This window comes from Enterococcus sp. FDAARGOS_553, assembly GCF_003812305.1.
In the GTDB taxonomy this organism is placed as follows: domain Bacteria; phylum Bacillota; class Bacilli; order Lactobacillales; family Enterococcaceae; genus Enterococcus_D; species Enterococcus_D gallinarum.
In genome coordinates this window covers 2433386-2664071 of the sequence record NZ_CP033740.1, presented here as the reverse complement: position 1 = coordinate 2664071, position 230686 = coordinate 2433386, and the positions used below count along the sequence as shown (strand labels likewise).

At 41.3% G+C, this 230686-nt stretch carries 218 protein-coding genes, 3 rRNA genes, 1 other RNA gene, 2 pseudogenes, 1 riboswitch and 1 other annotated feature (2 of these 226 cut by a window edge); of the genes and pseudogenes, 38 read left to right on the top strand and 186 right to left on the bottom strand.

Going from position 1 to position 230686, the window contains the following annotated elements:
• From EGX73_RS13235 to EGX73_RS13150, 17 genes are all read right to left on the bottom strand, one after another.
• On the bottom strand, nucleotides 1-1055 hold the 5' portion of the coding sequence (locus EGX73_RS13235) for an AAA family ATPase (RefSeq protein WP_123867000.1). It extends 1216 nt beyond the left edge of the window; the window shows 1055 of its 2271 coding nt (coding positions 1-1055); the start codon lies at nucleotides 1053-1055; its stop codon lies beyond the left edge, outside the window.
• Nucleotides 1056-1071: 16 nt separating this feature from the next.
• On the bottom strand, nucleotides 1072-1551 hold the full coding sequence (locus EGX73_RS13230; protein WP_003126580.1) for a DUF6530 family protein: 480 nt from the start codon (nucleotides 1549-1551) through the stop codon (nucleotides 1072-1074).
• 210 nt (nucleotides 1552-1761) lie between these two features.
• Complete coding sequence (locus EGX73_RS13225; RefSeq protein ID WP_005473140.1) at nucleotides 1762-2610, bottom strand: DegV family protein; 849 nt, start codon at nucleotides 2608-2610, stop codon at nucleotides 1762-1764.
• A 96-nt stretch (nucleotides 2611-2706) separates the two neighbouring features.
• On the bottom strand, nucleotides 2707-3963 hold the full coding sequence (locus EGX73_RS13220; RefSeq protein ID WP_123866999.1) for an LCP family protein: 1257 nt from the start codon (nucleotides 3961-3963) through the stop codon (nucleotides 2707-2709).
• A gap of 131 nt (nucleotides 3964-4094) precedes the next feature.
• Nucleotides 4095-4559, bottom strand: a complete 465-nt coding sequence (locus tag EGX73_RS13215) for a GNAT family N-acetyltransferase (protein ID WP_021149691.1) — start codon at nucleotides 4557-4559, stop codon at nucleotides 4095-4097.
• Nucleotides 4522-5397, bottom strand: a complete 876-nt coding sequence (pheA, locus tag EGX73_RS13210; RefSeq protein WP_003126584.1) for a prephenate dehydratase — start codon at nucleotides 5395-5397, stop codon at nucleotides 4522-4524. Before pheA ends, EGX73_RS13215 begins: the two co-directional genes overlap by 38 nt.
• Nucleotides 5398-5904: a shikimate kinase gene (locus tag EGX73_RS13205; protein ID WP_123866998.1), complete on the bottom strand. Its 507-nt coding sequence runs from the start codon at nucleotides 5902-5904 to the stop codon at nucleotides 5398-5400.
• On the bottom strand, nucleotides 5901-7187 hold the full coding sequence (gene aroA / locus EGX73_RS13200) for a 3-phosphoshikimate 1-carboxyvinyltransferase (RefSeq protein ID WP_005473144.1): 1287 nt from the start codon (nucleotides 7185-7187) through the stop codon (nucleotides 5901-5903). Before aroA ends, EGX73_RS13205 begins: the two co-directional genes overlap by 4 nt.
• Before the next feature lie 10 nt (nucleotides 7188-7197).
• Nucleotides 7198-8283 carry a prephenate dehydrogenase gene (locus EGX73_RS13195; protein WP_003126587.1) on the bottom strand — a complete coding sequence of 362 codons (1086 nt, stop codon included), beginning with the start codon at nucleotides 8281-8283 and terminating at the stop codon, nucleotides 7198-7200.
• A 77-nt stretch (nucleotides 8284-8360) separates the two neighbouring features.
• Entirely contained in the window at nucleotides 8361-9527 is a 1167-nt protein-coding gene (aroC, locus tag EGX73_RS13190; protein ID WP_003126588.1) for a chorismate synthase, read from the bottom strand.
• A 22-nt stretch (nucleotides 9528-9549) separates the two neighbouring features.
• Nucleotides 9550-10602 carry a 3-dehydroquinate synthase gene (gene aroB / locus EGX73_RS13185; RefSeq protein WP_005473147.1) on the bottom strand — a complete coding sequence of 351 codons (1053 nt, stop codon included), beginning with the start codon at nucleotides 10600-10602 and terminating at the stop codon, nucleotides 9550-9552.
• Nucleotides 10603-10685: 83 nt separating this feature from the next.
• Nucleotides 10686-11711, bottom strand: coding sequence for a 3-deoxy-7-phosphoheptulonate synthase (gene aroF, locus EGX73_RS13180; RefSeq protein WP_003126590.1), 1026 nt, complete (start codon nucleotides 11709-11711; stop codon nucleotides 10686-10688).
• A 33-nt stretch (nucleotides 11712-11744) separates the two neighbouring features.
• Nucleotides 11745-12614 (bottom strand): shikimate dehydrogenase, encoded by an 870-nt coding sequence (aroE, locus tag EGX73_RS13175; protein ID WP_005473148.1) that lies wholly within the window; start codon nucleotides 12612-12614, stop codon nucleotides 11745-11747.
• 418 nt (nucleotides 12615-13032) lie between these two features.
• Nucleotides 13033-13791, bottom strand: a complete 759-nt coding sequence (locus EGX73_RS13170; RefSeq protein ID WP_123866997.1) for an ABC transporter ATP-binding protein — start codon at nucleotides 13789-13791, stop codon at nucleotides 13033-13035.
• Nucleotides 13791-14675, bottom strand: a complete 885-nt coding sequence (locus EGX73_RS13165) for an ABC transporter permease (protein WP_003126593.1) — start codon at nucleotides 14673-14675, stop codon at nucleotides 13791-13793. The genes EGX73_RS13170 and EGX73_RS13165 overlap by 1 nt, the downstream gene beginning before the upstream one ends.
• Before the next feature lie 173 nt (nucleotides 14676-14848).
• Nucleotides 14849-15907: a tryptophan ABC transporter substrate-binding protein gene (gene trpX / locus EGX73_RS13160; protein WP_005473151.1), complete on the bottom strand. Its 1059-nt coding sequence runs from the start codon at nucleotides 15905-15907 to the stop codon at nucleotides 14849-14851.
• 362 nt (nucleotides 15908-16269) lie between these two features.
• The gene (locus tag EGX73_RS13150; protein ID WP_005473153.1) at nucleotides 16270-16842 is read right to left on the bottom strand and encodes a hypothetical protein; all 573 of its coding nucleotides are present in this window, start codon (nucleotides 16840-16842) and stop codon (nucleotides 16270-16272) included.
• Between the two features lie 140 nt (nucleotides 16843-16982).
• Here EGX73_RS13150 and EGX73_RS13145 point away from each other — a divergent pair, with 140 nt between their 5' ends.
• Both EGX73_RS13145 and efbA read left to right on the top strand, forming a co-directional pair.
• Nucleotides 16983-17372 (top strand): DUF1622 domain-containing protein, encoded by a 390-nt coding sequence (locus tag EGX73_RS13145; protein ID WP_003126597.1) that lies wholly within the window; start codon nucleotides 16983-16985, stop codon nucleotides 17370-17372.
• Nucleotides 17373-17572: 200 nt separating this feature from the next.
• The gene (gene efbA / locus EGX73_RS13140) at nucleotides 17573-19270 is read left to right on the top strand and encodes a fibronectin-binding protein EfbA (RefSeq protein WP_003126598.1); all 1698 of its coding nucleotides are present in this window, start codon (nucleotides 17573-17575) and stop codon (nucleotides 19268-19270) included.
• Nucleotides 19271-19522: 252 nt separating this feature from the next.
• Here the strand turns inward: efbA and EGX73_RS13135 are convergent, their stop codons facing one another.
• The 20 genes from EGX73_RS13135 to EGX73_RS13040 form a co-directional block, all read right to left on the bottom strand.
• A complete protein-coding gene (locus EGX73_RS13135) occupies nucleotides 19523-20011 on the bottom strand; it encodes a pyridoxamine 5'-phosphate oxidase family protein (protein ID WP_029486813.1) in 489 nt (162 codons plus the stop codon).
• Nucleotides 19998-20768, bottom strand: coding sequence for an AraC family transcriptional regulator (locus EGX73_RS13130; protein WP_051661454.1), 771 nt, complete (start codon nucleotides 20766-20768; stop codon nucleotides 19998-20000). The genes EGX73_RS13135 and EGX73_RS13130 overlap by 14 nt, the downstream gene beginning before the upstream one ends.
• Nucleotides 20769-20923: 155 nt before the next feature.
• Complete coding sequence (locus EGX73_RS13125) at nucleotides 20924-21292, bottom strand: iron chaperone (protein ID WP_029486815.1); 369 nt, start codon at nucleotides 21290-21292, stop codon at nucleotides 20924-20926.
• A gap of 30 nt (nucleotides 21293-21322) precedes the next feature.
• Nucleotides 21323-22000: a carbonic anhydrase family protein gene (locus EGX73_RS13120; RefSeq protein ID WP_034704506.1), complete on the bottom strand. Its 678-nt coding sequence runs from the start codon at nucleotides 21998-22000 to the stop codon at nucleotides 21323-21325.
• Nucleotides 22001-22149: 149 nt separating this feature from the next.
• Complete coding sequence (pyrE, locus tag EGX73_RS13115) at nucleotides 22150-22785, bottom strand: orotate phosphoribosyltransferase (RefSeq protein WP_123866996.1); 636 nt, start codon at nucleotides 22783-22785, stop codon at nucleotides 22150-22152.
• The gene (gene pyrF, locus EGX73_RS13110) at nucleotides 22782-23501 is read right to left on the bottom strand and encodes an orotidine-5'-phosphate decarboxylase (RefSeq protein ID WP_005473160.1); all 720 of its coding nucleotides are present in this window, start codon (nucleotides 23499-23501) and stop codon (nucleotides 22782-22784) included. The genes pyrE and pyrF overlap by 4 nt, the downstream gene beginning before the upstream one ends.
• 1 nt (nucleotide 23502) lies before the next feature.
• Nucleotides 23503-24375 carry a dihydroorotate dehydrogenase gene (locus EGX73_RS13105; RefSeq protein ID WP_042620399.1) on the bottom strand — a complete coding sequence of 291 codons (873 nt, stop codon included), beginning with the start codon at nucleotides 24373-24375 and terminating at the stop codon, nucleotides 23503-23505.
• Nucleotides 24376-24423: 48 nt separating this feature from the next.
• Entirely contained in the window at nucleotides 24424-25200 is a 777-nt protein-coding gene (locus EGX73_RS13100) for a dihydroorotate dehydrogenase electron transfer subunit (protein ID WP_003126606.1), read from the bottom strand.
• A 22-nt stretch (nucleotides 25201-25222) separates the two neighbouring features.
• Entirely contained in the window at nucleotides 25223-28405 is a 3183-nt protein-coding gene (gene carB, locus EGX73_RS13095; protein WP_123866995.1) for a carbamoyl-phosphate synthase large subunit, read from the bottom strand.
• The gene (locus EGX73_RS13090) at nucleotides 28406-29485 is read right to left on the bottom strand and encodes a carbamoyl phosphate synthase small subunit (RefSeq protein ID WP_003126609.1); all 1080 of its coding nucleotides are present in this window, start codon (nucleotides 29483-29485) and stop codon (nucleotides 28406-28408) included. It abuts the gene before it with no gap.
• Nucleotides 29482-30771 carry a dihydroorotase gene (locus tag EGX73_RS13085; protein ID WP_029486819.1) on the bottom strand — a complete coding sequence of 430 codons (1290 nt, stop codon included), beginning with the start codon at nucleotides 30769-30771 and terminating at the stop codon, nucleotides 29482-29484. The genes EGX73_RS13090 and EGX73_RS13085 overlap by 4 nt, the downstream gene beginning before the upstream one ends.
• A 41-nt stretch (nucleotides 30772-30812) precedes the next feature.
• Nucleotides 30813-31739, bottom strand: coding sequence for an aspartate carbamoyltransferase catalytic subunit (locus tag EGX73_RS13080; protein WP_123866994.1), 927 nt, complete (start codon nucleotides 31737-31739; stop codon nucleotides 30813-30815).
• 41 nt (nucleotides 31740-31780) lie between these two features.
• On the bottom strand, nucleotides 31781-33061 hold the full coding sequence (locus tag EGX73_RS13075) for a solute carrier family 23 protein (protein WP_003126613.1): 1281 nt from the start codon (nucleotides 33059-33061) through the stop codon (nucleotides 31781-31783).
• 19 nt (nucleotides 33062-33080) lie between these two features.
• Nucleotides 33081-33617: a bifunctional pyr operon transcriptional regulator/uracil phosphoribosyltransferase PyrR gene (gene pyrR, locus EGX73_RS13070; RefSeq protein ID WP_003126614.1), complete on the bottom strand. Its 537-nt coding sequence runs from the start codon at nucleotides 33615-33617 to the stop codon at nucleotides 33081-33083.
• A gap of 242 nt (nucleotides 33618-33859) precedes the next feature.
• Nucleotides 33860-34765 (bottom strand): RluA family pseudouridine synthase, encoded by a 906-nt coding sequence (locus EGX73_RS13065; protein WP_003126615.1) that lies wholly within the window; start codon nucleotides 34763-34765, stop codon nucleotides 33860-33862.
• On the bottom strand, nucleotides 34766-35224 hold the full coding sequence (lspA, locus tag EGX73_RS13060; protein ID WP_003126616.1) for a signal peptidase II: 459 nt from the start codon (nucleotides 35222-35224) through the stop codon (nucleotides 34766-34768).
• Nucleotides 35221-35928, bottom strand: a complete 708-nt coding sequence (locus tag EGX73_RS13055) for a CBS domain-containing protein (protein WP_003126617.1) — start codon at nucleotides 35926-35928, stop codon at nucleotides 35221-35223. The genes lspA and EGX73_RS13055 overlap by 4 nt, the downstream gene beginning before the upstream one ends.
• Complete coding sequence (locus EGX73_RS13050) at nucleotides 35921-36328, bottom strand: hypothetical protein (protein ID WP_096710990.1); 408 nt, start codon at nucleotides 36326-36328, stop codon at nucleotides 35921-35923. Before EGX73_RS13050 ends, EGX73_RS13055 begins: the two co-directional genes overlap by 8 nt.
• Before the next feature lie 650 nt (nucleotides 36329-36978).
• A complete protein-coding gene (locus tag EGX73_RS13045; protein ID WP_041120090.1) occupies nucleotides 36979-38649 on the bottom strand; it encodes a formate--tetrahydrofolate ligase in 1671 nt (556 codons plus the stop codon).
• Nucleotides 38650-38774: 125 nt separating this feature from the next.
• Nucleotides 38775-39182, bottom strand: coding sequence for an EbsA family protein (locus tag EGX73_RS13040; RefSeq protein WP_005473184.1), 408 nt, complete (start codon nucleotides 39180-39182; stop codon nucleotides 38775-38777).
• Between the two features lie 66 nt (nucleotides 39183-39248).
• Between EGX73_RS13040 and EGX73_RS13035 the strand changes: the two genes are divergently transcribed.
• A complete protein-coding gene (locus EGX73_RS13035; protein ID WP_005473186.1) occupies nucleotides 39249-39662 on the top strand; it encodes a ribonuclease HI family protein in 414 nt (137 codons plus the stop codon).
• On the opposite strand, the gene cls is transcribed toward EGX73_RS13035, so the two are convergent.
• The 4 genes from cls to EGX73_RS13015 all read right to left on the bottom strand — a co-directional run bounded on the left by cls (nucleotide 39645) and on the right by EGX73_RS13015 (nucleotide 46620).
• Nucleotides 39645-41111 carry a cardiolipin synthase gene (gene cls / locus EGX73_RS13030; RefSeq protein WP_003126623.1) on the bottom strand — a complete coding sequence of 489 codons (1467 nt, stop codon included), beginning with the start codon at nucleotides 41109-41111 and terminating at the stop codon, nucleotides 39645-39647. The two genes, EGX73_RS13035 and cls, sit on opposite strands and share 18 nt — an antisense overlap.
• Nucleotides 41112-41120: 9 nt before the next feature.
• Nucleotides 41121-42260, bottom strand: a complete 1140-nt coding sequence (locus tag EGX73_RS13025; protein ID WP_003126624.1) for a cation diffusion facilitator family transporter — start codon at nucleotides 42258-42260, stop codon at nucleotides 41121-41123.
• 292 nt (nucleotides 42261-42552) lie between these two features.
• Complete coding sequence (alaS, locus tag EGX73_RS13020; RefSeq protein WP_003126626.1) at nucleotides 42553-45195, bottom strand: alanine--tRNA ligase; 2643 nt, start codon at nucleotides 45193-45195, stop codon at nucleotides 42553-42555.
• 372 nt (nucleotides 45196-45567) lie between these two features.
• On the bottom strand, nucleotides 45568-46620 hold the full coding sequence (locus tag EGX73_RS13015) for a hypothetical protein (protein ID WP_005473192.1): 1053 nt from the start codon (nucleotides 46618-46620) through the stop codon (nucleotides 45568-45570).
• A 64-nt stretch (nucleotides 46621-46684) separates the two neighbouring features.
• Between EGX73_RS13015 and EGX73_RS13010 the strand changes: the two genes are divergently transcribed.
• Complete coding sequence (locus tag EGX73_RS13010) at nucleotides 46685-47116, top strand: GNAT family N-acetyltransferase (RefSeq protein ID WP_123866993.1); 432 nt, start codon at nucleotides 46685-46687, stop codon at nucleotides 47114-47116.
• 50 nt (nucleotides 47117-47166) lie between these two features.
• Here EGX73_RS13010 and EGX73_RS13005 read toward each other — a convergent pair whose 3' ends face one another.
• Entirely contained in the window at nucleotides 47167-48513 is a 1347-nt protein-coding gene (locus tag EGX73_RS13005; protein ID WP_003126629.1) for a DEAD/DEAH box helicase, read from the bottom strand.
• Nucleotides 48514-48564: 51 nt separating this feature from the next.
• Nucleotides 48565-49722 carry a VanZ family protein gene (locus EGX73_RS13000; protein WP_003126631.1) on the bottom strand — a complete coding sequence of 386 codons (1158 nt, stop codon included), beginning with the start codon at nucleotides 49720-49722 and terminating at the stop codon, nucleotides 48565-48567.
• Between the two features lie 95 nt (nucleotides 49723-49817).
• Here EGX73_RS13000 and EGX73_RS12995 point away from each other — a divergent pair, with 95 nt between their 5' ends.
• Nucleotides 49818-50144 carry a hypothetical protein gene (locus EGX73_RS12995; RefSeq protein WP_003126632.1) on the top strand — a complete coding sequence of 109 codons (327 nt, stop codon included), beginning with the start codon at nucleotides 49818-49820 and terminating at the stop codon, nucleotides 50142-50144.
• 241 nt (nucleotides 50145-50385) lie between these two features.
• Here EGX73_RS12995 and EGX73_RS12990 read toward each other — a convergent pair whose 3' ends face one another.
• The 8 genes from EGX73_RS12990 to EGX73_RS12955 form a co-directional block, all read right to left on the bottom strand.
• Nucleotides 50386-50610 carry a hypothetical protein gene (locus tag EGX73_RS12990; protein ID WP_005473199.1) on the bottom strand — a complete coding sequence of 75 codons (225 nt, stop codon included), beginning with the start codon at nucleotides 50608-50610 and terminating at the stop codon, nucleotides 50386-50388.
• A gap of 11 nt (nucleotides 50611-50621) precedes the next feature.
• Nucleotides 50622-50987 carry a hypothetical protein gene (locus EGX73_RS12985; protein WP_050801524.1) on the bottom strand — a complete coding sequence of 122 codons (366 nt, stop codon included), beginning with the start codon at nucleotides 50985-50987 and terminating at the stop codon, nucleotides 50622-50624.
• A gap of 72 nt (nucleotides 50988-51059) precedes the next feature.
• On the bottom strand, nucleotides 51060-51701 hold the full coding sequence (locus EGX73_RS12980; RefSeq protein WP_021149662.1) for an HD domain-containing protein: 642 nt from the start codon (nucleotides 51699-51701) through the stop codon (nucleotides 51060-51062).
• A 179-nt stretch (nucleotides 51702-51880) separates the two neighbouring features.
• A complete protein-coding gene (locus tag EGX73_RS12975; protein WP_003126636.1) occupies nucleotides 51881-53374 on the bottom strand; it encodes a carboxypeptidase M32 in 1494 nt (497 codons plus the stop codon).
• The gene (locus EGX73_RS12970; protein ID WP_003126638.1) at nucleotides 53371-54534 is read right to left on the bottom strand and encodes a class I SAM-dependent RNA methyltransferase; all 1164 of its coding nucleotides are present in this window, start codon (nucleotides 54532-54534) and stop codon (nucleotides 53371-53373) included. Before EGX73_RS12970 ends, EGX73_RS12975 begins: the two co-directional genes overlap by 4 nt.
• A gap of 66 nt (nucleotides 54535-54600) precedes the next feature.
• An RNA gene (gene rnpB / locus EGX73_RS12965) (RNase P RNA component class B) lies at nucleotides 54601-54967 on the bottom strand.
• A gap of 17 nt (nucleotides 54968-54984) precedes the next feature.
• A complete protein-coding gene (gene gpsB, locus EGX73_RS12960; protein WP_003126639.1) occupies nucleotides 54985-55392 on the bottom strand; it encodes a cell division regulator GpsB in 408 nt (135 codons plus the stop codon).
• 71 nt (nucleotides 55393-55463) lie between these two features.
• Nucleotides 55464-56009 (bottom strand): DUF1273 domain-containing protein, encoded by a 546-nt coding sequence (locus tag EGX73_RS12955; RefSeq protein WP_003126640.1) that lies wholly within the window; start codon nucleotides 56007-56009, stop codon nucleotides 55464-55466.
• Between the two features lie 70 nt (nucleotides 56010-56079).
• Here EGX73_RS12955 and recU point away from each other — a divergent pair, with 70 nt between their 5' ends.
• Nucleotides 56080-56706, top strand: coding sequence for a Holliday junction resolvase RecU (recU, locus tag EGX73_RS12950; protein WP_005473207.1), 627 nt, complete (start codon nucleotides 56080-56082; stop codon nucleotides 56704-56706).
• 1 nt (nucleotide 56707) lies between these two features.
• Nucleotides 56708-59017 carry a PBP1A family penicillin-binding protein gene (locus EGX73_RS12945; protein WP_029486830.1) on the top strand — a complete coding sequence of 770 codons (2310 nt, stop codon included), beginning with the start codon at nucleotides 56708-56710 and terminating at the stop codon, nucleotides 59015-59017.
• A gap of 19 nt (nucleotides 59018-59036) precedes the next feature.
• Here EGX73_RS12945 and nth read toward each other — a convergent pair whose 3' ends face one another.
• The 8 genes from nth to EGX73_RS12905 form a co-directional block, all read right to left on the bottom strand.
• Nucleotides 59037-59702, bottom strand: a complete 666-nt coding sequence (gene nth, locus EGX73_RS12940; RefSeq protein WP_003126643.1) for an endonuclease III — start codon at nucleotides 59700-59702, stop codon at nucleotides 59037-59039.
• Nucleotides 59703-59714: 12 nt separating this feature from the next.
• Nucleotides 59715-60416: a DnaD domain protein gene (locus EGX73_RS12935; RefSeq protein WP_003126644.1), complete on the bottom strand. Its 702-nt coding sequence runs from the start codon at nucleotides 60414-60416 to the stop codon at nucleotides 59715-59717.
• Nucleotides 60417-60543: 127 nt separating this feature from the next.
• Complete coding sequence (locus EGX73_RS12930; protein WP_123866992.1) at nucleotides 60544-60924, bottom strand: RidA family protein; 381 nt, start codon at nucleotides 60922-60924, stop codon at nucleotides 60544-60546.
• Nucleotides 60921-61352 carry a Fur family transcriptional regulator gene (locus tag EGX73_RS12925; RefSeq protein WP_003126646.1) on the bottom strand — a complete coding sequence of 144 codons (432 nt, stop codon included), beginning with the start codon at nucleotides 61350-61352 and terminating at the stop codon, nucleotides 60921-60923. Before EGX73_RS12925 ends, EGX73_RS12930 begins: the two co-directional genes overlap by 4 nt.
• A 170-nt stretch (nucleotides 61353-61522) precedes the next feature.
• On the bottom strand, nucleotides 61523-62452 hold the full coding sequence (gene cysK, locus EGX73_RS12920) for a cysteine synthase A (protein ID WP_003126647.1): 930 nt from the start codon (nucleotides 62450-62452) through the stop codon (nucleotides 61523-61525).
• 199 nt (nucleotides 62453-62651) lie between these two features.
• Nucleotides 62652-63509 carry a glucosaminidase domain-containing protein gene (locus EGX73_RS12915; protein ID WP_123866991.1) on the bottom strand — a complete coding sequence of 286 codons (858 nt, stop codon included), beginning with the start codon at nucleotides 63507-63509 and terminating at the stop codon, nucleotides 62652-62654.
• Between the two features lie 189 nt (nucleotides 63510-63698).
• Complete coding sequence (gene tkt, locus EGX73_RS12910) at nucleotides 63699-65696, bottom strand: transketolase (RefSeq protein WP_003126650.1); 1998 nt, start codon at nucleotides 65694-65696, stop codon at nucleotides 63699-63701.
• 100 nt (nucleotides 65697-65796) lie between these two features.
• Nucleotides 65797-66036, bottom strand: a complete 240-nt coding sequence (locus EGX73_RS12905) for a DUF896 family protein (RefSeq protein WP_003126651.1) — start codon at nucleotides 66034-66036, stop codon at nucleotides 65797-65799.
• A 128-nt stretch (nucleotides 66037-66164) separates the two neighbouring features.
• Here EGX73_RS12905 and lexA point away from each other — a divergent pair, with 128 nt between their 5' ends.
• Nucleotides 66165-66794, top strand: coding sequence for a transcriptional repressor LexA (lexA, locus tag EGX73_RS12900; RefSeq protein ID WP_086269194.1), 630 nt, complete (start codon nucleotides 66165-66167; stop codon nucleotides 66792-66794).
• A gap of 120 nt (nucleotides 66795-66914) precedes the next feature.
• A complete protein-coding gene (locus EGX73_RS12895; protein WP_003126653.1) occupies nucleotides 66915-67127 on the top strand; it encodes a hypothetical protein in 213 nt (70 codons plus the stop codon).
• A gap of 71 nt (nucleotides 67128-67198) precedes the next feature.
• Here the strand turns inward: EGX73_RS12895 and EGX73_RS12890 are convergent, their stop codons facing one another.
• The 7 genes from EGX73_RS12890 to obgE all read right to left on the bottom strand — a co-directional run bounded on the left by EGX73_RS12890 (nucleotide 67199) and on the right by obgE (nucleotide 74612).
• The gene (locus tag EGX73_RS12890; protein ID WP_003126654.1) at nucleotides 67199-67711 is read right to left on the bottom strand and encodes an adenine phosphoribosyltransferase; all 513 of its coding nucleotides are present in this window, start codon (nucleotides 67709-67711) and stop codon (nucleotides 67199-67201) included.
• A gap of 11 nt (nucleotides 67712-67722) precedes the next feature.
• A complete protein-coding gene (gene recJ, locus EGX73_RS12885) occupies nucleotides 67723-70023 on the bottom strand; it encodes a single-stranded-DNA-specific exonuclease RecJ (protein ID WP_005473216.1) in 2301 nt (766 codons plus the stop codon).
• 272 nt (nucleotides 70024-70295) lie between these two features.
• A complete protein-coding gene (locus EGX73_RS12880; protein ID WP_123866990.1) occupies nucleotides 70296-70721 on the bottom strand; it encodes a lipopolysaccharide assembly LapA domain-containing protein in 426 nt (141 codons plus the stop codon).
• A 12-nt stretch (nucleotides 70722-70733) separates the two neighbouring features.
• Nucleotides 70734-71522 carry an SDR family oxidoreductase gene (locus EGX73_RS12875; RefSeq protein ID WP_003126657.1) on the bottom strand — a complete coding sequence of 263 codons (789 nt, stop codon included), beginning with the start codon at nucleotides 71520-71522 and terminating at the stop codon, nucleotides 70734-70736.
• Complete coding sequence (gene rnz / locus EGX73_RS12870) at nucleotides 71506-72462, bottom strand: ribonuclease Z (RefSeq protein WP_005473219.1); 957 nt, start codon at nucleotides 72460-72462, stop codon at nucleotides 71506-71508. The genes EGX73_RS12875 and rnz overlap by 17 nt, the downstream gene beginning before the upstream one ends.
• Before the next feature lie 64 nt (nucleotides 72463-72526).
• Nucleotides 72527-73096: a DUF456 domain-containing protein gene (locus EGX73_RS12865; protein WP_003126659.1), complete on the bottom strand. Its 570-nt coding sequence runs from the start codon at nucleotides 73094-73096 to the stop codon at nucleotides 72527-72529.
• Nucleotides 73097-73298: 202 nt separating this feature from the next.
• On the bottom strand, nucleotides 73299-74612 hold the full coding sequence (gene obgE / locus EGX73_RS12860; protein ID WP_003126661.1) for a GTPase ObgE: 1314 nt from the start codon (nucleotides 74610-74612) through the stop codon (nucleotides 73299-73301).
• A gap of 251 nt (nucleotides 74613-74863) precedes the next feature.
• Between obgE and gap the strand changes: the two genes are divergently transcribed.
• The gene (gap, locus tag EGX73_RS12855) at nucleotides 74864-75874 is read left to right on the top strand and encodes a type I glyceraldehyde-3-phosphate dehydrogenase (protein ID WP_003126662.1); all 1011 of its coding nucleotides are present in this window, start codon (nucleotides 74864-74866) and stop codon (nucleotides 75872-75874) included.
• Nucleotides 75875-75925: 51 nt separating this feature from the next.
• Here gap and EGX73_RS12850 read toward each other — a convergent pair whose 3' ends face one another.
• The 3 genes from EGX73_RS12850 to EGX73_RS12840 form a co-directional block, all read right to left on the bottom strand.
• Nucleotides 75926-76870, bottom strand: coding sequence for an alpha/beta hydrolase (locus EGX73_RS12850; protein WP_081132051.1), 945 nt, complete (start codon nucleotides 76868-76870; stop codon nucleotides 75926-75928).
• 47 nt (nucleotides 76871-76917) lie between these two features.
• Nucleotides 76918-77265: a hypothetical protein gene (locus EGX73_RS12845; protein ID WP_003126664.1), complete on the bottom strand. Its 348-nt coding sequence runs from the start codon at nucleotides 77263-77265 to the stop codon at nucleotides 76918-76920.
• 319 nt (nucleotides 77266-77584) lie between these two features.
• A complete protein-coding gene (locus tag EGX73_RS12840; RefSeq protein WP_029486837.1) occupies nucleotides 77585-78682 on the bottom strand; it encodes a DUF871 domain-containing protein in 1098 nt (365 codons plus the stop codon).
• Nucleotides 78683-78858: 176 nt separating this feature from the next.
• On the opposite strand from EGX73_RS12840, the gene EGX73_RS12835 reads away from it, so the two are divergent.
• Nucleotides 78859-79599 carry a peptidylprolyl isomerase gene (locus EGX73_RS12835; protein WP_003126666.1) on the top strand — a complete coding sequence of 247 codons (741 nt, stop codon included), beginning with the start codon at nucleotides 78859-78861 and terminating at the stop codon, nucleotides 79597-79599.
• A 53-nt stretch (nucleotides 79600-79652) separates the two neighbouring features.
• On the opposite strand, the gene fabZ is transcribed toward EGX73_RS12835, so the two are convergent.
• Complete coding sequence (gene fabZ / locus EGX73_RS12830) at nucleotides 79653-80093, bottom strand: 3-hydroxyacyl-ACP dehydratase FabZ (RefSeq protein ID WP_003126667.1); 441 nt, start codon at nucleotides 80091-80093, stop codon at nucleotides 79653-79655.
• Nucleotides 80094-80296: 203 nt separating this feature from the next.
• Between fabZ and fabI the strand changes: the two genes are divergently transcribed.
• Both fabI and EGX73_RS12820 read left to right on the top strand, forming a co-directional pair.
• Nucleotides 80297-81052 carry an enoyl-ACP reductase FabI gene (gene fabI, locus EGX73_RS12825; RefSeq protein WP_003126668.1) on the top strand — a complete coding sequence of 252 codons (756 nt, stop codon included), beginning with the start codon at nucleotides 80297-80299 and terminating at the stop codon, nucleotides 81050-81052.
• A 188-nt stretch (nucleotides 81053-81240) separates the two neighbouring features.
• Nucleotides 81241-82158, top strand: a complete 918-nt coding sequence (locus EGX73_RS12820) for a mechanosensitive ion channel family protein (RefSeq protein WP_003126669.1) — start codon at nucleotides 81241-81243, stop codon at nucleotides 82156-82158.
• A 57-nt stretch (nucleotides 82159-82215) separates the two neighbouring features.
• Here the strand turns inward: EGX73_RS12820 and cbpB are convergent, their stop codons facing one another.
• From cbpB to EGX73_RS12780, 8 genes are all read right to left on the bottom strand, one after another.
• Complete coding sequence (gene cbpB, locus EGX73_RS12815) at nucleotides 82216-82713, bottom strand: cyclic-di-AMP-binding protein CbpB (RefSeq protein ID WP_003126670.1); 498 nt, start codon at nucleotides 82711-82713, stop codon at nucleotides 82216-82218.
• 108 nt (nucleotides 82714-82821) lie between these two features.
• Nucleotides 82822-83334: a YfcE family phosphodiesterase gene (locus EGX73_RS12810; RefSeq protein ID WP_123866989.1), complete on the bottom strand. Its 513-nt coding sequence runs from the start codon at nucleotides 83332-83334 to the stop codon at nucleotides 82822-82824.
• The gene (gene rph, locus EGX73_RS12805) at nucleotides 83331-84683 is read right to left on the bottom strand and encodes a ribonuclease PH (protein WP_003126673.1); all 1353 of its coding nucleotides are present in this window, start codon (nucleotides 84681-84683) and stop codon (nucleotides 83331-83333) included. Before rph ends, EGX73_RS12810 begins: the two co-directional genes overlap by 4 nt.
• Entirely contained in the window at nucleotides 84684-85496 is an 813-nt protein-coding gene (gene racE / locus EGX73_RS12800) for a glutamate racemase (protein ID WP_086269198.1), read from the bottom strand. It lies immediately after the preceding gene.
• 231 nt (nucleotides 85497-85727) lie between these two features.
• Nucleotides 85728-86384: an amino acid ABC transporter permease gene (locus EGX73_RS12795; protein WP_003126675.1), complete on the bottom strand. Its 657-nt coding sequence runs from the start codon at nucleotides 86382-86384 to the stop codon at nucleotides 85728-85730.
• Between the two features lie 14 nt (nucleotides 86385-86398).
• Nucleotides 86399-87046 (bottom strand): amino acid ABC transporter permease, encoded by a 648-nt coding sequence (locus EGX73_RS12790; protein ID WP_086269199.1) that lies wholly within the window; start codon nucleotides 87044-87046, stop codon nucleotides 86399-86401.
• Between the two features lie 14 nt (nucleotides 87047-87060).
• Complete coding sequence (locus tag EGX73_RS12785; RefSeq protein WP_003126678.1) at nucleotides 87061-87870, bottom strand: transporter substrate-binding domain-containing protein; 810 nt, start codon at nucleotides 87868-87870, stop codon at nucleotides 87061-87063.
• A 13-nt stretch (nucleotides 87871-87883) separates the two neighbouring features.
• A complete protein-coding gene (locus EGX73_RS12780) occupies nucleotides 87884-88621 on the bottom strand; it encodes an amino acid ABC transporter ATP-binding protein (protein ID WP_003126679.1) in 738 nt (245 codons plus the stop codon).
• A 255-nt stretch (nucleotides 88622-88876) separates the two neighbouring features.
• Here EGX73_RS12780 and trpS point away from each other — a divergent pair, with 255 nt between their 5' ends.
• Nucleotides 88877-89884 carry a tryptophan--tRNA ligase gene (trpS, locus tag EGX73_RS12775; RefSeq protein ID WP_005473228.1) on the top strand — a complete coding sequence of 336 codons (1008 nt, stop codon included), beginning with the start codon at nucleotides 88877-88879 and terminating at the stop codon, nucleotides 89882-89884.
• A gap of 336 nt (nucleotides 89885-90220) precedes the next feature.
• On the opposite strand, the gene EGX73_RS12770 is transcribed toward trpS, so the two are convergent.
• The 8 genes from EGX73_RS12770 to EGX73_RS12735 form a co-directional block, all read right to left on the bottom strand.
• A complete protein-coding gene (locus EGX73_RS12770) occupies nucleotides 90221-90598 on the bottom strand; it encodes an NUDIX domain-containing protein (protein ID WP_081132057.1) in 378 nt (125 codons plus the stop codon).
• Between the two features lie 204 nt (nucleotides 90599-90802).
• Nucleotides 90803-93223: a phenylalanine--tRNA ligase subunit beta gene (gene pheT, locus EGX73_RS12765; RefSeq protein WP_096710979.1), complete on the bottom strand. Its 2421-nt coding sequence runs from the start codon at nucleotides 93221-93223 to the stop codon at nucleotides 90803-90805.
• 2 nt (nucleotides 93224-93225) lie between these two features.
• Nucleotides 93226-94269 carry a phenylalanine--tRNA ligase subunit alpha gene (gene pheS, locus EGX73_RS12760; RefSeq protein ID WP_123866988.1) on the bottom strand — a complete coding sequence of 348 codons (1044 nt, stop codon included), beginning with the start codon at nucleotides 94267-94269 and terminating at the stop codon, nucleotides 93226-93228.
• 317 nt (nucleotides 94270-94586) lie between these two features.
• On the bottom strand, nucleotides 94587-94907 hold the full coding sequence (locus EGX73_RS12755) for a helix-turn-helix domain-containing protein (protein ID WP_003126685.1): 321 nt from the start codon (nucleotides 94905-94907) through the stop codon (nucleotides 94587-94589).
• Between the two features lie 67 nt (nucleotides 94908-94974).
• Complete coding sequence (gene addA / locus EGX73_RS12750; protein ID WP_005473235.1) at nucleotides 94975-98655, bottom strand: helicase-exonuclease AddAB subunit AddA; 3681 nt, start codon at nucleotides 98653-98655, stop codon at nucleotides 94975-94977.
• A complete protein-coding gene (locus EGX73_RS12745) occupies nucleotides 98648-102223 on the bottom strand; it encodes a PD-(D/E)XK nuclease family protein (protein WP_123866987.1) in 3576 nt (1191 codons plus the stop codon). The genes addA and EGX73_RS12745 overlap by 8 nt, the downstream gene beginning before the upstream one ends.
• A gap of 198 nt (nucleotides 102224-102421) precedes the next feature.
• Nucleotides 102422-102979 carry a signal peptidase I gene (gene lepB / locus EGX73_RS12740; RefSeq protein WP_003126688.1) on the bottom strand — a complete coding sequence of 186 codons (558 nt, stop codon included), beginning with the start codon at nucleotides 102977-102979 and terminating at the stop codon, nucleotides 102422-102424.
• Between the two features lie 293 nt (nucleotides 102980-103272).
• Entirely contained in the window at nucleotides 103273-103764 is a 492-nt protein-coding gene (locus EGX73_RS12735) for a hypothetical protein (RefSeq protein WP_003126690.1), read from the bottom strand.
• Between the two features lie 141 nt (nucleotides 103765-103905).
• Here EGX73_RS12735 and EGX73_RS12730 point away from each other — a divergent pair, with 141 nt between their 5' ends.
• Complete coding sequence (locus EGX73_RS12730) at nucleotides 103906-104439, top strand: HdeD family acid-resistance protein (protein WP_005473241.1); 534 nt, start codon at nucleotides 103906-103908, stop codon at nucleotides 104437-104439.
• A 131-nt stretch (nucleotides 104440-104570) separates the two neighbouring features.
• The gene (locus tag EGX73_RS12725) at nucleotides 104571-105011 is read left to right on the top strand and encodes a hypothetical protein (protein WP_005473243.1); all 441 of its coding nucleotides are present in this window, start codon (nucleotides 104571-104573) and stop codon (nucleotides 105009-105011) included.
• Nucleotides 105012-105077: 66 nt separating this feature from the next.
• Here EGX73_RS12725 and EGX73_RS12720 read toward each other — a convergent pair whose 3' ends face one another.
• Both EGX73_RS12720 and EGX73_RS12715 read right to left on the bottom strand, forming a co-directional pair.
• A complete protein-coding gene (locus tag EGX73_RS12720) occupies nucleotides 105078-107036 on the bottom strand; it encodes a heavy metal translocating P-type ATPase (protein ID WP_029486843.1) in 1959 nt (652 codons plus the stop codon).
• 247 nt (nucleotides 107037-107283) lie between these two features.
• Nucleotides 107284-107709, bottom strand: coding sequence for a CsbD family protein (locus EGX73_RS12715; RefSeq protein ID WP_123866986.1), 426 nt, complete (start codon nucleotides 107707-107709; stop codon nucleotides 107284-107286).
• 515 nt (nucleotides 107710-108224) lie between these two features.
• Here EGX73_RS12715 and EGX73_RS12710 point away from each other — a divergent pair.
• The gene (locus EGX73_RS12710) at nucleotides 108225-108497 is read left to right on the top strand and encodes a hypothetical protein (RefSeq protein ID WP_003126697.1); all 273 of its coding nucleotides are present in this window, start codon (nucleotides 108225-108227) and stop codon (nucleotides 108495-108497) included.
• Between the two features lie 65 nt (nucleotides 108498-108562).
• On the opposite strand, the gene EGX73_RS12705 is transcribed toward EGX73_RS12710, so the two are convergent.
• The 3 genes from EGX73_RS12705 to EGX73_RS12695 form a co-directional block, all read right to left on the bottom strand.
• A complete protein-coding gene (locus EGX73_RS12705) occupies nucleotides 108563-108922 on the bottom strand; it encodes a hypothetical protein (protein ID WP_005473249.1) in 360 nt (119 codons plus the stop codon).
• 195 nt (nucleotides 108923-109117) lie between these two features.
• Nucleotides 109118-109663, bottom strand: coding sequence for an ECF transporter S component (locus EGX73_RS12700; protein ID WP_003126700.1), 546 nt, complete (start codon nucleotides 109661-109663; stop codon nucleotides 109118-109120).
• Nucleotides 109650-110066 (bottom strand): DUF4430 domain-containing protein, encoded by a 417-nt coding sequence (locus tag EGX73_RS12695; RefSeq protein WP_005473251.1) that lies wholly within the window; start codon nucleotides 110064-110066, stop codon nucleotides 109650-109652. Before EGX73_RS12695 ends, EGX73_RS12700 begins: the two co-directional genes overlap by 14 nt.
• Before the next feature lie 146 nt (nucleotides 110067-110212).
• Here EGX73_RS12695 and EGX73_RS12690 point away from each other — a divergent pair, with 146 nt between their 5' ends.
• Together EGX73_RS12690 and EGX73_RS12685 are read left to right on the top strand one after the other, a co-directional pair.
• On the top strand, nucleotides 110213-111604 hold the full coding sequence (locus tag EGX73_RS12690) for a C69 family dipeptidase (RefSeq protein WP_005473253.1): 1392 nt from the start codon (nucleotides 110213-110215) through the stop codon (nucleotides 111602-111604).
• A gap of 165 nt (nucleotides 111605-111769) precedes the next feature.
• Nucleotides 111770-111904 (top strand): hypothetical protein, encoded by a 135-nt coding sequence (locus EGX73_RS12685; protein ID WP_005473255.1) that lies wholly within the window; start codon nucleotides 111770-111772, stop codon nucleotides 111902-111904.
• Nucleotides 111905-112044: 140 nt separating this feature from the next.
• On the opposite strand, the gene EGX73_RS12680 is transcribed toward EGX73_RS12685, so the two are convergent.
• From EGX73_RS12680 to EGX73_RS12630, 11 genes are all read right to left on the bottom strand, one after another.
• Nucleotides 112045-112347: a hypothetical protein gene (locus EGX73_RS12680; RefSeq protein WP_005473257.1), complete on the bottom strand. Its 303-nt coding sequence runs from the start codon at nucleotides 112345-112347 to the stop codon at nucleotides 112045-112047.
• Between the two features lie 166 nt (nucleotides 112348-112513).
• Complete coding sequence (locus tag EGX73_RS12675; RefSeq protein ID WP_003126705.1) at nucleotides 112514-113860, bottom strand: TrkH family potassium uptake protein; 1347 nt, start codon at nucleotides 113858-113860, stop codon at nucleotides 112514-112516.
• Nucleotides 113861-113908: 48 nt separating this feature from the next.
• Complete coding sequence (locus tag EGX73_RS12670) at nucleotides 113909-114538, bottom strand: V-type ATP synthase subunit D (RefSeq protein ID WP_005473260.1); 630 nt, start codon at nucleotides 114536-114538, stop codon at nucleotides 113909-113911.
• Nucleotides 114519-115919, bottom strand: a complete 1401-nt coding sequence (locus EGX73_RS12665; protein WP_005473263.1) for a V-type ATP synthase subunit B — start codon at nucleotides 115917-115919, stop codon at nucleotides 114519-114521. The genes EGX73_RS12670 and EGX73_RS12665 overlap by 20 nt, the downstream gene beginning before the upstream one ends.
• Nucleotides 115903-117690 (bottom strand): V-type ATP synthase subunit A, encoded by a 1788-nt coding sequence (locus tag EGX73_RS12660; protein WP_003126708.1) that lies wholly within the window; start codon nucleotides 117688-117690, stop codon nucleotides 115903-115905. The genes EGX73_RS12665 and EGX73_RS12660 overlap by 17 nt, the downstream gene beginning before the upstream one ends.
• 15 nt (nucleotides 117691-117705) lie before the next feature.
• Nucleotides 117706-118017: a V-type ATP synthase subunit F gene (locus tag EGX73_RS12655; protein ID WP_003126710.1), complete on the bottom strand. Its 312-nt coding sequence runs from the start codon at nucleotides 118015-118017 to the stop codon at nucleotides 117706-117708.
• Nucleotides 118007-118987, bottom strand: a complete 981-nt coding sequence (locus EGX73_RS12650; protein ID WP_005473265.1) for a V-type ATPase subunit — start codon at nucleotides 118985-118987, stop codon at nucleotides 118007-118009. The genes EGX73_RS12655 and EGX73_RS12650 overlap by 11 nt, the downstream gene beginning before the upstream one ends.
• A gap of 3 nt (nucleotides 118988-118990) precedes the next feature.
• Nucleotides 118991-119584 carry a V-type ATP synthase subunit E family protein gene (locus EGX73_RS12645; protein WP_005473267.1) on the bottom strand — a complete coding sequence of 198 codons (594 nt, stop codon included), beginning with the start codon at nucleotides 119582-119584 and terminating at the stop codon, nucleotides 118991-118993.
• Nucleotides 119585-119599: 15 nt separating this feature from the next.
• Complete coding sequence (locus tag EGX73_RS12640; protein ID WP_003126713.1) at nucleotides 119600-120070, bottom strand: V-type ATP synthase subunit K; 471 nt, start codon at nucleotides 120068-120070, stop codon at nucleotides 119600-119602.
• The gene (locus tag EGX73_RS12635; protein WP_003126714.1) at nucleotides 120063-122030 is read right to left on the bottom strand and encodes a V-type ATP synthase subunit I; all 1968 of its coding nucleotides are present in this window, start codon (nucleotides 122028-122030) and stop codon (nucleotides 120063-120065) included. Before EGX73_RS12635 ends, EGX73_RS12640 begins: the two co-directional genes overlap by 8 nt.
• Entirely contained in the window at nucleotides 122008-122340 is a 333-nt protein-coding gene (locus EGX73_RS12630) for a hypothetical protein (RefSeq protein ID WP_005473270.1), read from the bottom strand. The genes EGX73_RS12635 and EGX73_RS12630 overlap by 23 nt, the downstream gene beginning before the upstream one ends.
• Before the next feature lie 116 nt (nucleotides 122341-122456).
• Nucleotides 122457-122508, bottom strand: a sequence feature (sodium ion sensor (DUF1646 type); this cis-regulatory element may regulate processes involved in with the transportation of sodium ions).
• Nucleotides 122509-122698: 190 nt separating this feature from the next.
• On the opposite strand from EGX73_RS12630, the gene EGX73_RS12625 reads away from it, so the two are divergent.
• Nucleotides 122699-123358 carry an NAD(P)H-dependent oxidoreductase gene (locus tag EGX73_RS12625; RefSeq protein WP_005473272.1) on the top strand — a complete coding sequence of 220 codons (660 nt, stop codon included), beginning with the start codon at nucleotides 122699-122701 and terminating at the stop codon, nucleotides 123356-123358.
• Nucleotides 123355-123528, top strand: coding sequence for a hypothetical protein (locus EGX73_RS15970; protein WP_021149618.1), 174 nt, complete (start codon nucleotides 123355-123357; stop codon nucleotides 123526-123528). The genes EGX73_RS12625 and EGX73_RS15970 overlap by 4 nt, the downstream gene beginning before the upstream one ends.
• Nucleotides 123529-123748: 220 nt before the next feature.
• Here EGX73_RS15970 and dat read toward each other — a convergent pair whose 3' ends face one another.
• From dat to EGX73_RS12525, 21 genes and pseudogenes are all read right to left on the bottom strand, one after another.
• A complete protein-coding gene (gene dat, locus EGX73_RS12620; RefSeq protein ID WP_003126719.1) occupies nucleotides 123749-124594 on the bottom strand; it encodes a D-amino-acid transaminase in 846 nt (281 codons plus the stop codon).
• Between the two features lie 28 nt (nucleotides 124595-124622).
• On the bottom strand, nucleotides 124623-125078 hold the full coding sequence (locus tag EGX73_RS12615; protein ID WP_041120071.1) for an N-acetyltransferase: 456 nt from the start codon (nucleotides 125076-125078) through the stop codon (nucleotides 124623-124625).
• Nucleotides 125065-126168, bottom strand: coding sequence for an AI-2E family transporter (locus EGX73_RS12610; protein ID WP_123866985.1), 1104 nt, complete (start codon nucleotides 126166-126168; stop codon nucleotides 125065-125067). The genes EGX73_RS12615 and EGX73_RS12610 overlap by 14 nt, the downstream gene beginning before the upstream one ends.
• Before the next feature lie 403 nt (nucleotides 126169-126571).
• Nucleotides 126572-127000, bottom strand: coding sequence for a GNAT family N-acetyltransferase (locus tag EGX73_RS16475; protein ID WP_029487399.1), 429 nt, complete (start codon nucleotides 126998-127000; stop codon nucleotides 126572-126574).
• Nucleotides 127001-127207: 207 nt separating this feature from the next.
• A pseudogene (locus EGX73_RS16470) lies at nucleotides 127208-127579 on the bottom strand (GNAT family N-acetyltransferase); the annotation flags it as partial.
• 156 nt (nucleotides 127580-127735) lie between these two features.
• Nucleotides 127736-129634: an endonuclease MutS2 gene (locus EGX73_RS12600; protein WP_123866984.1), complete on the bottom strand. Its 1899-nt coding sequence runs from the start codon at nucleotides 129632-129634 to the stop codon at nucleotides 127736-127738.
• Between the two features lie 260 nt (nucleotides 129635-129894).
• A complete protein-coding gene (locus EGX73_RS12595; protein WP_123866983.1) occupies nucleotides 129895-130836 on the bottom strand; it encodes an LCP family protein in 942 nt (313 codons plus the stop codon).
• A complete protein-coding gene (locus EGX73_RS12590; protein ID WP_081132069.1) occupies nucleotides 130833-131492 on the bottom strand; it encodes a phosphatase PAP2 family protein in 660 nt (219 codons plus the stop codon). The genes EGX73_RS12595 and EGX73_RS12590 overlap by 4 nt, the downstream gene beginning before the upstream one ends.
• A gap of 14 nt (nucleotides 131493-131506) precedes the next feature.
• Nucleotides 131507-132676 carry an FtsW/RodA/SpoVE family cell cycle protein gene (locus EGX73_RS12585; protein ID WP_123866982.1) on the bottom strand — a complete coding sequence of 390 codons (1170 nt, stop codon included), beginning with the start codon at nucleotides 132674-132676 and terminating at the stop codon, nucleotides 131507-131509.
• Nucleotides 132654-133802 (bottom strand): FtsW/RodA/SpoVE family cell cycle protein, encoded by a 1149-nt coding sequence (locus EGX73_RS12580; protein ID WP_021149610.1) that lies wholly within the window; start codon nucleotides 133800-133802, stop codon nucleotides 132654-132656. The genes EGX73_RS12585 and EGX73_RS12580 overlap by 23 nt, the downstream gene beginning before the upstream one ends.
• Before the next feature lie 122 nt (nucleotides 133803-133924).
• A riboswitch (M-box (ykoK) riboswitch) is annotated at nucleotides 133925-134114 on the bottom strand.
• 356 nt (nucleotides 134115-134470) lie between these two features.
• On the bottom strand, nucleotides 134471-136000 hold the full coding sequence (ahpF, locus tag EGX73_RS12575) for an alkyl hydroperoxide reductase subunit F (protein ID WP_021149608.1): 1530 nt from the start codon (nucleotides 135998-136000) through the stop codon (nucleotides 134471-134473).
• Nucleotides 136001-136009: 9 nt separating this feature from the next.
• Complete coding sequence (gene ahpC / locus EGX73_RS12570) at nucleotides 136010-136573, bottom strand: alkyl hydroperoxide reductase subunit C (protein WP_003126733.1); 564 nt, start codon at nucleotides 136571-136573, stop codon at nucleotides 136010-136012.
• Nucleotides 136574-136962: 389 nt separating this feature from the next.
• On the bottom strand, nucleotides 136963-137928 hold the full coding sequence (locus EGX73_RS12565) for a permease prefix domain 1-containing protein (RefSeq protein WP_003126734.1): 966 nt from the start codon (nucleotides 137926-137928) through the stop codon (nucleotides 136963-136965).
• On the bottom strand, nucleotides 137925-138257 hold the full coding sequence (locus tag EGX73_RS12560; protein WP_003126735.1) for a PadR family transcriptional regulator: 333 nt from the start codon (nucleotides 138255-138257) through the stop codon (nucleotides 137925-137927). The genes EGX73_RS12565 and EGX73_RS12560 overlap by 4 nt, the downstream gene beginning before the upstream one ends.
• A 92-nt stretch (nucleotides 138258-138349) precedes the next feature.
• Nucleotides 138350-138919, bottom strand: coding sequence for a hypothetical protein (locus tag EGX73_RS12555; RefSeq protein WP_003126736.1), 570 nt, complete (start codon nucleotides 138917-138919; stop codon nucleotides 138350-138352).
• A 155-nt stretch (nucleotides 138920-139074) separates the two neighbouring features.
• Entirely contained in the window at nucleotides 139075-140031 is a 957-nt protein-coding gene (locus EGX73_RS12550; RefSeq protein ID WP_003126737.1) for a siderophore ABC transporter substrate-binding protein, read from the bottom strand.
• Between the two features lie 19 nt (nucleotides 140032-140050).
• Nucleotides 140051-140809 carry an ABC transporter ATP-binding protein gene (locus EGX73_RS12545; RefSeq protein ID WP_003126738.1) on the bottom strand — a complete coding sequence of 253 codons (759 nt, stop codon included), beginning with the start codon at nucleotides 140807-140809 and terminating at the stop codon, nucleotides 140051-140053.
• Nucleotides 140806-141747 (bottom strand): iron chelate uptake ABC transporter family permease subunit, encoded by a 942-nt coding sequence (locus tag EGX73_RS12540; protein ID WP_123867085.1) that lies wholly within the window; start codon nucleotides 141745-141747, stop codon nucleotides 140806-140808. The genes EGX73_RS12545 and EGX73_RS12540 overlap by 4 nt, the downstream gene beginning before the upstream one ends.
• Nucleotides 141748-141752: 5 nt before the next feature.
• Nucleotides 141753-142700 carry an ABC transporter permease gene (locus tag EGX73_RS12535; RefSeq protein WP_123866981.1) on the bottom strand — a complete coding sequence of 316 codons (948 nt, stop codon included), beginning with the start codon at nucleotides 142698-142700 and terminating at the stop codon, nucleotides 141753-141755.
• Between the two features lie 151 nt (nucleotides 142701-142851).
• Entirely contained in the window at nucleotides 142852-144216 is a 1365-nt protein-coding gene (locus EGX73_RS12530; protein ID WP_003126742.1) for an FAD-dependent oxidoreductase, read from the bottom strand.
• Nucleotides 144213-145673 (bottom strand): helix-turn-helix domain-containing protein, encoded by a 1461-nt coding sequence (locus tag EGX73_RS12525; RefSeq protein ID WP_003126743.1) that lies wholly within the window; start codon nucleotides 145671-145673, stop codon nucleotides 144213-144215. The genes EGX73_RS12530 and EGX73_RS12525 overlap by 4 nt, the downstream gene beginning before the upstream one ends.
• Before the next feature lie 159 nt (nucleotides 145674-145832).
• Between EGX73_RS12525 and EGX73_RS12520 the strand changes: the two genes are divergently transcribed.
• Complete coding sequence (locus EGX73_RS12520; RefSeq protein WP_003126744.1) at nucleotides 145833-146945, top strand: SLC13 family permease; 1113 nt, start codon at nucleotides 145833-145835, stop codon at nucleotides 146943-146945.
• Between the two features lie 54 nt (nucleotides 146946-146999).
• Here the strand turns inward: EGX73_RS12520 and EGX73_RS12515 are convergent, their stop codons facing one another.
• From EGX73_RS12515 to EGX73_RS12450, 14 genes are all read right to left on the bottom strand, one after another.
• Nucleotides 147000-147701, bottom strand: coding sequence for a class I SAM-dependent methyltransferase (locus EGX73_RS12515; protein WP_003126745.1), 702 nt, complete (start codon nucleotides 147699-147701; stop codon nucleotides 147000-147002).
• A complete protein-coding gene (locus EGX73_RS12510; RefSeq protein ID WP_003126746.1) occupies nucleotides 147694-148698 on the bottom strand; it encodes a zinc-binding alcohol dehydrogenase family protein in 1005 nt (334 codons plus the stop codon). Before EGX73_RS12510 ends, EGX73_RS12515 begins: the two co-directional genes overlap by 8 nt.
• Nucleotides 148699-148765: 67 nt before the next feature.
• The gene (locus EGX73_RS12505) at nucleotides 148766-149938 is read right to left on the bottom strand and encodes a hypothetical protein (protein ID WP_253764167.1); all 1173 of its coding nucleotides are present in this window, start codon (nucleotides 149936-149938) and stop codon (nucleotides 148766-148768) included.
• Nucleotides 149931-150812 (bottom strand): hypothetical protein, encoded by an 882-nt coding sequence (locus EGX73_RS12500; RefSeq protein WP_123866980.1) that lies wholly within the window; start codon nucleotides 150810-150812, stop codon nucleotides 149931-149933. Before EGX73_RS12500 ends, EGX73_RS12505 begins: the two co-directional genes overlap by 8 nt.
• A gap of 169 nt (nucleotides 150813-150981) precedes the next feature.
• Nucleotides 150982-151097 (bottom strand): 5S ribosomal RNA (gene rrf, locus EGX73_RS12495).
• Between the two features lie 82 nt (nucleotides 151098-151179).
• Nucleotides 151180-154094: ribosomal RNA gene (locus tag EGX73_RS12490) — 23S ribosomal RNA — on the bottom strand.
• A 222-nt stretch (nucleotides 154095-154316) separates the two neighbouring features.
• A 16S ribosomal RNA gene (locus EGX73_RS12485) occupies nucleotides 154317-155876 on the bottom strand.
• Together the 16S, 23S and 5S rRNA genes form the textbook arrangement of a ribosomal RNA operon.
• A 545-nt stretch (nucleotides 155877-156421) precedes the next feature.
• Nucleotides 156422-156607 carry a hypothetical protein gene (locus EGX73_RS12480; protein ID WP_003127300.1) on the bottom strand — a complete coding sequence of 62 codons (186 nt, stop codon included), beginning with the start codon at nucleotides 156605-156607 and terminating at the stop codon, nucleotides 156422-156424.
• Between the two features lie 92 nt (nucleotides 156608-156699).
• Nucleotides 156700-158796, bottom strand: a complete 2097-nt coding sequence (locus EGX73_RS12475) for a glucosaminidase domain-containing protein (RefSeq protein ID WP_005472600.1) — start codon at nucleotides 158794-158796, stop codon at nucleotides 156700-156702.
• 335 nt (nucleotides 158797-159131) lie between these two features.
• On the bottom strand, nucleotides 159132-159644 hold the full coding sequence (locus EGX73_RS12470) for a GNAT family N-acetyltransferase (RefSeq protein ID WP_003127298.1): 513 nt from the start codon (nucleotides 159642-159644) through the stop codon (nucleotides 159132-159134).
• A 34-nt stretch (nucleotides 159645-159678) separates the two neighbouring features.
• Nucleotides 159679-160614: a dihydroorotate oxidase gene (locus EGX73_RS12465; protein ID WP_029486858.1), complete on the bottom strand. Its 936-nt coding sequence runs from the start codon at nucleotides 160612-160614 to the stop codon at nucleotides 159679-159681.
• A gap of 188 nt (nucleotides 160615-160802) precedes the next feature.
• Nucleotides 160803-161153, bottom strand: a complete 351-nt coding sequence (locus EGX73_RS12460) for a hypothetical protein (protein WP_003127295.1) — start codon at nucleotides 161151-161153, stop codon at nucleotides 160803-160805.
• A gap of 354 nt (nucleotides 161154-161507) precedes the next feature.
• The gene (locus EGX73_RS12455) at nucleotides 161508-161837 is read right to left on the bottom strand and encodes a metal-sulfur cluster assembly factor (protein WP_005472593.1); all 330 of its coding nucleotides are present in this window, start codon (nucleotides 161835-161837) and stop codon (nucleotides 161508-161510) included.
• Between the two features lie 82 nt (nucleotides 161838-161919).
• Nucleotides 161920-162855 (bottom strand): YitT family protein, encoded by a 936-nt coding sequence (locus tag EGX73_RS12450; protein ID WP_003127293.1) that lies wholly within the window; start codon nucleotides 162853-162855, stop codon nucleotides 161920-161922.
• 150 nt (nucleotides 162856-163005) lie between these two features.
• On the opposite strand from EGX73_RS12450, the gene EGX73_RS12445 reads away from it, so the two are divergent.
• Nucleotides 163006-163497, top strand: coding sequence for a YajQ family cyclic di-GMP-binding protein (locus EGX73_RS12445; protein ID WP_003127292.1), 492 nt, complete (start codon nucleotides 163006-163008; stop codon nucleotides 163495-163497).
• Nucleotides 163498-163533: 36 nt separating this feature from the next.
• Here EGX73_RS12445 and EGX73_RS12440 read toward each other — a convergent pair whose 3' ends face one another.
• Nucleotides 163534-165921: an ATP-dependent DNA helicase gene (locus tag EGX73_RS12440; protein ID WP_003127291.1), complete on the bottom strand. Its 2388-nt coding sequence runs from the start codon at nucleotides 165919-165921 to the stop codon at nucleotides 163534-163536.
• A 283-nt stretch (nucleotides 165922-166204) separates the two neighbouring features.
• Nucleotides 166205-166741 carry a hypothetical protein gene (locus tag EGX73_RS12435; RefSeq protein WP_003127290.1) on the bottom strand — a complete coding sequence of 179 codons (537 nt, stop codon included), beginning with the start codon at nucleotides 166739-166741 and terminating at the stop codon, nucleotides 166205-166207.
• Between the two features lie 322 nt (nucleotides 166742-167063).
• Here EGX73_RS12435 and EGX73_RS12430 point away from each other — a divergent pair, with 322 nt between their 5' ends.
• The 3 genes from EGX73_RS12430 (at nucleotide 167064) to EGX73_RS12420 (ending at nucleotide 169415) form a co-directional block, all read left to right on the top strand.
• Entirely contained in the window at nucleotides 167064-167681 is a 618-nt protein-coding gene (locus EGX73_RS12430; RefSeq protein WP_003127289.1) for an MBL fold metallo-hydrolase, read from the top strand.
• A 20-nt stretch (nucleotides 167682-167701) separates the two neighbouring features.
• The gene (locus EGX73_RS12425; protein WP_005472589.1) at nucleotides 167702-168406 is read left to right on the top strand and encodes a histidine phosphatase family protein; all 705 of its coding nucleotides are present in this window, start codon (nucleotides 167702-167704) and stop codon (nucleotides 168404-168406) included.
• Nucleotides 168407-168581: 175 nt separating this feature from the next.
• The gene (locus EGX73_RS12420) at nucleotides 168582-169415 is read left to right on the top strand and encodes an undecaprenyl-diphosphate phosphatase (protein WP_005472587.1); all 834 of its coding nucleotides are present in this window, start codon (nucleotides 168582-168584) and stop codon (nucleotides 169413-169415) included.
• A gap of 48 nt (nucleotides 169416-169463) precedes the next feature.
• Here EGX73_RS12420 and EGX73_RS12415 read toward each other — a convergent pair whose 3' ends face one another.
• Together EGX73_RS12415 and EGX73_RS12410 are read right to left on the bottom strand one after the other, a co-directional pair.
• Nucleotides 169464-170087, bottom strand: coding sequence for a DUF47 domain-containing protein (locus EGX73_RS12415; RefSeq protein ID WP_123866979.1), 624 nt, complete (start codon nucleotides 170085-170087; stop codon nucleotides 169464-169466).
• A gap of 12 nt (nucleotides 170088-170099) precedes the next feature.
• Nucleotides 170100-171113 (bottom strand): inorganic phosphate transporter, encoded by a 1014-nt coding sequence (locus EGX73_RS12410; RefSeq protein WP_086269307.1) that lies wholly within the window; start codon nucleotides 171111-171113, stop codon nucleotides 170100-170102.
• Nucleotides 171114-171389: 276 nt separating this feature from the next.
• On the opposite strand from EGX73_RS12410, the gene rpsT reads away from it, so the two are divergent.
• Nucleotides 171390-171644 carry a 30S ribosomal protein S20 gene (gene rpsT / locus EGX73_RS12405; protein ID WP_003127283.1) on the top strand — a complete coding sequence of 85 codons (255 nt, stop codon included), beginning with the start codon at nucleotides 171390-171392 and terminating at the stop codon, nucleotides 171642-171644.
• Between the two features lie 44 nt (nucleotides 171645-171688).
• Here the strand turns inward: rpsT and holA are convergent, their stop codons facing one another.
• Genes holA through EGX73_RS12390 form a run of 3 tightly spaced genes read right to left on the bottom strand, consistent with a single transcriptional unit; the run spans nucleotide 171689 to nucleotide 175419 of the window.
• Entirely contained in the window at nucleotides 171689-172714 is a 1026-nt protein-coding gene (gene holA / locus EGX73_RS12400; RefSeq protein WP_123867084.1) for a DNA polymerase III subunit delta, read from the bottom strand.
• Between the two features lie 31 nt (nucleotides 172715-172745).
• The gene (locus tag EGX73_RS12395; protein ID WP_123866978.1) at nucleotides 172746-174986 is read right to left on the bottom strand and encodes a DNA internalization-related competence protein ComEC/Rec2; all 2241 of its coding nucleotides are present in this window, start codon (nucleotides 174984-174986) and stop codon (nucleotides 172746-172748) included.
• A complete protein-coding gene (locus EGX73_RS12390) occupies nucleotides 174958-175419 on the bottom strand; it encodes a ComE operon protein 2 (protein ID WP_042620404.1) in 462 nt (153 codons plus the stop codon). Before EGX73_RS12390 ends, EGX73_RS12395 begins: the two co-directional genes overlap by 29 nt.
• Before the next feature lie 785 nt (nucleotides 175420-176204).
• Here EGX73_RS12390 and gadC point away from each other — a divergent pair.
• Both gadC and EGX73_RS12380 read left to right on the top strand, forming a co-directional pair.
• Nucleotides 176205-177719, top strand: a complete 1515-nt coding sequence (gene gadC, locus EGX73_RS12385) for a glutamate:gamma-aminobutyrate antiporter (RefSeq protein ID WP_005472579.1) — start codon at nucleotides 176205-176207, stop codon at nucleotides 177717-177719.
• A gap of 31 nt (nucleotides 177720-177750) precedes the next feature.
• Nucleotides 177751-179151: a glutamate decarboxylase gene (locus EGX73_RS12380; protein WP_003127278.1), complete on the top strand. Its 1401-nt coding sequence runs from the start codon at nucleotides 177751-177753 to the stop codon at nucleotides 179149-179151.
• A 182-nt stretch (nucleotides 179152-179333) separates the two neighbouring features.
• On the opposite strand, the gene EGX73_RS12375 is transcribed toward EGX73_RS12380, so the two are convergent.
• The 8 genes from EGX73_RS12375 to EGX73_RS12340 all read right to left on the bottom strand — a co-directional run bounded on the left by EGX73_RS12375 (nucleotide 179334) and on the right by EGX73_RS12340 (nucleotide 187935).
• Nucleotides 179334-180809: a hypothetical protein gene (locus tag EGX73_RS12375; RefSeq protein ID WP_003127277.1), complete on the bottom strand. Its 1476-nt coding sequence runs from the start codon at nucleotides 180807-180809 to the stop codon at nucleotides 179334-179336.
• 544 nt (nucleotides 180810-181353) lie between these two features.
• A complete protein-coding gene (locus EGX73_RS12370) occupies nucleotides 181354-181950 on the bottom strand; it encodes a helix-hairpin-helix domain-containing protein (protein WP_003127275.1) in 597 nt (198 codons plus the stop codon).
• A 45-nt stretch (nucleotides 181951-181995) separates the two neighbouring features.
• Nucleotides 181996-182613 carry an HAD-IA family hydrolase gene (locus EGX73_RS12365; RefSeq protein WP_003127274.1) on the bottom strand — a complete coding sequence of 206 codons (618 nt, stop codon included), beginning with the start codon at nucleotides 182611-182613 and terminating at the stop codon, nucleotides 181996-181998.
• Nucleotides 182614-182847: 234 nt separating this feature from the next.
• Nucleotides 182848-184410: a YgcG family protein gene (locus tag EGX73_RS12360; protein WP_123866977.1), complete on the bottom strand. Its 1563-nt coding sequence runs from the start codon at nucleotides 184408-184410 to the stop codon at nucleotides 182848-182850.
• Between the two features lie 260 nt (nucleotides 184411-184670).
• Complete coding sequence (locus EGX73_RS12355) at nucleotides 184671-186020, bottom strand: PFL family protein (RefSeq protein WP_003127270.1); 1350 nt, start codon at nucleotides 186018-186020, stop codon at nucleotides 184671-184673.
• Nucleotides 186021-186030: 10 nt separating this feature from the next.
• Nucleotides 186031-186297, bottom strand: a complete 267-nt coding sequence (locus tag EGX73_RS12350; RefSeq protein WP_003127269.1) for an ACT domain-containing protein — start codon at nucleotides 186295-186297, stop codon at nucleotides 186031-186033.
• Nucleotides 186298-186400: 103 nt separating this feature from the next.
• A complete protein-coding gene (locus EGX73_RS12345; RefSeq protein WP_021150912.1) occupies nucleotides 186401-187066 on the bottom strand; it encodes a 2,3-diphosphoglycerate-dependent phosphoglycerate mutase in 666 nt (221 codons plus the stop codon).
• A 224-nt stretch (nucleotides 187067-187290) separates the two neighbouring features.
• Nucleotides 187291-187935: a 3D domain-containing protein gene (locus tag EGX73_RS12340; protein ID WP_021150913.1), complete on the bottom strand. Its 645-nt coding sequence runs from the start codon at nucleotides 187933-187935 to the stop codon at nucleotides 187291-187293.
• A gap of 500 nt (nucleotides 187936-188435) precedes the next feature.
• Here EGX73_RS12340 and EGX73_RS12335 point away from each other — a divergent pair, with 500 nt between their 5' ends.
• The 3 genes from EGX73_RS12335 to EGX73_RS12325 are packed head-to-tail and all read left to right on the top strand — an operon-like array spanning nucleotide 188436 to nucleotide 191798.
• Nucleotides 188436-189914 carry an ABC transporter permease subunit gene (locus tag EGX73_RS12335; RefSeq protein WP_005472565.1) on the top strand — a complete coding sequence of 493 codons (1479 nt, stop codon included), beginning with the start codon at nucleotides 188436-188438 and terminating at the stop codon, nucleotides 189912-189914.
• Nucleotides 189907-190629, top strand: coding sequence for an amino acid ABC transporter ATP-binding protein (locus tag EGX73_RS12330; RefSeq protein WP_096710859.1), 723 nt, complete (start codon nucleotides 189907-189909; stop codon nucleotides 190627-190629). Before EGX73_RS12335 ends, EGX73_RS12330 begins: the two co-directional genes overlap by 8 nt.
• Nucleotides 190630-190646: 17 nt before the next feature.
• The gene (locus tag EGX73_RS12325; protein ID WP_096710858.1) at nucleotides 190647-191798 is read left to right on the top strand and encodes a pyridoxal phosphate-dependent aminotransferase; all 1152 of its coding nucleotides are present in this window, start codon (nucleotides 190647-190649) and stop codon (nucleotides 191796-191798) included.
• A gap of 108 nt (nucleotides 191799-191906) precedes the next feature.
• On the opposite strand, the gene EGX73_RS12320 is transcribed toward EGX73_RS12325, so the two are convergent.
• On the bottom strand, nucleotides 191907-192617 hold the full coding sequence (locus tag EGX73_RS12320; RefSeq protein WP_096710857.1) for a DUF4811 domain-containing protein: 711 nt from the start codon (nucleotides 192615-192617) through the stop codon (nucleotides 191907-191909).
• A complete protein-coding gene (locus tag EGX73_RS12315) occupies nucleotides 192614-194092 on the bottom strand; it encodes an MDR family MFS transporter (RefSeq protein WP_005472559.1) in 1479 nt (492 codons plus the stop codon). The genes EGX73_RS12320 and EGX73_RS12315 overlap by 4 nt, the downstream gene beginning before the upstream one ends.
• 136 nt (nucleotides 194093-194228) lie before the next feature.
• On the opposite strand from EGX73_RS12315, the gene EGX73_RS12310 reads away from it, so the two are divergent.
• From EGX73_RS12310 to spxB, 4 genes are all read left to right on the top strand, one after another.
• The gene (locus tag EGX73_RS12310; protein ID WP_003127260.1) at nucleotides 194229-194696 is read left to right on the top strand and encodes a MerR family transcriptional regulator; all 468 of its coding nucleotides are present in this window, start codon (nucleotides 194229-194231) and stop codon (nucleotides 194694-194696) included.
• Nucleotides 194697-194896: 200 nt separating this feature from the next.
• Nucleotides 194897-195124 (top strand): aldo/keto reductase, encoded by a 228-nt coding sequence (locus EGX73_RS12305; protein WP_229073607.1) that lies wholly within the window; start codon nucleotides 194897-194899, stop codon nucleotides 195122-195124.
• Between the two features lie 374 nt (nucleotides 195125-195498).
• Complete coding sequence (locus EGX73_RS12300; RefSeq protein WP_029486887.1) at nucleotides 195499-196191, top strand: N-acetylmannosamine-6-phosphate 2-epimerase; 693 nt, start codon at nucleotides 195499-195501, stop codon at nucleotides 196189-196191.
• 255 nt (nucleotides 196192-196446) lie between these two features.
• The gene (gene spxB, locus EGX73_RS12295) at nucleotides 196447-198174 is read left to right on the top strand and encodes a pyruvate oxidase (protein WP_123867083.1); all 1728 of its coding nucleotides are present in this window, start codon (nucleotides 196447-196449) and stop codon (nucleotides 198172-198174) included.
• Between the two features lie 150 nt (nucleotides 198175-198324).
• Here spxB and EGX73_RS12290 read toward each other — a convergent pair whose 3' ends face one another.
• The 7 genes from EGX73_RS12290 to EGX73_RS12265 form a co-directional block, all read right to left on the bottom strand.
• Nucleotides 198325-198582 (bottom strand): TfoX/Sxy family protein, encoded by a 258-nt coding sequence (locus EGX73_RS12290; protein WP_003127255.1) that lies wholly within the window; start codon nucleotides 198580-198582, stop codon nucleotides 198325-198327.
• A 202-nt stretch (nucleotides 198583-198784) separates the two neighbouring features.
• Nucleotides 198785-199615, bottom strand: coding sequence for a class I SAM-dependent methyltransferase (locus EGX73_RS12285; RefSeq protein WP_005472554.1), 831 nt, complete (start codon nucleotides 199613-199615; stop codon nucleotides 198785-198787).
• 385 nt (nucleotides 199616-200000) lie between these two features.
• Nucleotides 200001-201470, bottom strand: coding sequence for a ribosomal protection-like ABC-F family protein (abc-f, locus tag EGX73_RS12280; RefSeq protein ID WP_123866976.1), 1470 nt, complete (start codon nucleotides 201468-201470; stop codon nucleotides 200001-200003).
• Between the two features lie 351 nt (nucleotides 201471-201821).
• Entirely contained in the window at nucleotides 201822-202415 is a 594-nt protein-coding gene (locus EGX73_RS12275) for a uracil-DNA glycosylase family protein (protein WP_123866975.1), read from the bottom strand.
• 171 nt (nucleotides 202416-202586) lie between these two features.
• Nucleotides 202587-202715 carry a hypothetical protein gene (locus EGX73_RS16400; protein WP_005472549.1) on the bottom strand — a complete coding sequence of 43 codons (129 nt, stop codon included), beginning with the start codon at nucleotides 202713-202715 and terminating at the stop codon, nucleotides 202587-202589.
• Nucleotides 202716-202928: 213 nt separating this feature from the next.
• A complete protein-coding gene (locus EGX73_RS12270; RefSeq protein WP_029486889.1) occupies nucleotides 202929-203348 on the bottom strand; it encodes a DUF4430 domain-containing protein in 420 nt (139 codons plus the stop codon).
• Between the two features lie 121 nt (nucleotides 203349-203469).
• The gene (locus tag EGX73_RS12265; protein ID WP_123866974.1) at nucleotides 203470-205953 is read right to left on the bottom strand and encodes a vitamin B12-dependent ribonucleotide reductase; all 2484 of its coding nucleotides are present in this window, start codon (nucleotides 205951-205953) and stop codon (nucleotides 203470-203472) included.
• A gap of 139 nt (nucleotides 205954-206092) precedes the next feature.
• Here EGX73_RS12265 and EGX73_RS12260 point away from each other — a divergent pair, with 139 nt between their 5' ends.
• The gene (locus tag EGX73_RS12260; protein WP_003127248.1) at nucleotides 206093-206623 is read left to right on the top strand and encodes a hypothetical protein; all 531 of its coding nucleotides are present in this window, start codon (nucleotides 206093-206095) and stop codon (nucleotides 206621-206623) included.
• A gap of 248 nt (nucleotides 206624-206871) precedes the next feature.
• Here EGX73_RS12260 and EGX73_RS12255 read toward each other — a convergent pair whose 3' ends face one another.
• The 21 genes and pseudogenes from EGX73_RS12255 to EGX73_RS16285 all read right to left on the bottom strand — a co-directional run bounded on the left by EGX73_RS12255 (nucleotide 206872) and on the right by EGX73_RS16285 (nucleotide 224542).
• Nucleotides 206872-207204 carry a GNAT family N-acetyltransferase gene (locus EGX73_RS12255; RefSeq protein ID WP_003127246.1) on the bottom strand — a complete coding sequence of 111 codons (333 nt, stop codon included), beginning with the start codon at nucleotides 207202-207204 and terminating at the stop codon, nucleotides 206872-206874.
• A 165-nt stretch (nucleotides 207205-207369) separates the two neighbouring features.
• Nucleotides 207370-207675 (bottom strand): N-acetyltransferase, encoded by a 306-nt coding sequence (locus EGX73_RS12250; protein WP_005472543.1) that lies wholly within the window; start codon nucleotides 207673-207675, stop codon nucleotides 207370-207372.
• Between the two features lie 20 nt (nucleotides 207676-207695).
• Nucleotides 207696-207869 (bottom strand): hypothetical protein, encoded by a 174-nt coding sequence (locus EGX73_RS15965; protein ID WP_005472541.1) that lies wholly within the window; start codon nucleotides 207867-207869, stop codon nucleotides 207696-207698.
• Between the two features lie 115 nt (nucleotides 207870-207984).
• Nucleotides 207985-208407 carry an SRPBCC family protein gene (locus EGX73_RS12245; protein ID WP_003127244.1) on the bottom strand — a complete coding sequence of 141 codons (423 nt, stop codon included), beginning with the start codon at nucleotides 208405-208407 and terminating at the stop codon, nucleotides 207985-207987.
• 135 nt (nucleotides 208408-208542) lie between these two features.
• The gene (locus tag EGX73_RS12240; RefSeq protein WP_005472538.1) at nucleotides 208543-209535 is read right to left on the bottom strand and encodes a serine hydrolase; all 993 of its coding nucleotides are present in this window, start codon (nucleotides 209533-209535) and stop codon (nucleotides 208543-208545) included.
• 242 nt (nucleotides 209536-209777) lie between these two features.
• Nucleotides 209778-210317 (bottom strand): DUF1697 domain-containing protein, encoded by a 540-nt coding sequence (locus EGX73_RS12235; protein ID WP_003127242.1) that lies wholly within the window; start codon nucleotides 210315-210317, stop codon nucleotides 209778-209780.
• 142 nt (nucleotides 210318-210459) lie between these two features.
• Entirely contained in the window at nucleotides 210460-210948 is a 489-nt protein-coding gene (locus EGX73_RS12230; RefSeq protein WP_003127241.1) for a GNAT family N-acetyltransferase, read from the bottom strand.
• Between the two features lie 36 nt (nucleotides 210949-210984).
• Nucleotides 210985-211809 (bottom strand): prenyltransferase, encoded by an 825-nt coding sequence (locus EGX73_RS12225; RefSeq protein ID WP_123866973.1) that lies wholly within the window; start codon nucleotides 211807-211809, stop codon nucleotides 210985-210987.
• Between the two features lie 408 nt (nucleotides 211810-212217).
• A complete protein-coding gene (locus tag EGX73_RS12220; RefSeq protein WP_003127237.1) occupies nucleotides 212218-212757 on the bottom strand; it encodes a flavodoxin domain-containing protein in 540 nt (179 codons plus the stop codon).
• The gene (locus EGX73_RS12215; RefSeq protein WP_034704739.1) at nucleotides 212744-213211 is read right to left on the bottom strand and encodes a MarR family winged helix-turn-helix transcriptional regulator; all 468 of its coding nucleotides are present in this window, start codon (nucleotides 213209-213211) and stop codon (nucleotides 212744-212746) included. Before EGX73_RS12215 ends, EGX73_RS12220 begins: the two co-directional genes overlap by 14 nt.
• Nucleotides 213212-213721: 510 nt before the next feature.
• Complete coding sequence (gene map, locus EGX73_RS12210; protein WP_041120259.1) at nucleotides 213722-214486, bottom strand: type I methionyl aminopeptidase; 765 nt, start codon at nucleotides 214484-214486, stop codon at nucleotides 213722-213724.
• A 471-nt stretch (nucleotides 214487-214957) separates the two neighbouring features.
• Nucleotides 214958-215488 (bottom strand): PadR family transcriptional regulator, encoded by a 531-nt coding sequence (locus EGX73_RS12205; protein WP_003127233.1) that lies wholly within the window; start codon nucleotides 215486-215488, stop codon nucleotides 214958-214960.
• A gap of 48 nt (nucleotides 215489-215536) precedes the next feature.
• Entirely contained in the window at nucleotides 215537-216382 is an 846-nt protein-coding gene (locus EGX73_RS12200) for a sialate O-acetylesterase (protein WP_227173559.1), read from the bottom strand.
• 819 nt (nucleotides 216383-217201) lie between these two features.
• Nucleotides 217202-217864, bottom strand: a pseudogene (locus tag EGX73_RS12195) (rRNA adenine N(6)-methyltransferase family protein).
• A 424-nt stretch (nucleotides 217865-218288) separates the two neighbouring features.
• Nucleotides 218289-219662 carry a 23S rRNA (uracil(1939)-C(5))-methyltransferase RlmD gene (gene rlmD, locus EGX73_RS12185; RefSeq protein WP_086269219.1) on the bottom strand — a complete coding sequence of 458 codons (1374 nt, stop codon included), beginning with the start codon at nucleotides 219660-219662 and terminating at the stop codon, nucleotides 218289-218291.
• A 243-nt stretch (nucleotides 219663-219905) separates the two neighbouring features.
• On the bottom strand, nucleotides 219906-221735 hold the full coding sequence (typA, locus tag EGX73_RS12180) for a translational GTPase TypA (protein WP_003127228.1): 1830 nt from the start codon (nucleotides 221733-221735) through the stop codon (nucleotides 219906-219908).
• Nucleotides 221736-221863: 128 nt separating this feature from the next.
• Nucleotides 221864-222631 carry an inositol monophosphatase family protein gene (locus EGX73_RS12170; protein WP_003127227.1) on the bottom strand — a complete coding sequence of 256 codons (768 nt, stop codon included), beginning with the start codon at nucleotides 222629-222631 and terminating at the stop codon, nucleotides 221864-221866.
• A gap of 9 nt (nucleotides 222632-222640) precedes the next feature.
• Nucleotides 222641-222913 carry a UPF0223 family protein gene (locus EGX73_RS12165; RefSeq protein ID WP_021150945.1) on the bottom strand — a complete coding sequence of 91 codons (273 nt, stop codon included), beginning with the start codon at nucleotides 222911-222913 and terminating at the stop codon, nucleotides 222641-222643.
• Between the two features lie 240 nt (nucleotides 222914-223153).
• Nucleotides 223154-223636: an MGMT family protein gene (locus EGX73_RS12160; RefSeq protein WP_003127225.1), complete on the bottom strand. Its 483-nt coding sequence runs from the start codon at nucleotides 223634-223636 to the stop codon at nucleotides 223154-223156.
• A gap of 64 nt (nucleotides 223637-223700) precedes the next feature.
• Nucleotides 223701-223949, bottom strand: a complete 249-nt coding sequence (locus tag EGX73_RS16290; protein ID WP_003127224.1) for a hypothetical protein — start codon at nucleotides 223947-223949, stop codon at nucleotides 223701-223703.
• Nucleotides 223950-224389: 440 nt separating this feature from the next.
• A complete protein-coding gene (locus EGX73_RS16285) occupies nucleotides 224390-224542 on the bottom strand; it encodes a hypothetical protein (protein WP_003127222.1) in 153 nt (50 codons plus the stop codon).
• A gap of 358 nt (nucleotides 224543-224900) precedes the next feature.
• Between EGX73_RS16285 and EGX73_RS12150 the strand changes: the two genes are divergently transcribed.
• A complete protein-coding gene (locus EGX73_RS12150) occupies nucleotides 224901-225425 on the top strand; it encodes a type 1 glutamine amidotransferase domain-containing protein (protein WP_021150947.1) in 525 nt (174 codons plus the stop codon).
• Nucleotides 225426-225536: 111 nt separating this feature from the next.
• Here the strand turns inward: EGX73_RS12150 and EGX73_RS12145 are convergent, their stop codons facing one another.
• From EGX73_RS12145 to EGX73_RS12130, 4 genes are all read right to left on the bottom strand, one after another.
• Entirely contained in the window at nucleotides 225537-226730 is a 1194-nt protein-coding gene (locus EGX73_RS12145) for an MFS transporter (protein ID WP_123866972.1), read from the bottom strand.
• A 165-nt stretch (nucleotides 226731-226895) separates the two neighbouring features.
• A complete protein-coding gene (lpdA, locus tag EGX73_RS12140) occupies nucleotides 226896-228302 on the bottom strand; it encodes a dihydrolipoyl dehydrogenase (RefSeq protein ID WP_003127217.1) in 1407 nt (468 codons plus the stop codon).
• Between the two features lie 7 nt (nucleotides 228303-228309).
• Nucleotides 228310-229950 (bottom strand): dihydrolipoyllysine-residue acetyltransferase, encoded by a 1641-nt coding sequence (locus EGX73_RS12135; protein WP_021150950.1) that lies wholly within the window; start codon nucleotides 229948-229950, stop codon nucleotides 228310-228312.
• Between the two features lie 25 nt (nucleotides 229951-229975).
• Nucleotides 229976-230686, bottom strand: the 3' portion of a protein-coding gene (locus tag EGX73_RS12130; protein WP_003127215.1) for an alpha-ketoacid dehydrogenase subunit beta. 267 nt of this gene lie beyond the right edge of the window; 711 of the gene's 978 nt are visible here — the last part of the coding sequence; its start codon lies off the right edge, out of view; it ends in the stop codon at nucleotides 229976-229978.

Genomic DNA, 230686 nt, shown 5'->3' with positions numbered 1-230686 from the left:
AGCTCTAAGAGCAATTCTGATTGATCGAGGGCTTCTTGCAGCAGACGCAATTCGTCTGGATCTGTCGTTAACTTGTATAAGACTTTGACCGCTAACGTATTTAAAGGTGAATGCCCATTTTTAACCGTATTCAGCCAATAAAAATAAGATCGCATACCAGCCACACCCTTGATGGCATTTGCTCGTGCAGAAGTATCGAGAAGTCGAATAATCTCTGCCATTTTGCTAGCGATCGCTTGATCTTGAAAGCCGGTTTTAGCAAGTCCCCGTGCGACCATCACAGATAGTTCAGGAAGGTCCATTTTTTCCGCATGTTGCATCCGATCTCTAAGAGATTCATTCAATGGACGATTGCCCTGATAGTTCCGATTTGTTGTGATAATGACGACACAATCCGGATGGCGCCTGACAACGCCAGTTGGCAGATTCAGCATCCCATTTTGCTCCAATGCAGAGTTGAGAGCGACGAGTACCGAGGCATCCCGGATGACTGTTGGTTCTTGGATTTCTAATAGATACCCTTTTTCCATCGCACGAACGATTTCCGAAGGATAAAATTTATAATGAACGACATCGGTCGTATCTATTTCTTCAAGTCGTCGAATCAAGTCTGCTAATTTTTCTCGGGCACCTTCACTGGTGAGCGAATAGTGATCCGCAATCACTTGAATGACCTGATCTAAGCTATTACTCAAATAGATCGCTTCTAACAATTCACTGTCTTCTTCTTGATCTGTTGCTACGATCGGCAACAATGCACCAAAAACATCTGATTTATCCATATCAGCAAAACAGGTGATTTTGGTATAAGGCAATTGAAGATCATAGGAGAGAGCTTTGGCTAATTGCGTTTTTCCAGAGCCAGCATCTCCTTCCAATAAAACATTGAAAATCTTCATCTCTGGATCTTGCCAGTTTAGCTTGATTTCTTGAGCGATCCGCAGTTCTTCTTGACTTGTCTGATGACTCGCTGGTTTTTTCCAAATCATTTGCTGTTCTAACTTGCTGAACTGTCGACCTTCTGTCAAAGTAAAAGGGGTACGATTGATCCCCATGTAGATTCCTCCTTTCTTAATAGCCCAATTCGTTTAACAACCGACTTAAAATTCGAAAACGTTCACCGATCAATTCACCATCTTTTTGCAAGGCATCATAGAACAATAGAATATCCTCATCAATTTTAGGATTGTCTGTATCAACTTCTACTGTCATCCGATTTCCTTGCAGTCCAATAATATCGATGAGTGGGTTTTCTGGATCATAAAACTTTTCATGACGATAGGCATCTTGAAAATAGAGGCTAGATTGCGCGACAAGGATCGCTAAGTCAAGAATCCGTGATAATGGGAGTTCTTCTGATTGACGAGACCACTTTTCCCCCGTGTGCCGCCATACTTTCCCTGAGATATCTACCTTTCCTCGATCATTCCATTGTGCCAGACCCAACGATAAGCCTTTCGCATCCGTATGAAGCGCATAGCGTCCATCTACTGTATCATAGTCTTCAACTTTGATGACGGGTTTGTGTTTTAAGTTTTCTGGTATTTTCATTTTCCATCCTCCTGTTTAGTAATTTACTAAAGTAGTAATTGGATTAAGTATAGTCAGTGTGAATCGGATAAACAAGCAAGATGCTTTTAAAGCAAAAAAATACCCATGTGACCAGAAACTAGCAAAAGGAATCCCTTGACAAGCTTCTAAGTAACATAGGTATTTTTATAAAAATCAAATAATTGCATAGGAATAAATAACTCACTTTTATTATTGCGCTGCGATGGCAATCCCAATCGCTTTTTCACCCAAATGAGAACCAATCACAGGACCAAAATGACCCACTTCGATTTCGGCATCAGGGTATTTCTTTTGCAGCTTTGCTTTTTCCTCTAAAGCCACAGACAAGTTATTGGCATGGATCACATAGAATTTCACTGGGTAAGCGATTTCTGATTCTCTTTGACCAATAATGTCTTCTGCGCGATTAAAAGCTTTTTTACTGGAACGAATCTTCTCATAAAGCACGATTTTTCCTTCGTCAAAAGTCAAGATCGGTTTGATCTTCAATAATCCGCCGATCAATGCAGCACCATTTGTTAAACGTCCGCCTCGCACGAGATTGTTTAAGTCATCTACGATCAAATAAGCATACGTATTATCGCGGATGCGATCGATGTGGGTCACGATCTCTTCAATGGTTTTGCCTTGTTGGTTCAGATCCAACGCAGCTTCTACCATATGTCCCATTGGCATGCTGGTGATTTTAGAATCATAGGGAATAACCCGCGCGCCTTTGATATCATCTTTGATACCATATAACGTATTGATAAAGCCAGAAATGCCGCTAGAAAGGTGAATACTTAAGATCGTATCATAACCTTTCTGGGCAAGGGTTTCGTATAATGCAATCACTTCACCAAGGACAGGTTGAGAAGTTTTAGGAAATTCTTTACTGTTTTTCAGCAAAGAGTAATATTCATCTGGCTGAATGTCGATCCCTTCGTTATAGCTTTTTCCATCTAAAATAACAGGTATTGGGATAACGAACAAGTCAGCGTGATCCTGGATGCGTTCAGGCAAGTAAGCTGTACTGTCAGTAACAACGGCTAATTTCATTTCTTTTCCTCGTTTCAACATATTTCAAACGTCATTAATAATATAGCATAAACCAGTAAGCTTTCAAAACTCTTTTCAAAAAGTTTTCAGTTAAACTTACTGATTTAAGAAACTTTCGATGGCTTGTTTATTGGTATCAAAGTTGATGACCAGCACACTTCCTGCTTCATAGGTTGAGCCATACTGCCATGAATCATCGACAGGAACAGTTAAGCGATCAATGCCCCCTACGCCTTTGGCAATCGAAAATGTGTTTCTCAGCAAGAAGCTAACTGGCAGATTAGTAGAAGCATACCCTAGGACTTTCCCTGCTGCGTATGGCAATTTAACGATGGATAAAGGATTCTTCATGGCATTAAACACAGCATCCATCACTTGTTGTTGTCGACGCACACGCCCAAAGTCGCCTTCTTCATCCATACGGAACCGCGCATATTGCAATAATTCTAAACCGTTCATATTCTGTTGCCCTTTCTTGATAGGGACTTCAAGGTTTTTACTCATATCTTTCTCAGCGTTGATCGGTACACCACTAGGAAAAAGAGTGTCAATCACTTTTTCGAAAGATTGAAAGTCTACTTTGACATAATAATTCGTTTGGATTCCGAAATTTTCAGCTAACGTTTGCCGAACTAACTCTGCCCCGCCAAATGCATAAGCTGCATTGATCTTGTTTTCTCCATATCCCGGAATCGTGACTAGCGTATCCCGCATGAAAGAAAGCAGCTTTGGTTTCTTTGAAGGGCCATCCAATTGCAGCACCATGATCGTGTCTGCACGACCAGTTTCGCCTTTACGGCTGTCGCTTCCTAAAAGCAAAATATTTTTTGCTCCGTTCGCAGATGCTACACCATCAAACGTTTCCGTCTCTGAGACTTGTGCATCGCTTTTGGCCACCTGCTGCCCTGCCACAAAAGCCACGATCGAGTAAGCAAGTACAAACACTAGCACATACAGGATGAAACGCAAAATTGGCCGTTTCTTACGTTTAGCTTCTTTTGATTTTACTTTCTGCTCTTGTTTCGCTGGCTTCTTGTTAACAGACTGACCATTGTTGCCGAAATCCTTTTGTTTACCAAAGGATTTTGACTTGTTTTTTTTGCCAGTTAACAGATTCGGCCGCTGAAGGGTTGTTTTTTTTGACGAATGATTGCCAGAAGACCGCTTCTGACTTGTTTGGTCGTTCTCCCTTTGTTGTGCAAAATCGTTTTCTGCTGAATACTCTTCTTCCTTTTGAGGTCTTCTCACAGATTTTGTTTCTCGACGAGCAAAGATCGTTTCTTTATGAGCAGCTCGTTGCTCTTCTTTCGCTAATTGTTCATGCAAGTTTTTGTTGCGGTCCATTCGACTCATAGGACAGTTTCCTCCAAATAAAAAAAGCTTTTCTTTCTTATAAGAATACCTTACGAAAAAAAGAAAGAAAGCTATTTTTTTAAATTTTAAGATTTTCCTAGCAACTTTTTGATAGAAAGATGAAAAGCGGCTCATAAAATCTTGCTTGCTCTGTAACGTTCAACTTGAAAACCATTTCGTTGGTAAAAATCAGCCACTTGGTTTTTGGCCCAGAAATTCAAAGTGAGGGTTGCAAACTGCTTTTCTCGAGCAAAATCTGCGGCATGGGTTAATAAGGCTTCACCGACCCCTTGCTTTTGGTACGCATTTTCAACCGATAACGCTTCGATCTCAAGTCGACGTTGAGAGACCATTTGCGGTGTATCCGATAACTCAATCTCTTTTAGATGAATAAATCCGCAAGGTTGTTTTTGCCAGGCTACAAAAAAATGATGCGTTTCTGCGGCAAGCAAATCCTGTAACAAGTCGCGGAATGCCTCGTAGTCAAAGGATTTGAAAACGTTAGGTATCAATTGATGATGGACCTCTTGAACACTTTGATAAAGTTTAGCTAATAAATCAGCATCCTCGCAAGGACTGATTTTCCTCTCTTTCATTTCCTTCACCTATTTTCTTCACAGCATACGAACCTAGAAGATGGACATTACAATTTAACATCCTGATTTCTTCTAAGGCATTCTCAACCAAGGCCCAAGGCTGATTTAGCACTAAATCTATCACAAAAAAATATTCCCCTAGACTCGTTTTTAATGGTCGGGATTCGATTTTGCTCAAGTCAATGCCGCGCCAGCCAAAAGCGGCCAAAATCTGATGCAGACTACCTGGTCGATTGGTAGGCAAGGTCACATAGATCGTGGCTTTCGTTGCCTTATCATGGAAAACGCTCGATTCGTTTGTGTCTTTTTGCAAGATCCAAAAACGAGTTTGGTTGCTAGTCGTATCCTGGATATTTTTTTCCTGAATGAATAGACCATAAGCATGGGCTGCTTCTTTGGAAGCAATGGCTGCTACCGGCTCCGCTGGATGCTCTGCGACAAAGACGGCAGCAGCAGTCGTCGATGCCACCGCTTCAATAGGAACATCTGGGAAGTTATGTTGCAAAAACTCCGCACATTGGGCCAAAGCCTGTGGATGAGAAATGATTTTGGAAATCGGCTGTCCTGACTGAATGGTCAGTAGCTGATGGTTGATAGGCAAAATCACTTCTTGTTCAATGATCAGTTCCTTTTGTCGGAAAAGTGTATCGATTGTTGCATGAACCGAACCCTCTAATGAATTTTCATTGGGGACTACCGCTCGTTGGATGTCCCCTGCTACTAATGCTTGAATACATAATGGGATCGATCCAAAAGGAACCATTTCTTCATTTAAAAAAGATTCACAGGCGGCTCGATAAGTGAAGGAGTTTTTTGGGCCTAGATAACCAATCTTCATTTATTCACCTGCTTTTTGAATGATTTCAGTCACGATCTCTGCTGGAGATTTGCGGGTGGTATCGATCACTACTGTCGCACTTTCTTCGTATAGTGGCATTCTTGGACGATAAATATCAATGATTTCTGCCGGCGATTTCGAAACGACAAGCGGACGAATATTGACCGTATCCTTTTTCAACCGATCGAGCAATTCTTCTGGCTCCGTTTTTAAATAGACGACTTTCGGAAATTGCTGCAATAGTTGCCGATTTTCTTCTTTTAGGATGATGCCGCCACCAGTAGAGATCACTTGATCAAGTGTTAATGAATGAGTCAAAATCTCCGTTTCTTTTTCTCGAAAAGCGGCATCCCCGTAACGATCAAAATAGTCTTGGATCGTCATGCCGATCGATTCAACGATCAGATCGTCAAAATCAACATGTGCCAACTGTAATCGTTCTGCTAATAAGCGGCCAATAGTTGTTTTACCAGCACCCATAAAACCGATCAAAACGATTCCTTTCATTCAACATCACCTCCAGTTAATTGGCGGAGATCCTCAAAGAAGTGGGGGTAGGAGACCGCTACTGCTTCCGCCTGTTCTAATTCCACATCTTCTTGCGTCAATAAAGCAGCTACTTGCAGCATCATACCAATTCGATGATCGCCGCGACTGGACACGTTACCACCATGAAGGGGCGTCGGACCATTAATAATCAATCCATCTTCCGTTGGCGTGATATCTGCTCCCAGTTTCGTTAATTCTTCTGCGGTCGCATCGATTCGGTTCGTCTCTTTGACTTTCAATTCTTCAGCATCACGAATCACCGTTTGGCCGACAGCTTGTGTAGCTAACAAAGCGATGATTGGTAATTCATCAATGAGTCGAGGAATGATCGCGCCTTGGATCTCGATTCCTTTTAATGCAGAAGAACGAATAGTAATCGTAGCTGATTGATTGTTCTGATCGATCGCTGTCAGTGAAATCTGAGCACCCATTTGTTCCAGCACATCTAAAATTCCTGTTCGCGTCGGATTAATCCCAACATTTTCTAGCGTGATTTCACTATTGGGTAAAACAGCTCCTGCGGTTAAGAAAAAAGCAGCTGAAGAAATATCACCTGGTACAATCACTTCTTGTCCAACAAAGGATTGAGGACCTGTAATTTGAATCTCCTTTCCTTTAACCGTGATCTCGCCGCCAAATTGACGAATCATTTCTTCCGTATGGTTGCGGCTCGGTTCTTTCTCGACGATTCGGGAGGTACCCTGTGCTTGCAATGCGGCAAAAAGTAACGCTGATTTGACCTGTGCACTAGCAACAGGCATTGAATAATCGATTGGGCTTAAATCGCGTGTACCTTGAATAGTAATCGGTGGAAACTCACTTTCATTGCTGCCGTTAAGTCTCGCACCCATTTGATTCAATGGCAACATCACTCGATTCATTGGTCGCTGATTCAACGAATCATCCCCCAGTAAAGTAGTCGTGAAAGGTTGCCCGGCTAAAATACCCATCATTAAACGAATCGTTGTGCCTGAATTTCCTACATCAATCGAACGGTCAGCAGCTTTCAAACCGCCAAACCCTTGACCAGTGATCGTGATCGTCTCGCCGTCATCTTGAATGGGGACTCCCAATTCTTGAAAAGCGTGAAGGGTACTAAGACAATCTTCCCCTCTTAAAAAATTACGAACCGTCGTCGTCCCTTCTGCTAATGCACCAAACATGATGCTGCGGTGAGAAATAGATTTATCTGAAGGGACTGTCAGTGTGCCTCTTAGGTGGTTAGCTTTAAGTAGTTTCATCATTGTTCTCCTATTTTATCCGACATTGATAGGTCGTATTTTCAGTGATCAGCTGCTGGGCTTGCTGCAGCTCTTTTTGACTTTTGAAAGAAATCTGCAAGACACCAAGTATATCTTCACGCGTCTCTAAAATTTTTAAATTGATCAATGAGAGATTGCCCGTGCTTAACAGCTGGGTGACCTCTGCTACCACACCCGGATGATCCGGAACATCGATCAATAGATCATAGAACGCTGGAATTGCTCCAGTTTGGTGGATAGGTAAATGGTCTCTTGTTTCTTTAGCATCTTCAAAAAAACGGAATATTGCTTTTTCATCTTTGGTCAGCAACCACTGTGATACTTGCTCCATTTGTTTTTGCCAGGTTGCGATTAGCTGCAAAAGCTCCTGTCGATTACTTAATAAAATATCCGTCCACATGCGGGGATCGGAAGAAGCAATGCGAGTGATGTCCCGAAACCCTCCTGCGGCTAGTTGCTGAGCCCTAGGCTGTGATTGATTAAACGTATTCGCCTGATTGACTAACCCGGAAGCAATAATATGAGGTAAATGACTTAGCATTCCAGTGATTTGATCATGCTCGTTTGGTGCCAATTCGACGTATTTTGCTCTGGTCCCTTGAAACAATCGCTGCAGTTCATTCATGCGGTTGCTAGTAGTCGGGGTGAAAATGTAGTAGGCATTTTCGAATAAATTCTCATCTGCTGCTAAAATACCCGATTTATGAGAGCCAGCCATAGGATGACCGCCAATAAAATCAAAGGAGAATTGCTGCGCAAATTGAACAATCTCTGCTTTTGTACTACCAGTATCCGTTACTAAGACATTTGACTTTAAAGTTACTCTTCCCAATTCAGCCAAATAAGCTTTCGTGATCTCCACTGGAAGTGCCAAAATGATGATATCTGATTGGATCGCTCCTTCAGTAAATGAAGCTGGCACGAAGTCAACAATCTGTGACTGTATGGCAATTTCATTGGTCGATTCACAATGATCCCAGCCAATCAGATAGCTGTCAGCAACAGCTTTTTTGATGCATTTTGCCAACGAAGCACCGATCAATCCTAGACCAGCGATCATGATTTTTTGTGACATTGGAATGTCCCTCGTTTCCTTTTTCTCAAGATATTTTTTAGTAGTGGGATAAACTCTACTACTTTTAGTAATGAATTTTAGTAATGAAGCAAGTAGTCACGGTATTCTTGGACAGCTGTTTGTAATTCTTCAAAGGAGTCACTCGGAAATTTTTCGAGTATTTCATTGGCTACTACTGTAGCAACGACATTTTCACAAACCACACTGGCTGCAGGAACTGCCGTACTATCTGAACGTTCAACACTTGCTTTGTAGGGCTCTTTGCTATCGATATCAACGCTTTGCAACGGTTTGTATAACGTTGGAATGGGCTTCATCACTCCACGAACAACAATCGGTTCTCCATTTGTCATTCCTCCTTCAAATCCGCCCAAATTATTGCTGCGACGCGTGTATCCTTTTTGCTGATCCCAGAGGATTTCATCCATCACTTGCGAACCGGGTAAGACTCCTGCTTCAAATCCGACACCAAATTCAACACCTTTAAATGCATTGATACTAACCACGGCCTGCGCAATTTTGGCATCCAATTTTTTATCCCACTGCACATAACTGCCTAGACCAGCGGGGACACCCCCGATTAGAACTTCTACGACGCCACCAATCGTATCCCCATTTCTCTTGGTTTGGTCGATCAATTGCTTGATTTCTTCTTCGACAGAAGGATCCAACACCCGAACTTCAGATGCTTCGGAGCGCTCGGCAATTTCTTGAACAGTCAAACCATCAGGAATAGCTGCTTTTATGCCGCCAAGCATTGTCACATGGCCAGCCACTTCAATCTCTAATTCCTTTAAGATTTTTTTGGCAATTGCACCAATGGCCACTCGCATCGTTGTTTCCCGCGCAGAGGAACGCTCTAAGACGTTTCGCAAATCCTGATGACGGTATTTCATGCCTCCGACCAAGTCTGCATGTCCTGGTCTAGGCCGAGCCACTCGTCGTAATTTCCGATCTTTTTCAGGAACTTCCTCGATTGCCATCACTTTCGTCCAATTTTTCCAGTCTTTATTTTCCACCACCAATGTCACAGGCGACCCTAATGTTTTTCCATGTCGGATGCCGGAAGTAATACGGACTTGGTCTTTTTCAATCAGCATGCGACCGCCGCGGCCATAACCCGTTTGTCTTCTCGCTAGTTCGTGATTGATATCTGCTGCTGTTAAGGGTAATCCCGCTGGTAGACCTTCAATAATTGCGGTCAATTCAGGTCCGTGGGATTCACCTGCTGTAATATAACGCATCATCCGTCGCTTCCTCTCTTTTTTATAAATAATTTTTAATTTCTTCTGTAGGGATCGTAACGATCTTCGCTTGACCGATTTTTTCTAACAAAATAATCTTCAATTGGTTTCCTCGGGTCTTTTTATCATGAGTGATCGCTTGATACAACTGATCTTTGTCAAGCGATTCTGACTGAGTAGGCAAATGAAACTTGCTGATCATTTCTATTAATTGGGCCGTAGTTCCTTTTGGAGATAATCCGATGGACTCCGCGTGTTGGGTGATCATCACCATGCCGATTGCTACTCCTGCACCATGGCTGATTTCAAACGCTGCTGTTTTTTCTAGCCCATGTCCGATGGTATGGCCGAAATTCAACATCAAGCGACTGTCATGATCGAAAGGGTCTTCCTCGACAACTTTTCGTTTGACCGTTAAAGCCGCGGTGATCACTTGTTCTGCATGGTCCAATAATGCCGCCTCATCTTGCAATTCGGCTAGTTTTTGCCATAGCTGGTCATCAGCGATTGCTGCCGACTTAATGATCTCCGCAATTCCTTCTTGTACGCGATAAAGTGGTAATGATCGTAAAAGTTCTGGATCGATCAAAACACCAGCGGGTTGGGCAAAGGTTCCAACCAAATTTTTAGCATTTCCAGTATTGACAGCTGTTTTGCCGCCAATACTAGAATCTACTTGCGCCAATAGAGTCGTGGGAATCTGAAGAAAATGGACCCCTCGCATATAGGTCGAAGCCACGAAACCTGCTAAATCACCGATTACTCCGCCGCCCAGCGCAATTATTCCATCGCTTCGGGTCAACCCAAGTTCTGCTAAACGATCATAAAGAATCGTCGCTTGCTCAAGAGACTTGCTCTTTTCGCCCGCTGGAACAACAAGTAATTTTGCTGCAAATCCTTCATGAGTAAGCGCATCAATAATGACTTGTCCATAGATTGGGGAAACGTTACTATCCGTAATCACTGCAATCCTTTGAGGTTGCCAAAGTCCTTTGACCCATTTCCCTACTTCTTGAAAGGCACCTCGTTGAATGACAATATCATACGAATGTTCTGCTAAATTTATGTGTAACATCAAATGGTACACTCCTTTTTTTAGACTTCACAATGACTTGATTTCTTCTGAAATAGCTGTCACTCTCAGCTGAAAAACGACGATTATTTTTGCAGTGCTTTGATTTCTTTCATCGCTTTTTCCATGATATGGACTTCATTCATCATATTCATGTAGGTTTTTTCGTTCAATGATTGAGGACCATCAGACCAAGCATTTGCCGGATCTGGATGGATCTCAACGATCATGCCGTCTGCGCCCGCAGCAACCCCAGCTCTAGCCATTGGCGGAACTAGATCCCAGATACCTGTCCCATGACTAGGATCAACGATAATTGGGAAATGACTCAACTTTTTGATGATCGGTACAGCACTAAGGTCGAATGTATTCCGCGTTGCTGTTTCGTATGTTCGAATTCCCCGCTCAATGAAGATCACTTCACTTTTATCTTGAACAGCAATGTATTCTGCAGCATTCAACCATTCATCAATTGTTCCTGAAATTCCCCGCTTCAATCCAATAGGTTTTCCTGTTTTACCGACAGCCGCTAATAGTTTGAAATTCTGCATGTTACGAGCACCGATTTGCAAAATATCGCTGTATTCCGCAACCATATCGATATGTCCTTCGTCCATTACTTCAGTGATGACTTTCATCCCTGTTTCATCAGCAGCTTGACGGATGTATTTCAGCCCTTCTTCTTCCAGACCTTGGAAAGCGTAAGGAGAGGTCCGAGGTTTGAAAGCACCTCCTCGTAAGATTTGAGCACCGCCAGCTTTGGCGATCCGTGCACATTCACGGATTTGTTCTAATCCTTCGATCGAACATGGGCCAGCCATTGTTACGAAATGTCCATCTCCGATTTTGACACCATCAACATCAACTACCGTGTCCTGCGGATGAAATTCCCGCGAAGTCAATTTGTACGTATTGGAAATACGAATTGCGTCTTCTACACCATCGTAGCTGCGAAAAGCGACATCTTGGATCAGACGCGTATCTCCTTTAAGTCCAATGACGATTTGTTCCTTCCCTTGATTGACCTGTACATCTAATCCTTCTTTTTTGATTCGTTTCACAACAACTTCTACTTGTTCTGCCGTGGCATTTGGTTTCATAATTACGATCATTTTTTCTTCCTACCTTCATAGTTATTAGTTTTTTTACATTTTTTCAATCAGTGTTTTGACTTTCTCAATCGGCATTTTTTTATCAGTCCATAGCTCAAAAGCCGCCGCGCCTTGGTAAAGCAACATACTTAACCCATTGGCTGTTTTTGCTCCCGCGGCTTTTGCATCACGCAACAGCCGTGTTTCTCGCGGATTATAGATCACGTCATAAACTGCCAACGATTCTCGTAACATTCCGCGGTCTTTTAATGGGCTGGCATCTTCCTGCGGCTTCATTCCAACACCAGTCGCATTTACTAGCAATTGGCTCTCTTTGATCGCCAGACCCAATGCTTGCTGATCATCTAGATCACCAAGTGTGATATTGCAGGTAGTAGCCGCCGCGATTTGTTGCAGCTTGCTTTCAATCACTGGATAAAATTCATCGTTTCGATTAAAAACATGAATGGTTTCTACCCCATCTAAGGCAGCTTGACTAATAATTGCTGTAGCAGCTCCACCAGCGCCGATAACTGTCATGGTACCGCCAATAATCGAGACCTCGATGTCTCCTAGCGCTCGCATAAATCCAATCCCATCCGTATTGTGACCGATCAAATGACCTTTGTGGTTGACGATTGTATTGATAGCACCAATCAGTTCTGCGGCAGGAGATAATTCATCGACTAAAGGAACAGCTGCCATTTTGTGCGGCATCGATAAATTGACTCCTAACAAATCAAGCTGACGAATACTTTGGATACTTGCTGCTAAACTTTCTGGATCAACATCAAAAGCTAGATAGACAGCATCCACTTTTTGATCTTCAAAAGAAAGATTATGCATGGCTGGCGAGATACTGTGTTTGGCAGGTTTCGCAAACAACGCTGCTAAACGGGTGTGTCCAGTGATTAATTGGTTCATCCTATTCATTCCTTTCAACAAAAAAAGATGTCCACTGTAAATTGATAGAATCTACAGTGAACACCTTCAAACATTACATATCAGCTGATATGTGAATATAAAAAATAGCCACTATAGATTTTACGATCTACGTGGCTTTAAAGTCATTACGAAATGCCTTAGCCATCATAGATACAAACGAGTGTTTGTACCCATGTCTTTCATGAATACAAACCTATCTAAAATAGCTAAAGTAATATTTATTCAGTTGTGAGGGGTTCTCTTGCAATTGTTTCATGATTGTTCGCTCCAAACTGATGTAAGATTGTCCTAAGTATAGGTTGAACTTTGAAAGTTGTCAATGATTTTTTCTTATTTTTTTCATTTCACTGGTTTTCATTTATTTTTTTCTGCGATTTTCACTGGTAGATTCGGTTTTCTAAAGGTCGTCTTCAAAGAATAGTAATAGATCTTGCAAACGAAGCTGCGCTTTTTCTGCTGCGGATAAATCTTTCACGATCTGCCCTTTACGAAGTAAGATCAATCGGTTGCCATATTTTAGAGCATCTTCCATGCGATGAGTGATCATCAAGCAAGTCAACTGTTGTTGTTCCACTCGATCTGCAGTGATTTGCATCAACTGTTTAGACGTTTTCGGATCCAATGCCGCAGTATGCTCGTCTAAGAGCAGCAATTTTGGGGTCTGGATCGTTGCCATCAAAAGACTCAATGCTTGGCGTTGCCCACCAGATAAATTTCCTGTTGGTGTATCCAAATGTTGTTCGAGCCCGTTGCCCACTTCTTGACATAATTGGTAATAAATATCTTTTTGTGCTTGTAATTGGCGCAAATGCAAATTCCTTTTCTGTCCACGACGTTGCGCCAACAATAGATTTTCAGCGACGGTCATTCGCGGCGCAGTGCCCATTTTAGGGTCTTGAAAGACTCTTGACAAGTAAGCAGCTCTTTTTTCTTCTGACAACTGCGTGACATCTTGGTCATCGATCAAGATCTGACCACTAGTAAGTGGCAGTGAACCGGATATACAATTAAACAATGTACTTTTTCCAGCACCATTGCCGCCGACTACAGTCACAAATTCCCCTGATTGCAGTTTTAAATCTACTTTCTGTAAGAGCGTCTTCTTTTCATGAGGACCATTGCCAATGATTTTGGTTGCTTTATTGATCGTTAACATCATTCTTCCTCCTTTTCGAAACCCGTCCGCAAGTGCAGTGCATTTTTGAATTGCGGGATCAATAGACAAAGCGTCAAGACGATCGCCGAAAAGATTTTTAAGTAAGTAGTATCAAAGCCAGCTCTGATCACAAATAGGATCAACAGCTGATAAATGATACTGCCCACAACAATCGCTACGAGCCGCTCCAATAATGTTAGTTCGCCAAATAATACTTCACCGATGATAATCGATGCTAACCCTATTACAATGACGCCGATTCCTTTACTAACATCTGCGTAACCATCATTTTGGGCGATCAATGCCCCAGATAATGCAATCACTCCATTGGAAACAACTAAGCCAATGATCTTCATAGTGTCTGTATTGATCCCTAGTGATTTAGCCATATGCTCGTTGTCTCCTGTAGCAATATAGGCTTGCCCAAGATTGGTATGGAAAAAGAATAGCAAGACAGCCCCGATCACTAATACCATCACTAATCCGATCAACACAGTATCAAAGTAATTAGGCAAATTTAGCTTCGTGAAGAAATCTTGGATTTTTGGTTGATTCAATAGAGAAAGATTTGGCGAGCGCATCACAAACAGCATCACTGAATTTAGTCCCGACATCACAAGGATTCCAGCTAGAATTACTGGGATCTTGCCTTTCGTATATAAAAGACCAGTTACTAATCCGGCACACATCCCCGCACCAACCCCTAAAAGAGTAGCTACTATCGGTGAGACACCTTGCGTGATAGCAGTCACACAGACCGCGCCGCCAAGAGGAAAAGAGCCCTCAGTAGTCATATCTGGAAAATTTAAAATTCGATACGTCATAAAAATACCTAACCCAAGAATCCCCCAAAGGAATCCTTGCCCAATCGCTGAAACGATCATTTTTTTTCCTCCTCGTTACTTGTTTTTCTATCTGTCTTCCAAACCCCTGTCCTGACAACAAGAAGTTTCTGTCAGGACACATATTCCTTAAAAGCAATAGATTTTTTTCTTGTTTCTTTATGAAACGTTAGTTAGCATTGCTATAACCCTTTTAAGAGCAGCTGTTTCAATGGTTAGTCTGTGCTTGATGTTGTTTCGGTCGCTTCGTCAGAAATGAGTCTGGCTTTTTCTTTGAGTGCTTCTGGAATAGTGATGCCAAGAAATTCAGCTTGCTTTTCATTAATAACCGTATCGCCATCTTTAAAAGTATAGATGGGGGTTGTTGCTGGATCAGATTCCCCTTTTAAGATCGCAGCTGCCATTTTACCTGATTGGACGCCTAAGCTAAACTGATTTTGACCCACAGTCGCCAAGCCACCTTGTTGCACCATGGTTTCTGCTGAGGTGATGATTGGTGTTTTCGTTTTGTTTGCTTCTCCGACAACCGTCTGCATCGCATTGGCAATCGTATTATCCAATGGGATAAAAATGAAATCGACGGTTTCTGCCATCACCTGTACCGTCTGAGCAATTTCATTGCTTGAAGGAACTGCATATTTTTTTGACGTCAAGCCATATTTTTCTGCGGCCGCTTCTGCTTCTGCTGCTTGATACTTGGAGTTATCCTCTGTTGAAGAATATAAGATACCAACTGATTTTGCCTCTGGCATCAATTCTTGGGCTAATTCAAACTGAGCAGCTACTGGTGTTTTATCTGATACTCCAGTGATATTTCCTCCAGGTTTATCCATATCAGCCACTAGATTGGCCCCAACCGGATCGGTCACTGCGCCTAAAACGATTGGCACATCCTTAGTAGTATTAGCCAATGCTTGAGCAGCAGGTGTTGCTATCCCTACTAATACATCAGCGCCTTTGTTCAGCAATTGCTGACTCATGGTCGCTAATTTACTTTGATCCGCTTGGCCATTTTGAAATTCGATTGTTAAATTATCCCCTTCGGTATAACCCGATTGTTTTAACCCTTCTTTGACGCCTCGAGTGATTTCGTCGAGCGCTTCATGACTGACAAATTGCAGAATACCCACCGTTTTGTGTTCTTTTTTTGCTGTTTGATCCGTCGGTTGTTCAGCGGATTCTCCTGTTTGTTTTGCTCCCATTTGGTACCCAAAAGCCGCCAATAAAAATCCAAAAATAACAATAACTGCAGCAATTAATCCTTTGTTTTTCATTTTTAACTCTCCTCGCTTCTTTCTCATTTTTTTGTTTATACTTGAGAACTAAAAAAAGCAACTGCCGACAATCCGGCAGTTGCTTCAAGCAAAAACCGCATAGACTAATCGTTCTATGCGGTGAAAGATTCATTTACCAGCATAGATACAGCACTTTAGAAGGTTCTCTAAAAAGTTGTATCTATGGATTGAGGTCCACCAATACAACTATCTACGCCAGTTTTGCCATGAATTTGATTGCAATGCGTAAAATAGTCTCATATTAGCTCCTCCTTTTTCCATTTGTTTAACTTTATTTCACTTAGTTTAGCGTATTAATAAAAGAACGTCAATAACTTTTATTCAAATTGTCAGATTTTTTCTTACTCTGCTAATTTGCGAATATTCCACATTGGTAACCGATTCAATTCAGGAATAAATTCTTCTGCAGGATCTTTAAGTGATTGATAAGTAAACCGATTTTTCTCTTGCCCGTTTTCAAAGAAAACAAAGGTGATTTCATTTGCTTTTACACCGTAAGTATCTAAAAAAGACTGTGTATCATATACGATCGGATAATAGTACACGGATCGATTCATTTCACTCTCTTTATCATTAAACAATTGAAACACTTCTGCCAACTCTTCGCCATTCGGTTTACTAAACATCACCGAAATGGCTTTTGTGTCCCGAATCGTTTGATCTGCTTCTGCATATTCTAATGGTTCGATCTTATCAGAAGGCAATTCTTCAAAAGCCATCTTGTGGATCAGCGATGTTTTGATCCTCGTTTGAGAAGTAATAATCACTACAGCAAATAGCACAGCAAGTAGAATACCTGTACCTAAATAATACATGGTCTTACGCTGATTTTGGTAGACACTTTGGACAAAAGCTTCCCAGCTTTCTCGCATCTTCACTTTTACCAACTGAAAAAAATTCTCGAATCGCTCCATCCTAAACCCCGCCCTTTTCATCTGCCATCAACTTATCTTTATACTAGCAAGATGTCTTTGGAGCGTCAAGAAACTTCCCATATAACTTCCCATATTAAGTAAAATTCGATAAGATAGAGAAAAAACCAAAGGAGTTAGTCATGGCTGATCTTGCTGAACTTTTAATGGATAATGCAATCCCCATTTTAGATTTAATCGTCGTTTGTCTGAATCTGCTTTCAATTTTAGTGCTTGTGTGGGGAGTTGTAAAAGCTGGTTTTGATTTTATTCGTTTTGAAATAAAAGCGAAAGACCGTATGAGTGCGGCCAGAGAAAACAATTTTATTCGAAATTTTCTCGGCAGTTATGTTTTGCTTGGTTTGGAGATCTTGATTGCTGCAGATATCATTGAGACCATCATCCATCCGACATTTGCCGATATCGTCCGCTTAGCAGTAGTCGTAGTCATTCGAACAGTCATTTCCTATTTCTTGAATATGGAGATTGAAAAAGCCCTAAAGGATGCACAAAACAATAAAACGGACTCTTAGTGAATGCTTCAATATATCCTAAATCTGATGGGGTATGTCCTGCTTGGATCAGGATTGGTCTTTCTGGTTTCTTTTCGTTATAATAGAACTACTCGATTCAATCTGGATTCGTTAATTTTACTTGCCTTTATCGGTCAAATGTCTTGACCTCAAAAATTGAATGAGAAAAAAGTTTGATAAAACAGAAATGAGGGAAACAAATGTCCTTCGATGGCATCTTTACCCACTTGATGGTTCAGGAATTACAAAATGAACTCGTTAATGGTCGAGTGAATAAAATTCACCAGCCTTATGAGAACGAAGTGATCTTCGTGATCCGTTCTCAAGGGAAAAATCACAAATTATTGCTATCTGCCCATCCGAGCTATGCTCGGATTCAATGTACACAAGCTACCTATACCAACCCAGAAACACCTCCAACATTTTTGATGATGTTACGGAAGTATTTAGATGGCGCAATCCTGGAAACGATTGAACAAGTTGCGAATGATCGAGTCGTTCATTTCCATTTTACTCGTCGTGACGAATTAGGCGATTTACAAAACTTTGTTTTGATCGTTGAATTGATGGGCAGACACAGCACGATTCTCTTAATGAATCGGGCAACCGGTAAAATCGTTGATACGATCAAGCACATTGGCCATTCGCAAAATACGTATCGTACCTTGCTGCCAGGGTCCCTTTATGTTGCTCCGCCAAAACAAGACACTGTTGATCCGTATACACTCAATCAAACAAAAGTCTTTGAAATGCTGTCTCGTCTAGAAGAATTGTCGCCCAAAGTCTTGCAGCAGACTTTTCAAGGATTTGGCAGGGATACGGCAGATGAGCTGGTATCTCGTCTGAAAGAACGACCAAATGAAAAAGTAACCGTTTGGGAAGAATTTTTTGCCGAGCTAGCGGATCCTGTTCCTACCTACTTAAAATCCGGGAACAAAGAATTCTTTACTCCGGTCCCCTTTCATTCACTGATGGAACAAGCGGACTGGCAGGAAACTTACCAGAGTCTAAGCGAATTGCTTGATGCGTTTTATCATGAAAAAGCTGACCGTGACCGAGTAAAACAGCAAGGCAGTGAATTGCTGAAAAAAATCGACAATGAGCTGAAGCGAAACAAGCACAAGCTAGAAAAAAGACAGCAAACTTTGCGAGAATCTGAGAATGCGGAAGAATTCCGTCAAAAAGGCGAGCTTTTAACGACTTTCATGGCGCAAGTCCCTCGCGGTGCAGGCGAAGTGGAATTAGCTAATTACTATGATGAGAACAAACCAATAAAAATTGCCTTAGATCCGGCCTTGACACCCAACCAGAACGCGCAAAAATATTTCCAGCGTTATCAAAAGCTGAAAAATGCTGTCAAACTGATTCATCAGCAAATTGCTGAAACAAAAGATGAGATCGCCTATTTGGAATCAGTAGAAGCACAGTTGGAAATTGCCGCACCGAAAGATCTTTTGACGATTCGCGAAGAACTTGCTGCCCAAGGATATGTCAAAAATCGGACGAAACAACGGAAAAAACAAACGCCCTCGCAACCGGAACGTTTTCTCTCTTCTGATGGAACGGAGATTCTGGTAGGCAAAAACAATCTGCAAAACGATCAGTTAACTTTAAAAACGGCACGTAAAACAGATTATTGGCTCCATACGAAAAATATCCCCGGGTCTCATGTGATCATTCGGTCGGATTCACCTAGCGAAGAAACAATCTTGGAAGCCGCAGAATTAGCTGCCTACTTCTCGAAATACCGCCACTCCGCACAAGTACCTGTGGATTTGGTACAAGTCAAACATATTCGCAAACCAAATGGTGCAAAACCAGGCTTTGTGATTTATGAGAACCAGACGACTTATTATGTAACACCTGAGGAAACAATTTTGGATTTAAAACAAAACTAACGCTGTTCTTTTGCTGATGTTCCAAAAAAGTTGGCGAAGAATTAAAAAAATGACCCACTTACATGTCTCTAACACACAACCTTCTCGTCAATCGCTGAGAATGGGTGGATAGAACAAATCCGTAAGTGGCTCATTTTTTATGGAAAAATACTTGGAAACGCTAAGAAGCTCTCGGACACATCAGCCAAGCCATTTCATCGAAACAACGCTAGTCCAGATGACTGATCAATGGAATCGATGCATTGTTGGTGGTTAAAAAGTATCATTTTGATCAATCATGCGCTTATTTTCAAAATCAAAATGATAGAGCTTTTCCCAGTGATTGATATTCAATGTCCCTTTCGTTAACCAAATGGCAAGAAAACAACAGCCTTGATCCGCTTCATCATTAACTTCATCGTACCAAACAAACGCCTTGCGAATTTTCTTTCTCAATTCCGCATTTTTTGGATCCAAGACCCATCCTAGATTTTCTCCGATGCCATTAGCGGTAAACCATTCGCCACAGACTGCGATAGAAACTTCGGGATTTTCTTTGATTTGCTGGATTTTGTTGGAGCTTTCATGGGTCGATACATAAAAGACACCATTCTCATAATAAGCATCGACATCCCGCACCATAGGACGAGGCAGCCCATTTTCACCGCAATTGCGCGCAATCGTTGCTAAAGAGATCAAATTGTCTTTGTCGTTACCAAACTTTTCTTCCAGTAATGTCTGGCCCTCTTCATAATTCATCATTTGTTTTTCCTCCTTGAAAATTTTCTCTTGTTTTAAAAGGAATCCATAATTCGACAATCATGATCTCCGCTTGCGATTGTCGATAAAGCTCAGGAAAAAAGCCATCCGCTATCAAACCGTGTTTTTTTAGCCAAAAACGAGTATACCTCATTGCCTTACCCATCCCGACGATCATTTGTGCTTTAGTCGTCTCAAAGCTGCAAACAACATAGTCACGGGCCGGTAATGTCCAGCTTGTCAGATGGCTCATGTCTTTCTCATATCTTCCGGTGACAGATTCTGCCCCGACAAAATAACTGGAATGACCTGCTGGTGCCTCTCCTGGATAGGAAACACCAATGAGCGTCTCTGCTCGCAAAAATGGATGATTGGCGCAAGCGTGAAAAAAGTCTTGCCAAATCTTTTCAACTGGATCTACGCCGGTTCTTTCTCCTAGCATTTTGCCGTACTTGAAAGGATAATAACCAACGATACCATTGAAAACCCGCGGCTGATCCATTGTTTTCTGCTGTATTGCTAAGACGACCCCTTCACTGATCAACGGTTCCCCTTCCTCTACCACAATATGGCTCAGGGATAAATCTGGTTTATCGAAATTTTGTAATGGGAGCAACTGTTTCTGATAGTGTGAGGGTGAAATGCCATAAACTTCTTTAAACGATCGCGAAAAAGAAATAGGATTATTGAATCCAACCTCCAGCGCAACATCAATGATTCGCCGTTGCTGTTCTTGTAAATAGATTGTACTTTCGTTCACAATAGTTGGTATTTTTAAAAGGATTTTCGTGTATTTTCCACTATTTTAGCATAATTCGGTCGCTATTGTCTGATGATCCCGGATTTAAACCAACAAAAAAGACGAATAAATCGTCTTTTTTGTTGGCCATTAAAATTTATTTTCAGAACGACTATCTAGCGCCAAAAGGTTTGACAATCCGCTTTGTCTTTCATATTAAAACGGATAATGTCGAAGATCAGCTTTTCGTCAACCGGCTGATCCCATAAAATACGAAAAATGTTTTTTGTTTGTGAATAGCCACTTGCTTCAATGCGGGTATTGAACAAGGCCATCGTTTTCACTTCTGGCGAGACTGAGAAATGTTTCTTCGAACTGCTAATCCCCAAGATGAAGGTTCCATGATCCGTAAACATCGGCTGGTTCCAAGCAATTCGAGTCTGCAAATCCGGGAATTCAGTTAATATATGTTCAAATAATGGCTCCAGGACTTTTCGCTGTGCCTCTGACAATTCTTTTGTTAGGTACTCTTGAAACTGATCCATTTCGTAACCTTCCTTTCGTTCGCTAGACCATCAGTAAAAGTAGATTGGTCGGTCTTTTCGATCCTGCAATGGACGATTATTGTTTTCTAAAACTTCTTCACGAAATTCCAGAATAAAGCGACGACTCATCTCGCCTACCCAGTCAAATACAAACCAGTTGATTGGACCTTTAGTTGGAGGAGTTGTCAAAGAACCTACATAGTGAAAATGGTGGGTCATTTCCGGTAAAAACATCGATGGGTCAAACCATTGGGTATGGTTTTTGAAATCCCAAATACTATCATCTTGCTGATTACAGATCCAGTTTAATTTATCTGTTAACCGGAACAAAATACCGACGACTAAGTTTTCTCCTTGTTCATTCATATGTACCAAATGAAATTCAAGTTCTTGCTGCTCATCATCGATGATATGCTCAGAAGGCATATGAAAATGAATATCCGTTAGGTAGTAATTGATGCCTTGAAAGGTCACGTAACTTTCTTTATTATATGGAACAAAATGAATCGTATTTTTAAATTCTTTTTCAGTAAAGCGTTCCCGATGGTAATGGAAGCTTAAATCCTCATCGACAGGTTCCTCTGTATCGTCATGGTAAAGCGCAATGGGCGATTGCAATGGAAACTTCGCTCCTTCAGCATACCAGTCACACAATGTGTGCCAATACTCAGGACCATTCTCCCCAGAATAACTCCATGGAACATCCATATTTCTTTTCAATAAAACTGCCTCCCTATTGAAACTGGCTGCCTTTCAACTGCCAGATAACTTTTGATGAATCGTCTCAAATCGTATCAGAAAAAAGATAAAAATAAAACGAATATGCTCTTGGATCACTCCAGGCATATTCGTTGTTCTTATTTACCAGTCCAAGTTTGAGGTGACTGTTTCCATTGCTGCAGCAATGCAATATCTTCTTTTCCGATATAGTCCATCTCTAATGCAGCATCGATCATTGTTGAATAGTTGGTCAACGTCACTAATGGCAGCTGGGCCTTTTCAAAGTTGGTTAATCCCTGCGGCAATTCATAGGTAAAGATCGCTGCCACCCCCAGAACATTTGCCCCTTCGCGAGCGGCTGCTTCGCAAGCTTCTAACACACTGCCGCCAGTAGAGATCAAATCTTCGATCACAACCATTTTCTGACCTTCCGTGATACGTCCTTCGATTTGGTTTCCTTTGCCATGATCTTTGGCTTTGCTGCGGATATAGACCATTGGCAAATCAAGAATATCTGCTACCCAAGCGGCATGAGGGATCCCAGCAGTAGCTGTACCCGCAATTACTTCGACGTCTGGAAAGTGTTCTTTGATTTGCGCAGCCAAACCACTGGCAATCGCTTTACGTACAGCAGGGTAACTCATTGTCATACGATTATCACAATAAATCGGGCTTTTGATGCCGCTTGCCCAAGTAAAGGGTTCATTTGGACGTAAAAATACTGCTTCAATCGTTAAAAGGTCTTTGGCAATTGCTTTACTGATTTCTGTCATTGAATAGCTTCCTTCCATGCTTGTTTAATTTCCTGGTAAGTATCAAAAGGTGTTGCAGATTGTGTGATTGGTCGACCGACAACAATCGCAGAAGAACCAATTTGTCTTGCTTTTGCTGGTGTGACGATTCGTTTTTGATCTCCGGCATCACTACCAGCCGGACGAATTCCTGGGGTTAAGCACATAAATTCAGGATTGGTAGCTACCTTGATGGCAGCAGCTTCTTGGGCGGAACAAACCACGCCAGCTAATCCTGCTTTTTCTGCACATTGAGCATAATGACGCACGCTTTCTTCTAAAGAAACAGAAATTAGCTGTTCTTGCTGCATTTGTTCTTCGCTAGTAGAAGTCAGCTGTGTGACAGCAATCAATAGCGGCACATTTTGGCCTTCCTTGGTTCCATTTTGCAGTCCCCGCTTTGCTGCTATCATCATCTCAATACCACCCGCCGCATGAACATTGGTGATCGCGACCCCAAGATTTGCCAAACGTGTCATGGCCCGCTCAACAGTATTGGGAATGTCGTGAAGTTTTAAGTCTAAGAAAATATCATGGCCTAAATCTTTTAACCAGCTGACGATTTCTGGTCCTTCTTGATAAAAGATTTCCATACCGACTTTGACGAATAATTTTTCTGTTTTAGGAAATTTCTCTAAAAAAAGCTCAATTTCTTTTTTGCTTGGAAAATCCAAAGCAATAATTGGTCGTTCAATCATCTTAATGCCCCTCTCTTACTTCCTTGATCAACTGTGCCAAAGATTCGATACCTAATTCTGCCATTCGTACAGGCAATTCTTCGATCAACTTGGGACAAATATAAGGATCAGTAAAATTTGCGGTACCAACTGCTACCGCACTCGCTCCAGCTAAATACATTTCTAACACATCATCAACCGTCATCACACCGCCCATGCCAATGATTGGCAACAAAGAAACTTGTGCCACTTGTTTGATCAAACGAATCGCGACTGGCTTGATGGCTGGGCCTGAGAGCCCCCCGGTCTGGTTGGCCAAAATAGGACGTCGTGTCTTCAAATCAATGCGCATACCCAATAACGTATTGATCATCGTGAAACCATCGGCACCCCCCGCCTCGATTGCTTTTGCAATGGGTACGATATCGGTGACATTTGGCGATAGTTTGACATAGATTGGCACTTGCGAAACTGCTTTGACCGCTTGGGTCAGTTCTTTCGCCACTTGAGGATCGGTACCAAAAGTAATACCACCATGTTTGACGTTTGGGCAGGAAACATTTAATTCAATGGCTTTTACATTCGGCGCTTGACTGATTTTTTGACAGACAGTGACATAATCTTCTTGAGTGGAACCAGCCACGTTTGCGATGATCGGCAGATCTGGATGCTTTTGCGCTAACTCTGGCAAAATGTCTTCCATGACTACTCGAAGGCCAGGATTTTGTAAGCCAATCGCATTCAACATGCCGCTTGGTGTTTCAGCCACTCGCGGTGTTGGATTGCCAAAGCGTGCTTCTGGGGTCGTGGCTTTGATCATGACGGCACCGAGCTGACTGATATCATAATACTTGTTGTATTCTGCGCCAAAACCAAAACAGCCACTAGCCGGCATTATGGGGTTTTTGAGAGACAACCCCGGTAATTCAACAGCTAAAACCACTTAAATAACCACCTTTCCAGCTTGAAAAACAGGGCCTTCGTCACAGACTTTGACACTTTTGGTCCCTGTTGGATCATCGGCTTTATGACAAACACAAGCATAGCAAGCACCGATCCCGCAAGCCATGCGAGATTCCAATGAAAGTTGCACATTCGGACAGTCTTGGAAAAGTTGTTCAACCGTTTTTAACAAGCCATTGTTGCCGCAGGCAAAAACAGCCGCAGGTTTGCTATCGGCTGCTAACAATAGATTACCGACATTCCCTTGAACGCCATAGGTGCCATCATCCGTTGCGATTCGTGTATCCCCTAGAGCTTGAAACGCCTTTTCATAATACATGACTTCCGAACTAGCAAATCCCAAAAAATGAATCGTCCGTACACCTTTTGCGACTAATTGTTTAGAAAGTTCGTAGAGTGGCGGAACTCCGATACCACCACCTACGATAAAAACAGTCTCATCTTTTTGTAAATCTTCGATATGAAAGCCATTCCCTAGAGGGCCTAAAACATCCAGTTGATCCCCGCTTTGCAGATGGGCAAACCGCTTGGTCCCCTCCCCTTCTGTCCGATAAATGATGCGACAACTTTGGCTTTCTTGATCGATCCAGCTAATACTGATTGGTCGTCTTAAGAGAAAGGCATCATCCGGCACTCGAATATGCAGAAATTGTCCCGGTGTGGTCATTTCTTGAACGAGAGCACCAGAGAGAGTCATCTCGTAGATTCGCGGTGCGAGCATTCGCTGTTTTGTAATGGTCATTCGTTCTTGTTTCATGAGCTGTTTTCCTTTCTGACTGCTAGATTGCTTTCGTTGAAAAACCTCTTGATTCCATTACTTGAAGAATGGCATCAGCGGTGTCTAACGAGGTGAAGAGCGGCACCCCATGCTCGACTGCTTCCCGGCGAATAATAAATCCGTCTTCAGTGGCTTTTTGCCGATTTTTGTCCATTGTATTGATCACCACTTGGGTCACGCCTTTTCTGATGAGATCAACGACAGTTTCATCTTCTGTTTCCGAGATTTTCGCTACCCGGGTGACTGGCAAGCCATAGCCTTCAAAGTAATCGGCTGTTCCTTTTGTCGCTAAGATCGAGAAGCCGATTTCGAAAAAGCGCGCAGCCAACACGGCGGCCTCTGCTTTGCTTTCATCCGCTACGGTAAAAAGAACTTTCCCGAATTCCGGAATATGCAAACCAGCTGCTTCAAAAGCTTTATATAAAGCTTTTTCTAAGTTTTTGTCTGAACCCATGACTTCACCGGTTGATTTCATTTCCGGACCTAAGTAAGTATCGACTTTTTGTAACTTGGTGAAAGAAAAGACCGGTGCTTTGATATGAACTTCGTTTGGTGTTGGATAAAGGCCATCACGGTAGCCCAGATCCGCCAATTTTTCTCCTAAAATCGCTTTTGTCGCGATCTGTGCCATAGGAATCTCTGTGACCTTGCTCAAAAATGGAACGGTTCGGCTGGCCCGAGGATTGACTTCAATGACGTAAACTTTTTCCTCGTGGATAACAAATTGAATATTCATCATTCCAACACAATTCAATCCCAATGCTAACCGTTTCGTATAGTCTTCGATGGTGGCAATCGTTGCGTCAGAAAGGTTTTGCGGTGGATAGACTGCCATCGAGTCACCTGAGTGGACCCCTGCTCGTTCGATATGTTCCATGATCCCCGGAATCAGAACCGTCGTGCCATCACAAATTGCGTCAACTTCACATTCTTTCCCTACTAAGTACCGATCGACTAAAACAGGATGTTCGGGAGAAGCTTTTACTGCATGCTTCATATAATCTTCCAGATCCGCTTGGTTTTCAACGATTTCCATTGCCCGACCACCTAAGACATAACTCGGACGAACAAGGACCGGATAACCGATGCGATTAGCGATCGCCACTGCTTCCGTGGTATTTGTAGCAGTATCTCCTGGGGGTTGCGGAATAGCTAATGCCTGTAACGCTTGTTCAAAGAGATCACGGTTTTCAGCACGATCGAGGTCTTCGATACTCGTACCTAAGATGCTGACTCCTGCGGCAACTAATGGCTCCGCCAAATTGATCGCTGTTTGACCGCCAAATTGAACAATGACCCCAATTGGTTGTTCCAGTTCGATCACATGCAAGACGTCTTCTAGTGTCAATGGCTCAAAATACAATTTATCGGAAATCGAGAAGTCTGTCGAAACGGTTTCCGGATTGCTGTTCATAATAATGGCTTCATAGCCCGCAGCCTGAATTGCTTTGACCGAGTGTACTGTTGCATAATCGAATTCCACACCTTGACCGATGCGGATCGGCCCAGAACCTAAGACTAAAACAGATTCTTTTTCACTGCGAACACTCTCGTTCTCAAACTCATACGTACTATAAAAGTAAGGCGTTGCCGACTCAAACTCGGCAGCACAAGTGTCTACCATTTTGTAGACGGGAAGCAACTGATTTTCCTTACGGATGTCTCGAATCTCTTGTTCTGTCATCTGCCATAACTCAGCAATTTTTTTATCGGTAAAGCCGTTTTGCTTCGCTCGTTTTAATGTTGTAAAATCTTGGCTGCTGGCAGCAAGTTCTTGTTCGATTTCATAGATGTGCAGCATTTTATCCAAGAAGAAAAGATCGATTTTAGTCATTTCGTTCAATTCTTCAATGGCATAGCCGCGGCGAATGGCTTCCATGACATAAAATAAGCGATCATCTTGCGCTTTGATCACCTTATCGATCAAGTCATTGTCTGAAAGCTGTTCTAATTCTTTCATTTCAATATGATGTGTGCCGATCTCCAATGAACGCACAGCCTTCAGCAAAGATTCCTCGATATTCCGACCGATAGCCATCACTTCACCGGTTGCTTTCATCTGTGTACCTAAACGGCGTTCGCCGGACTCAAATTTGTCAAAGGGCCAACGAGGGATTTTGGCTACCACGTAATCCAATGCCGGTTCAAACTCGGCATAAGTTGTTTCTGTGACAGGGTTTTTCATTTCATCTAATGTCAACCCAACAGCAATCTTTGCTGCTAGCTTCGCAATCGGATAGCCAGTTGCTTTACTTGCTAAAGCAGACGAACGGGAAACCCGGGGATTGACTTCGATCACATAGTAATTAAAGCTGTGGGGATCAAGCGCTAATTGAACATTACAACCGCCCTCGATTTTCAATGCGCGAATGATTTTTAGAGAAGCATCACGCAACATTTGGTACTCATGATCGGAGAGTGTTTGACTCGGTGCAAAAACGATCGAATCACCTGTATGGATCCCGACAGGATCAAAGTTTTCCATGTTACAGACAACGATCGCATTATCGGCTGAATCCCGCATGACTTCATATTCGATTTCCTTATAGCCGGCAATACTGCGTTCGATCAGACATTGCGTCACTGGTGACAGTTTTAGACCATTCTCAGCAATCACTCGCAATTCCTCTTCATTATTACACATACCGCCTCCAGTACCGCCAAGGGTAAAGGCTGGACGAACGATGATTGGATACCCAATCTTAGTTGCAAAAGTAACTGCTTCTTCCACTGTTGAAACGATCTCCGATTCAGGAATCGGTTGATTTAACTCTTCCATTAATTGCTTGAATAGATCACGGTCTTCTGCTTGATCAATCGCTGCTAATTTGGTTCCTAACAACTCGATTTCCATCTCATCCAAGATGCCGGAATTGGCTAATTCCATTGCCATATTCAAGCCGGTTTGACCGCCTAATGTTGGCAAGATCGCATCCGGACGTTCTTTTCTTAAAATCCGGGAGACAAATTCGAAAGTGATTGGTTCAATATAGACTTTGTCGGCAATTTCTTTATCGGTCATGATCGTTGCAGGGTTCGAGTTGACCAGCACAACTTCATAGCCTTCTTCTCGCAACGCTAAGCAGGCTTGCGTTCCTGCATAGTCAAATTCGGCTGCTTGGCCAATAATGATCGGTCCAGAACCGATAACCATGATTTTCTTAATATCTGTACGTTTTGGCATTTAGTTCTGCTCCTTCCATGCATCGATCATTTCTAAAAATTCATCAAACAAATGTACGCCATCATGAGGTCCCGGTGCAGCATCTGGATGATACTGAACACTAAATGCTGGGTAGCGACGATGACGGACACCTTCAATGGTTCCATCATTGACTTCTACATGAGTGATGATCAGTTTCTCTTGATCAATCGATGCTTCTGCTACTGCAAAACCGTGATTTTGTGAGGTGAAATCAATTCTTCCTGTAGCGATTTCTCGAACGGGATGGTTCAATCCTCGGTGACCGAATTTCATTTTGTAAGTATCAGCGCCATTAGCTAAAGCAAACAACTGATGTCCTAAACAGATACCGAAAATCGGTACTTTTCCTTGGATTTCTTGAATCATTTTGATGGCTTCAGGGAGGCTTTTCGGATCACCAGGTCCGTTGGTCAGCATGACACCATCTGGCGCGAGATCCAAAATTTCCTGTGCGGTGGTATTGTAGGGTAAAATCGTCAGATTACAATTTCGTTGAGAAAGTTCTCTTAGAATGCTGTGTTTCAAGCCAAAATCGATCACGACGATATTTCGTCCTGTTCCTGGACTTGGATAAGGCTTTGAAGTTGAAACTTGTGCCACTTGATTGGTGGGCAAAACGGCTGCTTTCAATTGATCAAAGGCATGAGCAAATTCATCATTGGCATCCACAATACTAGCTTTCATCGTTCCAAATTGGCGGATTTTACGAGTCAAAGCCCGAGTATCGATTCCTGCGATTCCCGGAATGTTTTTGCGCTTTAGAAATTCGTCTAAGGTCAATTGTTTCCGCCAGTTGCTGGCTACACGAGCATGTTCTTTCACTACAACACCTTTACAAGTGGGAGCGATTGATTCATAGTCATCGCGATTAACACCGTAATTTCCCACCATTGGGTAGGTAAAGGTGATGATCTGACCGTTGAAACTTTGATCCGTAATGGTTTCTTGATACCCTGTCATACTAGTGGTAAAGACAATCTCGCCATAGACATTGATCTCTGCGCCAAATCCCTCACCTTCAAATAATGTGCCATCTTCCAAAATCAACCAGCGTTTCATAAAATCCCCCTACCTTTTTGCCAAACTAATTTTCCATTGACCAATGTATGGGTGGTATCCCCATATAATGGCCAGTTATTAAATGGTGTGTTTTTTCCTTTTGAAAGAAATTGATCCGAATCGACAGTATAAGCTGTCTCTAGATCAAAAATCGCGAGATCTGCCGGAGCTCCCACCATTAATCTGCCAGCTTTCAATCCAAAGATTTCAGCAGGTTTCTCGGTCATCCAAGCCACCGCTTGTTGGAGTGTAAAGCGGCCCGTTTTGACAAAATGCGTATAAATCAATTGAAAAGCATATTCTGAACCGACGATTCCAAATGGTGCTTTTAAAAAACTTTGCATTTTTTCGTCATAGCCATGTGGCGCGTGGTCTGTTGCGATACAATCGATCGTCCCATCCAGTAATCCTTCGATCAATGCCTCGCGATCTGCTCTACCTCTAAGCGGCGGATTCATTTTCCAAAATCCTTCATCGCCAGGGATATCTTCATCGATCAAAAGCAAGTGATGGGGGGAAACTTCTGCCGTCACATGGATTCCTGCTTGTTTAGCTTCACGTATGACCCGCACACTTTCTTTTGTCGAAACATGGCAGACATGGTAATGGGCCCCGGTTTCTTCTGCCAGCAGTACATCCCGGGCAATTTGTGATGCTTCTGTAGCACTAAGAATCCCCGGTAAGCCTAATTCTGCTGCTCTCTTACCCGCATGCATCACACCGCCAAATAACAGAGAGTCATCTTCTGTATGCGCCACTAATGCCATCTGGTTTTTGGCCGCTTCTTTCATCGCCAAGTACATCGTACCAGCAGTTTGGACGCCAACGCCATCATTGGTGAATGCAAAAGCGCCGGCTTCTTTCAATGCTTTTTGATCCGTTAAAACTTCACTACGTAATTCTTCTGTGATCGGTGCATACTGCAAAACATGAACCACGGCGTCTTCTTGGATACGTTGGTAGACTTGTTGTAATTTTTCTGCGGTATCTGGCACAGGATTTAAATTTGGCATGGCACAAACAGTAGTGAAACCGCCACGAGCGGCTGCCATACTTCCTGTTTTGATCGTTTCTTTGTATTCAAATCCTGGCTCTCTGAAGTGAACATGAACATCCACTAATCCTGGAGTGATCAGTTGTTGCTTTGCATCGATCACTTGATCGAACCCTGTTTCTGAAAAAGTCGTTCCGATCGCTTGGATGATACCATCTTCGATCCAAATTTCTGCAGGGATACAATGATCACCGTCAGCGATGATCTTACCGTTCTTAATGAGTGTTTTCATGTTGTTTCCTCCTCTATCTCTATTGGTCGCGTTTCTTATAATTAAGCTTTGCCATTCAATACCGCTTCTAAAATTGCCATCCGGACAAACACGCCATTCGTCATTTGCGTGACAATTCTTGAACGCAGCCCTTCAACTAATGGATCTGCCAGCTCAACATCACGATTGACTGGAGCTGGATGCATGATGATGGCATGGTCTTGCATTTTTGCTGCACGTTCCACTGTCAATCCATAATCCCGTAAGTAAGCCTTTTTTGAGAAACTTTCTGAGCCATCATGGCGTTCGTGTTGGACCCGAAGCATCATCATCACATCGACTTGATTCACTAATTCATCTAGAGGCAACCAGTGTCCATACACTTCAAATTCATTGTCATACCATTGTGGCGGGCCAGAAAAATACACTTTGGCGCCTAATCGTTTGAGCATTTGCATATTTGATTTGGCGACACGGGAATGGGTGATGTCTCCGACGATCGCTACTTTCAGTTGATCAAAGTGGCCAAATTCTTCATAGATCGTCATCAAGTCTAATAAGCATTGCGTGGGATGCTGTCCGCTGCCATCGCCTCCATTGATGATGCTGCATTGGATCGTTTTACTTTGGATCAGCTCGTCATAATAATTCTCGTCTCCGTGGCGGATTACAGCGACATCCACGCCAAGAGCTGACATTGTCAGCACGGTATCATAAAGGGTTTCGCCCTTTTGCACAGAACTCGTTGAGGAGTCAAATTCAATCACTTCAAGACCTAATTTCTTTTCGGCTACATCAAAACTTTTGTGGGTTCTGGTACTATTTTCAAAGAAAAGGTTCGTAGCAAAGTATTGTTCTTTTTTCGGCATCCATTTGGCCCCTCTTTTAAATTCCTGCCCTCTGCGGATAAGCCCCATCACTTCTCGATCTGTTAATGCTTCAACGGTCAAAAGATGCTTTAAACTGATTCTTTCTGATTGGATGATCATGAATAATACCTCCTAGTTTTTCCCTTTTAGTTGACTGCTAGCTATTGTTCTTCACTGCGTGATGTTTCTGGCAAAATTAGATTTAAAATGATTCCTAAGACAGTTGCTAATGCCATGGCTGATAAGGTGAATGTTCCGACCGTAAAGACAAGGCCGCCGATTCCGATCACCAGAATCACAGAAGCAATGATCAAATTCTTTTTGCGGTCAAAATTGATTTTATTGTCGATCAAGATTTTCATCCCGCTTGCAGCAATGACACCGAACAATAGGAAGCTGATTCCAGAAATGACCGGATTTGGGATACTCAAGATCAAGGCACTCAATTTTCCGACAAAGCCTAACAAGACAGCCAAGACAGCCGCACCACCGATAACAAAGACACTGTGCACTCTCGTAATGGCCAAGACACCAATGTTTTCACCATAACTTGTCACAGGGGGTCCTCCAACGAATCCGGCAACGATTTGCGCAAAGCCGTCTCCCATCAATGTTTTGTTTAATCCTGGTTCTTCAAAAAAGTTACGCTTTGTTAGTTTATTCAAAACCATCAAATGGCCAATATGTTCTGTCATCGTGACAAAAGCGATAGGCGCCATCGTCGTGATCGCATTCAAATGTAGCGTTGGCTTGTATTGAACAAAGGGAATTTCGAAGCTTGGTAATGAGAACCAAGCAGCATCAATGATTGGCTGCACATCTACGATCCCAGCAGCTAAAGCTACTAAGTAACCACCAATGATCCCTAGTAAGATGGGGATCAAGCCAAGAAACCCTCGCAAAAACATGTTGAAGAAAATCGTCAATCCCAATGTAACCAATGCAACTAAGATAAATTTAAAATCATAGATGTCCCCATTGTACATTGCGTTTTGAGCGGCATTAGCAGCTAGTCCTAACCCGATAACCATGATCACAGGCCCTACGACGATCGGCGGCAAAATTTTATCCAGCCATGCAGCACCAATCTTTTTGATGATCAGAGAAACGATGATGTAAACCAGTCCTGTTGTAACAGCTCCTTGGGCGATTGCCGGGTAGCCGTCTGATTTCATCAACATTTGCATTGCAGCGATAAAAGCAAAGCTGCTCCCTAAGTATGCGGGAATCTTTCCTTTCGTCGTAACGAGGTAAACAAGTGTCCCCAAACCGGAACTTACTAAAGCGATACTTGGGTTGATCCCAACTAGGATCGGTACTAAAACAGTTGCTCCGAACATCGTGAATAAATGTTGAAGACTTAAGCCTAACCAAGGCAATGCCTTTGGGCGATCATTGATATCTAATACCACATCGGTATTGCGAAATTCTTGCTTTTCCATGTGTCTGTCACTCTTCTTCCTACTCGTTTTCTTTATTGATCATGATTCGATCAGAACCGTCAGATTCTTCCATTTCAACAATGATTTGTTCGCTTAATGCCGTTGGAATATTTTTCCCTACAAAATCTGCCCGAATCGGTAATTCTCGATGCCCCCGATCGACTAGTACGGCTAGTGAAATCCGGCGAGGACGACCGAAATCCATGATGGCATCTAATGCTGCCCGGATGGTGCGCCCTGTAAACAACACATCATCGATCAAGATGACTTCTTTGCCATCGATTGCTGTTGGAATGTCAGAAGAATGGATCTCAGGATCTTCATCTGATTTTTTATCGTCTCGATACAATGTGATATCCAGTTCGCCAACGGGGACTTCTACCCCTTCCAATTGTTTCAAGCGTTCAGCAATTCGTTGTGCGATATAGATTCCCCTAGTCTTGATTCCTACTAAGACTAGGTCATCAATCCCTCGGTTGCGTTCGATGATTTCATAAGTGATTCTGGTCAATGCTCGTTTCATTGTTACTGCATCTACTACTTCTTTGGTTGGCATTTCGTTCCCTCCTAATTTTGAACATAAAAAAACTCCTGCCTAGTGAGGCAGGAGTTATGTTTTCCGATCATACTTTCTGGCGCTGTATACAGCGATCCAGAATATGCGCAATCATCCAGCAAGTTTTCGATGCTCCAACGCGGGAGTCGTCTGCTTGCTCATTTCCTTCTTAGCCTCACGGGACTACACTTAAAGGAGCTATTTATTTGTTACACACACTATACAGTTCTTTGAAAAAAAAATCAATCATTTTTTCGCAATTTTTTTAAGGTTTCCTCAAAAAGTTCGGGTAATGGCGCTTCAAAAACCATTGATTCTCCAGTTGTCGGATGGGTAAATCCTAACAGTTTGGCGTGAAGGAATTGGCCATTGCCTTTCAAAGTCTTTTTAGGGCCATATACAGGATCGCCGGCTAATGGAAAGCCAATGTATTGCATGTGGACCCGAATTTGATGGGTCCGACCCGTTTCCAACTGTAATTCGACTAAAGTAAATTGATCAAAACGTTCCAAAACTGTAAAATGTGTCACAGCCGGCTTACCATCTTCTTGCACTGCTTGCATCTTGCGATTCACTTTAGAACGGCCAATCGGTGCATTGATCGTGCCTTTTTCGTGAGAAATATTCCCATGGACCAGCGCAACATACTTCCGTAAAGAAGTTTTGTCTTTCAACTGTTTGGCTAACGCTTCATGGGCATGATCATTTTTGGCAATCATCAATAGCCCTGACGTATCCTTGTCGATACGATGAACAATTCCTGGTCGTACAACATCATTGATCGAAGATAAATCGGTCATATGATACAACAATGCATTGACCAGCGTTCCGTTAGGATGCCCTGCCGAAGGATGAACGACCATTCCTTGCGGTTTATTGATCACGGCAACATCTTGGTCTTGATACACAATCGTCAAAGGAATATCTTCAGGTTCCAGATCTAGGGACTCTGGTTCTGGTACTTGAATCACTAACTGGTCACCAGCTTTTACTTTGTAATTTGCACGAATTGGATCCCCTTGACAGGTGACCGCACCTTCTTTCAACCATTGTTGAATTTGCGAACGGCTCGCTTCTAGACGATCTGCCAATACTTTATCGACACGCCCTTTTTCTTCATGGATTACTACTTCAATTTGATTATTCATTTATTTTCCCTTCACTTCATCATCAACTAACGCATAGATAAAAATCAATAACACGCCGATCACTAACGACATGTCTGCAATATTAAAAATCGGAAAATTGATAAAATCTAGCTGAAACATATCCACGACGTACCCCAAACGCAAGCGATCGATAAAATTTCCGATCGCTCCGGCTAAGATAAAGGATAGTCCCAATCGAAACCATATACTGCTTTTGCGATGACGGATCAACAAATAAGTTACAACAATAACAGCGGCAACCGTGATGATCGTAAAGAAGGTCATCTTCCCTTCTAAGATACTCCATGCGGCACCGGTATTCCGAATATAAGTTAGTGAAAAGACATGGTCGATCAACGTTTGAACATCACCTAATTCAAAATTGCTGACGATCCAAAACTTCAACCACTGATCAAGTCCAACAATTATGGCACTTAGTAAAAAAAACAAAGCTATCATCTTTTTTCCACACTTTCTTCGTTAAAAATATCCCGCGGACGAACGATGCCTAATAAATTTCCATTAGGATCGCCATTTTTTGTGATTAATACCGCTTCAAGTAAAGCATTTTTATGGAACAGGTCTTCTACTTCAGTGACCGTTGTTGTCGCGGGTACAAACTGATAATTGGACTCTTTACCGTCTTTGATCAACAAGTCTTCTGCTTTACGCCCTTCTAATCGGATCTCTCCTTTTAGACTTTCTTGAGCAAACCAGTATCCTAACATACGTAAAGTGATCAACCCAACAAAACGTCCTTTGTCATAGAGTGGAAATTGTGAAAACCGCTTTTGAGCGACGATCTTCAAGATTTCTTTCAGCGCCAACGTTTTTTCAAAACCGGTCACTTTTTTACCAAACTTAGGTAAGACCGTTTCAGGCTGCAACAAGGCCTGTTCGATTTGTTGGATTCGTGTCACTACCCATTGATTTGGCTCGGCGATCACAAAATTTTCACCGATTTTTTCATGAACGATGGCGTTCCGCAATTGGGCCATCTGCAATAAATCTTCTTCGTATTTTTTGATGTCTCCTTGCTTCTGTTTTGAAAGACGGCGAACCATCTCTGAAAAACCCATGTTACGAGGATTACCCAAATCGTCCCTCAATTGTTTTTCGATTCGATTGAAACTACTCAAAAAAATATCTGCTCCGCTAGCCATTTGTTACCTCCTCAATTACATACGCTTGTTTGCTATAATAAAGACCTAAACATAGATAACCTGCTAAATAAAGAAAGATACCCGAAAGGATAATGGACAACTGTCCGCTGCGAGTTAAAAACGCGATCATTAGAAACAGACCAATATAAAACAGCACATAAAAAGAAATCAGTCGCGGATTCATTTTTATTTCTAATGGAGTTTCTGCGTGTAAATCAGCCAACGCAATTTCTTTGCTTTTTAGGATGGAAAATCGGACAGACAATCGGTTGTCAGAATTGAGATTCAGCTCGACGGTCTCTTGATGATTGATTCTGGCGACTTTCTGACCATCCACTAGCAAATCCAGCGGACTCCCCATCGCGTAAAAGCCGGTATTTCGTATGATTTTACGTTTCATCGTTTTATACGCTCCAATTTTATCAGTATACTTTAATTTTCTTAGAAAGAAAACAGTCTTTTAAATGCACTACTGATTATATTATAACAAAAGACACGTCTCTTGCCTCTTGCTAATATTTAACTTTCAGTCTTTTAATAGATTGAAAATCCAAAAGCGGCAAATCATAAGATAAAAACGAGCGACTTTTATAGCCCTCTTTTTAAAACCATTCTTTTTATAGTCTCTCGTTTAAAAGAGCTTGATAACACTTTCCCCTTCCCGTTTCCTACTTTCGTTTCTAATGTTTCTAAGAGCAACGGATAAATAGGAATGCTGGAGATAATTATGGGAGACTTTTAGAAAACTTCGCAAAAATGAAATATCCTCGCAGTCTCTTCAATTATTTCTTCCAATTTTTGAAAGTCAGAAGAAAAAGGGAGGTTTTATTCTCCTCCGAATCTCGCAGCCTATGTACAGCGTCAACAAAAAACGAACCAAACAAAACCTACTGAAAGACGACGAATCGCTCGCAAACAACACACCACACTTACAGAATCAATAGTGACCTGTAAGTGTGGTGCGTTATAAGAAATTGACTGAACTATTACTGGAGCCTTCGAGAACCTATTTCTTCATCCAGTATTCGCAGATGCGGAGAGAAAATAAGATTAAAAAAGGCCAGATACATTGCCGTCTGCATCGACATCCATATTCAATGCTGCTGGTTTCTTAGGCAGTCCAGGCATTGTCATAACAGTACCGGTCAAGGCAACAATAAAACCAGCGCCTAGTTTTGGTACAAATTCACGGATCGTAATCGAAAAATCAGCCGGTGCGCCTAAAAGCTGCGGATCATCACTAAAAGAGTACTGTGTTTTTGCCATACAAATCGGCAATTGATCCCAGCCATTTTTTTTGAAGACGTTCAATTGGCGCTGTGCCACACTTGAGAAGACCACATTTGATCCGCCATAAATCTCTTTGACGATCTTGGCAGCCTTATCAGGAAGGCTCTCTTCATTTTGGTAAAGCCTACGATAATTGCCGGGTTGTTCATCAATGGCAGTGACGACTTGCTGCGCCAAAAGTTCCCCCCCTGCGCCACCTTTCTCCCAAACTTGCGTCCGAGCGATTGGTACACCAATTTCCTTGCAGCATTGCTCCAACATTTGGATCTCAGCTTCGGTATCAGTGACAAATTCATTGATTGCAACAACAACTGGCAATTGATAATTTTGCATGTTTCTCACGTGACGTTTCAAGTTGGCAAAACCTGCGACTAAAGCCGCTACATTTTCTTCTTTTAAATGTTCTTTATCTATCCCGCCGTGCATTTTTAAGGCGCGAATCGTTGCGACCACTACGACAGCGTCTGGTGCTTTAGAGAGATTGGGTGTTTTAATATCCAAAAACTTCTCTGCCCCGAGATCTGCGCCGAACCCCGCTTCAGTAACCGTGTATTCTCCTAAATGGAGAGCTGTTTCAGTTGCAATGACACTATTACAGCCATGGGCGATGTTGGCAAAAGGTCCCCCATGAATCAACGCAGGCGTTCCTTCGATGGTTTGAACCAAATTTGGTTTCAAGGCATCTTTCAACAATAAAGCTAATGCCCCCTGAACCTGCAAATCCTTGACGTAGATAGGTTGTTTATCATACGTATAACCAATCAAAATATTGCTCAATCGCTCTTTCAAATTATCCAAATTCGTTGCTAGACACAAAATAGCCATAATCTCACTAGCAACGGTGATATCAAAGCCATCTTCTCTAGGTACTCCTTGCAGTGGTCCGCCCAGTCCGACGATCACTTGTCTTAATGCGCGATCATTCAAATCCACGACACGTTTCCAAATGATCCGTCGCGGGTCGATCCCTAATTCATTTCCTTGTTGGATATGATTGTCCACCAACGCAGATAATGCATTATTCGCAGCAGTGATTGCGTGCATGTCCCCGGTAAAATGAAGATTGATGTCCTCCATCGGCAAGACTTGCGCTCTGCCTCCGCCAGTCGCACCACCCTTGATCCCCATGACTGGACCTAATGATGGTTCTCGTAAAGCAATCACGGTTTGTTTTCCAATACGGTTTAAGCCATCTGCCAATCCAATCGTGACTGTCGACTTTCCTTCTCCCGCAGGGGTTGGGTTAATCGCTGTAACTAAGATCAACTTGCCGGTGGGACGTTTCGCGATTTCCTTGATTGCTGGCCAATCGATTTTTGCTTTATACTTCCCATATTGTTCTAGATCTTCTGCTTGTAATCCGATAGTTGCTGCAATATCAATAATCGGTTTAATTGTTGCTTCTTGTGCAATTTCGATATCTTTTTTCATCAGTAACCCTCTATTCCCGAACTATTATTCCTTATTCATTCATATTTGTTTGTCCTATTTCTATTATACCGTTTTTCATGAAGATTGAAACCCTGTTTTTCACCGGAATAAAAAAAGAGCCAGAATTATTTTTCTGACTCTTGTCTTTCAAGAATAGGCACTAGATTAACAAAGTGTGTCTGTAATACTTCAAGATCTTTTTTACGCATTACAAACGTATAGCTTCTTTCATTGGTCACGATTCTCAAATGATGATTCTCTATCCCAATGGCTTGGATTTTCTCGAGAGGAATAACTACTCGTTTCCAAAAGCGGGCATAGGTGATTTTGATGGTCTTCTCCGTCAAATAAAGGCGGCGCTGCAATCCTAACCAGACAAGAAATAGAAAAATCCCCAACACAAGATTGCTTTTCCAATAAGGGCGAGTATTTTCCAGTGCCAAAATCAAGCTGTAAAACAAAACGATCAGTGAACTGGACCAATAGATAATTGCGGTGGCTGGTTCTGGTTGCCAAAAATAGTTACGTTTCATAAATAATTTCCTCACGCGATCAATTTCTAGTATACTTATATCCATCATAACAGAAGGAGTCAACTCATGCTAAAAGTGTATCTCGATGCTTCAACCAAAGGAAACCCTGGACCTAGTGGCGGCGGTCTGTTGATTGTAGGGGAAGACCTGCATGAACAGCATGCCTTTGTACTACCCACGCTCACAAATCACCAAGCAGAATTTGCTGCGATGCATCATGCTCTTGAATTTCTCTTAACGAAAGAATGGCAAGACCAGACGATCATGCTTTATACAGACAGTAAAGTCGTCGCTCAAACAATCGACAAAAATGATACGAACAACCCCGATTTTCGGAAGTATTTAGAGGAAATCCAAGAGTTGCTGCCCTATTTCACTTTACTGATTGTCCAATGGATTCCCGAATCTCAAAACAAAGGTGCCGACCATCTGGCCCGTCAAGGGGTAGCTAAGGCTTTAAAATTACAAGATCGGCGATAACAAACGAGAAAAGTTTTGCTTGAAACGCAACCAGTAAGATTGTTTAGCCAGCATTTCATCTGTCAATAAAGTGGACTGCAGCATATCCTCTTCAAAAATCGTTTTTAATTGCGCCGTGACTTCTTGATCATAAACGAATGCATTGACTTCAAAATTCAACGCATAACTGCGAATGTCCTGATTTGTCGTTCCAAACGAGCAGATGGTATCATCCATCATAACAGTTTTGGCATGTAAAAATCCATTCTCATAGATATAGATTTTCGCTCCCCGGCGATGTAAATAGTTGGCATAGTGTTGGGTCGCTCGATAGATAAATGGATGATCCGGCATGCAGGGAATCATGATTCGAACATCTACACCTGAGTGGATGGCGATCTCCAAGGCATTCATCATACTGTCGTCAGGAATCAGATAAGGGGTTTGGATCCAAATCGATTTTTCAGCCGCCAAAATCATCTTGACGAAGCCGCCTTTAAGAATCTGCGTTTCCGTCTCAGGTCCGTCGGCCACGATTTGCATATCGACATGACCTGCCTCTTCTTTAGGCGGTAAAATGAAATAGCGATCTTCATATTCCAGTTGATCTGCTTCATTTCTAATCGAGGCATTCCAATCGCGGATAAAGATTTCCTGTAAGGTAAAACTAGCAGTTCCAACGATTCGCGCATGTGTATCCCGCCAATAACCAAATTTTGCTTTTTTACCTAAATATTGATCCCCTACATTAAACCCGCCGGTCCAGCCAATTTGGCCATCAATCACCACGATTTTGCGATGCAAATGGTAATTCAAACGTGTATTGCGAATCAAATTTTTTGAAGTAATAAAGGGCACGACCTTTCCGCCAGCGTCCATTAATGGCTGAAAGAATTTACGATTTGCTTTGGGAGAACCCCATGGATCGAATATTAGTCGAACTTCTACTCCTTGCTTGGCTTTTTCAATTAGGACATCAAGAAACTGCCCACCAATTTCATCATTAAAAAAAGAATAGTATTCCACATGAATATTGTCTTCAGCATTTTGCATATCTGAAAATAAGGCAGCAAATTTTTCCTTGCCGTCCGTATAAAATTGTACCTGATTGCCTTTTGTCAAAGGGGATTCATCTAAATTTTTAAAATACCGTTCCAATAGATGGTTGTCATCTGAGTATGGATGCTCTGGAAAGAAATAATTGTGGACTTTGATGATTTGATTTAATTCATTGATCCTGCTTTGATGGTGCTCACTGAATTTATAAATGATTTCTCCGTCGATTCCTCGACCACAAAACAAATACAACAAAAACCCAAAACCCGGGATAAAGACTAATGTCATCATCCAGGCAAAAACACTTGCAATTGATCGCGGTTTACGAAAGACAGTAATAAATGCCGCAACTGTATTGACAAACAGCAACGCCAAAAAGACGGTCGAAACCACACTCATATCCATTTTTATCATATTTTCCTCCTACAACAAATAAGTATGATCAAACGTGATCGCCACCTCATACGTGCCGATTTCATGCGTAATCTTTTGATAAATTTTATCTTGCAGTTCACGATCTGTGTAATTTCTTTGCTTTGGGATCACCAAATCAAAAGCAAACTGTTTTTCGTGAATCCGAAAGTCGTGCATCCTTAACTCTGGATCAATCGTCTCAACGATTTGTCTGACTTTTTCCCGCAACTGCCGGTACTGTTTATTTTGGATAGGGACAGGATCAAGATGACAAACCAATTCAACTTGAAGGTTCCTTTGAAAATCATGTTCGATCGCATCAATTACTTCATGGGCTTGTGACAAACTCCAGCTTTCATTGACTTCAATATGAACACTAGCAAAACGATTCTTGGGACCATAGTTATGAACGAGCAGATCATGGTACCCCAATATTGTTGGATAACGATCTAGTCGATCCTCCATCTCACGGATTTCAGCTTCTGTCGGACGTGCACCTAGCAGTTCATTGATAAAGGTACGGATCATCATGATACCACTAAATAAAATGTATAGCGCGATCAGCAAGCCAATATACCCATCCACCCGCCAACCGGTTCCCCATTCAATCAATGCAGAGAGCAAGACCGCAACTGTTGTGAGTACATCATTAAAACTATCTTGTCCGCTAGCTTGTAAGGTTGCAGAGTCAATTTTCTTCGCCAATTGACGGTACATGAGACCTTGCCAAAGCTTTAATCCGATTGACAAGATCAGCACAATAAACAACCATGGTGATAAACGGATCGGTTCAGGAGCAATGATTTTTTCAAAGGCATTTTTTAGAAACTGAAAACCAACAAATGTGATCAGTAAAGAAACCACAAAACCGCTAATGTATTCAAACCGTTCATGGCCGTAGGGATGCTCCCTATCCGCCGGCTTGGCAGCAATCCGAAAACCGATCAATGTCAAAAAGGAGGAGGCGGTGTCAGACAGACTATTGATAGCATCTGCCATGATCGAGACCGATTGTGCCGACAGTCCAATCAGAAACTTTGCGACAAAAAGAAGTGCATTTGAGAGCAATCCCAGATAGCCCGCAAGTTTACCGATCATGGTGCGATCAGTTGCGTTTCCTTTCATTCGCTTTAAAAAGAAGCGCAGCATAACATTCCCTCCAAGCGTAAATTCGTCTTTCTTATTTTACCCCGAATGAAATCAGTAAAACAACTAAAAGCATGTAAAAAACGTATTTTTCTAAAAATGAATGCTTCAGCTATTCCAAAATTTCTCTTTAATAAAATCCAATTTCTGCAAAAACAGAAAAAATACCCGAAGGAATCGCGTTTCGATCCTCTACCGAACGTCTTATAAAAAGACGCGGCAGCTCTCTGACACACAATTCCAGTTCGGATATTTCTTGATGTTATACATTTTTTTATGATTTGCTGTTAAAGAATCAGTTTGCGGCTAACCAATTGGCTACTTCAGTCAATGCAGCGTCGATTCCTTCTGGTTGCTTCCCACCGGCTTGTGCCATATCTGGACGTCCGCCGCCACCGCCGCCGACTTTCGGTGCGATGTGCTTGATCAAATCTCCAGCTTTCAAGCCTTTCTCATTTGCCTGTGGCGTCATTGCAGCCAACAGATTAACTTTGCCATCGTTGGCTGTAGCAAGAACTAAAACATCCGATAATTCTTTTTGTTTCCATTGGTCTGCCAATTGGCGTAACTGATTCATATCTTTGACAGTTACTTTTGCAGCAATAAAACGAATCCCATTCACTTCTTTGACATCTTTGAAAACATCGCCAGCTTGTTGATTGGCTAGTTTGCTCGCCAGTGCTTGATTTTCTTTTTGCAGATCCCGCAGTTGTTGCTGTAATTGTTCTGTTTTGCTGACTACATCTTTGATTTGTGCCGATTTGACGATCCCTGCAATGGCTTTTAGCTGTGCTTCTCCTTCATGCAGCAATGCGTAAGCTTCTTGACTCGTCACTGCTTCAATCCGACGAACGCCAGCACCAATCCCGGATTCAGAAACAATTTTGAAAATACCGATATCTTCTGTATTGGCGACATGTGTGCCACCGCAAAGCTCGATAGACCAATCTGCGACATTGACTACACGCACATCCTGGCCGTATTTTTCGCCAAAGAGAGCCATCGCCCCCATGCCCTTCGCCGTATCGATGTCGGTTTCGATAGTTACGACTGGCAAAGCTTCCCAAATTTTCTGATTGACGATTTGTTCCATCTGACTTAATTCGTCTGCAGTCACTTGGCCAAAATGACTAAAGTCAAAACGCAAGTGTCCAGGTGCAACTAATGAACCTGCTTGATTTGCATGGCTACCTAGCACTTCTTTCAACGCTTTGTGCAATAAATGAGTGGCTGTGTGGTTTTTGATGATTTTGTTCCGACGGTGCTGATCAACTTGCAAGAAATAAGAAGCCCCTTCCGTCAAGTTGCCAGTTACCTTCGCAGTATGCAAAAACTGGCCATTTGGTGCTTTTTTTACATCAGTGATCTCAGCAACGATAACACCAGATTGGTCAACAACAGTACCAGTGTCCGCTACTTGACCACCCATTTCTGCATAGAATGGTGTTTCTTTGAAGATCAGTTTGGCTTCACCAGTGGTTACTGTATCAAGCAATTGTTCCTCTTGAATGATCACTAACAATTCGCTGTTGGCTTCAAGGCTTTCGTAGCCAACAAAACGGCTTTCGACTTTGATATCAGTCAAAAGAGCGGATTGAACACCCATAGAAAGCTCAGTCGATCGAGCAGAACGAGCCCGTGCCCGCTGTGCATCCATTTCTTTTTCAAAACCGGCATGATCAACTTTCAACCCTTCATCTTGAGCGACTTCTTCAGTCAATTCAACAGGGAATCCGTAAGTATCATACAACTTAAAGATATCGGCACCTGCTAATGTCTCTTGCCCATCTGCCTTCACTTTAGCAATGACTTGGTTCAAGATCTCTAATCCTTCATTGATGGTTTCATGGAACCGTTCTTCTTCATTACGGATTACTTTTTCGATAAACGCTTGTTGAGCCAATACTTCCGGATAATAACTCTCCATGATTTTTCCTACGATCGGAACAAGTTTATATAAAAAGGCTGAATCGATACCTAATTTCTTGCCATGCATGACGGCGCGGCGTAGCAAACGGCGCAACACGTATCCGCGTCCTTCGTTTGACGGTAGTGCACCATCGCCTATAGCAAAAGAAAGCGCGCGAATGTGGTCGGCGATCACTTTGAAGGAAATATCTGTTGCTTTGCTTTCACCATATGCAAAATTGCCGCTCAATTCTTGAACCGCTTCGATGATCGGCATAAAGAGATCTGTTTCAAAGTTGGTTGGTGCATTTTGGATGATCGACACCATCCGTTCAAGCCCCATCCCCGTATCAATGTTTTTATGTGGTAATGGTTCATACGTGCCATCTGCTTGATGATTGAACTCTGAAAAGACCAAATTCCAAATTTCCAAATAGCGTTCATTTTCACCGCCAGGATAATTCTCCGGATCATCTTCTGCGACATCGTTGAACTCAGGTCCGCGGTCATAAAAAATCTCTGAATCTGGTCCACAAGGTCCAGCACCGATATCCCAGAAGTTGTCTTCGATCTCTACGATGTGTTCTGGAGTCAACCCGATTTCTTCGCGCCAAATTCGTTTTGCTTCTGTGTCTTTTGGATACACTGTGACATAAAGCTTTTCTGGATCAAAGGCCATCCATTCTGGAGAAGTCAAAAACTCCCACGCCCAATGGATTGCTTCATTTTTGAAGTAATCACCAATCGAAAAATTTCCTAACATTTCAAACATGGTGTGGTGACGTGCTGTCTTACCAACATTTTCGATATCGTTGGTCCGAATCGATTTTTGTGCATTGGTGATTCGCGGATTTTCTGGAACAACGGTACCGTCAAAATATTTTTTCAATGTTGCTACACCTGAGTTGATCCACAACAATGTTGGGTCATTTACAGGGACGAGTGATGCACTAGGCTCGATCGAATGTCCTTTTGATTGAAAGAAATCGAGAAACATTTGACGAACTTCGGCACTTGATAAGTGTTTCATATAGTTTTCCTACTTTCTAATGATAAAATCGCTTGGGAGCAAGGAATGCTTTTGTTCTTTGGTGACCTTTCTCTCTGATATCTGTTCATTCGACGAACTCGCTTCTGGGTAGTCAAACAAAAAAACACCACTGCAGAGCAAGGACGTAGCTACGCGGTACCACCTTACTTGCAATGATGTTGATCATTACCTCTCAGACTCGATAACGCAGAGCAGGCGTCAGCATTTCTACTGAATCAGATACCAAAGGGAGCGATCAATTAGGATTCTTGTTTTTCTCTCAGCTTTGAAAAACTTTCTGTAAAGAATGAACAAATCAACCATGTCCTTCGTCTTTAAAAGTATAAGGAAATGTTCACAAAAAGTCAATCCTCAAATCCGTTCTCGATCAATAATAACTGCTTTTCGGTAGCGGTATTTTTCAGGGTCCAACTGCTGGTTTGCTTGCAACATTTTGCGTGACCGATAATAACTAGCATAGGGCAATGTATCCAGTAATGGATTGCCGCACTCTGGCCAATCTTCCATCTTTAGAAATGAACTGTCAGTTAACTCCCATCCATTGGCATACGGATAAATCAAGCCAAACATGTTCGGCTCAGCCAATGCTTTTTTGGTCAATTTGACACCATCCTCACAGGGTTTTTCATTGCCCCAACGAAATAAACGACGGGTCCCGGCGCCCACTACATATTCCCACTGTTCTTCATTCATCAAATCATATCCCTGCTGTCCCAGCCAGTGCTGCAATTCATTTTGGGTCATTCGTTGGTGGGTGTATACATGATAATTGCCAGACACTGGATACAGTTCCGCAAAGTACTGATTTTCGGCACTGATTGTTCTTGGCATTTCCCACTGCAAACTTTCTTCAAAACTTCGCGGCTGCTGAAATGCCTGCCGTATCTCGGAACCAAAAGTTTCAAATTGATCAACATGACCATGGAATTCTCCCGTGACTGTATCTAGTTCTCCAATCAAACGAGTACCTGCTGGCAATGCCATTTTCTGCACCAACATGGGTGGGATGGTCGCTTTGCGTAATGGGCTCATTGATTCATTTACAAAATCTCCCCACTCCTCAGCGTTTGACAATCCGTAGCCTTTGATCAAGCGACGGAGCGAAGGGCTGAGAGGTTCTTGCCACATTTTAGACCAGCAGGTTATCGGCAATCCCTGAATGCCCAAGTCCCAGCCTAGAATTGTTTCATAATTTCCAGGCACAAAGACGAAGGGTTCCTCATCAATCGTTAATTCAAAGGTCTCACACTTGATTCCTGCATAGCTTGTTTTAATAAAATGAACATCTGTAATTTCTTTCAATGGGCTGACAAAGTACATGACTACTTGCTGAAACACTTGGCTTTTGACTTCAGCAGTCAAATTTTTCCAATTCGTCCATTGCAATGCTTCGAAAAAATCCACGAGCTTTCCCCTTTCATCTGCTACAATCAATATAGATTGAGTATACCATGAATTGGGAGGAAAAATGATGCAGCTTTATTTTGGGCGGGAGGACTGGATTCAGCAGGCTGTTTTTGCACTTAGAAGATCTGTCTTTGTCGACGAACAAGGAATCGCTCCTGAATTAGAATTTGATCAAAAAGATCAGTTCTGCCATTATTTTCTACTGGCAGAAGGCCAAGTACCAATTGCCACTATTCGCTATCAATCGTTGGATTCGCAAACGATCCAGCCCGATCGCTTTTGCGTGGCTAAAAACTATCGAAAGCAAGGGATAGGACGGCAGTTGTTAGCGGCCTATGAGCAAAAAGCGATCACCAATGGCTTTTGCTGGTCGGTTTTGTCTTCTGAAATTGCAGCAGTCGGCTTTTATCAAAAATGCGGCTGTGAGATCCTCTCTCCTCCTTTTGAAGAAGATGGAATCCTCTGTGTAAAAATGGAAAAAAATCTTTGCTAAAACGAAGGAACACCCAATAGCCATTGCCTGGCCGATGGGTGTTCCTTAAATTAGATACTGGAATTTTTTTTATTCTTGCGAGCAGAGCGATTCGACTGACGACGTTCGATCTTTCGTTTCTCTTTGTTTTTCTTATCAACAGCCCACTGAATTTTCTTCTTGTAGCCAGGCTTGATTTTTTTCTTTTTCTTCTTGACCAACCCAATCAATGTTGGGTCTAATTCGTCTCTTGATTTTTCACGTTTTTGTCGACGATTCCGATCATATGTTGCAACGATCTCCCCATTTTTGATTTCTTTTGGTTGGAATTTTACACCTAAATCTTCGATTGCTTGAATGGCTTGTTCGTCACTAGGATCATACAAAGTGATCGCTGTTCCAGCTAACTGATTACGTCCAGTACGTCCCACACGATGAATAAAGAAATCCAAATCCGCCGGAATCTCAGCATTGATTACATGCGAAACTCCCTCGATGTCAATCCCGCGAGCAGCTAAATCAGTTGCGACTACATATTGATACTCTAAATTTTGAACCTGACGCATCACACGTTTGCGTTCTCGCGGTGTGATATCGCCATGGATCTTGGCTACTTTCAGCCCTTTTTCTTTCAGATAGTCGGTTAATTCATCCACTCGGGATTTGGTATTGGCAAAAACAATCGCCAAATAAGGATGTCCCGTCGTTAGTAGTTGATAAACCAATTGATTCTTATCTTTTCCTTTAGTTGAGATCAACCAATTTTCAATGGATTCAGAGATGACTGCTTTCGGACGAATTTCTTCGATCAATGGATTTTCGAGATATTTTTTCAAAAATGGACGCAGCTTTTCTGGAATCGTTGCAGAGAAAACTAACATTTGCAGTTTTTCCGGCAATCGACTAGCAATTTGGTCCACTTCTTCCAAAAAGCCCATATCTAATGTCATATCTGCTTCATCAATGACAAAGGCTCGTGCCGTATGCACAGCCAGTGCTTGTTCATTGATCATATCTAGAATTCGTCCCGGTGTCCCGATAACAAGCTGCGGCTGCTGGTTTTGCAAGCGGTCCATTTGTCGTTGTTTATCCGTGCCGCCTACAAAGTTGGTCACACGAATCTCTGGTTGCTGAAATTCTGCTAGTTGTTTTGCCGCTTGATAAATCTGCGTGGCTAATTCACGACTCGGTGCAGTGATCACGACTTGCACTTCATCTTTTTGCGGATCGATTTGATCCATCAAAGGAAGCAAAAATGTATGCGTCTTCCCACTTCCAGTTTGGGATTGTCCCACGACACTGCGACCTTTTTGGATCACAGGGATTAATTTTTCTTGAACTTCTGTTGGTGAAGTAAATTTCTTCTCCGCTAACGCTTCGTAAATAAATGGTTGAAATTTAAATGACTCAAAAGACATTCAAACACCTTCTTTCTATTGACATCTTTTGGATTATAGCATATTTCCAGCTCAATTCCTAACCTTGTTTCGCTGGATCGTGCTTACTACATAAGTAGCCGTTCTTTTTTCGTAAAAGAATCGCGGTTGTTTTTTGAATGCTGCCCAAAGGATGTTGCAATAAAATCCAAGTTGGATCAAACCAAAAATCAACACAACCAACAAACTCACTAGGACGAGCATTTGATTAGTAGATTGAATAAAAGGCGTAAACAACACATTGATGCGTGTCGCACTAACATAGATCAGATAGAGCAATCCATAACGCTTAAAAATTGCTCTGAAACTGACACGGGAATGATTTTCCTCCATCACTCGAATGCGAACAAGTTTTTTTCCTAGCGTTTGTCCATTGAGAATATAATTCAAAAGAATAAAGTAAAGAACTACTTCTAGTAAAAAATACCAATAATCATTCGTAAAGTCATCGATTTCTTTATTCACAGTCACTCTTAACAGAATCATAAGCATCCAAGCGAATAAATTCAATATTCCCCAATCGATCAGCCAAGCAACAAATCGGCGAGTAAACGTCACTCGATTATCTTTGGCATAAGATTCGGCATCCATCTCTTCACGGGTAGGCAACAGGAAGGTGAACAATGGCGTCACCAAAAAGCCAATGGTCCCGCCAAGGGTATTGACAAATAAATCATTGACGTCAAACAACCGATAAGGGCGCGGATAAATAAAGTATAATCCAGTTAACTGAGTCAATTCAAAGAACAGTGATAAGCCAAAGGTTGCCACAATCGTCTTCGGAAAAGACAATTTAAAGTAGTAGCGCATATAGACACCAAAAGGCAGTGTCAAAAAAAGATTGAATAATGGCTCTAAGACTACGTTTTGCTTCAAAGCCGGAAGATACGTAGTGGGATCATTGATTTGTAACACCGTTTGCTGCAAAAAATGCTGCCAGGAAGCACCTAACTGCCACTCCATTTTGGGACCGGTCATTTGAGCGACTTCTTCAATACTCGGCAACGGCAAAATGACCAAGAAATAGGCACAAAGCAGATAAAAAACAAATGAATAAAGTACAATTGCTCGTGAAAAAATAAATCGGCCAAATTTACGGTATTGGCGCACAAAAAATATCGACGAGATTGCAAGTGCCAAGAATGGAAATAACAGTAATGCAACCTTGATTGGCATAAGATAAGCTGACATAACATCCTCCTAAAAATCTATTTCCTTTTAATCTTACACTGTAATTCCCAAAACGTAAATTTTGGAGTATGATAAATAAAAGGAGGTAAAAAAACATGTTGAATCCTTATTTTGCTTTTGGTGTGCCATTTTTTCTTTTATTGCTCTATATCGGCTTTGCGCTTTTTCGCCGTTCTTCTCATATTCCTTATTTAGGGTTTGTACTCTTTATCATTGCTGGATTTATGAGTGTATTCAGTTTCCAAGTGATCCAACAGGCGCTGACAGAAGTAAATAAAACCAATGCTGCTGCGGTAGAGCAGGTCCATGGCTATTCCCTCTACTTATTAGCTATTCCGTTGCTGATCGGTCTCTTGTTAGTGATCCGCAATATTTTTCGGGGTTATGCTAAAATCAAAAAAGTACGTCTCCAATCCAAATGAAAAAGATACAGTTTCACTTTATTCAAATGTTGACTGACAGGCGCTCTGAAAAACAAATGAATCCGTCAAACAAAACAATTATCCGAACGATAGCTGAATGATCAAGCGTACTTACATGCATGCGGACTTAAGTTAAGCGCATCGCATTCTTCATCGACTATCGTTCGGATATTTTTTTGTTTTGTGTTCTTCTGTTTTTCTTTAACCTACATACATTCATTGGGCATTTGCCCCTCTATTCTTACTCCTCGTCTAGAAAATCAGTCTCGGTCTGTGCAAGAAATTGCTCCTTGACTTCATCATCCAGTTGTTCCAAAAGATATTGCCAGTCGCTATTTGACAAAACGACCACATCCAAATCTTTTTCTTCGTCAATCAATTCGAGGTTGCTGTACTTATCACCCAGATCAAGAAATAAATCAGCGAGTGCTGCATCCTCAATGGTTAGGTATTCCGTTTTTTTCATCACCCATCACCTCAAAAATCAAAGAATTCGTAAAACAATATTTCAAACGATTGAATGGTTGTCATTTTTTGTAGCGTCAATAAATCCAAGCGGATAAACTCTTTTTCCACTAGAAAATAGTGATTGTCTTCTAATGCTTCTTCAATGAATGGCAGAATCTGTTCTTCATCTCCTTGCCGTTCCCTGGAAATACTAGAGATCTGATTAAATAAACGTTCATCTTGCAATAAAAAATACTCATCATCGTACCGGTAAATGGCAACTTGATAATTCCGGATGGGTAATGCTGCTCGAATGATAAAAAAACATTCCCCAGAATCAGAAAGTGCAGGTAATAATTCATTCGGTTTCAGCGCTTGTTTGTAATACATATCCATCTCTCCCCTTATTTATAATTATAGATAAATACAGAGGAAACACAAAGGAATCGAACTGAAGATTAAAAATTACTAAACATCCCATTCTCTATAAAATTCAGTTAAAAAGGTTGTCATAACGTCTTTACGCCGCAGTGCTTCTTGTTTACCAAAGTGCGTGTGCATTTTTTCAGGCAATAAAAACAACTTTTCATAGAAATGATTGATCACGGTGGTCCCTTTTCGGTAGTCAGCGTGGTTTGTGAACGTTTTCGGCGCTCGCTCTGATTCATGGATCGGATGCTGATGTGCACCGCCAAAGTAACTAGTACGCAAAATACCAATTGCGCCTAATGCATCTAAGCGATCCGCATCTTTCACGATTTGTCCTTCTAAAGAGGAGACTTGTGCCCCTGCCAGTAACTCTTTTGAGAAAGAGAGATTCTCAATGATTGTAAATATATGACTGATTTGTTCTGCTGTGGCTCCAGCAGCGAGAAGGCATTGCTGCACTTCTTCTTTGGCTTTCACCACATCTTTCACCACCTTATCATCGATGGTATCGTGTAAAAATGCCGCTGCTTCCACAACATAATCATCTACTTGCAGTTGATCTTCGGCAATGATCTGTTTGGCCATTGCGGCTACTCTCTTGACATGATCAAAGCCATGTCCTGTGTGATCAGTTCCCAAAATCAATTTGGCATATTCATAAATTGGTGCTATATCAGCCATTTTTTGAAACTCCTGTCTTTTTTATCTTGTTTCTATTGCTAGCATTCTGATTCAATCGTCCGATTCCATCAAAGTATCAGAACCCAAAGTCAATGAAGACTATCGTCTAGCTACCTAGTTTCCCGTGCGTTTTTTTAAAGATGAGAAGAAGCCTTTCGAGTGAACGAAAGGCTTGCTCATTAGCGGATTTGATAAACAGAAAAATAAACCTTCCGCAGATAATCCAATAAATATTGCGGATTTAACAGTTCTCCTGTCGCATCCAGAATCAATTGATTTGGTTTTTTAGAAGCCCCGTATTGATGAATGTGCGTGGTCAACCATTGGCGGATCTCTGAATAATCATCAGAAGCCAATACAGCATCGACATCGATCTCTTTTTCCATTGCATGAAAAAGCTGTGCCGCATACATGTATCCTAACGCGTATGATGGGAAATAGCCAAAACTTGACCCTGACCAATGAACGTCTTGCAAGATACCTTCTAAATCATTTTGCGGACGTACGCCTAAGTATTCTTCATATTTATCATTCCAAATAGTTGGCAGATCTTCCACATTCACTTCTTCATTGAAAATCATCTTCTCAATCTCGTAACGGATAATGATATGCAAAACATACGTCAGGCTATCTGCTTCGATCCGAATCAAACTTGCTTGGGTAAATTTTAATGCATTGTAGAAAGTCTCAAAGGAAACATCATCGAAAGTTCCTTCTGCACACTCTTGAAAATAAGGGTATTGTTTCTCCCAAAAATTACGATTGCTACCGATAATGATCTCATTGAATAAAGATTGCGATTCATGGATTCCCATGGATGCTCCTTCGTGGACCGGCGTTCCTTCAAATTTTTCATCAATGTTTTGTTCATACATGCCGTGGCCTGCTTCATGAATCACGCCGAATATTCCCATCGAAAAATCTTCTTCATTCCAACGAGTCGTCAAGCGAACATCATTGTGGTTAATGCCGGTCGCAAAAGGATGCACCGTATTGTCCAACCGCCCGCGAGAAAAATCATACCCTAAGTCTGTGATGACTTTCGAGATGAATTTCCGCTGTTGCGCCTCTGTCATTTCACGAGATAAGATCGTTGTATCTGGTGGAGTACCTTTTTCTAACTGGCGACGAATATCCATGATTCCATCACGAACTTGTGAAAACACATTATCCAAGATTTCAACGGTCATGTTCGGTTCATATTGATTCAAAAGAACATCATAATTTGTCCGTTCCTCTTTTTTCCAATAAGGGATCAGCTCTTTTGTCAAATGGATATTCTCAGCTAATGCTTCCTTGAATAAAGAGAAATCTTTCGCTTTGCGGGCTTGCGTCCAAGCAGTATGAGCTCTAGAAGTAGCAGCAGAAGCTGCGATCGCTAATTCATTAGGAACATTTTTTTGCAGCTCATATTCTTCTTTCACCAGCTGATAAGCTGCTTGACCAACTTCAGATAATTCATCAGGGTGCTGACCAAAATAAGTAATGGCTTCTTGGATCGTTGGTCCGACTTTCTTTTCGAAATACAAGCCATACAAGTAGCTGTCAACTTCACTGCGATATTCGCTGGCCTTTTCAGGCATTCCCGTCTGAGTATCCCAACCAAGGATTCCCATTGCTTGTGACAGCAAATCGAGCTCTTTTAATTCTTTTAGAAATTCTTGTTCTTTCATTCAACCGTCTCCTTTTTACGCGGTGGGCGACTGCCCCAATACTGGAAGAAATCCGTACGCAACGCACCATTATATAGTTTGCGCTTCTTGGTTGCTTTTTCACCATAGTGGGTCTCAAATGTAAGGTCACTGGTCAAAATGTATTTGCTCCAAGTTTTTAATGGCCGAAAGACTTCGCCCATTTCACGGTACAAGCGCTGTACCGTCTCTTCTTCTCCTAAACGTTCCCCATATGGTGGGTTGGCAACGATCACGCCGTATTCTTTGTCTGTTTTAAAATCTTTGACTGCTTGTTGTTTGAAGGTGATGGAATCACCTAGACCAATCTCTTCCGCGTTTGCTTTGGCGATTTCGATCATCCGTCCATTGATATCTGAGCCCATAATGTCCAGTTGGCTATCGTAATCGGCTGCTTCGTCTGCCTGAGCTCTTACAGTCTCAAATACTTCAGCTGGAACCCAATCCCATGTCTCACAGACAAAGGAGCGATTGAATCCAGGGGCAATATTATGTCCGATCAGTGCTGCTTCGATGCACAGTGTACCGGAACCGCATACAGGATCAACAAACGGTCGGTCTTTGCGCCAGTTGGTCAACATGACTAATGCTGCAGCCATATTTTCTTTTAAGGGTGCGCCCCCTTTTTCTAGTCGATAGCCACGTTTGAACAAACTCGGTCCTGTCGTATCGAGTGTGATCATGGCATGATCTTTCAACAAAGCAACTTCCAACTGAAAGAAAGCACCACTTTCAGTTAAAGGAACACTTGCAGGGCGATGATAAACTTCCCGTAATCGATTAACGATCGCTTTTTTTGTGATTGCCTGACAATCAGGCACACTGAATAACTTCGATTTGATCGATTTACCTGCCACAGGAAACTCTGCGTCTAGCGGCAGAAAGTCTTCCCAAGGTAATGCTTTGACTTGCTCAAATAATTCATCAAAGGTGTATACATCAAATTCTCCCACCACAATCTTAATGCGGTCAGCTGTGCGTAACCAGAGATTGGCGGTTGCAATGGTCTCCAACGTTCCTTTGAAACGAGCCCGTCCATTTTCTACTTGGCATTCAATGCCTAAATCTCGCAACTCCTTACCAACTAGCGCTTCTAACCCACTAGCAGCGGTTGCGACACAATCAAATACTTTTTCTGTCATAGATTTCTCCTTCTTGATATAAAAAAACCTTCCGTTGCTGGAAGGATTCCCTGATCTGCTGTGATTTTCTATAAGCCATGTTCTGTCCACGTCTTCCTCAGGGAGAAGAAAACGTTGGGTAATTATCTATCTGCAATTACTTGCCTTTTTGCTCCGTTCATTTCCGTGCAAAAAGCGCCCCTACCATTGTTTGGGTTGCTCGCTCGAGGGGTTTACCGCGTTCCACCAAGACGGTTTCCCGTCTTGCTTCGTCACTGTGGCACTTTCAAGGATACTTTGGCATAGCTCGCGCCTTAGCCATTTTTCCTGCCGTTACTCTTTCAAGTACCCTAGCTTATTGTTTCGCTAGGCACGATCACTACAAGCATCTCAGCTTGTGCGAGCATGGACTTTCCTCAGCATAATCAAAGTTATGCCGCAATTACCCGAAAACCACAGCAATCAAATTGATTAGAATTGACGTGTTTTTTCGTTATCGTCTTCAAAATCAGCATTTGTGTAGTTGCTGTTGTATGAAGAGGAACGTGTAACTGGTTCTTTTTGATCCAATTTTTTGCCAAAAACTTCTTTTTCCAAATTAGACAAACGTTTCAAAATATCAAAATTTGTCACTGTTTGACTTTTTGGCGCTTCTTGTTGGACCCGTGATGCAATCGCTTGGTTCTTAGAAAGTTGATCGATTTTTGCATTCAAACGATCGTTTTCTTCTTGCAATGCTAAAATCTCTTTGTTGTAGCTCTCGTAGTCTTTGATGATATTGTCTAAAAATTCATCGACTTCCACTGGATCATAGCCGCGCATTTTTGTTTTAAATTCTTGTTGAAGAATATCCTTGGGACTAAAAATTAGATTTGCCATTATTTACACCTCATTGATTTTTCCAAATGATTTTCACTTTCTAGACCATTCTATCAAAAAACTCTCAGAAATCAAAGTAAATTACTATCAAATGTTGCGTTTTGCAGATCATCCATTGTAATTTGATCGATCTCGTAAGGATGATCCTCCCGATATTTCTTCGCATCTTTCAAAAAAAAGCTGGTTTTTCCAGGGAATTCTTCATCATAAAGCAGCAACGCACCATCTGTGTGTTCCAATAGAAACTGGGTATGATTTCTTAATTGGCTTGGTTCTTTGTAGGGTTGATGGCTAGTGGCATTCACATAATCAGCGCTCATTTGCACTCGTTGCAACATTTGCTGGTTCGCTTCATTCCAGTTTTCACCAAATCCTTGAAACGGATAAATGATCCCTAGTTTGATTTCTGGATAGTCTTTTTGCAAAAGCTCCACCACTTCTGCACACCATATTTCTGCTCCTAGATTGCCACTGATCAGCACCCATTCCAGTCCTTGTTCAATGTAAGAAAGCAAAGACATTTTTATTACTTTCTTAATAATTTTGATTTTGGGATCTTTTTCTTGAAATACACCAAGTTCAAAGCTGCGGTAGCCGGTAAAATATAAGGTTTTCATTGTTTAAGCAGTCATCTCTTTTCTTTCCAAACGTCTTTTTGGTATAATGATGCCTAGGAGTGTGAATAACATGGTCATTCGATACCCTAACGGTCAGTCTTCTGCTTATGATGGCGGTAAAAAACAAAAATTGCAAGAAAAAATAGCTCGGCCAAAAACTTTCGCGAACCGCGGAATGCGTTTTGAAGAAGCAATTAATCAAAGCAATGCCTATTATTTGAATCGTCAAGCAGCAGTCATTCATAAAAAACCTACACCTGTTCAGATCGTTAAGGTGGATTATCCCCGCCGCAGTGCAGCTGTGATTAAAGAAGCTTACTTCCGAGAAGCCTCTACCACGGACTATAATGGTGTTTATCGCGGATATTACTTGGATTTTGAAGCCAAAGAGACACAGAACAAAACCTCTTTCCCCTTCAAAAATTTTCATGAGCATCAGATTCAGCATATGGAAAACTGTCTGACGCAGCAAGGAGTCTGCTTTGTCTTGTTATGGTTCTCAAGCTTGCAACGCTGCTTTTTTTTGACGAGCAGCAACTTGATCACAGAGTGGCATCAACAAAAAACAACAGGTAAAAAATCGCTGCCTCTTGCCTATATAGAGAAAAACGGCATTGAGATCATCCCAGGAATCGCTCCGCGTATTCCTTATTTAAAAGCAGTAGATCAATTTTTGTCAATGAAGGAGAATGATTAGTATGGCGAAAGAATCGCAATCGAGAGCTTCTCGACATGATTCTAAGAAAGCGGCGGCTGCATATAAAGGCCCCAAACAAAAAAAGCCGAAAGGAAAACGAACGATTGGCAGTATTTTACTTCGTACCTTTATGGGGCTCTTCTTTTTAGGATGTCTCGGTCTCTTATCAGGGATGGGACTTTTTTGGTGGTACGCTAAAGATGCACCACCATTAGATGAGAAACAGCTCGATTCTGCTGCTTCCTCCAGGTTCTACGCCTCAAACGGAGATCTGATCCTCGATTTTGGTAGCGAGACCCGTGAAAAAATCACTGCGAATGAAATTCCGCAGCAATTGGAAGATGCGATTGTATCTGTAGAGGATCGTCGTTTCTATCAACATATTGGAGTAGACCCTATCCGTATCATTGGATCGGCATTGTCGAACGTGACGACTGGTGGCATGCAAGGTGGGAGTACCCTAACACAGCAATTGATCAAACTATCCTTCTTCTCTACTAGTGCAGAAGATCAGACGTTGCGAAGAAAAGCGCAAGAAGCTTGGATGGCCGTCAGACTGGAACAAACAAAATCCAAACAAGAAATCTTGACCTACTATATCAATAAAGTGTACATGTCTAACGGTGTCTATGGGATGCAGACAGCTGCCATGAAGTTCTATAACAAGACATTGGATCAACTAGATTTGGCTCAAACAGCATTAATCGCTGGATTACCAAACGCCCCTTCTGCTTATGATCCATATGCTCACCCAGACAAAGCTAAACAGCGACGAGATCTTGTTCTGTTAACCATGTATGAGAATGAAAAAATCACTAAAGACGAATATGAAGCAGCCAAAGCCGAAGATATTTCAGAAGGATTGCAAAAAAATCCGCAACGAAATAACGAATGGAAATATTATGACAATTACTTTAAAGAAGTGATTGATGAAGTAAAAGCAAAAACCGGCAAAGATGTCTATACGGATGGATTGGACATCTATACGAATCTTGATGTCAATACCCAAAAACGATTGTATGACATCGTTAATAGTGACGAATACATCAATTTCCCAGATGATAAAATGCAAGTAGCCGCTACTCTGGTAGATGTTAATAGTGGTAAAGTTGTCGCGCAAATCGGTGCTCGTCATGTGGAAGACGATGTTGTCTTAGGTAATAATTTAGCAGTCAACGTCACTCGTGACTTTGGCTCAACCGTTAAACCACTGACAGACTATGGTCCAGCCTTCCAATTTTTACAAAATTCAACAGGCCGCATGATTTTGGACGAACCCTATAATTACGTGGGGACGAACACACCAATCTACAACTGGGATCGACAATATATGGGAAATATCACTTTGCGGACAGCACTGGCTCAATCGAGAAATGTTCCAGCAGCAAAGCTTTTTGAAGAAGTAGGTGCTGACAATATTTCTTCCTTCTTGAAAGGCCTAGGTATTGAATACAAAAACATTGAACAGTCCAATGCAATTTCCAGCAACACATCAGAAATCGATGGCACCAAGTATGGGATCTCTAGCTTGAAAATGGCTGCTGCTTATGCTGCCTTTTCAAATGGCGGAACCTATTACGAGCCGCAATATGTCAATAAGATCGTTTCGCAAGATGGAACAGTTGATGAAGACTCCTTCAAAGTGGAAGGTCAAAAAGCGATGGATGATACGACAGCCTATATGGTCACCGATATTCTGAAAGACGTGATTTCTGTCGGAACAGGAACCAATGCCCAAATCGATGGACTTTACCAAGCTGGGAAAACCGGGACTTCCAACTATGATGACAATCAATTGGCTCAATTGGATACGTCAAACGGTGCTTACCCGGATATCACGTTTGCAGGTTATACCCCATCCTTTTCTTTAGCTGTTTGGACAGGGTATAATGATAAAATGACGCCGATCACAGACAGCAGTACTCATGTTGCCTCAGATGTTTATCGGGAATTGATGCAATTTGTCTCAGCCTCTGTTGAGAACCGCGACTGGAAAATGCCCGCAGATTTGACCCGGATCGGCAATGAGCTTTACATCAAAGGGACTTACCAGCAACCAAGTTCTAGCACAAGATCAACGATCAGCTCTTCTTCGCTTCCTGAATCAACACCAGAAAGCAGTTCTGAAATCGTTGAATCTAGCAGTTCAACGGAAGAATCGATTCCACCAGTTGAATCTTCTTCTGAAAGCTCACAATCTACACCGCCACCGTCAGAAAGTGAAAGCACACCATCGTCTTCTTCGGAGTCAAGTTCGACGCCATCATCTTCGTCGACTACTCCAGGGACAAATGAAACAAATCCTGAATAAAAAAAAGTTCAGCCGCCTCTCATTGAGGTGGCTGAACTTTTTTTGCGCGCATCCGCAGTTGTCCTTCTTGGCACATTGTCAATAATGGGCAAACTTCACATTTTGGCGCTCTAGCTGTGCAATGGTATCGTCCAAAGAAAATCAGTGTGTGATGTGTTTTGACCCAAAGATCTTCTGGCACTTTTTTCATCAATGTTTGTTCTACTTCTAAGACATTTGCATCTAATCGGCAAATCCGTAAGCGCTTGGTTACTCGTTCGACGTGGGTATCCACAGCGATTGCCGGAATACCAAACGCATCGCCCAAAACAACGTTGGCTGTTTTTCTTCCGACCCCCGGTAATGACACTAATTCCTCGCGGGTTCTAGGTACTTGGCCATTGAATCGTTCGATAAGCTGGGACGCACAAGCCTTGATATTTTTTGCTTTGTTGCGATAAAGACCGATCGTCCGTATTTTCTCAATGATTTCCTCAACAGGAGCTGCTGCCAAGGCCTCAGGTGTCGGATAGGCAGCAAATAGTGTGGGGGTCACTTTATTGACCGACACATCCGTAGCCTGAGCACTTAAAATCACAGCAATCAACAGTTCAAACGGATTTTTGGAAATCAGTTCTCCGTGAGCGTCGGGGAACATTTGGTACATTTGTTCCAATGCGATCATAGTTTTTGCTTTACTGATCATGGCAACTCTCCTTTATTCCCCTTCTAACCAATTATGCATAGGAATCTTAGGAACCGGTCCATTCGTTTGTTCCAAATTTTCTTTCTGCATAAACTGTTTTTTACGGCGTTTTTGTTCTTCTTCTACTTGTTCTTTCGAGGTAATATTTTTCCGTTCCCAAGAAAGTAAAATGCGATCAATATAATTCAAACTGTAGGCTTGATTCAAAACCGCCTCACGTAACGCAAATTGAATCAAATCCGGCTGGTATTTATCTTCTTCCAGCCATTGTGATATTCGCTGGTATTCGATTGCTGAAAGCGGACGGCCAAATTCGGACTCAAACATTTGATAAAGCGAACGTACTTTTGAATCATAGCTCTGCTTTTCCTCCTGCTGATTTTTTTGCCGCAAACAAACTTCCAGTCGTTCATAGATTCCAGAAAACTCATAGTAATCCACCATCTTCCCTGCTGAATCTTTCTTGGATTCGATGGCGATGATCTGTTTATTCAATAGCTCATTCAACCATTTATAGATTTCTTTTTGCTCACTTCCCATCCCTTTAGCAATCATCGCTAAATCTGGAAAATCATTGCCTTGTTCGTGGTAACGATACAACTGAAGCCATAATACAAATTCATCATTGGTTAAACCAAGGCTATGATAGTTTTCCAAAAGCAGATTGGAGACAGTTGTTTGCCCCTGGGCTAAATATTCTTGTAAAGAAATCATCTTATTGTCCTCTTTTCCCATCGTTACATAAAAACCATTTTCAATTTTATTTTGGCATCATCAAGAATAAAATCCATTCTCAACAAAAATGGGACTGCGCATATATACGACCGTCCCATTGACTCCTTTATTGTGCCACCACAGCAATGATCTCTACTTCCACCAATACATCCTTTGGTAAACGGGCCACTTCAACTGCTGAACGTGCAGGCAAATGTTCATGAAAAAGTGTGCTGTATGTATTATTGAATGGAACAAAATCATCCATGTTTTTTAAGAAACATGTTGTTTTGACGATTTCATCTGGTGTAATACCGGCGGCAGTTAAAATTGCCTCGATATTTTTGAGAACTTGCTGTGTCTGAACATCGATAGTTGCTCCCACAACTTCTCCTGTAACAGGATCTAACGGCACTTGTCCGGAAGCAAACAAGAAACCATTAGCAATCCGTGCTTGTACATAAGGACCAATTGCTTGCGGTGCTTTATCCGTTGAAATAATTTTCATTCCTCTTCTCCTTTACACTCTGGACACAATCCATATACTTCTAAGCGATGGCTTTGGATTTTATATCCGGTCAGTTGGGAAGCGGCCATTTCGACATCTTCCAATCCAGGATAGTAAAAATCAGAAATCTTGCCGCAACGTTGACAAATTGCATGATAATGCGGCTCTGTCTTAAAGTCAAAGCGACTGGATGCATCGCCGTAGTTCATTTCTTTCACAAAACCGATCTCCGTAAACAGTCGCAGATTATTGTAGACTGTCGCTACACTAATACCGGGAAAGTGGACTTCGATCGCTCGGTAAATTTCTTCTGCGGTAGGATGTGATGCGTGGCTAGCCAAAAACTCAAGTATCGCAACCCTTTGTGGAGTGATACGGATATTTTCTTGTTTTAATTGTTTGATTGCCTCATCATATATCGTGTTCACAGGAGTTCCTCCAATTCTCTTATCTGTAATATCATACTATGTAGATGGTAAAAATTCAAACAGCTTTCTCTAAAAATTCTTAATCAACCACAAAACAAACACGAAAAATTCCACAGTCCTTAAGAAAAGGGGAGAAAAAGCAGGCATTCTGCCAATGCCCGCTTTCCTTGTTATTCTTCCACTTGATATAAAGCAGTCGATAGATAGCGTTCTCCATTGTCCGGGACGATCGCTAAGACTTTTTTGCCTTTTCCCAGTTCTTTGGCAACTTTGAGTGCTGCATGGATCGCTGCTCCAGAAGAAATACCTACGAGCAAGCCCTCTTTACGGCCGACTTCTCTCGCTGTTGCCATCGCATCTTCACTTGATACGGCAATTGCTTGATCAAAGATCTCTGTATCAAGAACTTTAGGTACAAAGCCGGTTCCAATTCCTTGGATTTTGTGAGGACCAGGTTGTCCGCCTTCTAAGATAGCCGATTCTGCCGGTTCAACGCCATAGATTTTTAAGTCTGGATACACTCGTTTTAATTCTCGACCCGCACCAGTGATCGTGCCGCCTGTACCGATACCAGCGACAAAGGCATCTAATCCTTTTGATTCAAAGGCATTCTCTATTTCTTTCCCAGTTGTTTTCTCGTGAATCTCGGGATTTGCCGGATTTTCAAATTGCAGCGGCATAAAATAGCCCTCTTGTTCAGCCAATTCTTTGGCTTTATTGATTGAACCTGTGATTCCTTCTGAGCCTGGTGTCAAAATCAATTCAGCACCATAGGCTTGCATCAGCTTGCGCCGTTCGATACTCATGGTCTCAGGCATCACGATCACCACTCGGTACCCTTTCGCTGCACCGATCATCGCCAAGCCGATCCCAGTATTACCGGAAGTTGGTTCCACGATCGTATTGCCTGCTTTCAAAGAGCCGTCTTTTTCGGCTTTTTCGATCATAGCCAAAGCGATCCGGTCCTTCACGCTGCTCCCTGGATTATAAAACTCAAGTTTAACGTAGACATCAGCGGAATCCTCTCCAACCACCTTGTTTAATTTGACGATGGGCGTATGCCCAACTAGCTCGGTAACAGATTGATAAATCTTTGTCATTTGCAATCCCTCCAGTTCATATTCCTATTCTACCCAAAAAACGGCAGACTTGCGAACAAAAAGTTAGCGTTTTCCAAATATTTATGTTTTTTTCACAAAGAAAAAAACTTTTGCTTTGCTTCTTTTAGTTACTAAAAGAGAACAAAAACAAAAGTTTTTGTGAAATTTCATTTGGTGTTTAGCTAATAAATAGCGAAAATCAAACGATCAATTCCTGTCCTACGACGATCAAGTCACTGCTTAATCCATTGGCAGCCATGATTTGATCCACCGTTGTACCAAAACGTGAAGCAATATCCCAAAGACTGTCGCCAGATGCTACGACATAACTTTGTCCCGTACTTTGTGTCGTTGTTGTCGTCGATGTGGATTGCGTTGTCGTTACAGAAGTCGTTGTGGCACCAGTACTTGGTGTATCAAAACGAGTTAGTTGATACGTTTCAATCAGCCAGTTTAATTTTTGTGCGTAACCTGGATCAGTGGCATAGCGTCCTGTCAGATAGCTGGTCGCATCGTAAAAAGAAGTCGTTTGACTTTTCCAGACCCCACTATAATGTGCTTTACCTGAAGTGAAGCTTGTACTTCTTAAAACGTTGGCGTGATCTTGAAAAGACTCCCAGTAGGAATTATATTGGCGGAATGGTTCATTCATTACGACCCATTGTCCATTGATATACTCATCTGTAGGCAAATAGACAGATTGCCCGTTATATGATCCTTTGACCCCAAAAAGATTGTAGTAAGGCGCATTGGATAATGTAGATGAGCCATAGCCACTTTCCAAAATGGCTTGCGCGATCATCACCGATGCATAAAGATCATTATTGGCCGCAACGTCTTGTGCTGACCAACCAATCTGTTCGATAAAACTAGCGATTCCTTGACTAGTGGTCTGATATTCACTTGCTTGGACCTGTTCGGGAAGTAGCGTGACCACCGCTGGTGACAATGCTAATCCAGCCCCAATAAAAGAAACCACTGCTCGTTTACTTGGTCGTGGCATCACTGCTTTTTGTTGGTGGATATGTCTTTCACTGCGGGTTTGATAATTTTTCATTCTTTTCCTCCATCGTCCCAATACTATTCAACAATATAGACATTATACGGAAAAAATTTTTTCTGTGCAACTTAAGCAACTCAATAGTTTTTTTAAAGTCTTTTCGCAAAAACATCTTGTTCTACCTAAAAACGAAAAGACTTTAAAAAAACAAGCGAAATCAGCTGCGATTTTGCTTGTTTCTTACGCTTATTTGATCGATTGGAAAGTGGCAACCACATTTTCGACTGTAAAGCCGAACTCTTCCAATACTTTGTTTCCTGGAGCAGAAGCGCCAAAATGATCAATGGCGATGACTTTGCCTTTGCAGCCTAGGTAACGATCCCAACCAAATGGGGAAGCTGCTTCGATGGCAACCCGTTTTTTCACGGCTTTCGGCAAGACACTCTCCTTGTACTCTTCTGACTGTGCTTCAAACAAATCAAAGCTTGGCAGTGATACGACAGACACATCCACTCCAGCTTCTGCGAGTTTGGCTTGCGCTTCTACCGCTAGATTCACTTCTGAACCAGTAGCGATCAAGATGCCTTCTGGTGTCTCACCGGTTTGTTTTGAAAGGACATAGCCACCTTTAGCCACGTTTTCTTCGACACCACTTAGCGTCCCTGCTAACACTGGCAGGTTTTGACGGCTCAACACTAAGACCGTTGGTTTATTCGTCGTTTGCAAGGCGATCTTCCAAGCTGCCCGAGTTTCGTTGCCATCTGCTGGTCGGATCACTTGCACGTTTGGCATGCAGCGTACACTCGCCAATTGTTCAATTGGTTCGTGGGTCGGTCCGTCTTCACCAACAGCCACAGAATCATGGGTCAGAACATAGATAACTGGCGCATGTTGGAGAGCCGACAAGCGAACTGCTGGACGCAAGTAATCAACAAAGACGAAGAATGTCCCGCCATACACGCGTGTACCGCCATGAAGTTGGATCCCGTTCATGGCTGCGGCCATCGCAAACTCCCGCACACCGAACCAAATGTTGCGGCCTTCATATTGACCAGGTTCAAAATCTTTTTCCGCTGCGACCATCGTATTATTGGATCCGGATAGATCGGCCGATCCTCCCCATAGGCTTGGGATAGCTTTTGAAAGAGCTTGGATCATTTCTTTACTGGAAACACGACTCGCTTGTGAGCTGCCTACTTCATAAGTTGGCAGTTCTGCATCCCAATCTGCTGGTAGTTCGCCAGCCACTGCTTGTTCGAACTGCGCAGCTAATTCTGGATAAGCCGCTTTGTAAGCAGCGAATTTCTCGTTCCACTCCGCTTCGGCTTTTTGGCCTTCATCGATCATCGTTTCTTTGAAACGAGCCGCTACTTCTTCTGGCACGGTGAATTCAGGATACTCCCAGCCATAGATTGCTTTAGCGGCTGAAATACCTTCCGCACCTAATGGAGCACCATGGACAGCAGAGGTTCCTTGATTTGGGGCACCGTAACCGATGACTGTTTTGATTTCGATCAATGTCGGTTTCTCTGTTTCAGCTTTAGCTGCTTCAATGGCTTGTGAGATTGCCTCTAAGTCATTGCCGTCTTTGACCAACAAATGTTGCCAACCGTAAGCTTCAAAACGGGCACCAACGTTTTCTGTGAATGCTTTTGAAGTAGGTCCATCTAATGAGATATCATTGGAATCATATAAAACGATCAATTTGTCCAGCTTCATATGACCAGCCATTGAAGCTGCCTCTTGAGACACACCTTCCATCAAGTCGCCGTCGCCACATAATGCATACGTATAGTGGTCGATCACATTGTATTCATCCCGGTTGTATGTCGCCGCTAGATGTTTTTCCGCCATCGCCATCCCGACGGCCATTGCGATTCCTTGTCCTAATGGACCAGTCGTTGCTTCCACACCATCCGTATGCCCAACTTCTGGGTGTCCTGGTGTGCGGCTGCCCCACTGACGGAAATTTTTCAAGTCTTCCGTGGTTACTTGATACCCTGAAACATGCAGTAAGCTGTAAAGCAAAGCAGAACCATGTCCAGCAGACAAGACGAACCGGTCGCGGTCGATCCAGTTTCTAGAAGTGGTCGGATTAACTTTCAAATGCTTGGTCCACAAGGCATACGCCATTGGCGCTGCCCCCATTGGCAGACCGGGATGACCTGAATTTGCTTTTTGTACGGCTTCGATACTCAATGTACGAAGGGTGTTGACACCTAATTGATCGATTTTATCAAACAATGGTAATTCCTCCTAATTTAGGTTTTTTTTACCTTTATTACATCTCATATTATACGGGATTTCTTTCAGGATTTCAATAGGAATGAAAAGGAATTCATCTTTATCTGCCATGCAATCCTTTTTTCTTTTGAATTTCTTTTAATTTGTCTGGAGTGACATCTTGTCCTTCAGGATCGACGATTTTCATTCCTTCAATGTGGTGTCGCATTCCTCCACGAAAAGCTTGTAAATATTCTTCGCGAAGCTTTTGCTGTTCGATCGTTTCATCAGCAGATAGACCTTGCACTTTTTTCTTTTTGGCTAGCTCATTAATGCGGGCTAATTTTTCTTTGGATAACATTTCGACACCTCCTTTTCACTACTTTATCTTATACAAAACCTGACAAAAAAACAATAGCAACAAAAAGCGAACATTTGTTTGAATTGTCGTTTCTCCTATGGTACACTAAGACTATCAAATGAAAGAAGGTGTCAGTTTTGGCAAAACGAACAGAAAATCGACAAATCGAGATTCTTAAGTTTATTCATACACGAGTCACTGAAAAAGGCTATCCGCCGACTGTTCGCGAAATTGGCGAAGCCGTTCAGCTATCCTCTACTTCTACCGTCCACGGACATTTATCCAGGCTTGAAAAAAAAGGCTTGATTTTACGCGACCCAACAAAACCAAGAGCGATTGAATTGACTTCCTCCGGATTAGAAAAAATCGATGTGCAGCCAAACTCGATCCCAATGCTAGGAGTCGTTACGGCTGGTGAACCGATCTTAGCTGTAGAAGACGCCTCCGATTTTTTCCCGATACCGCCTGATTTAGCAAATAGCACCGGCAGTTTGTTCATGTTGACGATTCGCGGTGAAAGTATGATCAACGCTGGAATCTTAGACGGTGATCAAGTCATCGTTCGCAAACAGCAAAGTGCTCAAAACGGGGACATTGTCATTGCAATGACGGATGAAGATGAAGCCACCTGTAAGAGATTTTTCAAAGAACAGGATCACATTCGTTTGCAACCGGAAAATGATTACCTAGAACCTATCATCTTGCCAGATGTAACGATTTTAGGCTTAGTCGTTGGTCTCTACCGTCACTTACTTTAATCGATTCCTTAAATCTTCGAACCTTCGAAGATTTTTTTTATTTCCTCTTTACAAACCGAACAAACATTCGTATAATAGTTTTACAAACATAAGTTCGCATTTTTATAAGGAGTGAAAATAATGAAAGCAGTTCGTCGATTTGGTTTTATTTTGTGGGTGTTGTTAACAGGGATCATTATTGGTTATTTTGGCGTACTCAGTGCAGTTCTGATTTTTTGCCCTTTGATGATGCTGTGGTTCATGCTATGGGATGAAAAGAAATTCCGCCAAGCAGAACGAAAGAGAAACCAAACTTATTACCACGACCATGATTTTTATCATTACGAACAGTAGGTCGATTATTTCGGTGTTGCTGCCAAACAAACAAAAAAAAGCCAGATCAAAATTGATCTGGCTTTTTTCGATTAATATTCCATCAATGTTTTAATTTCGTATCCAGTGATTTTGTCTCTGCCTTGCAAGTCCATCAACTCGATCAGAAAAGCACAGCCAACTACGATGCCGCCTAATTTTTCCACAAGTTCGATCGTTGCTTTAATCGTGCCGCCGGTTGCAAGTAAATCATCACAAATCAATACCCGTTGGCCAGGTTTAATCGCATCTTCGTGTAACGTCAAAATATCCACGCCATATTCTTTCTGGTATGTTGCTTCAATCGTTTTTCGAGGTAGCTTGCCTTTTTTACGTACTGGCGCAAAACCAACACCCAGTTGATACGCCACGGGACAACCAACAATAAACCCACGAGCTTCAGGTCCAACCACCATGTCGATCCCTTTTTCCTGAGCGTACTCGACGATTTGCTGTGTTGCATAACGATAAGCTTCTCCATCAGCCATCAATGGAGAGATGTCGCGAAAGACAATTCCTTCTTGCGGATAATCCGGAATGCTGGCAATATAGTCTTTTAAATTCATGTTTTTTCCTCCTAAGATATCAACCATTTGCGAATCGTTGATAAATCACTCATTAGTAAATCTTCTTCTGTTTTGATTTTTGCAAGTCGCTGTTGATACAACACACTCTCAGTAAGCGGCTTATTCTCTGGATCAGGGACTTTTTTCAAAACGCCATCTTTTATTGTAACAAATTTCAAATCAAAAAACACTTGAATCATAAAAATTAATAATTTTTCTGGAATCTGCAAGTAGTTAGCTACCATTGGCAGTTTATAGCGAATATCAATCCCATTCTGCTGATTGATCAGTTGAAACAAACGGCCGTATTGTTCCCTAGTCCCGACACCATCCAGATAAGCATCCTCTGTGGATACTAAAATCAAATAGATACGATTGACAGGTATTTCTTGAATGATTTTTCTCAAAAGCTCTTTCTCGCTAGGACAGTCTAGAAAAGCGAGTTGCGTATAATTTCCTGAACCAAAAAAAGCTGTCAAATCGTCTAACGTTTGATAAACATGAACGTTCGGACAAAATCGTTCTATCTCTGAAGGCAATTTATCCGAAAAAGCAATACCTAATGTTTGGGCATCAAGGATCAACCCTTGCCGATTTTTCTTTGAACGCAAGTCGAACAGCTGTATGCCGTTGACTTCAAAATCTTCCAACATCAGCTGTGGTTTCTTCTTGCCGTTCCATTCATTGACAGATAATTGCCCCACAACGGCCAATCCTTCACTCTCAAATTCTACTAGCTGTGATCCAAAACCAAAACCGATCACATCTAATTGACCATTTTCTCCATCTGTAAGACTGACTTTTAAATGCTGATTCTCTGTACCAATTTGTCGGCCATTATCAGCAGAAATATTCGTAATCAAAAACTTTGGGATTGGGTTGTCTGTACCAAAGGGAGCTAAAATTTTCAGCGACTCGATAAAATTTGTCGTAATTTCTGCTAAAGACAATTCTTCATCAATCGGTAACGGAATCCCGCTAGAAAGGTCGATCCGATTATCGACCACGTATTGATTCATACGTTCTTGGAGCATCGAAAGGTGATCAATGGGCACACTGAGCCCTACTGCCGCATGGTGTCCACCAAAGCTGGTAAACATTTCACGCATTCCAGAGAGCATGTCAAATAGATTTAATGCTGCAACACTGCGCCCAGAACCTTTAGCAATACCGTTGCTTTTTTTGGTTAAAACAAGGACCGGTCTGCCAGTCTGTTGCATCAATCGTCCAGCAACGATCCCTAAGACACCTTCATGCCAATCATCTCCCACAATTAAATGGACTTGATTTGAATCGGAAAGCATATTCTGAGCTTCTTTCAAAATCGTTTCCACATATTGCTTTCTTTGAAGATTGATCGTATCTAATTGATTGGCTAACAATTGGGCTTCTTCTGGATCAAATGTCGACATAAGTGTTACCGCAGGATTGGCATCTTCCAAGCGTCCAATCGCATTCAAACGAGGTCCGATGGCAAAACCAATATCCGTTTCATTGATTGCCCGTTTCTTCAGACCACTCACTTCGATCAGTGCCGAGAGCCCCGCACGTTCGGTTTGCTGGATCATTTTTAATCCGTTAGTGACCAGAATGCGATTCTCACCAGTGAGCGACACCATGTCGGCGATCGTACCAATTGCCACGAGATCTAATAATTCGACTGGCACTTCTTCTAATAACGCAGTAGCGACTTTGAATGCGACTCCGACACCCGCCAAATCTGAAAAAGGGTAATTTCCTAATGGATGGCGAGGATGAATGATGGCATACGCATCGGGTAATTCTGGTGGCAACTCATGGTGATCTGTAACGATAACATCTACCTGTGCTTCTTTGGCATAAGCCAATGCCTCATGACCAGATACACCATTATCAACAGTTATAATCAATTGCACACCAGCTGCGATTTTATCTTGATAAACGGAAAGATTGGGCCCGTAGCCATCGGTAAAGCGATTGGGCAGATAAAATTCAACATCCGCACCCAATAATTCCAGCGCTTCTTTTAAGACAGTCGTGCTCGTAATACCATCAGCATCGTAGTCTCCATAAATCAGAATACGCTCTTCATTCATGATCGCTGTCTGAATTCTATCGACGGCTTTTTCCATATCATAAAACAAAAATGGATCATGAAGTCCCTGCAAATCCGGTTCTAAAAAACTTTGCAAGTCTGCTGCTGTTCGAATATTCCGCTGCCATAATAATTGACCTATTAATGGTGACAAACCTCTTGCTTGGATCATTTCCTCGAAATTAGCTGATAATTCACTTTTTTGTGGTCTCAGCCAATGAAAGTTCGCGCGTTTCACACAATCACTCCTAACTTGGTAATTATAGCAAATATTTTGGAGAAAAGAAAAGCGTTGACCAAAAAAGCACTACCAGCTTCTATCCTATTTCTAGTACAATAAAAACGACATCCTTCGGTCGTTTATCGAAAGACCACCGAAGGATGTCGTTTTTATTTCGCTCATTTGTTGCAAAAGAGTGGTGAGCCAATCTTGCGCCTCACTTCAGAGATTTACCGTTCTGGTTGGAGTCCCAAAACCCTCTTTTGAAAAACAAGAGTGCAAGCTTACCATTACTCTGGAAACCTATCTTGACGATTTTCTATAATTGGTGGTTCACCAGGCACAACTGCCGCAGTTTTTGCTTCTGCTTCAGCAATTTGTTGTTCCCTCAAGGCGAGGTCTGCTTGCTTGTTTGCATATTCCCGTTCTAATACCTCACGCTGTTCTTGAAATTTTTCTTCATTATTTTGTTGAAAGTCAGCCAATTCTTTCCGTAATCTTTTTAATTCTTTCTTTTGTTGGAACATCGTACTAGTTGACACTAGTAAGATAATCAGTGCCCCCAACAAAGCCGCCCCAATGATAATCAAGATCAGAGGCGCTTTGATGCTAGTAAAGCCAAAATTGATTGGAACAGTCATATTATTGGCGACCGCAAAAAGGACGATCACTAAAACCAACAAAATACCTACGATTACTCGCCATTGATTTTTCATCAAAAACAACTCCTATTTTTTATTGAATAGACTTCCAGCCAAGTAGTCCCCAATAGCTGGGAATAGTGTGTAGAATTTTGCAGCTACTCCCATCACTTGTGGGCGATTGATCTCTCGTTTTGGATGAATCATCGCTTTAACGATGGTCTTTGCCAGTTTTGTTGGTTCAAGAACAAATGTCCCTAAAGAAGCTAAATAATTGCCACTAGGATCTGCTTGGTCAAAGAAGGCTGTTTCGATAGGCCCCGGATTGACAGTTGTCACATGAATGCCGAAAGGTTTCAACTCCAAACGCAACGCATTTGAAAAACCTAATACAGCAAATTTGGTTGCCGAATACACTGCAGTTTTTGGTGTAGCAATTTTCCCAGCCATCGATGCCACATTGATGATATGACCAGAGCGCTGATCGACCATTTCTAAAGCAATTTGCTGTGTTAAGACCATCATCCCTAATACGTTCACTTCAAACATATTGCGGATCGTTTCTGGTTTCATTTCTGTAAATTCTTGAAAAATACCAAAACCAGCATTGTTGACAAGAATGTCCACTTTTCCGACCTTTTCACGAATCGAAGCAATGACATTTTCGACACTTTCAGGGTCTGCAATATCCAATTGAAAGGCATAAGCTGGTTTGCCACTTAATGTCATACAATGTTCTTTGACTTTGTTGATCAACTGACTTCTACGGGCACAAATCACCACGATCGCACCGCGACGCGCTGCTTCATAACAGATTTGTTCCCCTAAGCCAGCAGATCCGCCAGTTACGACAATTACTTTATTTTCTAACAACATCTTGATCTCCTTTTTCTGCAAATGGGACATCGATGACATCGAAGTCTTTCACGATCACCGTATTAGGAAACACAGCTTTTGCTTCATTTGCCAGAATTGTAATATCTTTCCCAACATAGCGTGCACTAATGTGCGTCAAAAGCAATCGTTTTACCTGCGCTTGTTTGGCTACTTCAGCCGCCTGCACCGTTGTAGAATGAAAATAGGCGCGAGCCATTTTAGCTTCATCTTTATTGAAGGTACTTTCGTGAACCAGTACATCTGCATTTTCAGCCAGTAAGATCGAATTGGCACAAAGGCGAGTATCTCCTAAAATCGTGACGGTACGTCCCTTTTTCGCTTCACCTACATAGTCACTTCCGTTGATTTGTCGTCCATCTTCCAACGTGACGATTTCGCCTTTTTTCAGTCGACCAAAAACTGGACCCGGTTTGATTCCTAATGCAGTCAAAGCTTCTACCTGAAGCTCTCCTTGGTGACTCGCTTCTTCAACTCGATACCCAAAGCTTTCAATTCCGTGATCCAACCGACGGCAAGAAACGGTAAACTGTTTGTCCTTGAAGAGAATGCCTTCTTTTGTGATCTCATGAAAAACTAACGGGTAGCTCAATTTTGTTTGAGAAATTTTTAACACGGTCCGCACAAATTCTTCAATACCTATGGGCCCATAAATCTCTAACGGTGAAGCGCCCCCTTGAAAGGAGCGACTGCTGATCAATCCAGGCAATCCATAAATATGATCTCCATGTAAGTGAGTAATGAATATCTTTTCGATTTTCCGTGGGCGAATCGTAGAATGCAAAATCTGCATTTGTGTGCCTTCACCACAGTCAAACAACCAAACAGCATTGCGTTCATCAAGTAACCGCAGTGCTGTGCTTGTTACATTCCGATGTTTCGCTGGTACGCCTGCACCGGTACCTAAAAATTCTAATTCCATATACTTCTTTCCTTTCATCTTCCCCCAATTTTAGCGGAAACGAAGGTCAGATGCAATTTATAGTTTATTCCTGTTCTTCTTCAGATTGGGAATGAGACTTTTTCCAATCTTCTTGCGCTTGTGCTTTCGTTTTTTCTTCGACTTTTTTAGCCGTTTCAATTTCTGCTTCTACTTCATCATAGTCAAAGCGAGTAATTTCCCCACCTAATTGATTCATGATCAACTGATTTAGTGGACGATTGTCTTCCTCATCTGCAATCAACAATAAGCCAGTGTCGCCTACCCCAATTTGGGTGCTGACATGTTCAAACAGCAATTGTGCATTTTGGATTTCTTTGGCGTCTCGTGTCGCACCAATCATACTACCGCCGAACCAGCCTAACATGATTCCTAATGGTCCTCCCAGAATTCCTACTAGCATCCCAATCATTCCACCAGTCGATGCTTTGTTATTACCGGTAAAGTCTAGAAAATCTTCGATCTTGAACTGGTGCGCACCGGATTCTGTATGAGTGATCACAGCCATTTGTTCTCCTTTGATTTTTCGTTCCATATGCATGCGTTTTACTTCAGAAAATGCTTGGAATGCTTCCGAGTTTGCGTTGAAATTCATTACAATCACACGTTTTGCCATAATTTTCGCTCCCTTTCTTTTCTTTATTTTACCAGTATCTTGTCTATTTGAAAAAGAAAACAAATAAAAAAACGAAGTCATCTCATAACTCCGCTTTTTTATAAAGATTCCCTAGTTGTATCAAGAGTTGTTCCTATTGATAGGATTAGGCGCTAACGCTTTAACTGTATCTAAAGCAGCAACTAAGCTTACTCAACTAATCTTATTCAACAAATTCAAACTCAAAATTACCGATGCGCACGATATCGCCATCTTTGGCTCCTCGCGCACGTAACGCTTCGTCTACTCCTAACCCGCGTAATTGACGGGCAAAACGCATGACTGTTTCATCATGATCAAAGTTAGTCATTTGGAAGAGTTTCTCAATCTTTTCACCACTCAAGATCCAAGTAGCATCTGGATCACGATCAATGGTAAATTCTGGTTCATCCGAATGGAACCCATATTGAACAACTTCTTCTTCGATTTCCTCATCATACAATAAGAATTCTGGTGTGACTTCTAATAAGTCTGCAGTTGCACTCAGTAAAGCATCAATTCCCTTACGAGTGACACCTGAAATTGGGAAAATCGGCAAAGGATCTGCGAATTCATCGGTTTGTTCTTTTGCTAATTGCTCTTTGAATTTCACCAGATTTTCTTCTGATTCTGGCATATCCATTTTATTCGCTACGATAATTTGCGGACGTTCAAGCAAGCGTAAGTTATGGGTTGCTAATTCTTGATTGATTGCTTGATAGTCTTCATACGGATCGCGCCCTTCCATCCCACTCATATCGATCACGTGCAAAATCACTCGTGTCCGTTCAATGTGTCGTAAAAACTGTGTACCTAATCCAACACCTTGCGATGCCCCTTCAATCAATCCAGGAAGATCGGCCACAGCAAAACTACGACCATCTGAAGTCGTTACCATCCCTAGATTAGGGACTAGCGTTGTAAAGTGATAGGCACCAATCTTCGGTCTTGCAGAAGAAATGACAGAAAGTAATGTAGATTTTCCTACGGATGGGAAACCAACCAAGCCGACATCAGCTAGTACTTTCAATTCCAATTCAATTTTTCTTTCTTGGCCAGGTTCGCCATTTTCAGCTAGTTCTGGCGCTGGATTCTTTGGCGAAGCAAAACGGATATTGCCGCGACCGCCACGGCCGCCTTTGGCAATCGTCAACGTCTGTCCTTGCTCCAACAGATCTCCTAGCAAAGCACCTGTGTCTGCATCGCGGACAGTGGTTCCTTGGGGAACTTTGATATACGTATCTTCTGCTCCGCGGCCATGCATCCCTTTACTCATTCCGTTTTCACCTGGTTGTGCTTTAAAATGACGATTGAAACGGAAATCCATTAACGTACGCAAGCCTTCGTCGACAACTAAAATCACATCACCACCGCGGCCGCCATCCCCACCGGCTGGTCCGCCATCGGGAACGTATTTTTCTCTTCTAAATGCAACCATCCCGTCTCCGCCTTTACCAGCTTTGACATCGATTGTTACCTGATCTAAAAACATGGACATGTTATGTGCCCTCCATTCTCTCTTCTTACCTTCTAATAAACCAATTTGAATACAATTCATGCCATTTGCAGGCCAAAGTTCACCTTTAAGAAAGTCTATTTAATTGTAACGACCGCAAGGCCATTTGTCTATCTTTTCTGCCTCTTTTCCCAAAGAACTAGATAAAAATTTAAGGGTTTTTCTTTGACAGAATCCTGGTTTCGTAGCAGAATTTTAATTGTAAGATCAAAAAAGAGGAGGAACAATAGATTATGACAGTAAAAGTGGGAATAAATGGATTCGGACGTATCGGTCGCTTGGCCTTCCGTCGAATCAAAGAAGTATCAGATGATATCGAAGTCGTGGCGATCAATGATTTGACGAGCCCCGTCATGCTAGCCCAGTTACTCCAGTTTGATTCAACTCATGGTACCTATCCAGGCACAGTCACTGCCACAGATGATGCGATCGTCGTTGATGGAGAAGAAACAAAAGTCTACGCAGAACCTGATGCCAGCAAAATTCCTTGGGTGAAAGAAAATGGCGTGGATATCGTTTTAGAATGTACAGGCTTTTATACATCTGAAGAAAAAGCACAAGCACACTTAGATGCCGGTGTAAAACGTGTCGTTATCTCTGCACCAGCAGGAAAAATGAAAACGATCGTTTACAATGTCAATAGTGATACACTTACTGCAGAGGACAAAATCATTTCAGCTGGTTCTTGTACAACCAATTGTTTAGCTCCAATGGCTTATTTCCTAAATGAAGAATTTGGGATCGAAGTAGGAACTATGACGACTGTCCATGCCTACACTTCTACTCAAATGCTTTTGGATGGCCCGGTACGGGGAGGCAACCTGCGAGCTGCGCGTTCAGCCGCTGATAATACGATCCCTCATTCAACAGGAGCAGCGAAAGCGATTGGTTTGGTCATTCCAGAACTAAATGGCAAACTTCAAGGACACGCACAACGGGTACCTGTTGTCGATGGATCTTTAACAGAATTGGTATCGATTCTGAAACAAAAAGTAACCGCAGAAGAAGTCAATGAAGCCATCAAGAAACACACGATCGACAATCCTTCTTTTGGCTACGATGACCGTGAAATCGTCTCTGGCGATGTTATCGGTACGACGCAAGGATCAATCTTTGACCCGACACAAACAGAAGTAACTACTGCAGGAGACTTCCAATTGGTCAAAACTGTTGCATGGTATGACAATGAATATGGTTTTACTTGCCAAATGATTCGTTTGTTAGAAAAATTTGCTAATTTATAAGCTACTCATTACAAAAAGAGCGAAGATCTACGGATCTTCGCTCTTTTTTTGCTATTCTGGCAAGTGATCATACTTTTCAAGGAATGCCGCAATTTTTTCCTGGTAACGTTTTGGATCTTTCGTGTAGCTTTGGGCATGTTCCGCCCCTTTGACTACCCATTTTTCTTTTGGCGCATCTGTAGCAGCATAAACCTCTGCCAACATTGAATAAGGAACGAAAGTATCCGAATCACCATGGATGAAGAACATTGGACGAGTGTTCTTGTGCAGCTGTTTCACGGCATCTGCTTCGCCAAAGAAGTAACCAGCTCTTAGCTTGGTAACCAGACTAGTGACATTAATCAAAGGAAATGCTGGCAAACCAAATAATTGATCCAACTGATAGCTCAATTCCTCATTTACAGAAGCATAACCGCAGTCCTCAATGATCGCTGTTACGTTGGCAGGCAACTTTTCGCCACTGGTCATCATCACGGTAGCAGCTCCCATACTTACACCGTATAAAACAATGGATTCTTCCTTGCCGCTTTCTTTTAAGATTTGATCGATCCATTGGACATAATCTTTCCGTTCTGGCCAACCAAAGCCAATATAATCGCCTTGGCTTTCTCCATGACCGCGGGCATCAGGAACCAATACGTTATATCCTAGATCATGGAACATCTTCGCATAAACTCCCATCGTCTCTGCGTTTCCCATATAACCATGGGCGACAATCACTGTTTTGTGCTGTGATTTTTGGGCAGGCAAGTAAATTCCGGACAACATCAATCCATCTGAGGATTCAAGTTGCCACATTTGACGATTTTCCGGAGCGGTAAACCACTCCTCCGCTTCAGGATTCGCATTGCTTTTGTCCGTTCCAGAGGTATCACCTTTTAAAAAATCTTTTTCTGATGGGACAACTGCGTAATTATAAAAATAATTTCCGGCATAGCCCAAGCCTACTATCAAAAGCACCCCTACTAAAATGGCGATCTTCCAGCGTAGTTTCATTTTGTTCCTCCTCGACAACTAGTTTACATAATATAATTATTGGTTGTTTATTTCAAGAAACGCGCTTGAATCTGCTCCTTATTCAGGCGATATTTGAAATAAAGATGAAATCCGCCCGCCAACATCAACGTGATCCCATACACCCACATCTGATGCCAAAAATAAAATGTATTGATGACCGCAAAGACCCCTAAAACGGCAAAAAAACAGCCATATAAGCGCCAAAGAAAGCCATCAGTTCCTAATTTGGTAAAATATGTCTCCCATTCTTCACTGGTCATGTGTTGTCGTTTCCGCTTTTGCTGGAAAATAGCAATCAGTAAGAAAATCGACAAAAAACCAGCCAGACGAATGGTAACGATAAATAACAATAACGTTTTAATAATAAAAAACACCGTTCTGGTTGCTCCCTCCTAAAAAACATTCTAGTACAAAATACCCCTTTTACTTTTGATTTGTCAATAGGACCAAAACGAAAAACAGTCAAACTAACACTTCAACAAGCGCTACCAAGTGCTGCTATGTAAAGAGCAGAGAAGTAAAGAGTAAAGAAATTTTTGCTAGCAGGCGGCTCCTTTCAACAGTCCTCACCTTCTTACCATCAATCTCATCCACATGTAGAAACGCGCCTTTTTTCCCCACACTGCACGGACGAAAGCTATTAAACAAAAAGAACCGCTCAAAAAGAGCAGTTCTTTAGAAAAACAAAGCGTCTTATTCGTCTTTGCTGTCTTTTAGTTTAAAGCTTGACCATGGTTTCAAGAAATCCAGTAGAAACAGTTCATCTGCAGCAATTTTTCCTACGACATTGACACGGCCATCATTCTTCATTTCTTTCAATGCGATCTGAGTTTCACCTTTGTATTGCCCATAACCGACGTTATCGATCAAAATATCACCGCGAGTCATATCATGGGTATCATGTGCTGGGAATGGCTTATCTTTGTAGTAAATTCGAGTCATCGTCGACCGCAAAATATATTCTGAGCGATCCCCGCGATAACCATGAAGATTATCAAACAAACAGATGCGTTCATCTTCCGTGATTCCTTCAGCAACATCTACTTTTAAGGTAGGATAGTCCGCATTGAAGGCTTCTGCCATTGCAGCTAACTCTTTTTCTGATGCATAGGCATTTCCCACTGAAATATCATCGATTAATCCTGTCAAAACCAAATGTTTGACTTGAGTAGCGATTGGCAGATCACGATGATCTTCCAACGAACAAAGCCCATCTTGTGTTGGCCAAGGACCAAATGTTGCCTCGTGAGAATTCACAAAAGCCATTGTGTTCAAGTTGTAACGACGGAATTTTTCTGAGCAATACACAAAATGGTCATAACCCAAACCTGAATATCGATGAGGGTAAAAATTGTGAGAGCCTAATAAATTATTCGTATTTGGCGAATAACTCATGATATTGTCTACGTAGTTTGTCCCACTGCTCATATTGATCTCAATTTTGATGCCATAAGGATTACGCGTCATACGCGCTTCTTCGGCACCGGTAAAACCGATATCCAAACGGACACCATAAGCACCCATTTCATCAAAGAATGAAAGATCATCATACGAGATCTCTAATTGATCAAAGAGACCAGGATTGATGTCCACCATGACTTCCATTCCTAATTGATTGGCATAATCCACTACCTGCTTGAAATCTGCCAATACTTTTTCTTTATCATCTTCAATTTGCAGCAAACTTGTAAACACACGCTTAAAGCCGTATTTGTGTGCTAAATCAAGATAAGCCTTGTCTTTCTCAAACGTTGATCGTTCTGGATAAACTGAAATACCTAATTTTCCCATCCGTCAAACCTCCTAAAAATTCTATCCGTTTTTTGTTCATGAATCCTCTTTCATTATAGCAAACAACCGATAAGTGGTCTACACCTCTCCTATTGGTTTTAATAGATACCTGCTTTTCACTCCAGCTAAATTTTGATATGATAAAGACAGTCTAGTAATGAAAGGATCTTACTCAAATGAAAAAAATGATACTAACGTTGGCGGCAGCAACTAGCCTCTTTCTATTAACTGCCTGCAATGATACAACAACTACTTCTAGTTCTTCGGATAAAACAACCACATCAGAATCAGTAGACTTAAATTCTCTGGAACTGCCGCAGTTGTCTACTGAAGTAAAAGAAAATGAAGATCTTGTTGCACTTGAGACCACAGAAGGCACGATCAAAATCAAATTATTCCCAGAAATTGCACCAAAAGCTGTCGAAAACTTTATGACTCATGCCAAAAATGGCTACTACGATGGCTTGACTTTCCATCGAATCGTCGAAGATTTTATGATCCAAGGCGGCGACCCTAACGGTGACGGAACTGGTGGAGAAAGCATTTGGGGCAAAGGGTTTGGCGAGGAAATATCCAAACAGCTTTACCATATCCGCGGCGCGTTATCGATGGCAAAATCCAGCGCTCCCAACAGCCAAGGAAGTCAATTCTTTATTGTTCAAAACCATGATGATGTCTCTGATGGACGAGCAATCCAATTTTATCCTCAAAAAATCATTGACGCCTACAAAGATGGTGGTGCTCCGACACTAGATGGTAAGTACACAGTCTTTGGTCAGGTCATTGAAGGAATGGAGGTCGTAGACAAAATTGCCAAAGCCGAAACGACCGGTGAGGCGAATAGCAACGGAGAAGACTCTACGCCAAAAGATCCTGTCAAAATCAAATCCATCAAGATTTTACAAGAAGCTAAGTAAGCAAAAAAGACCAATGCCTTTGAAAATTTCCCTTAAAGGCACTGGTCTTTATTTTATTTTTGTTCTCCAACAATAAAGGTAAATTCACACTCCGCTGCTTTTTTTCCTTCCACAGTTGCCACAGCATTGGCTGTCCCTACAGAACCTTTGATTTTTGTAATCTCAAAAACAAGTTTCAAGGTATCGCCGGGAACAACTTTTTGACGGAATTTTGCTTTGTTGATCCCGCCAATATAAGCAGTTCTTCCCTGAAATTCATCCGATTTCAAAATCAAGATCGAACCTGCTTGTGCCAATGTTTCTAAAATCAACGCTCCTGGCATCACTGGATTTCCTGGAAAATGTCCTTGGAAAAAATCTTCATTGATCGTCACATTTTTCGTGGCAATGATCTTCTTCCCTGACTCAATCTCATCAACGTAATCGATATAAATGATCGGATAGCGATTTGGAATCAAGTCCATGACTTCTGTTTCTGTCAATAGTTTTTTCATGGGGTTCCCTTCCTTGCTTAAAAAAATATTATAGTTTGATTATCAAAGTATCATAGTTCTTATTTTTTCGCAACTAAATATTTATTAAGAAAAAAATAGTTTGACAATCAAACAATTATGAATAATAATTAGAAATCATGATAGTGGGACCCACTATCGATCGTCATTATTGATTATTATGCAAACTATTAAGGAGTGGAATTATGAGTTTCTTAACTGGAAAAAAAGTTGTCGTGATGGGCGTAGCCAACAAACGCAGTATCGCTTGGGGCTGTGCGCAAGCGCTAAAAGAACAAGGCGCTGAAGTCATCTATACGTATCAAAACGAACGCATGAAAAAACCTCTTGAACGGCTACTAGAGGAAAATGAGTATACGGTTGAATGTGATGTTGCAAATGATGAGAGTATCGCGAAAGCTTTTGAAACCATCAAAGACTATGCAGGCGAAATCCATGGCGTCGTCCATGCTGTCGCTTACGCCAACAAGGATGATCTTTCAGGTGATATTTTAAATATATCAAGAGATGGCTATGCACTAGCACAAGATATCAGCAGCTATTCATTGATCGCTGTTACTAAATATGCCAAACCCCTCTTGGCAGAAAATGCCGGAATCGTTACCTTAACCTATTTAGGTTCAGAACGTGCTGTACCCAACTATAACATGATGGGGATTGCTAAGGCTGCTCTCGAATCAAGCGTTCGCTATTTAGCTGCAGAATTATCCCCGCAAAAAATCCGGGTCAACGCCATCTCTGCAGGAGCAATCAAAACACTGGCTGTGACAGGTGTAAAAGATTATCAAAAGCTGATCCAATTATCTGAAGATCGCACTCCTGATCATGTTGGTGTGACCATCGAAGAAGTCGGCAACACATGTGCCTTTCTGATTAGTCCATTGTCTAGCGGTATCATCGGAGAAGTGATTTTTGTCGATAAAGGTGTTCACTTATCGTAATTCTATGATCACATGTACTCGTGCTCGTCTCTTGACTGGTCTATGCCAAGAGACGAGTTTTTGCTGTTTCTTTGCTAACTAATGATATCCCCTTATTTGTTCATCTTTTTACAAAAATTTAACAAGTGAATTTTGCATTTCTGTTTCTTCTCCTATAAAATAGACCTATTGATAGATGGAGGGATTTTATGTTACGACTTTTGACAGATGCTACAACGGATTCGACAGGATCCAGCTTGACGGAACCTGCCGCAAAACAATTGAATGCCTTGCAGAAATGGTGGCAAAACATTGATTGGGAGGCTATTGTTGGTATCTTGATCCAAAAAGTTCTGATGCTGCTTTTTTTGATTATTTTATTTGGTATTTTGCTGAAAATCAGCAATTATGTCATCGAACGAATTTATCGTTCCTACGAGAAAAAAGGAACCTACAATGCCAGTCGAATCAACACGATCCATGCGCTGATCCGCAATATCGTCCACTATACATTAGGTTTCTTCTTTGTATATGCGTTATTGTCAACGATTGGCGTGCCTGTTGGTTCACTCTTAGCGGGGGCTGGGATTGCTGGGGTGGCACTGGGACTAGGTGCTCAAGGCTTTATGAATGATCTGATCACTGGTTTTTTTATCATTACTGAGCAACAAATCAATGTCGGCGATTATATCCGTTTGACGAATTTGTCATTAGAAGGAACAGTTACAGCTGTCGGTATTCGAACGGTTCAGTTAAAATCCGTGGATGGGACTGTCCATTATATCCCGAATCGGAATATCACTACGATCAGCAACACTTCACGAGCCAATATGCAAGTCGTTGTAGATGTGCGTATCTTGCCATCAGAGGGCTTAGATGATATCCGGTCGATCATTGACGAAGTCAATCAAACAGTGGCTGCTGCTCACGAGGAAGAGATCCAAACGAAACCAGCAATTTTTGGTGTTGTCGACCTTGGCAACAATAATTTTGCGATCCGGACAACGATGTATGTTACCAACGGAACTCAGTGGAAACTAAAAGAAGAGTTTTTAGCGGCTTCAATCGATGCACTGACTGCTAAAGGCTACACCATTCCTAGTGCGCCAATCATTGGCGTCAATTGACCGCTTAAACGTTAAAAGCACCCCGATGATTTTTTCGGGGTGCTTTTTTATCCATTATTAGATGACTTGTAATTCGTCTGTAGGACTGGCCTCTTTTGAGATCAGCATATACCGTTTCTCTAATTCATGTGCTAGGTGATTGACAGATTTTAAGATTTCTTTTCGGGTAATGATTCCTACAAAGATATTTTCCTCATTGACGATGGGCAAAAATGCCTGATCCACTAAGAGATGAAGCATGTCTTCTAATTCGCCATCTTCTTTGATACAAGCCACATTGACTTCCATCACGTCTGCGGCCGTCAAGCCTTCTAAGTTGTCCATACTAAACCCAGTCAGGTCCATCATTCTTTCGACCACGTTCGATAAACTGATCAATCCAACAAGATGATCCTCACTATCTAGGACCGGAATCTTGGAATAGCCGACTTTCGATAAAACGAGTAACGCATGGTTTAGTGGATGATTGTAAAGAACCGTTGCAACGTTTTCTGCAGGTACTAAAAAACTTTCTTGATTTTCTAATAATATTTTTTCTACTGTTTGACCAATCAATCTGAATGCCTCCATTTCACAGCTACTTTTCTATTTTACTAGAAAAATCAAAAAGATATCGTAAAACTGCTTATTTATAATGAATTTTTTACTTTTGATTTCGCTTTCTTAGCGCTCAAAAATAAAATGCAAATCAGCGATTTCATTAAACGTACGATCATAATATTGAACGATCCACTGCTTTTCAGTACTTTCTATGATGGCAAAACTTTTGATTTGAATAGGTCCCCGCGGTTGAGAAATACTGCCCGGATTCAAGAATAGGCGATGCCCCACCTTCTCACAAGCAATCTGGTGGGTGTGACCAAATACAGCAATTGATGCATCAGCTTGTTGTGCTTGAAGTCCGAGTGTTGTCACGCCAAAACGAACATCTGCCAAATGACCATGGGTCACATAAATCGTGTCGAGAGGCGTTTTGATAATCTTTGTATCCTCGTATTCCGGACTGTAATCACAATTTCCGCCAACCACTTGATAGGTTTGCCAAAGGGGATCGCTTGGTTGCAGTTCCGAATCTCCACAATGGATAAAGGTATCCACTTTCCCAGAAAATTCTGCTAGCAAATCAACGAGAATTTGACGATCGCCATGGTTATCGCTAACGATTAAATATTTCATGCTTGTTCTCCTTCCAACCACTCTTGCCATACATTGCGTAGTTTCGCGATGGCTTGACCACGATGACTCACTTGATTCTTTTCTTCTCCACTCATTTCAGCAGCCGTTTTATCTGAACCAACAGGGATAAACAATGGATCGTAGCCAAAACCGTTCTCTCCCCGAGGAATGCGGCCAATTCTGCCTGGCCAATCGGCAGCGACTACGAGACTTTCTTTGTCAGGAGCTGCAAAGACCAATGTACAATGGAATTGTGCTGTTCGTTGTTCATCTGGGATATCAGTTAATTCGTACAACAATTTGGCATTATTTGCAGCATCGCTTTTTTGTTCACCCGCAAAACGTGCCGAGTAAACACCGGGTCTACCACCTAATGCATCCACTTTTAAGCCCGAATCGTCCGCTAGAACAGGTCGCCCAAGAATTTTTGCAATCGTTTCTGCCTTCAGCCGAGCATTTTCTTCGAAAGTCGTTCCTGTTTCCTCAACATCAGGTAATGCGGGATAATCTTTCAATGTCCGAACGTCATAGCCAGCAGCACCAAAAACTGCGGTGAATTCTCGTGCTTTGCCAGGATTACCAGTGGCAATCACGATCGTCTTCTCAGGAATAACGTATTGGGGCTGTTCTTGAATCAGCAATGCTTCTTTTTGATAGGCAATCAGCTCTTCAATGGCTGTCTTGCCATAAATCAGCATTTCGTTCAATTGCTGACCATCAAATGTCGCTTCTTCCCCAGTTCCTTGAATCTCAATGAAACGGCCTGACTCTGTCATTACGAGATTCATATCTACAGCAGCCGCAGAATCTTCTTCGTAGTCTAAATCAGTGACACAAGTGTTATCAGGTAAAATTCCTACGCTGATGGCAGCAAGATGTTCTTTAATAGGATCTTCCGTTAGCTCATGGTTGGTCAATAATTGATCGATCGCCAATCGCAAAGCCACAAAAGCACCGGTGATACTAGCTGTTCGAGTGCCCCCATCCGCTTGGATGACATCACAATCGACTACAATGCTACGTTCACCTAACTTTTCCAAGTCTACCACTGCCCGTAACGAACGAGCGATTAGTCGCTGGATCTCCATTGTCCGACCAGACAGCTTTCCTTTTGCACTTTCTCGACGATTACGGGTATTCGTTGCTCGCGGCAGCATGCTGTATTCTGCCGTCACCCAGCCTTTCCCTGAGTCCCGTAAAAAAGGCGGCACTCGGTCTTCGATCGTTGCGGAACAAATAACTGTGGTATCACCAAATGAGATCACGACGGATCCTTCTGGATGTTTGAATACATTTGTTTTGATTTCTACTGGACGGATACTTCCCGCTTTTCTGCCATCATGGCGCATTTAATTTCCTCCTAATGTGATATGTTGCGAATGGACCGGTACATTCAACCATTCGTTCGCAATTTCATCAAATAATTTTGTTGAACCTGTCGTATAAAAAAAATATTCCGGTTCTTGGGTCATTTGGCTTGTATTGGCAATAGCAAAGTAGTCCAACAGCATGCTGACTTCACCCACTGTTTCTGCACCGGAATCAATCAGCTGGATCTGGCTCCCCATCTCGTTCTGGATTAAAGACCGCAACAAAGGATAATGAGTACAACCCAAAATCAACGTATCTAATTTCTTATTTTTGAGGGGGCGCAGTGTTTCGGCAACGATTTTTTTGGCAACCGATGATTGCGCTTGATTGCTTTCAACGATAGGCGCGAATTTGGGACAAGCCAAGCTAACTACCATAGAACGAGGTGATTTAAGCTTGATTGCTTCTTCATACGCATTGCTTTTAATAGTACCCGCAGTTCCAATGACACCGATCTGTTGGTTTTTTGTTGCTTTGACAGCAGCTCGAGAGCCAGGCAGTATGACTCCGATTACCGGAATCGATAATTTTTCTTTGATTTCTTCTAATGCGACAGCCGTAGCCGTATTACAAGCAATCACCAACATTTTGATGTTTTGCTGCAATAAAAATTCGGTCATCTGCCATGTATACTCGATGACTTGTTCTGCCGGACGCGGCCCATAGGGACAGCGTGCAGTATCACCAAGATAAATAATATGTTCATTGGGCAATTGCTTAATCGCTTCTTTAACAACGGTCAATCCGCCAACACCAGAATCGATAAAGCCAATGGGTTGTTTATTTGTCATAGTTGTCCATCCTTTTTAATGAAAGAAAGAAATTTGTCTAAGTTCCATTTTGGACTTTTTTTACTGATTTTTCAAGTATTGCTTTATCCAAGAAAACAATGAACCTATTGCGGTCAAAAAAAGATCCGAAAACCTCCGATGCTCTGGCTACTCTCGTCCAAGGAAAGCAACTGCATGACATCAAAGGTCATTCGGATCTAGTAATCACTGTTTCTATGCAGCCTCAAGAAATCAGTAATTATACTGACGTGCTTCCAAGAAGCGAGAAAGCAGCGATAAGGCATAGCAGACGATGAAGTACAGCACAGTCATCGCAAGAAACATTGGCAATACATAATTGGTATTTTGTCCATAAATAATTCGAGCATGGTGAGTCAGTTCTGGAAGTGAAATAATCACTGCCAATGACGTATCTTTGATCAATGAGATCAATTGACTAACGATCGCAGGCAGCATGGCTTTAAAAGCTTGCGGCATCACAATGCTTCGCAACACTTGGACATAACTCAAACCGGTAGACAAACCAGCCTCCATTTGCCCTTTCGGTACGGCATTAAGCCCCGCTCGAAAAATCTCTGAGAGCATGGCAGATTCAAAAATCGTCAATGCCACAACTGCAGACCAGAAAATATTGAAACGAATACCGATCTGCGGCAATGCAAAGTACGTGAAGAAAATAATCAGCAGCAACGGCAGGTTTCGAATCACATCGATCACTACACCTAAAATCTTTGAAAAGAACGGAATGTTAGTGAAACGCAAGACTCCTGCAAGGCCGCCAATCAGAAAACTAAAGATGATCGATAAGACGGAGACTTCGATCGTTACTCGGAGACCGTCGATCAAAAACCGAAGATTGATGGCAGAAAAAGCTTCGAAAAATTCCATTTAGTGTCTCCTTTCTATGAGCGTACAGCCCAACGTCCTTCAAGATAAACCATTAAATAGGATAATGGTAATGTGATAATCAAATAAAAGATTCCGACAATAATATAGGTGTCGAAAGTATTAAAGGTTTCACTGGCAATCAAGTCACCTTGATACATAATGTCAAGACCAGCTACCATTGCTAAAATCGATGAATTTTTGACCAAGTTGATAAACTGATTTCCTAGTGGCGGAACAACGATTTTAAAAGCCTGCGGTAAAATAATGTAGCGCATGGCCTGGCTGTAAGTGAATCCAGAGGACAAAGAAGCCTCCATCTGCCCTTTAGGAACTGTCTGGATTCCAGAACGAATCGTTTCTGCAATAAACGCAGACGTATAGATGGTCAAGCCGATCGTTCCCGCTTGAAATCCATCAAAAGTCACCCAATACATCGGCACCACGACATAAAAGAACATCACGATGATCAACAAAGGAATATTTCGGAAAAACTCGACATACGCTTTAGCGATCCCTTTGACCCATCGATTGGTAGACAGCTGAAATATCGCCATCAATGTACCAATCACTAAACTAAAGAATAAAGCCAGTAAACTGGAGAAAATCGTATATTTGAAACCAGAAAAAAACTGGTCGCCGTAAGTTTGAAACAATTCAAGCATGCAAATTTCCTCCTTTAATCAACTTTCCCAGATGCATCATCAGGGAACCATTTCTGATAAATTTCATCATACGTACCGTCTTCATGCATTTCTTTCAATGCCTGGTTGACGGCTTTCAAGAAAGGCTCTTGTCCTTTATCGATAGCTATTCCGTAAGGTTCATTTGTAAATGTACCGCCAACTAAATGATAGTTGGGATTTTCACTGGCCATCCCCAATAAGATCGCATTATCTGTCGTCATCGCATCGCCTTGTCCTGACTGTAATGCAGTAAAGGCTTCGGCATAATTTTCTAACTCCAAGATTTTTGCTTCCGGCGCTGCCTTGCGGATATTGATCGCTGATGTCGATCCCTTGACGACTAAAACCGTCGTATTGGCATTTAAATCTTCGATTCCCTGAATCGGGCTATCTTTGGCTACTAATAAAGATTGTCCAGCATCGAAATAAACATCAGAAAAATCTACTTGTTTCTTCCGTTCATCCGTGATGGTCATCGTAGCGATGATTGCATCGATATTGCCATTTTTTAATAGCGGAATTCGAGTTTTTGATGTGACTTCGACAAAAATAGCACTTCCGTCACGTCCTAAAATATGCTCAGTGATTGCTTTAGCGATATCGATATCAAATCCGCGGACTTCAGCTGTCGCAATATCCATCAATCCAAATAATCGGGTATCATTCTTGACTCCCCAGATGATTTGGTTGCTTTCTTTGCTGCTCGCTAACACATCACGTTCTGCAGCACTTTGGCCTTTACAAGCAGAAAAGGTCATGAGCGCGAATACAAGGAGCAGCACTGTACTGATTTTTTTGCTCATAGCTACTTTCCTCCTAATGATTGGTTACCTTGCTTAAGAATTGTTTGGCCCGTTCGTCTCTTGGGTTTTCAAAGAAGCCATCGACGTCGCGACGATCTTCTAATACTTGGCCTTCTGCCATGAAAACGATCCGGTCGGCTACTTCACGGGCAAAACTCATCTCATGAGTCACCACGATCATGGACATGCCTTCACTGGCGATTTTTTTCATCACGTCTAAAACATCACCGATCATTTCTGGATCCAGTGCAGAAGTTGGCTCATCGAAAAGCAACATTTCTGGTGTCATGGCTAATCCTCGGGCAATAGCCACCCGCTGTTGTTGTCCGCCAGACAACATGGATGGATAAGAATCTTTTTTGTCCAGCATGCCTACACGGTTCAACAGTTTTTCGGCTAAGGCAATCGCTTCTTGTTCATTTTGTTTTAATACTTTAATGGGAGCCAAAGTGATGTTTTCTAACACGGTTTTATTGGGGTAAAGATTGAAATGCTGGAAGACCATTCCGATGTTTTTTCTAATCTCTGTCAATTTGACATCTTTACTGAAAAGATCTTTGCCATTGATCAGTAAGTGACCAGAAGAAATCGTTTCTAATCCATTGATTGTGCGAAGCATCGTGCTTTTTCCGGATCCTGAAGGACCAATCACAACAACGACTTCACCTTTTTCAAATTCAATATTTATGTTTTTTAATGCATGGAATTTGCCGTAGTACTTTTCCACGTCTTTAAATTCTATCATTGCCATTCATTCACACTCCAAGTCTATATTTAAAAATAAATGAGTAATTGAAAAGATTTTATTCATATTATAGCTCAAAATTTTTCTATTTGTAAAGGTAGTTTTAATTTCCACATCATCCCCAAAGAAAAACCTTCATTATTTTAACCTCATGTTAGGTTTTTGTCCATCGTTTTTTTTCGACCCTTAGTAGAACAAGTTGTTTCTTTTGGAAAAACAAGGTAAGATGAACTATATATTGAATTTAGAGGTGGATGAAACGTGAACACAATATTAACCGGAGACCGGCCTACAGGGCAACTTCATTTAGGGCATTATGTCGGCTCATTAAAAAAACGAGTTGAGATGCAAGACGACCCTAACAATCAACTTTATATCATGATCGCTGATATGCAAGCATTGACAGACAATGCCAAAAATCCACAGAAAGTGTCAGAAAATATCTTGCAAGTGGCACTTGACTATTTAGCGATTGGTCTCGATCCGACCCGCTCGACTTTATTTATTCAATCACAAATCCCTCAGTTGTCGGAACTAACCATGTATTACTTGAATTTAGTCAGTGTGGCACGGGTTCGCCGCAATCCGACCGTCAAAGCCGAGATCGAACAAAAGAAATTTGGGGAAGGTGTCCCAACTGGATTCTTCATCTACCCTGTCTCACAAGCAGCTGATATCACTGCTTTCAAAGCCAACTTAGTTCCTGTCGGTGAAGATCAAAAACCAATGCTAGAACAAACACAAGAAATCGTTCATAGCTTTAATTCTATCTATAGTGACGTATTGGTGGAACCTAAAGCAGTTCTTCCGCCTAAAGGAATGGGACGTTTACCTGGTATCGATGGAAATGGTAAAATGAGCAAATCATTGAACAACGGAATCTATTTGGCAGACAATGCGGATATCGTTCAAAAGAAAGTCATGAGCATGTACACTGATCCAAATCATATCCATGTAGCAGATCCTGGCCAAGTCGAAGGCAATATGGTCTTTACTTATTTAGATGTCTTTGGCAAAGATTTAGAAAAAATTGCTGCATTGAAAGAGCACTATCGTCAAGGCGGTCTAGGCGATGTAAAAATCAAACGCTATCTGATCGATGTCTTAGAAGAAGAATTTGCTCCGATCCGTCAGCGACGAGAAGAATTTGCTAAGGACCCGGCTGAAGTCATGAACCTCTTAAAAAAAGGCAGCGAAAAAGCAGAACAAGTCGCAGCACAAACCTTGGCAGAAGTGAAAGAAGCAATGGGGATCAACTACTTTGCATAAATATGAACAACCAACAAACCCACCAGTATGCTTGGTGGGTTTGTTTTTAATTACTATCTTTTATTTAAAGATCCCTAAATAAAAAAGCGAACTGCTCAACTACCATTGACATGTGAGCAAACACCATTCGAGAACATTTTTCTCAATCACGACAGAATCGCTTTCTATCAAAAAGAAGCTACCATCACGAGTAAGAACTTAGACCGGAAAATATTCCCCAGGATGACTTTGAAGCGAGAAAACGATCGGTGCATATAAGTAAGGAATAAATTTATACCCATTGATCAATGCGCGATACTCTTTTTCATTGACCCACTTTGCTGCAGCAACTTTTTCTTACTGCAAACAAAGTTCAGGGTTAGCGCCGGTCCATTGAACAAAATAGAGTTCATTCCAGCCTTCTTCAAATTTCACTGTTAAACGACTAGGGATTTTCTCTAAAGAAAGTGTCATCCCTAACTCTTCTAATAGTTCCCTTTCTGCCGCTTGATAACAGCTTTCACCAGCTTTGACGGTCCCGCCAGAAGGATAATCCCAATAACTAGGCCAGCCTTTTTTTGTGGATTGTCGTTTTTGAATCAGTAATTCTCCGGCTTCATTAAACAATAAAACAGACACCACAACTCGGTAGCCGTCATTAGGGACTGGCGTATCCCGCAACATCGTCGCAGCTGTTGGCTGCTTTTGTGCATCGTAAACCGTCAGTTGTTCCATCAATCGATCCTTTCTTCCATAAAATAAAACTGGAAAAGCAACTCTTCGAGCTGTGGTTATCCATGAGAATATTTACTCTATCCATTATAAAAAAAATTGTAGCATAGCAAGGGAGAACACCTTCCCCCTGCAAATGCTACAATCTTGCTGATTCCTCAAGATCACTCTTTTTTTACGTCACTGTTTCCTATCACAGCAATGGGACTAACGAATTTCTACTTGTAGTGATTCTTCTAGCACACGTGTGATCTTCGACATTGCTTGATTGATTTCTTCATCTGTCAATGTCGCTTCAGGATTAGCAAAAGTCAATCGATAGGCCATTGATTTTTTATTGCTATCGATGTTCTTTCCTTGGTACACATCAAATAGATGAATGTCCGTCAAGAAACGGCCTGCTGCTTGTTCAATGGTTTGCAGGATTGTTTGGTTCGACGTCTTCTCATCCACCAACAGTGCAATATCCCGGTTAACTGATGGGAATTTCGAAACTGCTTGATAAATGAGCGCTGCATTTTCAGTTGCTAACAAACGATCCAAGTCCAATTCAGCAACATATGTCTCAGTCAGATCATAAGCTTTTGCTGTACTTGGATGGACTTGCCCTAGGTAACCGATCACTTCATCCTGTAAGAGGATAGCAGCGGCTCTGCCTGGATGAAGTTCTTTGATTGCTGTTGTCTTTTCATAAGTAATCTGATCCGTAAGAGAAAGACTTGCAAACAAGTTTTCCAAGATCCCCTTAATATGATAGAAATCGACTTTTTGTTCAGCTTCTTGCCAATCTTTTTCGGTGATGGCGCCAGTGATGGCTAGTCCTAGATGATTGTTTTCTGTTGGTAGCTCCCGAGGGTCATCACTTGTTTTGTAAAAGACGCGCCCCACTTCGTACAACGCAACATTGGCATTTTTGCGGGCCAAGTTATAGGCAATGTCGTCCAGCAGTCCTGAAAGTAGATTCATTCTTAAGACACCACGCTCTTCTGTCATTGGCCAATCCAGACGGGTAACCTGACTCTCTAACCAACAAAATTGACGGGCTTTTTCTTCGGTTGTCAATGCATAGCTGATAGCTTCACTCACACCATTTCCTTCTAGGAGTGTTCGTACTTTGCGAGTCAAGCGTTGTTCTTTGGTTAAGCTCCCCGCAACTGTCTCACCACTTGGAAGTGTCGATGGCAGACGGTCATAGCCATAGATACGGGCGACTTCTTCAATGATGTCAGCTTCGATCTGAATATCCCAACGTCTAGGTGGCACCACAACTTGATAGGTACCTTCATTTTCTTGGTAGCCAAAACCTAAGGCGTCAAAAATCTCATTGGCTTCGGCAATCGTGATTTGTGTTCCTAAGTAGCGATTGATCCGATCTAATGTGATCGTGACTTGAACATCCTTAGGGGTCACTTCAGCGCCTTTGACAGCACCTTGTAGAACTGTACCGCCAGCTAGCTCCGCAATCATAGCAGCGGCTGCATCACAAGCCTCCGCGATCGCAGCCTGATTGATACCTTTTTCGAAACGGGAAGATGACTCACTGCGCAAATTGAATTTTTTAGACGTCAAACGAATCGCTAGGGGGTCAAACAAGGCGGCTTCTAAAGCAACAGTTGTGGTATCTTGTGTGATTTCTGAATCTAACCCACCCATGACACCAGCTAAAGCGACTGGTTCTTTTCCATTAGTGATCACAATGTTCTTATCATCTAGCGTTCGTGTCTCTCCGTCCAAAGTGACCAACGTTTCTTGCGGTTTGCCACGGCGAACGACGATTTCTTGGCTACCCAATTTTTGATAATCGAATGCATGAAGGGGTTGTCCAAACAGCAGCAAAATATAGTTGGTAATATCAACGACATTGTTGATTGGTCGAATGCCTTCATTCATCAAACGGTTTTGCAACCATTGCGGACTTGGTGCAATCGTTACGTTTTCAATGATCCGAATTTGATAGGCTGGCGCATCCTTTTGATTTTCTACGCTGACTTTGATCTTGTCTGCGGCTTTCACAGCACTTTCATTCAGTTGAATGGTCTCAAATTTTGGTGTTTGTCGATAAATGGCTCCTACCTCATAAGCGACCCCCCGCATACTTAAGGCATCGGCCCGGTTTGGAGTGATCGACAACTCGATGATGGCATCATCCATATCGAGATAGGGAAAGACTTCCTTCCCCACTTCGGCATCGGTAGGCAAGTAATAAATACCCTCCGCATATTCTTTAGGGATCACACTATCAGAATAGCCTAATTCCTGCAGCGAACAGATCATCCCATTGGATTGTTGTCCGCGCATCTTGCCTTTCTTGATTTTGACATTGCCCGCGATCCGTGAACCTGGGAGTGCCACAATCACTTTGATGCCGCTTTTGATATTCGGCGCACCGCAAACGATTTGTGATAATTCAGATTCACCGATATCTACTTGGCAGATCGATAAGTGATCTGAATCTGGATGTGGCACACATTCTTTGACTTCCCCAACAACGATTTTCTTCAATCCCGCTGCTGGCATTTCGATTCCTTCGACTTCGATCCCTGTGACTGACATTTTATCTGCCAGCTCGTTTGGTGAGATCTCAGAAAGGTCAAGATAGTCATTTAACCATTTGTAAGATACTAACATATTTATTCCCCCTTGAACTGACTGATGAAACGTACATCATTTTGATAGAAATTCCGAATGTCGTTGACGCCATAGCGCAACATCGCAACCCGGTCAGGTCCTAAACCAAATGCAAAACCTGAGTATTCTTTGGAATCGATCCCGGACATTTCCAATACATTCGGATGTACCATTCCAGCGCCTAAAATCTCGATCCAACCGGTGTGTTTGCAGACATTACAGCCGGATCCCCCACATTTGAAACAGCTGACATCTACTTCTACTGAAGGCTCTGTAAATGGGAAGTAGCTTGGACGCAAACGAATGCTGCGATCAGCCCCGAACATTTTTTGCATCATGACTTCTAGTGTCCCTTTAAGATCACCCATCGTCACATTCTTATCGATTACCAGTCCTTCGATCTGATGGAACTGATGACTGTGAGTCGCGTCGTCGGTGTCTCTCCGGAATACTTTTCCTGGTGAAATCATTCGCAATGGCCCTTTGCTGAAATCATGTTTTTCCATGGTACGAGCTTGCACCGGTGAGGTGTGTGTCCGAATCAAGACTTCATCTGAAATATAAAAAGTATCTTGCATGTCTCTTGCTGGATGGTCTTTTGGCAAGTTCATTCGTTCAAAATTGTAGTGATCTTTTTCGACTTCGAATCCTTCAACCACTTGATAGCCCATCCCCACAAAAATATCTTCGATTTCTTCCATGATTTGCGTCAAGACATGACGGGTCCCTTGTGGCATCTGCTTGCCAGGCAACGTCACATCAATCGATTCTTCAGCCAATGCCTTTTCTAGTGCGGCTGCTTCTAATGAAGTTTTTGCTTCCTCAATCGCTTGTGTAATCGCATCCCGGATCTCATTGGCATAGCTGCCGACTTTTGGACGCTCTTCTGCTGACAACTCTTTCATTCCCCGCAAAACTTCCGTGATGGGTCCCTTTTTACCAAGGACATCCACACGAATTTGATTCAATTCATTGATTGAACGGCTTTCTTTGATCTTTGAAAGCGTTACTTCTTTCAATGACTCTAGTTTCTCTTGTAAAGACATGTTTTTCCTCCTTATTCTGTGTGAATAGCTGATAAGTCAAGACGAAAAAAAGACCCCGTTCCTAAAAAAGGAACGACGTCTCGTGTTACCATCCTCATTCGTGGACAAAGTCCACGCACTCACTTCTACTAACGACAGTAGGACTGCCGACTGATTCTTGTTCAGTAAGCTCCAGAAATGAAATTCATTTTTCGAATACAGAACTTGCTTTCAGTCTATGACAAGTCTCCCTTTCCTGTTTCAGCCAAACTACTAGTTTCCATCAACGCTTTTTAACTATTCGATTGACCTTAGTGTACCTAATTATTTGCCAGAAATCAACTGCATTCTTCTTCTCTGACCCAAGTTTCTGCCCAGCGCTTCACACTCATCATACTTTTTTCAAGTGCGACCCCTCTTGGTGTTAAACAGTAAAGATTGTCTTCTTTGCAGACGATTTCTTCACGTTCTAATTCTTTCAAGCGCTCCACCAATACCCGATCGCTCACTTGGGGGATTTTTTTGGCAAGATCCACAAACCGTTGTTTGCCATCTTCAAGAAGCACATCAATGATCAAGCCATTCCACTTTTTCCCTAGAATCGAAAAAGCTTTTTCAAATTTAGGACAAAGGGCGTAATCTGTTTCCACTTTTATCATTTTCTATCACCTCTTTGCATCATTATAGCACATCGCTTACGAATTGTAAGGAATCCCGTTCGAGGGCCTACCATTCGATTATTTTCTTAGCGGCTAGTAAAACCAGATATGTCTCAGTCACAGGTTTCTGCAAAGCTTGTTCTAACGCTTGGCAATACAGTTTTAGCTGTCCATAATACCGATCCCGCATGCGCTTTTCAATCTGTGCTTCACTGCCAAATACAGCATCCGTCTTAAAATCATACAAAATGATTCGATCTGGCAACTCCACATAGCCATCAATAATCCCGTGGATCAATAATTCGGCATCTGGTTCATCAAATCCTTCAAAAATAGTGGCAGCTTCTTTTAGCATTGAAAATGGCTGCTCCCGTTTTACCTGTGTTGCATACTTGATCAAAGTTTGCCCCACGGCTGTTTGATAGAACCACACGATGCTCCCTTGATCAATTTTGTCGGCAACATCTTTCGTAAAGAGCTGACGTTCAACCAATTCATCGATAAAAGCTGCTAAGGATGCTTCCGTCGGTACTTCAGTCAGCGGCAGCATTTGCATAACTAGATGCGTAGCACTCCCGATCGAAGCAGCTTGCGGTTTTTGTTCTTGTAAAAAACGCGGTTTAGCTAATTCAGTCTCAACATAACGAAAGCGCTGAGGTGCCAATTTTTGATCCGCGGAATGCCATTCCAGTAAAGTAATATCTTGATCGTCCGGATCATTATATAGACGTTTTAACTCTGAGACCGACTGATAGCTAGTGGTTTGAGTCGCTTTGCTGTAAGGATACTGATAGTCTAAACGGTTCAGCAATCTTTCTGGGGCTGTAGTACTTGGTGTCGGAGCCACAACTGCCTCTGTTGGCGGCTGCACCTGCAATTGCTGATCAATCTGATCCTGATTCCACCAATGGATCTGGAATCTTGCAGGATGATGGATCGTCATTTTTCGTTCACTGGCATCAGTAAAAACCTGCTCCATCTCTGGATGACGAATCAATGTCAAACCGACCCAATCCATTAGACTGCCTCTTGCAACTAAACGTAAAGCCGGGTCAAGGACTGTCTGACTTTGTGTCAACCCCGCTTGCCAAGCTTTAAAGGCTGCCTGCCGATCCTTATAAGAACCAACTAAATACAGTTTCTGCTCGGCCCGTGTCAATGCTACGTATAGTTTACGCATTTCTTCAGAGAGGGCTTTTTTCAAACGAACTTGTTTGATGGCTTGAAAAGGAATCGTTTCATATTTGATATTTTCCGAAGCATCGATATATTGGATACCTGCGCCAAGTTGTTCTTCAAAAATATAACGCTTTTGAAAGTCTTGGTAATTGAAGAATTTCGTTGTATCCAATAAGAAAACAACGGGAAACTCCAATCCTTTACTAGCATGGACAGTCATGACCCGCACAGCATTTTCAGCTGGCGTCGCCAACGGTTCTGCCAAATCTTTATCTTTTTCTTGCATTTTTTCAATAAACCGGATGAATTGATACAATCCTCGGAAACTGCTTTTCTCATATTTCTCTGCTCGGTGGATCAATGCAATCAAATTGGCATAGCGCTGTTGCCCTGCTGGCAAGCCAACCACGTAATCCAAGTAAGCCATTGTATCATAAATATCCCATAATAAATCAGGGATCGGCAGTCTGCGAGCTGCTTCCCGCCAACGATTCAATTCGCTTAAAAAATCATCCACTCGTTTGCTTAAAGCGGAAACAGTCCCCTTTTGGTTGTCTTGATAAGTCAAGACCGCTTTGTAAAACTCACTGGTACGATCCGCTAGCCGAATCTCTGCTAGTTCGTCTTCCGTTAGCCCTACCATAGGTGAACGGAGAACAGCCACTAATGGAATGTCCTGATAAGGATTATCAATGATTTGCAACAATGCGATCATTGTTTGGATCTCTGTTGCTTGAAAATAGTTCTGTGCATCATTGACTTCAAGAGGAATCCCGAATTTTTTGAAAACATCTAAGATGACCAAATTATTTTTGCGGGTAGGAGTCAGTAAAACGATATCCTGATAAGTGACTGGACGTTCTTCCCGTCTTTTTTTATCATAGATCATAAATTGGGATTGGATCAGTTCTTGAATTTTGATTGCGGTGACGTGAAGTTCTCCTTCCGTTTTGTCTTCAATCAAATTCGTAGTACTTTCAGCTTCTTTTTCATAGAGCAAAAGTTCCGGAATGAATGCGTCGCTTTCAGGAAAACTCGGAAATCCCGGAACTAAAGCCGCTGCGTCATCATAAGGGATCTGTCCAACTTGTTCGTCCATCAATTGTTGAAAAACCAAGTTCGTAAAATCAAGCACTTCGCGGCGCGAACGGAAATTTTCTGCTAAAACGATTCTTCGTCCCCCGTTTAGATGTTCAAATGCCAAATATTTTTCTATAAACAAAGTGGGGTCTGCTAAGCGAAATGAATAGATCGATTGTTTGACATCCCCTACCATGAACATGTTTCCATGGTCTCCTGAAACTTGCCGAACCCAATACAGAATCGCTTCTTGCAGTCGATTGATATCCTGATACTCATCCACGAGCACTTCTTCAAATTTATCGCGGTAATAAACAGAAGCATCGCTGCCTGTGCCATCACCCAATAAGATTTTCAACGTGAAATGTTCTAAATCATTGAAATCCAACAACCCTTTTGCTAGCTTGCGGGCTTGAAAAGCAGTCAAAAACTCTTTGGTCATCTCTGCCATAGTCGCAACGATCGGTTCAGATAGTTGCAGCATTTGCAGCATGTCTGCTGGTGGATAAGGAAAATATCCCTTGAGTTGTTCTAATAGTTTTTTGGCATCATCCCGCAACGGTTTGATTTCCTGTGAAAGTTCTTTTTGTTCTTCTTTCCGATAGCTTGGGTAGCGATCAAAGGTCAAATGAGTCAAGCGATCATATAAGACGGATAGATCGTCTGTTGCCAGAACTCGTTGAATTTCTTGGACTTGAGAAATCTCTGCTTGAACGAGTGCTGCTGCTTTTTCCATTAATGGTGACTGATCTGCAAATTGTTTGGCCGCTGCCAGCAAATGCTCTGCCGTTGCGGCAATTTCTACCAACGTCGGTTTGATTTGAGCCTGATAGAGGTGATTCTCCCCTAAATTGTCCGCGGCTTCATAATTTACCGCTAAACCGTCCAGCCACTTTTCTGGATCAGGGTTGGCGCGGGCAAAATCATAGAGTGACAAAATCAAATCACCAACCGTCTCATCGGAACGATCACTGGCGAAGTTTTCGGTTAATCGAAAGAAGGCTTCATCATTTGCTTCGTAGTGTGCATCTCGTAATTGTGTCCAGATTTCCTCTTTCAGCAGCAAAATCTCCGTTTCATCTGTCAGCATCCGAAATCCAGGATCCAAATCGATCAGATAATAAAAACGCCGAATGACCGTTAAACAAAAGGCATGTAGTGTTGAGATATTTGCGGTAGGTAATAATTGCAACTGCCGAACGAAATGTTGTCTTTTTTGCTCTTGGCTTTCTTGATTAATGGCCGTTTGCAGAGCTACTTGGATCCGTTCTTTCATTTCTCTTGCTGCTGCTTCGGTAAAGGTCACGATCAGCAATTCGTCGATCTGACTTCCTGCTTTTAATTTCTCGATCACACGTCGCACAAGGACGGTGGTCTTTCCTGATCCAGCTGAGGCAGAAACAAGGAGATTGTCTCCTTTATCAAAGATCGCTTGCCACTGAGTATCAGTAAATGTTTCATTTTGTGGTTTTAGAGGGATCTTAGTCATTCTCTTCCTCCTTTAATCGCTGTAAAACCTCTTCTTTCGATAAATTCTCTAGACGATGATAATTATTTTCTTGCAGCATCACATCGAAATCGCAAATACTGCGAAATGGGCAAAACTCACAGGCGCGCTTTTTGTCTTTCAGCTTATAAGACGGATTCAAGGCAATTTCGCCACTGAGAAGTTTCTCCGCACCTTGCTGCATATTTTTGCGGTTGTGCTGCCTCAACAAGCGAATCTCTTCTTCAGTGTAAAACTTGTTTTTGGCTTGTGGTGTCTTTTGGTACGTCCCGCTTTTGTCTTTGCGAATCGGAAAAACTGCTGAATTGCTGCTGTCTGACAGTTCATGATCCAAAAGTGGAAACAATGAGGGTTCATCCAGAAACAACCCATCATATTTGAATTGCTTCAACCGTTCCTCTTCAGAGGATTTTTGACCATCTAAGACTGGATCATGGACATGTAAATAATAAGCCCCAGCCGGGCGCACATTTTCTGTACCAACTAGCTGCACAGCATCATTCAGCGCAACGTCTAAATAAGTGATCAACTGCATTGCTAAGCCATAGTAAGCTTCTGTCAAATCAAATTCACGACTGCTTGATTTGTAATCTACGACTGAAAGCCACTGCTCTTCTTCGGTTTTTGCTGCATCTACCCGATCGATTTTTCCTCGCACATGCAGTTTGCCCCCACTGCTTAAAGGCAGCTCGATGCCATTGATCCCTTGAGCGCCAGCGATCTGTCCAAACAGTACTTCGGTTTTTTGCGGTGAGAAGTGCATTTTTTGTCCTTGCTTCGTTAATGCCCAAGCTACTCGCTGAATCGTCTTACCTAGTTGATAACGAATAAAATTCATTCTGGCCGAACTGGACAATAATGTATAGCGGACTTCTCCAAAAATCTCTTGCAACACTTTTTCAACAAATTGGAGCCGTTGATCCATGGTCAACTGCGTCAATGAGATGTTCTCACTGATCAATACTTTGACAAAGCGATCGAGTGCATCATGGAAAAATTCACCAGTCATCGCTGAGTTAAGTCCATAGATTTCCCGCTCTTTCAAGCGTAGTCCATAACTGACAAAATATTTGTATTCACACTGGTAGAATGTCTCCAGTTGCGAGATCGAACTGTAGATGGATGGCCCATATAAAGCAACGGCTTTATCTTGAGACAACGGGACTGGAATGTTTTGATGGGTCTGGCTTTCAAATACTCTAAGGGCTAATTGCTTTTCAGGCGAATGCAATAAAGCCTGTTTGAACCGTTGCCACTGTGCCGGCAAATTCTGTCGTTCTTTTCTTGCCTGCTGACTTAGATTATTCAACTGATAGATTAATCCCCGATACGTGCCGACGTAGGCTTCTGGATCACTGGTTAAAGATAAGATGCCCCGGTCTTGTAAAGAAACATCTAACCATTCAAGCAGACGAGCCAGATATGGGGACAATTTGATATTTTGCTGGGTATCAAAATTGCATGCATAAGACAAATAGAGTTTATCCGTGGAAGACAATAAGATCGCATAAAAAAGAAACGGCTCTTTGGCGCTACTTTCGATAATCGTATCGCGTAGATATTTTTCTCCCGCAAACAATTGATTGAGATGTTGTCTTTCTTCGTTAGTCAACAATGTTTTATTTTCGATCCTTCTTGGCAACACCGTCTCATTCAATCCTGGTACGAAAGTGATTTTTGCTTGCCGAGGTCGTACTAGATCAAAACGATTAATATTGACTTGATCGATTGCTGTCGGAATTTTACCGAAAGTCAGATTCTCCAAACCCGTCATCAATACTTCTTCAAAGAGTGACTGTTCGAAAGGATCATCGCCATAAATAGCCACAAATTCATCTAAAAGATCGATCAAAGCTTGCCATGTTTGTTCATGGTTGCGAGCTTGTTCTAGTTTTCCTTGTGAGATTGCTTGATCTCGCCAATGAATCAATTGCTGTTCAACACCTGCTGAAAGTAAAAATTGGTATAAAGCACCTGCAGCTTCCCGGTTCGTCTTTGTCTCTTGAATGTTTTTCAAGGAGCAAAAAATATCTTGACGGAAATAGCGGCGCAATTGATTCGTATAATCTGTCAATTCAGCGATGCCAGATGCGTTTTCTCCTGTCAATGTATAGTCCACTAAGAGCCAGTCTCTCTCACGGGTCCAATCTTTTCCTTGGAAGTTATGAGCCAGTGCTTGGTTTTCTGTAATGTCTACTAATTGTCGAAATGCATCCCGGGCAGCCAGCCAGTCTTCTTGTTGTTGGAATGCTTGTGGCAAATAAAGTTCCGTACGCAACAGTCGAAAAATGTCATTTAAACGAAAGCCATAATCTGCACAAGCAAAGAAGGCATTCAAGAATTCAACGAGCGGATGCTGAGCCATGAGTTGCTCTTCGTCAATATAAAACGGAATCTCATATTCTTTAAAAATCGTTGGAATATATTGATGGTAGATCTCTGGTTGCAGTGTCAAGACTTGAATGTCTCGATAACGCAGTTTTGCTCCTTTTTGCTCGCTGATCAATGCGCGGATTTTCGCAGCCATTTGCCGGACTTCTTCTTCAGGATTGCCAACTTTCCACATTTCTAGATACGGTGAAACTGGTTGCTGCTGCTGATAATGGAGCTGATTCTGGGTTTTACGCCAAAAGGATTCCACTTCATTGTATGCGGCAGCTTTCTCTAGTGTCACTTGCTGTGCTTCAGAAGGTGAAAGCTTTTGATCCAAATAAATGGCGACATTTTCCGTTCTAGCGTCAAGAAATAATTGATGGTAACTGCGGCCCGATTCATAGAACAAATCTAATGGTGAAGGTAATTCTTGGGGATATCCATGATCTAAAAGCAAATCGACAACGACGTGCCCTTGTTTCATCAATTCTTTTAATACACTCTGTTCTTGAGTTGAAAATGCTGAAAAACCACTGATGATAAATAATGATTCCGAAAGATCAGGCCGATCGTTCATTAATTCATTGGGTTTAGACCCTTGCTGCAGATAACGTGTTAGTAGTGCCAGCGGTTGTTCCACTTGCAGTTCCCGGGTCACCATTTCTAATTCGAAACGCTGAAAGATCAATGCGAGTTCGGAAAACTTTAACGCATCCTCTCCGTTGCTCCTATTCATCGTTCCACCGAGATGCAGATCTTCGGTTGCGATATTACTTGTCTGCATTTCTTGATAAAGAGACAACAGTTGTTGAATAAACCCAGGTTTATTGATTTCTCCTCGAAAAAGAATCAACTCCTCTTCCAAATCGAGAAGTATTTTGCGAAGGATCATGGTTGCACCGGTATCTGTAATGGCCGTTTTTGACAACCAGCCAGTTTGTTGAAGATAGAACCAGGCCAGACGGTGAAAACTATAGACTTGAGCTCGAATCGAGGCAAAATCTCCAGTGCCTTGTTTTAGCGCCTGCAGAATCTCTCTTTCTCGTTCAAACTTATTGTAGTTAGGGACAAGAAAAAAGACTTCTGTTTGTGGCTTTTCCAACCAAGCGTTAGCTGCATCCAAAATCGCTTGTTCGTGATCGCAGCGTCCATCGCCTAGTATAAATCGTAAACTCATACGAAGACTCCTTTACTTTTATCGTCGCTTCTATCGTAAGTAAAGATCAACTCCTGCATCTACCAAACCTGCGCATGAAAAATAACAGTTTTGATGCTCTCTATTGATCCGTTGACAATTTTTCTTTCATTGTCTTCATAACAAATAGTATAACAAATTTTCTTTTAAAAAAAAGCTCTGAGCGAGTCGGACTTCCGCTTACTCAGAGTGTTGATTCGGAATGCTTCCGAAATCTTTAAGGGGCCAAAAAATAAATTTGACATCTCCTAATACGGCTGACTGATCAATCAAACCAATGGTCCGGCTGTCTTTAGAGATTCGGCGATTGTCCCCTAACACCAACAATTTTCCTTCTGGAATTTGTTCAACACCGAAATCAGCCATCGTAAAGTCAGAAGTCAGTGGATAACCATCGGTTAATTTTGAACGAAAAGCAGAAAGATAAGGCTCTTCATATGCTGCCCCATTGATGAATAAAGTGTCTTCACGGTATTCCACCACATCACCAGGTAATCCGATCACACGCTTAATGTAGTTTTTTCCCACCTCATCAGGGGCTTCAAATGTGATGATATCAAACCGGCTGATTTGGGTGTTTTTCATAGCGATCACACGCTCCCCATCATGCAATGTTGGATCCATAGAATCTCCTTTAACGATCACAGGGGTGAAGACGTATTGTCGCAACGAAAACAGTAACAGCCCAAACAGAGCAACGAACAAAACGGTTTTGAGGACCTCTTTTATTTGTACCAACAGCATCGTCCTCCTTTGTATGTAAACCTATTCAATTAAAACAATAAAGTTGATACTCAATTCTACCATATTCCCTTTATTTAAGGGTAAGACCCTGTTCTTCTTAAACAAAAAATAGCAAAACGTTCGGTCAGAAACCTAGCTTGCTTCCTGTATTCGGCGTACTCGAATTTTGCCAAAAAAATCAACTGGATAGTCCCTTCAAGTGAAAAATTGACCGGGTCTCTTTGCTTTTGCAGTCAAAGGGGCCCGGCCAATTGATTCTCTCAATTTATATGATCGCTTAAAGAAATTCAATGACCTTTTGGCTCTTGATCAACTAGAATATCGATCGGTGTTCCTTCATTTAGATGCTCCGTCAAAAACAGGACCAATTCTTCCATTGGACGCTCGAATTTCAACAGTGGTCCTCGCATCCCTCTTCGAAAGAAATTCATTTTGATCCATTGGTCCTTGCTCTCCTGATACAGTACCACCCGATCCACTTCCTGATACAAGATCCCGCGAATATTTAGTGGATGAATAATGAATCGATCTTCAGCTAACCCTCTGCTATCAAAAACAAAACTTAAGAAAAGCAATCCAGATACGACCCCTCGCAAGCGGTTCTCAAAGGTTTCTTCCATAAAAAACATTGCTATAATGACCACCAATGAAAAGAAAGCAATTGCTGCTTTTCCGCCTTTACGGCTGGCTGCAACAATTTGAATGTCTTTGCGGACGACAGCGAGAAACAAATACAAGACGACCGTGAACAGACACATTAAAAGCGTTAATACACTCATAGTTTTCTCCATTCTTTGTTGTTTCATCTATCTTACCAAATAATTTGCTGCTTCAAAAGCAGAATTATCCTACAACGCGTTTCTATTTTCTATTTTGAAAGAAATCCGCTACAATAGTAAAAAAAAGGAGGAACTGAACTTATGAATACTTTTTTCGAGAAAATCCAACGATACGATTTATTACGAGCGATTTTATTTTTGATTGCTGGATTGATTATTTTGATTGCTCCTCGCAGTGTCTTTAATACGATTGTCTATTTAGTTGCCGGATATGTTGCCTGCCTTGGGGTGATCAACCTCTATTCCAGTTACAAAGAAAAACGGCAAACCGGCTATGTGAATATGCAGATGACAACGGGGATCCTGCTTTTGATTGCCGCCGCAGCTATTCTCGTTTTTGCAAAGGGACTATTATCGATCGTACCATTCTTTTTGGGAATCATGATCACGATCAGTGGCTGTACGCGTTTGATGGCAAGCTTTAATCAAAAACGCAATGGCTTACCATTTATCACTGGTTTGCTTTTCAGTTTATTCGTGATTGTGGCAGGTATCATTCTTGTTTTCAATCCGTTTCAAACGTGGCTTTTGTTCTTCCAAATTTTTGGCGGAGTCTTGATTTTTATGGGGATCTCGGATTTAATCAATCATTTTCAAAGAAAACGTAGTTATTAAGATGAGAATGCGCTAAAAGAACAATTCTTTTGACATCTTCATGTAGACTTTTTGTTGCTTTGCTTTTACAATAGACTGTATCAACGAGAAATGATCAGTAAAAACGGAGCAAAAAACGCAGGAGGTACGACATGAAAAAAATCAAACAAGAAACAAAACATCCCAATGACGTCCCTGTGATTTTTTTGTATGACGATTTGGGAAATATCCAAAAAAAAATTTCAATCAACGAATGGCGGGATTTAAAAGCAAATTCCCAAAAAATCGAAGAATTTGAAATCAAGTTATACCGGGAAGCGATCACTTATTATACGCAAGAAGCGTATATGCAGGCAGCAGATCTATTGAAGTTTTTGATCAGCCAGACGGACTACACCCATTATGAATATGTGGAACGCTTAGCCAATATCTATCGAATCCAAGAAGATTTGATGCAAGAAAAACAATTATTGCTTGCGGCTCGCTCTTCTATCCGGAATCTCGAGTTTTCAGAAGGCATCATCAAACGAATCGATCAGCGCTTAGCAAAAATCGACCAATTTCCTCGCTCTTCTGCAGCGTACAATCAATGACATTGTTTAATAAAAAAGCGAACGCTTATGCTGGATGGCCATTAAATCAGCATAAGCGTTTTTTGATTATTTTTTTGATGTATGGGCGACTGTCTCACTCATTGGTGCAAGCATGCGCAAGCTGTTGAATAAGACGAGTAATGTACTGCCTTCATGAGCAAAGACGCCTAACCCAATATTCATTTTGCCTAGCAAATTCAATACGATCAATAATGCCACAATAAACATGGAGAAAAAAATATTTTGCCAAATAATCCGATCTAGTTTTTTTGCGGTCTTTAGTGCGTAGGTAAAGCGTGTTAGATCATTTTTCATGATCACCGCATCCCCCACTTCAATTGCAACATCCGATCCTTCCCCCATAGCAAAACCGATATCGGCCTGTACCAATGCAGGCGCATCATTGATACCATCTCCAACCATGACTGTCTGACCGTATTCATTTTGCAACTGCTGGATAATCTGAGCCTTATTTTCTGGCAGAACATTTGCAGCAACTTGATCTACTCCAAGCTGATCACCAATCGCTTGTCCAGCTGCTTGACTGTCTCCTGTGATCATGACTGTTCGAATACCAGATTGCTGCAGTTCATCTATGACCGCTTTAGATTGAGGATTCGGTAAGTCCATCAATGCGATCAGTCCAACTGGCTGATCATCCACCGAAAAAACAACCACCGTTTTGCCTGATTGTTCCAGGGTTTCTCGTTGCTCAGCAAATGATGAATGCGCAAACGTCGCCGCTGGCTTGCCAATTCGATAGGTTTTTCCCTCAACTACAGCCGTCAGACCGGAACCAATTTGGTTGTTAACGGAAAGTTCTAATGGTTGTGCCTTTTCTTGTTTCTCAAAATGCTCTACGATGGCAGCCGCTAATGGGTGATTTGCTTGCTTTTCCATGGCCAAGATCAGCGATACCCACTCTTGACGGTGCGCTTCAGTTGTTTCTTCAGCAAAGAAAACATCGGTCACTTGTGGTTGACCAATCGTTAATGTGCCAGTTTTGTCAAAGGCGGCTACTTTTGTTTGTCCCATATTTGCAAGATAAGAACTGCCTTTAAATAAGATGCCCCGTTTTGCTAAGTTTGAGATAGCAGACAAGCTAGCAGGTACTGCACTAGCGGCTAATGCACAGGGCGAAGCAGAGATCATCATCACTAGTCCCCGGTAAAAACTGGTTGACCAATCCCAACCAAAAAGAAAGGGTGCTGTCAAAATAAATAAGGGTACCAAAATCAAGACCGTTGTCACATAAAGCGGCTCGATTTTTTTGATGCGGGTTTCTGTTTTTGATTGATTGTTTTGTGCCGATTCCACAACAGAGAGTATTTTAGCAAAAACTGTCTCACTGCTGTCTTTTGTCACTTCCATCATAAAAGTGCCGTTACCGTTGATCGTACTTCCGAAAACTTCATCCCCTACAGTTTTTTCACGGGGAACACTTTCACCGTTGATGGAGGCTTCGTTGATGCTGCTGATTCCCGAGAGAATTTTACCGTCTGTTGCGATTTGGTCCCCTGGTAAAACTTGCAGCCTATCCCCTTTTTTGACTTGCTCTGCTGCAATTTTCTCAATGCTGCCATCTGCCTTAACCAGACGGGCTTCTGTCGGATTCAACTTCAAGAGGTTCGTGATTTCTTTGCGGCTTTGGCCCTCTGCATACTCTTCCAAAAAGTGAGCCCCGGCAAAAATCAGAATCAGCAAGGCAGCTTCATTGAAGTTGCCGATCAATACTGAACCAAAGGCAGCCAATGTCATTAATAAATGAACATTCGGTTTAAAGTGTCTGCTTTTGCGGGTATCTTTGATGGTGTCTTCGATCCCTTCCCAAATAATATGATACCCTGCTAAAAGAATAGCGGCACTGTATAATAAATCTTTAACGACCAATTGCGGTACCAATAAAGCAGCAATAAAAAGAATAACTCCTACTAAATAATTACGTAACGGGGCGTTGCCATGGGAATGGCTTGCCTCTGCTGCATGGGTGTGTGGTGTTGAATGATTGCAAGAGTGGGTAGACATAAGAAAAGCCTCCTTCAAAGTTAGTGCATCATTTGCTTACAAATGAATATATGTTCATATCTACATTTTTATTATATATGAACGTACATTCATGTGTCAAGCATCAATTACTACTTTTGTCAGCGATCCCATCATTGCACAACGATCCTTCGTTCTTGTCGCTCTTCAGGTGACAGGATCATTGTTTTTGTTTGCAAAAAAGCCACAAAAAAAAGACAGGCCCTCTGTGCCTGTCTCTCACTACATCCTATTTTTGGTCGAATTTATCTTTGACATCTTGTGCCATTGACTCAGATTTGTCTTTAAGATCTGCAATGATTTCTTTAGAATGCCCTGCTGCTTGATCAACAAAGCCTTCTACTTTTTTTGTCGGATCATCCGTGATATCGCCTGCTGCCTCTTTGGCTTTACCAGCCACCTTGTCTGGAGTTCCAACCCCAATGGCAGAGGACACAGAATTTTTCAAGTCCATTAGTACTTCTTTAGAAGCACCGACAACCTGATCCAATGTTCCTTCTGCTTGCATTTTTTCGTTGCCAACGACATTTCCCGCAGCTTCTTTTGCTTTGCCTTTAACAGAATCTTTGTTGACAGTCATCTTCTGCATTTTATTATAAACTGCCAGACCAAAAGCCGCGCCAATCAAACCTACTACGAATCCAGATTTTTTCATATGTGTCTCCTCCAATTCTTTTATAGTTATTATTTTAACAGAAATCTGCTGAAATGCCTGTTTTCAAGCTTGCAGTCCTCGTTCTTTTACAGGTGCCATTTCCTCTAGAAGAACGTATTTCTGCTTAACTCCCTTTCTCTAAGCTACTTCAAACAAAAAGTTGCCTTTTTTAAACGTTAAGAAATGATATGTTTTCACACGCTTTCTCTTTAAGCGCCATCAAAAATCCTTGTTTATTCGTGTGCTTCTTATTTATTCATTCTTTGTGTTCATTCCTTTTGTCTCGCCGTTTCAGATCTCTTTATTCTGTCTTTTTTTCTGTATCTTTTTTTCTGTGTCTTTTTTCTGTAAAAACTTTCTGCCATTCAATCGTGTAGTGATACCTCTTCACCAGTTGTTTTATTCCGTGATTTGCGTTGCTAGGTGTTTTTCCAGAATTGCCTTTCCTAGATAAATCGGGTAACATAGAAAAGAAGAATATTCGAGAATTTATTTTTCTCAGAAAGGATCGAATAATGAATGAAACACATGTAGGATTGTTAGTCAACAGTCGTGTTTTTCAAGAAACTCCGATGATGCTGACTGGAATCCAATTATTAGAAGACCATAAAATCATCAACTGTATTATTAAAGACCGTTACCTTTCTAGTTACGTTTTACGCTTACCTCTCAACAAGTACCAGCTAGAAGTCGAAGGCAAATGGAACAAACGTGAACAGTTAGTGATCAAACATATGAAAATCAAAAATATCGATGAATACATCAAAATTGTGGGAACCCCAGAATAAACGAACGGATCAATCCGCCAGCTTGGCGTTTGATCCGTTTTTGATTTTTCCTCTAAAATAAGTAGTCAGCTCGCCATCCGGGTAAACGTATCGATCAACTGTTGCTGCTCTTCTTTGATTCCGATCGCCATCGGTTTAATCAAAACCTTGATAGTTTTAGAAGGCGTCTGGATCAACACTTTTTTGTTCATGACACCAGTAATTTTCAATGTGGTGATCTCATGGATCAGCACGGTTTCCATGGCTTTTTGTTCAAAGTTCAAATCCAATTGAATCAAACTAATTTTTTCTTCATCAACGATTACGATATAATACTTTGGCAAAGGAATCGCCATTACTTTAGCTTCTTCAGCATAGCCAGCCAGTTTCCCATTGAATCTCGTCCGATATGCTTCTAGATCTTCTTTTTTTACGATCCACTTCATTGAAACCGCTCCCTTTCCAGTATAGGTTAAGAATACCCGATTTTGTAAGAGAACAACACAATTATGCTTGTATCAGCATCTACAAGGAGGATCTTGCCAGATATCGATATAAAAACCAGTGTCATTGATCATTCTTTGAGACAGATCAATGACACTAGCAATGAATGCAATAAAGCGCTGAATCAGCAGATTGCACTAATGGATGAGCTTTTTAGCTGGATAATAACGGTGAAAAAGTCGTCGAAATATTGGCGCAAGTAGTCCATAAAAGAAGCCATTTCCAACAGCATGCAGCGTATCAAAACTTATTCCTTGCAGATAATAGCCCCAAAAGCTTGGTAAGCCTAGCAGATACACGCTGAGTAAGGAGACCACAAATCCATAAAGGAACCCTGCTAAAATACTAAAAATCACTTGCAAGATCAAGGAACGTTTAACGATGGGAACATGTCTTAATCCGCTCATCATGAGGATCACGACTGTATAACTTACTGCCTGAGCAATCGTCCAAATCCCCATCCCCATGTAAAAATTCGTAATCAAAAGGGATAACAATGCGACGATCAGTCCTCTGACACAGCCTAAATAAAGAGCCACCAATAAGAAAATAGCGGTCATTGGTTGTACATTTGGCAGTGGTTGAAACAATGTACGCCCCACCACTGATGCTGCTACTAGCAAAGCAAGATAAGCAATCTCTTGCACGGAAAAAGACATTTTTGTCGGTTTAAAATTTCTCATAGGTAAAAACGACTCGATCCTTTTCGGTAAGAGATGTATCTTTTGCGCCGGTATTGACCATCTCGTCATTGATCGTATAGGTCCAATAATAACCAGCCGCTTCATCTTGCGCTAATCCTTCAATACTGGTGATCATGCCTTTGTCTTCCACTAAATCAAAATTTTCCTTCATTATCTCCATTAAAGAGGTTCCTTCTTTGAATGACACCGTTTTGGCTGGTATTTGTTCAGGCTGCGCATCTGTCTTGTTCACAAATGAGATCTCAGCCGTCTGTTGCTTAACCACCGAGCTAGCTGTAGCTTGATTGCTGCCAGTCGTTGTTGTCTGGGTAGTAGCTTCAGAACAGCCGCTCAACCCAATCCCTGCCAGCCACAGCAAACTAAAAATAACGATTCGTTTCATTTTCTTCACTCCTTCTTTCCTATTTTACTAAAAGTCACACAGAAAGCGAACTAATTTTTAGTCGAAAGTTGATTGTCAATTTGTCTTTTACTCGCTATACTATGTTCAATTATCAACAAAATAATCTGAAGATCGGAGTTTTGTCAATGACACGCAAATCAGCTTCTTGTACAACCATGCTGGTAGGCAAAAACGCATCACTCGATGGCTCGACCCTCATTGCTCGCAATGAAGATGCCGGGGCAGTGTCCCTACCACAAAAATTTGTCGTAATCCAACCTGAACAACAGCCTGCTACGTTCCATGCTGTTTTAAGCGGGTGCAGTATTCCTTTACCGAAAGATCCCCTAAGGTATACTTCTACGCCTGAGGCAGATGAATCTCAAGGAGTCTGGGCTGCTTCAGGAATCAACAGCGCCAATGTCGCCATGACCGCCACAGAAACGATCACTACCAATGCGAGAGTTTTAGCTATCGATCCTTTGGTAACAGAAGGCATTGGAGAAGCAGATTTTGTCAGTATCGTGCTTCCCTATATCCGTTCTGCTCGAGAAGGAGTCTTACGCTTAGGCGAGTTACTAGAAACTTATGGTACCTATGAGTCTAATGGTTTGGCTTTTGCCGATCGAGAAGAAATCTGGTATATGGAAACGATTGGCGGACATCATTGGGCAGCGATCCGAATTCCTGATGATGCTTATGTGATCGCCCCGAATCGAATGAATATCGCTACCTTCGATTTTGATTCTCAAGATACTTTATTTTCCGACGATTTACCTGATATGATTGTCAGCAATCACTTAAATCCAGACTTTGAAGGAATCAATTTACGTCATATTTTCGGCAGTGCAACAGAAAAAGATACTCGTTATAACAACCCTAGAGCTTGGTATATCCAAAAACAGTTCAGCGAAACCGCGTCGGATCCGCTTGACCAAGATCTACCTTTCATTTGTCTTCCGAAAAAGAAAATCAGCGTGATGGATGTAAAGTGGGCGTTGAGCAGTCATTTTCAAAATACCCCTTATGATCCGTACGGGAATGGAACGGCTAGTGAGAGAACTCGCTTTCGTTCGATTGCTCTCAATCGCAATCAGCAAGTGCATATTCTCCAAGTGCGCAGTCACGTACCTGATGAAATTGCAGGCGTTCACTGGCTAGCTTTTGGTCCCAATACCTTCAATGGAGTGGTCCCTTTTTACAGCAATGTGAATGAGACCCCGAAAGGTTATTGTGATACCACCACTACTTACGATCCGGGAAATAGCTATTGGTTGACTAAAACATTAGCACTGATCGGGGATCAAGACTATGATCTATACAGCGATCTAGCAGAACGGTTTGAACAAACAATCATGGCAAATTGTTTAGCGATTCAACAGAAGATCGATCAGACAATCCCATTAACAAATCAGTTATTGGAAGAAGCCAACCGTGAAATGGCCCAGCTTTACTTATCACATGCCACTCAATTACTAGGAGAAATGGTGGAAAGAGGCAATACCAAAATGAAACTGCGTTTTTCTTTGACAGATTGATTCTCCTTTAACCGATTATTTACATGAAATTGACTAGAACTCAATATCTTGCCTGTATACTATAGCTACCAATTAATTTTCTTTTTGCTTTGCAGCACGGCTTTTTCTCTACTGTCGTGCTGCCCCCTTCTGAAAATAATTGGAATCTACCTTGGAGGTATCGAAATGAATAAAGAAGAATTTCGCACAGTCACCAATGAGGTCGTACAAGGAATCGTCATCGTCAAGAATGACAATCAAAATGTCTGGATCATTCAAGACAAAGAAGGCTATTTCCACGTAGTAAGCAAAACGGCGTAAATCACTCACTGAATCCTATCAAAAAGAACCCGTGCTGCGAAAAGTTATCTTTTCGTTTACCACAGGTTCTTTTTAACTAGCAGTGTCTTTTCTATGAAGAAGCAGATCAGCGGCAATAGTTCCCATTGACCCAAGCCATGCTAGTATTTTTGCATCAAGTTTTCAGTACCCTCTTGCCCATCACCATACACTGTCGATTGAATCGATGCAGTCGTATCGGCATGCTCTTTCCAATGCCCGAAAAAATACGTTCCGCATACTAAACTTGTTAGGAGCCCGATCCAGCCGTTGCTGTGCCATTCAACCAAAATCAGCAGTAAATAGATCAACTGCTGCGATTTTCTTGAAAGTTTCCGTAACAAGTACAGCCATTCTAGTAAAAAAACGACTAGCAGCACGGTCACAAAAGTTTTTCCTACAAACCACAATTCCCACAAGCTCATGGTCTTCCCACCTTTGGATTGTCCTAGCAGCTCTAACGAAATGCTGCAACTGACTCATTTAGTTCTTAGGAAGATCTTAGACGAGAAACCTTAAACTAACCTAAAAGTCGGCAATATTTTTCGGGGATGATTTCCATTGATCCAAAACAACTTTTAATAACAGATCTTAGCCAATCATGACCGTTTCATCCGGGAATTTGTATCCGGCTTCTCGGCGGTTGGCTTTTGTCATCAATGAAAAAGCAACCGTCATGATGCCCACACGACCAATAAACATCAATAAGATGATCAATAATTTACCAAATACAGAAAGATACGGAGTCAATCCCATTGTTAATCCAACTGTTCCAAAAGCCGAAAAAACTTCAAAAGCAATGTACTCCAGTCCAAACTGAGAATTCCCCGGCATCGATTCTGTGATGGATAATAAAAAGATGGCAATAAAGCAAAGACTCAGTGTTAAGAAAAAGAGCGTGAACGCCCGCGAAACAGCCGCCTCTTTGATCGTTCTGCCAAAAACTTCAGCTCGTTTGCGCCCTTTCAACAAACTGCGAATCTTAATGATCAACACTGAGACCGTCGTGGTTTTCAGCCCTCCGGCAGTCGATCCAGAAGTACCGCCGATATACATGAGAATCATCGTCAACATTAACCCAGCCTGACTCATCTGGCCATAATCGATACTATAAAATCCAGCCGTTCGAGGGGTCACAGCAAGAAAAAATAACTGGAAAAAGCGACTAACAATGGAATCGCCTGATACGATACTGGAGTGATATTCGGTCACATAAAAACCAACCGTCCCTAAAATCAGCAAAACAATCATTGCCAACAAGGCAATACGGCTGTGCAACGAGCGTCTTTTTGAAGTAGCTAACAAGTCAAACCAGACCAGAAAGCCTAAGCCGCCGGCAATGATCAAAAGACTAATGACCCCTAAAACAAAAGGATCCGACTGAAAAGAGACCAGACTATTCCCAAAAAGATCAAATCCAGCATTACAAAAGGAAGAAATGGCGTGAAAAATACTAAACCATAGGCCTTGCTGCCAACCAAAGCGTGGCACAAAAGACAGAGCCAACAGGCAGATCCCTAAAAATTGAATCAAAAATGCGATGCGGATAATGTACCAAGCCAATTGAAATTCGCCAGACATTCGGTCAAGATTGAGGGATTCTCTTAGAATCATCCGAGTGCTTAAATTGACCCTTTTTTTTGCTAAGATATAAAAGAAAACTGGGATCGACATAAAACCGATCCCCCCAATTTCGATCAAGATCAAAAGAATCGCTTGTCCGCCCATATTATACTGTTCAGAAATGGAAAAAGTCGAAAGTCCTGTCACACAAATCGCGGAAGTTGCGGTAAACAATGCATCTAAGAAAGGCACACCTTGCCCATCATTTGTTACAACTGGTAACATAAGCAACCCAGTTCCCATCAAGATCAACATCATAAAGACCAGTGTAACCAGCTGCGGTGCACTGATTTTTTTGGACATTCTTTTTTTCATCTTTCTTTCCTACCTTTGTGCCAAGCAGATTTTCGACTGACGTGGCATTCACTTTGTTTTATTTTTTACCTTGATCATCCGAGTAACATTGGCGCGTTCATTTTCCTCAAGACGCATTTTGATCCCATAGATCGTCTCTTCCAATTCTGGTATCGTCAAATATTCTAGCGCATTGACCCGGCGGCGTGTTCGTTCTATCTCATCCGCCAGCAATTGACAAGTCTTTTCGATCTCTGTCAAAGACAATAGTTTAGGCAAGACATCGGTGAAACGTCCCATTGCCAGATCCAAAGGAACATTCGAGTTCACAAACCCATACTCGATCGGTGCCTGCATCACCACATCATCATAGTCGAATTGCATCACAGGCACTTCCACACTCATGATATTCTTGGTTGAGACATCAAGAGAAACTTCTGTTGCTGGCAAGATGAACATTTCTTCAATGTACTTTTCATTGATCGTGGCATTGGCTAGGCGAAAAGCCTTCATGGCACGATGTAATTGTGTTTCTACTTCTTTACGCAAAAGGTTGTTTTGTTTGATCAGTTCGATGAACTGACGCATCAACTCATCTTGTTTGTCTTTTAACAGTTTATGACCTCTTTTGGCAGTCGTCAACTGTTTGCTGAGGCGGCTTAGTTCCATGCGAGTTGGATTAACGGTTTGTCTGCTCATCTGCATCCTCTCCTTGTGGTAAAAACGCCTCTAGTAACGCATCGCTGATCCGTTTCAATTCTACTTTCGGCAGCATCGCCAACAGTTCCCACCCAAGATCCAACGTTTCTTCAATGGACCGATTTGTTTGATAACCTTGATCCAGGTATTCATTCTCAAAGCGTTCCGCAAACTTGGCATAGATTTTATCGACATCAGATAGTGCTGACTCCCCTAAAACGACTGCGAGTTCTTTGGCTTGCTTCCCTTGCGCATAAGCAGAGAAGAGTTGATTCATCGTTGATGCATGATCTTTACGAGTTTTGCCTTCACCTGTTCCCTTGTCCTTCAGCCGAGAAAGAGAAGGCAAGACATCAATCGGCGGCTGGATGCCGTTTTTGTATAACTCTCTTGAAAGAATGATTTGACCTTCTGTGATATAACCAGTCAAGTCAGGAATAGGATGGGTCTTGTCATCTTCTGGCATCGTCAATATAGGGATTTGGGTCACCGACCCTTTCACTCCCCGTAAGCGGCCAGCTCGCTCGTATAATGTGGAAAGATTCGTATAGAGGTAACCAGGATAGCCTCGGCGCCCAGGTACCTCACGACGGGCAGCTGATATTTCCCGCAACGCTTCACAGTAGTTGGTCATATCCGTCATGATAACTAAGACATGCATCCCTTTTTCATAAGCTAAATATTCGGCAGCTGTGAGAGCCATTCGCGGCGTAGCAATTCGCTCAATTGCCGGATCATTTGCCAAATTCATAAAGACAACAGACCGATCAATCGCTCCGGTTTGGCGAAAATCTTCCATGAAATATTCTGCTTCTTCAAACGTAATCCCGATACCTGCAAAAACAACCGCAAAGTCGTCCTCTGTGTCGAGCACTTGCGCTTGACGAGCGATTTGAGAAGCTAATTCTTTATGCGGCAGACCAGAACCAGAAAAAATCGGTAATTTTTGACCGCGAACAAGCGTATTCAAGTGATCGATAGAAGAGATGCCAGTTTGAATAAATTCATCTGGGTAATCTCGAGCCATCGGGTTGATTACTTCCCCATTAATGTCCATTCGTTTCTCAGCAATGATTTCTGAACCACCATCTTTGACTCGTCCTAACCCATCAAAAACCCGGCCAATCATTTCTTCAGAAACACCTAGCTCTAACGGATGTCCGAGGAAGCGCACACTGGATTCTCGTAAATTAATTCCGCCAGTACCTTCAAAGATTTGCACCAGTGCTTTATCTTCCTGAATTTCTAAGACTTGACCTTGACGAATTTCACCATTTTGCAGACGTACTTCGATCAGCTCTTCATATTTCACTCCTGAGACACGATCGACCGCCATCAAAGGACCGACAACTTCCCCGATCGTTTTATATTCTTTGATCATCCGTACGATCTCCTTTCTGCAAGATTTCTTTCATCGTATCTTTTATCTCGCTTTCCAATTTGCGGATTCCTTCTAAATCATCTTCCGGAAGATATTTCATGCGAGCGATTTTATCTCGCAGACGTTCTGTTCCCTGATAGATTTCTGTCAAATAGGCGCCTAATTCTAAAGCTTTTTGACCTTCGTCATGAAACAGTAAGATGGTCTGCAGCATTTCAAATTGTTTTTCTCGAGAAGTGAAAGTATCAACAGCATCAAAAGCATTTTGTTGTAAATAATCTTCTCGCAATGACTTCGTGATCTCTAACAGTAGTTGATCTTTATCCGATAAGGCATCAATCCCAACTAGACGCACAATTTCAGAAAGTTCAGCTTCTTTTTGCAGCATCCGCATAGCCGTAGTCACATTTTTCGACCACTCCACTTGCAACTGACGATCCAGATAAGCGCCCATTTCATTCTCATACAGGGAATAGCTTTTTAGCCAATCAATAGAGGGAAAGTGCCTTTTTTGAGCTAACGTGGCATCCAGCCCCCAGAAAACTTTCACCACTCGCAGGGTGTTTTGCGTGACAGGTTCGGAGATGTCCCCTCCAGATGGAGATACTGCACTAATGGCAGTGATGCTCCCTTCTTGTTCCGAGCCTAAACAAATCACTTTACCGGATCGTTCGTAATACTCGGCTAAGCGACTGCCCAAATAGGCAGGATAGCCTTCATCACCTGGCATCTCTTCCAAGCGACCGGACATTTCTCGCAACGCTTCCGCCCAACGAGATGTGGAATCGGCCATAATCGCTACAGAATACCCCATGTCTCTGAAATACTCCGCAATCGTGATTCCGGTATAGATAGAAGCTTCCCGAGCGGCAACCGGCATATTGGAAGTGTTCGCGATCAGTACAGTACGAGCCATCAAGGATTCGCCACTTCGTGGATCAATCAGTTCCGGAAATTCATTCATTACATCCGTCATTTCATTGCCCCGTTCTCCGCAGCCTACATAGACCACTAAGTCCACATCTGCCCATTTAGCAATTTGATGTTGGACCACTGTTTTTCCCGCACCGAAGGGGCCAGGGACCGCAGAGGCTCCCCCTTTTGCGATTGGAAAGAAAGTGTCGATCACTCGCTGCCCAGTGATCATTGGCTCTACCGGATTTAATTTCTGTTTGACTGGACGACTGTGCCGTACGGGCCATTTTTGCAACATCGAAAAGGAGCGTTCTCCTTTTGGTGTCTCAAGAATATAAACCGTTTCATCAATCGTAAAATCACCAGCAAAAACTTCTTTGACCCGTCCTGTAACGCCATTAGGCACCATAATTTTGTGGAGGAGCAATGGCGTCTCTTGGACGACCCCGATAACCATTCCTGGAGTAACTTCCGTTCCCACCGCAATGGTCGGTTCAAAGGTCCATTTTTTCTCATGATCCAATGCAGGCAGCTGGACCCCTCGTTTCAAAAAGTTACTTTGGGTCAGCTCCATAAATGTTTCTAATGGCCGTTGAATCCCGTCGAACATTTGAGACATAATTCCCGGTGCTAACTCAACAGACAGCGGTTCTCCTGTTGTTCGGACGGGTTCTCCTGGTCCGATACCTGACGTTTCTTCATAAACTTGGATCGAAGCGATCGTTCCTCTCATCTCGATGATTTCTCCAACAACCCCCAGATCACCGACATAACAAATATCTTCTAAACTTGCATGGCCCATATCTTTTGCTAAAACTAACGGACCTGACACTTTAATTATTGTTCCTGTTTCCACAACATCAGCTCCATTCTATAGTATGTTTTGCCCAACGGCTTTTTCGACATTTTCCTGGATCATTTTCAGCCCTACCCCTTGGGATCCATCGTAATCTGGGATCAAGATGATCGCTGGTGAAACTTGCTGTTGGTATTTGGCAATTTCTTCTGGAATCAATGCCGCACATTTTTCTGTTACGTAAATTACCGCATACTCTTCTTTCACTAAGCACTGAAAGGCACGAGTCACTTCCGCTTTTGCGGTTGCGTAACACACTTGAAAGCCAAAAAGCTGAAAAGGTAACACGGATTCTTTGCTGCCGATCACACCAATCTTAGCTGCCATAGTACCTCATCCTCTCTCTCAGCTCTTCTTCTGTGAAGCCACTGCGCTTTCCTACCAAAATCAGCCGCAAGTTCTGAATCTCCAATGTTTTGGCATTTAAAAACGCGAGTAATGGCATTGGTCCCAACGCTTCAGCAGCTACGAACTGCTGAGTAACTAAGTCATCTTTCACTAGTGCCAATGCAGCAAAATCGATCGTGGTCTCTTGTAATAGCGGCAGTAGCGCTTCTTGATAGCCAGTTTGTTTCAAAAAGGCGAGATAGTCAGTGAAGGAGGTTTCCGCAAAAGCGAGATAATCTTCTTTGGGAATACTTCCCACACTGACTAAAACAGCCGCCATAAAACTTTTTGATCTTTTTTGCAGCAAACAACGTGCAGCAATCGTGATATTCGTAAGGTCGATTCCTGTGATCACCGCATGTGTCAGTGCTGGAATATTTATTTTTTCGGCTAGGCGTCGTTGCTCATGTAAAAAGCGGCGATCGTAAATAATATCGATCCCTTGCAAAACAGCAGAAACTTCTAAGTATTCCCTTACTGCTTGGATCGTTTCAATGACTTTAGACGGTATACTTTCCGAAGATCCTGTTTGGATGGCATTTCTTAGTTCATCGATCGTATAGAATCCATCTTCGATCAGTAAATTGCTATAATCTCTCCCTGTTACATCTTCTTTGGTCAATACCTTCAAATTATGAAAGGTATACGGCAGCATGATCAAACGAAGCACATCAGGATCTGGAACGTTTTCTGCTAATTCTTGTATGGTTGTCAGCATTTCTTGATCCAGATACCCCTCAAATTTTTCGGAAAAATCAGCGCCCAGATAACGTTGATAATTCGTTTGCTGCAAGATTGCCATTACTTGATCCATAGACTCTGCTGCAATCAGCTGCTGCCAATCTTGCATTTGAAGCAAGGTTGTCTCTTTGATCCGAATCAGTGGATTCAATTGATGATAGCTCGCCATAGCTTACCCTCCTTTTTGGATCACTTTCAGCCAATGTTCTCTCGTTTCATTTTTGTATTCTTCTAGTAAAGCTTGGTAGGTGAAATTGTAGAAAACGCCATTGTCTTCTACTATAAACCCTGCTTGCTCCAATGGTTTGCCCATCCTTGCAAGATAAGGCAACCTTTGATTGACAGCAGTCAACCAATCTTTTGTCAAACTTGCTGACTGTTGCTGTCCACAACGAAAGATTACTTCTCCCGAAACGGGTAATTGCATTAATGTATTTTCCGCCAGATGTTGGACTGTATCAGGCGCCAATCCATTCATTTTTTGATAAGCTGCCGCGAATAATGTCTCCAGTTCTTTATGAGCTTGTTTAATCCCTTCTTGTTTGGCTGCTTTTATTCGCCGATTCATGTCTTGCTGATAGTTTTTTTCGATTTGTTTTTTTGCTTCTACTGAATGGCGCTTGATTTCTAGTTCTTTTTGGGACCAGGCAGCTGCAAAATCGGCATCGATCCTTGTTTTAGTGTCCGTTTCGATTACTTGCCGTTTTTCTTTTGCTTCCCGATCTAGTTCAGCAATCATTTTGTCGATGGCATCCATTGCCTCCATTGCTTGTCGCCTCCTTTAAATGGATCCTAATAGTAGGAAAGAAATAACGAAGCCTAAGATCGCGTACATTTCCACCATGACTGAGAACATAACTCCTTTGAAAAAGTGTTCCGGTTTTTTAGCTAAGATTTGAATCCCTGATGCGGCCACTCTTCCTTGTGCGATCCCAGAGAACAATCCGGTAAAAGCTACCGGCAATGAAGCCATCAAATAGGCCATTCCGGTCACCGTCGACATCTCTGCTGCCAAACTGCCGTAGATCATAAAGGCAATCACAAAACCATACAAACCTTGGGTTCCTGGCAGTAACTGTAGAATCAGTGCCTGCCCAAATTTCTCAGGTTGATTCGTTGTCAACGCCGCAGCTGCTTCCCCTGTCATTCCAACACCCTTTGCTGAACCAATTCCAGAAAAAATCGTTGCGATTCCCATCCCTATAATCGCAAATACCATTCCACCGTTGTTATTAATCAAGTAATCAATCATCTTTCTTTCCTCCGTTTTCTTTTTCAAAATCGACATATTTTTCACTCGGCTTAAAGGTGTCAAACGCCCGGCCGCCACCTGTAAAGAATTTGCCAAAAAATTCTACATATTGTAAACGCGCTGCATGCACGTAAGCACTTAGTAATGACAAAAAAATATTTAGCGCCTGTAAGATCACTAACAGAATGATCCCAACAGAAAATCGTGCTACCGGCGGCATATAGCCCACTAATAAATTAAAGGCAGCGGCGATACTGCCGCCAGAGATCCCTAACGCCATCAAACGACTATAGCTGACAAAATCGCCAATATAGCTTGTTACCCCATAGAGATCATAGATCCCCATGAAAAAACCGCCAACTTTGGACTTTCCTTTAATGATCGGCACAATCACGATCAGCAGCCCGCTAAGTCCTGCTATAATCAATCCTAATGTGACGAGTGCTGGGGCGGTAAAGAGCCAATTTCCAGCAGCAGCAACCAAAAGTCCCGCCAGCAAGCCTTGCCAAGAAAAGCCTTGATTGACAGCTGCTAAAAAATCTTTCTTGCGAATATTTTCCTTCGCGGCCAAATAAAGACCTGTAAACAATTGGATCCCTCCAAAAATCATGGATAATCCAAAAATAGCCATAAAGTCTTTCGCTGGCGATAACAAATGAAATGGCAAAGTCGCTCCGAAAAACGAGCCATAGATCAATCCCCAAATCATCGTAGGACCGGATAATGTTTGAAACAGCTTCATAAACCGTTTCGTCCCTTTAGGTAAACGGAAAAAGTGCAGGCCAATAGTGGTCACCAGTGCCATCAATCCGCCATAGCCCAAATCAGCAACCATCATCCCAAAGAAGACATAATAAAAAGGTGTCATCCAAGGCGTTGGGTCGATCTCATCATATTTAGGCAAACTATACATTTCCGTCAACATTTCAAATGGTTTGATAAACGAAGCATTTTGCAGTTTGACTGGAACTTGATTCGCAGTCAATTCTTCTAAGGTAGGTTCATTGAATGAGCAATAGACTTCGCCGTTAAAAGAATCTGCCAGCTCTTTTTCAAGAGTCTGTTGATCTTGTTGCGCGACCCAGCCTCTCAAAACAGTATGATGTTTGCCAGTGACCAATCGTTTTCGTACCATTTTTCGTTGTTCTTTTGTCAAAAAATATTCTTCTGCTTGCTGCAAACAAGCAATCTTAGTTTTATACGTGCCAATCTGATTTGCCAGCTGTTTTCGCTGATCCGCTAGCTCTCGCAGTTTTGCCTGGGCCTCGTGCAACAGCACTTTTGGTTTTTTCAGACTGTCCGTATTTTCTTTTTTTACACTATATCGCTGAAAAACATTCTCAACTTCTGCAGAAAGCTTCTTCGGGTAAAGACAACTGAAATTTGTCTTTTTTGTATCCGAATAAATCATTTCCAGGTAAACAGCATCAAGTTGTTTGAGGGTCGCTGATATGGCTTCCCAATGAGAACTTTCAACACTGCCACAAAAGAAAGTGGCAAATGCCAACTCTTTTTCTTCGAGAGAAACATCCAGGTTTTGCCATTCCATTCCCCAGGTTTCTGATTGAGAAGCGGCTTGCATCGCTTCATGATTTTTTTGCCATTGCAACTGCAACTCTTCAATTTGTTCGACAAGCGTCAAGACAGTTTGCTCTTGAAAGGAGTCTTCAAATGCAGGCAGTTGTAAAGATTGGCGTTGCCACTCTCGTATTTTGCCGCTTCCGCCTTGTCGCCGGATGAACAAGATTGCTTCTTGGATCCTGCGAAGCGTCTCTGCGTAGCTAGTCGCTGTCTCTTGTTGATAATCAGCAAAAAATTCTTTGAGCCATGGTTGATTTTCTGCATTTTCAAAGACATCTTCAATCTCAACCATCTGTAAGCTTTGCAGTTTTTTCAATAACCGCTCTTGATGGTTTTCGGGGGCGATCAAGGTCAGCTTACTTAGTTTCGTGACTGCCATAAGTTTGGATCACTCCTTCAACGATCTGATCGACCACTTGTTCTTGACAGCGACGAACATTTTCTTGGAGATCTGCAATAAACTGTTGTTTCTCTGCTTCGATCTGTTCCGTCGTTTTTTGCAACGTTTGTTGTAATTGTTGTTCAAGTGCGGACTGTTCACGCAGACATGCTGCTCTCAATTCAAGTACACGCTGTTGTAGTTCCTCCTGCTTCTCTTCTTCGTAATCAGACAGCGCCCGTTGCAAGTGCTGCATCTGCTGTTGATTATAGGCTTCTGCCTCTTGCAGGCGTTTCAGTGCCTCTTCCATCAAAATATCCCTCCTATTGTCAAAGTAAACAAGACAATTGAAAAATAGACACAAAAAAGGCATACCTCGTAAAGAAGTATGCCTTCAAAAAAAAGATCGGCACGCCTTCAAGAATGTTCTCCTCACCCCTTGGAGAACGTGATCCTTGAAGCATCGAAATGCTCAACCTTTGTCTGTCTTCTATTCAATTCACTAAACAGTATAGCAAAAAAAGACGGACGATTCAAGTCAGTAAAGATTTCACTGAACCAATAATGACTTTAGCCTCTCTCACATTTATCCTTCTAATTTAAAAGCAGAGTAGTTCCGTTTTTGGCAGAATTATGTTACATCTATAGGGAAAGGATTGATTTTCTTTATGATTAGAACATTAGTTATTGCCAGTCATCCGTCCTATGACGACTCTTTATCTCAACGTTTTTTTAGCGAAAGTGCCAAGATGCCTAATGTCAGTGTTCATATGCTTGACAAAGTTGCGGGGGATTTTGATTTAGAGATTGAGTTAGAACGATTGCAAACGATCGATCGTCTGATTTTCCAGTTCCCCCTTTATTGGTACCAAGTTCCTGCAAAAATGAAATGTTGGATCGATACGGTTTGGGAGGCAGCCAAACCCTACTTATTAAATAAAGAAATCGGCTTTGCTCTTTCTACAGGCGTTGCAGCCAAAGAATTTCAACTAGGTGGAAAAGAAGGAGCCAGTTTTTCTGAAATTTTGCGACCTCTAACTTTAATGGCACAAAAATACCAAATGACCATCTTACCGGTTCTCGTTCTCGATCAGTTAATGTATAAAACAGAAAAAGAGAAACGGCGATTTGTGATCGACTATCAGCAGCTGCTGACAATGGAAGCCCCCTTTTCATTTGCTGCCAAACAACAGTGGTTTATTCAAAGACTAGAAGCACTGACAGCTGAAAATCCAAAACTCGCTCCTCTTCTCGATCAACTTATCCAAAATCAGGAAACCTTACTTGAATTAGATGAAGCTCTTGCTGAAATGGAGGCTTACGAATGAATGAGGCATGGATCCACTCCTTGATTGAAGAACAAACCGAGGAGACACTCAATTATCATGAGAAAGCCTTCTTGCAAGAATTAGAAGTGCTTTTGACACAACAACAAACACGAATTCAACTGAAGCAAGGCGAGTTGGACAGTAAATTATGGAATCCCCAAGACTGGTAAGACCATTTTTGACAACATGAAACGCCCAACAATTGATTGCTAAGCACAGTAAACGACGTGGCTGAATGAAACAGAAACTTGAAAAAACTAAGTGTTCTGCTAGCACGTCTCTGATTCCTATTTCAACTAACATCTACTAAATGGTAAAATCCCCCTAAGAGGTCGCTAGTCAGCTAACTCTTAGGGGGATTTCTATCTCAGGTGGGTGTATTGTTTGGAGTCAGTTCTTTTTGGTTGCTTCAATATACGCTTGTTGTAGTTTAGCAGTCACAGCTCCTAGCTGTCCAGTTCCCACCGGATGACCATCGATACCAACAATTGGCACGATTTCCCAGACAGAATTGGTAATAAAACACTCATCAAATTCTGCTAATCGATCAATCGCAACGGCTTCTTCCTTAACTGGTAGCTTCAATTCCTGACACAAGCTTAAAACTTTCATTTTTGTGATCCCAGGTAAAACCAGATTGCCATCCGGATGCGTATACACCGTTCCTTTGGAAACAAACCATAAATTTGAAGCGGAAGCTTCCGTAAAAAAGCCCTCTCGATGCAGTAGTGCTTCATCATAACCATTGGACCGAGCCTCCTCTAAAGAGAGCAGATTCCCCAAAAGGCTTAATGATTTGATGTCACAATGAAGCCAACGCTGGTCAGGGATTAATGTGGCTTGAAGACCATTACGCTGCATGTCCACTGGACGATGGAATGGAATAACATTTGCAGTAAGGACACTTTTTATCGTCCCTTGAGGAGGAAAAACATGATTTCGCGGACTTAAAACCCCTCTTGTCACTTGCAAATACACTTCTCCGTCAGTGATTCCCTCAATGTCGATCAATGAACGTAATCTGTCTTTGAGAATGGTGGTTTCATAAGGCAATGTCATTTTTATTTTAGCGGCACTGTTCTCTAGTCGCTGCAAGTGCTCTTCGGCCATGAACATTTTCCCTTGATAAATGCGAATAACTTCGTAGATTCCGTCTCCATACTGGTAGCCGCGGTCTTCGATATCGATTTGAACCTCTTGTCGATCAACGATCTCTTCATTCCATAAGACTTTCATGATAGCCTTCCCTCACTTTGCGATTTTATCAAAATTTTTTTTGGTAGATATAGGATAGGTCTTTACTATACCATTTTTCACCAATTTTTTTAAAGCCATTTTTTTCGTAAAAACGCTGGTTTCTAAGGGAATATGCTGGTGTTTCTAGTATCCAGTAATCGACGGGAAATCGTTTTTCAAATAATTGCCAAGCAAGAGTCCCAACCCCTTTACCAATAAAATCAGGGTCGAGACAAAAGTAGCAAATCTGGTGTTTACTAGGATTTGCCACAATCAAACCAATAATGCCATTTTCTTGCAGCAGGTAAAGACTGAGATCTGGATCTTGCTTCACTCGTTTCAATAATTCTCCATTATGATAGCCAGATGGACCGTCTTGTTTGTCTGCCCCCAAATGGCATGCGGTATCTGCATCAAAAGAGGTCCGTATTATTTTTGCTAGTACAAAATCTTCTTTGTCCCCTGCATATTCAACGATTTTCATTTTCTTTTCCTTCTTGCTTTACATGTTTTTGCTGTTGATAATAGCGGGTCAAAGTGCCTGCCATGGCCATCACGATCGAATAGACCGGCAGCGCAACGATCATTCCTACAAATCCTAATAAATTCCCGGCGATCAATAATAAGAAGACGGCAATGATAGGATGGATATGTAGCACTTTATTCATGACGATTGGTGAAACAACATACGACTCGCCAAATTGAATGATCGTAATGCCAATAACTAACAAGACTGCTGTTTTCATATCTTGACTCAGAGCAAACAAGAATGCTGGTGCCGCGCCGATAAAAGGACCAAAATACGGAATGATATCTAGAACACCACAGATTAAGCCTAGTAACAAGGCATTTTGCAAGCCTAAAAATGTAAAGATTAGATAGCTGAAGACGCCAACATACAAACAGACAAGTAGCTTTCCGCTAATATATGCTGAAGCAGCTTGATGAAAATCTTGACACAACTGCAGAATAAGAGAGCGAATTTTTTTTGGTGCTTTCGAGACCAAAAGATCAGGAACCTTATGTCCATCTTTAAACATATAAACCAATAGCAACGGAATCGTGAACAAAACAATCGCTGAATGAGAGACGATTGCTACCAAACTTGTCAGACTATTCGTAGCCCCAGTGATAAACTGAGCAGCGAGATTACTGATTTGGTTGATATCCAATGAATCTAACAGTGGACCAAATAATTCCTCAAAAGAAGAATGATCGATATTGTCAATGATTCTGTTGATGATGTAAGGAATCTGATTGATAAAACGTGCCATTTCGTTAATCAGTGCCGGACCGATCACCTGAATGATTAAATAAGCAGCAAAGAGGATCAGAAGCAATGTGACATAAAGAGCGAGATGTTGATTGTTGCTCCTTTTTTTGATCAAATTGAAAAAAGGCAAAAAGATATAAAAAATAAATACAGAAATCAAAACGGGTAAAAAGACACTAGCAAAAATGGCTTCTAGCGGGCGGAAGACAAACAGAATATTTGAATAGATCCATATGCCTAGTCCCACCAAACAAATAAACACAAGTACTGCAAATAATTTCGACTTTTTTAATAGCTCCAAAGAAAAACCTCCTGTTTTTTTGTTAAACAATCATTACTAGTTTAGCATATTCACTATGTCTTAACCGATTTTTTTGTCACAAAAACAAAATTTCAATAAAATTATTTCATTAATGTTATTAAATTTGACGTTTTCTGAGTTCCCGCTAGAAAAATGAAACAAGAGGTTTGCTAGAGACAAGTCCTTGCTACGATCAAAAAAACTAGTGGCATCAGTCTGATAAACCTTCGATCACAACAGTCAAGATCAGCCATTATAAGACGACATCCAGAGGACGGCTTCTTTAGTGATCGAGTGTGTCTTCTTGGTTAAGACTTATGCCACTAGTTTTTCCTACTTCTTTTCTTACTTATTTACCTACTTACTTCCCTGTTTACTTTCCTACTTCTTTTCCTATTATTTATTAGGAAGATAGACCTTCACTAACTTTGTTAGCGGCATATAAAAAGGCGACCGCATGACTTTTCTCCACTGTTTGGAACCCGCAAGCTTCGTAGAAAGCCCGCGTTTTTTTCGTATCGTCAGTTAATAAAATTTTTTGACGAATTTTCGGGTAGTCTCCTACTATTTTTTTTAGTAACGTTTGCCCGATTCCCTGCCGCTGGAATTCTTTCAATACGAGTAAATCTTGGATATACAAAATCGTTTGCTGATCCGTTATTCCTCGCACCAAACCAACTAAGCGCTCTTGCTGCCAAGCAGTGATCATGTGGGATTGCTGAAGTGCTGCCCACAAGACTTCTGGTTCGCGAATATACAAGGACCAGCCAGCATCTTGATACAACGAAAGGATTTGTTGTGGGTCCTCTGGAAGGTGTTTGCTATAGTGAATCGTTGATGAATTGTTTTCTTTCTTTTGAATTGCTGTTCCTTGGCCGTTCTCTGAGACAGCTAGCCATTGGTTATACGTGAGGCTAGTAAAGTGTTCTTTTCTTTGTTCATTTAACAGAGGAACCTCGACTGTTTGAGTTAACTGATAGACAAAACCGCATTTCTGTTGGACGCGCCAAGATTGTTCATTACCATCATAATAGCCTGCCCAAACCGTTAGCTTCGGTTCCCTGGCAAACTGATCAGCAAGGATCGCAGTCAACGCCTCCACTGTATAGCCTTGTCCCCAGTAAGCTTTCCCGATCCAGTAGCCTACTTCAACTGCAGGAGGGAGCATAAATTCTTTGCTGATTGGCATAATACCAATACTGCCAATCGGCATGCCATCTTTCAGACAAATAGCATAAGTCGTTTCATTCGTGTTAAAAACATCCGTAATAATTGTTTCGCTTTCTGCCACAGATTGATGCGGCGACCAGCCGGCTCTTGGGCCGATAGCAGGATCTTTTGCCAACTCAAACAACTCTTTGGCATCAGAATTCTGCCAATGTCTTAAAATTAAACGCGTTGTTTCTATCATCTCTTTCCCCTCTTTCGGACCTTTGCTGTGAGCATCCTATATATTTATTGCATTTCTAGCGCTATTTCTACCATTATTGGAAACACTTGCGTATTGTTGCAAAATAGCTTGATTTTTACTGAAAGTTATCTTCGCTAGCTTATTTCCTGCGATCAATTACGGTTGCGCGCCGTCGCCTTTCGCAAATGCTTGCCTTTCCTGTGCTTGTTTTCTTAATTTCTTTTGCGCTTTCTTCGATCCACGGTCGATATCTCGGTTAAATTTCCGTTCTGCAAATGAATGGAACAGACTCTCCAAGTCATACCCTGCTGGATATAATTCTTCTCTAGACATCAGAAGCTTGACTCTTCTAGTGGGAACGATAACCAATGATTCATCCAGCAAAATCTGTGCTTGATTGCTTTCTAAATAGGCATAAAACAAGCCCGTTTGATTTGTCTCTGTGTAAGAGATGCGATCGCCTTTTTTTAAAGTAGCCACGGATACTTGCTGTCGTTCTTTCTGGATGCCTTTAAATACTGCTTTTTCCGTTGGATACTGTTTCGTTTCTAAGTATCGTTGTGCTTTAGCAACGATTTCTTTAGAGACTGACATCTTTTCTGCGATCCAAAAGGCATTACTGGTACCCACAGCATCAGAAAGCAGCCGATATTTAGGTGTCAATGTTTCTGGATCAAAAGCCATTGCAGCCGTATGGAAATCTTGATGATCAATAGCAAACTGTTTGATTTCCCCATAGTGGGTAGTAGCGATCAAAAGCGCACCTGAATGATAGATGGCTTCCATGATCGCAATCGCTAAAGCAGCTCCTTCATTTGGCTCTGTTCCGCTGCCGATCTCATCCAGCAATACAATGCTTTGCCGTGAAGCATGCTTGACGATTTGGGCAATGTTGTTCATATGTCCCGAAAAGGTACTTAATGCGTTCGCTAAACTTTGTTGATCCCCAATATCCATCCACAGATTTTTCAAAAATGGAACCTGACTTCCCCCAGCATGTGAAGGAAAGAGACCATAGTGCGCCATCACACAAACCAGTGCCACAGTTTTTAACACCACCGTCTTCCCACCGGCATTGGGACCTGTGATCACCAGACAGCGAGCATCGTAACCAAGTTGTAATGACAGAGGAACTGCTGCTGCTCCTAACAATGGGTGTCGAACTTCCTGTAAGTCGATTACTTCTGCTTCATTGATTTCTAGCGGAACACCATGAATTTCACGACAGTATTTTGCTCGAGCAAAGATGATGTCCAATTCAACCAATACATCCAGACAGGTAAAAATTTCTGTTAAGTTTTCTGCAAGCAGTCCAGTCAATCCAGCTAAAATTTGATACTCCTCGGCAGTCTCCTCTGCTTTGGCCATTATCAAGCGATCGTTCAAGCGAATCGCTGCTTCTGGTTCAATGAAAACTGTTGCCCGTTTATTGGAGCGTTCAATAATCTGCCCTTTGATCTGATGTTGAAATTCGGAGCGCACAGGTAGTGTGTAGCGATCATTTTTTTGAATGATTCGTGCATCTTGTAATAGTCGTGGATCTTGCAAAAACTTTGAAAAGACTTTTTTCAATTCTGCTTCATGCTTGGCTATTTGTCCCCGGATTTTCCTAAGTTCACGACTGGCATCGGTGTCAATCCGGCCATTTCGGATTTTGTCAAAAATTGTTTGTGCGGTGTCTGAAAAATCCGTTAATCCTTGCGCATAGCCAGTAAGCCGCGGTGTCTGCCACTGGTTTTTTTCAAACATCTGACGGATCAATCGAAAAGACCGTAAAAAGTCTCCATAATCGATCAATTCTCTCGGCTCTAAAATCAAGCCTTTTTCGATTTTTGTCGTATGATGCAAAATATCAGACAGGCCCATGAATGGTACTTGTTGCCCAGAGCCTAAGAGGGCCATTGCTTCTTTTGTCTCCGCTAGTCTTTTTCTAGCGGAATGAATAGAAGAGGCCGGTTGTTGTTCGGCAAATCGTTGCTTGCCATAATCACTAAGGATTCGTTGACTAACAGTTGTTTTAATTGTGTCAAATTCAGTTTCTTGTGGGATATTCATATGAGGTCCTTTCTTGTGCCCGTGAAACGTCTCTCCTCCACGTTCAAAAAAAGTGTACAAAAAAGGTGACAGTTCCCCATCACCTGTTTTTATCAATAACGATTTTGATCGGTATCTGCAGGCACAACAAATAAACTTAGTATTGTTTATTTGTTTAAATTTGCTGGTTAGATACCTAAGACACTCATCAAGAGACCTCTTTCTTTTTTTGAACGATTTTCTTTATTTTAGTATATCTATGATCGAATTGTCAACATCATCTATTCTGCCGGTTCATTATGTGTTTGCATATCCAATTCAGAATGTAATCGCTGGATCACTAGCTGTCGTTCCTCATCAGAGATTGCTTGGTAAGAAATCCCTGCTTCTCCTTGCAATCCATCTCCCGTAAAGCCTGTCCCCTGTATTTGATAGAGATCAACTGTTGTTAGGGTAGACTGGTAACTCGTTATTAATCGTGAGATCTGCTGAAAAGTGAGATCCGTTTGGCCGTTTTCTCCAACGATCGACATGAGCTCTTGGTACTGGAACAAACTTGACAGAGACAGCAATTCTTTAGCGAGGAGCTCAGTCACTTGTCGTTGTCGTCTCTGCCGGCCATAATCCCCTTCTGGATCATCTTTACGCATCCGAGTATACTGAAGTGCTGCCCAACCATCTAATTGAAGCTCCCCCTCTGGGTAATGAATTTTCTCAGCCGTAAACTCAAAATCGTTGTAAACTGTTATTCCGCCAATCGCATCTACAAAATCTACCATGCCATCCATATTGATCGAGAAATAATGATGAATTGGGATCTGTAAAAATTGTTCGATCGAAGCGATCATCATTTCGGCGCCCCCAAATGAGTGGGCATGATTGATTTTATCTTTGAAACCTTTACCAACAATCTCTACATAAGCATCACGAGGAATACTTGTAATGGATGTCCGCTTATTTTTTGGATTCAATGTCACGATCATGATCGTGTTCGCACGATAGTCTGTTTTTCGCTTTGAATCATTTGCGATACCCAAAAGGAGCAGACTTAGGGGTTCTACCTCTTCAATTACTGTTGCTTCTCGCCCTTTAATCGGTGCGTGCATGGTTTGAACCGTTTGTTCTGCACGAAGAACGATGCGCAGCGCATAGACTGTTCCAACAGTCACAAGCAGTGTTAAACTAACCAAAAGCGTCAGCCAAACTTTCTTTCCATTCGTCATGGTCTTCTCCTTTGCTTGAATTTATCGGATAAATTGTTACTTTTACTCGTAAGAATCCTTTCAGTCCATTCATAAGTCATCAATGTGATCCCACTTGCTAAACAGATACTTGCGAGGGTATCGCTTGGGTAATGAACGCCTAAATAAAAGCGGGAAAATATTACTAAAAAAATGAAAGAGCCGCCGAGGATAGCCAACAGACCTTTTTTCTTAAACAAAAATCGAGTGAAAAGCAAACAGGTAGTCACCAGTGTAACAGCTAGCAGGGTATGGCCACTGGGAAAGCTGTGTGAATCGCGAACCATCCCAGCTTCTAGGACTGGGCGTGGCCGCTGAATCAGCCATTTCATCACTTGACCGATACCACTCACTACAATCAGATTTCCTATTCCCCAGATTGCCCAAACTCGTTGCTGCTTTTTCCATAAATAGATGCCCAAAAGCAGAAATAAACCAGTTATTGGTAGGATCGTAGCAGTCGAAGCGATGCCCAACATGATTTGGTCTCCTAAAGCAGTGCGCATCTGAGGCAAATTCCAAAAGAGTCGGTCTATCCTTTGAAACCAGTGTGGCTGATGCAAGACTAGGATCGTCAATAAAAAAAACAATGCAATAAAGCTAAGACTGACCGTCATCCGATGAGTTCGATTGAACATTTTAGTAAACTCCTTTAATTTATTGGGAAAGTTTTTTTCGGGGCATACGCCTTCTCCAGCCCAAAAATAATGCCTAAAGAGAGACCAACTGCAATCAGCGAGGTCCCACCTTGACTCAGAAATGGTAGTGGAATACCCGTCAAAGGCAGTAATCCAATCGCCGCCCCGATATTTTCAAAAATTTGAAAAACCAAACCAAAAACAAACGTGATCGATAGATAGACCGAGGCTTTATTATTTGTCCGCAATGCTGCAAAAATGATCTGATAAATCAAATAAAAATAGAGAAAAATTACTAATGAACTGCCTAAAAATCCAAATGATTCTCCGATGACTGTAAAGATCATATCGGATTCACGCACAGGAACGTAGACAGGAATGTGCGTGTCACTTGCCCCGAGGAGACCACCTGAACCAATTGCCCACATACTTTGTACTTGTTGGTAAGCAATCGAGTCTTGATAAGCAAAAGGATCTGCCCAAGCTTTGACTCGATCCAATTGATAGGGTTTAAAATGCAATCGAAACAACATCGTATTCCCCCAATCAGTAAAGACTAATAGCAATAACAGTCCGCCAACCACAGCCAATACCGTAAAAATTACTGTCAACAGTTTCCAATGGACACCGGAAATAACAAATAGTGCGCCGAGCATTACGATGAAAACCAAACTAGTACCAAAGTCCCGTTGATTATACATCAATAGAAAAGTCGGCAAACTATAAAGCACTATTTTTAGAATGTAGAAACAGTCAGATTTGATTGTTCGCTGAATCTGTCTTTTTTCATATAAGAGTGTGAGATACACCATAAACAATACAAAAGCCAATTTCATAATCTCAGAAGGCTGCAATGTGAAACGGCCGATTCGGATCCAACGTTTTGTATGGGTCAACTCAAACATGACGGGATCATAAAACCAGTACAATAATGTCATCAATCCTAGAGAAAGAACATAAAAGATGCCAGAGAACCGCAATAAAAAAGTCGTCGAAAGTAAACTGCCCGCAAACAATGCGATTGCGGCAATGATGCAAAAAAAGAGTTGCCGCACAACAACCGGTCCCGGATCAATGCCATCCAGCACACTGGCACCATATTGAACCGCAATACTCAATAAAAAAAGTAAGAAAACCGGTAGAATCAGTGCATAATTCACTTCATGTCGTTTGAAGTACTTCATTTGCTTCCCTCCCTCTTTCCAATTTGAGGCAAATACCAAAAGCAAACGAAAGAATAAAGTAACTGGAGCCACCATAACTAATAAATGGTAAAGGAACCCCTGTCATAGGCATTAACCCTAAGATACTTGCGATGTTGATACTTGTTTGCAATAACAACAATGTGGCAGTTCCTAATAGAATCAAGCCTATTTGTGAATCAATAGCTGTTGCCGAACGAATAAACAGGCGCAACACAATTAGAAATAATAATCCAATTACAAAAATCCCTACCAAAAGGCCAAGCTCCTCTACCAATACCGAAAAAATGAAGTCTGTCTCCGCAACGGGTAAGAACCCTTTTTTCGTGATGCTATTGCCTAAACCCAACCCGCTTAATCCGCCATTGAATAATGCATAATAGGAATGAATCATTTGGAAACCTTGACCATATGGGTCAGAAAATGGATCTCCAACAAGTTGGATCCGGTTGTATACATGCATGAAGAATTGTGGTAACCAGCCGTGTTGTCCTAAAAAGAGGACCGCACCTCCTAAAAGAAATAAACTGGAAATCAGTGCAGTAAATAGCAGGAATGTGACTTTGACTGGCACTTGAACAGTCGTGATCATAACAAAAGCCAAAAATAGTAAAATCATTACTCCTGCAACTTTAGGCTGCATTAGAACCAGCCCACAACATAGAAATAAGAGAAAGAGCGGCTTTTTTAATTCATTGAAAGATCGTTTGTCCTTAAAATAGTTTGCCAAATAAAGAATCATACCGACATTTGTTATTTCTGAAGGCTGAAACTGAATGCCAAAAATCGAAATCCAGCGCTGAGCACCGTTAACTGATACCCCGAAAAATGGCAGGTAGGCCAACAGTAACATGACAATGCCAAAGGCCAATAGTCCCACAGCTAACTTTTTGCTTAACAAAATTTCGACGCGGGTTTTTTGAATCAAAAGAATCATTCCCCAACTCAACAGCAGAAAAATCAGTTGTCGCTGGAACAACGCGGCCGGTGCACCCCCAGCAGTCATCAACCGGTAAGAACTTGCACTATAAATCATTAAAAGACCGATGATACTCAACAGCAAATAAGCTGTGATAAGTAACCAATCGATCTTTCTCTTTTTACTCATATCGTCCACTCCTTCCCTTGGAGCAGGTGATTTCAGACGTTATTTATTTTATCCATTTACGTTTTGAAACATACTCAAGAAAAGAAAAAAAGCCAAACTTCTCTCAAGACGTTCGACTTCGCAAGCAATCTCATCGTCCGAGTTTTGGCACTATACAACGTAAAGAAGAAGCAAATTAGTAGTATTTATTTCTTCTTAGCTATTTTATGAAGAGCCTTAATCCGACAATTCCTGTTTTACACATTGGCGTCTTTCGACGTTTCTGCGCAATAGCTTATGTTTGTATAGGAGCCTCACCTAACAAGGTTATCCGTTATTTTTATTCATCCTGAATGTTACCTTTTGTTCCTCATGATGACAACTGAATTCCGCAATTTTGTGTTTTTCTTTAATTATTCTTAAACATCTTTAAGCAATTGACTAATTCCCCTGTTTTCTCACAGCTCATTGAATCGCTGCCTTTTTTAGTTAGAGATTTCTCGTTATTTTCAGGACAAAAAAACTGCAACAGCCATTTGCCATCGATCCATCGATACCCAATCAACTGGCAACTATTTGACTGAAGTTCAGCCATCAGCTGCAATGATCATGGATCAAAAATGAATCAAATTGGTAAACGGCGTTGCAGTCATTCCTTGTACCTATTTAAAGGATCAGTCCGCATTTGATTATTGGCGAATCAAATAATCAAATGCGCCTAACGCTGCTGTTGCTCCTGAACCCATCGAAATAATAATTTGCTTGTAGGCACTGTCTGTACAATCTCCGGCAGCAAAAACTCCAGCAAGATCTGTAGTTCCATGTTTGTCGACAATGATTTCATTGCGTTCATTCAAAGCCACTCGATCTTTCAGCCATTCTGTATTCGGCATCAAGCCAATCAAAATAAAGACGCCTTCCACAGCTAAAGTGGCTTCACGATTTGTCTGCCGATCCACATAAGTCAGCTGCTCCACATGATCGGAACCCGCAATTTCCTTGGTAGCAGCATTGGTGATGACCGTCACGTTTTCCAATGTTGCTAGTCGTTTTTGTAAAACAAGGTCTGCTTTTAATTCCGGCAAGAACTCCAATACATAGACATGTTTTGCCATACCTGCCAAATCAATCGCTGCTTCAATACCAGAATTACCGCCACCAATAACTGCCACTTCTTTACCAGCAAACAACGGACCATCGCAGTGAGGGCAATAAGCAACCCCTTTATTTTTAAACTCTTGCTCTCCCGGAACGTTAATGTTCCGCCACCGTGCACCAGTGGCAAGGATCGCTGTCTTTGTTTTCAAAACAGCACCATTCTCTAATTCCACTTCCACGAATTCATTTTTGCGGATATCTTTGGCACGTTGTCCTTTCATGACATCTACATTATACTCATTGACATGTTCTTCCACTTGACGCATTAATTTTGGTCCTTCTGTGTAAGGTGTACCGATCATGTTTTCGATTCCTAATGTTTCCATCACTTGACCACCGAAAGTTTCCACCACCATGCCTGTATTGATCCCTTTACGGGCAGCGTAGACAGCAGCACTTGCACCCGCTGGACCGCCCCCTACGACCAACACGTCAAACAGATCTTTATCTGCAAACGAGTCTTTGCTAGTCGGACCAGCAGCTTGTTCAAGTAATTGTTCGATCGTCTGACGACCGCTAGCGAATTCTTCCCCGTTCAAAAAGACGGTTGGTACGGCCATAATTTTTTTGGCATCTACTTCCGCTTTGAACATACCACCTTCGATCATCGTATGACTGATATTCGGATTCAAGACAGCCATGATATTCAACGCCTGTACGACATCCGGACAATTATGGCACGTCAGACTAACATATGTCTCAAAATGCAAAGGCTGAGAGATTTGTTTGATACGGTCTTGAATCGCTTGTTCGACCTTTGGCGCCCGGCCACTAACTTGCAATAAAGCTAAAATAAATGAAGTAAACTCATGCCCGAGTGGAAGACCTGCAAAAGCAATGCCACTGTCGATACCTGGTTGCATAATTGTAAAGCTGGGTGTCCGATCTGCAGTTACTTCTTCGATCGTAATACGTTCGGACATTTCTGCGATTTCTTCTAAGAAATCACGAACTTTTTGTGAGGCGTCATCTGTACCAAGACTAGCTGCGAAAACAATTTCAGATTCCAGCATTGCCAGATACTGTTTCAGTTGTTCTTTAATTCCATTATCTAAAGCCATGTCAACCTCCTATATTTTTCCAACTAGATCAAGACTTGGTGTTAAGGTGTCTTCTCCTTCTTTCCATTTAGCTGGGCAAACTTCACCTGGATGTGTCCGCACGTATTGGGCAGCACGAATTTTGTCGATCAATCCACTAGCATCGCGTCCAATTCCATCCGCATTGATTTCAACCGTTTGAACAACGCCATCAGGATCGATAATAAAAGTACCTCGTTGCGAAAGGCCACTTTCTTCATCCAGTACATCAAAAATACGAGAGATCGTGTGAGAAGGGTCAGCAACCATAATGTATTCGATCTTGCTGATTGCATCAGAGTGATCATGCCATGCTTTGTGGGTATAGTGAGTATCTGTCGAAACAGAATAAACTTCAGTTCCTAGTTCTTTCAATGCTGCATATTGACCTTGTAGATCTTCTAATTCTGTTGGACATACAAATGAAAAATCTGCTGGGTAAAAACAAACCACATTCCATTTTCCTTTGAAATCTTCAGATGAAACGTCGATAAATTTTCCGTTGTGATAAGCTTGTGCTTCAAATGACTCAATTTCTTTTCCAATTAATGACATAGCGATTCCTCCAATTAGAATTATTATTTGAGAATAATCTCTCTTAATTATTAGTCTAAAGCCAGTGGAATTGCAATAGTCTCTTTGCATTTTTTTAAACAAAATGAATTTCTCCTCATAAATGAGCGTTTCACTTTCATTTTAAAATGATTTCTGGGAAAATAAATAGATTCACTTTTCTAACAATTATACCCTCAAGGCTACTCATTCTCATTTACAAGGATATTTTCTCAATAACTTTAAGTCACTTTTCACTTTGTCAAATTCATCAAAGTGAAAAGTTTTTATTTGTCCAAACCGATAAGAAAAACACCTGAAGGACTCCTCTTCTGCTCTAGCAGAACCTCGGATCTTTCAGATGTTTATCAAAAACTATTTCAAGAAATTCCTTAGCGCTTATTTTTCTGATGAGGCAAAAAGAAATCTTGAAAAACCCCACCCAAGATGAAGATTACCCATGAATAGGCCCAGCTTCCTGTTGAAAATGACCAGAGGAAGTAAACCACAAGGATCACTGGCCAATAAACCGTATTAAAAAAGCGAACTTTTCCTGCGGATTCTCCATAAATGTGTTGCGCTGCCCGTGGTCCGGGTTCATCTTCATTAGAAATAAAGTAAACGCCATCGGCCATTTTGGCAAATCCTGTGCGGATGATACTGACATAGACGATAAAGAATACTCCTAATGCAACTGCCGCAAAAAACAGTCCTAAAGCTAAACCACTGGGAATGTAAAGAATAGCTTCCATCAAGAAAAAGGGTGTCACCGACAGAATACATGCAGAAATCCCTAGCACCAGACCAAATCGAAAACTCTTTTCATAATCTTCCAATTGCTTCCGCGCCTCTTGTTTTACTTCTTGATCAAATGGACGATCGTTTAATTTTCGTTTTGATGCAGAATAGTTCAAGCCGGAGGTAATAATAAAGCCCACGCCCAATGCAACAAACATGAACATGACTAATAGTCCTAAGCCACTATCGATTTCATTGGCAAAAAAGAGAAATATTCCAAGAGAAGCGATACATAACGCAATACCTAAAGAAAGTGAGAAGGCAAAACGGCGAATCTTCCCCCAAAAATCAAAGGCTTCATCGATTGTAATAGCATCTAACCAGGCTTCTTCTGCAGTATCTTCTGACTGCGCTACTTGCAGTTCTTGAAGCAACTCATCAATTGATCCAAATTCACTGATCACAGCCCCGATTGCTTCATGCTCGCTTTTTCCTTGTTCAATCAATTCATGGTAATGGTCTTCCATGATCGCAGCCAAATCCTCTTTGGCTTTCTTTGTTTCTGGCGTGGTGGGTACATTCAAAAACAAACTATCTAAATAATCCCGGATGGTTTTCATTTTGCTCCTCCTTGTAAAAAGCGCTCAACAACAATTTTTGTTTGCTGCCACTCTTGTTTTTTTACTTCTAAAAATTCTCTTCCTGCCTCACTGATTTGATAATAGGTGCGTTTCTTTCCATGAGTCACTTCTCCAGGATACGAGCGGATCAATCCTTGTTTTTCCAAACGTGTGAATGCAGAATACAATGTTGTTTCCTTAATGATATAGAGCGAATCTGTTTTTTCACGTATCTGTTTTGAAATGTCGTATCCATAGGAATCATCTTTGGAAAGAATCGATAAGATGATTGCATCATTGTATCCCCGAATTCCATCGCTGGATATCACTCGATCCCCTCCTTAAAATTACTTTACCTGTCGTAATAATTATAAATCAATTACTACGACAGGTAAAGTAAATCTGTGATTCTTTTTTTAATTCAGTCTTGAGACCGAGAAACATCCGCTAACGGTTGAACATCAATTACCGGTAAAAACACTTCATCAAATTTTATGAAACTCCCACCTTCTGTTAAAACTTTGATCTGCTGTCCTTCTCGAAGCTGCCAACTGTCGCTGCTTTCGAAATAATACAGACCAAAATCTGATGAATAACGTGATTCCGCGTTTTTCTTCGTCTGAAAACATGCATACCCATCCTCATAGACTTTCATGACCGTCCCTTCGACCCATTCCTTTTGAGGCGGGAAAAAAATCATCTTTACGCAGATTATCCAAAGCGCAAGTAAACCCGCACCGACCAAATAGTTTTTGTGCCCCGGTTTGGAGGGCCAATAATAGGAAATGAAAACCAACAACAAAATAGCTAATCCGCTGCCCATTAAGACTGTCCCCCACTTTGGCGCGAGCCCCACCTCTGTTTGTAATGTAATTTTTTCTGCCAAAGTCAATAGCTCAAAGTCTGCGATCGGGATCAGGTTTACCCGAAGAAATAATCCCCCTATTAACAGTACTAAACCTAAGGCAGCCGCCAGCAAATATTTGTGCATTTCGGAATCCGCTCCTTCCCTTTGAACCTAGCATACCTGAAAAAAACTAAATTTGGTTTAAATTGAATAAATTGTTTTCAATACAAAAACAGTTGCGAACATCCAACATTCGCAACTGTTTCTCATTTAAGCCATCCTTATCCGATAACAAGCCTTTAATCTTTTGCAACAGCCGGTTCAACATCAGACAACATAATGTCCAATGATTCGATCCCAGATCCTGCTAAATACCAAACTTGCGGATTTAATTCGATCACTTTCCCGTTTTTTCCAGCAGTTGTTTGCTGAACCAATTCATTTTCAGTCAACGTACTCTGGCTTGTATCCCCACCGATTGCTTTTGTACGATCAATAACGAAAATAATATCGGGGTTTTTTTCCAGTAAATATTCATAAGAAATATTCTGCCCATGAGTCGATGCTTCTAATGTATCATCGACTGGCGTAAACCCAAATGTATCATAAACAATGCTATATCTTGATCCCAAACCAAAGGCAGAAAGACTACCTTCATTCATCATGACAACTAATGCTTTTTCCTTGCTGGCTTCTGCAGTTTCAGAAAGATTCGCGATTCTTGTTTGCAGAGCAGTCAACTGTTTCTTGGCTTCCTCTTCTTTTCCGAAGATTTGGGCAATAGTTTGAATGTTGTTATCGATCGATGACCAAGTGTTTTCGTTGTCTACACTTAGAAAAATCGTTGGTGCAATTGCTTCCAGATCTTTTTGAAAGTCTCTTTGGCGGCCAGAGATAATGATCAAATCAGGTTGGATCTGATTGATTTTTTCTAAGTCAGGTTCTTTGATACCACCTGCAGAGTCAACCGCAGCATAACTCTTTAAATAGTCAGGCATATTGCTCGTAGCAGCTCCTACAACACGATCTCCTACGCCTAAAGCATCCATTGTATCAAGTGCACTGTTATCGAAAACAACGACTTTTTTTGGTGAAAATGGCACAGTCACTTTGCCATTACTATCTGTCACTTCGATTTCGGCAGGCGCCGCTGCAGCCGTTGAGGCACTTGTTGACTCTCCTTTTTCTTGAGAGCCGCATCCTGCTAACCCCGTGATCATTACCAATACAGCCAAACTAAATACTATTTTTTTCATATACTCCTCCTATGGTCTCTTAATTAAAATAATAACAAAAGCGCTGTCCATCCACTTCGACTATCTTAACTTCTAAGTCATAAAGTTCTTTTAAAACAGGCTCTTGGATCACTTCTGCAACTGTGCCTGTTTTGAACAAACTTCCTTCTTTCATCGCTACGATATGGTCTGCATATCTGGCAGCAAAGTTGATGTCATGCAATACGATCAATACGGTTTTCCCATGATCTTTGACTAATTTCTCCAATAAGTGCATCAACTGATTGGCATGTTTCAAATCCAAATTATTCAGCGGTTCATCCAAAAGGATATACTCGGTATCTTGGGCAAGAATCATCGCCAAATAGACCCGTTGAAGCTGCCCACCAGATAATGCATGGATCGAGCGTTGCCGAAATGATTCTAAAGATAAAAGTGTTAATGATTCTGAAATGATTTGTTCATCTTCTGGCGTTGATCGTCCCCGATTATAGGGAAACCGACCAAAAGACACCAGTTCTTCTACGGTCATATCAACCGTAAAACCGTTACTCTGTTGCAAAAAAGCGAGATTCTTAGCTAATTCTTTCGAACGCCATTGTCGAATCTCCTTTTCTTTGAAATAAACTTCTCCAGTAGTCTGCTCCAACATGCGGCTGATAATCGAAAGCAATGTACTTTTTCCGGCACCATTTGGACCAATAAAGGCAATCAATTGATTTTCCGGCAACTGCAAGGACAAATCAGTCAACACGCGCTTGTCTTGATAACTCTTTTCGATTCCTTTTGTTTCAATCATTGTCCTTTCCTTTCTTTGACTAGTTTTCCTAAAAAGAAGATTCCGCCTAAAAATTGAATCACTGTATTGATCGTTGTGTTCCATTGAAAGACTTGCTCAACAAAAAATTGGCCGCCGACTAGTAATAAAAACCCTAAAAGTGCTGATCCAACAAACAATGTGCCATGTTTATATGTTGGAAATAACTGATAGGCAATCGTTGCCACGACAAATCCTAAAAAGACGGATGGTCCTACTAAAGCAGTAGCAGTCCCCGATAATAAAGACAGCAAGAAAAGACAACTCTTCTGGATCATTGAAACCGATAGGCCTAAACTTTTTGCATTTCGAACACCCAAGACCATAACATTCAATTCTGGAATCAATAGCGATAATCCAATCAGCCCAATTAAAATAATTCCAGCAGCCAGTAATAAATGCTGACTATTGACATTGCTAAAACTTGCAAATAGACGCCCTTGCAACAAATCATATTCATTGGGATCCATGATGACTTGAAGAAATGAACTGATACTAGTGAACATAGTACCGCTGATCATTCCCGCCATCAGTAATAGAAACAATTGATTATTGGCTTTTTTATAAAAGGTCTGAATGATGACACTGCTTAATGTCCCGGTAGCTAAAATCGAAAACAAAAAAACGAAAGGTGTTTCCTGACTCAACATGCGGATTCCTCCTAAGAAGAAAAATAGTATCGTCTGGATCAGCGCATATAATTGATCCAATCCTAAGATACCGGGAGTCAGATACCGATTTTGTGTCAGTGTTTGTAAAGTGATCGTGCTAAACGAGACAGCTATTGCTACTAAGCCAAAGGCCACTATTCGCTTTCCCCGTAATTGCAGTGCGAAGGACCAATTGCCATATGTATTGTAGGTAAGGTATGCGCCAACAGCTATCCCGATGAGTATGAACAAGAACATATAACGCCGGATAATTCTCACACCATTTTTCTCCTCATCAATAAGACTAGAAAGCTAATACCGCCAATCGTTCCTGCTACAACGCTGACCGGCAATTCATATGGGGCTATTAAAATCCTTGCTAGCAAATCACACAAGAGCAAAAAGGCACTGCCGGAAAAACTGATCAGAAAAAGGTTGTTTCGAACATGGTCTCCTGCAAATAAAGCAACGATATTAGGGATGATCACACCAAGGAATGGAACACTGCCTACTAAAAGCAAGACCACACTACTGGCAAAAGCAACCAGTGCAAATACGAGCAAGCGTAAAACGTGGTAGTTGATGCCAAGATTTTTTGCAGCTGTCTCTCCTAACCCGGCAATCGTTATTTCATAGGCAAGGAAATACAAAAGAGCAAAAATTGGTAGTGTCAGATAAATCAATTCATAATTGCCCTCGATCACGGTAGCAAAGTTCCCCTGTAACCAGGAAGAAACATTTTGCACAAGTTGAAAGCGGTACGCAAGAAAGGAACTGACTGCGCCAATCACATTCCCGAACATCACACCCGTTAAAGGCAAAACCATCGGATCTTTCTTAGGAATCAAGCGACTTAGCCATAAAAATAGCAAAATCCCCGCATAAGAAAATAAGAAAGCAGCGGTTGTTCGCAGGAGTCCAGATGCATTGGGCAGCCATAACATGACGATCAAGATCCCTAGGCGGGCACTGTCAGTCAAACCGATCACGTCTGCTGCAACAAATTTATTTTGCATCAGATGCTGAATGATTTTTCCACATAAGCTCATGACAGCCCCTGCAAGCAAGAGACTAATCGTACGAGGAACGCGTACTTTCAGCAATATCATCCAATGACTCTCTTCTCCTGCCATTAAACCAGCTAGAGACATGTCATGTGCGCCCACAAATAAAGACCCAGTGATCAACAAGAGAAGCAAAATGGCCAGACTCATTTTTCTCATATACTAACCCTTTCTAATGAGAACGATTCTCATTCTCTCTAGTTAGTTTAAGCGATTCCGCTTTTAATGACAAGGCTTTTTGCAAAAAAAAAGATAAACCTACTCTTAACGTAGGTTTATCGAATAAAAAAACTTTTAATATATAACACATTTAATTCACATGAGATTTCAAGAGACCTTCGATAGCCAATTGATTCAAAAAGTGCAGCGGAAAAGATATCGTTGGATTGAAAAAGTAATCCATCGTAGCCAATTGATCAAGAGTCATGTAAGATGTGATCAACGTAGAGACCGTATTGATGATCTCCAAACTGCCGCGATCGCTTGTAATGATCTGCCCTCCCATGATTACTCGTGTTTCCTTGTCAAATACCAGTTTCAATGTCACTTCAAAATTATTTTCTACTTCGAAAAACGTACGTGCATGGAACGTACGTGTGACAGAATCGACGTCAAAGCCATAATAAGGTGCTTCCGTTTCATTGATTCCAGAGCTGCTCACAAAATATCCAAAGAGCTTGCTGACCACTGTGCGCTGCATTTTAGGAAAAGGGATTTTTTTTGCAGACAAAATATTTGTTGCCGCGACGATACCGGTTCTATACGCATTGGTCACCAGCGGTACATAGAGTGAACTGTCTGAATGATTGAATGGGATCGAGACTAAGTCGCCGACAGCATAAATGCTTGGATCGGAAGTTTGCAAGAATTCATTGGTGTCGATCGTCCCATCTGGGTTCAACTTCAGAAAGTCAGCGACCAGGTCAACATTCGGTCTTGGATTGACTGCATAGACAACGATATCCGCTGGCAAAAAAGTGCCATTGGCAAGTTCAATTCCCGCCAGCTCTCCGTTCGTAGTTTGTTTTGCTGCGACCACGCTGCTGTTCAGATAGATTTGTAAATTTTCTGGAAAACGTTCGATCAAAATCTGAGAAATCTCTTGGTCGAAGTAGCGGAAAAGCAAAGTATCCATCCGATCAATCAAGAAGACCTCTTTATCCTGTCCACTTAGTGATTCCGCTAATTCAAAACCTATCAGACCGGCACCCACAATGGCCACTTTCTTGGCTTCCTGTACTTTGCTTAGAGCTGCTCGAGACTGGGCAATCGTTTTGTACGTGGTAATGTGCTCTTTGACTTCTTCCGTAAAAGCATTCCGAAAATTACTGGACCCCATAGCTAAAATCAAATAATCATATGAGATCGTGTCTTTTTCGACACAACTAGCCGTTGATGTTTCAAAAGAAACGTTTTTTTCTGCCGCTGCAATCTTTACGACGCGGCTATTGAGCATCACATTGATCCCTTCTGACAGTAATTCACTGGCAGTAGCAGTGCGGGAATCTTCTAGACGCTCAATATATCCCTCTAATACTAAGTTCAAACTGCTAGCGATATAGCCCAATACATTGGATTTTTCAATGATGATCACTTCAATTTTATCATCCATCTGTTTTAAATGACGGGCTGCTGCTATACCAGCATGAGAGCCTCCAATAATGACAATCCTCATAACTTCTCCAACTCACTTTCAAGATTTTCCCTTCGAATTTCATCAATCACTTGATGCAGCCGTTGCTCTTCAAAACGATCGATCACACCTGTCAAGACCAGGAGCTTTTTGTAGTGATAGTTTTCGGCAATCTGCGGTTGATCCACAATCAGCAGATCATAATCGGTTGCTTGTGCAGTTTCCACCTGCATGTAAGGATACCCAGAAAGCTGTTTGGCCAAAAACCGCCGCAAAACATCCGTACGTAATTGATTTTGAGACAGCAGAACACCGATTTTCAGCTCTTTTTGTTGTTTCTCTTGCAACCATTCAATAACAAACGACAAATCATGGATGAGCTTTCTCTGTTTCTCCTCAGAAAAAGGCCCAGTGGCTTGTGCCAATGTTTCAACTGCTTGATTCGCTACTTCCGTGATGGTTCCCCGCAAAAAATGCGGAGGAAAATCGGCAAATGAAGTCAACGAGCCCTTCAAGTAGCGTGCTCTAAGAACGATGATTGCTAAAAAACGACTGATTTCTGGATAATGAACTTGTATATCAAGAGATTCATCCGCAAAAGTTTTCATCAATACTTGACTCTCAGCGGCTAAATCTAGCATAAATTCCGAATCAGTGTCCTGCTGGTGATCCATGACTACTAATCCTTCCATCATCAAAAACAAATAGAGGTAAACAGCTTCGTAGTCACTCCACGAAATGGCAAAACGGCTGAGATAACGTCCTAAAATATTTCGTAGCACTTGAAAAGTAGGATCATTTTCTACTTGTTTTAAGAGGCCTTTCGATGACTCATGTTGCTGGGAACTCCTAAAATCGAAACGGGCTTCCATCAAACCAAACCATAAGACCAATTTCCAATTATTCCGTGGATCAATTGATAAGCCAAGTTGCTGTTCAATCACCCGAATCAAGTTTCGAATAGCTGGACTCTTAAAGGTTTCATTGATTTTTGCTAACGGATAACTCTGCGAAAAAAACGAATAAAAGAAAAAGCGGATTTGGCGCTCATCGCCGATCAGTTTCTTATTTTTCAATTGAAGACTAAATTCCTCCAACAAGTGATTGATCGATTTGAAATGACGAAAAAGCGAGGCCTCGCTAAGCGTCAAATCCAACATGAGTTTCGTTGTCGATCCTTCGCGATGGAAAAAGAGATATTCAATAATTTGAAAATCCACCGCTTCTGATAAATACGCATAAAAAAAATGCTGAATAGAAAAATCAAGCGGTAATGTTAAATGCAAACGATCATTCTCTTTTGTTTCTAACAATGCCTCTGCATGGAAAACAGAAAGATTGTCACTCAAATGCTGAATCTCCTTTTGGAGCGTCGGTGAAGAAATGGATAACTTATTTGCAAGAGTTTTATAGGAAATTTCTGAACCATGCTGAAAGAAGATGGTCAATATCTGAAAATGGACTTGCTGATTTTTTTCTAATAGTTGCATCAAATTCATCGATTCTGCTCCTTTTTCATTCTAGTTCTAATTTCCCAATAAACGCTTCGTTTGTCAACCATATTGAGCGATAGGATTTCACAGTATATGTCAAAACCGAGAATATTTCTTTGCTTCTCTAAAAGAGTCCATGGTAAAATTTGAAAGAAAGGAGCACGCATGTTAAAAAAAATATTCTTCTTTTTCCAAAGCGATTTATTATTTTCGATTTCTTTCTTTTTGGCGCTTGTTGCGAGTTCATTTGGACGTTTTGATGTCCACTTTATTGATTTTCAAGTGATTTTGACCTTGTTTGGTCTCATGCTGACTATTAATGGGCTTGAAAAAGCCGGTTTGTTGAATTTCATTGGTCAACGTTTGCTCTCTAAGAGTCATTCTCTCCGAGCACTGATTCGAACGATTGTTTTATTAAGTTTTTTCAGCTCGATGGTACTAACGAACGATGTGGCGATCCTGACTTTACTACCTATGTATCTTCTGATCACCAAAGGCATTCAGGAACAAAAAAGCGTTCTTCTCGGCGCAGTTTACCTGATTGTAGCCGCTAATTTAGGCAGCAGTTTATTTCCCTTTGGGAATCCGCAAAATCTCTTCTTGTTTTCTTTTTATAATTTACCTTTGACTACTTTTTTGCAAACGACAGGTATGATGGTTGTCCTATCATTAACTCTGTTAGTAGGATCCATTCAATTATTGCCAGCATCCCCTCTCATCATCAAAAAAACCACGCATTTTTTTGAGAAAAAATACATGGTACTTTATCTTGGTTTAATGGCACTGATGATTTTGGGAATCTTTCATGTCGTTCCTTTCGTCCTCTCGGCATCGATCGTAGCATTCGTGGTCTATTTTTTTCAAAAAGAGCTCTTTCGTTCAGTGGATTACCGTCTCTTAGTCACATTCGCTTGTTTCTTTGTGATTATCGGAAATATCAACGAACAAGACAAGTTGATTGAAATGATCCAACCCTTCTTCCAAAAAGAACAACAAGCCTTTTTAGGCAGCATCACCCTTTCTCAGGTGATTTCCAATGTCCCAGCAGCGATTCTGATTGCTCCTTTTACAACCTACAAGAAAGCTGTTTTGTTGGGGGTAAATGTGGGTGGCTTGGGCACATTGATTGCTTCGTTAGCGAATTTGATTGGTTACAAATTGATCAAGCAAGCTCTCCCTCAAGAACAAAAAAGATTCCAACACAAGTTCTATATGGTGAATATCCTTTACTTATTCATAATCGGTTCAATCGGCTATCTCTATTTAGGGATAGGCTAATAGACACTAGTAGGCAAGCAGCTGTCCCTGAATATACAGGACAACTGCTTGCCTTCAAACGATTAGGAGTTCATAATCGATCTCCGTCTTACTAATTGCTTTTTTCTTTTCTCTAAAAAGGGAACGGCTTAGCTGCAGCAATTCTGACTGTGGAATATCCAGTTGAAAATAGCGGTAAAAAAATTCCCGATCAATGATTTCTTCATAAGCATAAGAAAAAAGATGAGTAGAAAAACTGATTTGTTCTTCCAGAAGCCATTTCTTATAGACAGAAAGTAGCTTTTCATCTTTGTGATCGTTCTGTTCCAGTGGTTGAAAGATATTTTCTTTGGTCCGAACGATCCGCAAAATCAATAAGCGACGACTTTTTTCTACCAGAGAAATCAGCTGATCTTTCTCGGTCAACGCTGGATTCATTGCAGTAAATATCAAGGGATAGGTGATCTTATCAGCAAGAAACTCTGCTTGTGTTTGCAGTCGAAAGTCTACTTTTTGTTGAGGATCTTTTACATAACGTCTAGCTGCTTTCAACATTTCCACTGAAAAATCAATGGCCAAATAACGCTTTGTATCAGGTAAAATCGCTGGAATATAGCGGCCACTTCCCGCAGCTAAATCAACAAAAGAGCTTATTGGCAAAATTCCGTTTGTCTTTAAAAATGTTGCTAGATCCTCAGCAATCGTTAATTGTGATTCTTGCTGGATCTCTGCATATTCTGCCGCAAAATCATCCCAAAATTCTTGTTCCTCACTCATGGAATCCTCCGGAGATGACTACCTTCCCTGGACTGCCTTTTTCTACTAATGCGGTTGCTTCAATCAAATTTTCGATCGTCAGGCCTGTTTCAAAACAGGTGGTGATCGTAGAATGGATTTTTTGTTCATTGACTAGATCAACAATTTTTTTTAAGATCGCTCCTTGACTAGCCAAATCCACTTGATAATCGGTTTTTGCAAACATATATTCCCAGTAAAAGTCCACTCCGATATTTTTAAATGGGTTAAGATCTAATGGACCGCGCGTATTAACGATCATTCCGATTTTACCAAATGGGCGGATCAATTGAGCAAATTGATCGATGTAATCGGAAATGTCATAAAAGACAGCAATATAGTCAAAGGTGGTTTCAACCTGATCTTGTAGCGGGTAATGGTAATCGAGTGGGTGCGCTACCCCATTTTTATCTAGCCATTCATGATTTGTGGGGCTGGCAGTGCCATATACTTCAAGCCCGGACCAATGTGCCAGCTGGGCGGCAATCGATCCCACTCCACCACTTGCATTGATGATCAATAGTTTTCCTTGATTGGCTTTTTCTTTAGGAATCAACCCAAATTTCTCAAATAGAAGTTCCCAGGCAGTGATACTTGTTAAAGGCAATGCTGCCCATTCCGCTAAATTTTCTAAAGAGACTTTCGCTACTAAGCGTGCATCCACCGCTTGATATTTCTGGTTCGCCCCGTCTCGCTGTGTTGTTCCACTGTACATCACCGGGTCGCCCACTTGAAATTCTGTGACCTGATCGCCAACTTTTTCAATGATTCCGCAAGCATCATATCCTTGGATCACGAAATGACCAGATTTGGTCGTCGTTTGGCGACGCTTCGCATCAATGGGATTGACCGATACGGCTTCAACTTTTATCAATAGATCATTTGCTCCTATTGAAGGCATGTCCAAATCTTTCGTTTGAAAAACATTGCTGTTATCTAAAGGCATTCCCTCATAAAATCCGATCGCACGATTCAACATTACATCATTCTCCTCTCCTAAAAAAAGCTAAAATAACCTTAATGATTATTTTAGCTCTTATGCTTGTTTAATGCGAATAACTAGGTACTACTAATGGAACTAAAAATTCGTAAGAAGTGAAGAAATCTAACAAGGAACGTTTTCTTCGATCTGAATCAATAAACAAATGGGTCCGATCATCAGCCATCCGAATCGTCAAGCGTTGTTTTTTATCTAAGAAGATCTCATAGTCTTCATACTCTGCTTTGACAAAATCATAGCCTTGATTTTCCATCGTAGTAATAAAGATTTGGTCCAAAATGTCTGTTGTGATCGGAAACTCAGTCTCTAAATCCACTGCAAGTTCTTGCGTATTATCAATGAGACTTGGTGAAACCATAAATGAAGATGCGCGAAAATGAGTTAAGAGTAAATTGATATCGTAATTAAACAGTGACAATTGATTGACCGTAAATATTTTATCTGTATACCATTGCCGCAATAGATATAAGATTTGATGGTCGTTGACCCGCACTTCTCGTGTGTCAGAATAAATCGTGAGTAGCGGCAAGTACTGTGATTCATATTGAGAATTGATCGGATTTAATTTAAAATATAAATCCATTGCTTTTTCCTCATTCAATTGAAACTTCACCAAGAAGTGCTTTGTTTTCCAAACATCGTAGTTGTCGGTTGGCATCAATCCAATCGATCGCAAGGGTTTCAAGAATTCATAAGCATAGTATTCCAGTAACGTCTTTTTTGCGATAATTGAAATATCCTGGTTGCCAATGATCAATGTTTGGTAGTGATGACATAATTCATCAAAATCAGCTTCCATAATGGCTTTGCGTAAGCGCAAATCTGCTAATTCAATTTCTGCTTGTTCAATCAAGCTTTCAATTCTTTGGTGATCGCTTTCTTTCGTTTCATAGTATTCATCATAAGGTTCTCCAGGTTCTCCAGGTTCTCCAGGTGCTTCAGGTGCTTCAGGTATTTCAAGCTCTGCAGACTCTGTAGAGTCAATGATTAGCCTTTCGCTATGGCCTTCTTCAGCAGATTGTTGGTACAAGTCTTCCTGATCAATTGCCGTTGCTTCAAGCTCATCCGATTCTATTTCAACTGTTTTTAGTTCATCAGCGGCGGTTGCCCACTCATTTGTTTCCATTATTTCCAGTTCGCTCTTTGACGTAGCTGTTTCGCGAATCCCATCTTCTGTTTGTTCTTTCATTAGGGGCGTTTTTTCTTCCTCATTATTCATCTGAGATCGACTCCTCTCCTAGATAGCTCATTAAGAAAGCTTGCAATCGTTCGTTCATCTCTTGCAACGAACCAAAATAGTGATCGATTTGACGAAATTCTTTTTCGACGATTGCCTTTTTTAAGCGCAAGGCGTGATATTGCTGCATTAATCGTTCTTTTTCAAGAAGCACGTCTTGTTCGTTTTGGGAATAGCGAGACCATTCTTTTTGTTTCGCTTCTACTTTTTTTCGTTCTTGGACTAATGCTTCTAATTCCTCATCGATTTTTCCGCGATTAAAAAATCCTTTTGATTCTGACAACTCGTTTTCACTACGCTTAATGCGATCGATCTCCTCTTGCAGTTTTTGAATCTCGGATTGAGCCGCAATGGCTTTGGCGTCTAAATTATCCATCTGTTGTTCAATGGCTGTCAGCATATCACGATTGCCGCGTTGAAATTTACGCCACTCATCATCAATAGCAGGAATCACAAAGATTTCTGGAACACTGGCATCAATGCCAATTGTCGGACGTTCATGGTAGTATTCACCTATTTTATAATAATGAACCGTAGGTGAAATTCGATCGGCATGTATCATGAATGGAAAAGTAGCGACAAAACTGTCATGGATTTTCCGCGCCAGCAACTCATCGATTTCATGATTTTGATTGGATGTTTCTTTCAATTCTTTGTGCAGGCGGCCATTGTAGATTCGATAAATCTCCGGAATGTCTTCCTTTTCAATCGCTGTTTCGAACGCTTGCAGGTCTTGAAGCATCTGACCAATATTTTTTGAAGCGACTTCTTTGATTTCTGTAAATGGAACTGCCGACGACGTTTCGTTACGTTCATTGTCTACTGGATCCTGTTCTTTTTTAAGCTCCTCAGTCATACTATCCCTCCTAAAAACTCTTCATAAACAGTGTATCATTTTTTCGCAAAAAAAGTTATTTTAAGTCACCTAAATTTTTTGCACCATGTTTTTGGCAGACTTATCGCTGATCCCGTTACTTTTAAACAAAAAAAAACCTTATATCAAATATTTGATATAAGGTTAACTTGCGTGGCGACGTCCTACTCTCACAAAGGGAAACCCTTCACTACAATCGGCGCTAAGAAGCTTAACTTCTGTGTTCGGCATGGTTACAGGTGTATCCTTCTCGCTATCGCCACCACACTATTCAATTGAGTAAGTATTGCTCACTCAAAACTGGATCGAAGAATCAAAACTCTTCCGAGTTTCCTTGCTTTTTTCAATTGTGGTTAAGTCCTCGATCGATTAGTATCAGTCCGCTCCAACCATCACTGGCCTTCCACTTCTGACCTATCTACCTGATCATCTCTCAGGGATCTTACTTTCTTAAAGAAATGGGAAATCTCATCTTGAGGTGGGCTTCACACTTAGATGCTTTCAGCGTTTATCCCTTCCCTACATAGCTACCCAGCGATGCCTCTGGCGAGACAACTGGTACACCAGCGGTAAGTCCATCCCGGTCCTCTCGTACTAAGGACAGCTCCTCTCAAATTTCCAACGCCCGCGACGGATAGGGACCGAACTGTCTCACGACGTTCTGAACCCAGCTCGCGTGCCGCTTTAATGGGCGAACAGCCCAACCCTTGGGACCGACTACAGCCCCAGGATGCGACGAGCCGACATCGAGGTGCCAAACCTCCCCGTCGATGTGGACTCTTGGGGGAGATAAGCCTGTTATCCCCAGGGTAGCTTTTATCCGTTGAGCGATGGCCCTTCCATGCGGAACCACCGGATCACTAAGCCCGACTTTCGTCCCTGCTCGAGTTGTAGCTCTCGCAGTCAAGCTCCCTTCTGCCTTTACACTCTTCGAATGATTTCCAACCATTCTGAGGGAACCTTTGGGCGCCTCCGTTACCTTTTAGGAGGCGACCGCCCCAGTCAAACTGCCCATCTGACACTGTCTCCCAGCCCGATAAGGGCTGCGGGTTAGAGTGGCCATAACGCAAGGGTAGTATCCCACCATTGCCTCCATCGAAACTGGCGTCCCGATCTCTACGGCTCCTACCTATCCTGTACATGCGGTACAGACACTCAATATCAAACTACAGTAAAGCTCCATGGGGTCTTTCCGTCCTGTCGCGGGTAACCTGCATCTTCACAGGTACTAAAATTTCACCGAGTCTCTCGTTGAGACAGTGCCCAAATCGTTACGCCTTTCGTGCGGGTCGGAACTTACCCGACAAGGAATTTCGCTACCTTAGGACCGTTATAGTTACGGCCGCCGTTTACTGGGGCTTCAATTCGTACCTTCGCTTACGCTAAGCACTCCTCTTAACCTTCCAGCACCGGGCAGGCGTCAGCCCCTATACGTCATCTTTCGATTTTGCAGAGACCTGTGTTTTTGATAAACAGTCGCTTGGGCCTATTCACTGCGGCTGCTCGTTAGAGCAGCACCCCTTCTCCCGAAGTTACGGGGTCATTTTGCCGAGTTCCTTAACGAGAGTTCTCTCGCTCACCTTAGGATGCTCTCCTCGACTACCTGTGTCGGTTTGCGGTACGGGCCATTGTTTTCTCACTAGAAGCTTTTCTTGGCAGTGTGACATCAGAAGCTTCGGTACTATTATTTCCCTCCTCATCACAGCTTGTCCTTGAAAGTAGAAGCATTTGACTCCCACTAAGACTCACTGCTTGAACAGACATATCCATCAGTCTGCACTTCTTAGCCTCCTGCGTCCCTCCATTGCTCAAACAAAAACAACGGGTACAGGAATATCAACCTGTTGTCCATCGCCTACGCCTGTCGGCCTCGGCTTAGGTCCCGACTAACCCTGGGCGGACGAGCCTTCCCCAGGAAACCTTAGTCATACGGTGGACAGGATTCTCACCTGTCTTTCGCTACTCATACCGGCATTCTCACTTCTAAGCGCTCCAGTAGTCCTCACGATCTACCTTCAACGCCCTTAGAACGCTCTCCTACCAATGCACCTTACGGTGCACTCCACAGCTTCGGTAAACTATTTAGCCCCGGTACATTTTCGGCGCAGGGTCACTCGACTAGTGAGCTATTACGCACTCTTTAAATGGTGGCTGCTTCTAAGCCAACATCCTAGTTGTCTGTGCAACCCCACATCCTTTTCCACTTAATAGTTATTTGGGGACCTTAGCTGGTGGTCTGGGCTGTTTCCCTTTCGACTATGGATCTTATCACTCACAGTCTGACTCCCGGATATGAATGAATGGCATTCGGAGTTTATCTGAATTCGGTAACCCGAGATGGGCCCCTAGTCCAAACAGTGCTCTACCTCCATCATTCTCAATTCCGAGGCTAGCCCTAAAGCTATTTCGGAGAGAACCAGCTATCTCCAAGTTCGTTTGGAATTTCTCCGCTACCCACACCTCATCCCCGCACTTTTCAACGTACGTGGGTTCGGTCCTCCAGTGCGTTTTACCGCACCTTCAACCTGGACATGGGTAGATCACATGGTTTCGGGTCTACGACAACATACTCATTCGCCCTATTCAGACTCGCTTTCGCTGCGGCTCCGTCTCTTCAACTTAACCTCGCATGCTATCGTAACTCGCCGGTTCATTCTACAAAAGGCACGCTATCACCCATTAACGGGCTCTAACTTGTTGTAGGCACACGGTTTCAGGATCTATTTCACTCCCCTTCCGGGGTGCTTTTCACCTTTCCCTCACGGTACTGGTTCACTATCGGTCACTAGGGAGTATTTAGCCTTGGGAGATGGTCCTCCCGGATTCCGACGGAATTCCTCGTGTTCCGCCGTACTCAGGATCCTCCTAGGTGTGAGCCAGATTTCATCTACGGGGTTTTTACCCTCTTTGACATACTTTTCCAAGTATTTCGACTATCTGTTTCAACTACCATATCGGAGTCCTACAACCCCAACAAGCAAGCTTGTTGGTTTGGGCTTTTCCCGTTTCGCTCGCCGCTACTCAGGGAATCGAATTTTCTTTCTCTTCCTGCAGGTACTTAGATGTTTCAGTTCTCTGCGTCTACCTCACAGCTGCTATGTATTCACAACTGTGTAACATCCTATAAAAGATGCTGGGTTCCCCCATTCGGAAATCTCTGGATCATAGCTTACTTACAGCTCCCCAAAGCATATCGGTGTTAGTCCCGTCCTTCATCGGCTCCTAGTGCCAAGGCATCCACCGTGCGCCCTTATTCACTTAACCTTTGACCTTACGGTCGGTGAGTACTTCTTCTAGCGATAGAAGGTTGCTCAAGAAAATAAGCGTTGAACTTATTAAAAAACTCTTTAACTTGTCAACTCGGTGTGTGTTACTTGTTTTGATTTTCTTCGATATCCAGTTTTCAATGAACAAACTATTTTGAGAGTAAACCTCTCAAAACTGAACAAAGGCAAACGATGTGTAGTCTTCCGTACTATTCCTTAGAAAGGAGGTGATCCAGCCGCACCTTCCGATACGGCTACCTTGTTACGACTTCACCCCAATCATCTATCCCACCTTAGGCGGCTGGCTCCAAAAAGGTTACCTCACCGACTTCGGGTGTTACAAACTCTCGTGGTGTGACGGGCGGTGTGTACAAGGCCCGGGAACGTATTCACCGCGGCGTGCTGATCCGCGATTACTAGCGATTCCGGCTTCATGTAGGCGAGTTGCAGCCTACAATCCGAACTGAGAGAAGCTTTAAGAGATTAGCTTAGCCTCGCGACTTCGCAACTCGTTGTACTTCCCATTGTAGCACGTGTGTAGCCCAGGTCATAAGGGGCATGATGATTTGACGTCATCCCCACCTTCCTCCGGTTTGTCACCGGCAGTCTCGCTAGAGTGCCCAACTAAATGATGGCAACTAACAATAAGGGTTGCGCTCGTTGCGGGACTTAACCCAACATCTCACGACACGAGCTGACGACAACCATGCACCACCTGTCACTTTGCCCCCGAAGGGGAAGCTCTATCTCTAGAGTGGTCAAAGGATGTCAAGACCTGGTAAGGTTCTTCGCGTTGCTTCGAATTAAACCACATGCTCCACCGCTTGTGCGGGCCCCCGTCAATTCCTTTGAGTTTCAACCTTGCGGTCGTACTCCCCAGGCGGAGTGCTTAATGCGTTTGCTGCAGCACTGAAGGGCGGAAACCCTCCAACACTTAGCACTCATCGTTTACGGCGTGGACTACCAGGGTATCTAATCCTGTTCGCTCCCCACGCTTTCGAGCCTCAGCGTCAGTTACAGACCAGAGAGCCGCCTTCGCCACTGGTGTTCCTCCATATATCTACGCATTTCACCGCTACACATGGAATTCCACTCTCCTCTTCTGCACTCAAGTCTCCCAGTTTCCAATGACCCTCCCCGGTTGAGCCGGGGGCTTTCACATCAGACTTAAGAAACCGCCTGCGCTCGCTTTACGCCCAATAAATCCGGACAACGCTTGCCACCTACGTATTACCGCGGCTGCTGGCACGTAGTTAGCCGTGGCTTTCTGGTTAGATACCGTCAAGGGATGAACGTTCTACTCTCATCCTTGTTCTTCTCTAACAACAGAGTTTTACGATCCGAAAACCTTCTTCACTCACGCGGCGTTGCTCGGTCAGACTTTCGTCCATTGCCGAAGATTCCCTACTGCTGCCTCCCGTAGGAGTCTGGGCCGTGTCTCAGTCCCAGTGTGGCCGATCACCCTCTCAGGTCGGCTATGCATCGTGGCCTTGGTGAGCCGTTACCTCACCAACTAGCTAATGCACCGCGGGTCCATCCATCAGTGACGCAAAAGCGCCTTTCAACTTTCTTCCATGCGGAAAATAGTGTTATACGGTATTAGCACCTGTTTCCAAGTGTTATCCCCTTCTGATGGGCAGGTTACCCACGTGTTACTCACCCGTTCGCCACTCTTTTTCTTTCGGTGGAGCAAGCTCCGGTGAAAGAAAAAGCGTTCGACTTGCATGTATTAGGCACGCCGCCAGCGTTCGTCCTGAGCCAGGATCAAACTCTCATAATGATTTGTTTGAACGATCCATAGGATCGTTAAGCTCAAATAAAATTAACTTTGCTAGCTATTGCTTGCATGTATTTTGCTTCATATAATGAAGCGCCCTACACATTGGTTCGTTTGCTTGCTTTGTTCAGTTTTCAAAGGTCTACTGCGCTGCGTTAGCAACTTTTAAATCATATCAGATTAACAAGCGAATGTCAACTCTTTTTTTAAAAGTTTTTTTCGAAAGTGTTTATTCAACAACTTCCTGTGCGTCATCAGCGACTCCATTAGAATAACAAATGAATTGTTATTTGTCAACAACTTTTTTCAATCTTTTTTGTTGCTGCATCAGCATCAAATTGATTTCTTAAATTTGCGACTTCGTTATAATATCATCTGTTTCCGTTTTGGTCAAGCCCTTTTTTCAAAAAGTTTTTTTGAAAGGTTTTGACTGTCGGCGTGTTTTGCCAACGTTCACTACTTTATCATTAAGCGTATGAAAGAGCAAGTGTTTTTCTGAAATACTTTCAATTATTTTTGAAAAAGAAAAACTGCCTAAAATAGGCAGTTTAATCAATGTCCCGAGTCCGAAAACGAATCTGATCGTTTTCATCACGTCTCAAGACTGTTTCTTCTTTCAAATAACTAAAGGATCTCTCCTTGAGCTCAGGATTTTCCAACATTTCTTCATATCCTGTGAATATGTCTTGGATATACTTTTTATAGGCTTTTTTCTTTTTGATACGTTTTTTCATTCGGCACCGTCCTTTACGTGCTCTATCTTAGCAATTGTGGCAGAAGTTGACAACCGAATTTTTACGATTCGCTAGAGTTTTTGGTCGAAATTTTATTTTGGGGCAATATAACTGACACTTTGCGAATAAGCAAGCTCATTGGGAATGATTCGATAAGAAATCGTTTTGCCATCAATAACGTTGCCCTCTGATATTAAAATGCCATCTTTGCCAACCGCTTCCACAAAGGCGACATGTCCATATTGTGTGCTAGAGCCAGCAGTGCCTGGGCTAAAACTGATCAGATAGCCTGCTTTTGGAGTAGCCGCCGTTTTATAGCCTAAACGTTTTGCGGTTGCTCCCCATTCTCCACCATTCCCCATATATTCATCCACACTGCCGCCCAATTGCTTGACCCGATTGTAAGCATACCAAGTACATTGTCCGACTGGATAAGAACCTGAGGTATTATAATTTACACCGTTATAATCAGGAAACACCAACAGCTGCCGATACTCTTTGGGAATCGCTTCTTTTGATTGTAGGACAACGCCGCTGCCAGCTTTGGCTTCATCATATTTCGTTAATTCATAGACAGCAATCAATGAATTCAGTTTATTGTTGTAGCTCGTATCCGTTGCATAACGCCCCTTTAAATATTCAGTCGCTTGCAGGTAGTTTTTTGCTTCAGAACGCCAAACCTTTTTGTAAAAATCAGCATTCCCACTAATTCCTGTCCGCAGTAAATGAACGTAATCCTTTAACGACTCCTTGTATCCTGTATAGGCACGAAAAGCAGCTTGGATCGTATAAAATTCTCCGGTCCCATTATCCTCAGCTGTCATCATAGAAACGGAACGACTACCGGAAGTTCCTTTGATTCCAAACAAATTATAATACGGAGGAGAAGCAAGGCCACTCTGACCAGATCCGCTTTCCAAAATTGCCTGTGCAATCATAACCGACGCATACACACCATAAGTTAAGCCTAGTTCCCGAGCATCTTCTGCAATTGCCGCAACAAATGCTTCTGTTTGCGGATTCTTGCGAAAATCATAGCTAGCCGCATACTTAGCGATTAGTGATTGTCCATGAGGTGTTACTTTTTGCGAGTCAGAAAAATGAACTACTACATCTGGTTTGTTTACCTGATCTTCTTGGATCAATTGTTTTGTTTCCGCAGTACTATTCTGTTTATCAGTAATAGTATAAATGCGTACGCCATTGTTTTCTGTCGCCGCTTTTTCTTCCTTGACTATTTGTTCCGCTTGGGGTTGATCTGCCATGATCAGTTTATCCTGTCCAAGGTAAATTGCTGCTTTGACTAATTGCTGACCGTCTTTCCAAAACAAAAGATCTCCAGGTACGGCTTTTTCAAGTGATGTTTGCTTTCCTACCCGGCTAAGCTGATCATAAGTTTCGATCCCTTTTATATCAAAAACGCCATGATAAACAGCAATAGGCAACGAAAGATTATTAAATCCAGTACCCTGCGCATCTTTTTCATATGGTTTGCCTAGTTGATTCAACGCTTCTGAAATCAGCGCTGCGGATCGTTCATTTGCTAACTGATTCAACAACGGCAAGATATAGCCATTCAAATTAGAATCAGTTGGGGTGGTAACCAATTTATCTGATAAATCAACTGTCTGGGAAGAATCTGCTATAGGCTGATTGGATGGCGGCAATTGGCTGACTGAAGAACCTGTGTTGGATGTCTTTGGTTCCGAAGAACTTTGGGTGGAATTTGCTGTCGTATCATTTGGCTTTGATGAATGACTGGTTCCTGATGGCCTTTCGGTAGTAGAAGACATACTAGGCGTTGTAGAATCCTTAGTTGAATCCGTTGTCGACGCACTGCTACTTGAGGAAGATGTCTCACTTTCAGACGTACTTGTACTTTCACTTGTTTCCTCAGTCGTTTCACTAGAAGACGATGATTCAGTAGAATGACTTTCATCAATGGATTCTTCTGTTTCCATACTTTGACTGCTTGATGCCGTTTCGAAAGAATCGGCCGTTCGGTCTTCAGATGGTTCTGAGGATTCATTTGATTCGTCTGAGATTGATGAGCCTGAATCGACTATTGCTGATTCTGCGTTATTCTCTAAGACAGTCAATGCTTCAACCGCAGGCACCCCTTGTCCAAGGGTGATCAATAGAGCCGCTAGCATTGCCAACGCCTTACGCATACTTTTTCTTTTTTTCATTGGATTCTCCTCCATTGTTTACTCAAATCAACTTTACCATATGCACAATATTAAAATAAAGTGATAACTCTCTATTTTTATACATTTAATTAATTTCGTCTATTCGGAATAAAAATAAACAAAAAGATAGCAAGCCCTGCATAATAAAGCTACGCAAAACTTGCTATCTTTCTTTCCGTCATGATCAATCTTTCAAAAAACATCTTATTTATGAGCTAAACACGCTGCCCAAATTCGACCTGAACCCGCTAAGGAAATTAAGGAATTAGTATGGCTCAGCCATTCCGCTTGTGGTCTGGCAATTACAGCAGATATTACTATATTCACCCAATCAATTAGATTAATTTCTGATAGGCCAGTCGTTCACCGTGTGGAATAGGGAAAACAACTTGCCCACGATATTGATAACCACAGGTTTCGATCACTTTCTGCATTCCAATATTTGCTTGATAGGTATCAATCCGTAAATCATGGATCCCTTTTGCTAACGCTTCTTCCTCTAGCGCTTTTAGTAAATGTGCACTCAATTGTTTGCCTCTAAAATGGTCACTGACTACGACACGATGGATTGATGCATAAGGCCCATCCCCTGACCAACTACCTTCGATTATCGCAGTATAAAGGGGATCGACCCCTTTGACTAAAGCGGCAGAAGCAGCAATTTGATCGTCATATAACAAGAGATAACTTTCTTGTTGATTGATATCTTCTTTGATTTTTTCACGAGTGGGACCATAGCCATTTTGCCATTGAGGTGAGCCTTGTTTTTTTAAGGATTGTATGCCCATCTCAAAGAGAGCCATCATTTCCGGCAAATCAGAGAGCGTCGCTTTTCTAAACTGGATCATGCCATTCCTCCTTCAGTAGCAATTTGCTAATCGGCTACAATGAGCGAAGTTTACCGCGGAATTCATCGATCGATGTGTAGCCTTTGGCAGTCATAATTTCTGTCAATTCTTTTTTCAGACGGGCAAAAATCGCTGGTCCCTCTTTTTGTAATTCCGTTCCGATTTGTAACATCGTCGCTCCGCATAACAAATGCTCAAATGCATCTTGTCCAGAACGAATGCCGCCAGTTCCGATTACATTGATTTCTGGTTTTAGTCGGGTCGCGAAAGCCCGAACATTGGCGAGTGCTGTTGGTTTGACATACTCGCCACCGATACCGCCAAAGCCTTCTTTAGGCTTGATCACTACTGCTTCTGTTTCTGGGTCTATATATAGACCATTACCAATACTATTGATAGAATTGATGTATGTTAAAGGGAATTTATTCAAAATTTCAGCCATTTGATCAAAGTGCGCCAGGTCAAAATAAGGCGGTAATTTCACGCCTAAAGGCTTCGTGAAGAAACTAAAAACTTGCTCTAAAATTTGTTCTGTCAATGGAAAATCATAAGCAACTTGTGGCTTTCCTGGGACATTCGGGCAAGAAAGATTCAACTCTGTGATACCACGAAAGTTGCTAGCTTCAATCTTTCTTAGAAGTTCAATATTTTCTTCAACACTCATGCCTGCAACAGAAAAGAAGAAAGGTGCTTCAGGAGCGATTGCTTCTTGTTTCTCTAAAGCAAAATTCAAATAATAGTCTAAGCCTTTATTTGGTAATCCCATTGAATTGATACTTCCTAAAGCGAGATCCACATATCTCGGTTCGGGATTTCCTTCTCGCGGTGCTAAAGTGGCACTTTTTGTAACAAAAGAACCGGCTTCTGATGCTGCAAGTTCCTCCAAATCCGTAGTGGTCATACAGTGAACGCCGGAAGCATTCATAAAGGGATTGTCGTAGGTGAATTCACCAAATTTAGTCGTTAACATTGTTCGTCTCCTTTCTTCATTGAAAATAGTTTACCTTTCTAGTTTGCAAAATGCAATTGCCGTTTTAGGTTTCGTCATTATTTTATTTGTAGCAATTCTCTATTCGCTGAGATCCTTGAAAAAAAGACAATCAGTCTTCATCAAATTACCGCTCAAAATTTTTTTACAATTTAGGTACGTACCCTCTTTTAGAGCCGCTCGATCAATTCTCTTTGCATTTTTCCTAGTGTGACTATTTTCTTTAGTATGCGAAAACGCCATTTTTTATTTTGGACTGTAAAACGCCAAACAACGTCTAACCCATTGAACCCTTGACTTAATTGCTCATTGACTAGATCTTTTCTGGTGTAAGCCATGTGATCAATGACTTTTGTTTGAAAAAAGTTCAAAAATAAAATGATTACTTGGCGATCATTCACAAGTAAAATCGTTTTGCTGCTTATACTTTCTATACTTTGTGATTCGGCAAAACCAATACTCATATCTCCTTCATTATAGGGAGCCGCTAGGCGAGAGAGTTTTTTCTTTGTTAATAGCATAGGCCGGATTCCTTTTCTTTAGTTATCGATCATTATTTTATCATTTTTTACAAAAATGGTCTCTGAAACGACAAGCAGTCGTCGCACGAAAATCGTTCATTTCGCTAAATTCAGACTCACTTTTCTTTTACTATAAAGCTTCCTGTTTAACAGAGGTATGGGGTCGCGTTTCCTTATTGAAAATGCAACAGATACTAATAAAAAATTGTTTAACTAAAAAACTCCTTTACTAACTTATCTTAAAAGTTAATAAAAGAGTTCCAAAATTTCTACGGATTATTTAGAGAATGAAATGTACTTATACATCCATACTATTTCAAACGACTTACGAAACTAACAGCCGCTGCATTGGAATCAGCGAATCCCCAACGCGATCCGTGCATAACGGCTCATTTTATCGGTCGTCCAAGCGGGATACCAGACTAATTTTACTTCTGGATTTTTGACTTCTGGAATGTCGCTTAATGCTTCATGAATTTGTTCGGTCAAAACGTCGGCTAATGGGCAACCCATAGTGGTCAATGTCATTTTAATAACTGTATCGCCTGTTTCCCCGTCAAATTCGATTTCATATATTAAACCAAGATTGACAATGTCAATCCCTAATTCTGGGTCAATAACTGTTTCTAACGCTGCTAAGACACGTTCTTTGATTGCTTCGCTTTCTGCTTCAGTATAAGGCATAGTCGAAACCTCCTTTGATGATCTGTTCAAATCATAACTTGTTTTAATCCCTTTGTAAATGACACTTTCGCTTTCGTTTTCCTTAGGGACGATTCTTTTTGTTAACTTTCAATTCTGGAAAGACTCCGGTTGTTTTGAATGTACGCTGTTCATCGTCTGTTGCAAAACGTCCTGTGATCGATTGAGTCGGAACAAAGTTGATAAATGCATTCTCATCCGCTTCTAAAACAGCTTGTTCCAAATCATAGATTTCATAACGAGTAACTACCATCATAATCATATTTCCAGGAACACCAGAATACCCTCCTACAGATGGCAACAATGTCATACCGCGAAACACATGTTTTGAAATATTCTTGCCGACAGATTCCGCTTTGGTGGTGATGATCAATGCCGTAACTTTTTGATGGCTTGTATGAAGCATATCCACCACATAACTCATAGCAAAAATGGAAATGATCGTGTACAAGGCGCTCTCCCATGAGAAAATAAACCCTGACAGCATAACAATAATGCCATTAAGCATAAACATATATTTGCCGACAGTCTTACCTGTCGTTTTTGATAAAATCAATGAGAGGATGTCCATTCCTCCCGTTGTGAAACCCATTTTTAACGAATAAGCGACTCCAACACCAAGTAATACGCCGCCAATCAACGAATTCACGAGGATATTGTTTGTGATTTCTCCTTGAGGCAAAATCATCGTTATTAAAGAGACCACTACAACGTTAATAAAACTCATCCAAGTGGAAGCTTTGCCTAGTTTGATAAAGCCTAAAATAAAGATTGGCACATTCAAAAGCAAAATAAAGAGACCGGTACTAAGATGCAAGCCGAATTGTTCCCACCCGACTGCTACGATCAACTGGGCAACACCATTCATCCCTGCAGAAAGTACTTTTGCAGGAATCAAAAAGAAATTCAACGCGATCGCTGCGGTCAATCCTGACAACAAAATAACCCCGATTTTTTTCAGTCTTTCCGACTGCTGATGTTTCGTCCATAATTTACTCACAATGCCATTTCTCCTTCACAAAAAATCTCCTTCCAAAGAATAGCAGTTTGTGTCTAAAATTGAAACTATTATTTGCAAAAATTTAGTTTCTCTCCCCTCTTTTTTCTGACTCATGGTAAAATCAAAGAAAAATAGAAAGGATGATCTTTTGTGGCAAAAGAAGCAAGTTTCGATGTTGTATCTGAAATCAATACAGAAGAAGTAAAAAATGCCATCCAACTAGCAGAAAAAGAATTAAAGAATCGATTTGACTTTAAAGGTTCGACAGTTGAAATTAAAATGGATGGCAATAAATTAACAATCGTGGGAGACGATGAATTCAAACTTGAACAAATCAAAGATGTGTTAAGCAGCAAACTCATCAAACGAAGTGTTCCGACAAAAAATATCCAATTCTCACAGACTGAACATGCACTTGGCGCCAAAGCCCGTCAGACTGCAGAATTGATCAACGGCATTGATAAAGAACAGGCGAAAAAAATTACGACCGCCATCAAAAATGCAAAATTGAAAGTTAAAACGCAGATTCAAGACAATCAGATTCGTGTCACTGGTAAAAGCCGTGACGATTTACAAGAAGTCATCCAGCTGCTGCGCAAGCTTGAATTACCGATCGATTTACAATTCACAAATTATCGTTGACTTCTCTCTGTACCGATCGCAAACCGCATGTACGGTCTACGATCGGTGCTGAGAGTCTTTTTGTTTTTGCCAGAAATGGTCCATTGCTTTGCTAATCTGCTCTGGTCGAAAGCAGGTTTGGGCGTGTTGCCAGTGTAATGGAAACAGTTGCTGGTAAGCCGTTGTATGAAAACGCTGATCCAGCAACAGGATCACGCCTTGATCCCTAGAATCACGAATGACACGTCCCGCTGCTTGCAGAACTTTGTTCATTCCAGGCAGCCGATAGGCATAGGCAAAACCAGCATGTTTTTTTTCTTCATAATAGTCCCGAATCAGTTCTTGTTCGTGATTGATTTGCGGCAATCCGACACCAACAATCGCCGTTCCGATCAGACGAGTTCCCTTCAAGTCGATGCCTTCCGAAAAAATTCCGCCCAATACGCAAAATCCTATCAACGAAGTTTTTTCTTCAGCGTCCGCCGTGTCGTATTTGAATTCCGCTAAAAAATTTTCTCGTTCCGTTTCATTCATAGCTGTATCCTGTACGAGCATCTTAATAGTCGGATACGCGTGATGAAATGCTTCTGCTACTTCGTCCAAATACTGGTAAGAAGGAAAGAAAACCATATAATTGCCTGACTTTGCGTGAACCATTCGATAAAGGGCATCTACGATCGCTGGCAGACTGGCTGTCCGTTGCCGGTAAGTCGTCTGGATGTAATTTGCGATCAGGATTTTTTGATTTGCAGGATCAAATGGACTTGGCAGTCTATAGCGTAATGCTTTTTCTCCGCCTCCCAGCACTTCCTGGTAATAATCAAGAGGCGTGAAACTGGCTGAAAACAACAAGCTGGCTTTTCCTTTGTCTAACACTTGCTGTAGAAAAGGAGCCGGTTCAATGCAAAATTGACGAAGAGTCAGCTCATATCGAGTGACCTCTACTGTTGTTTCATAATGATCGTCATAGAATTCAGCAATTTTCAAAAAGTGATTCACTTCAAAATAACTTTGCAGCACCGCTTCCTGAGCCGTATGTTCAGGGTTAGCTGGCAGCCATTCTTTCATAAGCTCAGCTAGCTTTGCTAATTGCTTGTTCATCGTTTCATGGGGTTCTTTTTGATGATGGTACTCCCAATGATCCGTCTCAGCGATTTTTTCAATCGCAGAGAATTCTTTCTCCACTTTATTCAATGCTCGACGAAGTTTTTGTTGATCCATTGGCAATTGCTTTCTAAGATCTTTAAACGTGCTGCGACGAATCTCTGCTGAATACATCTCTTTTGAACGATTGACGAGATTATGGGCTTCATCGATCAAGAAAAAGTAATCTTCTTCTGGTTCCTCAAAAAAGCGTCGGAGATAAACAGTCGGGTCAAACAGATAGTTATAATCACCAATAATGACATCACAAAACACACTGACATCCAGCGAAAGTTCGAAGGGACAGACGGTATGCTTTTTTCCATACGTTTCAATCACTTCTCGTGTGATTTGATTTTCATGATGAAGCAGATCCCATAGCGCTTCATTGATTCGGTTATAATAGCCATTCGCATATGGGCAATGTTCCGGCGTACAATTCCGTTCATCTAAAAAGCAAATCTTATCCTTGGCAGTGAGGGTCACACTTTTTGTTTCACTGCCGTTATCCGCCAACTTGCTTAAAGCATCTTCAGCTACTTGGCGAGTGATCGTTTTTGCCGTCAAATAAAACAAACGATCGCCATCCCCTTCTCCTAATACTTTTAGTGCAGGAAAAAGAGTCGATATGGTTTTTCCAGTACCTGTTGGCGCTTCAGCAAACAATCGCTTGCCGTTTTTTAACGTCTTATAAGCGGCAGCAGCCAATTCCCGTTGCCCTTTTCGATACGTTTCGAAAGGAAATTTTAACAGTTGTAGTGAAGTATTTCTAACACGGCGCCAATTTTCCTGAAAAACCAGCCATTTATGATATTCATTGATCAAGTGGGTATAAAATTCAGTAAGTTCTTCCACTGTAAAATGGCGACGGACGCGGGTGATCAGCTGCTCCGTAGTCTGGTAATAGGTTAGTTGGACTTCAATTTCCGTCAACTTTTCTTCTTGAAGGTAAATATAAGCATAAACCATCCCTTGAGCAAAAAATAAATCGATTTGATCCTCAGGAAGATCTTCAAAGTAGGGTTCTGACGTTTTGATCTCATCGATTACCCAACATTGTTTCTCTTCGTCATAGAATAAGCCGTCTGCACGTCCTTCGATAGTCAACTTGTCCTTTTCGATCTCGCTTTCTATTTTGAAGAAGACTTCCTTTTGATAGGCATCGCCGGCTTCTTTTTGCAATCGTCGATGGATACGAGCGCCTTCTTGAGCAGTATGGTTACTGACTTTGCGACTATCGATATCGCCACGGCGCAAAATAAATTCAACGATTTTTCGGACAGCAATTTTTCCTTTATACACGTGATCACCTTCTCGGAGCTATTATATCGGAAGCTTCACTGATTTTAAAGCGAACAAAAAAAGCCTGCAGGATTTGCAGTCTTTTTCACATTTTCTTAAAAAATGCCTACAATGGTTACAGCATATCAAAAACAACCTCTCTTCTTGCCTAATGATGTGTTTTAATTCTTGGCATCATCGCAATCGAAAGTTGTCTCAATCGACTTGTCACTTTCTTGTGGCATCTATTTCTCTTAAACTTCTTATACTGTTCTGATTTTCAGGCATTTCTCATTAGTATCCGTCACTGATCCACTTGAACTTCATAGCGCACATTGTTCTCATCGTAGGCACGATTGGTTGCTTCATCATACTGAAATTTTAATTCCAACCCATGGGCTCGTAAAAATAAATATTTTCCATCGATGGAAAACGAAGCCCCATGTAAGGTCGTCTCGTAGATTTCAAAGGGATCATCTTTTAAGCGAAGATTCGCGGAAGCAAAATTTTTTTCAAAGTCTGCTTGGATCGTTTCATTTCTTTTTTTGAGTGCCGAACCACTCAACGTTTCATCACTGCTACTTTCTGTCATAGGCAAGTATTGTTTGACGATGGTCAATTCTTCTCCTTGCAGATCATAGACACCTTGGCTTTGCGGAAATTGACTGCTTTCTTCTTGAATCAGCATCAAGTCGACATTCTCGGCATTTGTGGAGCTGAGCTTGGTCGCAGTAGCTGTCGTAGGTTCGCTCGTTTTGATTGCTTGATTTTCTTGCCCACAGCTTGCGAGTAACAAGCTGCAAAAGAATGAGCATAAAACTAGACATACTTTCTTATTCATGTTACTGCCTCCACTATTTCCATAATTAAGGTTTTTTAAATTAATTACAGTATAACAGTGTATTTTTTTTACGGAGGTTTCTTAGAAAATTTTTCGGGATAGTTTTTTAAAAACGACCCTATTTTTAATCAAACTGCCGTTTTTTGCAGATTTTTTTAATCTCATTTTCTCTTTGGTTTCTTCCACCAGCGCAAGAAGAGCCATTTTACGCTCTCTTGCTTTTTCCTAAATAAAGAGCAAAACTGTGAATCTTTAAAAAGCTTTTTTTGTTTCCTTGAATACTTTAGGCTATACTAAAAGAAGAAACAGAGGAGGTTAAAATATGAAAATCATTGGCTTAGTCACCGGCCCTGTTCAAGAGAATTGTTACTTGGTTTGGCAAGATGGGCATTTATTAATCATTGATCCGGGAGCAGAGGCTGAACGAATCATTGCTGAAATCGAAAAAACAGAAGCAAAGCCTAGTGCAATCTTATTGACCCATACTCATTATGACCATATCGGTGCAGTGGATCACTTAAGAGACTATTACAGTATCCCCGTTTATGTCAGTCCATTAGAACAAGATTGGTTAGGAGATCCTCTAAAAAATCTTTCTGGTCGCCATCCTGACTTAGGCGGTATTACTGCACGTCCTGCAGAGCATGAATTGGCGTTAAAAGATTATCAAATTGACGGCATCTCTTTTCGCGTTGTGGCAACTCCGGGACATTCCATTGGGAGTGTCAGCTTTATTTTTGATGATTTTGTCGTTTCAGGAGATGCCCTTTTTAAAGGCAGTATTGGACGTACGGATCTACCAACTGGTAATTTGGAACAATTATTAACGAGTATCCAATCTGAGTTGTTTATTCTGCCCAACCAATTAACTGTTTATCCAGGGCATGGTGAGCCAACGACGATTGAAAACGAAAAACGGACAAATCCATTTTTTAGATAAATGTAAAAGGAGGAAACGATATGGCAAGAACAGAATTATATGTCGTGCGACACGGTAAGACAATGTTCAATACATTACAGCGCGTTCAGGGATGGTGTGATACTCCATTGACCCGCACAGGTGAACAAGGAATCCATTATCTTGGGCTTGGTCTCCGGGAGATCGATTTTGTGGAAGCAGTATCCAGTGATAGTGGTCGTGCTATCGAAACCATGCGCTTGATCTTGGGCGAGCATTTACGTGGGCCTCAGATTCCTTATCATATTGATAAACGAATCAGAGAATGGTGTTTTGGGTCTTTAGAAGGGGCTTATGATGCAGAAATGTGGGGCGTCATTCCTCGTGTGTTGGATTTCCCTGATTATGATAATATGATTGCTAGCCATGTCAGCTTTGAGGCTGTTGCCAATGCGATTCATCGTGCGGACACAGCGAATTGGGCCGAATCCTTTGATGAATTGACTGAACGGGTCAAAACCGGCTTTGAAGACATCGCGTATCGGGTTGAGAAAAAAGGCGGCGGCAATGCGTTAGTTGTGTCCCATGGTCTAACGATCGCCTTCTTGCTGCATTTGATCAATAACGAAAACAACGTGCGTATGGACATCGATAATGGTTCGGTTACCCGACTGATTTATGAAAATGGTGAATTCACAATTGCGGAAGTGGGCAACACTGAATATATCAAGAAAGGACTTGCCCTTTCACAAGATCTCCTCGCTTGATTTTCTTGCAATAATGAATCAACAAAAGTAAGAGTAGTTTTTTGCTGAAAAGATCCTCGGCTTGACGATTTTTTCAGCAAGAAAAACTGCTCTTTTTTTAGGAAGTGTTTGGTATTTTTTCCTAGAACAGGTATACTATGTAATGTATTTCACCATACAAGAAAGGACTGAACAAATGTTTTTTGCGAATTTTATTAAAGCCATCCTTTTCGGAATCATTGAAGGCATTACCGAATGGCTTCCCATCAGTAGTACCGGTCACTTGATCCTTGCTGATGAATTTATTGGGTTGAAAGTAAGCCCGGAATTTATGGCGATGTTCAACGTCGTGATCCAGTTAGGAGCGATTCTGGCGGTTGTTTACCTCTATTTCCATAAATTAAACCCATTTTCACCCACCAAAAATGCATTGGAAAAGAGAGACACTTGGACACTCTGGTCGAAAGTGATCATTGCTGTCTTACCATCTGTCATCATTGGTTTGCCACTGGACGATTGGTTAGACGCTCACTTCTATAATTTCCTCTCTGTTTCGATCGTTCTGATCATCTACGGGATCGGCTTCATCGTCGTTGAGAAAAGAAACAAAAACAAAGAACCAAAATGTACCGATTTGAACAAGTTCACTTATAAAGCAGCACTAATTGTCGGGATGTTTCAAGTATTAGCATTGATTCCCGGAACATCACGCTCTGGCGCTACGATTCTTGGAGGAATCATGATTGGTGCCTCCCGCTTTGTCGCAACAGAATTTTCATTCTTCTTAGGTATCCCTACCATGTTCGGTGCAAGTGCCTTAAAAATATTTAAATTTCTGAAAGATGGAAATGCTTTTGACTTGCAAGGAACAGTTATCTTATTAACTGGAACGATCGTTTCCTTTATCGTTTCCGTGTTAGCCATCCGCTTCTTGATGAATTATATCAAACGAAACGATTTCACTTTCTTTGGTTGGTATCGTATCGTACTTGGTGCGGTTTTGATCGTTTACTGGTTAGTATCTTTATAATAAAAACACTGCGATGTCCTTTTGGACATCGCAGTGTTTTTAGCTAAATTAGGTATTTTTGATGACCATGCCGTCAATAATATCGACAGCACCTTCTGTGTCGTTGATGATTGTTTCAAAGCGGTCATAAATGTCTTTCCATTTAATGATTTCTAAGACATCTTTTTCATCGGTGAAAAGGACCTTTTTCAATTTAGAGTACAAAAGGTCCGCTTCAGACTCGATACGATTGACATCATTGATCATTTGACGTAGCGTCTTTGAATTTTTGAATTTAGGAAACTCTTTTAATGCCGTCTGCACACCTTGTGTGGCCTGTTCGATCATGACAGCGAAATCAGCTGTTTCCGGACGTAATGACTTGATCACAAGATTTTCAAATAAATAAGTCAAGCCCATGATGCCATCTAAAATATCGTCCAAGCGTTCAGAAATAATCAAAATATCTTCTCGATCGATCGGTGTGATAAAAGAATCATATAATTCATTGGTCAATTCTGCGATCACTTGATCTCCTTCTTTTTCTAATGCGTGAATTTCTGCTGCTGCTTCAGTTAACGCTGCTTCTGAATAATCATTTATCAGAACTGAAAAACGTTTTGCCGCTAAATGACCATTGGTTGCCAGCTGCTCCATCGCTGCAAAATAATCAAAACTTTTTTTTCGTGCCATTCTTCTCTCTCCTTACAAAATCACAAGTAATACTTTTACCATTACATAGGCAATCAAGCCACAGCCTGGGAAAGTCAAGATCCAAGCATAAATCATTTCTTTCACGATGCGCCAGTCAACGCTGGAAAAGCGACGTGATGCGCCAACACCCATGATGGCAGTTGTTTTTGTATGTGTCGTCGAAACGGGAATCCCAAACACGGAAGATAAGAACAAGCAGATTGCCGCTGTTAAGTCAGCCGAAAAACCTTGATATTTATCCAGTTTGACCATGTCCATGCCGACAGATTTAATGATTTTCATCCCACCGACAGAGGTTCCGATTCCCATAGTAAGAGAACATAACGCCATTACCCACAAAGGGATCGTAAAGCCGTTGCCGCTTTTTTCTACAAGGTTATTGTAGTAAAGACCTAGCATAAAGACCCCCATAAACTTTTGACCGTCTTGTGCGCCATGCAAAAAAGCGTTTGCTCCAGCTGCGACCGCTTGCCCGATCGTAAAAACTTTATTTGCTTTACGACGAGAAGTTCCCCGGAAGAGCCAAACGATCAATTTGGTGATGATAAACCCACCAATGAACCCCATCAATGTTGAGACCACCAGCCCTATCAGTACTTTGACCCATTCTTGTCCGTTTACTGCATGTAATCCGCCCAGTGCCATTGCTGCTCCTGTAAGTCCAGCAATCAATGCATGGGATTCACTGGTTGGAATACCGAAGTACCAAGCCGCAACCGTCCAGACGACGATTGAAAAAAGTGCAGCAGCTAAAGCGATTTGTGCAACATGAAAGCCGCCAGCAGTATCAAAGCTGACAATGTTACTGATGGTTTCAGCAACTTGCGCATTGAAATACGTCATCACTAAGACCCCAAGGAAATTCATCACTACCGCCATTCCAATAGCGACATTTGGACGTAGGACCCTCGTAGAGACTGCGGTGGCAATTGCATTTGGAGCATCCGTCCACCCATTGACGAAAATAACGCCTAACGAGAGCACGATGGTTATAACTAAAGCCATATTCACATTTATACACCTCATTTAAAAATTCCGAAGTAATCATAGCATAGAAAGTGAACAAAGTGTAAACTTTTTGTAAGTATTCATTAAAAAATATGTAAAGGATTAAAATAATAATATAGAACAAGAAAAAATAGCTGGCAAAAGCACCTTTTTTTGTGTTAAGTAAAATTTCTTTACAACTTTTATTGCAAATGAAACTTGCATTAGGTATAATGACTAGTGTTGATTTATACGTTTCAAACGTATAAGAACTTATTTTTGGAGGTGAAATACATGCCAAACATTGAATCTGCAATCAAACGTGTTCGCACAAGCGAAGCGGCTAATGCTAAGAATTCATCTCAAGTAAGCACAATGCGCACAGCAATCAAAAAATTTGATCTAGCTGTTGAAGCTGGTGCTGATAACGTAGATGCGTTATATAAAGATGCTGTTAAAGCAATCGATATGGCTGAGACTAAAGGATTGATCCACAAGAACAAAGCTAGTCGTGACAAATCTCGTTTAAGTAAAAAAATTGCGAAATAAGCAAATTAAAGCCGAAGCAATCAAATGATTGCTTCGGCTTTCTTTTACCCTTGTCTTTTACCATGCTTTAAAACGAACAATTGAAACAGAAATTCTTTATCGATTTGACCACTTTTCACCAAATAATCATTCTCAATCAATTCATGATAAAGGGCTGCTAATTGCTTTTCATTGAACTTTCTTGCCTGCTGCATCGCTAACTTGACCCGATAGGGATGGATTTTTAGTGTCTCAGCAATATTTGCCTGTTGATAGCCGACCTTCATCAGAATCGACGCTTGTAAAAGCAAGCGTACTTGTCCAATCAAAATTGCATTGATTTTAATGGTCTCTTCCCCTTGTAACAACAAGTCATCATACAACCGCCAGGCATCCGCTACTTTTCCTTGTAACACATCATTAGTCAATTCAAAAACATTGTGTTCTAAGGTTTTAGGAATCAATTGCTGAACGATTTCTTTTGTGATCTTCGCATCTTTTCCTGCATACAAGCGTAATTTTTGCAACTCCTGCATCGCTTTTGATAAATGGAGATCAGTCAACCGCAGGAACAGTTCAAAAGCTTCTCTAGTCATTTCAATACCATCGTTTGTCAATGTCTGTTGCAAGTACCGACGAACATCCGCTTCTTTCATTGGTGCCACATCGATGATGATCCCTGCTTTTTTCAACTGCTTCGTGATTTTCTTTCGTTCATCCAGCTTATCATATTCGGCAAAAATCACCAAAACAGCCGTGTCCATTGGATTTTTTAAATACAGCAAAAAATCATCAAGGTCATGTTCTGGAACATTGGCTTTTTTTTCTGCTGTTAGAAAAAAAGGCCGCTCCACAAAGATCAATCGCCGATCACCGAAAAACGGCAACGATTGCGCTTCTTGAATCACCAAATCCAAAGGCTCTCTTTCCATATCAAAAGAAGCAAAATTCAAGTCATCTTTTGAAACTTCAAAACGCGTTAAAAATGCTTGACGTACTTGTTCTTGTAAAAATTTTTCTGTGCCTGTCACTAAATAGATAGGTTGCAGAGATTTCGTTCGAATCTCTTGCAACGCTTTTTGCAGTTCCATAGATTCCCCCGCTTTCTTTTCCATCCTATCATCATTCTAATCGATAGTCTAGCCATGTTTCTAGCTGTTGGACACGATGCCAATTTGACCAGCTGAAGCGGATCATCCCCTGCTGATCTGTTCTCAAGATGCTTCTTCCTTCCATCACTTCCAAAACTTCAGAATGTGGATGTCCATAGCGATTGTCTTTGCCACAAGAGATGATGCCGATTTTGGGTGAAAGGCTCTCGATAAAACGAGCAGAAGTCGAGGTACGACTGCCATGATGCCCTAGCTTTACCACTTCTGCCTGGAGATGAGGGTACAGTTGAATCAACTTTTCTTCCCCTTTTTGATCTAAATCACCGGTAAATAAAAAGCGCCACTTCTCAATTTCAGCCTTCAAAACTAAAGAATCTTCATTTTCACCTTGTCCAGACTCAGGAGCTAAAACAGTGATAGCAAGGTCGCGACCAATGGTTTCACCCACTTTTGTCCAGTGAACAGTTCCTTGCGGAAGCTGCTTGATTAACGCGGCAATCTGAGGATGGTGTTCACTTCCAGGAACTAGGTATATTTTTTTGATAGGGATTGCTGTCATTAATGCCAATGCATCACCTAGATGGTCCGTGTCTCCATGAGTCAAAAAAAGCCCATCGATTTGCCTGACTCCCTCGCCTTTTAAAAATGGAATCAATGAGGCGTGTGCATTTTCTTGATACGCGCGTTGCTGCCACGCCTCTTTAGGAAAAGATAAACTGCCGCCGGTATCAATCACATACACTTCCCGGTTAAAGGCTGTTTGTAAGACAATACTATCACCTTGCCCAACATCGACAAATGTAACGGCAGCAGGGACAAAAAGACGCTGTAAAAGTAGCGGTAAAAACAAACTGACTAAGAAACAAAAAAAGAACTGATGCCGCTGATAAAAAAATAAACCAAGAAGACTACAGAAAATAGCAAGTTCTAAGGGAATCCTTCCAGTCGTGAGGGCAAATCTTCCAAGAAAAAAGACGATTTCCTCTATTCCATGAAAAAGTGTTTCACTCCAACTATCCAGATAGGGTATTTTTGGTATCAAAAGACTTACGGCAAAAAGAGCAAAACAGCTAGGTAAGATAAAACGTTGAAACAACGGAAGCAAAAGAAGAGTAAAAATCCCACCCAACAAAGGAAATTCATAGAATAAGTGCATCAGCAGCGGCGCTGCCAATAACGGCAAAAACTGAGAACGGATCACTGAGGAAACCTGTACGTTTCTTTGCATGAGCAATAAAAAAGTCATCAAAAAACATAGCTGCCCGGACGTTTGCAGAAAAACTTTTGGGTCGATCATAAGTGTTAGAAAAAGCACGATACCGTAACGATCACAGGCTGAAAGGTGACAGGAAAACAGTCGCAAAAGAACGGTCATCCCATAAGCGAGAACAGCTCGAATCACGCTGATAGAACCACCAAATAAAATGGCGGCTATCAGGATAATTGGCAAAAGAGGAAGCAGCATCTCCTCTCTGGTGAGCTTTCCTCGTCTCAGACCTCGTTCTAACCAGTAGAAAAAGAAAGACACATGCAGTCCGGACACAGTAAAAAAGTGCAGCAAGCCACTGCTACTGAATAATTGACGGATCTCTTGAAACTCATGATCTTTATACCCAAATAACAATGCGTTTATATAAGATGCCAACTTCTCAGGGAAAAACTGCTTCACGTGAGTCACTGCAGCTGCTCGCCACCTGTGGATCGAAGAAATCCCAGCAGTTTGTTTGCTTGCGAGAATCTCAGTAATCGTCAATGTGCCTAAGAAGTTCCTGCTAGCCAAATAAAATGAGTAATCAAAGGCATGTTTGTTTCGGATTGGCTCTGCTATCTTGAAATTTCCATGTACTCTTAGTGATTTCTGCCAATTTTGTCGGCTGAGCCATTGGTCTTTTTCGGAAAGAGAAGAAACTTGGTAACGCCCCATCACTTTACCTTCAGGCAGTTTCCCTTCAAATGTCACTAAATCACCATTGACTTTGATTGTATCAGGATAGATAAGAACCTCAGCAGTTAACGATCCTTCTTCCAACTGAGGATTTTGAAAACTGACCATACGTCCCCCTATCAATACACTGCCAAGACAACAAAGTGCCAATAAAGCAACTTGTTTTTTTATCAGTAGTCCCAGAAGAAGATAACTTGCGATAATAAATAAAAGAACAGATTTCAAATACAAACCTGTTACCCAGCAACCAATGATCACTCCAACAAAAAGGAAATGGTCACGGCATGTTTGTATGTGTAGCCCCATTCAAGGCACCAAAAGATAATTTTTCAAAATATGCTGGATCAAGTTCAACTTGGTGGACGGTAGCACCAACTTGTTGAATCAAATCTAGAGCATATTGATTATTGCGGTAGTCATTCAGATAATGAATTTTCTTGACGCCTGCCTGCAAAATCGCCTTCGTACAAGGCAAACATGGAAAGTGTGTCACATAAATCTCGGCATTGTCGGTTGAAACACCTAGCTTGGCGCATTGCAGTAATGCGTTCATTTCTGCATGGATCGTGCGGATACAATGTCCGTCAACCACATAGCAGCCTTCATCAATACAATGAACGTCTCCACTAACTGAGCCATTGTAGCCGCCGGCAATAATCCGTCGGTCCTTGACTAGTGTCGCCCCCACCTCTAACCGAGAGCATGTACTTCTAAGAGAAAGTAAAACAGCTTGAGCCATAAAATACTGATCCCAAGGGATTCGTTTATTTCCTTCTATCGATCGGTTTTGAGAATTAACCCATTGATTCTTTTTATTCAGATCGCTTGTCATCTGCGTACCTCCTTTTTCTATTTTTCCGATTGCGAAATAATAGTACACAATTTTTTATAATATACTATACCCCCACTGATTAATCTAGGGGCTGATGAATTTTAGTGTCTTTTTCTCCATTCACTTCTGCTTGTTTTTCCTACTGCTACCGTCAGTCAAACAGTTCTCAAAATGACTCCATTACCTGCTGGGTATTATTTTTGATTAAGGGACTGGGAATAAAACTGCTTGTTATTTTCTTTGATGCTACTAATATTTGATGCTACTAATGGATGGAACGAAAGATCCTCACTTTACTCTTCCCAGGTATAATAGTTTTTTCGCCTTTTCTCTCTTTCTTCTTCCGATTCCTCCCTTTCATTGAAACACTTGCCTAACGCAAATTTTTCTTAAAACCTTTGTAGCAACACCATCTGCCTATTTCTAGTTTTTCAGGGGTACATAAAATAATACGCCTTTCGAGTGCTCTTGCTTTTTTTTAACAGCAAAATACACGCTTCTTTTTTATTTCCAGCTTTTTTTCTTTTTCACTTTTGTTTTCAGAAAAAACTTGGAAATTTTCTTACCCAAAAAGTTTTATACTTCGTTTTGTAAGAAAAGAGGTGGACACACAATGAACAGAAGTATACATCAGCTTTCTCCTCCGAGATAACAGCGCCAAAAAGATATTAGACTTAGAAAGAAGCGATTTGATGAACGAGAAAAAATTATCTTTATTTGGTTTTTTCGCACTAACAGCCTCGATGGTCCTGACTGTGTACGAGTACCCAACTTTTGCCACGTCACAACTTCATTTGGTTTTCTTCTTATTATTAGGAGGTATCCTCTGGTTTTTGCCTGTTGCACTCTGCGCGGCAGAAATGTCGACGGTAAAAGGCTGGCAGAACGGTGGGATATTTAGTTGGGTTAGTGAAACATTAGGCGAACGGTTTGGCTTTGCAGCGATCTTCTTTCAGTGGTTTCAGATTACTGTCGGGTTTGTTACGATGATTTACTTCATCTTAGGAGCACTTTCTTATGTGCTGAATTTTCCCGCCCTCAACAATGATCCATTGATGAAGTACATCGGTTTGCTGATTATTTTTTGGCTCTTAACGTTTTCTCAGTTAGGTGGAACCAAAAGAACAGCAAAAATTGCAAAAGCAGGATTTGTTATCGGGATCGTCATTCCCTCTATCCTCTTATTTGTGCTAGCAGCAGCTTATTTCATCGGTGGAAATCCTATTCAAATACCCCTGAGTGAAAAGGCATTTATCCCTGACTTTTCAAAAGTTTCTACTCTCGTGGTATTTGTTTCTTTTATTTTGGCTTATATGGGTGTGGAGGCCTCTGCTTCCCACATTAATGAACTAAAAAATCCGCAAAAAAATTATCCACTAGCAATGATTTTGCTAGTCATTCTTGCCATTGCATTAGACGCTATTGGCGGCTTCTCTGTTGCTGCGGTCATTCCGCAAAAAGAATTATCTCTCAGTGCCGGAGTGATTCAAACCTTTGAATCGTTGTTGCTTCACTTCAATCCGCATCTTGGTTGGCTAGTGAAGTTAATCGCACTAATGATTGCCTTTGGTGTCATGGGTGAGGTCAGCTCATGGGTCGTTGGCCCATCAAGAGGTATGTTTGCAGCGGCACAACGAGGATTACTGCCGACTTTTTTGCGAAAGCACAATAAACATGGCGTCCCTGTTCCGCTAATCATGATTCAAGGAATCATCGTTTCAATATGGGGTGCTGTTCTAACGTTTGGCGGCGGTGGAAACAACTTATCTTTCTTGGTAGCTATTTCGCTGACAGTAGTGATTTATTTGATTGGTTATTTGCTGTTTTTCTTGGGCTATTTTGTTCTGCTTTTTAAGAAAAAAGATCTTCCTCGTACCTATAATGTTCCAGGAAAAACAATCGGAAAAACAATAATCGCAGGATTAGGGCTCATCATGTCGCTGCTCGCATTATTCGTTTCGTTCTTCCCACCTTCTTCGATTCCTGCCAGTGAAGACAGAACTTACCAAGTCATCTTGTTGATTAGTTTCATCGTTACTTTATTGTTACCATTCATTCTCTATGAACTTCATGACAAACGTGGCAAAGAAGCTCAAATCGACGAACCGGTTCATATGAAAACAGGAGATGTGAACCCTGCCACTTATCCAAGCGCTCGAGGAGAACACCACATCGTTCAAAACGAGAAGTATACAATCAAACATTAACCGTATTTTTTATCTATTAGGAGGAATTATCATGTTATATGGAAAAGAAAACCGCGAAGAAGCAGACTATTTGGAACCAATTTTTGGAGCTGTTTGTGAAGGAGAAGATTTACCGAAATACAAACTAAATCCACAATCTGTTGAACCTAGAATGGCCTATCAGCTCGTACAAGATCAGCTACTTGATGAAGGAAATGCCCGTTTGAATTTAGCTACATTCTGTCAAACCTACATGGAACCGGAAGCAGTTAAGCTGATGACACAAACTCTAGAAAAAAATGCCATCGACAAATCCGAGTATCCACGAACAGCAGAAATTGAAAATCGCTGTGTGAATATCATTGCAGATTTGTGGCATGCAAGCAAAGAAGAAAAATTCATGGGCACTTCTACCATTGGTTCTTCAGAAGCCTGTATGTTAGGTGGGATGGCAATGAAATTTGCTTGGCGTAATCGGGCGGAAAAACTCGGTCTCGATCTAAATGCTCATAAACCTAATTTAGTGATTTCAAGCGGTTATCAAGTTTGTTGGGAAAAATTTTGTGTCTACTGGGATATCGAGATGAGAGAAGTCCCTATGGATGAAAACCATTTGTCGATCAATCTTGATAAAGTGATGGACTATGTTGATGAATATACGATCGGCATCGTTGGCATTCTAGGAATCACCTATACAGGACGCTATGACGACATTAAAGGATTGAATGAACTTGTTGAACAATACAACCAAACAACGGACTATAAAGTCTACATTCATGTGGATGCTGCTTCTGGTGGTCTCTATACCCCTTTTACTGAACCGGATCTCGTCTGGGACTTTCAATTACCAAATGTCATATCAATCAACACATCGGGTCATAAATACGGTCTCGTTTATCCGGGTGTGGGTTGGGTACTTTGGCGCGATCAATCTTACTTGCCTCAAGAACTTGTATTTAAAGTCAGCTATTTAGGCGGTGAGTTACCAACCATGGCCATCAACTTCTCCCATAGTGCTGCTCAGTTGATCGGACAATACTATAATTTTGTGCGCTATGGTTTTGATGGTTACAAAGCGATTCATGACAAGACCCATAAAGTTGCTCTTTATTTGGCAAAAGAAATCGAAAAAACCGATCTATTCGAAATGATCAATGATGGCGCTCAACTTCCGATCGTCTGCTACAAATTGAAAGACGATTCAAAACGGGAATGGACGTTGTATGACTTAGCAGACCGTTTACTCATGAAAGGTTGGCAAGTTCCAGCTTATCCATTACCAGCCAATTTAGACGACCAAATCATCCAACGATTGGTCATTCGTGCAGACTTTGGTATGAATATGGCCCACGATTATATTCAAGACATGAAAGAAGCTCTGCTGGCACTTGATCAGGCTCATCTGGTCTATCATAAAAAACAAGAAATCAAAACCTACGGCTTTACTCATTAAAAAGGCCAACACGTTCTAGCAAGAAACTTCCCCAAAATCATTAGAGCTCTCAACGTTACTTCTATTGCGGAACTGTCCCAAGTAGTGCCATTCGCTTGCACTACTTTAGTTCAAAGAGAGGGATTGCGCACGGCTGTGCGCAATCCCTCTCTTTGTATCAATAATTATCTTTTTCAGTCTTTTCAATTACTCTTTGTTGCAAAGATTTCCTCGACTCGTTGATATAGTGTCTGATTGATAGCTAAGATAACAGAGGAAACAGTGTTGAAAGTCACCGGATAAATTTTAGTATTTTTCGTTTGAAGTGTTTCTTGATAAAGAGAAGCATCACATAAAATCATTCGTTTGGTACAAAAAAAGACATCATCCACCACATCAGTTAATTGGTGATAGATCATATTGCTTATGGTAAAGTGCTCATCTAACATTTCTTCTAACTGTTGGCGATAATACAAGTATTTAAAATCAGAAGGTGCAACAATATACACTTCCAAATGTTCAGTTTTTTCAGCATCAGGAAGCAAACTTAGTAAAATCGTCAATTTACGAACCAGATTGTCATTCCATCGAATCATCTGCTGGTTTTGGTTTGCCCATAACCCAAGGCTCTCCATTATTTGATCAAACATTTCCCTCTCACTTGGGTAGAGAAAGAATAGACGATCCGTTTGAAAGATCTGCATGTCCCCCCAAGCGGAACGAAGAAACGGTAGTAACGCTTTTTCGAACAACAAATGATTTTTCTCGGAGATTCCTAATCGGTTTTGTAATAAATGCGTGAGTTCCAACATCTCCGGACAGCGATGAATGTGATTACGATAAACGACTTCAAAATCTCTTTGCAACAGCTCCAGATTATTGCACTGATACTTGCGTGAATTAAAAAGTGAATAGATGTAAAATTCTTCGTCCTCATTGCTACACAAAGAAACTACAAGTTCTTTAAGACCTTGCTGTAATAATTGAAATAGCGGTGTCTGTCGTGCCATCTCCTTGTCCCTTGATGCAAAACAAATAGGAGCTATTCGGCTTCTTGCTAATCCGATGTGGATCCCTAAATGAATGATTTGACGTTCGTCTTCAGGATAAGAACGCAGAAAAAAACGTTGTTCCACGAATTGGATCAGTTCTTCACAAGCCTGCTCAATAAAAGACTGATTTTTTTCAGGACGTTTTCCTAAATAGTTCATTACAGCCAATAGAAGATAGCGGAAGTCTTTCTCGGGGATCTCGACCTCCTCTTGCTCTTCATTTAAATAGCCCATTTCCTCAAAAAATCTCCATAAGTCTGTCCGAATGGTATAAACCTTGCTTAATGAAATAAACACCTCTTCCGATATTTTTTGCCAACTTCTCTCTCCAATCAAAAATTGATAGAGAACTTGTAAAAAATAGGATCCTTGATAAATGGTTTGAGTAAGCTCTGATAAGGAAGATCCGGCAGTAAAAACCACTTGATATGTATGCTTCTCGTGAGTGGCGGTAGCAATGCGTTCTTTTAGTAAAAGCAGAATTTTATCAATGTCATTGATAATGGTCGCAGGACAGACATCCAGCTGTTCGGCTAAACGGTCAATAAGCACGCTTTCCTTCTCATACAACTGCTCGCAAAGATAGACTTGACGAATCACGCATTTTTCTATATACCTTTCCAGCATAGGCTCGCTCCTTTCCCGAATTTATTACGTCCGTTATTATAAACTATCAGGAAATAGGAAGAAATGAAATTGATAGCATTCTGAGGAAAAGTTTAGGCAAAAAAATTGTTTTCAAAATTATTTTTAATTTTATCTTGGGAAAAATGAAGAATTTTTCATGTAATCGGTATAGCTTACCTTTAGCAAATCTTTTCCTGCTGAAATAAACAAATGGATTACACAGTGAGAAAAGGTCTACTTTGTATTCACACGATAAATTCCTTAGATCCCCTAGCATTCGATACAACATATAGTTGTATCGATTGACTCTTTTTGAGCAAAAGATTAATTTTTACAACCACCGGCCGCCTGCGACAGAGTGTGTTTTTGTTAGCATAATACGTCGCGATACTGACTTGTTTCACCCGATCGCTCTACTAAATAAAAATGACTTCTCTACTTACCTTATACCCCTTATACCCCTATACTCCCTATACCCCCTACAACAACGAAACAGAAAAGCCACTGAATCGCGAGCTTATTCTCTTATTCTTTCTCTTATTTTTCATCGCACCTTGATCAACCCCTCCAAAGCCTCATAAGTTTTAGGGCCAATACCAGAAACTTCTTTCACTTCTTCCACGGTTTTAAAAAAACCCTTTTCTTCACGGTAAGCGATGATTGCCTCTGCCTTTTTCGCGCCAATGCCTGGAAGCTCTTGTAACTGGCTGCTATCTGCTGTATTTAAATCGATCTGGTTCTGAGCAAGTGTTCCTTCTGCTCCGTTGTCAGCGTAAACTACCGGATCATCTAAATGAGGAACGATTACTAATTGTTGATCTGACAATTCTTGGGCAAAATTCATGACTTCTTCATTTCCTTCATCAGTGACCCCGCCCGCTAATTGGATCAGCTCATACAGTCGAGCTCCACTAGGTAAGGTGTAAATACCCGGATTTCGGATTTCTCCTTTGATATCTACAACGATCTGGTCCAATGACTCTTTCCTACTCTCTGATTCGAAAATTGGTGAAGATTCTTCTGCTTCGGGCCATTCTGGCTCATTCGGGGTAAAAAACAAACCAAATAGAAAAAGAATGACCAACAGCGCGCTCAAGGATAAATGCCAATATTTTTTCCCAAAATCCAACCACTTGTCCATAATGAATCACCTCAAAAAGAAGTACGCAAAAAAAGTCTTGATTGCTCAAGACTTGATAATTTCTTCGATTTCTTTCATGGAATGAACGACATGGTCTGCATCCAAATCAGTTAGCAATCCTTCAATATCATAGAACATCGTTTGCACCCCTGCCCCTCGTCCAGCCAGCACATCCATCGCACGATCACCGATCATTACAGTCGTTGTTTTGTCCAATTGATATTTTTCCACTAAATAATTCAAAGACGTTGGGTCCGGCTTGCGGGGAAAATTATTCTCCGGTCCCACGATCTCTACGATCAAATGGTCAAGATTTTCTTTCATTAAAAGTTCTTTCGTTGAAACAACGTCACGATGGGTCAAAATATAATTCTTTCCGCCATGGTCTACTACTGCTTGTAAAGCTTCTTTCGTTCCCGGAAATGAAACGGGTAGCCGCTCATCTAGTGCTTCATATGCTTTAAAACGAGCGCTAAAATCAATGAAATCCAATTGATATTTCTCAGCTACTTGTTTTGATGACGATGCTTTCAAGATGCGATAAATTTCTCTCGAATCGGGATCAAATCCAGCGTCTTTCAATGTTTTAAGAAACGCCTCTAACATGATTGGGTAACTGTCAAACAATGTGCCGTCAAAGTCCCAAATATACGAATGATACATGTACAACCCTCATTTTCTAAAAATAAGCTGAAATGTTTCCGTGAAAAAAATGTTTTTTCAGCAACTTTACAAAGTTTATCACAAAAGTCCGCCTTTGTCTTTAGATCAAAAGGCAAAGTGGTTGAGACAGAAGTGATTAGTTGCAAGAAATTACGGCTTATTACTGCAAAAGCGACCGCTTACCGTGCGTTCGAAAAAAGAGCTATGACAACCTTTTGTCACAGCCCTTAAAAATTACCAGCTTCCGGAAATTCCGCCCCCACTACTGGACCCACCGCCAAAGCCACCGAAATCACTATCCGAGCTTTTACTCTCTGCGATGACCTGTTCTTGTCGCGTGACATGATTGATGAGTAACAAATAAACTAAAGATTGATCCATAGTGGTTGGATTGTATTCACGACGAGCATTATTCAATAGTTCTGAACGATCTTCCCCCGAAAAATCACCTACTTGTTTTTGTAGATCTGGATGATTTTTATATACTTCATGGAGATCGATAGTAAACAAAGCATCCGTTTTAACAGAATCAATCAAGCTAGCTATTTCCTGAGAACTCGTCTGCACCATTTCAGGATACGTCTTTTCCTTCGTAAGCAGCATAGCCAAATAATCGTTGTTGAGACTACGCCGCTGAATTTCTTCTTCCGCCAACTGCTGAATCTCTTTTTTATACTGTGGAATCAAATAAGCATTTTCTGCAAGAATATCTCCAGTTAAATCATAATCTCGTAATTGTTCCTTGAGTTGCCGCTGCAATTGTGTTTCATAGGTTCGCAATGTGTCATGGCCTTGGGCTAACTCTTGCCCAAAGATCTTCAAATTTTTATGATCTTTCATATATTCTTGCACGAATTGATCGGCCAACTGCGGATTTTTCAATGCTTGTTGAATCATTTGGTTGCTAGCTGGTTGCGGACTGATTCTTTCAAACTCAGCTAATTGCCTCGGAATAACTTCACTAAGCAGGTACATTTTTAACGCCTTCAAACACTCTCCAGCAACAATATAGTGAGTGAAGGTCTGATAATTCCTTCTTTTACTTGCCCATCTGTAAAAAGCCTTTTCATCAAACGCTGGATCCGAATGAATATGAGGAGGAATCACATTGGCTGCTTGAAAACTTTTCTTCGTTTGGCGCTTGCGCCAGCCTATCACTCCGCTAATAGCTGCAATAATCAATGCACTAACTGAACTAACAAGTTGCCAAAACAGCAACCAGAATTTCTTTGACTCTGCGGCTTCTCGGGCCTTTTTTTCTGCCAGTAGCTGTTGCCCATCCGCATAAATTTTGTTCAGACCAACCGTTTCGTCCGCTGTTTTCATTTCCTCATAGACGCGATCAGAAGCATTTAAAACAGCTTGATCATAGTCTTCATCACGCAAAAGAACTTTTGTATCTTCATCGATCAGGTCATCATCTGACAAATCAGAAAAAATATACGTTAAGCCATCCCCATAGCCTAAACGAAATTCCCGGTCCTCGATGGCAAACACAAAGACTAAGCCATTGTTATACGCGGATTGACCAAAACTGTATTCATCAAATAACTGATTGGTTACTGTCTCGATCGTTTGGCCGTCTAAGTTTTTAAGCGTGACAACAGCGTATTCTGGACTTCCTGGCAACGTTTGGAACCTCTCTTGGTTTAATTGATTGATTTTTGCGATTGTCTCTGCTGAGAGGACCCCTGCATTATCCTTCACAAAACTTTGACCAAATACTTTTTGGGGAACAAGTAGCACGAACATGACGATCACTACCAGTATGGAGCTGCCCACTACCCTCTTTTTCATTCTTGACACCCCTATCTGTATAAAATTACGTTAATTGTATATTATTTCCAGATGATCAGCATAGGGCTAAAGCCTTAGATCACAAAGAAGAAACTGCGAACTAAGTGCTACACTAAACAAAATGTCCGATTTTTTTACTAGCATCCCCTCCAAAATACCATTAGGTCTTTATGAGCGAATGTTCGAAAAGTAATCACCTTTTCGTCCAATCGAGAGCATTTGATTTTGTGTGTTCCTTATATCGCAGTTTCAGAAGATGATCAGTTTTTGAAAGAATGAATCGGCGCAGGAATTCGGCCGCCTCGCTGAATAAAGTCAGCAGATTTAGCTGGATTAACTTTCATAACAGGTGCTGTGCCTAGTAAACCACCAAATTCGATTCGGTCTCCTACTTGTTTTTCTTTAGCCGGAATGATACGTACCGCCGTTGTTTTATGGTTGATGACGCCGATTGCTGCTTCATCAGCAATCATCGCAGCAATCGTTTCTGCAGTAGTATCTCCAGGAATTGCGATCATGTCTAAGCCCACCGAGCAAATTGCTGTCATCGCTTCTAACTTTTCTAGATTCAACAAACCACTTTCAACTGCTTTGATCATGCCTGCATCTTCTGAAACCGGGATGAAAGCACCCGATAAACCACCAACATGATTGCAGGCCATGACGCCGCCTTTTTTGACGGCGTCGTTCAACAACGCCAATGCAGCCGTTGTCCCGTGAGTTCCAACGGATTCCAGACCCATTTCCTCCAAGATGAGCGCCACACTATCCCCTACAGCCGGAGTAGGTGCTAAAGAAAGATCGACGATCCCAAAAGGAACCCCTAAACGCTCGGAAGCTACCCGTCCTACGAGTTGCCCCATACGGGTTATTTTGAAAGCCGTTTTTTTGACTGTTTCTGCAACGACGTCAAAAGATTCTCCTTTGACTTTTTCAAGCGCACGCTTGACCACTCCAGGACCGCTGACGCCTACATTAATCTCGACATCTGCTTCTCCGACACCGTGAAAAGCACCGGCCATAAACGGGTTGTCTTCCACTGCGTTTGCAAAAACAACTAATTTCGCACATCCCATATCTGAAGCTTCAGCCGTTTGTTTGACTGTTTCCCCCATTAACCGAACAGCATCCATATTGATTCCAGCTTTGGTTGATCCAATATTGACCGAAGAACAGACAAAGTTCGTTGCTGCCAGCGCTTCTGGAATCGATTGGATCAATGCTAAATCACCGCCTTGATACCCTTTTTCAACCAGAGCACTGTAGCCACCGATGAAATTGACCCCTACTGTCTCAGCTGCCCGATCCAATGTTTTAGCTACCTTCACACAGTCTTGTGGCGTCGGTTGACTGGCTGCCACAACAATGGCAATCGGGGTAACAGAGATTCGCTTGTTGATGATTGGAATACCATATTCTGTTTCGATTTGTTCGCCAACTCGCACCAAGTTCTTGGCTTTTGTCGTAATTTTTTGATAGATTTTTTCGCACATCTGATCGATATCGGCATCGATACAGTCTAAAAGAGAGATTCCCATTGTAATGGTACGAATATCAAGATTTTCTTCTTCAACCATGCGAATGGTTTCTAGTATTTGATTGATTTCCATAGAAGCCCTCCTATAATTTATGCATGGTATCAAAAATTTCTTGGTTTTGAATACTGATTTTAACACCTAGTGTTTCGCCTTTGGTATGCAATTGCTCACGAATCGTTTCAAAATCTGCATTTGCCTCCATCGATAATAACATCATCATCGTAAAGTATTCTTCCATGATGGTTTGTGAAACATCGAGGATATTGATGTCTAACTCTGCCAATAGTTGGCTGACGCCTGCGATGATCCCTACCTTGTCTTTTCCAATAACGGTCAATACTGCTTTCATAAGAGCCCGCCTTTCATAAAATTTTTCTTATTATAGCATAAGAAAACCGCACTTTCGATGAAACTTCATACGAAAGCGCGGTTTTTAGTAATAATGTTCGTCTTTATCCCAGCCGTTCTTGTAAAACAGCTTGTGAATCAAAGGTATAAATGATTGGCTCTGCATTGGGGACATCGATTTTGTCGACTTCTTCTTCAGGTACATTCTCCAAATACTTCACTAAAGCCCGCAAACTATTGCCATGGCCTGTGATCAAGACATTTTTTCCTGATCGAATGAAGGGAACAACATCATCCGACCAAAAAGGGGTGATCCTTTCAACGACCATTCCTAGGTTTTCTCCTTTAGGAATCAAGCGTGGATCTAAGTCGTCATAACGACGATCAAAATGATTTTCTGAAACATACAGCGGCGGTTCATTATACCCTCGTCGCCACTTTTGGACTTGACCTTTTCCATAACGAGCAACCATTTCATCTTTATTGACACCGACTAACTGTCCGTAGTGTCTTTCATTCAACCGCCATGTCTTATAGGTAGGTACCCACAATTGAGCGCTTGCTTCCAAAACAGTGTTGCAGGTGATGATGGTTCGCTGAAGATAAGAAGCAAATGCTACATCAAAAGAAATACCCAATTCTTTGATTTTTTCTCCCGCTTGCCAAGCTTGTTCCCGACCCTTTGCTGTCAAGGCCACATCCAGCCAGCCCGTCCAATAGTTTTCAAAATTTGCTTCGCTTTCGCCATGCCGTATCAATACTACCTTCACTTGAACGCCTCCTCTTTGATTCATTATCTCAAGAAAAAAGCAAAATGTCTTGGGCAAAGTTCATAGAGGCATCCTTTTTTATCTGAGTATACAAAAAGGCTAGGCATAAGTTGAGCCAGACCCGATCTTTAAGGAACAACTGTCCTCTCGAAAATCTTTCTGACTGTTTTTACTTATGCCCTAGCCTCATACGTGCATGGGTCTGTTCTTAAAATTTGGAGAAATTAATCAAGAATCGTTACTTGAACGGTCCGACGGCCCCATTGTTCGCATTGTGCATTTGTTGGGAAATGCACGTCGATGATATTTCCCTTGATCGCACCACCGGTATCGCTGGCGATGGCTTCTCCATAACCTTCAACATAAAGTCTTGTGCCTAGAGGGATCACAGATGGGTCCACCGCAACTGCCATCGGATTTTCCAACAAGTTTTGGCCGGTAGCTGTCACAGTTCCGCCGCCTAAAACATCTGCTGGATCAGAACTATATGCTGTTGCTTCCATCGTCATCGTTGTTCCAGAATAGCTGCTTGCTGCAGATTCAGATTGGTTTTCGTTGGCAGATTGGTCTTCTGCTTGTGTTGTTTCTTTTGCAGGTTGTTCACTTGCTTGGTTATCTGATGATACTTTTTTGTCGGTGTCAATAATCAGAGTTGTACCATCGTAGATGATGTTAGGATCTTTCAGTTTGTTGTCTTTTGCAATTTGATCAATATGATCTAAATTACCAAAGTATTTTAAAGAAAGACCAGATAATGTGTCATCAGATTTCACCACATGTTTGATTTCGTCTGCGTTAGCAGTTGTACTTAGTGCAGCAAAACCAGCAATTGTGGCTGTAGTTAATACGAATGTTTTAATTGATTTCATAAATTTTATTTCCCTCGCTCTATGTAAGTTTTCGTCGTAACGACTTGATAAATAATAGCAAGATACGTTAAGTCCTTGGTAACAGTTCGATGACGAAATATTTCACTTTGATAAAAGAAATTAAATAACGTACCAAATAAAAAATAGAAATACTTAAAACCTTGCTAAATAAGGCTTTAATAGTAAACAGAAGATCGATTAACTGTTACAAGTTTCTTTTAAGCTAATCAAAAAAGCCGAATGAATCTTAAATATTTTCATAATTTCCGGAAATTTTCTGAAACAAATTTTCTTATATTACAAATTTGTAAAAAACAATTCAACCTGTAAACTTATAGAAAACACTGTTTTTTCTGAAAACTCAAATATATTTCGTGATTTTTCCAAGAAAGGGATTGACTTCCCACAAAGGTATGATACGATATTTCTAACGTTTGTTGTATTTTTATACATAATTCAAGCTATTATTGTATTTTAAAACAAAAAAAAGGAGTAATTGAATGAAAAAGATGTGTAAATGGTTCGCTTCAACAATGATACTGATCGTCCTGTTCTTTTGTGTTACCACAAAACTGGTACACGCTGAAACAACAGATCCCGTCTATGAAAAAATAAAACAAAATGGTGCATTGATCGTTGGCTTATCTGCGGATTATGCCCCCTATGAATTTCATACCACGATTGATGGCAAAGACGAAATTGTCGGCTTTGATCTATCAATTGCCAAAAAAATCGCTGATGATCTAGGTGTCGATCTTAAAATTGAAGAATTAGGTTTCGATGCGCTGTTAGGAGCATTAAAAACTGGAAAAATCGATCTTGTCATTTCGGGGATGGCTGCTACCGATGAACGTAAAAAGGAAGTCAACTTTTCTGACACTTATATGGAAGTCCAACAAAAAGTGATTGTTCGAAAAGAAGATCAGAACCGGTTTCAATCAACAGCAGATTTCAACGGTGTAGCTGTCGGTGCTCAAAAACAAACCACACAAGAAGAATTAGCTAAGAATGAGTTGTCCGGCTCACTTGTAACCTCTTTGCAAAAAGTTCCGGATCTGATCACAAATTTAAACTCAAAAAAAGTGGATGCTGTTGTGATGGAAGGTCCTGTGGCGGAAGCCTATGTTCAATCAAATGATAACTTAGCAATTGCCGACGATGTGGTCTTTGAGAAAGGTACGAAAGAAACAGCAATTGCTATTTCAAAAGAGGCGCCGCTGCTCCTGGAAAAAATCAATGCTTCCATCAAGACGATTGTCGATAACGATCTATTGAGTCAATATCAAGATGAAGCCTATGCTCTAATGTTCAATGAAGAAACAGGAGCACCTGAAGAAGGCTTCTTTAGCAAATATCTGCCCTTTTATCTCTCAGGAGCCGGTTATACTATTTTTTTAGCCTTTGTCGGTGTACTCTTTGGCTCGATTGCTGGTAGTCTACTGGCATTTATGAAACTTTCTGCGTCAAAAATTTTGCGTTGGATTGCGATTGTTTATATTGAATACGTGAGAGGTACCCCGCTCTTAGTACAGATCTTTATCGTTTATTTTGGGACTGGCGTACTAGGTCTGGATTTATCCAAATTAACGGCAGGTTGTATCGCTCTTGCACTTAATAGTGCCGCCTATGTGGCTGAAATCATTCGTGCGGGGATCAATGCGGTCAACAAAGGTCAGTTGGAGGCAGCCCGTTCATTAGGAATGAATCAAGTTCAAGCGATGCGCTTCATTATTTTTCCGCAAGCCATCAAGAACATTTTACCTGCTCTCGGCAATGAATTTGTGACAGTCATCAAAGAGTCTTCTGTTGTCTCTGTCATTGGTGTCTCCGAATTGATCTTCCAAACAGGGGTCGTCCAAGGTGCCAGTTTCAAACCTTTCCTACCATACGTGATTGTTTCCTTGATTTATTTTGTCTTGACTTTTGCTCTTTCACGATTACTAGGAGTTGCAGAAAGGAGAATGAAAACAAGTGATTAGCGTAAAAAAACTTTTAAAAAATTTTGGTGCGACAGAAGTTCTGAAAGAGATCGATCTTGAAATCTCCACGGGTGAAGTCGTTGTGATCATTGGACCTTCTGGAAGCGGCAAAAGTACTTTTCTGCGTTGTTTGAATCTTTTAGAACAACCTACCAGTGGTCAAATCGAATTTGAAGGAAACGATCTTTTGGCTAAAGAGATTGTGATCGATCAAATTCGTCAAAAAATGGGTATGGTATTCCAAAACTTTAATCTGTTTCCTCATAAAACAGTTTTGGAGAACATCACCATCAGCCCCATAAAAGTAAAAAAACAAGATCAAGAGACCGCTGAGAAAAAAGCCTACGCACTTTTGGAACAAGTTGGATTAGCAGACAAAGCGACTAGCTATCCTGCAAGTTTATCTGGTGGGCAACAACAGCGAGTAGCTATTGCTCGTGCGTTGGCTATGGATCCAGATGTGATGCTTTTTGATGAACCGACTTCTGCACTTGATCCGGAGATGGTTGGTGAAGTATTAGCGGTGATGCAGGCACTTGCCGAGAAAGGCATGACGATGGTCGTTGTGACTCATGAGATGGGCTTTGCCAAGCAAGTAGCGGATCGCGTGATCTTTATGGCTGACGGTGTCATTCAAGAACAAGGAACACCTGAAGCGATCTTTGAACATCCGCAAAATAGCCGCACACAAGATTTTTTAAGAAAAGTACTATAAAAAATGGAGATGAACCTATGAAACAGTCGATGATTGCACAACGATTTCAAACACCCGAAGAAAATCTACTAATGGACATTGCAACGATTGCCAAGAAAACACCAAATTTGATAGATCTGTCCATCGGCGATCCTGATTTGATTACTGATCAGTCGATCATTGCTGCCGCTTTTACGGACGTCAAAAATGGACATACAAAATACACGGCTTCTGATGGCAGTGCCGATTTTATTCAAGCTGTTGTCGATTTTTATCAGACCCATTATGGATTGACTTTCTCCAACGATCAAGTACGGGCCTCAGTTGGTGCGTTACATGGCATGTATCTTGCCTTGTGCGCGATCTTGGATCCTGGAGATGAAGTAATTATCCATGAGCCTTACTTTTCTCCTTACAAGCAGCAAGTTGAAATGGCTGGCGGAAGCCCGGTTTTCATCCCTACCTTTGAAAAAGATGGTTTTCAGATCGCTATTGATGTATTAAAAGCAGCGATTACCGACAAAACAAAAGCCATTATCATTAATTCTCCCAACAATCCCACTGGTGCTGTCTTTTCGCCGAGAACTTTTAAAGCAATTGCTGAAGTTGCCGAAGAAAATGATTTGTTGATCTTGTCAGATGAAGTGTACGAAGCCTTTTGTTTTATGGAAGAGTTTGTTCCTATGGCCACTTTTGCGCCTGAGCGGACGATTACTTTTAGCAGTTTTTCAAAAGCTTTTGCTATGACTGGCTGGCGGATTGGTTACATGATCGCTCCTTTATCCATCAATCAGACAGCCAAGTTGATTAATGAAAGTATTGCTTATTCTGCTCCTACCCCCTCACAACGAGCGGGAATCTATGCGTTGAATCACTACGACGAACTTGTTCCAGCAGTCGTGGAAACCTTCAAAAAACGGCTAAGTTACATTCAGCAACGAGTCGCTACTATTCCTTTTCTTTCTTTGTCTCCTGTCAAAGGAAGTATGTATGCCTTCATCAACATAGAAAAAACTGGCTTGGATTCTGTTACTTTCGTTGAAAAACTTTTAAAAGATACTAGCGTGCTAATGATTCCCGGTAAAGCTTTTGGTGAGACGACTGGTGATCATTATGTCCGTTTAGCTGCTACGCAATCAATGCCAATGCTAAAAGAAGCCTTTGATCGCATTGAGCAGTTCACTTTTTAATCAACAAAAAATCCCTCTGCAACTAGAGTGATTGAACCATTCGCCAAAAGTTAGCCATAAAAGCTAACTTTTGGGAGTGATTCACTCTCTTGGAGCAGAGGGATTTTTTTATTCTTTTTTTGCTTCTTGAATCAGTTTTGCTATTGCTTCTTTTTGAAATTCTGCAGTGAATTGACTGATTTTTGCTTTTTGTTCCGCAGCATCCATTGTTGGGTCAGCCATCAAAGCGGCTTGCATCTTCTCTTGAACAAAAGTTTGTGCTTCTGTTTTCATCGCTTCTTGTTGGTTTTCAACAAGACTGGCTAGTTTTTTCGCTTGATCAACAGTTAAGAGAGTCCAAGAATCTGGAAGAGAGAACGTATTCTTTTCACGAATAAACTCTTCATCATTCCCAGCTATTCCAAACAAGAAACGATAAAAATCATTTTTATACGTCCAACGGGTCGTTTTCGTTTCTTTTTGTGCCGATTTGGCATCTTCGACGACATGATTCGTCACATGGTCCATTCTTGTTTGTTTTGGTTTCTTTTGCGACTCATCTGTGCGGTACAAATAGATTTTCTCAGTTCCATCACCCAAAGGTTGATACAACAGCATTGGCAACTGATCATTGTCATTGCTTGAAACTAACGGCTGTGTAGTCGTTGTGGTGGTTTTTTCCATCCCAAAATGTGCGGATAGATTGGCCATCATTGCTGTTAAGCTTAAGACAAAAACCAAACCAAAGAGAAGTGAAATAACAGTTTGGACTTTATTTTTGGCAAAAACATTTAATAACGCAAAGGCAATTACACTGATGACGACAATCACTAACATCATTTGCCGTCACCTCCTTTAAGAACAGTCAACTGAGGCTCTTTTTTCTTCAATGCAAAGGCAATCAAAAAGCCTAAAAAGCCAAAGACAACAGCGACATAAAAAGCAGCATGATATCCAGAAAGCGTTGCTTCGATCGCTTTTTCTTTGTAAGCAAGCGGTGTTGCCTTCAACAAGCCCTCACTTGGAAGATTTCCTTTGGTTACATTTGATAAGACACTGATCAAAATCGCCGTTCCAATTGAGCTGGCAACTTGACGGAAAGTATTATTAACTGCTGTACCATGACTGATCAAGTTTCCTGGCAAAGCATTCATACCAGAAGTAGTAACTGGCATCATAACCATGGAAATCCCAAACATACGAATCGCATAAAGAATGACGATATGCAAAATCGGTGTGTCTTTTGTTAAAAAGGCAAAAGGCAATGTTGCAGCAGTCAAAATGAACATACCGGTAATAGCTAAACGCTTTGCCCCATACTTATCAAAAATTGCCCCAGTGATCGGCATCATCGCCCCCATTACCAATGCCCCAGGTAAAAGCATCAAACCAGAATGAAAGGCAGATTCTCCCCGAATATTTTGGATATATAAAGGCAAGACCATTTCTGCGCCCACCAAGGCCATATTGGTCACACCTGAAAGAATGGCCGCTAATGTGAATGTTTTCGATGAAAAGACGCGTAATTCCAAAAATGGATGCTCGATGTGCAATTGTCGCCAAGCAAAAAAGGCGATAAACAAGACCCCAACTACTAAGAAACTAATGACCTCCACGCTTCCCCAGCCCTTGTCTCCGACACTGGAAAAACCATACAACAATGTTCCGAAACCGATGGTTGAAAGAATGGCAGAAAAAATATCAATTTTCGGATGAGACAGCTCGATAACACTCTTCATCAAGAAGACAGCTAAGATCAATACTAAAATAACGATTGGAATGACCATTCCAAACAAATAGCGCCAAGTATAGTGGTCAATGATCCAGCCGGATAGTGTTGGGCCTAAAGCTGGTGCCAACCCAATAACGATCCCCGACATTCCCATTGCAGAACCGCGTTTTTCTGGCGGAAAGATCGATAACATGATATTTTGCAACAACGGCATGGAGATACCAACACCGGCAGCTTGAATCAAACGACCTAATAGTAAGATCGAAAAATTAGGTGCTGCAAAACAAGCAATTGTACCAATTAAGAAAATCGTCATGGCAGTTAAATACAAATTTTTCGAATTGAATTTATTAATCAGCCAAGCGGTAATTGGAATCATGATCCCATTAACAAGCAAGAATCCGGTCGTCAACCATTGAACATCAGAAGCCGTAATATCGAAGTCATTCATCAAGGTTGGAAAGGCAGTCGTCAGTAATGTTTGATTCAATACTGTACAAAACGTACCGATCAGCAAAACGACAACCAATAAAGAACGATTGTACGGTTTACCGTATATATCTAAAGGACGATTATTTGTCATATTTCACACTCTTTTCACAAAATTTTTCAACAGCACTATACACTTTAAAACTTTCCCACTTATTTGTCAACCTACTTGACACAAAAGTAAAACAAGTTACAATATAAACAAATACCTTTACAAGAATGGAGAAAGCATGTCTCAAACCTTTCGTAAATTATTAGAAAATGACAATTTGCTGGTAGGGATCAGCGAGCTTAGCCGAATGTGTGAAATCTCTCCGCGTCAATTGCGTTACTGGGAACAAAAAGGCCTTATCCAATCCGTTCCTCAAGAAGAAAATGCGCCACGTAAATATCGACTGCCCACGGTGATCAAAGTTGAGTTGATCAAACGTTTCCTTGATGAAGGCTTTACTTTAACAAAAGCGGTAGAAAAAGCAGAGGAAAAAATAAAAACTGCGCACCATATACGTAAAGTTTTTACAGGGGCACTCCAGAATTTGGAAGTAATCAATGACCGATTTACTATTATCAGCCTAGGACCCATCAAGGATTCAAACCAATTGCTGCACATTATCCATGATGATGAATCGAATCAGCTTGACTACGAATTATTACCGGAAAACCAGCCATTGGACATTGATAAATACCGTAATCTCTGAGAAAACAAACAATAGTTAAAAAAGGACTGCTGCACGCCCTTCGTCTTTCGGGAATGCAGCAATCCTTACTCTTGCCATTGCTCGTCATAGTACTTGATTTTGTTATCTAAACGATTCAAAGTCCCTTTTAGTTCCTCAAAACGTTGCCGCAAATTTTCTCATTCTTCGACTAATAAATGTTTGCGGGCCCCTTTCGTTCTTTGGCTAAAAAATATCATGTATCAGTACCGCAGCTAGCGATTCGCTATTGTCTCCAACTAGATCTCCTTCCTTTACCAAAAACAGTATCCATGGAACATATGAAGAACAACGCCGATGTTGCTTTTACAATTTCAGAAGAAGATCTGACTCGCTTAAAAGAAATCACTATGAATGATTATGGCTCTAATAATGAAATTCCTGTTTTCAAACGAGCCGCTACAAAATAATTGCAACTGAAGAGCGCTTTCCCAGAATCATTTCTGTCTCAGTGCAGAATCTGAATTCTGGGAAAGCTTTTTTGATGAGAAAAAGCCCTAAACTTATTTTGTTTCTTGCTTGAAGTGTTCCTTTTGAGAATGAGCGGCGGTTTTCAGTAAAACGAGAAGGATCTTCACAGCCCTCGCAGTCATTGTCCATTTGACTGCTTCCGAGAGAAATCATTTACAAAAGCCATTTTTCCATGCTATAGTCCCTTTGAAGAAGTCAAAGGTAGAAGCCGCTTTGAATAGCTGACTTAATTGAAAAATTGACAAAATTGACAAAATCAACTTAGTAGCATTCGTAGCGCTAGCTACCAAATCGAGAAAAGGAGTCTGTATCCATGAACAAAACAGAATTTTTACAAGCAATATCTGGTGGCTTGATCGTTTCTTGTCAAGCTCTGCCAGGGGAACCCTTTTATACCGAAGAAGGTGGCGTGATCCCTCTTTTTGCGGTGGCAGCTCAAGAAGCAGGTGCGGTCGGAATTCGTGCCAACTCTGTACGAGACATCCAGCAAATCAAAGAAAAAGTGTCCTTGCCAATCATCGGTATCATAAAAAGAGACTACCTACCTGAAGAACCGTTCATCACTGCTACGATGCGCGAAGTAGATGAATTAGTTGCAACCGGTGTCGAAGTCATTGCGCTGGATTGTACTTTACGAAAAAGGCACGATGGTCTAACCATCAATGCATTTATCAAAAAAATCAAAGAAAAGTATCCTGACCAGCTGCTGATGGCAGATATTGCGACTTTTGAAGAAGGCCGCAATGCTTACCAAGCTGGGGTCGATTTTGTTGGCACAACATTAGCGGGTTATACCAAAGACCGTGAGCCAACAGATGGACCCGACCTCGAACTGATCCAACAACTTGTCGCTGAACAGTTGCCCGTCATCGCTGAAGGAAGAATTCATTCTCCTGAACAAGCCAAACAAGTTCAGCGTCTAGGGGTTGCAGGTATCGTTGTAGGCGGTGCGATTACCCGCCCCAAAGAAATCGCGGCTCGTTTTATCGCAGAATTATCCAATTAGTTTCATAAAGAATCGCATACTTCTAGGGCTTCTAGCGAACAAGCCTCTGATGGCTGAATAAGGGTACCATGATTTTAGATGCATCTGACACAGGTGCATCTTTTTTTGCAGGTATTCTATTCTTTGTACTATTTTTCCTCTGTTGAATTTGATTGCTGATAACCGGGAGTTTCCCTTGTGAGTCGAGTCACATTTTTTGTTGTCTTTTTTAGAATACTTTATACTGAAAGAAAGAGGAGAAAGTGAGTGAAGAAAATGACAAAAATCAATGCAGGTGTCGCCATGGTAAAAGTCTTTGAGGCTTGGGGGATCGATCACATTTATGGCATTCCCGGCGGTTCATTTAATTCCACAATGGATGCACTATACCAAGAACGCGAATCCGTTCGCTATATCCAAGTTCGCCATGAAGAAGCAGGTGCTCTCGCCGCCGCTGCTGATGCCAAACTAACTGGTAAAGTCGGGGCTGTCTTTGGCTCAGCAGGCCCTGGAGCTACCCACCTAATCAATGGATTGTATGATGCTCAAATGGATAATGTGCCCGTAGTAGCATTACTCGGTCAAGTGGCATCAAGTTCAATGAATTACAATGACTTCCAAGAAATGAATGAAAATCCGATGTTTGCGGATGTCAGCATCTACAATCGAACGGTCATGTCCCCTGAAAGTCTACCACACGTGGTAGATGAAGCTATCAAGGCTGCCTATAAATTTCGGGGCGTCGCTGTCGTGACGATTCCCGTTGATTTTGGCTTTAAAGAGATTGAAGCCCAAGAGATCGCCACAGCCAAAAACCATAAAACTGGGGTGATCCTACCTAATGAAGCAGACTTAAAAGCTGCCCTCCCCTATTTTGAACAAGCAAAAAAACCCGTTCTTTATATTGGACAAGGGGTATTCGGCGGATTTCCAGCGATCAAAGAATTTTCCGAGTTCTTTTCAATGCCAGTTGCGGCTTCTGTTTTGGCGAAAGGAATCGTTCCTGATATGTATAAGAATTTTCTTGGCTTTGCCGGAAGAGTTGCCACAAAACCTGCGAACGAAGCACTAGCCGAAGCGGATCTGATTGTCTTCGTGGGGAGCGATTTTCCATTTGGCCGTCGTTTCTTTAATCCGAAAGCCAATTTTGTTCAAGTCGACATTGACTCCTCGAAATTTGGGCGTCGGCACAACACAGATGTCTCGGTGTTAGGCGATGGGATCACTGCGTTGAATCAATGGGTCACCCTAGGAACCAAACGACCAGCAGACCAATGGCTGGCAGCAAATCAAGAAAACATTGTTCGCTGGCATGCTTGGCGCCATCACTTTGACACCAATCAACAAGCTCCTCTTCGTCCAGAACCGATCTTCAAAGAAATTAACCGCATTGCCGAGCCGAATGCGATTTTCGTCAGTGATGTCGGAAATGTGACGATCAACAGTATTCGACATTTAGACATGACAGGAGAACAGCGTTTTACCACTTCTGGCTGGTTCGCTACGATGGGGAACGGTGTTCCAGGAGGAATTGCCGCCCAATTGAGTTTCCCCGATCGCCAAGTCTTTACATTGAGTGGGGATGGCGGTTTCGCCATGCAAATGCAGGATATTTTGACCCAAGTCAAATACCAATTACCAATCATCAATATCGTCTTCTCTAATGATTCTTTTGGATTTATTGAAGCAGAACAAGAGGATACCGAACAAAAGAAATTTGGAGTCTTTCTAGAAGGCGCAGACTTTGGGAAAGTTGGGGAAGCACTTGGTGCAAAAGGATATACCATCACTCGTTACGAAGACCTAACACCTGCTTTTGATGCAGCAAAAACCAGCAACGGCCCTGTAGTTATTGATATCAAGATCGAAAATGCTCGTCCACTTCCTGTAGAGGAATTGAAATTGGATCCAGAAAAATTTTCGGCAGCTGAAATCGCCGCCTTTAAAGAAAAATACCAAGTCCAAGAAATGCCTACTTTGAGAGAACTGCTTAAAGGTAATTAGCATAAAGCTATGCCCTAAAAAACAAAAAAGACCGAACAATCAATCAGACACTTCCAATGTTTTTCACGGAAGTTGTCAGGCATTGTATGGTCCTTCTTTTTTGTGTTTTAGATCACAAATCTGATTGGTTTGACTCCTTTTGCAAATCAATCAAGAAACAGTCTGGAAAAACGTTCGCAATTCTTGCTTTCTTGCAGCTGAAATCTGCGTTTTAGGAATTCCTTGTATTGCTCCCTCAATCCCATAGAGCATGTGTAGACAAGCCCCGGGATCCCGCTGGGTACGAATACGCATAAAAATGGTTTCTGCTGTTGCAGACTTCATTTTCTCCACCGAATCGATGCCAATCGCATGCAAGTGTTCGGCAAGAACCTTTCCTACATTCGGTATTTTTTGTAATTCTTCCATGATACGCCTCCTCTCAACGATGTTTCTGCAGTTTTATATTTATTGAACAAATCTTGTTTGATTGTTACCCTATATTCCTTCACAAATCTGCATTAATTTGATGGGCAGAAAAAGGAAGCTTCATCAGAAACAATAAGACTTTTTTCATTTTATCCCTCCTCTTCATTTTAGCGAATTGTCCCCTAAAATGTAACCCTACCGTTTACTTCTTTAGCAACATCGCGATTGTTTCACTCTCTTTCGTATAGCTTTCGCCACAAACGTTGCTATAAAGCTGATACTCTTTAAATCCAACCGCAGCCAGTTCGGCAGCCAATGAGTGCTCTGTAAAACAACTAGTCCACACATTGTAAGTTATCTGATCCTCTTGAGTGATCACCATTGTTTGATCTAGCCAGACAAAGTTGGGATATTTACTGGTCTTATTCAATGCAAGATAGGAGTTCTCGCTCCAAAAGCCAGCTCCTTCTGAGTACTCCCATGATTGCTGCACTACAGTCTGATCATATTTCGTTGCACTAAAGACATCTAGCAAGAATTTTCCGCCAGGCTTCAACCAGCGATAAATGTTTGCTGTCAGCAGATGTCGATCGTTTGCAGATAATGCACCAAAGTCGCAATAGATCATCACGATCAAATCAAAAGTTTCTGTCAATTCCATCTCAAGGTAGTCTTGTTTTAGGTAGGAAATAGGCAACTGTTTTTTTCGTGCAGACTCTTTTGCATAGTCGATCGATCGCTTTGAGAAATCTACCCCTGTTACTTGATAGCCAGATTCAGCAAACAATTCTGAATAGAGCCCTGGTCCACACCCTAGATCAAGAAGGCTTGGATAATCTGCTGGTGGGACTTTTTGACAGATCCAGCTAGCAGATTTTTTGATAAAGGACCGATTTCGACTGGCCCCATCTATACTCGGATCCAAATGATTTTCTAGCATTTTCTGAGAAATATAGTCATCTGTCCAGAATGGGGTATCGGTTTGTTGATAGATTTTTGGCTGTTTAATGAAGTCTTTCATTTTGTTTCGCATTTTTCTGCTCCTTTGATTGATTATTTGTGTAACTGAATAGTTTTCTTTGGTCCTCCTTTTGCGTGATTACTATAAAAGAATAAAAAAAAGCGATGGTTACCCATCGCTTCCGTGAAAAGAGAAGTTAGAGTAAGATAAAATCAATAGCTAGGCAACTTAAATAAACCTACAAAAGCGGTTATTTTTAGCCTGTTCAATTGATTTTATTTACTCTTTTCCAGTCATACCTATAGCACTGATTGTGTACTATCAGCTATGCCGAACTTCATCACCTGTTCATTCAATTATGACTATACTTTACCACATTAAAGCAGTTGCAGCAAACCCTTTCACGATTTTGCGTTCAACGTTACGAGCATATGCGATTAAGAAAATGGCCATACGTTTAAGTGATTTTTTTAAGTTTTTGATCGACGACTTGATAGACCTCATTAGCAACTTGATCAACAAATAATTGATCATGAGAAGTAAATATAACTGTTCCAAGATAATCCCTCATTAGTTTTTCCAGGGCTACAATCGTAGGAAGATCAATAAAATTAGTTGGTTCATCTAAAATGAGAACATTTGCTGGTTTAACAAAAAGTAGCGCAATTTGAACTCGTGTCGCTTCTCCTCCGCTCAATTTTTTTACGGGCTTTAAAATTTCTGTTTGATAAAAACCAAGGTTATGCAAAATACTTCTGACAAATGATTCAGAATAATCGGTTTGTTTCATTAAATAAACAAGAATTGATTCCGATTCAGTCATTTTATAGGACAATTGTTGGTAACTAGCAAAAACTACCTTAGGAGATAAGACAATTCCTTTACCATCATTTAAAATATGATTCAATAAAGTCGTTTTTCCACAACCATTTGCACCTACAATCGCGATACGCTTTCCTAATCCAAATTGAAAATCACAATCATCAAACAAAACTCTCTGTTCATATTGAATTGAAACGTTGTGTCCTTTTATCGGATAAGGATTATGAATTTCTATGCCTTTTGGTGCTGCAAAAATAATTTGTCTCGGCTCAGTCAATGAATGATGCTCACCTAAATGATCCAAACGGCTTTTCATTGCCTTTGCTGTTTTATGAAGATTCTTTTGAATTGTATCCTTTTGTTTGGATGATGCCAATCGATCAGGACGACTATTTTTCTGCTGCATTTTTTTAGAGACTTTACTAATCTTTTCAGCTTGCTGAAGTTTACTTTCAATCGCCGCTTCCAAGCGCTTCTTTTCTTTCAAGTGACTTTCAAACGCATGTTTTTGATGCAGTAATTCCATTTTCTTTTGCTGTTTATACGCATCAAAGTTTCCGTGATATTCCCGTACACACCCCTGATCAATTTCCCAAATTTTCGTTGCTAATTGGTTCAAGAAAACCCGATCATGACTGACAAAAAGCAATGTACCATAGTAATGCCTCAACTCCTCAATAAGCAATGAAATACTTTTCTGATCCAGATGGGTGGTAGGTTCATCCAACAAAAGACCCATTTCATAGTTCGATAGTGTTCGAACCAATCGTGTCTTTGCGGCTTCCCCACCGCTCCAGCTATCCATTGAATGTTTTGGTAACGAAAAGCGGCTCATGATTTCCCAGTCAACGGATGAAAAATCGTAAGAATCCTCGATCCCTCCAATTTGGGCAAAATAATTAAAGGTCGTGGTTGTCTGAATCGTGCCACTATCGGGCTGGATTTCTCCAGTAATTAATTTTAACAGTGTTGACTTTCCTTCACCATTTCTACCAATGATCCCGATTCGTTCTCCATGATAGGCGGATAACGCCTCAATTGACAAGACTTCTTTAGCGCCATATTGTTTTTTGATCTGTTTGAATTGGACTGTTAATGTTTCCATGAATGATCTCCCTCTCTCGTCTAGGAAAAAGGAAAACACAAAAAAGGCATAGCCTGGCGCTATCCCTTCATAAATAATTGGAAAAGTAGACACTCATCCCTTGAAATCGCGATCACCTAGACTTTTGAATAGTATTAAATTAACGATTCAAAAGATCGATCCACAATTTCATTGCCGCTGTCATGACTTTTCCTCCTTCAGTAAATGATTTCCTTAAGTATAGCAGATCCGAAAATACTTGTACAGAAAGGTTCGCATGAGTTCGCTGGAAGTCCCTTACACCAGTGTGTCCTATAATTTCAGCGGAAGATCTGTCATCCTGCGAGCTCATGGGATCGTCTGCTAATCAAATCATTCCTTCGTAATCACTTGATACATTTTCGCGATATCCTCGGCTGCCATCGTGACTTTAGATTTTTCGATCAATACATTCTTCCCTGTCATAATATAAGAAGGCAATAAGCGGATCTTTCCATAGTAGATTTCGTTCTGGCGTATTTTATATGTTGCAACGGAGGGAATCGCATTCTTTTTTTGCTGCTTTTTGGCGATTTGATTGAAGGCTTTTTTGGCGACATCCCCCATTAGCATAATCACTTCAATACTTGGAAATAACGACAACTCTTTTTCTAATAGCGGTAGATTTTCAGTGATAGTTTGTGTTTCAATTGTCGTCGTGTGTTTTGGCGTTTTGATCGCATTGGTCAAATAAATCCCTAAATCCAATAAGTCATGGGCAGAATCTACATAGATCCCAGCTTGTTGAAACAACGGCAACGTCGTAGAAAGATAAGCGCCATCTGTTGCCCCATAAAAATCATCTGTTGGATCTAGGGGAACGACTTCATTGATCAATACTGCTTTAATGGTTTTCGGATCGACTTCAATATCATTCAAAAAGATATTTTTTTCTGCTCCAGCCATCAATGCCTCTTTCACATTCATTTTCTCACTCCGTTCCTATTCTCTTTTCCTTAATCATACAAAAGGAAAGCGGCGAAGTCGAGGAGTACTTTGTGTTGAGAAAATCAGTCGGTACCCCTCTCTAAAAGAGACAAAAAACTGCGTAAGGAGGATTTCCTTACGCAGTTATACTCAATGAGTCGTGCTCATTTATTACTTATTGTAAATCTTTGGTCCTTTACGCATATTCTTGCGATCATTTTTTGGTGTGTCCATTTGTTTCGATCGGCCACCACCTTGTTTCTTTTTGATCAGTTCAAGCATTTTTTCTTTTTGGTTCACTATTTCCACCTCGTTTTCCCAGACCCTCTCTTATCTGATAAAACAAATCACTTTGATAAAAGAATTTAGCATCCTGATTAAATCTACTTGGATTTTGACCGTTTGTCAATCGTTGATTGCACAATCCCACAAATTTCACAATATAACATTCAATTCATTATTCAGAACGTTCGTCGGTTGAAAAACTTATGTCACACCTCGCGAACGTGTGAGTCAGAATGCTTGTAAATTAAAAGTGATGGTATCATCTTTTTTCAAAAGCAGATTTTGGGCACCTTTATCACTCATTTCATTATTGACTGTATAGACCCAAAATACATTGTTCTTTTGATCTTGACTCATTCCATCGATCGAAGTGATAAAGCCATCTTTTTCTTCAATCGTAAAGTTTTCTTTCATTACTTTCAGTAGTGATTCATTTTCTTGAAAAGCAACTTCTTTTGAGGTGACTTCCTCACCTTTATTCGTGATAACAATCGTAGCTATTAATTGTTTCTGATCAACAGAACGTTCTGTGCTTTCTACACTTTGTGCATTTTGGGTATTTTCTGAAGATGTACGCGTATTTCCTTGACAGCCACTAGTGACAAATAATCCGCCTAACAACACGATTACGACTAACAATTTTTTCATTTATTTATTCCTTCCCGACATACGTCATTAAAATCTACTCTTTTATCCATCGAAAAACATACTAAATATTTACTGAAACACAGGTATATCTCTTATCTCTTCAATCACTAATGATCTATTTTTACAAACCACATTTCAATTGAATTTTACAATTGGTACATGTACTACAACCGCCAATTTCTTCTATTGTTCCTTCATGACAGATGGGACAAATGTCACCAGAAATCACTGGTTCATTCGTTTGGGTGGTAAATTGATCTTCTGCTGGTTCTACTTGAGTGTTTATTTCATTGTCGATTGCTTCCAAAGTCAATACTTGTGAGTCACGGCTGCCATCCACGTATACAGTACCGCCTTTGGCACCACCATCGTAGAGATCCATATAGACTTTCGCCACCTGACTTACAGAATACCCTTTCGGTGCATTGACAGTTTTTGAAATCGAACTATCCACCCAGCGTTGAATCGCACATTGAACACCAACATGTTCTTCTGGGGACAGTTCCATTGCTGAAATGAAGAAGTCTGGCAGCTGATCTTTGTCTTGTTCCGGATGATTCGCAAGATATTCTTCAACGATTGCTGCATTGATCTCAATAAATTTGCCTAATCTGCCACTTCTAAAATAGGAAAAGGAGTAGTAAGGCTCTAATCCTGTTGACACACCGGTCATCGTTCCCGTCGATCCTGTTGGTGCGACAGTCAAAAGATGTGAGTTGCGAATCCCAAATTGCATCACCCCTTCACGAATATGGGCTGGCATTTTTTTCATATACCCTGTGTCAATAAACTTCTCTCGTAATGCTTGTGTCTCTTGATCATCTTTCCCAATCAAAAATGGAAAACTGCCCTTTTCTTTTGCTAAATCAATGGAGGCTTCATAGGCGGTGATAGCAATCGTCTCAAAAATCTGATCGACTAATTGATTGCCTTCTGCTGAACCATAAGTTTTCTCACAATAGATCAGTAGATCGGCTAAGCCCATGATGCCAAGTCCAACACGTCTTTCACCTTTCGCTTGGCGCTCATTTTTATCAAAGAAGTAAGGGGTCGCATCAATGACATTGTCTTGAAAACGAACCGCGGTTTTAACCGTTTCTCTTAATTTAGCAAAATCAACTGTCCCCGTTTGATGATCGGCCATGTTTGCCAAATTGACTGCTGCTAGATTACATACAGCATAAGGTGTTAACGGCTGTTCACCACAAGGATTCGTCGCAACCACTTTTTGCCCATAGGCTGTAGCATTGGTCATTTTATTGGCATTATCGATAAAGAAGATACCCGGTTCAGCTGAGTACGTGGCACAAAAAGTGATCAAATTCCACAATTCACGAGCCCTGATCCTTTGATAGGTTTTTACTTTATGACCGGCGGCTTCCCATTCTCGCACATCTCCGACTTCTGCCCACTTTGCATCGTATTCCGCCATTTCTTCTTCGGAATAATTATCGATATCTGGGAAACGCAGCGCATACCAATCGTCTTTCTTTACTGCATCCATGAATTCTTCTGTCAAACAAACAGAAATATTCGCTCCAGTCAGGAAGTCGCTTTTTTTAACCGTAAAACTTCCTCCATGCCGTAGCTTTTCTTTTGCTGTCTTGATCATTTCATTTTGCTCGGTATCTGATGATTCTGGAAGCTGAGCAATATGGGTATACATTTTTTCTTCCATTTTTGACAAAGGATCAAAATGAAGTTTTTCATTGATTAACTGTTTGATAGTGTCATTTTTCAATGTTTTGTTTAACTGCAGCAATACTGCAGGATTCTGGATTTTAGAAATAATGAACGCCAAAATGTCTGGATGCCAGTCAGCCATCATGATCATCTGTGCGCCGCGACGACTTCCCCCTTGCTCGACCAGATTCGTCAAATTGGCTAAGTCATTCAACCAAGAGACGGCACCAGAGGATCGCCCGCTGACACCATGGACCACACAAGCTTTTGGCCGTAAGGTTGAACCATTAGTACCAACTCCTCCGCCCCGACTCATAATCTCCATCACTTCTTGTCTGTGTACAGCGATTCCTTTACGAGAGTCGTGAATGAAAGGCATCACAAAGCAATTGAAATAGGTAACTTGAGAATTAGTACCAGCGCCATAAAGTACTCGACCTGCCGGAATCAGATTTTGTTCGGCAATCTGCTGATAAAACTGCTCAAGAAACAACTCCTGCTCTAACTCTTTATCGGAAATCCCTCTAGCGACTCGGCGAGCGATTTGTTCGAAATAAAGTTCCAGTGGTTTTTCGATCTCATTTTTCCATCGTTTGACAAGACCATTAACTTGTTCAGCAGTATTTTCTATAGCTGAGCGATACTCTTCTTCAACCTCTATGGAGACCATGTCGTCATCAATAGACTTTACCCATCCGATGCCTCGAGCAGGATATTGAGGATCTTCTTTTGTGGTTAAAATAACCAAATCACCCTTATCTAATGTTTGGTGGTTTTGATCCTTGAAAGAATAGCGATCGAGCATGATCAAGCGAGAAATTCCTTCAAATGTGTTCGTCATCTCAGTAGTGATTGCTGAGACTTCTGGGAACATATGAATGTCCTCGTTTAGCTTGCTTATCGTTTGTTTACTGTATTTCATTTTTTGTGCCACCTTCCCATACTCAACATATTGTGTCCTGAATTCATTATCACACTACATAATGTGTTTTTCAATCTTGAAATTTATTTTTTTTCATGTACAATGAGAATGATTATCAATTAGAAAGACGGCGATTTCGATGTTCCAGCCTCATAGCCATATATTTTCCGTTCAAAAAATTTCTCTATTAGCACTCCTTACTGCGTCTTGTATCGTTGGACGCTTATTTTTTGTCTGGATCCCCAACGTTCAGCCCATGAGTGCTATTTTATTTTTATTAGCCCTGGCAGGCAGTTTGTCTGATGCTTTGATCGTTGCTTTATTGAGTTTGCTTGGTACAAATATCTATTTAGGGATGGGGCCTTGGACGATCAGCCAATTTGTAGCACTGGCTGCTATGATTACTTTTTTTCATCTGGGAGGAAAAATATCTCTCATAAAGCAAAGCCGCTTAATCCAAGCACTTCTAGCGTTCATTTGTGGTATTCTATACGGTTTGATCGTTTCTATGATGGAAGTCTGGCTTTATCAGTTTCCTTCTTTTACAGCCTATTATCTTCAAGGCTTCGTATTTGATTTGTTTCATGCTAGCGGAAACTTCCTGTTTTATTTGATCTTATTCCCCGTATTTGAGCGAATGATGCCCGCATTAAATAAATGGAGAAAATAGAAAAGCGTAATCTTTGCTCGAACCATCACCAAATTAGGAGCACTTACCAACTCTTTTGTCAAAGAAACGTGAAGCGGATTCGTCAAAAAAAATCTTTTTACCAAGTTAGCCTAGGCTTCTTAACAAGGTAAAAAGATTTTTATTGTTTGAAGAGAACTTTCTGATTCACTGTTCCTGTTTTATCCTATTTTTCTGTTGTGGGTAGTCAAGGCGATGCAACTGATAGAGTGCGTCTTCTTCCGTTTTGACTAACGAAAAAAAAGTTTTTCTAAAAGTTTTATCGAAGCTAGATTTCCAGACGCTACCTCTGCTTTTACTGATTGAACACCTTGATCAAACAGCCACTGTATCGTCGCTTGAATCACTTCTGAGCCGTATCCTTTTTGAGACTCATGAGGATGGATCGTGTAACCGATCCAGAAAAAATCTGCTTCATTTTTTAAATAGATATCACCGATCAGCCGTTCATCTAAAGTGTGCACAACTGCTAAATTTTTGCCTTCAGAAAAACTTTTTGTATGCAGCAGTTCTTTGATATACGCAGCTTTTTCCTGTTTTTGAAACCTTGGTACTTCATCCACTCTAAATCATTTCTATAGGTCATAACTGTTGGGATATCTTCGATCCTAAAATCACGGATAAAACAACGTGGTGTGCAAAAATACATGATACCCCTCCTCATTGCATCTTGACCCTTATCTCAAGTAGAGAGTCAACTGACGTTTTGCTTATTGAAAATAGACTCGCTAGTTCCTTGATCTTGGGTGAACAAAAATTTTTTCGTAAGAAAGAACCTTGACTTTCTTTTGATTCATTTGAGCAATGGTTTCTTTAGTGGGCCGAAAACCTAACGATCGCCAAAATTTACCCGCTGGTTGATTATTCAATAAAACGGCCAAGGCTAGTTTCGTCATCCCTTCAGAAAGAAGAATTTCTTCTAATTTATGAACGATTGCTTTCCCGTGTCCTTGCCTCTTTTCATTGATCAGCAATAATCCAATATAAGCGGTTTGCTCTTCTGGATAGTCAACTAAGTAGTCAATGATCGCCACCGGCTTTGTATCCTTTCTAACTAAAAAAAGCGTTTATTTTCTTTCTTTACTGATTCAGGCTTATCTACCATATCTTGTTTTAATAACTGCAAGGAAGCCACATCATCCGTTAAAGAAAAGTACGGCTGATTATTTAAATAGATGGAAACAGCTTCCTGTTCATTTGCGTCAGTCACTCTCTCGAAAGTAAACATTGGTCAACTCCTTTAAAACTTTTTCTTTTGTGATTGTCTCAAGTCATTTTCTTGTCTGTTCTATGCTTGATGTGCTGCAGTCTGCTGCGGTTGGCAGCCAGCAACGAAATACATTTCAATGGGATTTTTCCGTAACTTCTTTCTCTCTTTTTAGGATTGCTGTCAAATCTGCGAGATATTTCTCCTGTTGCTTCTTCAAATATCTTTTAGCAAATGGTTTCAAATAAAACTTCTTCAGCGTTACCTCTTCCGTAAAGATCATATCTGTCTGAGCACCTGATTTGGTGAATTTTCCTTGCCAACGCCCTCGCATATTTGTGTTTTCCATCGTAAATGAATACAACGTGAAAGGCTCTTTGTCGATAATCGTAAATGTTGTGGGATACCCGCTTTTTGTGTATTCGATAAACTGCCTTTCATTGATCACCTCAATTTTACTTAAATCACTTCGCCAGGAATAGTCCTGAAGATTGGTGACAATTTGCCATATCTTTTGGATATCCTGATCAATACTGGCACGAATCGTTGCCTTGACCATAGAGTTCCTCCGTTATCGTTAATTTGTGTTGGTATCTGTCCAAGAAATGCTCATTCGTTCAACGTTCTTTTAAGAAGATTCTCATGGAACGCAGTCGCCGCTCCTTTCCATTCGTCCCTTCAATAAGTGAAGGGCTCAGACTATTTCTGTCAGGACAAATGGCTTCACATACGTTTCTACAAAGTCGACCCGATCAAGGACCGTAGGTTTGAAATACGCGGTTACAGCAATAACCAGTTTGTTTTTCGAATCAACGTAAATGACATTGCCGCTATTGCCAATTGCTGAATAGACATTCTGCTTTGGGTCTAGTATCCACCATAAATACCCATAGTGCATCTGCTGAAATTGGATTAGAGCTGGCTGCGTTGGTGTACTCATTTCTGCGATCCATTCAGCAGAGACAATTTGTTTTCCTTTGTGTCGGCCTTGGTTCAAGCAGAGTTCGCCAATTTTCGCCATATCGCTGGCTGACAAGCACAAACCATAACCAGCTGTACCAACACCCAATGGATCACAAAACCAAACCGGCTCCTTTGGCTCTTTTCCGATAGTGAACTGCTTGTGTTCTGCTGCTGTTTCGGCATGGTAATTGTGATGTCGACTAACGCCGATGGGTTCAAATAAATAGCTGTTTGCAAAATCAACCGTGGTCATTTTTGTTGCTTGGCATAATAAACCAGTCAAAATATGCAGACAAACTGTTCGATAATCAAATTGATTCGTCAACCCTTTTCTTCCACCCAAAAAGTCTAAAGAAGCTTTCGTCCAATCTTGGCTAGTACAGACTTTTGTCCAAGGATCTCCTTTTCCTTTATAAGGTGCCTGCATGGTGAGTAAGTGTTTGATGGTCACGTCATAGATCGTTTTTTCTCCTCGTTTCACGCTATAATCAGGAAAATAATCAAGGACTTTATCTTCAATACTATAAATTTTTCCCTGATCGATGGCGATTCCGATCAACAACGATACTACGCTTTTTGTCGCCGACATCACATGGCAAGTATCATTTCTCTGATAATGATTCCATTCATCTGAATAGACTTCTTCGTGGTTCTTGTAAGCAACAATTTGACAAATATTTGGCTGGGTACTCGTAATCAACTCATGCAATTCTGCTTTTTTCATCATCATTCTCCTTTCAAGAATAAGCATAAATCCATTAAAAATAGATTACAAGGCTCCTTCTTCGGAGAATTAAAATTTTCAGAATAGTTTTGCATTCAATTGATTTCTTCCATGCTTTGAAAAAAGCGACACTCAAAGTCAATTTATGACCAATAAAACCCAGTAATTAGAGAACACTACCTAAACCTTTCACAATGAGTTTAAGAGCGGAATCAGCCAATAATTGACAGGACTTTCTTTGATCACATGTCAACAATTTTTCTTACAGTATTGGCTGTTCGGATGGTCAGTTGATCCTTTACCTTTGGCTTTGCGGTCTTTGCCCACCAATTTGTTTTTTGATGTTCTTTGCGAATAAAGGACCAAAAGACAATGTCTTTATAAGGATACACTCTTTCAAAGTCCGCTTTTGGTTCACCAATCTCAGTCAGTAAAACTTCAAAAGACAATGGCTTCATCATAAATATGACGTTGTCATAAATTTCTTTGTTCTCATCTCCCCACCATTCAGGAGCATTTGCTAATAATTCTTTTAGTTCGGCTTGTAAAATCACATGAATGGGAATGTCTAACTCAAAGCCGAGCTTGATCCTTGTTCTCATTTTATTGGCTAAAATCTGTGGGTCCTCTCTGTTACTGGAAAAGATAACATTGCCACTGTTTAGATAAGTGACAACATCTGTAAATTCGTCTTTCTTTAATTCTTCTTTTAATTCAGACATACTCAACTTATTTTTCCCGCCGACATTGATTCCCCTTAATAAAGCAACATATCGATCCATTCTTCTGACTCCTTTACCAGGTTCACTTTCGTTTCTGCACCAAGAACACTTTTAAAGAAAAGTTCTTTTCGTCTCTAGTCCACTTCAACACACCTATTTACTTCTTAGATAAAAAGCATAGTTTTCGTAACTGCCTTGCTTTTCAACATTCATTCTGAAAGATCTTTGAAATAAAGCCCAGTTCCTTCATCCAATTCAAAGCCGTTTTTTCCAACACAGCGATTGAAACTTGATTTTCTGGCACTGGATCTGCAATGATTCGACGAGCCTGTTCATGGCTCATGATATGGATGACGAGTGCTTTGATCAACATATTTCCAAATCCTTTTTTGAGATACGTCTCTTCCCCAATGAAATAATCAATGCCAAATGTTCCAGCCGGCTCATGTTCCCATGGGTACCCTTTAACGGTCTTTTCACACACGTAATATTGGCAAAATCCGATGGGCTTATCATCAAGAAGGACGATAAAATGATGGATATAATCAAATTCTCCTGTTTCATTTCTGATTTCCGTCAACCAATCTTCTGCCGAACCAAGCCATTTCTTGATATACTCTTTTCTTAACCAGCGATCGACTAGTTCGATCTCATTGGTCAATGGACGAAGTGTCAAACAAGTTTCTGTCATTTTCTTGCCTCCTGTTCTGCTGAATTGCCAAAAATGCTATGCTAAGTTGGTTAATATTTCTTGATAACGTTTCGTTGCTAATTGACTGGCCTGTCCCTTTTTACAAAAATTCATCTTTCCTAACTTCGGCACAACACGTTCTACAATGACTTGGCCCTCTACTAATTTTGTTTCAAATTGGTGTAACGCTTCCAAAAAGCGCTCATCTCGTTTCGCATAAGGGTAAAAGGATAAAACATACAGATAATAAAAGAGATTATATCCCCTAAAAGGATATTCCGTCTGCATGAACAGCGTGCCAATGCCATAATGACAAGGACTGATTGGCTTTTTCAGTCTCCAATGCGTCAACAGAAACTCGATCGCAGGATGGATAACCGCTTGATTCTTTCCGAATGGACTATAGCGAAAGGCATCTAATAACGTTAAAGTCGTCATCGGTGTAGAATGCTCCGTTTCAGGTCCTCGACCAAAGCTATACTTGTTGCATTTCCAACCCCGATCTTCTTGCTGTGTGGAAATAAAATAGTCGAAGGTCTTAAGAAGCCGTTGATCTTCCGCATAACCGAGAACACACAGGTTCCTTAGGGCTAACGCCGTATGGCAAGGATACAGCCCACCAGATGGGGAAGTTTTGAAACGACCATCTTCTCTCCAAGTGCTGAAAATCAGCTCCGCTGTTTCTGTTAGGATCGCATCCTGGGGAGACACTCCCAGTTCAAGTAAGTACATTGGACTTTCTAACGTGGTAAACGGAGCCCCTTTCAATAATTTTCGGTCCTCAGTCGTCCAGTAATCGGCGCCATTGTCGTATCGATGTGCGATAATCTCTTCTATGTCTTCCAAATAAAGTTTATCCATAGCCTTCTCCTCTGCCTAAATTAGACTGCAAGCAAATATAAACTGGATTTCCTGTAAAAAAACTTAGTAGCACGTCTCTAGCAACTCTCCTTGTTTCTCTGGTCAATCCTGTTCGAAGAAAACCCGATAAGCATCCGTTTTGCAGGATTTTTGTTATTTTTTCAACCGAATGTCTTGAACGGTGAGTGAAAAACTATCGCATTGATTTTCCTCAAGTTTACTATTTCCCTGTTTAAAAGTAAAATGGAGAATGAATCAATCATCTACTTCAGAAGTTACCAATTTTGATTAAATTGGTTTGCCTTTGAAAACAAAAAGACGACTCTTTTGCAGAGACGTCTTTAACAATCCATTCAATCCATATGTAAGATGAATCATCCACCTCATTAAGTGTATGACTTTATCAGTTTAACTTTCCTTCTCAACTAACTTTCTTACATAAGCTACCAACGGTTCAATAGCGGTTCTATCACTAAAATCGACCGTCTGTCCATATGTTTCGATCAATGCTTTGTTTTCCGAAGTAAGTTCAGCATCAGGTACTTTTTTTAACGAGTTTATTATCACTTTTAACAGCAGTTTATTTGCCATGCTTAATTGTGTATAATCGATTCCGCCTCGAAAATGAAAAATACCTTCGGGAATGCTTTTTAATTTTTGAAGACTCTTATCTAAATCAGCATAATCCGTACCGACGGGATCGCTCAGACCAACTGTAAATACAACCAGATGATCGAAAAGGTTTCGTTTCAGTAAATCAACACCAGTGATTTTCCCAGCATAAATAGGACCGCCAAAAATGACAAATGAATATTTACGCAATTCTACGTCTTTGACTTTTTTCCCGTCGATAAGTGCTGCGTTCAACTCTTCTGCAATCCATCTGGCATATTTTTCTGTCATCCCATGTTTAGAAAAGTATACAACCGCTAGGTTATCCTTCATCATGATCCATCTCCTTGATTATGCGTTCCAGATTCTCTATCATCTTTAGTGTGACTTGAGAAGCAATTGCCAATTCATTGTCTGTTATTCCTGTAAAAACTTTATCTCGAAAATCTTGACTTTCTTTTTCACTTTGTTTTGCCAATTGTTGTCCTTTTTTTGTTATAAAAACTTCTTTGACTCGCTTATCTTGGGCACTTTGACTAACTGATACAAGTCCTTCTTTTTCCATTGTGTCGAGCATCTTGGCAATATTTTGTCTTGATGTATTCATCGTACTCGCTAATTCATTGACACTAGGTACACTCACTTTAGAAAGTTCTCTAAGATTCATTAGTAAAAACCATTGTTTCGTGGTTAATCCAGTGACAGATTTGTCTCCTGCAAATTGGAGTTTGTTCGCTAGAATAAATGTTCCACCAAATAATAGATGTCTAGGATTTTCTGGGGCCTTCATCAGCATTTCCCTTTCACAATAGGTAATAGGTTACCTATATTATATGCAACCTATTGCTTATTATCAAGATTAAGTTGTCGCGTTTAGTTTATTACATTAAAATGCGCCTTCTTCTCGTAATCGCTAGCTTTTGTTCATCTACTTAAAAAGAACGACTCAGGATATTTTCTGAGTCGTTCTGATATTTGTTTAATCTTACTTGGTCAACAAGACCACACATTCCACATGGCTTGAGAGGACAGAATGAATGTCATTCGAACCTGGCCGTTCTCGGAAACATATCTACTGCGTTTTTGGGGCTATCGGTAGACGGGAACATATCTACCAATCGTACTGTCTGCGCAAAGGAGCTGTGACATAAGTCCCTAGAAAAAGTCGTATGAAATTACGAAAAATCGTTCTTTTCATGCGATTTATTGGATAAAAGAAAAGGAGCACCGGTTGCCGCTAAAATAAAAATACTTTTCTATCCTTATCCATTAATGCCGATTTATAAATCATATATTTCGTTTAATAAGTTCCTTCTTCTCCTTGAGATGTTAGAATTAACGGCCCAGCTTTAGTGATTGCCAAGCTATGCTCATATTGACAACTTAAACTGCCATCTAGAGTTCTTGCTTCCCATCCATTAGACATCATCTTTACTTGCCCATCACCTACATTCACCATGGGTTCAATCGTGATGATCATTCCCTCTCTCAGACGAACCCCTTTCCCAGGTGTCCCATAATGAGCAAAGAAAGGTTCCTCATGGATACTAGGTCCAATTCCATGAGCAATAAAATCTCGTACGACGCTGTACCCTTGTGCTTCTACATAAGCTTGTATCGCATGACCAATATCCCCAGTCCGATTACCAACCTGTGCTTGCTCGATTCCAAGATAAAGAGCTTTTTTAGTTACCGCCATCAAATTGTCAACTTCCGGTGTGCTTGCACCTACTACATAAGCCCAACAAGAGTCCGAGATCGCGCCATTTAAATTGACACACATGTCAACTTTAACCAAATCACCTGACTTTAAGACTTGTTTTTTAGGAAATCCGTGACAAATTTCGTCGTTCACACTGATACATGTAGCATACTTATAACCTTCAAATCCAATTTGGGCAGCAATACCTCCATGACTTTCGATGTATTGACGCACAAAAACTTCAATGTCCCAGCTAGTAATTCCCGGCTTGATAAAATCTCGTAGATGGATATGAACATCGGCTAATAACGATCCAGATTCAGCCATCAACTCAATTTCTCTTTTAGATTTTAAGGTAATCATGTGTACTCCCGCTTTCAAATTTTTATAAGATTTTGTTGCAAAGTTTCAAACTGATTTAATTCCCATATTTCTACCGAAGCTTTCAGCCAGAATGCCGAGTAGCCTTTTTATTTCTCTGCAGTCCAAAAAAGAAGAAGATTTATTCTTTACATCCTAGGAAACATAGCAGTATACGATGGCTTTTTTAGGAGAGCGTCGTCCGTTGGAGCAGATCAATAAATATCATATAACATGCTTTTCGCTCTGATAAAAATCCGTTTTCTCGAATGGACGCTCTAATATCCTCATGGCATCTTCCCTTTTGATATTTAAAAATGCTATATACCAACTATCCCTTTTCCCTTCATTCTCTTTAGAAAGATAGATTCTGTCCATTTGCTTTCAATTTCTTTGATAACGATAGACCTCAGCAAAACAAATCCTCCTCAAGCTTCATAATAGCTAGATGTCTTCTTTCTGGGGTGTGTTCGGTTATTTAGATGTGCTTTCACTAGTAGTATCCTTTAATAATTCTTCAAACCATTGCACGTTTACGACATGATGAGAACGGGAATTTTCCAACATCTTTTTAAAATAAGTAGGGATAGCTTCATTATGTTGAAGTGTTTGATCTAATAAAAAAATTTTCTTTTTCGTTTGTTCAATTTGTATTTTTATTAGCTTTATAAATTCCTCTTTTTTATATTCGTTAGCAAATAACATCGCTGCATAAAAAGAGAAATTGATATAATCGGTCTTAGATCCATACTTTACCATTAATTTTTCGAATTCTTTGTTTCCTCGTTCTGTAATGATATAATTATGCTTTTCTCTCGTGTCATCCAGTTGATCAATTTTTTTAATATATTGCTTTTCTTCTAATTGTTGCAGATTATAATAGAAGGATCCTTTTGTATAGTTTACGATATATTTATAGTGACGATCCTCCATTAAAGCTAATAATTCGTACCCATAGGAACCCGGTTTTTGCTTTAATAGACCTAAAATTAGTAGTGGAATCAAAAAAATGCCCTCCTCACACCTCGAACTCATATACTATTATGCTACACCTTACCCCTTAGAGATTTGTTTCAGATGTGTTTCAAATTGAGAATAGGAAATTTTGCCTAACGCCAATTCCAGACTTGCCATATATATCTTTTCCGTTTGGGTATGTGGTCGTTCATTATGAAGCTTGGTCCATTCATTTTCATTATTTAATGGATTTAATATATGCTGCCTATTAGAGAAAGCTGCAAAATATCGTAAGCCAAATTTTCTTTGTGAAATTGCATCGATATGAATACCATCAGGATTAGATGTTAAACCTTCTGCTGTGACAAAGTAACAATTATCTTGTTCGAAAGCAAATTTTTGCAATTCTTGATTGATGAAATTATATTCTGTACAATTTTTTCCGAACCCCTCTTTACCTAGAAAATCTCCTAAGCCACCAATAATGATCGGTATATTGGGGGCATTTAATTCCTCTCTAAAAGCCTTCATAATTGAAAGTAATTTTTGGTAATAGACTTTATACTTCCCATTCATACTATCGCTTTCTCCTTGGTGCCAAAGAATTCCTGTTAATTCACTATTCTCCATAGCAAATTTTGCTTCTGTTATAGCATGTCTAAAAAGAGCCTGATCTACATGCCACTCATCCAGCGTACTGCCACCTTCCGCACAAGGAATTAAGCCAATCGTCTCTTCTGGATTTTCATGACACCATGCATCTGCAAAGGAACCAGCTAGACTGATTCCAGAAACAGGGCGATCATAATTAATGGGTTCCGTCATCATTTGCCATCTTCCATTACGCAACATTTTAATTTTTTCATTATAAATGGGAGGTACATCCTGGATGAACCCTCGCCCTGCCATATTAGATTGTCCTATCATTAAAAATGATTTCATCATTTTCTTCATCCTTTCTTTCTATTGGCTATTTGCGAAGAAATACTTCCAAGCTTCAATAAATATTGTGGAGATACTCAGTTAATTGACTGCTTCGTTCAATTTTCTTGAGTTATAAAAATAATCATAGTCTAATTAGACGAATATCATATAAACATTATAGTCTAATTAGACTTATTGTCAACAATATTTTTTGACGAGACTGAGACCTATTCATCCATTATTTTTACATTTACGCTCTCCAATTGATTTCTGAGCTAATTAATCGTAAAAAATAGCCGACTAAGGGAAATACGTTACTTCAAACCCCAGTTGGCATTAATTTTCAGTAAACTATAATTTAATTTATTTCTTGATATTATCGATAAGAGGGAACACATTCACTAGCTTTTAATTATTTTTTATGACTCAACAAATGATGGAAAAATGTGGTAAAGTTTACATCAAGAATAATAGATAGTAACAAACAAATCTGATTTTATAGAAAACAGACAGATAATATATAAATGCAAGAAATTATCATATGGTTAATGAATGAAACAAGCCTTAACACTAGACATTGCCTTTTTTGATTCTATCACTTTTAAAACTGATAAACCATTCTCAACAATGTAATTTTCTGAAACATTAAAATAGGGATAGAGTATAGATATCCCCTATCCCTATTATCCTCTTGACATGAAATGCTGATTTTTGATTCATCAGCATTCCTTAACAATGAACTCACTCTTTTAAACTAAAAGTATAGTTAGTAAATAAATTTATCATTCTACCTTTAATCTTTAGTTTTTATTTCTTTAATATAGTTTGACGACTACATCATCCTTTAAATAATCTATAGCTTTTAAAAAGAGAGAGAGCTTGAGAATAATTTATTTGCTTTTCTGTAGTAATTCCAGCTTTCGCTAACGATCTTCTCAATTGATTTTTTGTAAATATCAAATGAATATTCCCCGATATCCACGCTTCAATAAATTTTTTATATTCCTCTATTTCTTTTTTACTGAAACGATTTGATCTCCGTACCAAACGAACCAATGCACATTGAACATTTGGTTTAGGATGAAAATAATAATTCGGAATCTTTTTTAGTATATGGACTTCTACCTCCAGCAACAAAAGAGCCCCAAGTAATCTTGATGTATCCATCAGTCGCAAAGCAAAACCATACTCAACAATCAAATCAATTTGATATGCACGACTATGAAAAACAACTTTCCTCACTATGTCGGTACTAATGTTAAATGGAATATTTCCAAACACCCGATATTGTATATCTTTATTGGGAAACGAGTATTTCAAAACATCCACGTGGTATACTCGCACATTGGCGTACGTTTTTAACTTCTTTTTCGCTTTTTCAGTTAACTACTTATCTTTCTCTATAGAGATAACTTTTTTCGTTCGTTTTGCTAAAGATTCCGTTAAATGACCTTTTCCAGTACCTATCTCGTAGACAAGATCATCTTCTTTAAAGTTCAAACTACCTACAAAAAATCTGACATATTATAAAAGTCCATAGGCTGTTTTTGTACTTTATCTTCACTTTCCATATCCACACCTGCTTTTTCTTTTTATAATACCAAGAAAAACAGTCTATAGGAATGACTATTTACACTTGAAATGTAATTACTTTTTCAACTCAAATATTATGATATGTATATCTTAAATATTGGGATAAGAATAGCCCTTCATTTCAAAAGTAGGGAATGTTTCATCTATCCTATCTCCACAACCTCATGAAGTTATCTAATCTGTCTCCACAACCTTACGAACATTTTTGCGGTAAATATGTTTCCTCAAAGAATAAAAATAAGGGTTTCCCGACATTAACATCCTCGGCAAAGTAGCCGTGAGAAAAGTTCAATGTCAGGAAACCCTTTATTTATCAGCGCTTTGAAAAGTCCTATTTCTCCACCCTTGACATCAAGACAACACACTCAACATGAGTGGTTTGTGGGAATAGATCAACTGGCTGGACTTGTTTTGTCACATAGCCTTCTTCTGCAAATAGCGCTAGATCACGTGCTAGTGTGGCTGGGTTGCAAGAAATATAGACAATGCGCTCTGGCTTAACCGCAGCTGTTGTCTCGATAAAGCTAGCTTCTAGACCTTTTCTTGGCGGATCGACAAAGACAACAGTTGGCTGAATGCCTTCACGTAACCATTGAGGCATAATCTTCTCCGCTTTGCCTACAAAGTAATGAACATTTTCTAAGCCATTTCTCGCAGCATTTGCTTTGGCATCTTCGACCGCTTCAGCAACAACTTCCATTCCGAGAACTTCTTGGACACGATCAGCTAAACTGATTCCGATGGTTCCGATTCCGGCATATGCATCCACGACAATGTCATCCGGCTGTAGATCTGCTAATTCAAACGCTTTTTGATACAGCACTTCTGTTTGGGCCGTATTGACTTGGTAGAAAGATTTGGCAGAGATTTGGAACGTCTTATCGAACAATTGGTCATCAATCGAAGCTTTTCCATAAAGGACTTTCTCTACATCACCCATGATGACATTGGTTTTTTCTTCATTGATATTTTGGATCACCGATACTACTTCAGGAAGCTCTTCATGAATGACTTCAGCAATCTCTTCTCCTTTGAAAAACTTCGCTTTTCGTGTGACTAAAACGACCATCATTTCTCCTGAGTGGTGTCCGCGACGGATCACAACGTGTCGTAAAAAGCCTTCGTGAGCTTCTTCGTTGTAGGCTTTGACGTTAAAACGCTGCAAAATGTTCCGCACGGTTACGATTGCTTGATCGATCGCCGGATCTTGGATATAGAAATCTTCGATTGGCACCAAGGTATGACTATTTTTGCGGTAAAAACCAGTAGTCAACTGCCCTTTGATTTTTTGAACGGGAATTTGCGCTTTGTTACGGTAGCCAAAAGGTTGTTCCATGCCGATCGTAGGCAATACCTCAACTTGCGGCATTTTCGCGACTTTTGCTAAAACATTCTCTACTTGTTGTTGTTTGAATGCCAATTGCTTTTCGTACTTCAAATGACTCAAAGGTGCGATACCGGTTCGCAACAAATCTTCATTAGGCAGTTCTTGACGATCTGGACTCGTTTGTAACAGTTTCATCACTTTGGCAAAACCGAATTTGTTGCCAACTTTCAACACTTTGACTAACGCACGTTCGCCGGGTAATGTGTTTTCAATAAAAAGTAAATAGCCATCGACTTTGGCGATGCCGTTTCCTTCATGGGAAAGATCTAAAATATCGACCTCAAGTTCCTGATTCTTCTTAACAGGATAATTTTTCATAGGTTTCTCCTTTGTACTTGCTTTTCTCATTTTAAAAAGGAATCACTGAAATTGCAAGCGCTGTTTATTTCGATGATGGCTCTTCGCCAACATTTTGAACAAAAAACATCCGAAGGATAGAATCGGCTGATTGCTTTTAGGCTCTGCGGCGAAGAGCCGCTGCACCACAAGAGCAATTCCTTTTCTATTCTTCGGAAAATCATCTACACGAGAAGTCTTAGACTTCCTTAGGTGTTTTATTTATCAGCTGTTTTTCTTTTTCTGTGATTTTTCCCGTTCGCTCTTGTTCAAGATTTGTTTTCTCAAACGAATGCTTTCTGGGGTTACTTCACAGTATTCATCATCGTTCAAGAATTCCAATGATTCTTCCAAAGAAAGAATGCGAGGTTTCTTGATAACGGATGTTTGGTCTTTGTTTGCTGAACGAACGTTAGTCATTTGTTTTGCTTTCGTGATATTAACGGTTAAGTCTTTGTCACGAGAGTTTTCACCAATGATCATTCCTTCGTATACTTCGGTACCTGGTTCAACAAAAACAGTTCCCCGTTCTTCAATACTCATGATCGAGTAAGTCGTTGCTTTACCTGTATCGATAGAAACCAGTGCGCCTTGATGACGACCACCGATTTGACCTTGGATCATTGGCAAATATTGATCGAAGGTGTGGTGCATGATGCCGTAACCGCGAGTCATAGATAAGAATTCTGTCGTATAACCGATCAATCCTCGAGCAGGTGCCAAGAAAATGATGCGCACTTGTCCATTTCCTGTATTGATCATGTCTTGCATTTCTGCTTTACGCATGCCCAATGATTCGATGACTGATCCCATGTATTCTTCCGGTGTATCGATTTGAACACGTTCAAATGGTTCACATTTCACGCCATCAATTTCACGTTCAATGACTTCTGGACGAGAAACTTGCAATTCAAAGCCTTCACGACGCATATTTTCGATCAAGATCGACAAATGAAGTTCTCCACGGCCAGAAACGATCCATGAGTCAGGTCCAATTGGATCAACACGCAATGACACGTCTGTTTGCAATTGAGCCATCAAGCGCTCTTCGATTTTACGTGCTGTAACGAATTTTCCTTCACGACCAGCAAAAGGAGAATTGTTCACGATGAATGTCATTTGCAATGTTGGTTCATCAATATGCAGCACAGGTAATGAATCTTGGTGATCAATTGGTGTCACTGTTTCACCAACGAAGATATCTTCCATTCCGGAAACCGCGATCAAATCACCGGCTTTGGCTTCTTGGATCTCTAAACGTTTCAAACCAAAGAAACCGAAAAGTTTCGTTACACGGAATTTTTTGACTTCTCCATTTAATTTCATCAATGCAACTTGGTCGCCGACTTTGATTGATCCGCGGAAGACACGGCCAATTCCGATACGTCCAACATAATCATTATAATCAAGCAATGATACTTGGAATTGCAAAGGTTCGTCACTGTTGTCGATTGGTGCTGGAATGTGTTCAATGATCGTATCGAACAATGGCGCCATCGTTTTTTGCTGATCAGCTGGATCGTCTGATGCACTAGATGTACCGTTGATTGCAGAAGCGTAAATGACTGGGAAATCTAATTGGTCGTCATCTGCCCCTAATTCAATAAATAATTCCAACACTTCATCGACAACGTGTTCTGGACGAGCAGATGGTTTATCAATTTTGTTTACAACAACGATTGGCACTAAATGTTGTTCCAACGCTTTTTTCAAAACAAAACGTGTTTGCGGCATCGTTCCTTCATACGCATCAACAACTAAGACAACACCGTCGACCATTTTCATGATTCGTTCCACTTCTCCACCGAAGTCCGCGTGTCCCGGGGTATCCATGATGTTGATTTTTGTGCCATTGTATTCAACGGCCGTATTTTTTGCTAAGATCGTGATACCACGTTCTTTCTCGATCGCATTTGAATCCATCGCCCGTTCTTGTAATTGGGTATGGCTATCTAACGTTTGGGATTGTTTCAATAATTCATCAACTAATGTAGTTTTTCCGTGGTCAACGTGGGCAATAATAGCGACGTTGCGGATATCATTTCTAATATTCAATTTATAAACTCCTTTTTTGGTGACATTGCACTCGACAAGCCATTATACCAGAATTTCTTTCTGAAATATAGTGCAAAGTTTTCATTTTTACAGAAAAAAACAGATACCCGTAGATATCTGCTCGTCATTTATTGATTTGCGATCGTCAATAATTCTTGAAATGCTGTTGGTGTGCCACCAATAAACAATTCCCGACCATCTAGAGCAAGTTCCTCTCCGGTGATATTCGCCATCTTCAAACCTAATGTTTCCATTAAGATACCGCCAGGGGCATAGTCCCATGGCGCTAGGTTGGAAATATAGCCTGCGCGCTGACCTAAGACCAGCGCAATCAATTCGATGCCCGCACAACCGGTCATCCGTACACCTAGTGCCCGTTCACTCATTTCGACTTCATGATGACGATTATGCATCAACATGGGCGCATTTAATCCGATCAATCCTTCCTCTAAAGCGATATCTTTCGGCGGATCGATTTTTTTTCCGTTGCAAAAGACCCCAATTTCCGGACCACCCCAAAGAAATTCATTTTTCATGACATTATAAACAAAGCCAAAACGTCCTTGGCCTTCTTCATATACAGCAATCATGATACAGAAATTCTCTTTTTCCAACACGAAATTCATGGTTCCGTCAATAGGATCAATGATAAATACTCGTCCACTAAAATCTGAAAGTCGATCTAAACCATTTTCTTCCCCTAGAATTTTTGCTTCTGGGTCAAAGGCTTGAATCTTCTCAATTAGAAAATCCTGCGTCGCCTTATCCAGTTCAGTCACCAAATCTTTCCGACCTGATTTTGTTTCAACGATCAGAGACTCTTTATTTAGGTTTTCTTTGATTTTTTCCCCTGCTGCAATCATCCAGCTATGGATTTCACTAACGATTTCTTGCATGGTTGCTTTCTACTCCTTCATTTTCAGTTTACCGCTTGTCGTCTTGGCCGCTTGAACCGTTCGATACAATGAGTATCCGCTCAAGTCTTCGAAATCTCTGCCTAAACGGCGCTCTTCCCCAATACTTGGCACAACTTTCTTAAACTGCTGATAAGCTTCTAAAAACTCCGCTGCCGGGATCCCTTTCTCGTAGGCTCGTTCTAAGCGATCCCATAGATTCATTACAATAACCATTTCATCTGTTGACCAGTCCAGATCTAGAGGATATTGATAATCACGCATTTTAATCACCCCTATTCGTCCTATTCAGTGTACCATAAAAATACAAATTGGTCAGAGACTCTGTCGCAAAATAAAAGAGGACAGCTCTCAATGAGAGATGCACCCCCTATTTAAAAAAATGAACGAATGTTTTGAAGAAGACCCCATGATGCCTAGGCTATATCGCCTTTTACAGACTTAATCGAGCTTAGTCCTAGCTCTAACTAAAATACGAGATACCTTAACTCATTCCACGTTGGTTCATTTAGATAGTTGTGCTAGAACTTCAGTAAAGTCTTTAACATAATAGCGTAGGTTTTTTCTTCCCTTAATAAGGATCGTATGTCCCTCGTTTTCCAAAGCGCTTTTTTGTTTCTCGATTCCGCCTGGATACTTAGGATTTAACTCCCCATTCGCTTTTAATGTCCGCCAGAAAGGAATTTTATCTGTTTTTCTTTGTTCACTAGCCCATGCTGCGATGGAAACAAAAATACCCGCGGTGATTGGATCTGTGAAATCGGCGCCATACCTTTCTGCCAGATACTCGCGAATCTTACTAATCGTCATCACTTGGCCTAATGGGATACGCCCCATGATTTGATTGTAATCCACTGGAGGAGCCAAAAGCATTCTCTTTCCCCCATATTTCTCAATACTCTTTTCATCTATGATTTGCTTGATTTTCGGCATTCCTTTCGTCTCATGGAGCATCTTATTGAAATCTTTCTTTTTTTCATCGACCATACTAGTCCCTCCTTTACTTTCAAAGTACCGCCTTCTAAATCAAACTGCAATGAGAAGCTTCAAATTATTTTGAAAAAGCATGCAAAAATAAAAAATTCTTGATGATCTGAACGGATTTCCACCAATTCACGCTGATATAAAACTTTGTATATTCTGTGCCCCATTGCCATGGAATAGGGAAAGAACCATCTTCTAGCTGGTTCTCTGAGATTTTAGCGGCTTCTTGCTGACAAAGTTCTTTATCAAAAATGGTGAGCATTTGTTCTTTCGAGAAAAAAAGTCCGATGGTTTGCTGGTGTAAGAAGTGAACCATTCTTCTGGGTCTTTCGAGACGGTTTGACGAATTTGTTGGAACAACACTTCTTGAAAATTTATGTTCTCCAAAAGAGGTTGATCATGTGTTTTTTTACAATAGTTTAGCATTTCCAATTAAACGACTAATGTATGCCTATCATCGTTGTCTCATTGAGAAAGCTTCAATGGCGGTTTGAAGGATTCCCTCCGTTTGTTGAGATAAACCAGTAGCTTCCACGCGGATGATCATACCAGCAAAACTCACGGTGGGATTATTAGCCGGCACACCTACAGGACTCTCCCACCAGATGGCATGGGGGTAAAAGCAGTCGGAGGTACTTGGTTCCGCCATTTCCCTTCAGAAAAATCTTTCCCACTGGACAACTACCTCAAGATCCCCTGTAATATAGGATTTTTAGCATCAAGGCAATTGATCTCTCATAAAATACTGCAGGCAGCTCACGCCGCAATCGGGGTGCTGTTGGGTTTCCAATTGTCTGGCTCTAAGCCGTGACCAAAGCCGCCATCCTCGTTTTGATAGACCTCTAACATCTGTAAAACATTCTCCCGACTACCGTCTTCAAAATGAATCTGCCAGCGTGCAAGTTCCAATGGACGTACATTCTGGTAAATAGATTGTCTAGCTTTTTCAAAAGGTTCCCTATTTTCACGCTCCTATTCAGTCTTGTTCAGATCTGTTCAGACTTGTTCAGATCTGTTCAGACTTGTTAAGGCTTGCTAAGACTTATTGGTTACTTTGATTATGACCTAATTTATTATTCGTTACAACGCTTACACTGCTAGAACTATCCCTTCATTGATCTTCTATTTTCTTTAACGACTGCTTTTTTTACTCTTGCGGCTAAACTTTACAGATAAATGCTAGTCGTCTTTCTTGAAAAGCATTCTTTTGGTGTTTCCTTTTCCTTGATGTTACAGTAAGAATAGCAAGAATAAAGGAGGATTTCATTTGCGCTTAGAAAATAAAAAAATCATCGCGTTAGTCGACAATGATTTCGAGGATTTAGAGCTTTGGTACCCTGTTCACCGTTTGCGAGAAGAAGGCGCTCAAGTGGATTTAGTTGGCGAAGAAGCCTATAAAAGCTATAAAGGAAAATACGGAGTTCCTGCAGAATCCGCGTTTGCTTTTGACGACATCCATGTGGCTGATTATGATGCCATCTTAGTCCCTGGCGGTTGGGCACCGGATAAACTGCGCCGATTCCCACAAGTCATTTCTTTTGTTCAAGCAATGGACAAAGAAGAAAAAGTCATTGGTCAAATATGTCATGCCGGCTGGGTCTTGATTTCCGCGAATATATTGCAAGGAAGAAAAGTGACTAGCACCCCTGGCATAAAAGACGATATGACAAACGCCGGAGCTACTTGGGTGGATACACCAGTTATCACCGACGGTCATATCGTTTCAAGCCGTAGACCACCTGACCTGCCCGATTATATGCGGGAATTCATCGCTGTTTTAGAAAAGAAATAACCCGGTTAGGCTGATTCACTTTAACGAAAAAGAGTGGCGAACAATCATCGCCACTCTTTTTCGTTATCATTTTTGAACATTGCTCTAGCTATTTTTGTCATTCCTTGTCTGCTATTCGGAAAGATCGGAAACAGCAGAGGCCTTTGGCAGCTTACGGATCCCCCATAGCGTCAATAACGCTCCAATCAAAGCAAAGCACGTGCCGCACAATAACATCTGCCAGACACCGAAGTTCTGTAAAAGGCTGCCGCCTAAGATATTCCCCAGCACACCGCCTAATGTCGTCGCAATAATGATCAGCGTTTGTCCAAATACCCGATCTTCATCTGCCAATACGTGATTGAAGAGATAAGCAGACGCTGGGATAAATAAAGCAAAACTAAAGCCCTGCAATAGGTGTGTCATTTCCATCATAACAATCGTGCTGATAAGCAACATCATTACTCCTCTGACTGCAAATGCGATACTAGAAAACAAAAGCCAAAACTTGCTGGACTTTCTTTTGACCAAATGTTCGAAGAATATCATTCCTGGCAACTCGCATAATGCAGCAATCATTAATGAAATTCCTACTTCTTTGCTGCCGCCTCCGATCGAAGTAAAAATCTGTGCCAAGAAGCTATTGATCATTGTGTGAAAGCTGAACAGAAAGCTGAATCCTATGAATAACAAAAGTAAAAAAGGATATTTTTTTCCTAACCCACCCGAATGCTTCTCTTCTATCTTCAACGGCAGAACCCTTGTCTTCACTGTGGGCAGCAAAAGTAAGAGGACAAAAAACAGTCCTGCTTCTACTAATGCCATTATTGGGAGAAGCGCAGCAGAATAGCTCGCCAACAACTGCCCTAATAAGAAAGAAGTTGCGGCATATCCTAGTGAACCGCCTGCTCTCGAAAAACCAAAATTAATCCCATAGCCGGTGTTCACATACTCAAATGCAAGAGCATTGATAAATGACTGCATGGAAACTAGCACGATTGCACCAATGATAAAACTGATAATCGTCAGTGCTGGCAGTAATAACCCTACTAGAAGAGCGATAATCAGGCTCAGTGTCATCCCTTTTAGGACAGCAATCAAGGGAATCCTTTTTCTTTTAATGATCACTTGACTGATGAAAGGCTGAAGCGCGGCTGAAAAAATATTGATAAGTGCTAAGATCCCACCGATTTTTGCTGGATCGATCTTAAAATAAATCAGAAATAATGTGGCAAATCCATAAATTGAACAAAACATCATCCAATAAAGAAATTGCAGACTTGTATAATAGAGACGAATCGTTTTCCCACCCAATTGTTTACGCATACAATCCCCGCCTTCATCCGTTTTAGATAGCAACTTAATATAGCATAATTCAGACAGATTTGCTACAGCAATCAAGTAGGCAACCGTCAGTATTTTATGCCATTCACTGATACTTGATCACATAAAAAAACTCGCTCATCGAAAGGATGAACGAGTCTTCTATCATTAAATATGGATTGGTAAGCCTAATGCCAACTCAGCAGCATCCATGGTGATCTCACCTAAAGATGGATGTGGGTGGATCGTTAACGCGATATCTTCTGCGTTCATACCTGATTCGATTGCAAGAGCCAATTCTGAAACCATGTCACTTGCACCTAAACCAGCGATTTGCGCACCGATGATCACATTGTCTTCTACTGTTGTTACTAAGCGTATAAATCCTTCTGTTTTACCAAGAGACAATGCACGACCATTTCCAGAGAATGGGAATTTGTAAGCTTTCGCTTCAATTCCAGCATCTTTTGCATCTTTGATCGTCATACCGACAGAAGCTAATTCTGGATCAGTAAAGGCAACCGCTGGCATTGCTTTATAATCAACAGCAACTTTTTTACCAGAAATGGCTTCAGCAGCAATTTTTGCTTCATAACTTGCTTTATGAGCAAGTGCTGCACCAGGTACGATATCTCCGATTGCAAAGATGTTTGATACGTTCGTACGGCCTTGTTTGTCAACTGTGATTAATCCACGTTCGCCAACTTCGACACCGGCTTGCTCTAAGCCCATGTCATCTGTATTCGGACGTCGACCAACTGTAACCATCACATAGTCAGCTGTCACTGATTCTTCTTTGCCATCAACAGCGTATTTAACCGTTACACTATCGCCATTATCAACAGCTTCTTTAGCCATTGCATTAGTAACGATCGTTACGCCTTTTTTAGCGAAGTCTTCTTCAACTAATTTAACCATATCTTTTTCATAAGTTGGCAAAATTTGAGGAGAACCTTCAAGAATCGTTACTTCTGCTCCAAGGTTTGCATAAGCAGCACCAAGTTCAGAACCGATGACACCGCCACCGATAACAACGAATTTTTTAGGCACTTCTTTCAATGCCAATCCGCCAGTAGAATCAAGCACACGTCCACCGAATTTGAAACCAGGGATTTCAATTGGGCGAGAACCTGTCGCGATGATTGCATTATTGAAAGAATAAGTTTGAGCTGAATCAGGATGAATCACACGTAATGTGTGATCATCAACAAAGAAAGCTTCCCCTTCAATTGTTTCAACTTTGTGTTTTTTCAATAGGAAGCCAACACCTGAAGTCAATGTTTTCACAACTTTGTTGTCTTTCCATTCTTGTGTTTTAGCAAAATCAAGAGATACGTTTTCGCTTGTTACACCAAACATTGTCGAATCTAGTGATTCTTGGTAATGATGTCCTGCTGCAATCAATGCTTTTGAAGGGATACAACCAACGTTTAAACAAACACCGCCAATGTATTCTCTTTCAATGATCGCAACTTTTTGTCCCATTTCCGCTGCGCGGATGGCAGCTACATAGCCACCAGGTCCCGCACCGATTACAACTGTATCTAATTCAACAGCAAAATCTCCAACTACCATTTGTTAATCATCCTTCCATCATTAATAGCTCTGGATCAGCTAATAGACGTTTGATATTATTCATTGCTTGTTGCGCTGTTGCACCATCAACAATTCGGTGGTCAAAGCTCAATGAAAGTTTCATTACGCGGCCGACAACGATTTCGCCCTCAGCATTGACGATTGGTTGTTGCGCGATTGTACCAACACCCAAGATAGCTACTTCAGGGTAGTTGATTACTGGTGTGAACCAGCCACCACCTACAGAACCAATGTTACTGATAGTGATCGTTCCATTGCGCATGTCATCTGCAGAAAGTTTGCCGTCATGAGCAAGTTTAGCTTTTTCGTTGATTTCATCAGCGATAGCAAACATTCCTTTGCGGTCTGCATCTTTGACATTTGGTACATATAACCCATGATCCGTATCCGTAGCAATACCGATATTGTAGTAGTTTTTGTACACAATTTCTTGTTTTGCATCATCGATTGAAGCATTCAAGATAGGGAATTTTTTGACTGTAGCAGTCAATGCTTTTACAACATATGGCAAGAAAGTAAGTTTTGTACCATTGGCAGCAGCAACTTCTTTAAATTTCTTACGATTATCCCAAAGATTTGTTACTTCTACTTCATCATGCAATGTTACATGAGGTGCTGTATGTTTGCTGTTGACCATTGCTTTCGCAATTGCTTTACGTGTTGGAGTTAATGCTACACGTTCTTCTAAATCACCCAAGTTAGACTTGAAGGCTTTAGCTGGTGCTGCTGGTTTGCTTTCAGCTGCTGGTGCTTGTGCTTCTTCTTTTGCTGGAGCTGCTGCTTCTGCAGTTGCTGAAGCTCCGCCACCAGATAGGAAGTTCTCAATGTCTTCTTTTGTCACGCGGCCACCTTTGCCAGTTGCAGTTACTTGTGTGATGTCGACATCTTTTTCACGAGCAAATTGACGGACAGAAGGCATTGCTAATACACGTTTGTTTGGATCAGCAGCTTCAACGACACTTGCTGAGCCAGAAGTTTCAACTTTTTCTGGCGCTGCAGTTGGCGCTGCAGAACTAGCAGCTGGTGCACTGTTGTGTCCTGGAGCATCGATTTCTACTAATACATCACCAACATTAGCAACTGTTCCTTCTGATACAAGGATATTTTTTACAGTACCTGTGACTGGAGATGGGATTTCTTCAACTGATTTGTCGTTTTGAACTTCCAATAAAGTATCATCTTCATTGATGGTGTCGCCAGCTTTAACGAACCATTTTACGATTTCGCCTTCTGCAATTCCTTCACCGATATCTGGTAATTTGAATTGGAATACGCCTTCGCCTTCTGAAGAACCAGCAGATGCAGCTCCCGTTGTTGGAACAGCAGCTGGTTGTGCAGGAGTTTGGGCTTGCGCTGCCACACCTGCATCTCCTTCATTGTCTTCATGGCCAGGTGCATCGATTTCTACTAATACATCACCAACATTGGCAACTGTTCCTTCTGATACAAGGATATTTTTTACAGTACCTGTGACTGGAGATGGGATTTCTTCAACTGATTTGTCATTTTGAACTTCCAATAAAGTGTCATCTTCATTGATGGTATCGCCGGGTTTAACGAACCATTTTACGATTTCGCCTTCTGCGATCCCTTCACCGATATCCGGTAATTTAAATTGAAATGCCATTTTCTATTCTTCCCTTCTTCAACTATTAAAAGTTCACGATTTCTTTCACTTTGTCTTCGATATCTTTAGCATTTGGCAACCAGATATTTTCTGCTTGACCGAATGGGAAGATTGTATCTGGAGCAGATACACGTCCAATTGGTGCTTCTAATGAAAGAACCGCACGTTCAGAAATTTCAGAAACGACTTGAGCGCCTACGCCTGCTTGTTTTTGAGCTTCTTGAACAACAACCACACGACCTGTTTTTTCAACAGATTTAATGATTGTTTCCACATCAAGAGGAGCAACTGTACGCAAATCGATAATTTCAGCATTGATGTTTTCTTTTGCTAAGTTATCCGCTGCTTTGATTGCTTCACGAACCATTGCACCATAAGTGATGATCGATACGTCTGTTCCTTCACGAGTCACCGCTGCTTTATCCAATGGAACTTCATACGCTTCTTCTGGCACTTCTTCACGGAATGAACGGTAAAGTTTCATATGTTCTAAGAAAACAACAGGATCATTGCTGCGAATAGAAGCAATTAACAATCCTTTTGCATCGTATGGGTTTGATGGAATCACGACACGGATACCTGGTGATTGAGCAATCAATCCTTCCAAGTTATCTGAGTGTAATTCTGGTGTATGCACACCACCACCAAATGGTGAACGAATCGTAATTGGCAAGTTGCGTGTGCCGCCCATACGGTAGCGAGTACGTGCCATTTGTCCAACGATTTCATCAAATGT

Coding starts and splice junctions, on each gene's coding strand:
- EGX73_RS13230 (WP_003126580.1), bottom strand. CDS start 1,551: ATGAAAATACCAGAAAACTTAAAACACAAACCCGTCATCAAAGTTGAA.
- EGX73_RS13225 (WP_005473140.1), bottom strand. CDS start 2,610: ATGAAATTAGCCGTTGTTACTGACAGTACAGCTTACTTGCCTGAACGC.
- EGX73_RS13220 (WP_123866999.1), bottom strand. CDS start 3,963: ATGAGTCGAATGGACCGCAACAAAAACTTGCATGAACAATTAGCGAAA.
- EGX73_RS13215 (WP_021149691.1), bottom strand. CDS start 4,559: ATGAAAGAGAGGAAAATCAGTCCTTGCGAGGATGCTGATTTATTAGCT.
- pheA (WP_003126584.1), bottom strand. CDS start 5,397: ATGAAGATTGGTTATCTAGGCCCAAAAAACTCCTTCACTTATCGAGCC.
- EGX73_RS13205 (WP_123866998.1), bottom strand. CDS start 5,904: ATGAAAGGAATCGTTTTGATCGGTTTTATGGGTGCTGGTAAAACAACT.
- aroA (WP_005473144.1), bottom strand. CDS start 7,187: ATGAAACTACTTAAAGCTAACCACCTAAGAGGCACACTGACAGTCCCT.
- EGX73_RS13195 (WP_003126587.1), bottom strand. CDS start 8,283: ATGTCACAAAAAATCATGATCGCTGGTCTAGGATTGATCGGTGCTTCG.
- aroC (WP_003126588.1), bottom strand. CDS start 9,527: ATGCGTTATATTACAGCAGGTGAATCCCACGGACCTGAATTGACCGCA.
- aroB (WP_005473147.1), bottom strand. CDS start 10,602: ATGTTACACATAAATTTAGCAGAACATTCGTATGATATTGTCATTCAA.
- aroF (WP_003126590.1), bottom strand. CDS start 11,711: ATGATCGTAATTATGAAACCAAATGCCACGGCAGAACAAGTAGAAGTT.
- aroE (WP_005473148.1), bottom strand. CDS start 12,614: ATGAACCAATTAATCACTGGACACACCCGTTTAGCAGCGTTGTTTGCG.
- EGX73_RS13170 (WP_123866997.1), bottom strand. CDS start 13,791: ATGTTAACGATCAATAAAGCAACCAAAATCATTGGCAATGGTCCTCAT.
- EGX73_RS13165 (WP_003126593.1), bottom strand. CDS start 14,675: ATGATCGTTTCAGCGATTGGGCAAGGATTCCTTTGGGGGATTCTTGGG.
- trpX (WP_005473151.1), bottom strand. CDS start 15,907: ATGAAAAACAAAGGATTAATTGCTGCAGTTATTGTTATTTTTGGATTT.
- EGX73_RS13150 (WP_005473153.1), bottom strand. CDS start 16,842: ATGGAGCGATTCGAGAATTTTTTTCAGTTGGTAAAAGTGAAGATGCGA.
- EGX73_RS13145 (WP_003126597.1), top strand. CDS start 16,983: ATGGCTGATCTTGCTGAACTTTTAATGGATAATGCAATCCCCATTTTA.
- efbA (WP_003126598.1), top strand. CDS start 17,573: ATGTCCTTCGATGGCATCTTTACCCACTTGATGGTTCAGGAATTACAA.
- EGX73_RS13135 (WP_029486813.1), bottom strand. CDS start 20,011: ATGATGAATTATGAAGAGGGCCAGACATTACTGGAAGAAAAGTTTGGT.
- EGX73_RS13125 (WP_029486815.1), bottom strand. CDS start 21,292: ATGGATCAGTTTCAAGAGTACCTAACAAAAGAATTGTCAGAGGCACAG.
- EGX73_RS13120 (WP_034704506.1), bottom strand. CDS start 22,000: ATGGATGTTCCATGGAGTTATTCTGGGGAGAATGGTCCTGAGTATTGG.
- pyrE (WP_123866996.1), bottom strand. CDS start 22,785: ATGACAGAAATCAGTAAAGCAATTGCCAAAGACCTTTTAACGATTGAA.
- pyrF (WP_005473160.1), bottom strand. CDS start 23,501: ATGATTGAACGACCAATTATTGCTTTGGATTTTCCAAGCAAAAAAGAA.
- EGX73_RS13105 (WP_042620399.1), bottom strand. CDS start 24,375: ATGCCGGCTAGTGGCTGTTTTGGTTTTGGCGCAGAATACAACAAGTAT.
- EGX73_RS13100 (WP_003126606.1), bottom strand. CDS start 25,200: ATGAAACAAGAACGAATGACCATTACAAAACAGCGAATGCTCGCACCG.
- carB (WP_123866995.1), bottom strand. CDS start 28,405: ATGCCAAAACGTACAGATATTAAGAAAATCATGGTTATCGGTTCTGGA.
- EGX73_RS13090 (WP_003126609.1), bottom strand. CDS start 29,485: ATGAAACGCTGGTTGATTTTGGAAGATGGCACATTATTTGAAGGTGAG.
- EGX73_RS13085 (WP_029486819.1), bottom strand. CDS start 30,771: ATGAAAACACTCATTAAGAACGGTAAGATCATCGCTGACGGTGATCAT.
- EGX73_RS13080 (WP_123866994.1), bottom strand. CDS start 31,739: ATGATCATCCAATCAGAAAGAATCAGTTTAAAGCATCTTTTGACCGTT.
- EGX73_RS13075 (WP_003126613.1), bottom strand. CDS start 33,061: ATGGAAAAGCAAGAATTTCGCAATACCGATGTGGTATTAGATATCAAT.
- pyrR (WP_003126614.1), bottom strand. CDS start 33,617: ATGCCAACCAAAGAAGTAGTAGATGCAGTAACAATGAAACGAGCATTG.
- EGX73_RS13065 (WP_003126615.1), bottom strand. CDS start 34,765: ATGAATAATCAAATTGAAGTAGTAATCCATGAAGAAAAAGGGCGTGTC.
- lspA (WP_003126616.1), bottom strand. CDS start 35,224: ATGATAGCTTTGTTTTTTTTACTAAGTGCCATAATTGTTGGACTTGAT.
- EGX73_RS13055 (WP_003126617.1), bottom strand. CDS start 35,928: ATGGCTAGCGGAGCAGATATTTTTTTGAGTAGTTTCAATCGAATCGAA.
- EGX73_RS13050 (WP_096710990.1), bottom strand. CDS start 36,328: ATGAAACGTAAAATCATACGAAATACCGGCTTTTACGCGATGGGGAGT.
- EGX73_RS13045 (WP_041120090.1), bottom strand. CDS start 38,649: ATGAAAAAAGATATCGAAATTGCACAAGAAGCAACAATTAAACCGATT.
- EGX73_RS13040 (WP_005473184.1), bottom strand. CDS start 39,182: ATGAAACGTAACTATTTTTGGCAACCAGAACCAGCCACCGCAATTATC.
- EGX73_RS13035 (WP_005473186.1), top strand. CDS start 39,249: ATGCTAAAAGTGTATCTCGATGCTTCAACCAAAGGAAACCCTGGACCT.
- cls (WP_003126623.1), bottom strand. CDS start 41,111: ATGATAAAAATGGATATGAGTGTGGTTTCGACCGTCTTTTTGGCGTTG.
- EGX73_RS13025 (WP_003126624.1), bottom strand. CDS start 42,260: ATGCTGCGCTTCTTTTTAAAGCGAATGAAAGGAAACGCAACTGATCGC.
- alaS (WP_003126626.1), bottom strand. CDS start 45,195: ATGAAACACTTATCAAGTGCCGAAGTTCGTCAAATGTTTCTCGATTTC.
- EGX73_RS13010 (WP_123866993.1), top strand. CDS start 46,685: ATGATGCAGCTTTATTTTGGGCGGGAGGACTGGATTCAGCAGGCTGTT.
- EGX73_RS13005 (WP_003126629.1), bottom strand. CDS start 48,513: ATGTCTTTTGAGTCATTTAAATTTCAACCATTTATTTACGAAGCGTTA.
- EGX73_RS13000 (WP_003126631.1), bottom strand. CDS start 49,722: ATGTCAGCTTATCTTATGCCAATCAAGGTTGCATTACTGTTATTTCCA.
- EGX73_RS12995 (WP_003126632.1), top strand. CDS start 49,818: ATGTTGAATCCTTATTTTGCTTTTGGTGTGCCATTTTTTCTTTTATTG.
- EGX73_RS12990 (WP_005473199.1), bottom strand. CDS start 50,610: ATGAAAAAAACGGAATACCTAACCATTGAGGATGCAGCACTCGCTGAT.
- EGX73_RS12985 (WP_050801524.1), bottom strand. CDS start 50,987: ATGGATATGTATTACAAACAAGCGCTGAAACCGAATGAATTATTACCT.
- EGX73_RS12980 (WP_021149662.1), bottom strand. CDS start 51,701: ATGGCTGATATAGCACCAATTTATGAATATGCCAAATTGATTTTGGGA.
- EGX73_RS12975 (WP_003126636.1), bottom strand. CDS start 53,374: ATGAAAGAACAAGAATTTCTAAAAGAATTAAAAGAGCTCGATTTGCTG.
- EGX73_RS12970 (WP_003126638.1), bottom strand. CDS start 54,534: ATGACAGAAAAAGTATTTGATTGTGTCGCAACCGCTGCTAGTGGGTTA.
- gpsB (WP_003126639.1), bottom strand. CDS start 55,392: ATGGCAAATCTAATTTTTAGTCCCAAGGATATTCTTCAACAAGAATTT.
- EGX73_RS12955 (WP_003126640.1), bottom strand. CDS start 56,009: ATGAAAACCTTATATTTTACCGGCTACCGCAGCTTTGAACTTGGTGTA.
- recU (WP_005473207.1), top strand. CDS start 56,080: ATGGTCATTCGATACCCTAACGGTCAGTCTTCTGCTTATGATGGCGGT.
- EGX73_RS12945 (WP_029486830.1), top strand. CDS start 56,708: ATGGCGAAAGAATCGCAATCGAGAGCTTCTCGACATGATTCTAAGAAA.
- nth (WP_003126643.1), bottom strand. CDS start 59,702: ATGATCAGTAAAGCAAAAACTATGATCGCATTGGAACAAATGTACCAA.
- EGX73_RS12935 (WP_003126644.1), bottom strand. CDS start 60,416: ATGATTTCTTTACAAGAATATTTAGCCCAGGGGCAAACAACTGTCTCC.
- EGX73_RS12930 (WP_123866992.1), bottom strand. CDS start 60,924: ATGAAAATTATTTCAACGGATAAAGCACCGCAAGCAATTGGTCCTTAT.
- cysK (WP_003126647.1), bottom strand. CDS start 62,452: ATGACAAAGATTTATCAATCTGTTACCGAGCTAGTTGGGCATACGCCC.
- EGX73_RS12915 (WP_123866991.1), bottom strand. CDS start 63,509: ATGAAAAATTATCAAACCCGCAGTGAAAGACATATCCACCAACAAAAA.
- EGX73_RS12905 (WP_003126651.1), bottom strand. CDS start 66,036: ATGTTATCCAAAGAAAAATTAGCCCGCATTAATGAGCTAGCCAAAAAG.
- EGX73_RS12895 (WP_003126653.1), top strand. CDS start 66,915: ATGAAAGCAGTTCGTCGATTTGGTTTTATTTTGTGGGTGTTGTTAACA.
- EGX73_RS12890 (WP_003126654.1), bottom strand. CDS start 67,711: ATGAATTTAAAAGACTATATTGCCAGCATTCCGGATTATCCGCAAGAA.
- EGX73_RS12880 (WP_123866990.1), bottom strand. CDS start 70,721: ATGAAAAATCAATGGCGAGTAATCGTAGGTATTTTGTTGGTTTTAGTG.
- EGX73_RS12875 (WP_003126657.1), bottom strand. CDS start 71,522: ATGTTGTTAGAAAATAAAGTAATTGTCGTAACTGGCGGATCTGCTGGC.
- rnz (WP_005473219.1), bottom strand. CDS start 72,462: ATGGAATTAGAATTTTTAGGTACCGGTGCAGGCGTACCAGCGAAACAT.
- EGX73_RS12865 (WP_003126659.1), bottom strand. CDS start 73,096: ATGGCAAAACGTGTGATTGTAATGAATTTCAACGCAAACTCGGAAGCA.
- obgE (WP_003126661.1), bottom strand. CDS start 74,612: ATGTCCATGTTTTTAGATCAGGTAACAATCGATGTCAAAGCTGGTAAA.
- gap (WP_003126662.1), top strand. CDS start 74,864: ATGACAGTAAAAGTGGGAATAAATGGATTCGGACGTATCGGTCGCTTG.
- EGX73_RS12850 (WP_081132051.1), bottom strand. CDS start 76,870: ATGAAACTACGCTGGAAGATCGCCATTTTAGTAGGGGTGCTTTTGATA.
- EGX73_RS12840 (WP_029486837.1), bottom strand. CDS start 78,682: ATGGGAAAATTAGGTATTTCAGTTTATCCAGAACGATCAACGTTTGAG.
- EGX73_RS12835 (WP_003126666.1), top strand. CDS start 78,859: ATGAAAAAAATGATACTAACGTTGGCGGCAGCAACTAGCCTCTTTCTA.
- fabZ (WP_003126667.1), bottom strand. CDS start 80,093: ATGAAAAAACTATTGACAGAAACAGAAGTCATGGACTTGATTCCAAAT.
- fabI (WP_003126668.1), top strand. CDS start 80,297: ATGAGTTTCTTAACTGGAAAAAAAGTTGTCGTGATGGGCGTAGCCAAC.
- EGX73_RS12820 (WP_003126669.1), top strand. CDS start 81,241: ATGTTACGACTTTTGACAGATGCTACAACGGATTCGACAGGATCCAGC.
- EGX73_RS12810 (WP_123866989.1), bottom strand. CDS start 83,334: ATGAAATATTTAATCGTTAGCGATAACCATGGCGATCGTCAAATTCTC.
- rph (WP_003126673.1), bottom strand. CDS start 84,683: ATGCGCCATGATGGCAGAAAAGCGGGAAGTATCCGTCCAGTAGAAATC.
- racE (WP_086269198.1), bottom strand. CDS start 85,496: ATGACAAATAAACAACCCATTGGCTTTATCGATTCTGGTGTTGGCGGA.
- EGX73_RS12795 (WP_003126675.1), bottom strand. CDS start 86,384: ATGGAATTTTTCGAAGCTTTTTCTGCCATCAATCTTCGGTTTTTGATC.
- EGX73_RS12790 (WP_086269199.1), bottom strand. CDS start 87,046: ATGCTTGAATTGTTTCAAACTTACGGCGACCAGTTTTTTTCTGGTTTC.
- EGX73_RS12785 (WP_003126678.1), bottom strand. CDS start 87,870: ATGAGCAAAAAAATCAGTACAGTGCTGCTCCTTGTATTCGCGCTCATG.
- EGX73_RS12780 (WP_003126679.1), bottom strand. CDS start 88,621: ATGGCAATGATAGAATTTAAAGACGTGGAAAAGTACTACGGCAAATTC.
- EGX73_RS12770 (WP_081132057.1), bottom strand. CDS start 90,598: ATGGAACAACTGACGGTTTACGATGCACAAAAGCAGCCAACAGCTGCG.
- pheT (WP_096710979.1), bottom strand. CDS start 93,223: ATGTTAGTATCTTACAAATGGTTAAATGACTATCTTGACCTTTCTGAG.
- pheS (WP_123866988.1), bottom strand. CDS start 94,269: ATGTCTTTACAAGAGAAACTAGAGTCATTGAAAGAAGTAACGCTTTCA.
- EGX73_RS12755 (WP_003126685.1), bottom strand. CDS start 94,907: ATGATAAAAGTGGAAACAGATTACGCCCTTTGTCCTAAATTTGAAAAA.
- addA (WP_005473235.1), bottom strand. CDS start 98,655: ATGACTAAGATCCCTCTAAAACCACAAAATGAAACATTTACTGATACT.
- EGX73_RS12745 (WP_123866987.1), bottom strand. CDS start 102,223: ATGAGTTTACGATTTATACTAGGCGATGGACGCTGCGATCACGAACAA.
- EGX73_RS12735 (WP_003126690.1), bottom strand. CDS start 103,764: ATGAGTGTATTAACGCTTTTAATGTGTCTGTTCACGGTCGTCTTGTAT.
- EGX73_RS12730 (WP_005473241.1), top strand. CDS start 103,906: ATGAATACTTTTTTCGAGAAAATCCAACGATACGATTTATTACGAGCG.
- EGX73_RS12725 (WP_005473243.1), top strand. CDS start 104,571: ATGAAAAAAATCAAACAAGAAACAAAACATCCCAATGACGTCCCTGTG.
- EGX73_RS12720 (WP_029486843.1), bottom strand. CDS start 107,036: ATGTCTACCCACTCTTGCAATCATTCAACACCACACACCCATGCAGCA.
- EGX73_RS12715 (WP_123866986.1), bottom strand. CDS start 107,709: ATGAAAAAATCTGGATTCGTAGTAGGTTTGATTGGCGCGGCTTTTGGT.
- EGX73_RS12710 (WP_003126697.1), top strand. CDS start 108,225: ATGAATGAAACACATGTAGGATTGTTAGTCAACAGTCGTGTTTTTCAA.
- EGX73_RS12705 (WP_005473249.1), bottom strand. CDS start 108,922: ATGAAGTGGATCGTAAAAAAAGAAGATCTAGAAGCATATCGGACGAGA.
- EGX73_RS12700 (WP_003126700.1), bottom strand. CDS start 109,663: ATGAGAAATTTTAAACCGACAAAAATGTCTTTTTCCGTGCAAGAGATT.
- EGX73_RS12695 (WP_005473251.1), bottom strand. CDS start 110,066: ATGAAACGAATCGTTATTTTTAGTTTGCTGTGGCTGGCAGGGATTGGG.
- EGX73_RS12690 (WP_005473253.1), top strand. CDS start 110,213: ATGACACGCAAATCAGCTTCTTGTACAACCATGCTGGTAGGCAAAAAC.
- EGX73_RS12685 (WP_005473255.1), top strand. CDS start 111,770: ATGAATAAAGAAGAATTTCGCACAGTCACCAATGAGGTCGTACAAGGA.
- EGX73_RS12680 (WP_005473257.1), bottom strand. CDS start 112,347: ATGAGCTTGTGGGAATTGTGGTTTGTAGGAAAAACTTTTGTGACCGTG.
- EGX73_RS12675 (WP_003126705.1), bottom strand. CDS start 113,860: ATGAAAAAAAGAATGTCCAAAAAAATCAGTGCACCGCAGCTGGTTACA.
- EGX73_RS12670 (WP_005473260.1), bottom strand. CDS start 114,538: ATGAGCAGACAAACCGTTAATCCAACTCGCATGGAACTAAGCCGCCTC.
- EGX73_RS12665 (WP_005473263.1), bottom strand. CDS start 115,919: ATGATCAAAGAATATAAAACGATCGGGGAAGTTGTCGGTCCTTTGATG.
- EGX73_RS12655 (WP_003126710.1), bottom strand. CDS start 118,017: ATGGCAGCTAAGATTGGTGTGATCGGCAGCAAAGAATCCGTGTTACCT.
- EGX73_RS12650 (WP_005473265.1), bottom strand. CDS start 118,987: ATGGCGAGCTATCATCAATTGAATCCACTGATTCGGATCAAAGAGACA.
- EGX73_RS12645 (WP_005473267.1), bottom strand. CDS start 119,584: ATGGAGGCAATGGATGCCATCGACAAAATGATTGCTGAACTAGATCGG.
- EGX73_RS12640 (WP_003126713.1), bottom strand. CDS start 120,070: ATGATTGATTACTTGATTAATAACAACGGTGGAATGGTATTTGCGATT.
- EGX73_RS12635 (WP_003126714.1), bottom strand. CDS start 122,030: ATGGCAGTCACGAAACTAAGTAAGCTGACCTTGATCGCCCCCGAAAAC.
- EGX73_RS12630 (WP_005473270.1), bottom strand. CDS start 122,340: ATGGAAGAGGCACTGAAACGCCTGCAAGAGGCAGAAGCCTATAATCAA.
- EGX73_RS12625 (WP_005473272.1), top strand. CDS start 122,699: ATGATTAGAACATTAGTTATTGCCAGTCATCCGTCCTATGACGACTCT.
- EGX73_RS15970 (WP_021149618.1), top strand. CDS start 123,355: ATGAATGAGGCATGGATCCACTCCTTGATTGAAGAACAAACCGAGGAG.
- dat (WP_003126719.1), bottom strand. CDS start 124,594: ATGAAAGTCTTATGGAATGAAGAGATCGTTGATCGACAAGAGGTTCAA.
- EGX73_RS12615 (WP_041120071.1), bottom strand. CDS start 125,078: ATGAAAATCGTTGAATATGCAGGGGACAAAGAAGATTTTGTACTAGCA.
- EGX73_RS12600 (WP_123866984.1), bottom strand. CDS start 129,634: ATGAATATCCCACAAGAAACTGAATTTGACACAATTAAAACAACTGTT.
- EGX73_RS12595 (WP_123866983.1), bottom strand. CDS start 130,836: ATGACGAATGGAAAGAAAGTTTGGCTGACGCTTTTGGTTAGTTTAACA.
- EGX73_RS12590 (WP_081132069.1), bottom strand. CDS start 131,492: ATGTTCAATCGAACTCATCGGATGACGGTCAGTCTTAGCTTTATTGCA.
- EGX73_RS12585 (WP_123866982.1), bottom strand. CDS start 132,676: ATGAAGTACTTCAAACGACATGAAGTGAATTATGCACTGATTCTACCG.
- EGX73_RS12580 (WP_021149610.1), bottom strand. CDS start 133,802: ATGAGTAAAAAGAGAAAGATCGATTGGTTACTTATCACAGCTTATTTG.
- ahpF (WP_021149608.1), bottom strand. CDS start 136,000: ATGGCTTTAGATAATGGAATTAAAGAACAACTGAAACAGTATCTGGCA.
- ahpC (WP_003126733.1), bottom strand. CDS start 136,573: ATGTCATTAATTGGAAAAGAAATTGAGTCATTTGAAGCACAAGCTTAT.
- EGX73_RS12565 (WP_003126734.1), bottom strand. CDS start 137,928: ATGAAAACCATCCGGGATTATTTAGATAGTTTGTTTTTGAATGTACCC.
- EGX73_RS12555 (WP_003126736.1), bottom strand. CDS start 138,919: ATGCACAAATATTTGCTGGCGGCTGCCTTAGGTTTAGTACTGTTAATA.
- EGX73_RS12550 (WP_003126737.1), bottom strand. CDS start 140,031: ATGAAAAAAATAGTATTTAGTTTGGCTGTATTGGTAATGATCACGGGG.
- EGX73_RS12545 (WP_003126738.1), bottom strand. CDS start 140,809: ATGATTGAAACAAAAGGAATCGAAAAGAGTTATCAAGACAAGCGCGTG.
- EGX73_RS12535 (WP_123866981.1), bottom strand. CDS start 142,700: ATGAGAAAAATGAGTCTGGCCATTTTGCTTCTCTTGTTGATCACTGGG.
- EGX73_RS12530 (WP_003126742.1), bottom strand. CDS start 144,216: ATGAGGATTGTCATTATTGGAGGCTCTCATGCTGGTATAGCAGCAGCC.
- EGX73_RS12525 (WP_003126743.1), bottom strand. CDS start 145,673: ATGAATTTGATGCAACTATTAGAAAAAAATCAGCAAGTCCATTTTCAG.
- EGX73_RS12520 (WP_003126744.1), top strand. CDS start 145,833: ATGTTAAAAAAAATATTCTTCTTTTTCCAAAGCGATTTATTATTTTCG.
- EGX73_RS12515 (WP_003126745.1), bottom strand. CDS start 147,701: ATGAGTGAGGAACAAGAATTTTGGGATGATTTTGCGGCAGAATATGCA.
- EGX73_RS12510 (WP_003126746.1), bottom strand. CDS start 148,698: ATGTTGAATCGTGCGATCGGATTTTATGAGGGAATGCCTTTAGATAAC.
- EGX73_RS12505 (WP_253764167.1), bottom strand. CDS start 149,938: ATGAATAATGAGGAAGAAAAAACGCCCCTAATGAAAGAACAAACAGAA.
- EGX73_RS12500 (WP_123866980.1), bottom strand. CDS start 150,812: ATGACTGAGGAGCTTAAAAAAGAACAGGATCCAGTAGACAATGAACGT.
- EGX73_RS12480 (WP_003127300.1), bottom strand. CDS start 156,607: ATGAAAAAACGTATCAAAAAGAAAAAAGCCTATAAAAAGTATATCCAA.
- EGX73_RS12475 (WP_005472600.1), bottom strand. CDS start 158,796: ATGAAAAAAAGAAAAAGTATGCGTAAGGCGTTGGCAATGCTAGCGGCT.
- EGX73_RS12470 (WP_003127298.1), bottom strand. CDS start 159,644: ATGATCCAGTTTAGAAAAGCGACGCTCTCTGATTTGCCGGAAATGATG.
- EGX73_RS12465 (WP_029486858.1), bottom strand. CDS start 160,614: ATGTTAACGACTAAATTTGGTGAATTCACCTACGACAATCCCTTTATG.
- EGX73_RS12460 (WP_003127295.1), bottom strand. CDS start 161,153: ATGCTATTAACAAAGAAAAAACTCTCTCGCCTAGCGGCTCCCTATAAT.
- EGX73_RS12455 (WP_005472593.1), bottom strand. CDS start 161,837: ATGCCTTATACTGAAGCAGAAAGCGAAGCAATCAAAGAACGTGTCTTA.
- EGX73_RS12435 (WP_003127290.1), bottom strand. CDS start 166,741: ATGAATAAGAAAGTATGTCTAGTTTTATGCTCATTCTTTTGCAGCTTG.
- EGX73_RS12430 (WP_003127289.1), top strand. CDS start 167,064: ATGAAAATCATTGGCTTAGTCACCGGCCCTGTTCAAGAGAATTGTTAC.
- EGX73_RS12425 (WP_005472589.1), top strand. CDS start 167,702: ATGGCAAGAACAGAATTATATGTCGTGCGACACGGTAAGACAATGTTC.
- EGX73_RS12420 (WP_005472587.1), top strand. CDS start 168,582: ATGTTTTTTGCGAATTTTATTAAAGCCATCCTTTTCGGAATCATTGAA.
- EGX73_RS12415 (WP_123866979.1), bottom strand. CDS start 170,087: ATGGCACGAAAAAAAAGTTTTGATTATTTTGCAGCGATGGAGCAGCTG.
- EGX73_RS12410 (WP_086269307.1), bottom strand. CDS start 171,113: ATGGCTTTAGTTATAACCATCGTGCTCTCGTTAGGCGTTATTTTCGTC.
- rpsT (WP_003127283.1), top strand. CDS start 171,390: ATGCCAAACATTGAATCTGCAATCAAACGTGTTCGCACAAGCGAAGCG.
- holA (WP_123867084.1), bottom strand. CDS start 172,714: ATGGAACTGCAAAAAGCGTTGCAAGAGATTCGAACGAAATCTCTGCAA.
- EGX73_RS12395 (WP_123866978.1), bottom strand. CDS start 174,986: ATGGGGCTACACATACAAACATGCCGTGACCATTTCCTTTTTGTTGGA.
- EGX73_RS12390 (WP_042620404.1), bottom strand. CDS start 175,419: ATGGCTCAAGCTGTTTTACTTTCTCTTAGAAGTACATGCTCTCGGTTA.
- gadC (WP_005472579.1), top strand. CDS start 176,205: ATGAACGAGAAAAAATTATCTTTATTTGGTTTTTTCGCACTAACAGCC.
- EGX73_RS12380 (WP_003127278.1), top strand. CDS start 177,751: ATGTTATATGGAAAAGAAAACCGCGAAGAAGCAGACTATTTGGAACCA.
- EGX73_RS12375 (WP_003127277.1), bottom strand. CDS start 180,809: ATGCTGGAAAGGTATATAGAAAAATGCGTGATTCGTCAAGTCTATCTT.
- EGX73_RS12370 (WP_003127275.1), bottom strand. CDS start 181,950: ATGGACAAGTGGTTGGATTTTGGGAAAAAATATTGGCATTTATCCTTG.
- EGX73_RS12365 (WP_003127274.1), bottom strand. CDS start 182,613: ATGTATCATTCGTATATTTGGGACTTTGACGGCACATTGTTTGACAGT.
- EGX73_RS12360 (WP_123866977.1), bottom strand. CDS start 184,410: ATGAAAAAGAGGGTAGTGGGCAGCTCCATACTGGTAGTGATCGTCATG.
- EGX73_RS12355 (WP_003127270.1), bottom strand. CDS start 186,020: ATGGAAATCAATCAAATACTAGAAACCATTCGCATGGTTGAAGAAGAA.
- EGX73_RS12350 (WP_003127269.1), bottom strand. CDS start 186,297: ATGAAAGCAGTATTGACCGTTATTGGAAAAGACAAGGTAGGGATCATC.
- EGX73_RS12340 (WP_021150913.1), bottom strand. CDS start 187,935: ATGAAATCAATTAAAACATTCGTATTAACTACAGCCACAATTGCTGGT.
- EGX73_RS12335 (WP_005472565.1), top strand. CDS start 188,436: ATGAAAAAGATGTGTAAATGGTTCGCTTCAACAATGATACTGATCGTC.
- EGX73_RS12325 (WP_096710858.1), top strand. CDS start 190,647: ATGAAACAGTCGATGATTGCACAACGATTTCAAACACCCGAAGAAAAT.
- EGX73_RS12320 (WP_096710857.1), bottom strand. CDS start 192,617: ATGATGTTAGTGATTGTCGTCATCAGTGTAATTGCCTTTGCGTTATTA.
- EGX73_RS12315 (WP_005472559.1), bottom strand. CDS start 194,092: ATGACAAATAATCGTCCTTTAGATATATACGGTAAACCGTACAATCGT.
- EGX73_RS12310 (WP_003127260.1), top strand. CDS start 194,229: ATGTCTCAAACCTTTCGTAAATTATTAGAAAATGACAATTTGCTGGTA.
- EGX73_RS12300 (WP_029486887.1), top strand. CDS start 195,499: ATGAACAAAACAGAATTTTTACAAGCAATATCTGGTGGCTTGATCGTT.
- spxB (WP_123867083.1), top strand. CDS start 196,447: ATGACAAAAATCAATGCAGGTGTCGCCATGGTAAAAGTCTTTGAGGCT.
- EGX73_RS12290 (WP_003127255.1), bottom strand. CDS start 198,582: ATGGAAGAATTACAAAAAATACCGAATGTAGGAAAGGTTCTTGCCGAA.
- EGX73_RS12285 (WP_005472554.1), bottom strand. CDS start 199,615: ATGCGAAACAAAATGAAAGACTTCATTAAACAGCCAAAAATCTATCAA.
- abc-f (WP_123866976.1), bottom strand. CDS start 201,470: ATGGAAACATTAACAGTCCAATTCAAACAGATCAAAAAACAATATGGC.
- EGX73_RS12275 (WP_123866975.1), bottom strand. CDS start 202,415: ATGAATGTGAAAGAGGCATTGATGGCTGGAGCAGAAAAAAATATCTTT.
- EGX73_RS12270 (WP_029486889.1), bottom strand. CDS start 203,348: ATGAAAAAATTGTTAGTCGTAATCGTGTTGTTAGGCGGATTATTTGTC.
- EGX73_RS12265 (WP_123866974.1), bottom strand. CDS start 205,953: ATGAAATACAGTAAACAAACGATAAGCAAGCTAAACGAGGACATTCAT.
- EGX73_RS12260 (WP_003127248.1), top strand. CDS start 206,093: ATGTTCCAGCCTCATAGCCATATATTTTCCGTTCAAAAAATTTCTCTA.
- EGX73_RS15965 (WP_005472541.1), bottom strand. CDS start 207,869: ATGTTTACTTTCGAGAGAGTGACTGACGCAAATGAACAGGAAGCTGTT.
- EGX73_RS12245 (WP_003127244.1), bottom strand. CDS start 208,407: ATGGTCAAGGCAACGATTCGTGCCAGTATTGATCAGGATATCCAAAAG.
- EGX73_RS12240 (WP_005472538.1), bottom strand. CDS start 209,535: ATGAAAAAAGCAGAATTGCATGAGTTGATTACGAGTACCCAGCCAAAT.
- EGX73_RS12235 (WP_003127242.1), bottom strand. CDS start 210,317: ATGGATCGATATGTTGCTTTATTAAGGGGAATCAATGTCGGCGGGAAA.
- EGX73_RS12230 (WP_003127241.1), bottom strand. CDS start 210,948: ATGACAGAAACTTGTTTGACACTTCGTCCATTGACCAATGAGATCGAA.
- EGX73_RS12225 (WP_123866973.1), bottom strand. CDS start 211,809: ATGGATAAACTTTATTTGGAAGACATAGAAGAGATTATCGCACATCGA.
- EGX73_RS12220 (WP_003127237.1), bottom strand. CDS start 212,757: ATGATGAAGGATAACCTAGCGGTTGTATACTTTTCTAAACATGGGATG.
- EGX73_RS12215 (WP_034704739.1), bottom strand. CDS start 213,211: ATGAAGGCCCCAGAAAATCCTAGACATCTATTATTTGGTGGAACATTT.
- map (WP_041120259.1), bottom strand. CDS start 214,486: ATGATTACCTTAAAATCTAAAAGAGAAATTGAGTTGATGGCTGAATCT.
- EGX73_RS12200 (WP_227173559.1), bottom strand. CDS start 216,382: ATGAAATCATTTTTAATGATAGGACAATCTAATATGGCAGGGCGAGGG.
- rlmD (WP_086269219.1), bottom strand. CDS start 219,662: ATGAAAAATTATCCTGTTAAGAAGAATCAGGAACTTGAGGTCGATATT.
- EGX73_RS12170 (WP_003127227.1), bottom strand. CDS start 222,631: ATGCAAGAAATCGTTAGTGAAATCCATAGCTGGATGATTGCAGCAGGG.
- EGX73_RS12165 (WP_021150945.1), bottom strand. CDS start 222,913: ATGCGTGATTATCAATATCCTCTAGATCTGGACTGGTCAACAGATGAA.
- EGX73_RS12160 (WP_003127225.1), bottom strand. CDS start 223,636: ATGGTCGATGAAAAAAAGAAAGATTTCAATAAGATGCTCCATGAGACG.
- EGX73_RS16290 (WP_003127224.1), bottom strand. CDS start 223,949: ATGGTTCACTTCTTACACCAGCAAACCATCGGACTTTTTTTCTCGAAA.
- EGX73_RS12145 (WP_123866972.1), bottom strand. CDS start 226,730: ATGCGTAAACAATTGGGTGGGAAAACGATTCGTCTCTATTATACAAGT.
- lpdA (WP_003127217.1), bottom strand. CDS start 228,302: ATGGTAGTTGGAGATTTTGCTGTTGAATTAGATACAGTTGTAATCGGT.
- EGX73_RS12135 (WP_021150950.1), bottom strand. CDS start 229,950: ATGGCATTTCAATTTAAATTACCGGATATCGGTGAAGGGATCGCAGAA.